The organism is Rhodopseudomonas sp. P1 (assembly GCF_039642825.1).
Lineage (GTDB): Bacteria > Pseudomonadota > Alphaproteobacteria > Rhizobiales > Xanthobacteraceae > Rhodopseudomonas > Rhodopseudomonas palustris_H.
The window spans coordinates 2,498,913-2,729,598 of sequence record NZ_CP088006.1 but is presented as its reverse complement, the minus strand read 5'-3'; the positions used below and the strand labels follow the sequence as shown (position 1 = coordinate 2,729,598).

At 65.0% G+C, this 230,686-nt stretch carries 204 protein-coding genes, 2 tRNA genes and 1 pseudogene (2 of these 207 only partly in view); 101 read left to right on the top strand and 106 right to left on the bottom strand.

What is annotated here, in order from left to right:
• The 9 genes from goxA to LRC39_RS12595 form a co-directional block, all read right to left on the bottom strand.
• Positions 1–1,711, bottom strand: partial view of a CTQ-dependent glycine oxidase GoxA gene (gene goxA, locus LRC39_RS12635; RefSeq protein WP_346294545.1) — the 5' portion only. The gene continues 254 nt to the left of window position 1, outside the view; the window shows 1,711 of its 1,965 coding nt (coding positions 1–1,711); it begins with the start codon at positions 1,709–1,711; the stop codon falls past the left edge of the window.
• A 155-nt stretch (positions 1,712–1,866) separates the two neighbouring features.
• Positions 1,867–2,238 carry a Fe-S cluster assembly scaffold SufA gene (sufA, locus tag LRC39_RS12630; protein ID WP_107344400.1) on the bottom strand — a complete coding sequence of 124 codons (372 nt, stop codon included), beginning with the start codon at positions 2,236–2,238 and terminating at the stop codon, positions 1,867–1,869.
• Positions 2,239–2,367: 129 nt separating this feature from the next.
• Positions 2,368–2,784, bottom strand: coding sequence for a VOC family protein (locus LRC39_RS12625; protein WP_107355572.1), 417 nt, complete (start codon positions 2,782–2,784; stop codon positions 2,368–2,370).
• Positions 2,785–2,791: 7 nt separating this feature from the next.
• Entirely contained in the window at positions 2,792–3,160 is a 369-nt protein-coding gene (locus LRC39_RS12620) for an SUF system Fe-S cluster assembly protein (protein WP_013502742.1), read from the bottom strand.
• A complete protein-coding gene (locus LRC39_RS12615) occupies positions 3,157–4,404 on the bottom strand; it encodes a cysteine desulfurase (protein WP_263988360.1) in 1,248 nt (415 codons plus the stop codon). The genes LRC39_RS12620 and LRC39_RS12615 overlap by 4 nt, the downstream gene beginning before the upstream one ends.
• Positions 4,401–5,714 (bottom strand): Fe-S cluster assembly protein SufD, encoded by a 1,314-nt coding sequence (sufD, locus tag LRC39_RS12610; RefSeq protein ID WP_346294544.1) that lies wholly within the window; start codon positions 5,712–5,714, stop codon positions 4,401–4,403. Before sufD ends, LRC39_RS12615 begins: the two co-directional genes overlap by 4 nt.
• Positions 5,715–5,737: 23 nt before the next feature.
• The gene (gene sufC / locus LRC39_RS12605) at positions 5,738–6,496 is read right to left on the bottom strand and encodes a Fe-S cluster assembly ATPase SufC (protein ID WP_107355569.1); all 759 of its coding nucleotides are present in this window, start codon (positions 6,494–6,496) and stop codon (positions 5,738–5,740) included.
• A gap of 133 nt (positions 6,497–6,629) precedes the next feature.
• Positions 6,630–8,126 (bottom strand): Fe-S cluster assembly protein SufB, encoded by a 1,497-nt coding sequence (gene sufB, locus LRC39_RS12600; protein WP_346294543.1) that lies wholly within the window; start codon positions 8,124–8,126, stop codon positions 6,630–6,632.
• Positions 8,127–8,208: 82 nt separating this feature from the next.
• A complete protein-coding gene (locus tag LRC39_RS12595; protein ID WP_346294542.1) occupies positions 8,209–9,381 on the bottom strand; it encodes a cysteine desulfurase family protein in 1,173 nt (390 codons plus the stop codon).
• 236 nt (positions 9,382–9,617) lie between these two features.
• On the opposite strand from LRC39_RS12595, the gene LRC39_RS12590 reads away from it, so the two are divergent.
• Entirely contained in the window at positions 9,618–10,265 is a 648-nt protein-coding gene (locus LRC39_RS12590) for an alpha/beta hydrolase (protein WP_011158012.1), read from the top strand.
• A 9-nt stretch (positions 10,266–10,274) separates the two neighbouring features.
• Here the strand turns inward: LRC39_RS12590 and LRC39_RS12585 are convergent, their stop codons facing one another.
• Positions 10,275–11,378: an anhydro-N-acetylmuramic acid kinase gene (locus tag LRC39_RS12585; RefSeq protein WP_346294541.1), complete on the bottom strand. Its 1,104-nt coding sequence runs from the start codon at positions 11,376–11,378 to the stop codon at positions 10,275–10,277.
• A gap of 157 nt (positions 11,379–11,535) precedes the next feature.
• Between LRC39_RS12585 and tyrS the strand changes: the two genes are divergently transcribed.
• The 3 genes from tyrS to LRC39_RS12570 all read left to right on the top strand — a co-directional run bounded on the left by tyrS (position 11,536) and on the right by LRC39_RS12570 (position 14,877).
• Positions 11,536–12,792 carry a tyrosine--tRNA ligase gene (tyrS, locus tag LRC39_RS12580; protein ID WP_164572175.1) on the top strand — a complete coding sequence of 419 codons (1,257 nt, stop codon included), beginning with the start codon at positions 11,536–11,538 and terminating at the stop codon, positions 12,790–12,792.
• 84 nt (positions 12,793–12,876) lie between these two features.
• The gene (locus LRC39_RS12575) at positions 12,877–14,094 is read left to right on the top strand and encodes an MFS transporter (RefSeq protein ID WP_346294540.1); all 1,218 of its coding nucleotides are present in this window, start codon (positions 12,877–12,879) and stop codon (positions 14,092–14,094) included.
• A gap of 222 nt (positions 14,095–14,316) precedes the next feature.
• Positions 14,317–14,877, top strand: a complete 561-nt coding sequence (locus tag LRC39_RS12570) for a cytochrome b (protein ID WP_107346581.1) — start codon at positions 14,317–14,319, stop codon at positions 14,875–14,877.
• Positions 14,878–15,011: 134 nt separating this feature from the next.
• Here LRC39_RS12570 and LRC39_RS12565 read toward each other — a convergent pair whose 3' ends face one another.
• Positions 15,012–18,740 carry a DUF3971 domain-containing protein gene (locus LRC39_RS12565; protein ID WP_346294539.1) on the bottom strand — a complete coding sequence of 1,243 codons (3,729 nt, stop codon included), beginning with the start codon at positions 18,738–18,740 and terminating at the stop codon, positions 15,012–15,014.
• A gap of 194 nt (positions 18,741–18,934) precedes the next feature.
• Between LRC39_RS12565 and LRC39_RS12560 the strand changes: the two genes are divergently transcribed.
• Complete coding sequence (locus LRC39_RS12560) at positions 18,935–19,627, top strand: peroxiredoxin (protein WP_346294538.1); 693 nt, start codon at positions 18,935–18,937, stop codon at positions 19,625–19,627.
• Positions 19,628–19,720: 93 nt separating this feature from the next.
• Entirely contained in the window at positions 19,721–21,085 is a 1,365-nt protein-coding gene (locus tag LRC39_RS12555) for a M23 family metallopeptidase (RefSeq protein WP_346294537.1), read from the top strand.
• Positions 21,086–21,143: 58 nt separating this feature from the next.
• Here the strand turns inward: LRC39_RS12555 and LRC39_RS12550 are convergent, their stop codons facing one another.
• The 4 genes from LRC39_RS12550 to LRC39_RS12535 all read right to left on the bottom strand — a co-directional run bounded on the left by LRC39_RS12550 (position 21,144) and on the right by LRC39_RS12535 (position 27,319).
• Positions 21,144–22,037 (bottom strand): NAD(P)-dependent oxidoreductase, encoded by an 894-nt coding sequence (locus LRC39_RS12550; RefSeq protein WP_346294536.1) that lies wholly within the window; start codon positions 22,035–22,037, stop codon positions 21,144–21,146.
• A 2-nt stretch (positions 22,038–22,039) separates the two neighbouring features.
• Positions 22,040–23,171, bottom strand: a protein-coding gene (prfB, locus tag LRC39_RS12545) for a peptide chain release factor 2 (RefSeq protein ID WP_107344388.1) whose coding sequence is annotated in 2 segments (ribosomal slippage) — positions 22,040–23,101 and positions 23,103–23,171 — 1,131 coding nt in all. Because the reading frame shifts where the segments join, the coding sequence is not laid out codon by codon here.
• A gap of 118 nt (positions 23,172–23,289) precedes the next feature.
• Entirely contained in the window at positions 23,290–25,788 is a 2,499-nt protein-coding gene (locus LRC39_RS12540; protein WP_107344387.1) for a penicillin-binding protein 1A, read from the bottom strand.
• 220 nt (positions 25,789–26,008) lie between these two features.
• Positions 26,009–27,319, bottom strand: a complete 1,311-nt coding sequence (locus LRC39_RS12535) for an N-acetylmuramoyl-L-alanine amidase (protein WP_346297505.1) — start codon at positions 27,317–27,319, stop codon at positions 26,009–26,011.
• 700 nt (positions 27,320–28,019) lie between these two features.
• On the opposite strand from LRC39_RS12535, the gene LRC39_RS12530 reads away from it, so the two are divergent.
• The gene (locus LRC39_RS12530) at positions 28,020–31,190 is read left to right on the top strand and encodes an Rne/Rng family ribonuclease (RefSeq protein ID WP_346294535.1); all 3,171 of its coding nucleotides are present in this window, start codon (positions 28,020–28,022) and stop codon (positions 31,188–31,190) included.
• Between the two features lie 383 nt (positions 31,191–31,573).
• On the opposite strand, the gene LRC39_RS12525 is transcribed toward LRC39_RS12530, so the two are convergent.
• From LRC39_RS12525 to LRC39_RS12515, 3 genes are all read right to left on the bottom strand, one after another.
• Complete coding sequence (locus LRC39_RS12525) at positions 31,574–32,911, bottom strand: dicarboxylate/amino acid:cation symporter (protein ID WP_107346578.1); 1,338 nt, start codon at positions 32,909–32,911, stop codon at positions 31,574–31,576.
• A gap of 98 nt (positions 32,912–33,009) precedes the next feature.
• Positions 33,010–33,567 (bottom strand): biotin transporter BioY, encoded by a 558-nt coding sequence (locus LRC39_RS12520; protein ID WP_346297504.1) that lies wholly within the window; start codon positions 33,565–33,567, stop codon positions 33,010–33,012.
• A 158-nt stretch (positions 33,568–33,725) separates the two neighbouring features.
• Positions 33,726–34,916, bottom strand: a complete 1,191-nt coding sequence (locus LRC39_RS12515) for a pyridoxal phosphate-dependent aminotransferase (RefSeq protein ID WP_346294534.1) — start codon at positions 34,914–34,916, stop codon at positions 33,726–33,728.
• Positions 34,917–35,023: 107 nt separating this feature from the next.
• Between LRC39_RS12515 and LRC39_RS12510 the strand changes: the two genes are divergently transcribed.
• The 4 genes from LRC39_RS12510 (at position 35,024) to LRC39_RS12495 (ending at position 38,807) form a co-directional block, all read left to right on the top strand.
• On the top strand, positions 35,024–36,451 hold the full coding sequence (locus LRC39_RS12510; RefSeq protein WP_107344381.1) for a M48 family metalloprotease: 1,428 nt from the start codon (positions 35,024–35,026) through the stop codon (positions 36,449–36,451).
• 182 nt (positions 36,452–36,633) lie between these two features.
• Positions 36,634–37,023, top strand: coding sequence for a BA14K family protein (locus LRC39_RS12505; RefSeq protein WP_107355554.1), 390 nt, complete (start codon positions 36,634–36,636; stop codon positions 37,021–37,023).
• A gap of 196 nt (positions 37,024–37,219) precedes the next feature.
• The gene (locus LRC39_RS12500; protein WP_012495932.1) at positions 37,220–37,849 is read left to right on the top strand and encodes a peroxiredoxin; all 630 of its coding nucleotides are present in this window, start codon (positions 37,220–37,222) and stop codon (positions 37,847–37,849) included.
• A 190-nt stretch (positions 37,850–38,039) separates the two neighbouring features.
• Entirely contained in the window at positions 38,040–38,807 is a 768-nt protein-coding gene (locus LRC39_RS12495) for a DsbA family protein (RefSeq protein WP_107355552.1), read from the top strand.
• A gap of 70 nt (positions 38,808–38,877) precedes the next feature.
• On the opposite strand, the gene LRC39_RS12490 is transcribed toward LRC39_RS12495, so the two are convergent.
• The 3 genes from LRC39_RS12490 to LRC39_RS12480 form a co-directional block, all read right to left on the bottom strand.
• On the bottom strand, positions 38,878–39,555 hold the full coding sequence (locus tag LRC39_RS12490; protein ID WP_346294533.1) for a TetR/AcrR family transcriptional regulator: 678 nt from the start codon (positions 39,553–39,555) through the stop codon (positions 38,878–38,880).
• Entirely contained in the window at positions 39,552–40,505 is a 954-nt protein-coding gene (locus tag LRC39_RS12485; RefSeq protein ID WP_107355550.1) for a cation diffusion facilitator family transporter, read from the bottom strand. The genes LRC39_RS12490 and LRC39_RS12485 overlap by 4 nt, the downstream gene beginning before the upstream one ends.
• A gap of 340 nt (positions 40,506–40,845) precedes the next feature.
• Positions 40,846–41,058, bottom strand: a complete 213-nt coding sequence (locus LRC39_RS12480; RefSeq protein ID WP_346294532.1) for a hypothetical protein — start codon at positions 41,056–41,058, stop codon at positions 40,846–40,848.
• A 267-nt stretch (positions 41,059–41,325) separates the two neighbouring features.
• Between LRC39_RS12480 and LRC39_RS12475 the strand changes: the two genes are divergently transcribed.
• The 10 genes from LRC39_RS12475 to aat all read left to right on the top strand — a co-directional run bounded on the left by LRC39_RS12475 (position 41,326) and on the right by aat (position 51,051).
• Positions 41,326–42,048 carry a DUF1236 domain-containing protein gene (locus LRC39_RS12475; RefSeq protein WP_346294531.1) on the top strand — a complete coding sequence of 241 codons (723 nt, stop codon included), beginning with the start codon at positions 41,326–41,328 and terminating at the stop codon, positions 42,046–42,048.
• Positions 42,049–42,338: 290 nt separating this feature from the next.
• Positions 42,339–42,794, top strand: coding sequence for a type II 3-dehydroquinate dehydratase (gene aroQ / locus LRC39_RS12470; RefSeq protein WP_346294530.1), 456 nt, complete (start codon positions 42,339–42,341; stop codon positions 42,792–42,794).
• Positions 42,795–42,832: 38 nt separating this feature from the next.
• Entirely contained in the window at positions 42,833–43,330 is a 498-nt protein-coding gene (gene accB / locus LRC39_RS12465) for an acetyl-CoA carboxylase biotin carboxyl carrier protein (RefSeq protein WP_107355547.1), read from the top strand.
• Positions 43,331–43,446: 116 nt separating this feature from the next.
• A complete protein-coding gene (accC, locus tag LRC39_RS12460; RefSeq protein WP_107344372.1) occupies positions 43,447–44,799 on the top strand; it encodes an acetyl-CoA carboxylase biotin carboxylase subunit in 1,353 nt (450 codons plus the stop codon).
• Between the two features lie 191 nt (positions 44,800–44,990).
• Positions 44,991–46,523: a sensor histidine kinase gene (locus LRC39_RS12455; RefSeq protein WP_264073306.1), complete on the top strand. Its 1,533-nt coding sequence runs from the start codon at positions 44,991–44,993 to the stop codon at positions 46,521–46,523.
• The gene (locus LRC39_RS12450) at positions 46,520–46,963 is read left to right on the top strand and encodes a response regulator (RefSeq protein WP_013502774.1); all 444 of its coding nucleotides are present in this window, start codon (positions 46,520–46,522) and stop codon (positions 46,961–46,963) included. The genes LRC39_RS12455 and LRC39_RS12450 overlap by 4 nt, the downstream gene beginning before the upstream one ends.
• Positions 46,960–48,051, top strand: a complete 1,092-nt coding sequence (locus tag LRC39_RS12445) for a sensor histidine kinase (protein WP_346294529.1) — start codon at positions 46,960–46,962, stop codon at positions 48,049–48,051. The genes LRC39_RS12450 and LRC39_RS12445 overlap by 4 nt, the downstream gene beginning before the upstream one ends.
• Positions 48,052–48,178: 127 nt before the next feature.
• Entirely contained in the window at positions 48,179–48,850 is a 672-nt protein-coding gene (locus tag LRC39_RS12440) for a spermidine synthase (RefSeq protein WP_346294528.1), read from the top strand.
• A 243-nt stretch (positions 48,851–49,093) separates the two neighbouring features.
• A complete protein-coding gene (locus tag LRC39_RS12435) occupies positions 49,094–50,311 on the top strand; it encodes a citrate transporter (RefSeq protein WP_346294527.1) in 1,218 nt (405 codons plus the stop codon).
• Between the two features lie 62 nt (positions 50,312–50,373).
• The gene (aat, locus tag LRC39_RS12430; protein WP_263988338.1) at positions 50,374–51,051 is read left to right on the top strand and encodes a leucyl/phenylalanyl-tRNA--protein transferase; all 678 of its coding nucleotides are present in this window, start codon (positions 50,374–50,376) and stop codon (positions 51,049–51,051) included.
• 171 nt (positions 51,052–51,222) lie between these two features.
• Here the strand turns inward: aat and LRC39_RS12425 are convergent, their stop codons facing one another.
• A complete protein-coding gene (locus tag LRC39_RS12425) occupies positions 51,223–51,408 on the bottom strand; it encodes a hypothetical protein (protein WP_346294526.1) in 186 nt (61 codons plus the stop codon).
• A 150-nt stretch (positions 51,409–51,558) separates the two neighbouring features.
• Between LRC39_RS12425 and LRC39_RS12420 the strand changes: the two genes are divergently transcribed.
• Entirely contained in the window at positions 51,559–52,803 is a 1,245-nt protein-coding gene (locus LRC39_RS12420; protein WP_346294525.1) for a S1C family serine protease, read from the top strand.
• Between the two features lie 200 nt (positions 52,804–53,003).
• Here the strand turns inward: LRC39_RS12420 and LRC39_RS12415 are convergent, their stop codons facing one another.
• A complete protein-coding gene (locus LRC39_RS12415; RefSeq protein ID WP_263988335.1) occupies positions 53,004–53,993 on the bottom strand; it encodes a DUF2155 domain-containing protein in 990 nt (329 codons plus the stop codon).
• 231 nt (positions 53,994–54,224) lie between these two features.
• On the opposite strand from LRC39_RS12415, the gene LRC39_RS12410 reads away from it, so the two are divergent.
• Both LRC39_RS12410 and LRC39_RS12405 read left to right on the top strand, forming a co-directional pair.
• Positions 54,225–55,169, top strand: coding sequence for an alpha/beta hydrolase (locus LRC39_RS12410; protein WP_346294524.1), 945 nt, complete (start codon positions 54,225–54,227; stop codon positions 55,167–55,169).
• A 107-nt stretch (positions 55,170–55,276) separates the two neighbouring features.
• Entirely contained in the window at positions 55,277–56,611 is a 1,335-nt protein-coding gene (locus LRC39_RS12405; protein ID WP_346294523.1) for an agarase, read from the top strand.
• A 20-nt stretch (positions 56,612–56,631) separates the two neighbouring features.
• Here the strand turns inward: LRC39_RS12405 and LRC39_RS12400 are convergent, their stop codons facing one another.
• Positions 56,632–57,570 carry a GlxA family transcriptional regulator gene (locus LRC39_RS12400; protein WP_346294522.1) on the bottom strand — a complete coding sequence of 313 codons (939 nt, stop codon included), beginning with the start codon at positions 57,568–57,570 and terminating at the stop codon, positions 56,632–56,634.
• 123 nt (positions 57,571–57,693) lie between these two features.
• Between LRC39_RS12400 and LRC39_RS12395 the strand changes: the two genes are divergently transcribed.
• Entirely contained in the window at positions 57,694–58,383 is a 690-nt protein-coding gene (locus tag LRC39_RS12395; RefSeq protein ID WP_346294521.1) for a DJ-1/PfpI family protein, read from the top strand.
• A gap of 39 nt (positions 58,384–58,422) precedes the next feature.
• Here LRC39_RS12395 and LRC39_RS12390 read toward each other — a convergent pair whose 3' ends face one another.
• Complete coding sequence (locus LRC39_RS12390; RefSeq protein WP_011157971.1) at positions 58,423–58,833, bottom strand: NADH:ubiquinone oxidoreductase subunit NDUFA12; 411 nt, start codon at positions 58,831–58,833, stop codon at positions 58,423–58,425.
• Between the two features lie 246 nt (positions 58,834–59,079).
• Between LRC39_RS12390 and LRC39_RS12385 the strand changes: the two genes are divergently transcribed.
• Together LRC39_RS12385 and LRC39_RS12380 are read left to right on the top strand one after the other, a co-directional pair.
• A complete protein-coding gene (locus LRC39_RS12385) occupies positions 59,080–59,688 on the top strand; it encodes a BA14K family protein (protein WP_346294520.1) in 609 nt (202 codons plus the stop codon).
• A gap of 221 nt (positions 59,689–59,909) precedes the next feature.
• Entirely contained in the window at positions 59,910–62,144 is a 2,235-nt protein-coding gene (locus tag LRC39_RS12380) for a transglycosylase SLT domain-containing protein (RefSeq protein ID WP_346294519.1), read from the top strand.
• Positions 62,145–62,455: 311 nt separating this feature from the next.
• Here LRC39_RS12380 and LRC39_RS12375 read toward each other — a convergent pair whose 3' ends face one another.
• Complete coding sequence (locus LRC39_RS12375) at positions 62,456–63,910, bottom strand: porin (protein WP_346294518.1); 1,455 nt, start codon at positions 63,908–63,910, stop codon at positions 62,456–62,458.
• Between the two features lie 608 nt (positions 63,911–64,518).
• Here LRC39_RS12375 and LRC39_RS12370 point away from each other — a divergent pair.
• Positions 64,519–64,612: transfer RNA gene (locus tag LRC39_RS12370), tRNA-Ser, on the top strand.
• 158 nt (positions 64,613–64,770) lie between these two features.
• On the top strand, positions 64,771–65,976 hold the full coding sequence (locus tag LRC39_RS12365) for an amidase family protein (RefSeq protein WP_346294517.1): 1,206 nt from the start codon (positions 64,771–64,773) through the stop codon (positions 65,974–65,976).
• A gap of 209 nt (positions 65,977–66,185) precedes the next feature.
• Here the strand turns inward: LRC39_RS12365 and LRC39_RS12360 are convergent.
• A pseudogene (locus LRC39_RS12360) lies at positions 66,186–66,356 on the bottom strand (DUF6616 family protein); the annotation flags it as partial.
• A gap of 656 nt (positions 66,357–67,012) precedes the next feature.
• Here LRC39_RS12360 and LRC39_RS12355 point away from each other — a divergent pair.
• Positions 67,013–68,653 carry an inorganic phosphate transporter gene (locus LRC39_RS12355; protein WP_430624890.1) on the top strand — a complete coding sequence of 547 codons (1,641 nt, stop codon included), beginning with the start codon at positions 67,013–67,015 and terminating at the stop codon, positions 68,651–68,653.
• Between the two features lie 157 nt (positions 68,654–68,810).
• On the opposite strand, the gene LRC39_RS12350 is transcribed toward LRC39_RS12355, so the two are convergent.
• From LRC39_RS12350 to LRC39_RS12325, 6 genes are all read right to left on the bottom strand, one after another.
• A complete protein-coding gene (locus LRC39_RS12350; protein ID WP_107355531.1) occupies positions 68,811–69,605 on the bottom strand; it encodes an ABC transporter ATP-binding protein in 795 nt (264 codons plus the stop codon).
• The gene (locus tag LRC39_RS12345; RefSeq protein ID WP_264073287.1) at positions 69,599–70,627 is read right to left on the bottom strand and encodes an ABC transporter permease; all 1,029 of its coding nucleotides are present in this window, start codon (positions 70,625–70,627) and stop codon (positions 69,599–69,601) included. Before LRC39_RS12345 ends, LRC39_RS12350 begins: the two co-directional genes overlap by 7 nt.
• Complete coding sequence (locus LRC39_RS12340) at positions 70,605–71,693, bottom strand: ABC transporter substrate-binding protein (protein WP_107355529.1); 1,089 nt, start codon at positions 71,691–71,693, stop codon at positions 70,605–70,607. The genes LRC39_RS12345 and LRC39_RS12340 overlap by 23 nt, the downstream gene beginning before the upstream one ends.
• A gap of 337 nt (positions 71,694–72,030) precedes the next feature.
• A complete protein-coding gene (locus tag LRC39_RS12335; protein ID WP_346297461.1) occupies positions 72,031–72,768 on the bottom strand; it encodes an enoyl-CoA hydratase/isomerase family protein in 738 nt (245 codons plus the stop codon).
• Positions 72,769–72,789: 21 nt separating this feature from the next.
• On the bottom strand, positions 72,790–74,172 hold the full coding sequence (locus LRC39_RS12330) for a phenylacetate--CoA ligase family protein (protein WP_346297460.1): 1,383 nt from the start codon (positions 74,170–74,172) through the stop codon (positions 72,790–72,792).
• Positions 74,169–75,779, bottom strand: a complete 1,611-nt coding sequence (locus tag LRC39_RS12325) for a GMC family oxidoreductase (protein ID WP_346297459.1) — start codon at positions 75,777–75,779, stop codon at positions 74,169–74,171. The genes LRC39_RS12330 and LRC39_RS12325 overlap by 4 nt, the downstream gene beginning before the upstream one ends.
• Positions 75,780–76,353: 574 nt before the next feature.
• Between LRC39_RS12325 and LRC39_RS12320 the strand changes: the two genes are divergently transcribed.
• From LRC39_RS12320 to LRC39_RS12305, 4 genes are all read left to right on the top strand, one after another.
• Positions 76,354–77,169, top strand: coding sequence for a MetQ/NlpA family ABC transporter substrate-binding protein (locus LRC39_RS12320; protein ID WP_346297458.1), 816 nt, complete (start codon positions 76,354–76,356; stop codon positions 77,167–77,169).
• Positions 77,169–78,287, top strand: coding sequence for a methionine ABC transporter ATP-binding protein (locus LRC39_RS12315; RefSeq protein WP_346297457.1), 1,119 nt, complete (start codon positions 77,169–77,171; stop codon positions 78,285–78,287). The genes LRC39_RS12320 and LRC39_RS12315 overlap by 1 nt, the downstream gene beginning before the upstream one ends.
• Positions 78,268–78,924 (top strand): methionine ABC transporter permease, encoded by a 657-nt coding sequence (locus tag LRC39_RS12310; protein ID WP_199851812.1) that lies wholly within the window; start codon positions 78,268–78,270, stop codon positions 78,922–78,924. Before LRC39_RS12315 ends, LRC39_RS12310 begins: the two co-directional genes overlap by 20 nt.
• Before the next feature lie 96 nt (positions 78,925–79,020).
• Positions 79,021–79,686 carry a DUF1847 domain-containing protein gene (locus LRC39_RS12305; protein ID WP_346297456.1) on the top strand — a complete coding sequence of 222 codons (666 nt, stop codon included), beginning with the start codon at positions 79,021–79,023 and terminating at the stop codon, positions 79,684–79,686.
• A 191-nt stretch (positions 79,687–79,877) separates the two neighbouring features.
• On the opposite strand, the gene LRC39_RS12300 is transcribed toward LRC39_RS12305, so the two are convergent.
• Both LRC39_RS12300 and LRC39_RS12295 read right to left on the bottom strand, forming a co-directional pair.
• Positions 79,878–80,753, bottom strand: coding sequence for a transporter (locus tag LRC39_RS12300; RefSeq protein WP_234822391.1), 876 nt, complete (start codon positions 80,751–80,753; stop codon positions 79,878–79,880).
• 347 nt (positions 80,754–81,100) lie between these two features.
• Positions 81,101–81,649, bottom strand: a complete 549-nt coding sequence (locus tag LRC39_RS12295) for a cysteine hydrolase family protein (protein WP_346297455.1) — start codon at positions 81,647–81,649, stop codon at positions 81,101–81,103.
• A 105-nt stretch (positions 81,650–81,754) separates the two neighbouring features.
• Between LRC39_RS12295 and LRC39_RS12290 the strand changes: the two genes are divergently transcribed.
• Both LRC39_RS12290 and LRC39_RS12285 read left to right on the top strand, forming a co-directional pair.
• Positions 81,755–82,780, top strand: coding sequence for a GlxA family transcriptional regulator (locus LRC39_RS12290; RefSeq protein WP_346297454.1), 1,026 nt, complete (start codon positions 81,755–81,757; stop codon positions 82,778–82,780).
• 153 nt (positions 82,781–82,933) lie between these two features.
• Complete coding sequence (locus tag LRC39_RS12285) at positions 82,934–83,155, top strand: hypothetical protein (RefSeq protein ID WP_107344345.1); 222 nt, start codon at positions 82,934–82,936, stop codon at positions 83,153–83,155.
• Positions 83,156–83,175: 20 nt separating this feature from the next.
• Here the strand turns inward: LRC39_RS12285 and modB are convergent, their stop codons facing one another.
• Both modB and modA read right to left on the bottom strand, forming a co-directional pair.
• On the bottom strand, positions 83,176–83,871 hold the full coding sequence (gene modB / locus LRC39_RS12280; RefSeq protein ID WP_346297453.1) for a molybdate ABC transporter permease subunit: 696 nt from the start codon (positions 83,869–83,871) through the stop codon (positions 83,176–83,178).
• A 6-nt stretch (positions 83,872–83,877) separates the two neighbouring features.
• Positions 83,878–84,603: a molybdate ABC transporter substrate-binding protein gene (modA, locus tag LRC39_RS12275; RefSeq protein WP_346297452.1), complete on the bottom strand. Its 726-nt coding sequence runs from the start codon at positions 84,601–84,603 to the stop codon at positions 83,878–83,880.
• Between the two features lie 102 nt (positions 84,604–84,705).
• Here modA and LRC39_RS12270 point away from each other — a divergent pair, with 102 nt between their 5' ends.
• A complete protein-coding gene (locus LRC39_RS12270) occupies positions 84,706–85,650 on the top strand; it encodes an ABC transporter ATP-binding protein (protein WP_346297451.1) in 945 nt (314 codons plus the stop codon).
• 304 nt (positions 85,651–85,954) lie between these two features.
• Here the strand turns inward: LRC39_RS12270 and LRC39_RS12265 are convergent, their stop codons facing one another.
• From LRC39_RS12265 to LRC39_RS12220, 10 genes are all read right to left on the bottom strand, one after another.
• Positions 85,955–86,716, bottom strand: coding sequence for an SDR family NAD(P)-dependent oxidoreductase (locus tag LRC39_RS12265; protein ID WP_346297450.1), 762 nt, complete (start codon positions 86,714–86,716; stop codon positions 85,955–85,957).
• A 15-nt stretch (positions 86,717–86,731) separates the two neighbouring features.
• Complete coding sequence (locus tag LRC39_RS12260; RefSeq protein WP_346297449.1) at positions 86,732–88,471, bottom strand: nitrilase-related carbon-nitrogen hydrolase; 1,740 nt, start codon at positions 88,469–88,471, stop codon at positions 86,732–86,734.
• 14 nt (positions 88,472–88,485) lie between these two features.
• The gene (locus tag LRC39_RS12255; RefSeq protein ID WP_346297448.1) at positions 88,486–89,475 is read right to left on the bottom strand and encodes an acetamidase/formamidase family protein; all 990 of its coding nucleotides are present in this window, start codon (positions 89,473–89,475) and stop codon (positions 88,486–88,488) included.
• 24 nt (positions 89,476–89,499) lie between these two features.
• Positions 89,500–90,213, bottom strand: coding sequence for an ABC transporter ATP-binding protein (locus LRC39_RS12250; RefSeq protein WP_346297447.1), 714 nt, complete (start codon positions 90,211–90,213; stop codon positions 89,500–89,502).
• Positions 90,206–90,928 (bottom strand): ABC transporter ATP-binding protein, encoded by a 723-nt coding sequence (locus tag LRC39_RS12245; RefSeq protein ID WP_011157964.1) that lies wholly within the window; start codon positions 90,926–90,928, stop codon positions 90,206–90,208. Before LRC39_RS12245 ends, LRC39_RS12250 begins: the two co-directional genes overlap by 8 nt.
• Positions 90,928–91,992 (bottom strand): branched-chain amino acid ABC transporter permease, encoded by a 1,065-nt coding sequence (locus LRC39_RS12240; RefSeq protein ID WP_263988304.1) that lies wholly within the window; start codon positions 91,990–91,992, stop codon positions 90,928–90,930. The genes LRC39_RS12245 and LRC39_RS12240 overlap by 1 nt, the downstream gene beginning before the upstream one ends.
• A gap of 11 nt (positions 91,993–92,003) precedes the next feature.
• Positions 92,004–92,876 carry an ABC transporter permease subunit gene (locus LRC39_RS12235; protein WP_107344338.1) on the bottom strand — a complete coding sequence of 291 codons (873 nt, stop codon included), beginning with the start codon at positions 92,874–92,876 and terminating at the stop codon, positions 92,004–92,006.
• Positions 92,877–92,991: 115 nt separating this feature from the next.
• On the bottom strand, positions 92,992–94,230 hold the full coding sequence (locus LRC39_RS12230; RefSeq protein WP_346297446.1) for an urea ABC transporter substrate-binding protein: 1,239 nt from the start codon (positions 94,228–94,230) through the stop codon (positions 92,992–92,994).
• Positions 94,231–94,241: 11 nt separating this feature from the next.
• Positions 94,242–94,907, bottom strand: coding sequence for an ANTAR domain-containing response regulator (locus LRC39_RS12225; protein WP_346297445.1), 666 nt, complete (start codon positions 94,905–94,907; stop codon positions 94,242–94,244).
• Positions 94,904–96,061 (bottom strand): transporter substrate-binding domain-containing protein, encoded by a 1,158-nt coding sequence (locus LRC39_RS12220; protein ID WP_346297444.1) that lies wholly within the window; start codon positions 96,059–96,061, stop codon positions 94,904–94,906. The genes LRC39_RS12225 and LRC39_RS12220 overlap by 4 nt, the downstream gene beginning before the upstream one ends.
• A gap of 395 nt (positions 96,062–96,456) precedes the next feature.
• Between LRC39_RS12220 and LRC39_RS12215 the strand changes: the two genes are divergently transcribed.
• Positions 96,457–96,792: a GrlR family regulatory protein gene (locus LRC39_RS12215; RefSeq protein ID WP_346297443.1), complete on the top strand. Its 336-nt coding sequence runs from the start codon at positions 96,457–96,459 to the stop codon at positions 96,790–96,792.
• Between the two features lie 495 nt (positions 96,793–97,287).
• On the opposite strand, the gene draG is transcribed toward LRC39_RS12215, so the two are convergent.
• From draG to LRC39_RS12200, 3 genes are all read right to left on the bottom strand, one after another.
• Positions 97,288–98,178 (bottom strand): ADP-ribosyl-[dinitrogen reductase] hydrolase, encoded by an 891-nt coding sequence (gene draG / locus LRC39_RS12210; protein WP_346297442.1) that lies wholly within the window; start codon positions 98,176–98,178, stop codon positions 97,288–97,290.
• Positions 98,179–98,189: 11 nt separating this feature from the next.
• Positions 98,190–98,948: an NAD(+)--dinitrogen-reductase ADP-D-ribosyltransferase gene (locus tag LRC39_RS12205; RefSeq protein ID WP_413776057.1), complete on the bottom strand. Its 759-nt coding sequence runs from the start codon at positions 98,946–98,948 to the stop codon at positions 98,190–98,192.
• 185 nt (positions 98,949–99,133) lie between these two features.
• A complete protein-coding gene (locus tag LRC39_RS12200) occupies positions 99,134–100,138 on the bottom strand; it encodes an AraC family transcriptional regulator (protein WP_346297441.1) in 1,005 nt (334 codons plus the stop codon).
• A 300-nt stretch (positions 100,139–100,438) separates the two neighbouring features.
• Here LRC39_RS12200 and LRC39_RS12195 point away from each other — a divergent pair.
• The 7 genes from LRC39_RS12195 (at position 100,439) to LRC39_RS12165 (ending at position 108,363) form a co-directional block, all read left to right on the top strand.
• Positions 100,439–100,528: transfer RNA gene (locus LRC39_RS12195), tRNA-Ser, on the top strand.
• 614 nt (positions 100,529–101,142) lie between these two features.
• Entirely contained in the window at positions 101,143–101,925 is a 783-nt protein-coding gene (locus tag LRC39_RS12190; RefSeq protein WP_346297440.1) for a VOC family protein, read from the top strand.
• Between the two features lie 28 nt (positions 101,926–101,953).
• Positions 101,954–103,120 (top strand): M20 aminoacylase family protein, encoded by a 1,167-nt coding sequence (locus tag LRC39_RS12185; RefSeq protein WP_346297439.1) that lies wholly within the window; start codon positions 101,954–101,956, stop codon positions 103,118–103,120.
• A gap of 170 nt (positions 103,121–103,290) precedes the next feature.
• Positions 103,291–104,907, top strand: coding sequence for an ABC transporter substrate-binding protein (locus tag LRC39_RS12180; RefSeq protein WP_346297438.1), 1,617 nt, complete (start codon positions 103,291–103,293; stop codon positions 104,905–104,907).
• Positions 104,908–104,931: 24 nt separating this feature from the next.
• The gene (locus tag LRC39_RS12175; RefSeq protein ID WP_263991663.1) at positions 104,932–105,909 is read left to right on the top strand and encodes an ABC transporter permease; all 978 of its coding nucleotides are present in this window, start codon (positions 104,932–104,934) and stop codon (positions 105,907–105,909) included.
• A gap of 4 nt (positions 105,910–105,913) precedes the next feature.
• On the top strand, positions 105,914–106,744 hold the full coding sequence (locus tag LRC39_RS12170; protein ID WP_346297437.1) for an ABC transporter permease: 831 nt from the start codon (positions 105,914–105,916) through the stop codon (positions 106,742–106,744).
• Complete coding sequence (locus tag LRC39_RS12165) at positions 106,741–108,363, top strand: ABC transporter ATP-binding protein (RefSeq protein WP_346297436.1); 1,623 nt, start codon at positions 106,741–106,743, stop codon at positions 108,361–108,363. The genes LRC39_RS12170 and LRC39_RS12165 overlap by 4 nt, the downstream gene beginning before the upstream one ends.
• A gap of 61 nt (positions 108,364–108,424) precedes the next feature.
• Here the strand turns inward: LRC39_RS12165 and LRC39_RS12160 are convergent, their stop codons facing one another.
• On the bottom strand, positions 108,425–109,315 hold the full coding sequence (locus LRC39_RS12160) for a LysR substrate-binding domain-containing protein (protein WP_346297435.1): 891 nt from the start codon (positions 109,313–109,315) through the stop codon (positions 108,425–108,427).
• Between the two features lie 225 nt (positions 109,316–109,540).
• On the opposite strand from LRC39_RS12160, the gene LRC39_RS12155 reads away from it, so the two are divergent.
• From LRC39_RS12155 to LRC39_RS12145, 3 genes are read left to right on the top strand one after another with little or no spacing between them, the layout of a single operon-like run.
• On the top strand, positions 109,541–111,142 hold the full coding sequence (locus LRC39_RS12155; RefSeq protein WP_346297434.1) for an ABC transporter substrate-binding protein: 1,602 nt from the start codon (positions 109,541–109,543) through the stop codon (positions 111,140–111,142).
• An 11-nt stretch (positions 111,143–111,153) separates the two neighbouring features.
• Complete coding sequence (locus LRC39_RS12150) at positions 111,154–111,861, top strand: cysteine hydrolase family protein (RefSeq protein ID WP_346297433.1); 708 nt, start codon at positions 111,154–111,156, stop codon at positions 111,859–111,861.
• Positions 111,858–112,343 (top strand): L-2-amino-thiazoline-4-carboxylic acid hydrolase, encoded by a 486-nt coding sequence (locus tag LRC39_RS12145; protein WP_346297432.1) that lies wholly within the window; start codon positions 111,858–111,860, stop codon positions 112,341–112,343. The genes LRC39_RS12150 and LRC39_RS12145 overlap by 4 nt, the downstream gene beginning before the upstream one ends.
• A gap of 37 nt (positions 112,344–112,380) precedes the next feature.
• Here the strand turns inward: LRC39_RS12145 and LRC39_RS12140 are convergent, their stop codons facing one another.
• From LRC39_RS12140 to LRC39_RS12120, 5 genes are all read right to left on the bottom strand, one after another.
• Positions 112,381–113,685, bottom strand: a complete 1,305-nt coding sequence (locus LRC39_RS12140; RefSeq protein ID WP_346297431.1) for an NAD(P)/FAD-dependent oxidoreductase — start codon at positions 113,683–113,685, stop codon at positions 112,381–112,383.
• A gap of 288 nt (positions 113,686–113,973) precedes the next feature.
• On the bottom strand, positions 113,974–115,356 hold the full coding sequence (locus LRC39_RS12135; RefSeq protein WP_263991656.1) for a nitrogenase component 1: 1,383 nt from the start codon (positions 115,354–115,356) through the stop codon (positions 113,974–113,976).
• A gap of 11 nt (positions 115,357–115,367) precedes the next feature.
• Positions 115,368–116,876: a nitrogenase component 1 gene (locus tag LRC39_RS12130; RefSeq protein ID WP_346297430.1), complete on the bottom strand. Its 1,509-nt coding sequence runs from the start codon at positions 116,874–116,876 to the stop codon at positions 115,368–115,370.
• A gap of 65 nt (positions 116,877–116,941) precedes the next feature.
• Positions 116,942–117,811, bottom strand: a complete 870-nt coding sequence (locus tag LRC39_RS12125; protein ID WP_011158185.1) for an AAA family ATPase — start codon at positions 117,809–117,811, stop codon at positions 116,942–116,944.
• Positions 117,812–117,849: 38 nt separating this feature from the next.
• Positions 117,850–118,782, bottom strand: coding sequence for a radical SAM protein (locus LRC39_RS12120; protein WP_346297429.1), 933 nt, complete (start codon positions 118,780–118,782; stop codon positions 117,850–117,852).
• Between the two features lie 109 nt (positions 118,783–118,891).
• Here LRC39_RS12120 and LRC39_RS12115 point away from each other — a divergent pair, with 109 nt between their 5' ends.
• Positions 118,892–119,038, top strand: a complete 147-nt coding sequence (locus tag LRC39_RS12115; RefSeq protein ID WP_346297428.1) for a hypothetical protein — start codon at positions 118,892–118,894, stop codon at positions 119,036–119,038.
• Between the two features lie 527 nt (positions 119,039–119,565).
• On the opposite strand, the gene LRC39_RS12110 is transcribed toward LRC39_RS12115, so the two are convergent.
• The 7 genes from LRC39_RS12110 to LRC39_RS12080 form a co-directional block, all read right to left on the bottom strand.
• Entirely contained in the window at positions 119,566–120,378 is an 813-nt protein-coding gene (locus LRC39_RS12110) for an ABC transporter ATP-binding protein (RefSeq protein WP_264055401.1), read from the bottom strand.
• On the bottom strand, positions 120,378–121,376 hold the full coding sequence (locus LRC39_RS12105) for an ABC transporter permease (RefSeq protein WP_346297427.1): 999 nt from the start codon (positions 121,374–121,376) through the stop codon (positions 120,378–120,380). Before LRC39_RS12105 ends, LRC39_RS12110 begins: the two co-directional genes overlap by 1 nt.
• 10 nt (positions 121,377–121,386) lie before the next feature.
• Positions 121,387–122,415: an ABC transporter substrate-binding protein gene (locus LRC39_RS12100; protein WP_119018520.1), complete on the bottom strand. Its 1,029-nt coding sequence runs from the start codon at positions 122,413–122,415 to the stop codon at positions 121,387–121,389.
• Between the two features lie 467 nt (positions 122,416–122,882).
• Positions 122,883–123,851 carry an amino acid ABC transporter permease gene (locus LRC39_RS12095; protein WP_346297426.1) on the bottom strand — a complete coding sequence of 323 codons (969 nt, stop codon included), beginning with the start codon at positions 123,849–123,851 and terminating at the stop codon, positions 122,883–122,885.
• A gap of 110 nt (positions 123,852–123,961) precedes the next feature.
• Entirely contained in the window at positions 123,962–125,032 is a 1,071-nt protein-coding gene (locus LRC39_RS12090) for an ABC transporter permease subunit (protein ID WP_346297425.1), read from the bottom strand.
• A gap of 119 nt (positions 125,033–125,151) precedes the next feature.
• Positions 125,152–126,174: an amino acid ABC transporter substrate-binding protein gene (locus LRC39_RS12085; RefSeq protein ID WP_346297424.1), complete on the bottom strand. Its 1,023-nt coding sequence runs from the start codon at positions 126,172–126,174 to the stop codon at positions 125,152–125,154.
• Between the two features lie 32 nt (positions 126,175–126,206).
• Positions 126,207–127,868 (bottom strand): carboxylesterase/lipase family protein, encoded by a 1,662-nt coding sequence (locus tag LRC39_RS12080; RefSeq protein ID WP_346297423.1) that lies wholly within the window; start codon positions 127,866–127,868, stop codon positions 126,207–126,209.
• Between the two features lie 417 nt (positions 127,869–128,285).
• On the opposite strand from LRC39_RS12080, the gene LRC39_RS12075 reads away from it, so the two are divergent.
• From LRC39_RS12075 to LRC39_RS12045, 7 genes are all read left to right on the top strand, one after another.
• Complete coding sequence (locus tag LRC39_RS12075; RefSeq protein ID WP_346297422.1) at positions 128,286–129,320, top strand: alpha/beta hydrolase; 1,035 nt, start codon at positions 128,286–128,288, stop codon at positions 129,318–129,320.
• A 242-nt stretch (positions 129,321–129,562) separates the two neighbouring features.
• Positions 129,563–130,771: a trans-sulfuration enzyme family protein gene (locus tag LRC39_RS12070; RefSeq protein ID WP_346297421.1), complete on the top strand. Its 1,209-nt coding sequence runs from the start codon at positions 129,563–129,565 to the stop codon at positions 130,769–130,771.
• A gap of 541 nt (positions 130,772–131,312) precedes the next feature.
• Positions 131,313–132,287, top strand: a complete 975-nt coding sequence (locus LRC39_RS12065) for an aliphatic sulfonate ABC transporter substrate-binding protein (protein WP_346297420.1) — start codon at positions 131,313–131,315, stop codon at positions 132,285–132,287.
• Positions 132,288–132,409: 122 nt separating this feature from the next.
• A complete protein-coding gene (locus LRC39_RS12060) occupies positions 132,410–133,252 on the top strand; it encodes an ABC transporter permease (RefSeq protein WP_346297419.1) in 843 nt (280 codons plus the stop codon).
• Positions 133,252–134,031, top strand: coding sequence for an ABC transporter ATP-binding protein (locus LRC39_RS12055; protein WP_346297418.1), 780 nt, complete (start codon positions 133,252–133,254; stop codon positions 134,029–134,031). The genes LRC39_RS12060 and LRC39_RS12055 overlap by 1 nt, the downstream gene beginning before the upstream one ends.
• Before the next feature lie 28 nt (positions 134,032–134,059).
• Positions 134,060–134,569: an OsmC family protein gene (locus LRC39_RS12050; protein WP_346297417.1), complete on the top strand. Its 510-nt coding sequence runs from the start codon at positions 134,060–134,062 to the stop codon at positions 134,567–134,569.
• A gap of 31 nt (positions 134,570–134,600) precedes the next feature.
• Positions 134,601–134,927, top strand: a complete 327-nt coding sequence (locus LRC39_RS12045) for a hypothetical protein (protein WP_346297416.1) — start codon at positions 134,601–134,603, stop codon at positions 134,925–134,927.
• A gap of 104 nt (positions 134,928–135,031) precedes the next feature.
• On the opposite strand, the gene LRC39_RS12040 is transcribed toward LRC39_RS12045, so the two are convergent.
• Positions 135,032–136,636 carry a GMC family oxidoreductase gene (locus LRC39_RS12040; protein WP_346297415.1) on the bottom strand — a complete coding sequence of 535 codons (1,605 nt, stop codon included), beginning with the start codon at positions 136,634–136,636 and terminating at the stop codon, positions 135,032–135,034.
• Positions 136,637–136,968: 332 nt separating this feature from the next.
• Between LRC39_RS12040 and LRC39_RS12035 the strand changes: the two genes are divergently transcribed.
• On the top strand, positions 136,969–137,955 hold the full coding sequence (locus LRC39_RS12035) for an ABC transporter substrate-binding protein (RefSeq protein ID WP_346297414.1): 987 nt from the start codon (positions 136,969–136,971) through the stop codon (positions 137,953–137,955).
• A 160-nt stretch (positions 137,956–138,115) separates the two neighbouring features.
• On the opposite strand, the gene LRC39_RS12030 is transcribed toward LRC39_RS12035, so the two are convergent.
• From LRC39_RS12030 to LRC39_RS12015, 4 genes are all read right to left on the bottom strand, one after another.
• Positions 138,116–139,363, bottom strand: a complete 1,248-nt coding sequence (locus LRC39_RS12030) for a nitrogenase component 1 (protein WP_346297413.1) — start codon at positions 139,361–139,363, stop codon at positions 138,116–138,118.
• Positions 139,363–140,559 (bottom strand): nitrogenase component 1, encoded by a 1,197-nt coding sequence (locus LRC39_RS12025; protein WP_346297412.1) that lies wholly within the window; start codon positions 140,557–140,559, stop codon positions 139,363–139,365. Before LRC39_RS12025 ends, LRC39_RS12030 begins: the two co-directional genes overlap by 1 nt.
• A gap of 163 nt (positions 140,560–140,722) precedes the next feature.
• Complete coding sequence (locus LRC39_RS12020) at positions 140,723–141,595, bottom strand: nitrogenase iron protein NifH (protein ID WP_346297411.1); 873 nt, start codon at positions 141,593–141,595, stop codon at positions 140,723–140,725.
• Positions 141,596–141,638: 43 nt separating this feature from the next.
• A complete protein-coding gene (locus LRC39_RS12015; RefSeq protein ID WP_107346571.1) occupies positions 141,639–142,856 on the bottom strand; it encodes a radical SAM protein in 1,218 nt (405 codons plus the stop codon).
• A 446-nt stretch (positions 142,857–143,302) separates the two neighbouring features.
• Between LRC39_RS12015 and LRC39_RS12010 the strand changes: the two genes are divergently transcribed.
• The 11 genes from LRC39_RS12010 (at position 143,303) to LRC39_RS11960 (ending at position 152,295) form a co-directional block, all read left to right on the top strand.
• Positions 143,303–144,250, top strand: a complete 948-nt coding sequence (locus LRC39_RS12010) for a sulfonate ABC transporter substrate-binding protein (protein ID WP_346297410.1) — start codon at positions 143,303–143,305, stop codon at positions 144,248–144,250.
• A gap of 43 nt (positions 144,251–144,293) precedes the next feature.
• Positions 144,294–145,469 (top strand): FMNH2-dependent alkanesulfonate monooxygenase, encoded by a 1,176-nt coding sequence (gene ssuD, locus LRC39_RS12005; RefSeq protein ID WP_107355464.1) that lies wholly within the window; start codon positions 144,294–144,296, stop codon positions 145,467–145,469.
• Positions 145,466–146,272 carry an aliphatic sulfonate ABC transporter permease SsuC gene (gene ssuC, locus LRC39_RS12000; protein ID WP_107355463.1) on the top strand — a complete coding sequence of 269 codons (807 nt, stop codon included), beginning with the start codon at positions 145,466–145,468 and terminating at the stop codon, positions 146,270–146,272. The genes ssuD and ssuC overlap by 4 nt, the downstream gene beginning before the upstream one ends.
• Positions 146,273–146,276: 4 nt before the next feature.
• Complete coding sequence (locus tag LRC39_RS11995; protein ID WP_107344294.1) at positions 146,277–147,122, top strand: ATP-binding cassette domain-containing protein; 846 nt, start codon at positions 146,277–146,279, stop codon at positions 147,120–147,122.
• A 10-nt stretch (positions 147,123–147,132) separates the two neighbouring features.
• Positions 147,133–147,702 (top strand): flavin reductase family protein, encoded by a 570-nt coding sequence (locus LRC39_RS11990; protein WP_346297409.1) that lies wholly within the window; start codon positions 147,133–147,135, stop codon positions 147,700–147,702.
• Positions 147,703–147,863: 161 nt separating this feature from the next.
• Entirely contained in the window at positions 147,864–148,817 is a 954-nt protein-coding gene (locus LRC39_RS11985) for an aliphatic sulfonate ABC transporter substrate-binding protein (RefSeq protein ID WP_164637962.1), read from the top strand.
• A 337-nt stretch (positions 148,818–149,154) separates the two neighbouring features.
• Positions 149,155–149,385, top strand: a complete 231-nt coding sequence (locus LRC39_RS11980; RefSeq protein ID WP_263991632.1) for a hypothetical protein — start codon at positions 149,155–149,157, stop codon at positions 149,383–149,385.
• On the top strand, positions 149,382–150,005 hold the full coding sequence (locus LRC39_RS11975; protein ID WP_264076551.1) for a helix-turn-helix domain-containing protein: 624 nt from the start codon (positions 149,382–149,384) through the stop codon (positions 150,003–150,005). The genes LRC39_RS11980 and LRC39_RS11975 overlap by 4 nt, the downstream gene beginning before the upstream one ends.
• Before the next feature lie 261 nt (positions 150,006–150,266).
• Entirely contained in the window at positions 150,267–150,695 is a 429-nt protein-coding gene (locus LRC39_RS11970) for a hypothetical protein (protein ID WP_346297408.1), read from the top strand.
• A gap of 209 nt (positions 150,696–150,904) precedes the next feature.
• Positions 150,905–151,138 carry a DUF2218 domain-containing protein gene (locus tag LRC39_RS11965; protein WP_346297407.1) on the top strand — a complete coding sequence of 78 codons (234 nt, stop codon included), beginning with the start codon at positions 150,905–150,907 and terminating at the stop codon, positions 151,136–151,138.
• A gap of 59 nt (positions 151,139–151,197) precedes the next feature.
• Positions 151,198–152,295: a threonine aldolase family protein gene (locus LRC39_RS11960; RefSeq protein WP_346297406.1), complete on the top strand. Its 1,098-nt coding sequence runs from the start codon at positions 151,198–151,200 to the stop codon at positions 152,293–152,295.
• 4 nt (positions 152,296–152,299) lie between these two features.
• Here LRC39_RS11960 and LRC39_RS11955 read toward each other — a convergent pair whose 3' ends face one another.
• From LRC39_RS11955 to LRC39_RS11930, 6 genes are read right to left on the bottom strand one after another with little or no spacing between them, the layout of a single operon-like run.
• Positions 152,300–153,679, bottom strand: coding sequence for a nitrogenase component 1 (locus tag LRC39_RS11955; protein ID WP_346297405.1), 1,380 nt, complete (start codon positions 153,677–153,679; stop codon positions 152,300–152,302).
• Between the two features lie 12 nt (positions 153,680–153,691).
• Entirely contained in the window at positions 153,692–155,197 is a 1,506-nt protein-coding gene (locus tag LRC39_RS11950) for a nitrogenase component 1 (RefSeq protein WP_346297404.1), read from the bottom strand.
• 15 nt (positions 155,198–155,212) lie between these two features.
• Positions 155,213–156,526 carry an O-acetylhomoserine aminocarboxypropyltransferase/cysteine synthase family protein gene (locus LRC39_RS11945; RefSeq protein ID WP_107355453.1) on the bottom strand — a complete coding sequence of 438 codons (1,314 nt, stop codon included), beginning with the start codon at positions 156,524–156,526 and terminating at the stop codon, positions 155,213–155,215.
• Positions 156,527–156,561: 35 nt separating this feature from the next.
• On the bottom strand, positions 156,562–157,263 hold the full coding sequence (locus LRC39_RS11940; RefSeq protein WP_011157914.1) for a methionine ABC transporter permease: 702 nt from the start codon (positions 157,261–157,263) through the stop codon (positions 156,562–156,564).
• Complete coding sequence (locus LRC39_RS11935) at positions 157,217–158,350, bottom strand: methionine ABC transporter ATP-binding protein (RefSeq protein WP_319942057.1); 1,134 nt, start codon at positions 158,348–158,350, stop codon at positions 157,217–157,219. Before LRC39_RS11935 ends, LRC39_RS11940 begins: the two co-directional genes overlap by 47 nt.
• 8 nt (positions 158,351–158,358) lie before the next feature.
• Positions 158,359–159,141, bottom strand: coding sequence for a MetQ/NlpA family ABC transporter substrate-binding protein (locus LRC39_RS11930; RefSeq protein ID WP_346297403.1), 783 nt, complete (start codon positions 159,139–159,141; stop codon positions 158,359–158,361).
• Between the two features lie 49 nt (positions 159,142–159,190).
• On the opposite strand from LRC39_RS11930, the gene LRC39_RS11925 reads away from it, so the two are divergent.
• Together LRC39_RS11925 and LRC39_RS11920 are read left to right on the top strand one after the other, a co-directional pair.
• On the top strand, positions 159,191–159,412 hold the full coding sequence (locus LRC39_RS11925) for a hypothetical protein (RefSeq protein WP_346297402.1): 222 nt from the start codon (positions 159,191–159,193) through the stop codon (positions 159,410–159,412).
• Positions 159,413–159,637: 225 nt separating this feature from the next.
• Positions 159,638–160,684, top strand: a complete 1,047-nt coding sequence (locus LRC39_RS11920; RefSeq protein WP_107355450.1) for an isopenicillin N synthase family dioxygenase — start codon at positions 159,638–159,640, stop codon at positions 160,682–160,684.
• A 110-nt stretch (positions 160,685–160,794) separates the two neighbouring features.
• Here the strand turns inward: LRC39_RS11920 and LRC39_RS11915 are convergent, their stop codons facing one another.
• From LRC39_RS11915 to LRC39_RS11905, 3 genes are all read right to left on the bottom strand, one after another.
• On the bottom strand, positions 160,795–161,967 hold the full coding sequence (locus LRC39_RS11915; RefSeq protein WP_346297401.1) for a trans-sulfuration enzyme family protein: 1,173 nt from the start codon (positions 161,965–161,967) through the stop codon (positions 160,795–160,797).
• 1 nt (position 161,968) lies between these two features.
• Positions 161,969–163,366 carry a pyridoxal-phosphate dependent enzyme gene (locus LRC39_RS11910; RefSeq protein ID WP_107344280.1) on the bottom strand — a complete coding sequence of 466 codons (1,398 nt, stop codon included), beginning with the start codon at positions 163,364–163,366 and terminating at the stop codon, positions 161,969–161,971.
• A gap of 63 nt (positions 163,367–163,429) precedes the next feature.
• Entirely contained in the window at positions 163,430–163,735 is a 306-nt protein-coding gene (locus LRC39_RS11905) for a hypothetical protein (protein ID WP_346297400.1), read from the bottom strand.
• A 102-nt stretch (positions 163,736–163,837) separates the two neighbouring features.
• On the opposite strand from LRC39_RS11905, the gene LRC39_RS11900 reads away from it, so the two are divergent.
• The 5 genes from LRC39_RS11900 to LRC39_RS11880 all read left to right on the top strand — a co-directional run bounded on the left by LRC39_RS11900 (position 163,838) and on the right by LRC39_RS11880 (position 167,367).
• Positions 163,838–164,221, top strand: coding sequence for a NifB/NifX family molybdenum-iron cluster-binding protein (locus tag LRC39_RS11900; protein WP_107344279.1), 384 nt, complete (start codon positions 163,838–163,840; stop codon positions 164,219–164,221).
• Positions 164,218–165,141, top strand: a complete 924-nt coding sequence (locus LRC39_RS11895) for a radical SAM protein (protein ID WP_346297399.1) — start codon at positions 164,218–164,220, stop codon at positions 165,139–165,141. The genes LRC39_RS11900 and LRC39_RS11895 overlap by 4 nt, the downstream gene beginning before the upstream one ends.
• Positions 165,142–165,183: 42 nt before the next feature.
• Positions 165,184–166,059 carry an AAA family ATPase gene (locus LRC39_RS11890; protein ID WP_346297398.1) on the top strand — a complete coding sequence of 292 codons (876 nt, stop codon included), beginning with the start codon at positions 165,184–165,186 and terminating at the stop codon, positions 166,057–166,059.
• 42 nt (positions 166,060–166,101) lie between these two features.
• Entirely contained in the window at positions 166,102–166,599 is a 498-nt protein-coding gene (locus tag LRC39_RS11885) for a cupin domain-containing protein (protein ID WP_346297397.1), read from the top strand.
• Positions 166,600–166,878: 279 nt separating this feature from the next.
• On the top strand, positions 166,879–167,367 hold the full coding sequence (locus LRC39_RS11880) for an Lrp/AsnC family transcriptional regulator (RefSeq protein WP_107344275.1): 489 nt from the start codon (positions 166,879–166,881) through the stop codon (positions 167,365–167,367).
• 164 nt (positions 167,368–167,531) lie between these two features.
• Here LRC39_RS11880 and LRC39_RS11875 read toward each other — a convergent pair whose 3' ends face one another.
• Positions 167,532–168,833, bottom strand: coding sequence for an O-acetylhomoserine aminocarboxypropyltransferase/cysteine synthase family protein (locus tag LRC39_RS11875; RefSeq protein ID WP_346297396.1), 1,302 nt, complete (start codon positions 168,831–168,833; stop codon positions 167,532–167,534).
• 273 nt (positions 168,834–169,106) lie between these two features.
• On the opposite strand from LRC39_RS11875, the gene LRC39_RS11870 reads away from it, so the two are divergent.
• The 6 genes from LRC39_RS11870 (at position 169,107) to LRC39_RS11845 (ending at position 176,522) form a co-directional block, all read left to right on the top strand.
• Positions 169,107–170,300 carry a PLP-dependent transferase gene (locus tag LRC39_RS11870; protein ID WP_346297395.1) on the top strand — a complete coding sequence of 398 codons (1,194 nt, stop codon included), beginning with the start codon at positions 169,107–169,109 and terminating at the stop codon, positions 170,298–170,300.
• A gap of 224 nt (positions 170,301–170,524) precedes the next feature.
• A complete protein-coding gene (locus LRC39_RS11865; protein WP_346297394.1) occupies positions 170,525–172,060 on the top strand; it encodes a nitrogenase component 1 in 1,536 nt (511 codons plus the stop codon).
• Positions 172,060–173,451, top strand: coding sequence for a nitrogenase component 1 (locus LRC39_RS11860; RefSeq protein ID WP_346297393.1), 1,392 nt, complete (start codon positions 172,060–172,062; stop codon positions 173,449–173,451). Before LRC39_RS11865 ends, LRC39_RS11860 begins: the two co-directional genes overlap by 1 nt.
• 20 nt (positions 173,452–173,471) lie before the next feature.
• Complete coding sequence (locus LRC39_RS11855) at positions 173,472–174,647, top strand: hypothetical protein (protein WP_346297392.1); 1,176 nt, start codon at positions 173,472–173,474, stop codon at positions 174,645–174,647.
• Positions 174,648–174,890: 243 nt separating this feature from the next.
• On the top strand, positions 174,891–175,901 hold the full coding sequence (locus tag LRC39_RS11850; protein ID WP_107344269.1) for a hypothetical protein: 1,011 nt from the start codon (positions 174,891–174,893) through the stop codon (positions 175,899–175,901).
• A complete protein-coding gene (locus tag LRC39_RS11845) occupies positions 175,902–176,522 on the top strand; it encodes a dimethylsulfonioproprionate lyase family protein (RefSeq protein WP_346297391.1) in 621 nt (206 codons plus the stop codon).
• Between the two features lie 38 nt (positions 176,523–176,560).
• On the opposite strand, the gene LRC39_RS11840 is transcribed toward LRC39_RS11845, so the two are convergent.
• A complete protein-coding gene (locus LRC39_RS11840; RefSeq protein ID WP_164637029.1) occupies positions 176,561–177,238 on the bottom strand; it encodes a GntR family transcriptional regulator in 678 nt (225 codons plus the stop codon).
• A 402-nt stretch (positions 177,239–177,640) separates the two neighbouring features.
• Here LRC39_RS11840 and LRC39_RS11835 point away from each other — a divergent pair, with 402 nt between their 5' ends.
• From LRC39_RS11835 to LRC39_RS11825, 3 genes are all read left to right on the top strand, one after another.
• Positions 177,641–178,948 (top strand): MFS transporter, encoded by a 1,308-nt coding sequence (locus LRC39_RS11835; RefSeq protein WP_230759786.1) that lies wholly within the window; start codon positions 177,641–177,643, stop codon positions 178,946–178,948.
• A gap of 64 nt (positions 178,949–179,012) precedes the next feature.
• Positions 179,013–180,692 (top strand): dihydroxy-acid dehydratase, encoded by a 1,680-nt coding sequence (locus LRC39_RS11830; protein WP_346297390.1) that lies wholly within the window; start codon positions 179,013–179,015, stop codon positions 180,690–180,692.
• A 53-nt stretch (positions 180,693–180,745) separates the two neighbouring features.
• Positions 180,746–182,119 (top strand): FAD-dependent oxidoreductase, encoded by a 1,374-nt coding sequence (locus tag LRC39_RS11825; protein ID WP_430624944.1) that lies wholly within the window; start codon positions 180,746–180,748, stop codon positions 182,117–182,119.
• A gap of 125 nt (positions 182,120–182,244) precedes the next feature.
• Here LRC39_RS11825 and irrA read toward each other — a convergent pair whose 3' ends face one another.
• Positions 182,245–182,736: an iron response transcriptional regulator IrrA gene (gene irrA, locus LRC39_RS11820; RefSeq protein ID WP_107346569.1), complete on the bottom strand. Its 492-nt coding sequence runs from the start codon at positions 182,734–182,736 to the stop codon at positions 182,245–182,247.
• A gap of 498 nt (positions 182,737–183,234) precedes the next feature.
• Between irrA and LRC39_RS11815 the strand changes: the two genes are divergently transcribed.
• The 6 genes from LRC39_RS11815 to LRC39_RS11790 are packed head-to-tail and all read left to right on the top strand — an operon-like array spanning position 183,235 to position 187,174.
• On the top strand, positions 183,235–183,735 hold the full coding sequence (locus LRC39_RS11815) for a hypothetical protein (RefSeq protein WP_346297388.1): 501 nt from the start codon (positions 183,235–183,237) through the stop codon (positions 183,733–183,735).
• A 7-nt stretch (positions 183,736–183,742) separates the two neighbouring features.
• Entirely contained in the window at positions 183,743–184,075 is a 333-nt protein-coding gene (locus tag LRC39_RS11810) for an HMA2 domain-containing protein (protein WP_107355432.1), read from the top strand.
• A 17-nt stretch (positions 184,076–184,092) separates the two neighbouring features.
• Entirely contained in the window at positions 184,093–184,416 is a 324-nt protein-coding gene (locus LRC39_RS11805) for a hypothetical protein (RefSeq protein WP_346297387.1), read from the top strand.
• Positions 184,403–184,744: a hypothetical protein gene (locus tag LRC39_RS11800; RefSeq protein ID WP_346297386.1), complete on the top strand. Its 342-nt coding sequence runs from the start codon at positions 184,403–184,405 to the stop codon at positions 184,742–184,744. The genes LRC39_RS11805 and LRC39_RS11800 overlap by 14 nt, the downstream gene beginning before the upstream one ends.
• The gene (locus LRC39_RS11795; protein ID WP_011157887.1) at positions 184,737–185,075 is read left to right on the top strand and encodes a hypothetical protein; all 339 of its coding nucleotides are present in this window, start codon (positions 184,737–184,739) and stop codon (positions 185,073–185,075) included. The genes LRC39_RS11800 and LRC39_RS11795 overlap by 8 nt, the downstream gene beginning before the upstream one ends.
• Positions 185,072–187,174: a heavy metal translocating P-type ATPase gene (locus LRC39_RS11790; protein WP_346297385.1), complete on the top strand. Its 2,103-nt coding sequence runs from the start codon at positions 185,072–185,074 to the stop codon at positions 187,172–187,174. The genes LRC39_RS11795 and LRC39_RS11790 overlap by 4 nt, the downstream gene beginning before the upstream one ends.
• A 38-nt stretch (positions 187,175–187,212) precedes the next feature.
• On the opposite strand, the gene LRC39_RS11785 is transcribed toward LRC39_RS11790, so the two are convergent.
• The 11 genes from LRC39_RS11785 to LRC39_RS11735 all read right to left on the bottom strand — a co-directional run bounded on the left by LRC39_RS11785 (position 187,213) and on the right by LRC39_RS11735 (position 202,275).
• Positions 187,213–188,289 carry a thermonuclease family protein gene (locus LRC39_RS11785; RefSeq protein WP_346297384.1) on the bottom strand — a complete coding sequence of 359 codons (1,077 nt, stop codon included), beginning with the start codon at positions 188,287–188,289 and terminating at the stop codon, positions 187,213–187,215.
• A gap of 376 nt (positions 188,290–188,665) precedes the next feature.
• A complete protein-coding gene (gene ggt / locus LRC39_RS11780; RefSeq protein ID WP_346297383.1) occupies positions 188,666–190,243 on the bottom strand; it encodes a gamma-glutamyltransferase in 1,578 nt (525 codons plus the stop codon).
• A gap of 77 nt (positions 190,244–190,320) precedes the next feature.
• Entirely contained in the window at positions 190,321–191,979 is a 1,659-nt protein-coding gene (locus LRC39_RS11775; RefSeq protein WP_346297382.1) for an ABC transporter ATP-binding protein, read from the bottom strand.
• On the bottom strand, positions 191,976–192,815 hold the full coding sequence (locus LRC39_RS11770) for an ABC transporter permease (protein WP_107355425.1): 840 nt from the start codon (positions 192,813–192,815) through the stop codon (positions 191,976–191,978). Before LRC39_RS11770 ends, LRC39_RS11775 begins: the two co-directional genes overlap by 4 nt.
• A gap of 12 nt (positions 192,816–192,827) precedes the next feature.
• Entirely contained in the window at positions 192,828–193,850 is a 1,023-nt protein-coding gene (locus tag LRC39_RS11765; protein WP_107344249.1) for an ABC transporter permease, read from the bottom strand.
• Positions 193,847–195,436, bottom strand: coding sequence for an ABC transporter substrate-binding protein (locus tag LRC39_RS11760; RefSeq protein ID WP_263991605.1), 1,590 nt, complete (start codon positions 195,434–195,436; stop codon positions 193,847–193,849). The genes LRC39_RS11765 and LRC39_RS11760 overlap by 4 nt, the downstream gene beginning before the upstream one ends.
• Positions 195,437–195,514: 78 nt before the next feature.
• The gene (locus tag LRC39_RS11755; protein ID WP_346297381.1) at positions 195,515–197,104 is read right to left on the bottom strand and encodes an acetolactate synthase large subunit; all 1,590 of its coding nucleotides are present in this window, start codon (positions 197,102–197,104) and stop codon (positions 195,515–195,517) included.
• Positions 197,104–198,402: an ArgE/DapE family deacylase gene (locus LRC39_RS11750; protein ID WP_346297380.1), complete on the bottom strand. Its 1,299-nt coding sequence runs from the start codon at positions 198,400–198,402 to the stop codon at positions 197,104–197,106. The genes LRC39_RS11755 and LRC39_RS11750 overlap by 1 nt, the downstream gene beginning before the upstream one ends.
• A 48-nt stretch (positions 198,403–198,450) precedes the next feature.
• Entirely contained in the window at positions 198,451–199,902 is a 1,452-nt protein-coding gene (locus tag LRC39_RS11745; RefSeq protein WP_107355420.1) for an NAD-dependent succinate-semialdehyde dehydrogenase, read from the bottom strand.
• A 37-nt stretch (positions 199,903–199,939) separates the two neighbouring features.
• Positions 199,940–201,214 (bottom strand): 4-aminobutyrate--2-oxoglutarate transaminase, encoded by a 1,275-nt coding sequence (gabT, locus tag LRC39_RS11740; protein WP_107344239.1) that lies wholly within the window; start codon positions 201,212–201,214, stop codon positions 199,940–199,942.
• 167 nt (positions 201,215–201,381) lie between these two features.
• Positions 201,382–202,275 (bottom strand): LysR substrate-binding domain-containing protein, encoded by an 894-nt coding sequence (locus tag LRC39_RS11735; protein ID WP_107344237.1) that lies wholly within the window; start codon positions 202,273–202,275, stop codon positions 201,382–201,384.
• Positions 202,276–203,077: 802 nt separating this feature from the next.
• Between LRC39_RS11735 and LRC39_RS11730 the strand changes: the two genes are divergently transcribed.
• The 6 genes from LRC39_RS11730 to LRC39_RS11705 all read left to right on the top strand — a co-directional run bounded on the left by LRC39_RS11730 (position 203,078) and on the right by LRC39_RS11705 (position 208,849).
• Entirely contained in the window at positions 203,078–203,554 is a 477-nt protein-coding gene (locus tag LRC39_RS11730; RefSeq protein ID WP_346297379.1) for a tripartite tricarboxylate transporter TctB family protein, read from the top strand.
• Positions 203,554–205,056 carry a tripartite tricarboxylate transporter permease gene (locus LRC39_RS11725; RefSeq protein WP_164572968.1) on the top strand — a complete coding sequence of 501 codons (1,503 nt, stop codon included), beginning with the start codon at positions 203,554–203,556 and terminating at the stop codon, positions 205,054–205,056. Before LRC39_RS11730 ends, LRC39_RS11725 begins: the two co-directional genes overlap by 1 nt.
• A gap of 78 nt (positions 205,057–205,134) precedes the next feature.
• On the top strand, positions 205,135–206,127 hold the full coding sequence (locus tag LRC39_RS11720) for a Bug family tripartite tricarboxylate transporter substrate binding protein (RefSeq protein WP_346297378.1): 993 nt from the start codon (positions 205,135–205,137) through the stop codon (positions 206,125–206,127).
• 125 nt (positions 206,128–206,252) lie between these two features.
• Positions 206,253–207,248: a CoA transferase subunit A gene (locus tag LRC39_RS11715; RefSeq protein ID WP_346297377.1), complete on the top strand. Its 996-nt coding sequence runs from the start codon at positions 206,253–206,255 to the stop codon at positions 207,246–207,248.
• The gene (locus LRC39_RS11710) at positions 207,245–208,039 is read left to right on the top strand and encodes a CoA-transferase subunit beta (protein WP_346297376.1); all 795 of its coding nucleotides are present in this window, start codon (positions 207,245–207,247) and stop codon (positions 208,037–208,039) included. The genes LRC39_RS11715 and LRC39_RS11710 overlap by 4 nt, the downstream gene beginning before the upstream one ends.
• Before the next feature lie 24 nt (positions 208,040–208,063).
• Positions 208,064–208,849, top strand: coding sequence for an enoyl-CoA hydratase (locus tag LRC39_RS11705; protein WP_346297375.1), 786 nt, complete (start codon positions 208,064–208,066; stop codon positions 208,847–208,849).
• A 29-nt stretch (positions 208,850–208,878) separates the two neighbouring features.
• Here the strand turns inward: LRC39_RS11705 and LRC39_RS11700 are convergent, their stop codons facing one another.
• A complete protein-coding gene (locus LRC39_RS11700) occupies positions 208,879–209,553 on the bottom strand; it encodes a cytochrome b/b6 domain-containing protein (RefSeq protein WP_346297374.1) in 675 nt (224 codons plus the stop codon).
• Between the two features lie 3 nt (positions 209,554–209,556).
• On the bottom strand, positions 209,557–209,997 hold the full coding sequence (locus LRC39_RS11695; RefSeq protein ID WP_107355410.1) for a c-type cytochrome: 441 nt from the start codon (positions 209,995–209,997) through the stop codon (positions 209,557–209,559).
• Positions 209,998–210,596: 599 nt separating this feature from the next.
• Between LRC39_RS11695 and LRC39_RS11690 the strand changes: the two genes are divergently transcribed.
• The 3 genes from LRC39_RS11690 to LRC39_RS11680 are packed head-to-tail and all read left to right on the top strand — an operon-like array spanning position 210,597 to position 212,368.
• Positions 210,597–211,124 (top strand): hypothetical protein, encoded by a 528-nt coding sequence (locus tag LRC39_RS11690; protein WP_346297373.1) that lies wholly within the window; start codon positions 210,597–210,599, stop codon positions 211,122–211,124.
• A gap of 12 nt (positions 211,125–211,136) precedes the next feature.
• Positions 211,137–211,742 carry a hypothetical protein gene (locus tag LRC39_RS11685; RefSeq protein ID WP_346297372.1) on the top strand — a complete coding sequence of 202 codons (606 nt, stop codon included), beginning with the start codon at positions 211,137–211,139 and terminating at the stop codon, positions 211,740–211,742.
• Positions 211,739–212,368 carry a hypothetical protein gene (locus tag LRC39_RS11680; protein WP_346297371.1) on the top strand — a complete coding sequence of 210 codons (630 nt, stop codon included), beginning with the start codon at positions 211,739–211,741 and terminating at the stop codon, positions 212,366–212,368. Before LRC39_RS11685 ends, LRC39_RS11680 begins: the two co-directional genes overlap by 4 nt.
• Here the strand turns inward: LRC39_RS11680 and LRC39_RS11675 are convergent.
• The 3 genes from LRC39_RS11675 to LRC39_RS11665 are packed head-to-tail and all read right to left on the bottom strand — an operon-like array spanning position 212,363 to position 215,282.
• On the bottom strand, positions 212,363–213,133 hold the full coding sequence (locus LRC39_RS11675) for an ABC transporter ATP-binding protein (RefSeq protein WP_346297370.1): 771 nt from the start codon (positions 213,131–213,133) through the stop codon (positions 212,363–212,365). The two genes, LRC39_RS11680 and LRC39_RS11675, sit on opposite strands and share 6 nt — an antisense overlap.
• Positions 213,130–214,221 carry a FecCD family ABC transporter permease gene (locus LRC39_RS11670; RefSeq protein WP_346297369.1) on the bottom strand — a complete coding sequence of 364 codons (1,092 nt, stop codon included), beginning with the start codon at positions 214,219–214,221 and terminating at the stop codon, positions 213,130–213,132. Before LRC39_RS11670 ends, LRC39_RS11675 begins: the two co-directional genes overlap by 4 nt.
• Positions 214,218–215,282 (bottom strand): ABC transporter substrate-binding protein, encoded by a 1,065-nt coding sequence (locus LRC39_RS11665; protein ID WP_346297368.1) that lies wholly within the window; start codon positions 215,280–215,282, stop codon positions 214,218–214,220. The genes LRC39_RS11670 and LRC39_RS11665 overlap by 4 nt, the downstream gene beginning before the upstream one ends.
• A 667-nt stretch (positions 215,283–215,949) precedes the next feature.
• Here LRC39_RS11665 and LRC39_RS11660 point away from each other — a divergent pair.
• Positions 215,950–217,959 carry a TonB-dependent receptor gene (locus LRC39_RS11660; protein WP_346297367.1) on the top strand — a complete coding sequence of 670 codons (2,010 nt, stop codon included), beginning with the start codon at positions 215,950–215,952 and terminating at the stop codon, positions 217,957–217,959.
• 69 nt (positions 217,960–218,028) lie between these two features.
• Here LRC39_RS11660 and LRC39_RS11655 read toward each other — a convergent pair whose 3' ends face one another.
• The 5 genes from LRC39_RS11655 to LRC39_RS11635 form a co-directional block, all read right to left on the bottom strand.
• A complete protein-coding gene (locus tag LRC39_RS11655) occupies positions 218,029–218,577 on the bottom strand; it encodes a cytochrome b (RefSeq protein ID WP_346297366.1) in 549 nt (182 codons plus the stop codon).
• Between the two features lie 279 nt (positions 218,578–218,856).
• Positions 218,857–219,984, bottom strand: a complete 1,128-nt coding sequence (locus tag LRC39_RS11650; RefSeq protein WP_346297365.1) for an acyl-CoA dehydrogenase family protein — start codon at positions 219,982–219,984, stop codon at positions 218,857–218,859.
• Positions 219,985–219,991: 7 nt separating this feature from the next.
• Positions 219,992–221,179 carry an acetyl-CoA C-acetyltransferase gene (locus LRC39_RS11645; RefSeq protein ID WP_346297364.1) on the bottom strand — a complete coding sequence of 396 codons (1,188 nt, stop codon included), beginning with the start codon at positions 221,177–221,179 and terminating at the stop codon, positions 219,992–219,994.
• Positions 221,180–221,237: 58 nt separating this feature from the next.
• Positions 221,238–222,005 (bottom strand): 3-hydroxyacyl-CoA dehydrogenase, encoded by a 768-nt coding sequence (locus LRC39_RS11640; RefSeq protein ID WP_107344209.1) that lies wholly within the window; start codon positions 222,003–222,005, stop codon positions 221,238–221,240.
• Between the two features lie 18 nt (positions 222,006–222,023).
• Entirely contained in the window at positions 222,024–223,715 is a 1,692-nt protein-coding gene (locus LRC39_RS11635; protein WP_346297363.1) for an AMP-binding protein, read from the bottom strand.
• Between the two features lie 153 nt (positions 223,716–223,868).
• On the opposite strand from LRC39_RS11635, the gene LRC39_RS11630 reads away from it, so the two are divergent.
• Positions 223,869–224,861 (top strand): AraC family transcriptional regulator, encoded by a 993-nt coding sequence (locus LRC39_RS11630; RefSeq protein WP_346297362.1) that lies wholly within the window; start codon positions 223,869–223,871, stop codon positions 224,859–224,861.
• 24 nt (positions 224,862–224,885) lie between these two features.
• Here LRC39_RS11630 and LRC39_RS11625 read toward each other — a convergent pair whose 3' ends face one another.
• The 5 genes from LRC39_RS11625 to LRC39_RS11605 all read right to left on the bottom strand — a co-directional run.
• Entirely contained in the window at positions 224,886–225,530 is a 645-nt protein-coding gene (locus LRC39_RS11625; protein ID WP_346297361.1) for a helix-turn-helix transcriptional regulator, read from the bottom strand.
• A 242-nt stretch (positions 225,531–225,772) separates the two neighbouring features.
• Positions 225,773–226,519 carry a helix-turn-helix transcriptional regulator gene (locus LRC39_RS11620; RefSeq protein WP_107344204.1) on the bottom strand — a complete coding sequence of 249 codons (747 nt, stop codon included), beginning with the start codon at positions 226,517–226,519 and terminating at the stop codon, positions 225,773–225,775.
• Positions 226,520–226,648: 129 nt separating this feature from the next.
• Complete coding sequence (locus LRC39_RS11615; RefSeq protein WP_346297360.1) at positions 226,649–227,203, bottom strand: flagellar biosynthesis repressor FlbT; 555 nt, start codon at positions 227,201–227,203, stop codon at positions 226,649–226,651.
• Between the two features lie 68 nt (positions 227,204–227,271).
• Positions 227,272–229,950 (bottom strand): DUF1522 domain-containing protein, encoded by a 2,679-nt coding sequence (locus LRC39_RS11610; RefSeq protein WP_346297359.1) that lies wholly within the window; start codon positions 229,948–229,950, stop codon positions 227,272–227,274.
• Between the two features lie 379 nt (positions 229,951–230,329).
• Positions 230,330–230,686: the 3' portion of a hypothetical protein gene (locus tag LRC39_RS11605; RefSeq protein ID WP_346297358.1), read on the bottom strand. It continues 120 nt past the right edge of the window; only the last 357 of its 477 coding nucleotides appear in the window; its start codon lies beyond the right edge, outside the window; it ends in the stop codon at positions 230,330–230,332.

Here is a 230,686-nt window from a genome sequence, read left to right as displayed (position 1 = left end):
TGCGCATCATCTGCTGATAGAACGCCTCGGGTAGCACATCGACCGGCAACAGCGCCGGCCACCACACCGGCGTCGGGAAGCCGCTGGCGGTGAGCACCGCCTGGCAACTGAACGCATCGCCCTGCCACGGCACGCCCATCCACCGCGTCAGATCGCCCGGCGCCTGCGGGCCGATCGGGCTGCCTTGGTTCGGCTTGTCGGGATTGCCGGCAAACACGTTGACCGGATTGAGCTGCAGCCCGACATCCTGCGCCAGGTTCTTCCGGTTCGACAGCGCCAGGCGGAACGGCAACTTGGTCTCGTTCGGGCCGCGATACAGCGCCTTGTGGCGGATCGGCCAGGTGATCTCGACGCCGGGATGGAAAGCGCCGCCCGAGCAGGCGTCGAGCGCAGCACGCGTCATCGCCTCGGGGCGTAGTTCGATCGGCAGATCGTCGAGCGTGCGAACGGAGTCCGCGCTCTTGTCAGCGTAGTCCGCCTCGAACTTGCCGTCGGCCCAGAGTTCGAGCACGCGATACTGCGTCGGCGTCAGCGCCAGCCAGGCGTGCGGGCTGTCCTGATAGTTGACGCCGTCGCCGAGCATGATCGGAATCGCGTAGCCGCGCTGATCGCTGCCGTCCGGCTTGCGGAACGCATCGAACACCTTCTTGCGCTCGGCCTTGGCATCGGCACCGGGCTTGGCCAGCGTCTCGATCGTCGCCGGACTGGACAGATCACCGATATCGTTCCATGCGGCGCCGAGGAACGACGCCGTCGCCACCCACTGCATCGCGCCAGCGCGGCGCAGGATCGGCAGCACGTCGCGGCGGAACGACACCTTGTCGGTCGGGCTCTGCATCTGGCCGAGCGCCACCATCGCTTCGCGCGCAGCGTCGTACAACGTCACGATCGGCTCGAGCTGCGGCGCGAATTTCGGTCCGCAACACACCACCCAGGCCGGATCGCAATCGAGCTTCTGGCCGTCGACCGTGACGGTCGCCTTGACCCAGCCGTCGGCCCAGTCGTCGTGCCAGCCGTCATTGTTGGTGAAGTCGCGCACCGGATTCTGCGGCAGCGCGGTGCGTGAAACGCCATCGGCGGCGAACACCAACAGGCGCCCCTTGTCGTCGGTGCGCAGATGGCCGAGCGAGACGTCGAGCGTCTGCCAGAACCGGCCCTTCATCCGATACTTGTCGTCGCCGCCCTTGGGGTTGGTCGAGGCGCCGGAAATCTCCAGCTTGCCGGCGTCGATGCACAGCATCGCTTCGCGCTTGTCGGCCGCGACGAAGGCGTTGCGCTGCGCGCCGGGAACGCCGGGCGCAGTGTCGCCGCGATCCATCGCGTTGACGAAACCGTACCAGGCCGCCTTGGTGTTGGCGACGTGCACGCTCCAGGTCACGCCATCGGCGCCATCGAGTTCGCGCACCACGCGGCCCTGGTCGTCGTAGCCGAACAGGCGGAAGCGCTGCACCTGTTTCTTGATCCGTCCCTGCTTATCCTTGAAGCCTCCTTCGGGCTCGTCGAGCAGGCCCGGCACCTCCGGCGCCAGAAACCAGTCCTCGGCGTTACCGACCCGGGAGAAGCCGATCGCCGGGAAGATCGCGACCTTGGCGATTTTTGCGCCTTTTGGTGCTGCAGGTTGCGCGTGCAACGACGAGATCGCCGCCTTCGCCAGCAACGGCCCTCCGAGGCCGACGGCTGCAGCTCCGAGCAGAAAATCGCGGCGCTTCATCTGATGATCCTCCCCTGTGGTTCCACCCTTGGAGAGGTATTCGCTTGCTGCGCCTTAAAGTGCACTTAATTCGCACACGCAAATAGCGCGCGGTATCGTACCGCGCGCTCTACACTTCTGACAGGACGTAAAGTTTGAATCAGATCCGACGGAACTCAGCCGTCGATCGAGGCCGGCTTCAGCTCCACGGACTCGCCGCAGCCGCACGCTGAGATCTGGTTCGGGTTGTTGAACACGAACTGCGCCTGCATCCTGTCGGCCTTGTAGTCCATCTCGGTACCGAGCAGGAACAACACCGCCTTCGGATCGACCAGGATCTTCACGCCCTTGTCTTCAATGACTTCGTCGTTCGGCTTGATATCGTGCGCGTACTCGACCGTGTAGGATTGTCCGGCGCAGCCGCCATTCTTGATCCCGACGCGCAGGCCGAGAATCTCGCTGTCGGCGCGGCCCATGAGTTCTTTCACGCGAATGGCCGCGGCATCGGTGAGCCGCATCACTTGAGGCCGAGGACGTGCCGTAGCCATGGTGTTTCCCACTCCTGTTGCCGGACCTACCCGGAGACGTTCGCCGCTTAGCCGGCGACCAGCCGGACCTTCAGATAGTTACGCAACCGCCACTTCGAAAGGTGTTACCAGCTCCTCGCCGTTTGCCACCTAATGGATCGGCCAGACCCCCGGAGTCACAAGTTCCAACAGATGGCGATCTGGATCACGGAAGTAGATACTCGACCCGCCGCGCGGCCAGTCTGTGCGGCCTTCGATCTCCACGCCATGCTCCGTCAGGCGCGCTTCCCATTCGCCGAGCCGGTCGCGATCGACCGACAGTCCGATGTGGACAGGTCCGCTGCCATCATGCGGCGGGATCGTGCCGCCCGGCAGATGGACCGTCTCCAGCGTGCTGCCCCGCTTGAACAGCAGCAGAACGTTGCGGCCGCCCACGTCGAAAGCACAAAACCGCTGATCGCTCGTCATCGGACTCAGCAGCAGGACGTCCTGGTAGAAGCTTCGGGCGCGATCGAGGTCGTCGACATACAGCGCCGTTTCGATCACTCCGTTCAGACGCAGACCCAATCCGTCCTCACCACATATTCAGCACGAGCCGGGCTTCATCGCTCATCCGCTCCGGAGTCCACGGCGGCTCCCAGACAATGTTGACGTTGACCACGCCGACGCCGGGCACGCTGGCCACCGCGTTCTCGACCATGGTCGGCAGCTCGGCCGCAGCCGGACAGTTCGGCGTCGTCAGCGTCATGTCGAGGTCGACGGTGCGATCGTCCTTGATCTCGACTTTGTAGATCAGCCCGAGCTCGTAAATGTCGGCGGGGATTTCCGGGTCGAACACCGTCTTCAGCGCGGCCACGATCTCGGTGCCGAGCCGCTCGGTCTCCTCCGGCGGCAGCGCCGAGACGGTCTGCATGTTGGCTTTGGCTTCGATCGTATCGGTCATGCGAACAGATCCCGCGCCTTGATCAGCGCACTGACGAGTTGGTCCACTTCCTCACGGGTATTATACATGCCGAACGACGCACGGCACGTCGCAGTGACTTGGAACCGCTCCAGCAGCGGCATCACGCAATGGGTGCCCGCGCGGACCGCGATCCCCTGCCGGTCGATCACCGTGGCGACGTCGTGCGGGTGTGCGCCCTTCATTTCGAAGGAAATCACCGGGCCTTTGCCCTTGGCGTTGCCGATGATCCGCAGCGCGTTGATCTCGCGGAGCCGCTCCTCGGCATAGGTCAAAAGATCGTGTTCGTGGGCGGCGATCCGCTCCTTGCCGATCGAATTGACGTAGTCGATCGCGGCGCCGAGGCCGACGGCCTCGACGATCGCCGGCGTGCCGGCCTCGAATCGATGCGGCGGATCGCCGTAGGTCACCCAATCCTGCGCGACCTCGCGGATCATCTCGCCGCCGCCGTTATAGGGCCGCATCTTGGCTAGCACGTCGTACTTGCCGTACAGCGCGCCGATCCCGGTCGGGCCATAGATCTTGTGGCCGGTCATCACATAGAAGTCGCAGTCGATGTCCTGGACATCGATGGCGAGATGCACCGCCGCCTGGCTGCCGTCGACCAGCACCGGGATGCCGCGGGCATGGGCGATCTTCACCACGTCCTTGACCGGAACGACGGTGCCGAGCGCGTTCGACATCTGGGTGATCGCGACCAGCTTGGTCTTGGCGGTCAGCAGCTTCTCGAACTCGTCGAGCAGGAAGTTGCCTTCATCATCGACCGGCGCCCACTTGATCACCGCGCCCTGGCGCTCGCGCAGGAAGTGCCACGGCACGATGTTGGAATGGTGCTCCATGATCGAGAGCACGATCTCGTCGCCCTCGCCGATGTTCGTCGCGCCCCACGACGACGCCACCAGGTTGATCGCCTCGGTGGCGTTGCGGGTGAAGATGATCTCTTCGGGCCGCTTGGCGTTGAGCAGATGCTGCACGCGGGTGCGGCCACCCTCATAGGCTTCGGTCGCGGCGTTGGCGAGATAATGCAGGCCGCGATGCACGTTGGCGTATTCGCTCTCATACGCCTGCGTCATCCGTGTCAGCACCTGCCGCGGCTTCTGCGCCGAGGCTGCGTTGTCGAGATACACCAGCTTCTTGCCGTAAACCTGCAGCGCCAGCGCCGGAAAGTCCTCGCGGACCAGGTCGACGTCGTAGCTGCCGTTGCTGACCGCCGGATGCGTACTCATCGCCTCGCCTCCAGCCAGCGCACCGCAGCTGCGGTCACCAGCTCACGCAAATTATCGTCCGCGATCGCTTCGATCGCCTCGCCGACGAACGCCTGGATCAGCATCGCCTCGGCTTCCTTCTGCGGCAGGCCGCGGGCGCGCAGATAGAACAGCAAGGAGTCGTCGAGCGCGCCGACCGCGGCGCCATGGCCGCAGGTGACGTCGTCGGCGAAGATTTCGAGCTCCGGCTTATTGTCGACCTCGGCCTCGTCGGACAGCAGCAGCGCCCGCGTCATCATCTTGGCGTCGGTCTGCTGCGCCGGCTGACGGACGTTGATCCGGCCCTGGAAGACCGAGTGGCCGCGGTCGTCCACCACCGCGCGGAAACCTTCGCGGCTGGCGCAATGCGGCACGTCGTGGTTCATCACCAGCGTGGTGTCGGCGTGCTGCTTGCCGTTGAGGAGATTGACGCCGTTGGTCTGCACTTCGGAGTGCGAGCCAGCCACCGTCACCACCGCCTGATAACGGCTGACGAGCCCGCCGGTGGTGATGCCGAACGCGTTGAAATGCGCATGCGCGCCGACCGAGACCGCCGCCGAGGTGGTGTTGAACGCGTCGCGGGAGTCTTCGACGATCCGCACGTAGTCGAGCCGGGCGTGATCACCGATCGCGATCACCGCGGAGTCGTGAACCTGATAGGCACCAACGCCCTCGCCCGCCACGTAGCTTTCGACCACCGTCGCCACCGCGGCGTTGCCGAGCGCGACCCGCGACCGGGTGAACATCGCTGCCGGCGCACCGCCGGAAGCGATGTGCAGGATGTGCAGCGGCCGGGCCAGCGTAGTACCGTCCGCAACCTCGATAACGACGCCGTCGGTCATCAGCGCGGTGTTGAGCGCCACCATCGGATCGGCGGTGTCGAGCGACAGCACGCGGTCGTCGCCGCTTTGCAGCGCCTCGCGCAGGCTGCGGACCGTCAGGCCGGCTTCCAGCTCCGCAAGGTCCGACAGACCGGGCGCCAGCACGCCGTCAACCAGCACCAAACGGCGCACGCCGTCGATCGCATGCAGCTTGGCGGCAGCCTCGGCCTGCGCCAGCGCGGTCGCCTCTGGGGCCGGAGCGAGCGGCAGAACCTCGCGCATCAGCGCACGCAGGTCGGTGTACTTCCAGTCTTCGATCCGGCGGTGCGGCAAGCCGATCCGCTGGAATGTGTCGAGCGCCTGACGGCGGGTGTCGGCGACCTTGCCCGTACCCGGCACGCGGGCGCTGACTGCAGCGAAATTGTCGCTGGCGGTGTCGGGCTTGTCGGGTTTCGCCACTGCGATGTTCATGACCGTGTCCCGATCGGCGGCGCTCAGGCCGCGGCTTCCTGATATTGCGCGTAACCGTTGGCTTCGAGCTCGAGCGCGAGCTCCTTGCCGCCGCTACGGACGACCTTGCCCTTCGACATCACGTGGACGACGTCCGGCACGATGTAGTCGAGCAGCCGCTGATAGTGGGTGATGACGATCATCGAGCGGTTCGGCGTACGCAGCGCGTTGACGCCTTCAGAGGCGATCCGCAGCGCGTCGATGTCGAGGCCGGAATCCATCTCGTCGAGGATGCACAGGCTGGGCTGGAACAGCGCCATCTGCAGCACCTCGTTGCGCTTCTTCTCGCCGCCCGAGAACCCGACATTGACGCCGCGCTTCAGCATCTCCTGCGGGATGCCGAGCGAGCCGGAGACTTCGCGGACCCGCTTCAGGAAATCCGGCGTCGACAATTCGTCCTCGCCGCGCGCCTTACGTTGCGCGTTGAGCGCGGTGCGCAGGAAGTTCATGGTGGCGACGCCGGGGATTTCGACCGGATACTGGAACGCGAGGAACACGCCCTTGGCGGCGCGCTCGTTCGGCTCCATCGCGAGCAGGTCTTCGCCCTTGAACAGGACCTCGCCGCCGGTCACTTCATAACCCGGCTTGCCGGCGATGACATGGCTGAGCGTCGACTTGCCGGAGCCGTTCGGCCCCATGATCGCGTGCACTTCGCCTTCGTTCACGGTGAGTGTCAGCCCGTGCAGGATCTCGCGATCCGCGACGCTGACCTTGAGGTCCTTCACTTCGAGCAATGCGGGCATAACGACCTTCCTGTTTGGCTCTCATCCTGAGGATCGACCGCAGCGCGCGTCTCGAAGGATGAGTTGATATGACGTTCTCGTTGCGGATCCTGCGAGGCGGCCGCGGCGCGGCCACCTCGTGAAGCTGCCGGCGTTAGCCGACCGAACCTTCGAGGCTGATCGAGATCAGCTTCTGCGCTTCCACCGCGAATTCCATCGGCAGTTGCTGCAGCACGTCCTTGACGAAGCCGTTGACCACGAGGCCGACCGCCTCCTCCTGCGACAGGCCGCGCTGGATGCAATAGAACAGCACGTCCTCGGAGATCTTCGACGTGGTCGCCTCGTGCTCGAACAGCGTCGAGGCGTTCTTGGCTTCGATGTAGGGCACGGTGTGCGCGCCGCACTGGTCGCCGATCAGCAGCGAGTCGCAGGCGGTGAAGTTGCGCGCGCCGTTGGCCTTGCGATGCGCGGTGACGAGGCCGCGATAGGTGTTCTGCGACTTGCCGGCAGCGATGCCCTTGGAGATGATCCGGCTCGTGGTGTTCTCGCCGAGATGGATCATCTTGGTGCCGCTATCGACCTGCTGATAGCCGTTCGAGATCGCGATCGAGTAGAACTCGCCGCGCGAATTGTCGCCGCGCAGGATGCAGCTCGGATACTTCCAGGTGATCGCCGACCCGGTCTCGACCTGGGTCCAGGAGATCTTGGAATTGGCGCCGCGGCAGTCGCCACGCTTGGTGACGAAGTTGTAGATGCCGCCCTTGCCTTCCGAGTTGCCCGGGTACCAGTTCTGCACCGTCGAGTATTTGATCTCGGCGTCGTCCATCGCCACCAGCTCGACCACGGCGGCGTGAAGCTGGTTCTCGTCGCGCTGCGGAGCGGTGCAGCCTTCGAGATAGGAGACGTAGGAGCCCTTGTCGGCGATGATCAGCGTGCGCTCGAACTGGCCGGTGTTGCGCTCGTTGATGCGGAAGTAGGTCGACAGCTCCATCGGGCAGCGCACGCCCGGCGGCACGTAGACGAACGAGCCGTCGGAGAACACCGCCGAGTTCAGCGTCGCGTAGAAATTGTCCGAGGTCGGCACCACGCTGCCGAGATACTTCTGCACCAGCTCGGGGTGATGCTTGATCGCCTCCGAGATCGGCATGAAGATCACGCCAGCCTTCTTCAGTTCGGCCTGGAACGTGGTCGCCACCGACACCGAGTCGAACACCGCGTCGACTGCGATCTTGCGGCCAGGCGAGTCCGGCGCACCCGGCTGCGGCTCGACGCCTTCCAGCAGCGCGACTTCGCGCAGCGGGATGCCGAGCTTCTCGTAGGTCTTGAGAATCTCAGGATCGATCTCGTCGAGCGAGCCGACGGTCTTCTTCGGCTTCGGCGCGGCGTAGTAGTAGAGGTCCTGGAAGTCGATCTTCGGATAGGACACCCGCGCCCAGCTCGGCTCGGTCATCGTCAGCCAGCGGCGGTAGGCATCGAGCCGCCACTGCAACATCCAGTCGGGCTCGTTCTTCTTCGCCGAAATGAAGCGGACGATATCTTCGTAAAGCCCCTTCGGAGCCTTCTCGGATTCGATCAGTGTCTCGAATCCATATCGATATTGATCGACGTCGATCTGGCGGACCCGATCGACGGTCTCTTGTACGGCAGCCATTCAAACCTCCGCTCGCGGTTTCAAGGACCGCGGTGGATCTGCTGAGACATGCTTACACGATCCGGCGCGGGATGAAACCCTCTTAGAACCGTTCAAGCACTGTTTCATGATCCCTTTTAGTTAGGTTGCCGGCGAGCTTTCTCCAAGCCTGCAGGCATCGATCGATGTCGGATTCGCTACTCGACCAGCCGAGGCTGATCCGTATCGCCGACCGTGCAAGTTCCGGACCGAACCCCATCGCTTCGAGCACGTGCGATGGCTGCACCTTGCCGGACGAACACGCCGAGCCCGACGACACCGCGATTCCCGCCAGATCGAAGCCGATCACCGCGGTCTCGGCGCGTAATCCCGCGATTGCGAACAACGTGGTGTTGGGCAGCCGAGGCACGCCGGCCGACATGATCACCCCGTCGTCCCCGGCGATATGTCGCAAGCCCGCCTCGAGCCGTGTCCGCAATCCTTCGATCCGGCCCATGTCGTCCGCGATCGCCGGAATCGCCACCGCGGCCGCGGCGCCGAAGCCGGCGATGCCGATCAGGTTCTCAGTGCCGGCGCGCCGCCCCAGCTCCTGACCTCCGCCGCGCAGCAGCGGCTCAGGCCCGGTCAGCTTCGGGCTCAGCACCAGCGCGCCGACGCCTTTCGCCCCTCCGATCTTGTGTGCAGACAGCGAGATAAGATCGGCGCCGAGTTCCTTGATTCCGAATGGAATCTTGCCGAGCGCCTGGATCGCATCGACGTGCAGCACGCCGCCCGCTTTATGCACCATCTCAGCAACTTCACGAATCGGCTGAAGTGCGCCGGTCTCGTTGTTGGCGAGCATCACCGACACCAGCGCCGGACCGCCATCGGCCAGCAACGCGCGCAGATGGTCGAGGTCGAGCACGCCGTCTGCCGTCACACGGATCTGGCCGACACGCTCCGCCGGGAACCGGCCGCCGCTCAGAACCGAGGCATGCTCCACGGCTGAAAGCAGCAGTCTTTCAGTGGGTTCCACACCGATCCGGAGTCCAGGTGTGAGCGCCAGCGCATTGGCTTCGGTGCCGCCGGAGGTGAACACCACGTCGCGCGGCGCTGCACCGACCCCGGCCGCCACCTGCGCCCGAGCCTGTTCGAGCAGCCCGCGAGCGGCCCGGCCCTCGGCATGGACCGACGACGGATTGCCGACAACGTCGAGCGCTGCCGTCATCGCCGCCTTGGCCTCCGGCCGCAGCGGCGTGGTCGCATTCCAGTCCAGATACACTCGATTGGCCGTCACCACGCTTCATTCCTTGTCTCGGGACGACTGAGGGTCCGTCCCCTGGCACCGCCGCCGGCGGCCACCCTGCTCAATATGCTTGCATTTGGCCCTGCGCTCCATGCTAGAACGCAGCTCCCCGTTTCCGCCGGCCACCTGCCCCATCCGCATTGCGGCAGCCGGCGGCCGTTGCTGGCAGGACCCGCGCGCGCCCGGCGCGCCAGGCCGAATCCCACGATGTCGCGCAAGGATCGCTGATGCCCGAAGTTATTTTCACCGGTCCGGCGGGCCGACTTGAAGGCCGCTACCACCCGGCGAAGCAGAAGAATGCGCCGATCGCGATGGTGCTGCACCCGCATCCGCAGTTCCGTGGCAACATGAACCACCCGATCGTCTATCAGGTGTATTACGCGTTTGTGGCCCGCGGCTTCTCGGTGCTGCGGTTCAATTTCCGCGGCGTCGGCCGCAGCCAAGGTTCGTTCGACCACGGCACCGGCGAGCTGGCCGATGCCGCCTCCGCGCTCGATTGGGCCCAGACCATCAATCCCGAAGCCCGCGCCTGCTGGGTCGCCGGCTTCTCGTTCGGCGCATGGATCGGCATGCAGCTGCTGATGCGCCGCCCCGAGGTCGAAGGCTTCATCTCGATCGCGCCGGAACCGAACCGCTACGATTTCTCGTTCCTGGCGCCCTGCCCTTCGTCCGGCCTGATCGTGCATGGCGAGAAGGACATCGTCGCCCCGGCCAAGGACGTTAACACCCTGGTCGAGAAGTTGAAGACCCAGAAGGGCATCGTGATCGACCAGCAGACCATCCCGGGCGCCAACCACTTCTTCGAAGACCGGATGGAGCCGCTGATGGAGACGATCACGTCCTATCTCGACATGCGGCTCGCCAACGTTCGCTGAGGCGCGCGGCTACGGCCGCGCCAACAGCCCGCCGGTCATCGGAAAGGCGACGCCGGTGGTGGCCGGATAGCTCAGCGGCAGGCCCTTCAGCCCGCGTGTGGCGAGGAAGCCGAACGCCTGCGCCTCCATCGCGTCGGCGGACCAGCCGAGCGCATCGGCGCTCTCGACGCTGGCCGGGGCCAGCGCCTCGCGCAGCATCCGCATCAGCGTCAGGTTGCGCGCACCGCCGCCGGTCACGATCCAGCTCTGCGGCGGCTTCGGCAGCAGCGGCAGCACCGACGCAATCGCGCGCGCGGTGAACGCCGTCAGCGTCGCGGCTCCGTCGGCCGGCGACCAGTCGCGCTGGGCCAGCCCGGCGAAGTCGTTGCGATCGAGCGATTTCGGCGCCGGCTTGGCGAAGAACGGATGCTGCAGCGCTTCTGCGAGCCACGTCTGATCGATCGCACCTTGCGCCGCCAGCCGGCCTTCGCAATCGAACGGCTTGCCGAGCTTGCGGAACATGAAGTCATCGAGCAGCGCATTGCCGGGGCCGGTGTCGCAGGCAATCAGCGTGTCGGTGCCGTCGATATAGGTGACGTTGGATACGCCGCCGACATTGATCACGCCGATCGGACCGTCACGGCCGAGCGATTGCGCCAGCGCGCGGTGATACACCGGCACCAGCGGTGCGCCCTGCCCGCCGGCCGCAACATCCGCGGCGCGGAAGTCGCACACCACCGGGATGCGGATCGCCTTGGCCAGCGCCTTGGCATCGCCGATCTGCACCGTGAGCTTTTCGGCCGGCCGGTGCAGCACGGTCTGACCGTGGAAGCCGACGATATCAACGCTTTCGGGTGACAGCCTGTTCTGCGCCACGAAGGCGGCAACGGCCTCGGCATGGGCGATCGTCACGGCGCGTTCGGCCTCGGCGAGCACGCCCGGCCGGGCATCCCGCGCGGTCAGTTGCACCGCTTCAGCAAGCGCCTGGCGCAACAGGCTGCGTTCGGTCTCGGTGTAGGGCCGGTAGCCCGACGGTCCGAGCGCAGCGACGCGCCGTCCGTCGGTCTTGATCAGAGCGACATCGACGCCGTCGAGCGACGTCCCGCTCATCAGTCCGATCGCCGTCATCATCATGGCACGCGCCTTCTCTGGCCGCTGCGGAATGTCCAACTTGTGTCAAACACCTAGTTCTTATAATGCCACAGGGTAACGCGCCCGAAAGACATTCCTGGGCGTCTTCGCGCGCGATCTGCGCGATGCGTGAAATAACCGTGATCAGAGACCGATACAGATGACCGCTTTTAAGTCTGATTTTATGAATGTTCTCCAAAGCCGGGGATTCATTCATCAGATTTCCGACCCCGACTCGCTGGACGCGCTCGCGGCGAAGGGCGAAGTGGTCGCGTATGTCGGTTACGACTGCACCGCGGCGTCGCTGCATGTCGGCCATCTGCTCTCGATCATGATGCTGCATTGGCTGCAGGCGACCGGCAACAAGCCGATCGCACTGATGGGCGGCGGCACCACGCGCGTCGGCGATCCGTCCGGCCGCGACGAGACTCGCAAGATCCTCACCTACGAGCAGATCGACGCCAACAAAGAGTCGATCAAGGGCACGTTCTCGAAGTTCATCAAGTTCGGCGACGGTCACAGCGACGCGGTGATGGCCGACAACGCCGAGTGGCTGACCAAGCTGAACTACATCGAGATGCTGCGCGACGTCGGCCGCCACTTCTCGATCAACCGCATGTTGACGATGGACTCGGTGAAGCTGCGGCTCGAGCGCGAGCAGGAACTGTCGTTCATCGAGTTCAACTACATGATCCTGCAGTCCTACGACTTCGTCGAACTGGCGCGCCGCTACAAGTGCAATCTGCAGATGGGCGGCTCGGATCAGTGGGGCAACATCGTCAACGGCGTCGACCTCGGCCGCCGCATGGGCACGCATCAGCTCCACGCGTTGACCTGCCCGCTGCTCACCACCGCGTCGGGCGCCAAGATGGGCAAGACCGCCGCCGGTGCCGTCTGGCTCAACGGCGACATGCTGGCGCCGTATGATTACTGGCAGTACTGGCGCAACACCGAGGACGCCGACGTCGGCCGCTTCCTGAAGCTGTTCACGCTGCTGCCGATGGACGAAATCGAGCGGCTGTCGAAGCTGCAGGGTGCCGAGATCAATGACGCCAAGAAGATCCTGGCCACCGAGGCGACCGCGCTGATGCACGGCCGCGAGGCGGCCGACAAGGCGGAAGCCACCGCGCGCACCACCTTCGAACAGGGCGGCACCGCGCAGGACCTGCCGAGCGTCGAGATTAGCCGCGGCGAGCTCGATGCCGGGATCGGCGTGCTGGTGGCGTTCGCGGAAAAGACCGGGCTGGTCGCCTCCAACGGCGAAGCCCGCCGCCAGATCAAGGCGGGCGGCCTCAAGGTCAACGATGCGCCGGTGACCGACGAGAAGATGACGCTGACCGCGACCGACCTGTCATCGGACGGCGTAATCAAGCTGTCGATGGGCAAGAAGAAGCACGTGCTGCTTCGGCTTGCATAGCCCCATTCGCGGGCAGGCTCTGCTCCTTTCCGGCAAAACCGCGTTCGATGTGAAAAACGCGGACTCGTTCGGGAAGGATCGTCCTTGGATCACCGTGCCTCGCGCACCGGCCTGTGCATTCTCGGCCTGTGCTTCGTGCTGTCGCTGCTCGGCCGCGGGCTCGGCGAGAGCTTCACCGTGTTCCTGCTGCCGATCTCGGCCTCGTTCGGCTGGGACCGCGCCGAGGTGGTGTCGATCTATTCGCTGACGGCGCTGTGCACCGGCCTCGCCTCACCGCTGGTTGGCCGGCTGTTCGATCGGTCCGGCCCGCGCGCGGTCTACACGCTCGGCATGGCGCTGCTCGGCGGCGCGCTGCTGATCGCCGCCTATGCCGAGCGGCTATGGCAATTGCAGATCACCGTCGGGCTGTGCGTCGGCCTCGGCATCGCCTTCACCGGCAACGTTCCGAATTCGATCCTGCTCGGCCGCTGGTTCGGCGCGCGGCTGCCGACCGCGATGGCGGTGGTGTATTCGGCGATCGGGGCCGGCGTGCTGGTGATGCTGCCGATCGCGCAGGTGCTGATCGAGCGGGTCGGCTGGCGCGAGGCGTATCTGATCCTCGGCGGCGCGATGCTGATCCTGCTGCTGCCGCTGTCGCTGCTGCCGTGGCGGCGGTTCGCCGCCGGGGCGGACGCCCACGCGCAGCGGCCTGCGCACGATGCCGATGATGACGGCTGGACGCTGGGAAGCGCGATGCGCCACCACGCGTTCTGGGCGCTGTTCGCGACCTTCTTCTTCACCGCGATCGGGATGTATTCGATCTCGGCGCAGGTGGTCGCCTATCTGGTCGACGCCGGCTTCACCCCGCTGCAGGCGGCGACCGCCTGGGGCTTCTCCGGCGTCGTGCTGGTGGTCGGCATGCTCGGCGTGAGTTGGCTCGACGGCGTGATCGGACGGCGTCCGTCGATCCTGTTCTCCTATGCGATCTCGATCACCGGCCTCGGGCTGCTCTGGCTGCTGCAGTGGTATCCGAACCTGTTGCTGCTCGGCGGCTTCGTGATCTGCTTCGGCTCGATGATCGGCTCGCGCGGCCCGCTGATCACCGCCACCGCGATGAGCATCTTCCGCGGCAAGCGCGTCGGCACGATCTACGGCACGATCTCGATCGGTAGCGGCCTCGGCTCGGCGTTCGGTTCATGGTGCGGCGGCCTGCTTCATGACCTCACCCAAAGCTACAATCCGGTGCTCGGCTTCGCGCTGGTGAGCGTGGTGCTCGGCATGATCCCGTTCCTGGTAGTCCCGGCGCTGCGGGAGCGACAATAAGCGCGCGCTGTTGCGTTTCAGTCGCAGCCATCAGTCATGACTTCGCAATCCGTGCGTGGCATAGACCGGGCCATTAGCGGCCCCTCGCCTCTGCGATCAGCAAAATGTGTTCGGCCAAATTGCGCTCGATCACACGCTGCCGCCGCTCTGCCGGGCATCATTGTCCGATGGGCTGCTCGCGCGGCGGGCTTTGACATGCCGCGATTTCGCTTCGGAGACATCATGACCACCACGACTCTTGATACCGCCGACAAACGGCCCGCCCAATACGGCGCGCTCGCTGTCCTCATTCACTGGCTGATTTTCTTCGCCGTGATCGCGCTGTTCGCCTCGATGCAATACGCACACGGGCTGGAGAAGACCGACCCGCTGCGCGGCACGCTCTACAGCTGGCACAAGGCGATCGGCACCCTCGTGCTGGGCCTCGGCGTAGTTCGCATTCTGTGGATCAAGATCCACGGCGCGCCCGATCTCGTGCCTTCGCCGCGCATCACCGAGGTGATCGCCCGGATCAGCCACGGCCTGCTCTACCTGCTGCTGCTCGCGGTCCCGATCACCGGCCTCGGCATGACGCTGTTCTCCGGCCGCGGCGTCGACCTGCTCGGCATCCCGCCGCTCGCCAAGAACGACGCGATCGCCGGCGCGCTGCATGCGGCGCACGAACCGCTGTTCCTTTTGACCGCGATCGTCGTGCTGATCCACGTGATCGGCGCGCTGTGGCACCAGTACTTCCGTCACGACGCAACGCTCGGCCGCATGGTGCCGTGGCTGCGCGGCAAGTAACGGCAAACCTCGTCATTGGCGACGCGACGAGCAATCCAGCTCCGTGCACCGAGCTGGATTACTTCGCGGAATTGTCGTCGGGCGGGCCAGAGGCCAGACCCGACTCTCAATGACGGAGATAGGTCGTTATCTGATTAGTTTGGCGGCGCCGGGAAATCGGCGCCGTTATTTTGCCGGCCGGTGTTGAATTCGAAGATCTTACGCAGCACGCCCGGTGCCATCGCCGAGATCGGGTTGACCCGCAGCACCGGTTTGCCCGGCGTGCCGACCACCTCATAGGTGACGCCGATCAGCCCCTCGTTGCTGCCGCCGCCCAGGAACAGGCCGACGATCGGGATCTGCCCGAACATGTTGTTCAGCCCGTACATCGGCACGAAGGTGCCGCTCATACGCACCTGGTTGGCGCTGTAATCGATCGAGCCTTCGATGGTGGCGCCGATCGTCGGCCCCTTCACCACGCCGTCGCGAATAGTCAGCGTGCCGTTCTGCCGGCTGAACTCGGCACGCAGGCGCGAGAACGCCAGCCCCTGCGGCGGTCCGCCCGGCGCGCCGGCGGCGACGCGGTCGAGCGCAGCCTCGCCCTTCACGGTGAAGTCGCGAACGTTGATCAGGCCTTCCTTCTCGCGCGGCTCGCCGCCAGGCGGCTCCACCGCCAGCGAGAGCTGGCCGCCATACATTTTCGAGTAGCTGTCGGTGAAGCGGAAGAACGCGCCGGCGTCGTTGGTCTCGAGATAAATCACTTCGCGGCCCTGATTGCGGCCACGCAGATCGGCGGTGATCGGGGTGTCGCGGCCGAGCTTGCCGTTCATCGAGAAGCTGCGGATCGCGCCGTTGCGGCGCGTGGTCTTGACGTCGAGGCTGCGCAGCGCCTCGCCGGAGAAGCCGGCGACCGCGCCGAACTTCAGGTCGAGATCAAAATCGATGCTCTTGCCCTTGGCATCGCTGGAGCCGCCCGACAGCGCGGAGCGAATGAAGCCGCGGCCGTCGAACACGTCACCGCGCATCACCGCCTTGAGGACGCCGTCGGGACCGCGGTCGGCCTTCAGCATCGCCTTGTCGCCTTCGGACGGCGAGTACACCGGGAAGTTGATGTTGATCAGGTCGCCTTCTGGGTCGACTTCGAGCGAGCCCTTGATCAGCGTGCCGCCGCCTTCGATGGTGACATCATCGAGCCGGGTCGATTGCGGCTTGCGCGTGACGTTGAAGGTCGCCTTGCCGGGTTTGCCGGGCTGCTTGCTCCATCCCGGCAGCAGATTGTCGACCTTCACCGGGGTGAGATCGGCTTCGATGCCGAACTTGGAATCCTGTTCGTTGTCACCGATCTTGCCGGTCAACTTGACGCCAAGCGGACCGCTGAGACCGCTGCCGAGATCGACACCGAGCCGGGCGCGGCTGGCATCGTCGAGCGTCGCCTGCAGCTTGACGTCGGCGTCGCCATCGACCGGCTTGCGATAGTCCAGCGACGCCGCCTGACCATTGATTTTGACGTCGCCCTTGACCTGGTAGCCCTGGTTGTTGGCGATCACCTTCAGCGCATTGGCCTCGAGCTTCTGGCCCATCGCCACCTTGTCGGCGGAGAAGCCGTTGAGGTCAGCGTTGATCGAGTAGCTGGTGTCCTGCTTGGTCAGCTCGCGCTGGATCGGCATGCCGAGCGCAACCTGCGCCGAGACGTTGCCCTTGCTGGTGTTGGGATCGATCGGTAGCGCCGCGGCGTCACTGAGCCGGCCGGAGGCCAGCACCTCGGCGACCGCGGGCACCGGGCCCTCCAGCTTGAACTTGATCCGAGCCGGCGCCGGCTTCGGCGCCAGATCTGGCACCTCGAACAGAATGTCCGACAGCGCCACCTTGCGGCCGCCGTCGGTGTCGGCATTGGCCTGATTGATCGCGACCATTGCGGTGCGGCCGGTGACCCGCACCCGCATATCGGCATCCTTCACGACCGGCATGCCGTCGACCGGATGGATCGCCGCGCCATTGCCGAGAATGTTGACCAGCAGCCCTTCGTCCGGGATCGGCGGACCGCGGCGGGACAGGTTCTTCATCGGCGAATTGATCGCGATGTCGATGGTCTGGATCGAGCCGGCGAGGATCCTGTCGTTCACCCACTCGCGCAGTTCCGGCACGATCAGCACCGGCCACATCCGCTTCAGCGCCGACACCGACATCGGGGTGCCGGCAAGGCCGAGCGTCAGCCGCGGCTCGCCGGAGTAATCGATGCTGCCGGAGCCGGCGACGCCGATCTCGCCATTGCTGACGTCAGCCTGGGTCAGCAGCACGCGGCGATTGGCGCTATCGAAACGGACCCGGACCGCAATCCGATTGAAGATCAGCGGGCTTTCGTTCTGCGCCCCCGGCAGAACGATGGTGCCGCCGGACAGGCCGAGCCGCCAGTCGTTGACGCTGCCGTTCGGCGGCTCGAGGGATGCCAGCAGCGTCACCCGGTTGGGGCCGGCCAGCACCTTGAACGGCGCGATCAGCACGCGGCGATTGGCGTCCCATTCGAACGAGGTTTCGATCTGGTCGATCGCCATCGGATAGTCGGGCGTGTCGGAATCGATCACGGTGCCGGCGCCGGCAGTCAGCTTACCGCGAAAATAGGTCGGCACGCCGTCACGGCCGACTTCGCCCTTGAGGTCGCCGGTCAGCGGGAAGTCGGCACTGTAGGTCAGGTTCTTCAGCCGCAGCGCCAGCAGCAAGGTCCGGGTCGGCACTTGGTTGGCGTGGAGTTCGACCGAGCGGACTCCATCATGCGCCGGGCCGACCTGGACGCGGAGCGACCACGCCTTGAGCCCGCCCTCCTCGCCGACGCTGAGCGCGACGCCGCCGGTGCTCGGGCGGCGCAGGCTGAGCGAGATATTCTCGAAGGTCCAACGGTTGCCGCGCTGTTGGTCGTCGACGACGAGGTTGCCGTTCTTCAGGCCGATCTCATTGAGGTTCTGACCGTCGAGCCCACTCAGGCTCAGGCTGTCGAGCCATTCCAGACCGGCCAGCACGCCCTTCATGGTGTCCGACGTGTCGGTTGCCGGCGCCGGCGGCGGTGTGGTGGTCGAGGCCGCCGGCGGCGCGGCACCGGGCGCCGCCGCCCCCGCGTCCGGAGTGGTCGGCTGGGTCGGGAGCTTGAATTCAGCCGGACGGCCGCTCGGCGCGACGCCGGTGGCCAGCGGCCGATCCGTCGAGCCTGCCGAAACCGTCACCTGCCCGTCTGGATCAATCCGGATCGCCAGTTCGGCGCCGACCAGTCGCAGGCTCTCGGCACGCAGCCTGCCGGTCATCAGCGCCCAGCCGGATAGCCGCACCTCGGCTTTGGGCGCCGAGGCGACCACGACGTGATCGCGGTCGCGCACCACGATGTCGCGAATCCGCACCGCGATCCGAATCCGGCCGGCCCGCTCGATCTGAGTGCCGCCGATCTCAACGGTGTTGCCCTGACCGATGTTCTCTTCGATCGCGTCTGCCAGCCACGGCGTCACCATGTCGAGATTGATCGGGCCGACGCCGAGCCGCAGCCACAGGCCGGCGAAGCTCGCGATCAGCACGGCGCCGACCACCGCGAGCGTCAGCAGCGTCCGCTTCAGCCACGGAGATCCCGACGCGCGGCGGCTCGGCCAGTCGTCGATACGATCGAGACCGAGGTTGCGGCGCTTCAGCAATTTGCGGGCGCGGTGCCGCGCATCTTCCTCGTGCTCATGATCCCAATGGCCGTCGTGCCAATGGGGATCGTTGGAGTCTTGGCCAGCGTGCGGGTCGGACTGGTCCGGCGTCGGATGTTTGGCCATTGCCTCTCGTTGCACGCGCGCGTCGGGAGCCGGTTCTTCGCGGGAGGGGTGTGCGCCGTCGCGCAGGATGCGCTCCTGTGGCGGCATTGCTGCCAATCCTCGCTTGAAACCTCAACTCGCCACCGGCCCAACGGGCCCATTGAACAAACGGGGATGGTCGGTACGCCGAATCCCTGCAACCATACCCCGAGGTCGACGGATTTGCCCAGCAGCGGCAAACTCGCATCGTTTCCAGGCGATAATCGATGTTTGACCCTTCGAAAGCGACGAAAGGAAGGCGCATGCCCAAGCCGACGCCCAAGAAACCATCCAAGACGGCTACCAAGCCCGCCACCAAGAAAACCTCCAAGGTGACGACGAAGGCTGCAGCGAAACCGTCCGCCGCAAAGACCACGGCCGTGGCGAAGAAGGCGGCCGCCAAGTTGCCCGCTGCCAAGACCCCTGCTGCCAAGACGACGGCCCCGAAGGCTAACGCCAAGTCCGCAGCCAAATCCCCAGCAACCAAGCCAGCCGGCCCCGCCGAGGGCAGCGTCGCGCCGGACTTCAGGCTGCCACGCGATGGCGGCGGCGAGATCTCCCGCGCCGACTTTGCCGGCCAGAAGCTGGTGCTGTTCTTCTATCCGAAGGCCAACACCCCTGGCTGCACCCGTGAGGCGATCGACTTCACCCGCCTCGCCGCCGATTTCAAAGCCTGCGGCACGGCCGTGCTGGGCGTCTCGGCCGACTCGGTGAAAGCGCAGGACTCGTTCCGCGACAAACATCAGCTGGCAACGCCGCTGCTGTCCGATCCCACCCATGCGATGCTCGAAGCGTATGGCGCTTGGGGCGAGAAATCGTTGTACAGCAGGAAGTTCGAAGGGATTATTCGCAGCACGGTTTTGATTGGTGCCGATGGCCGCGTCGCGCGGGTGTGGCGCAACGTGAAGGTCGACGGCCACGCCGATCAGGTGCTCGCTGCAGCGCAATCTCTATAGTTTTCATTTTCTGAAAATTAACCATGCAGGGGTCAAATCGCACCGCGCCTCGAGCGGAACCGTGACGAGTTTCCGTTCGGCGCGGGAGTTCCGATGTCGTACCGTTCCGGCCACCCATCCGCAGCAATTCACCCCCACTCCCACCAACAAGCCCCTCGCCCGGCGGCACCGCGCCAGGTGCGTCCGCCTCAGCGGCCGGCGCCGGCTGGTAACAGCTACACGATTGCGCATGCCGGCCGTCAGGTGCGGATCGGGCCGGTGCTGTTCTGGATCGCGGTTGGCAGCGTCGTGCTGCTTGGCTGCTGGAGCGCGGCGACCGCCACGTACTTCACATTCCGCGACGACGTGCTGACGCGGCTGATCGCCCGCCAGGCCGAGATGCAATACGCCTATGAGGATCGCATCGCCGAGCTGCGCGCCAAGGTCGATCGCACCACCAGCCGGCAGCTGCTCGACCAGGAGCAGTTCGATCAGAAGCTCGAACAGATCATGCGGCGGCAGTCGCTGCTGGAGTCGCGGGCCGGCGCCCTCAGCGCCCTGCCCGACGTCGGCGTCACCGGCAGCATCAAGCCGACCCGCACGCCGTCATTCGAAGCCGAGACTAATAGTCGGCCGAAGCCGTCGCCGATCAACGACACGGTGATCTTCGTCGCGCCGCCCGACCGCGAGGCGCGGCTGGAGTCGCGCACCTCGCCGTCCGCGCTTGAGCAAGCGCCGACGCAGTACGCCAAGAGCCAGGGGGTCGAGAGCGTTTTGATGCGGCTGCAGACCTCGCTCGATCAGGTTGAGCGGCGACAGGTCGCCTCGCTCGGCGCGGTCGAAGAGAGCTTCGAGTCGCGTGCGCGCCGGATGCGCGGCGTGCTGACCGATCTTGGCCTCGACGCCCGGGGCATCGAAGCTGCCGCGCCGCGCGCTGCCGTCGGCGGTCCGTTCGTGCCGGTGAAGCAGCCGGGCGCCAACGCCAGCGCGTTCGACCGTCAGCTGTATCGGATCTACATCAGCCGCTCGCAGTTCGAACGCCTCAACCGCGCTCTCGCCCTGGTGCCGTATCGCAAGCCGGTGCTCGGCGAAGTCGAATTCTCCTCGGGCTTCGGCGTCCGCTCCGATCCGTTCCTGGGCCGTCCGGCGATGCACACCGGGCTCGACTTCCGCGCCTCCAGCGGCGATCCGGTCCGCGCCACCGCGGTCGGCAAGGTGGTGAATGCCGGATGGCAGGGCGGCTACGGCCAGATGGTCGAGATCGATCACGGCAACGGCCTGTCGACCCGCTACGGCCACCTGTCGAAGATCATCACCAAGGTGGGCCAGAGCGTTCAGATCGGCCAGGTGATCGGCGAAGTCGGCTCGACCGGCCGCTCCACCGGCCCGCATCTGCACTACGAAACCCGCATCGATGGCGAAGCCGTCGACCCGCAGAAATTCCTCCGCGCCGGCGTGCGGCTGGCGGGCGCGGGTTAGCATCGTTCGCTCCGCCCCCGCGGCGAAGGGGTCACCTATCAAGGCGCCGTGTGGCCGACTAATCGCGCGGATGCGGTTTCGAAATCACTTCGACGATTTTGCCCTCATCGTCGTCCGGCGCCGCATCGGTCGCACGCGCGTAACTTGCCACTGCTGCACGCGACAGCGGCAGCTCCAGTTGCAGCGCCTCGGCGAGCTGCACCGCATACACCGCATCCTTGTGCCGCAGCGCGGCCGTGAAGGTGGCGTTGCTGAAGTCGCGGGCGATCATGCGGGGCGCGTGACGCAGCACCTGCGGACTTGCCACCACGCTGCCGAGGAGCGCCTCGCGCACCAGCACCATGTCGAGACCGGCCTGTTCGGCGATGGCGATGCCTTCGGCGATCCCGGCGATCTGGATCGCGCCCATCAGATTGTTGATCAGCTTGTAGACCGTGCCGGCGCCGACCGCGCCGAAATGGCGGATCGTCTGGCTCAGCGGCGTGAGAAACGGCCGGGCCTGATCGAGGTCGGCCGGCTCAGCGCCAATTAGCAATGTCAGCTCGCCGCGTGCTGCGGCATCGGGAAGCCCGGTCACCGGACAATCGATATAGACCAGCCCTCGCGCGCGGAGCGCAGCGGCCATGTCGAGGGCATGCTGGTGCGACACCGTCGAGCATTCGATCGCCAGCGCACCGGCCGGGGCGGTCGTTGCCGCGCCCTCGGGGCCAAGCCACACAGTCTGCGAGGCGGCATCGTCGGCGACCATTGTCAGGATGGCGCGCGCATCGCGCGCCGCTTCGGCGGGGCTATCGGCCCATCGCGCGCCGCGGCGGATCAGGTCGTCCGCCTTAGCCCTGCTGCGATTCCACACCGCGACGTCGAAGCCGGCGTCGAGCAGCCGGCCGGCCATGCCGTGGCCCATCTTGCCGAGGCCGATGAAGCCAACCCTCGCGCGAGCGCCCTCGCCCACGCTTAGTCGACGTCCTCGATCGCGCCCGGTCCGCCGCCGAAGGCGCGCTGGGCCAGGGTGGCGGCCATGAACTCGTCGAGGTCGCCGTCAAGCACGCCGGCGGTGTCGGAGGTCTGCACGCCGGTGCGCAGATCCTTCACCATCTGATACGGTTGCAGCACGTAAGAGCGGATCTGGTGGCCCCAGCCGATATCAGTCTTGGCGGCCTGATCGGCGGCGGCCTGCTCTTCGCGCTTCTTCAGCTCGATCTCGTACAGCCGCGCGCGCAGCATGTCCCAAGCCTGGGCGCGGTTCTTGTGCTGCGACCGACCGGCCTGACAGACCACCGCGACGCCGGTCGGGATGTGCGTCAGGCGCACCGCGGATTCGGTCTTGTTGACGTGCTGACCACCAGCGCCGCCCGACCGCATGGTGTCGGTGCGGACGTCGCTTTCCTTGATGTCGATCTTGATGCTGTCGTCGATCACCGGGAAGATCTGCACGCTCGAGAACGAGGTGTGCCGGCGGGCGTTGGAGTCGAACGGCGAGATCCGCACCAGGCGATGCACGCCCGCTTCGGTCTTCAGCCAGCCATAGGCGTTGTGGCCGGAGATCTGAATCGTCGCCGACTTGATTCCCGCCTCTTCGCCCTCGGACTCTTCGAGATACTCGATCTTGAAGCCGTGCTTCTCCGCCCAGCGGACATACATTCGCAGCAGCATCGAGGCCCAGTCCTGGCTCTCGGTGCCGCCGGCGCCGGCGTGGACTTCGAGATAGGTGTCGAAGCGGTCGGCTTCGCCGGACAGCAGCGCTTCCAGCTCGCGGCGCGCCACTTCCTTCTTCAGTGCCTTGAGCGCGTCCTCGGCTTCCTTGACGATACCTTCGTCGCCCTCCGCCTCGCCGAGTTCGATCATCTCGATATTGTCGGTCAGCTCACGCTCGACCTTGCCGATGCCGGTGAGCGAATCCTCCAGCGAGGTGCGCTCCTGCATCAGCTTTTGGGCCTTCTGCGGATCGTTCCAGAGGTCGGGATCCTCGGCGAGCTTGTTCAGCTCCGCGAGGCGGACGGTCGACTGATCGACGTCAAAGATGCCTCCTCAGCAGCCCGACTGACTGCTTGATCTCTTCGACGAGGCGTTCGATTTCTGCGCGCATGGAAACTCTGATGGCGGAGATGCGGCCCTCGTGGCCGCATCGATTATGAAGGCGATTTAGCGGTCGCGGCGGCAAAGCGCAATCGCCGCGATCAACCGCGCGGCGATTGGCCGTGGGGCTAGTACAGCCCGCCGGTGCCCGGCCGCATGAAGCCGCGATCGTCCGGCGGCGCCATCTGCTGTTGCTGCTGCTGGCGCGCGTCGGCGTCGGCGACGCCGATCACCGCGTAATTGTCCGGCGGCGCGGTGCCCGGCTTGAACGCCTCGAGGATGGTGCGGCCGTCGCCCGGGCCGGCACGCATGCCGCTCTTGGCATCGACGCGGACCAGCTTGATGCCGGCCGGCACGCGGAACGGCACCGCCGGCTTCTCGGCGAGCGCGAGCTTGAAGAAGTCCTTGGCGATCGGCGCCGCGAGATGGCCGCCGGTCGCGCCGCGGCCGAGATTGCGCGGCTTGTCGTAGCCGATATAGACGCCGCAGACGAGGTCGGGCGAGAAGCCGATGAACCAGGCGTCCTTCTCGTCGTTGGTGGTGCCGGTCTTGCCGGCGATCGGCTTGCCGACTTCGCGCAGCACGGTCGCGGTACCGGCCTGAACCACGCCTTCCATCATCGACGTGATCTGATAGGCGGTCATCGGATCGAGCACCTGCTCGCGGCGGTCGACGAGCTGCGGCTCGGGCTGGTTCTTCCAGCCATTGGGCGCTTCGCAGCCGCGGCATTCGCGCTGATCGTGCTTGAAGATGGTGTGGCCGTAGCGGTCCTGGATGCGGTCGATCAGCGTTGCCTTCACCCGCCGTCCGCCATTGGCGAACATCGAATAGGCGGTGACCATCCGCATCACCGTGGTTTCACCGGCGCCGAGCGCATACGATAGATAGTTCGGCAGGTCGTCATAGACGCCGAACCGCTTGGCGTATTCGCCGATCAGCGGCATGCCGATGTCCTGCGCCAGCCGCACCGTTACGGTGTTGAGCGAGCGCTGCAGCGCGTTGCGCAGCGTGGTCGGGCCGTAATACTTGCCGGTCGAGTAGTTCTCAGGACGCCACACGCCGACGCCCTGCCCCTGGTCGATTTCGATCGGAGCGTCGATCACTACCGTCGACGGGGTGTAGCCATTGTCCATCGCGGCCGAGTACACCAGCGGCTTGAACGACGAACCCGGCTGCCGATACGCCTGGGTGGCGCGGTTGAATTGGCTCTGGTCGAACGAGAAGCCGCCGACCATCGCCAGCACGCGGCCAGTGGACGGGTCCATCGCCACCATCGCGCCGGAGACTTCCGGCAGCTGCCGCAGCCGGTACTGTCCCTCAATGGCCTTGCCGTCCTTGTCGAGCAGCGGGTCGACATAAATCACTTCGCCCGGCGACAGCACTTCCGACACTGTGCGCGGGGTCTTGCCGCGCGACGGGCCGGCGGCCGGCTTGGCCCACTTGACGCCTTCGAGGGTGACGAGACCGGTTTCGCGCTGCTTGGAGATCGCACCGCCGAGTTCGCGGCCGGGCTGGAAGCCGATCCGCGCCGACTGGTCCGAGGTCTCCAGCACCACCGCCATCCGCCACGGCGTGATGTCGGCCAGCGCTTTCACGTCGGCAAGCTTGACGCCCCAGTCGCCAGCGGTCTCGAGCTTGGTGACCGGCCCGCGCCAACCGCGCGCTTCATCGAACCGGACGAGGCCCGCGACCATGGTCTTGCGCGCTTCGATCTGCAGCTTCGGATCGAGCGTGGTGCGCACCGACAGGCCGCCCTCGTACAGCTTCTTCTCGCCGTAGCGCTCGAAGATGTCGCGGCGGACTTCCTCGGCGAAGTATTCGCCCGCGAAGGTGTGCGCGGCGTTGCCACGATTGGTGACGGTGAGCGGCGACTTGCGCGCCTTGTCGGCATCGGCCTGGCTGATCCAGCCGTTCTCGACCAGGCGGTCGATCACGTAATTGCGGCGCTCGACGGCGCGGTCGTGGTTGCGGATCGGGTGCAGCGCGGCGGGCGCCTTCGGCAACGCCGCCAGATACGAGGCTTCCGCGACCGTCAGTTCGTTGACCGATTTGTCGAAGTAGACCAGCGACGCCGCGGCGATGCCGTAGGCGCCGAGGCCGAGATAGATTTCGTTCAGATACAGCTCGAGGATCTTGTCCTTGGAATAGGCGCGCTCGATCCGCATCGCCAGCAAGGCTTCCTTGATCTTACGGGTGAACGACACCTCGTTGGTCAGAAGGAAGTTCTTGGCGACCTGCTGGGTGATGGTGGAGGCGCCCTGCGGCCGGCGGTTGGTGCCGATGTTCTGCGCGTAGAGCAGCGCGGCACGCGCCATGCCCTGATAGTCGATGCCGCCGTGCTCGTAGAAATTCTTGTCTTCGGCGGCGAGGAACGCGTTGATGACCAGCTTCGGCACCGCCTGGATCGGCAGGTACAGCCGGCGCTCCTTGGCGTATTCGGCGAGCAGCGATCCGTCGGACGCGTGGATTCGCGTCATCACCGGCGGCTCGTAGTCCTGCAGCTGCGAGTAGTCCGGCAGGTCCTTGGAGAAGTGCCAGATCAGCCCGGCGACGGCTGCGACGCCGACCAGGAACACGATCGTTCCGGCCGCGAACAGGAAGCCGAAGAAACGCAGCAGAAAGCGCATCAAAAAGTTCCGTTTCCATCCAGGGCCGCGCCTCGCGGCGGATGTCCCTTGACCGAGAATGCCACCGTTCGCAACCCGGGCGGTTTGCGCCACCGGGCGAGGCCCGAACTGCAATCGCCTCGCGAACCGGGCAGCCTGTCTTATCGAACTTCTTATAGAGCTTACGCTGTGGCCAAACTAGGGCCCGGCCAGGCCTGTCCCCGCACCGCTTGAGGCGGCCTCAGCCCGGCGGGCCGGCGGTCACCAGGCGCTTGCTCAGGAACGAATCGATCGCCTGGGCGACCGCGCCAACGGTCTTGCTGCGCCACTGTTCGGACAGCAGGTACTGCAGATCGGCCTTGTTGGAGACGTAGCCGAGCTCGATCAGCACCGAAGGTACATCGGGGGCTTTCAGCACCCGGAAGCCGGCCGACTTCATCGGCCGCTTATGCATCCGCGTGGTCGCCTTCATGTCCTTCATCAGCTGCTGGGCGAATCGGTTGGAAAACGCCTTGGTCTCGCGCTGAGCCAGGTCGATCAGGATATCGGCGACCTCGGTCGGCTCTTCGGTGAGATTGACGCCGCCGATCGCATCCGCCTTGTTTTCGGCGTCCGCCAGCCGCTGCGCTTCGGCGTCGGACGCCTTGTCGGACAGCGTGTAAATGGTGGCGCCCTGGGCGTCGCCCTCCTTACGCGGCAGCGCGTCGGCGTGGATCGAGACGAACAGCGCAGCGGACTGCTCGCGGGCGATCTTCACCCGGTCGCCGAGCGGGATGAAGGTGTCGTCGGCGCGGGTCAGCACCACGCGGAATTTCCCCTGCTGCGCCAGCCGGTCACGCAGCGCCACGGCGAAATCGAGCACGATGGTCTTCTCGGCGACGCCGTCGGCGGATTGGGTGCCATTGTCGATACCGCCGTGGCCGGGATCGATCACCACCACCGGGCGCGGATCGTCGGTCTCGACCTTCGGCAGCGGCACACTCCGCGACACCGTCGCGGTGGTCTCGGTGCCGGCCACCGTCGGGCGCAATTCGGCGACATTCTCGGCGGTCTGCAGCGCCTGCATGAAGGCGGCACGGTCGATCGACTCCAGATCGATCACCATCCGGCCGGGTTGACCGTTGGCGGGATCGAGAATCTCGGCCTTGGCGATCTTGGCCGGCCCGGTGAGATCGAGCACGATTCGCGAGCCGCCCGGCATGACGAGACCGTAGCGAAACGCCTTGATCAGGCCGCGCCCGCTCTCGCCGGTGCCCTTCGGCAGCCGGAAATTGATCTGCGGCAGGTCGATGACGACGCGATACGGGTCGGCCAGCGCGAATGCGCGAAGCGGCACCTTTCCGTCCAGATCGACAATCAGGCGGGTCTGGTGGTCATCACCGGCGATGCGGGCGTCAGATGCGATCGGAAAAGAGGTCGGAACGGGAGCGGCGGCGGGGGCAGCGGTCTCGGCGGAAGCGGCCGTCAGCATACAGGGCGTCAGCCACGACAATGCTGCAGCGCACGCACCGATTGCACAGTACAAAACAAAATGATTTGCGCGGCGTGCCAAACGAATCCCAACCCTCCCGGAAGTCGTTCTACCGCAATAGAACTGCACGGTTAATCGGACCTTAAGTGGCTCGGGATGAAACCTGCGGAGTGTTGCCGGGCCGTGACGCTCACCTTGCAACCGCCACCCAATCCACGTATGTATTTACTGCTGACGGTCTATACTACCGGTTGTGTCGCGTTCAGCCACTCGGTGCAGCGCTAAGTCCCCGATCCCAAACCCGGCGGATTTTGCGTTTTGCCGGCCCCTCCGAGCCAGCGCAGCGCGCGGCAGGTCAAGGAGTGCCGGCCCAGCCCGAACGGCGTCCGTCCCCGGGCCTTCTCTTGTACCAGGGACGGTTCAACACTTCATGACCGGCCACATTCGGCACACCTGCCGGATGCCCTACTCCGGCTTAGCGCCTCGGCGCGGAGCCGGCCCATCAGCGAAACGACACGGCGGCCGATCGAGCCGCCACCTGTTCAGACGGGCCGACGCTTAATGCGCCAGACTGCGATGCCGAAACCGACCCACGCAAAGGCCGCGCCGCCGCGAAGCTCTGGCTTCGCTTTGCGCGTCGCCTCGGGTCTCCGACCGGCACGGCACACCGCGATGCGTTTCGGCCTTCCCCTCACCCCCGAATCAGGTGGACCGTCGCGTCTGCCGGCCGCGCTGCTTGCGCGAGCCGTTTCGCGCGCGCTTCGCCGACATGAGTTGAAAAATGGCCAACAAGATGCTGATCGACGCCACCCACCCGGAAGAGACCCGGGTGGTCGTGGTCCGTGGCAACCGCGTCGAAGAGTTTGATTTCGAAACCGCCCAGCGCAAACAACTCCGCGGCAACATCTATCTCGCAAAAGTCACCCGGGTCGAACCCTCGCTGCAAGCCGCCTTCATCGAATATGGCGGCAATCGCCACGGCTTCCTCGCCTTCAGCGAAATCCATCCCGACTATTATCAAATCCCGGTCGCCGACCGGCAGGCTCTGATCGAAGCCGACGAACGCGCCCACCGCGAAGCCGAAGAAGAAAGCGAGCAGCGCTCCAGCCGCCGCCGGTCGCGGCATCGCAGCCATCGCCGCCGCAACAACGGCGAACGGGTGCAGAGCGAGATTGTCGAAACCGTTGCCGACGTTGCGGCCGAGCAGCCGCACGAGGCTGCCGACCATCACGAGGCGCACGAGGTCGAGGCACACGCCGAGGGCGAGCGCCTGATGCACGAGCTGCCGGAGGGAGAGACCGCCGAGCAGCACAACGCCGCGCACGCCTCCGCCGATCACGAGCCCCCCCACGTTGAAGCCGCGCCGTCCGAAGCCCCCGCTCCGTCCGAGCCTGAGGTGAGCGCAGCAGCCGAGCCCGTCGCGAACGAGCAGCCGGCGGTTGCCGAAGCTCCCGCGCCGGTCGAAGCCCCGCAGGCCGCGGCGTCGCACGACGAGACCCACGCGCACGACGACGACCACGCCGAGGAAGGCGCCGGCTACGCCGAAGACGCGCCGTTCCCGATCGACGATCACCACGAGGCCGACGACCTCCACGAGGCGCACGATGATCACGTGCAAGCCGAGCACGAGGTCGAAACCGACTCCGAGGCGGAAGCCGAGGATGACGAGGAAGAGGACGACGAAGAGGAAGCCGAAGAGGACGTCGTCGAGTCCGTCGGCGGTGACGACGTGCTCGAGGAAGTGCCGGAACGCGCCTTCCGTCCGCGTCGGCAGTACAAGATCCAGGAAGTCATCAAGCGCCGCCAGGTGATGCTGGTGCAGGTCGTCAAGGAAGAGCGCGGCAACAAGGGTGCGGCGCTCACCACCTACCTGTCGCTCGCCGGCCGCTACGCCGTCTTGATGCCGAACACCGCCCGCGGCGGCGGCATCAGCCGCAAGATCACCTCGGCCCAGGATCGTTCGCGGCTGAAGGAAGTGGTGCAGGACCTCGACGTGCCGGAAGGCATGGGCGTGATCCTGCGCACCGCCGGCGCCTCACGGACCAAGCCCGAGATCAAGCGCGACTTCGAATACCTGATCCGGATGTGGGAGACGGTGCGCGACGTCACGCTGAACTCGCAGGCGCCGAAGCTGGTCTATGAAGAAGGCTCGCTGATCAAGCGCTCGCTGCGCGATCTCTACAACAAGGAGATCGATGAAGTGCTGGTGGCCGGCGAAGCCGGCTATCGCGAAGCCCGCGACTTCATGCACATGCTGATGCCGTCGCAGGTCCGCGCGGTGAAGCTGTATCGCGACGGCCAGCCGCTGTTCTCGCGGATGGGCGTCGAGAGCCAGCTCGACGCGATGTTCTCGCCGACCGTGCAGCTTCGCTCCGGCGGCTACATCGTCATCAACCAGACCGAAGCGCTGGTCTCGATCGACGTCAACTCGGGTCGCTCGACCCGCGAGCACCACATCGAGGACACCGCGCTCAAGACCAACATGGAGGCCGCCGAAGAAGTCGCCCGGCAGCTCCGGCTGCGCGACCTCGCCGGCCTGATCGTCATCGACTTCATCGACATGGACGAGAAGCGCAACAACCGCGCAGTCGAGCGCAAGCTCAGCGACTGCCTGCGGCAGGACCGCGCCCGCATCCAGGTCGGCCGCATTTCGCATTTCGGCCTGCTCGAAATGTCGCGCCAGCGTATCCGCGCCAGCGTGCTGGAAAGCTCGACCGAGCCCTGCCCGCATTGCGGCGGCTCGGGCCACGTCCGCTCGGTGTCCTCGGTTGCGCTGCAGCTGCTGCGCGGCCTCGAAGAAGTGCTGATGAAGGGCGCCACGCACAATCTGATCGTGCGCACCCGCACCGACGTGGCGCTGTACGTGCTCAACCACAAGCGCGGCCATCTGCGCGACCTCGAGACCGGCTTCCGGGTGTCGCTGTCGGTACTGGCGGATCCGACCGTCAGCGGCCAACAGTCGTTCGTGATCGACCGCGGCGAACAGGTCCACACGCTGGAGACCGCCAAGGCGCTGCTCGCGGCGCAGATCGCCGCCTCCCCGGCGCCGCTCGACGAGCCCGAGGATGACGACGGCTACGATTTCGAAGCCGAGATCGAGACCGACGAGACCGTCGGCCTCGCCGAGGATCAGGGCAGCGAAGCCGGCGAGAGCGAAGGCGAAGGCCGCAAGCGTCGTCGGCGCCGCCGTCGTCGGCGGTCGGGCGAGCCGCGTGACGCCGCCGAGGCCGGTGCAGTGGGCGAAGACGGCGAGCAACCGTTCGTGACCGAAGGTGTCGAACAGGTCGGCGAAGCTGACGAAGGCGACGAGGCCGGCGAAGACGACGGCGAGACCGAAGTCCGCGCCGACCAGGGCGAGAACGGCGAACGCCGTCCGCGCCGCCGCGGTCGTCGTGGTGGCCGCCGCCGCCGTGGCACTGCGGATGGCACTGAGACAGAGGCAGGCGTGGTCGGCTCGATCAGCGACGAACTAAACGCAACCGACGAAGCCGAATCCGCCGATGCGGTCGCCGACTTCGACGGCGGCAGCCCGTCGGTGCAGCCGAGCTTCGAACCGGCAGCCGAGACCGAACAGCGGCATCACGCCGCGCCGCAGGACACTGCGCCGTCCGAACCGCAGCACACGGCAGCAGCAGCCGCCGCACTCGACAGCGGCGACGCATCCGCCGAAGACGACAGCGCCGCGAAGAAGGCTGCGCGTCGCCGCTCCACGGTTCGCGAAAAGGTGAGCTTCGGCGCACAGGCCGCCTCCGACACGACGACGGAAGCCGCGGCCGACGTGCGGCCCGAGCCGACCACTGAGGCCGAGCAGCCCGTAGCAGCCGCGCCTACGACAGAAGCCCCGGCCGCCGAGGCAGCAACGCAAGCAGCCGAGCAGCCCGCGCAGGAGCCCTCCTCCACCGCCCCGCGCCGGGTCGGCTGGTGGTCCCGCCGGTTCGGCGGCGGCAATTAAGCCGCCATCAAGATAACAGCTTCCAAAATGCCCGCGCACGCCGCGGGCATTTTCGTTTCAGGCATTGGTCAGGCATTGGTGGTGGGATCAGCGTTCCGCTGCGCGGCATCAGTTTGATCAGCCCTGACGCACCACTCGTCATGCCCGGGCTCGTCCCGGGTATCCACGCCTTGAAGCCGAAGTTGCGAGAAAGACGTGGATGGCCGGGACGAGCCCGGCCATGACGAAGTAAGTGACCAATCAGCCATCGTCTTAAGAGGCCGCGAATTCTCTGCAGCTCACGGGCCGCATTCTCGGACTAACAAGCCCCTCAAAACGCAGATGCCCGCGACAAGCGCGGGCACCGACTTAGTCTAGTCGTTGCAATCGTTGGTTCGAAGTCGTCAGCCGGTGGTGACGGCGGTCTCGACGTCGGACGGATCGATGGTGCGGTTGAGATTGGCGTGCAGGCGGTCGTGGTCGAGTTCGCCTTCCCACCACGACACGAACACCGCCGCAACACCGTTGCCGGTGATGTTGGTCAGCGCGCGGACTTCGCTCATGAACTTGTCGATCGAGAACACGATCGCCATCCCCGGCAGCAGCGCCGGATTGACCGCGGCGAGCGTGCCCGCGAGCGTCACGAAGCCGGCGCCGGTGACGCCGCTGGCGCCCTTCGAGGTCAGCATCGCCACCAACAGGATCGCGACCTGGTGGCTGAAGGTCAGTTCGATGCCGAGCGCCTGGGCGATGAACAGCGTCGCCAGCGTCATGTAGATATTGGTGCCGTCGAGGTTGAACGAATAGCCGGTCGGAACCACGAGGCCCACCACCGACTTCGAACAGCCGAGCCGCTCCAGCTTCTCCATCAGCTGCGGCAGCGCGCTTTCCGACGACGAGGTGCCGAGCACGATCAAGAGCTCGTCCTTGATGTAGGCGATGAACTTGAAGATGTTGAATCCGACGAACCGCGCAATCAGTCCGAGCACCAGCACCACGAACAGCGCGGCAGTGGCATAGAACAGCAGCACCAGCCCGAGCAGGTTGCTGAGCGCGGCCGGGCCGTATTTGCCGATGGTGAAGGCCATCGCGCCGAACGCACCGATCGGCGCCGCCTTCATCACGATGGCGATGACGCCGAACACCGCGTGCGCGGCATCGTCGATCACGTCGCGCAGCCGATGGCCGCGCTCGCCCAGCGCCATCAGCGAGAAGCCGAACAGCACCGCAAACAGCAGCACCTGCAGGATGTCGCCCTGCGCGAAGGCGCCGACCACGCTGTCCGGGATGATGTGCAGCACGAAGTCGACCGCCTTCAGATGGCTGGCCTGATCGACGTATTTCGCCACCGCACCGGCGTCCGGTTTGGCAGCGAGACCGTGCCCGACCTGGAAGATGTTGCCGACGATCAGGCCGAGCAGCAGCGCGAAGGACGACACCACTTCGAAATACAACAGCGCCTTGACGCCGACGCGGCCGACCTTGCGGGCGTCCTGGATATGGGCGATGCCCGATACCACGGTGCAGAAGATGATCGGTGCGATCACCATCTTGATCAGCTTGACGAAGCCGTCGCCGAGCGCCTTGATCCATTCGTTGGTGGCAAGGTGCGGCGACAGCCAGCCGACCAGCACGCCGACCACGATCGCGAACAGCACCTGGACGTAAAGCACCTTGTAGAAGGGCTTCGACTTGCCGCGTTGCGGCAGTGCTGGTGCATCGATATGGGTCGTTGCCGACATGGCGATCACTCCACTCGCTTGATGCCTGTCGAACGAAAAGACGTTGCTGGCCGACCGCAGGCAGTCCCGGTCGACCTAGTCGATTGAAGAACGAACCGTCAGCGTTGGCGGTCGACGATGCGGCGCACCGCGGGCAGCAAGGCCGCACCGAGGGCGGACTTGACCAGCGAGCCGGCGAGGAACGGAACCACCCCAACCCACCACGCCTTGGTGAGGCCGAGATCGAGACCGAAGGCGAGCCAGGCGAAGCCGAGCGTCAGAATGGCGAGGTGGCCGGCGAGCATTGCGGCGAACAGCTTGGCCACCGAGCGGTCGAATCCGCGTTCGGCGCACCAGCCGACCAGGACGGCGGCGACCATGAAGCCGGCCAGATAGCCTGCGGTCGGGCCGAGCAGCGGCGCCAGCCCGCCGACCGGTCCGGCAAACACCGGCAGGCCGGCGGCGCCTTCGACGAGATAGGCAAGCACGGTCGCGGCGCCGAGCCGCGCGCCATAGGCGGCGCCGATCAGCACCACAACCAGCGTCTGCAGCGTCATCGGAACCAGCGGCAGCGGAAGGTTGACCTTGGCGGACAGTGCCAGCAGCACGGAGCCGAACGCGATCAAAACCGTGATCCGCAACCAGGCGGAGAATCCGTCCGTGCGCCGCGGCCACAAATCGGCTGCGAGCGCGGTGTGGCCGCCGATCCTGGGCGGCGCGGACGAACCGAGCGGCAAGGGAATTCTCCCGAGAGGAATTAGTCGCGGGAGCCTATAGCGACGAAATGCCGCTCAGATCAAGCAGCGAAATTGCCGATCCAGTCATTCAGACGAAATTATCGTGCAAGCCAGTCCGTGATCCGGCGCACCGCCTCGCGCATGTCATCGGCCGAGCGGGCGTAGGAAAACCGCACGAAGCTCTTGCCGCGCACCGGATCGAAGTCGATGCCCGGCGTCGCCGCCACCCTCGCCTCTTCCAGCATCCGCTTGGTGAAGTCGTAGCTGTCGGCGGTGAAGGCCGACACGTCGGCGTACAGATAGAACGCGCCGTCGGCCGGCAGGAACTCGGTGAGGCCCGCCTTCGGCAGCCCCTCGATCAGAATCGCGCGGTTCTCCTCATAGCCGCGCTTGACCGCTTCCATCTCGGCGCGGCCGTCGAACGCCGCCTCGGCGGCGATCTGCGACAGCGTCGGCACCGAGATCGCCAGGTTCTGCTGCAGACGTTCGACCGGCCGCACCAGGTTTTCCGGCAGCACCATCCAGCCGACGCGCCAGCCGGTCATGCAGAAGTACTTCGAGAACGAGTTGATCACCACCGCGTTCGGCGACAGCTCCGCAGCGGTGACGGCGGGGAACGCGTAGTCGAGACCGTGATAGATCTCGTCGGAGATGAAGCGGATGCCTTCGCTCTCGGCGACTGCGATCAGTTCGGTCAGCGCCTCGCGCGTCATCATCGTGCCGGTCGGATTGGCGGGACTGCCAACCAGCACGCCCTTCAGCGGCGCCCTGCGGTGCGCGGCGAGCAGCGCTTCGCCGGTCAGCGCATGACGCGTCTCGCTGTGTGTCTCGATCGGCACCGGCACGCAGCCGAGCGCATTCAGAATGTGACGATACGGCGGATAGCCCGGCACGGTCACTGCGACGCGATCGCCCGGCTCGAACAGCGCCAGGAACGACAGGATGAACGCGCCCGACGAACCGGTCGTGACGACGATGCGGTCCGGATCGACATCGCAGCGATAGGTTTCGCGATAATGCTTCGCGATCCGTGCGCGCAGCGACGGAATCCCGAGCGCGGAGGTGTAGTCGATCCGGCTGCTGTCGAGCGCCGCATGTGCGGCAGCGAGCGCAGCGCGCGGCGCCGGCGCCCACGGCTGTCCGACTTCCATATGAATGACGTGGCCGCCTGCCGCTTCAATCCGGTCGGCCGCCGCCATCACGTCCATCACCATGAACGGCGGTACGTCGCTGCGGGCGGACGCGGTCAACAATCCGCGCGCACGTTGTGTCTTGGTCGCATCGAGCATCGAATTCTGCTATCCCCGCGCGGTCTGTTCGGTGAACCCGCTGCGCGCCGCGCCGCTGCCGTCTTGCTGGGCCGACCTGGAGATACCCGGAATTCGATGCTCGGCCAATGCTGAAGGACATTGCAGTTTTCGCCGGACGGCTATGCCCGTCCGCACGCAAGCAGGCGTCGCGGCTGGTCGCGGGGCTCACCGCGCTCGCGCTGGCGATCACGCCGGTTCCCGCGCTGGCGCAGGCCCCCACCCAGAAGGGACCGCCGCTGCTGCGCGACACCGAGACCGAGCAGTTGCTGCGCGACTACACCCGGCCGATCCTGCGCGTCGCCGGGCTGGAAAAACAGAACATCCAAGTCGCGATCATCAACGATCCGACCTTCAACGCCTTCGTGGCCGACGGTCACCGCATCTTCGTCAACTACGGCGCGCTGCTGCAGTCGGAAACGCCGAATCAACTGATCGGGGTGCTGGCGCATGAAACCGGTCACCTTGCCGGCGGCCATCTCTCCAAGCTGCGCACCCAGCTCGCGCAGGCGCAGACGCAGATGATCGTCGCGATGCTGCTCGGCGTCGGCGCGATGGTGGCGGGCGCCAGCGCCGGCCCGAACAGCGGCGCCGCCAATATCGGCGCGGCGGCGATCACCGCGCCGCAGGAAGTCATCCGGCGCAATTTGCTGTCGTATCAGCGCCAGCAGGAAGAGAACGCCGATCGCGCCGCGGTGAAGTTTCTCAACGCCACGCAGCAGTCTGCGAAGGGCATGTACGAGACCTTCCAGCGTTTCACCAACGAGAGCCTGTTCGCGGCGCGCGGCGCCGATCCCTACGCGCAATCGCATCCGATGCCGGCCGAGCGCGTCTCCGCGCTCGCCGAACTGGCGCGGACCAGCGCGTATTGGGACAAGAAGGACGATCCGGCGCTGCAGATGCGCCACGACATGATGCGCGCCAAGGTGTCGGGCTTCATGGAACGGGCCGATACGGTGTACCGGCGCTATCCGGCGTCGAACACCAGCCTTCCGGCGCGCTACGCACGCGCGATCGCCAGCTATCTGCACGGCGACCCGCGCTCGGCGCTCGCACAGATCGACGGCCTGATCCAGGCTCAGCCCAACAATCCCTATTTCTACGAGCTACGCGGTCAGGCGCTGCTCGAAGGCGGCAAGCCGGCCGAGGCGATCGCACCGCTGCGCAAGGCGGTGGCGATGACCAACGGCGCGCCGCTGATCCAGATCCTGCTCGGCCAGGCGCTGGTCGCCAGCAACAATAAGGCCTACACCGACGAAGCCATCCAGATCCTGCGCGGCGCGCTCGGCCGCGAGGGCGAAGTGCCGCTCGGCTACAGCCATCTGGCCATGGCTTACGGCCAGAAGGGCAACTACGCCGAGGCCGATCTTGCCTCGGCACAGGCGGCTTACTTGCGAGGCGATGCCAAGACCGCGCGCGAGCTTGCGGCCCGCGCCAAGACCCGCTTCCCGGTCGGCTCGCCGGGCTGGGTCAAGGCCGACGACATCGTCGCGGCGAAGATGCCGGGCCAGAAATAACGTTCCGCGCGTCATTGTCGCGCCGCGGCGGATTGTCCCGTGTGCACGGCTCTGTCACACTCCCGGCGCGGCGATCTTGTCCGCTTGAGTCTCGCGATCGTCCAAGACTCGCGACGGTTGCGTTGAGCGCTCGACGCTCACCAGCAAACAGCATCGCTGCTCCAACATCGGGAGAAACATCCATGACCAACTCGACACGACCCGCGGGCAACAAGCCCCGAAAGTTCATCACGCGTGCGCTGGCGAGCGTTGCGCTGCTGACGATGTACGGTTTGGGGATGATCGCCACCACCGGCGCGGCCATGACGCTGGCTTCGACGCCCGCGCATGCGCAGCGCGGCTGGGGCCGTGGGCGTGGACGAGGATGGGGTCGCGGCCGTGGGCGCGGCTGGGGTGGCCCGGGCGCCGCGGTCGGGATCGGCATCGGCGCGGCGATCGTCGGCGGCGCGATTGCAGCCAGCCAGGCCGAAGCGGCACGGCAGCAGGACTACTGCGCGCGGCGCTTCCGATCGTACAATCCGGCGACCGGCACCTACATCGCCAAGGGCGGCCGCGAGATGCCCTGCCCGTAGCCGTACCGAGATAAGACGTTCATCGGGCGGTGCATGATCATCATGCATCGCCCGATGCTTTTTGCGGATGCTTTTGCGACGAGTTCCTTGATCCTGCGGTGCGGAATCTCCATTTAGAAGGTCTCCATCCTTCCACGCGCACGACCTCGTTCGGCGCGTAATCCAGCACTCAACAAACGTACAGGAGACCGTACCGATGTCCCTTCATATCGGCGACATTGCCCCCGACTTCACCGCCGACACCACCAAGGGCAAGATTTCGTTCCACGACTTCATCGGCAACTCCTGGGTCTTCTTCTTCAGCCACCCCGCCGACTTCACCCCGGTCTGCACCACCGAGATGGGCAAGACCGCTAAGCTGGCGCAGCCGTTCGCGTCGCGGAACGTCAAGCCGATCGGCCTGTCGACCGACACGGTGGACGAGCATCTGAAGTGGATCGCGGACGTCAACGACACCCAGCAGACCGACCTGCAATTCCCGATCATTGCCGATCCGGAGCTGAAGGTCGCCAAGCTCTACGACATGATCCATCCGAACCAGAGCGATACCGCTGCGGTGCGTTCGGTGTTCATCATCGATCCGAACAAGAAGATCCGCCTCACCATGACCTACCCGATGAACGTCGGGCGGAACTTCGACGAGATCCTGCGCGTGATCGACGCGCTGCAGTTTGCCGATAAGCACACCGTCGCGGCCCCGGCCGACTGGCGCCCGGGCGACAAGGTCATCATCCCGCTGTCGGTCAAGGGCGAAGCCGCCACCAAGGCGTTCCCGCAAGGCTGGGAAGAACCCCGCCCCTATCTGCGCCTCACCACCATCAAGTAACTCGGTACGCGATCTGACGACGCCGGCGTTCGGTTCTCCCGCGCGCCGGCGTCGTTGCGTCGCACCGGCCTCAGGCCCTGCCTGACCGGATCGTGTTCACAAAAACCGCGTATTTGCCGGGGAAAAGCGCTATGAAACGTCCGAATCCACGCGTCTTTTCCACGACCTGACCCGCCGAAGGGATCCGCCTATGCTGTCGTTCCGCCCGCTCGCCACAGCCCTGCTCGCGCTCGCCATCGTTGGCGCGCCGGCCGTCGCCTCGGCGCAGAAGTTCTCCGACGAGCAGCGGAGCCAGATCGAATCCATCATCAAGGAGTATCTGGTGTCGCATCCCGAGGTGCTCGAAGAAGCCTCGGAAGAGCTCGGCAAGCGCCAGGCGGCGGCGCAGGCCGAAAAGCATCAGCAGGCGATCAAGGACAATGCCGACATCATCTACAATTCGCCGCGCGGCGTGACGGTCGGCAACAAGAACGGCGACGTCACCATGGTCGAGTTCTTCGACTACAATTGCGGTTACTGCAAACGCGCGATGACCGACATGATGGAGCTGATGAAGGACGATCCGAACCTGAAGGTCGTTCTGAAGGAATTCCCGGTGCTCGGCCCGCCCTCGGTCGAAGCCGCTCAGGTCGCGATCGCCGTTCGGATGCAGGACCCGACCGGCAAGAAGTATCTCGACTTCCACCAGAAGCTGCTCGGCGGCCGCGGTCAGGCCGACAAGGCGCGTGCGCTGGCGGCTGCGAAGGACGCCGGCCTCGACCCCGCCAAGATCGAGAAGGACATGAACAGCCCGGAAGTGCGCGCCACCATCGAAGAGAGCTTCAAGCTCGCGGAGTCGATGGGCATGAATGGCACGCCGAGCTACGTGATCGGAAAGCAGGTGGTGGTCGGCGCGGTCGGCCTCGACACGCTGCGCCAGAAGATCAACACCGCGCGCTGCGGCAAGGACAAGTGCTGAGCGCGATCGTCGCCTGAGTTAGCATCGCCAGTCGCCGTCTGTTGCGGCGCTGGCGATCATGCCGGACGTTTCAGTCCGACCTGCAGCCCGCTCGGCTGCCTAGTCCTTCGATAAACAGCTCATTGGCGATTTCGAAGACGGTTTCCGTCTCGACGGCCAGATACGAGCGAGCCAGTTTCCTCAGCACCGGAAACTCGGCAGACGGCAGCTCTTCCATTTCGACGACTTCGGACTCGCGAGCCGGCCGGACCAGCCCGCTGATCTCCGCCGTGCACAACCCGATCACGCCTGCGTACCAGGCGAGACAGACGGCAGGAGCTTCCGCATCGGACACGCCGGCGTCGGCCAGCGCACAATGAACCATTTCGATGTGCGGGAAGTCGGCGACCCCGGTGTTGAGAAATCTCTGCAGCAGCGGAAACGTGTTCGGATAGCGGAGTGCCAGCGCACGATGATCGCGCGCGTGCTTCCGGAGCCGATCCTGCCAAGGCAGGTCGTGGCCAACCGGCGACAGCTTCGCCACCAGCGCGTCGGCCATCGCGCGATACATGCCGTCCTTGTTCTTGAAGTGATAGAGGATCGCCATCGGATCGCAGCCGACTCTGTCGCCGAGTTTGCGCACGCTGAAGGCCACCTCTCCCACCTCCTCCATCAGACCCACCGCGGTCTCGACGATCGCCTGCTTGGCAAGACCGCGCGGGCCGGAGCTCGCGCGGGTCTTGATGTTCGAGTCTGCGGTCGACGTCATTCGGCCCATTCAGGATCACCCGTGAACACAACGGTCAGCCAACGGTTCGGTCCGTCGTCGCCAACCAGATCTCCGATCTCGTCCCGCAACACGTCCCATTCGCCGATCGTGCGCGCCGGCGCATCGGCAGGAACGATGAAGTACAATTCGATCTCCTTCGATCGTCCGACCCGCGCCACGTAGGCGCGGTAGGAGACGAAGCCGTGCTTGGCGACGAACGCCGCCGCCACCGTGTCCAGGTGCTTCTTCAGATCGACCGGCGTCACCAGGAAGATGTCGGCCAGTGCCTGCCGCACCGTCGAAACCGGCAGCGGAATGATGAGCACGCACACCGCAGCCAGAACCGCCGGATCGATGTAGGGCGAAATCCATTGCCATGATGTCCCCTGCACCGCTAGGCCGATCATGAAGGCGATCAGCAGTGCGGCGCTGATGCCGGCCGACATGATCCAGCCGCGCACGTCGAGGCGAACGAATTCCGATCCGATCTTGCGATTGGCGCGCCATTCCACAGCCGCGATGCCCGCGCAGGCGATCACCGTGACGGCCGCGTAAATCACCGCCGAGCCGAACTCCAGATCACGCCCGCCGCTCAGCAGGCTGCCGATCGCCGTGACCAGCGCGTAGAGCGCCGCACTGATCAGCAAGGTGGCGTTCAGCCCGAGCACCATCGGCTCGAGGTGCCAAAGGCCGAACGAAAAGCGTTCTCTGAGCTTGCGCGACAGATGATCCGCCACCGCGTAGGACGTGATCAGGTTGACCACGATCAGCGACAGCAGGCTCATCCCCGCATCGATCAGGGAATACACCCCATCGAACACGATCGAGAACGATCCCGAGAACAGGCCGAAGCCGATGCCGAGAAAAGAGATCACGAATGTCACGGCGATCGAGGTTCTCAACACGCCGCGTTCGTCTGACAGATCAAAAAAAGAGAGCAGTCCGCTCATGGTTCGCTCGCAGTCCGAGCCTGGCGTCGCGAGTGAGCCCTCGGACACGCGCGTCCGCATCCTATGCAGACGGGTGAAAGACCGGCGGTCCGGCCAAGAGCCTGATTGAGGGTCGCGAAAATTGTCGCGACAACACCGTGAGAAGCTCTCGCAACGCTGTCAGCCGCTGACGGTAGCCAATTTCTACACTGTAGAAATTGGCGAGGCAACCGTACGATGCCGCGCCATCCTGACGCAGGAATGACGGCACCCGCCACCTGCTCTTTGGCACGTCAGGTTTATGCGCGGGCATCCGCAGTCGGCCCGCGTCCATCGTGTCCGGATGCGAATTGCAGAAGGGTTAGGACGGAAACTCGGTTTCGGCGACGTCGACGCGGTCGGCGTGCAGCGACCATTCCGGCAGCCGCTCCTGTTCGCAGAACCGCTGTTTGGCGATTTCGATCGCGCCATCGCTGGTTTCAGCGTCGACCTCCAGCAGGCCCTGGCAGATTTCCTCGTGACGGCCGTTCTCGCCGAGGATGCCCTTCATAAATCGCACGATGTAGCGAGCCATGACACCTCCGGTTGGAGTCTCGCGGCGAAGGTGCACGCCTGAATTCGCATCGGCTGGTTCAGGCTGCTGGCCGCGAGCGTTTGGGTCGGGCAATCGCGACCGGATCATTGGGTCGCACGGAGCCTCACGGACCGTCAGACTAGTCCGAACATGACGGTTCGACAAAACAAAACTCCGGGAACGTCAGCGTACGGAACTCCTCATCACCACGGGAACGGTGCTGCAGGGATGAAGTTGAGGCACGGGCAGGCACATGGGAGAGCCCCAATGAACCATCGCTTGTTGCTGTCAGTCGCCGCCGCCGCACTGATCGCTGGCGGAGCCGCCGCCAACGCGCAGTCGTCATCCTCCGGTAGTTCCAGCGGCAGTGGCGGCGCCGCCACCTCCGCGCCATCGGTCGGACAATCCGCGCCCGCACCAAGCGGTGCCGGCGCTTCGCAGATGCAGCGCTCCGACTCCGACCGCTCCGGGACGTCGCGCGAAGCCCCAGCGATGGATCGCAGCGCCAACGATGCCACCAAGGGTGTCAGCGATCATGATCGCGACCGCTCCAAGATGAAGGCCGAAGATCGCAACGAGCGAAGCGGCAACCGCAATGCCGACAATGACCGCGATCACGACAGCAAAATGCAGCGCGGCGCCGATAACGACCACGACCATGACCGGAGCAAGCAACGCGGCGCGGATAACGACCGCGACCGGTCGTCGACCACCACCGGCCAGGCCGGCGCCCGGGCGCAGCTCTCGACCGAGCAGCGCACGAAGATCACCACGGTGATCAAGAACCAGCACATCGAGCCGCAGACCAACGTCAACTTCTCGATCTCGGTCGGCACGCGCGTGCCGCGCGAGGTCCACTTCCATCCGCTGCCAACCGAGATCGTGACGGTCTATCCGGATTGGCGAGGCTACGAGTTCTTTATGGTGCGCGACGAGATCGTGGTGGTGAATCCGCGCACGCTGGAAATCGTCGACGTCCTCGACATCTGATGCAGGCATTCCAATGCAGGGGGCGGTCATGGCCGCCCCCTGTGCATTACCTTAGGTGCCCCGGCACCACGCCACGGCCCGATTGCGAACAATTCCTGTCGGTTGCGCAGGCGAACTCGTCCAAAGCATCAGGGATTTCATCCCCGGTTCGAGCCTGTTCAGGCTTCCCCTCAGCCCCGAGGTTACCTATAACGCCCGCGATCAGGTGAATTTCGCCGGATTCCGACAGGCTGTGCGGCGGGTTGTCCCGCTCGGCTGGATCAGATTCGCAAAAATTGCCGGAATTTTCGATGGCTCAGACGATTTACGTGCTGAACGGCCCGAACTTGAATCTGCTCGGGACCCGTGAGCCGGAAATCTACGGTCGCGCCACCTTGGCCGATGTCGAGAAGCTGTGCGCCGAGACCGCCGCCGGTTTCGGTCTGGTCGCCGTCTGCCGTCAGTCCAACCACGAAGGCCAGCTGATCGACTGGATTCACCAGGCGCGCAGCGAAAAGGTGGCTGGCCTCGTGATCAATGCCGGTGGCTACACCCACACCTCGATCGCTCTGCATGACGCCCTCGTCGGCGTGCAGATCCCGACGGTGGAAGTCCATGTTTCCAACGTATTTGCGCGTGAGGACTTCCGTCACCACTCCCTCATCGCGAAGGCCGCCTTCGCCAGCCTGTGCGGCTTCGGCATCGACGGCTATCGCCTGGCCATCACCGGCCTCGCCGCCAGACTCGGCGCCCGCACCACGGCCTGAGCCCGCCCGTTCACTCAAGACATCTGGATCGACACACCATGGCCCGCCAGCCTGCAGAGAAAACCGCCGCCGAGCCGACCACCGCCCCGGCGACCGACGACAGCAGCCTGATCCGCGAACTCGCGGTGCTGCTGGATGAGACCAACCTGACCGAGATCGAGATCGAACGGGCCGGTCTGCGCGTGCGCGTCGCCCGCAACGTCAGCATCGCCGCAGCGGTACCGGCAGCCTACGCGCCGGCACCCGCCGCCGGTGGCGCGGCAGCTGCGAAAGACACCTCGTCGGTCGATCTCGCCAAGCATCCGGGCGTCGTCACCTCGCCGATGGTCGGCACCGTGTACTGGGCGCCGGAGCCGGGCGCCAAGCCGTTCATCGATGTCGGCAGCCGAGTGTCGGTCGGCGAGACGCTGTTCATCGTCGAGGCGATGAAGACCATGAACCAGATTCCTTCGCCGAAAGCCGGCGTCGTCACCCAGATCCTGGTCGAAGACGGCCAGCCGGTCGAGTTCGGCGAGCCGCTGGTCGTGATCGAGTAAGAGGCGGATCAGACGCAGCGATTAGCGAGTGAAACACGCCGCTTAGCTGCATCTCCTTCCATACCCCCTTCGCTACTCGCCACTCGCCTCTTTGGCCTCACAGCGCGGTTAAGCCGATGTTCGATAAAATCCTGATAGCTAATCGCGGCGAGATCGCCCTGCGCGTGCTGCGCGCGTGCAAGGAGCTCGGCATCGCCACGGTCGCGGTCCACTCCACCGCAGATGCCGACGCGATGCACGTCCGCCTCGCCGACGAAAGCGTGTGCATCGGCCCGCCGCAGTCCAAGGACAGCTACCTCAATGTTCCGGCGCTGCTCGCCGCCTGCGAGATCACCGGCGCCGACGCGGTGCATCCGGGCTACGGCTTCCTGTCCGAGAACGCCCGCTTCGCCGAAATCCTCGACGACCATAATCTGCACTTCATCGGCCCCAAGGCCGAGCATATCCGCCTGATGGGCGACAAGATCGAGGCCAAGAAGACCGCCAAGCGGCTCGGCATCCCGGTGGTGCCGGGCTCCGACGGCGCGGTCGGCCCCGACGACGATGCGATGTCGATCGCCAAGGAGATCGGCTTCCCGGTGCTGGTCAAGGCCGCGGCGGGCGGCGGCGGCCGCGGCATGAAGGTCGCGCACACCGCCGACGATCTGGCGCTGGCGATCTCCACCGCCGGCAACGAAGCCAAGGCCGCGTTCGGCGACGCCTCGGTGTATCTGGAAAAGTACCTGCAGAAGCCCCGCCACATCGAGATCCAGGTGCTCGGCGACGGCCGTGGCGGCGCGATCCATCTCGGTGAGCGCGACTGCTCGCTGCAGCGCCGGCATCAGAAGGTGTGGGAGGAAAGCCCCTCGCCTGTGATCAGCCCGGAAGCGCGCGCCCGGATCGGCGGCATCTGCGCCAAGGCGATGCAGGAGATGCAGTATCTCGGCGTCGGCACCATCGAATTCCTCTACGAGGACGGCGAGTTCTATTTCATCGAAATGAACACCCGCATCCAGGTCGAGCATCCGGTCACCGAGATGATCACCGGCATCGATCTGGTGCTGGAGCAGATCCGGATCGCCGCCGGCGGTGATCTCCCGGTCACCCAGGACGAGATCACCCTCAACGGTCATGCGATCGAGTGCCGGGTCAACGCCGAAAACCCGGTGACCTTCCGGCCGTCGCCCGGCAAGATCTCGCGCTACCATCCGCCCGGCGGCCTCGGCATCCGGATCGATTCAGCGGTGTATCAGGGCTACACCATCCCGCCCTATTACGACTCGCTGGTCGGCAAGCTGATCGTCCACGGCAAGACCCGCGGCGAGTGCCTGATGCGACTGCGCCGCGCGCTCGACGAAATGGTGGTGGACGGCATCGAGACCACCCTGCCGCTGTTCCGCGCCCTGGTGCGTGAGCCGTCGATCATCGATGGCGACTACCACATCCACTGGTTGGAGCAGTATCTGGCTTCGGGCGATCCTGCAGGTTAGCGGCCTAACCTCTTGCAGCGGGTTCGCTTTCCTTGCGAGCCCGCTCGTTCCAGCCGAACCGAACCCATCCCAAATTCTCCTGCGTCCCTCGGGAACCTTTCCGCCTCAGCGGCGTTAGAAAGCGTTCTGAGTTCTGCCTTGCGACGCCTGGGGGATGGCTTGCCTGATTTCGTTCGTGCTGGAGGCGCGCGGTGACGCCTGAATCCGCGCGCAAACGCTCGTTTGCCCAGATCACCCTGCTGTCGCTGTCGTTCGCCGTGCTGGTCGCGATCAGCCTCGCCTCGGTGTACTGGCTGCAGAAGGCGCGCGAGGACAACGCCTGGGTCGCCCACACCCTGGAAGTCCAGAACCAGATCGCGCTGGCTCAGTTGCAGCTGCGCCGCGCCGAGAGCGCCGAGCGCGGCTATGTCCTGACCCGCCAGGACGACCTGATCGCCCAGTTCGAGGAAGCTGCATCCGACGTGGTGCCGCGGCTGAAGCGGCTGCGCGATTTCGTCGCCGACAATACCGCTCAGGTCCCCTACATCGACCAGGCGATCGCCTCCGCGACCGCGCGGATCGAACGGTTTCGCCAGGTGATCGCGCTGGCGCAGCAGGACAAGATCGACGAAGCCCGGCAGCTGCTGCGCGACATCGATGGCCGCCGCGCGATGGACACGCTGACCTCGTCGCTGACGGCGATGCGGCAGGAGGAAAACCGGCTGTTCTCGGAGCGCACCACCGAGGCCGACCGCAGCCAGGCGCTCGCCACCATCATCACCACCACCGGCTCGGGGCTGGTGCTGGTGCTCGCCGGGATGTCTATCTTTCTGGTCCGCCGCTCGGCGCGGGCGCGCGACGAGGCCGAAAATCAGCTGCGTGAGAACAACCTCAACCTCGAATCCACCGTACAGGAACGCACCACCGACCTGCGCGAGGCCAACGAGGAGATCCAACGCTTCGCCTACATCGTCAGCCACGATCTGCGCTCGCCCCTGGTCAACATCATGGGCTTCACCAGCGAGCTCGAGGAGCTGCGCAGCGACATCTTCCGCCGGATCGCGACGCTGAGCCGCGAAGTCGCCGGCAAGCAGAGCGCCGCCAATGCCGACAGCGACGGCGAGCCGGAGCTCGAACCCGCTGACCGCCAGCTCTCCGAGGATTTCACCGAAGCGCTCGGCTTCATCAAATCCTCGATCGGCAAGATGGACCGCCTGATCAGCGCCATCCTCAATCTCACCCGCGAAGGCCGCCGCCAGTTCCAGCCGGTGCGGATCGACACCCGTGAGTTGATCGAGAACATCGCCTCCACCGTGGCGCATCAGGCCGCTGAGGCCGATGCGCAGATCCGCATCGAGCCGCTGCCGGAGATCGTCAGCGATCGGCTGGCGCTCGAACAGATCTTCTCAAATCTGATCGATAACGCCCTGAAATATCTGAAGAACGGCGTGCCGGGCGACATCGTGATCCGGGGCCGGCAGAAGCTCGGCTTCGTGATCTTCGAAATCACCGACAATGGCCGGGGGATCGATCCCAAGGACCACCAGAGAATCTTTGATCTTTTCCGCCGCGCCGGTACACAGGACCGGCCCGGCCAAGGGATCGGCCTCGCCCATGTGCGAGCGCTGGTCCGACGCCTGGGCGGCACCATGTCGGTGTCATCCGCGCTCGGCGAAGGCTCGACCTTCACCATCACCCTGCCGGCCAAATGGGCGGCGAATAAGAACCAGGAACAGCGCGCATGAGTAACCCAGTCACCATCATCATGATCGAGGACGACGAGGGTCATGCCCGTCTGATCGAGCGGAACATCCGCCGTTCCGGCGTCAACAACGAGATCATCCCGTTCACCTCCGGGACAGCCGCGCTGAATTATCTGTTCGGCAGCGACGGCACCGGCATCGAACACAAACACCGCGCGCTCTTGGTGCTGCTCGACCTCAATCTTCCCGATGCCAGCGGCATCGACATCCTGCGGCGGATCAAGGAGAACGATCATCTCAAGACCACCCCGGTGGTGGTGCTGACGACGACCGACGATGCGCACGAGATCAAGCGCTGCTACGAGCTCGGCTGCAACGTCTACATCACCAAGCCGGTGAACTACGAGAGCTTCGCCAACGCGATCCGCCAACTCGGCCTGTTCTTCTCGGTCATCCAGGTCCCTCAGCCCGACGCTCCATGACAGACGCCAAGCCGACCCTGCTCTATATCGACGACGACGAGGCGCTCGGACGCCTCGTGTCGCGCGGCCTGCAGCGGCAGGGATTCAGCGTCGAACACGTGCTGAGCGGCGAAGCCGGCCTGGAGCGGTTGCGCCAGGGCGGCGTCGACGTGATCGCGCTCGATCAGTATATGCCCGGCCTCGACGGACTGGAGACGCTGGAGCAGATCCAGGCGATCCCGGATCCGCCGCCGGTGGTGTTCGTCACCGCCTCGCAGGATTCCAAGATCGCCGTCACCGCGCTGAAAGCCGGTGCCGACGATTATCTGGTCAAGGATGCCCAGGGCGAGTTCGTGCCGCTGCTGCAGGTCGCCGCCGATCAGGCACTGAAGCAGGCGATGGTGCGTAAGGCGCGCGACGACGCCGAAGCCGAAGTGCGCGCCTCCCGCGACCGCTACGCTGCGCTCGCTGCCGAACGCGAAATGCTGCTGCGCGAGGTCAACCACCGCGTCGGCAATTCGCTGCAGATCATCGCCTCGCTGCTGCATCTGCAGGCCTCGTCCAGCAAAGAGGAAGAGGTCAAGGCGGCGCTGACCAATGCGATGGGCCGCGTCGCCGCGGTCGCGCAGGTGCACCGCCGACTCTACACCTCGCACGACCTCAAGAGCGTGATGCTCAATCAATATCTCGAGGCGCTGCTCGAAGATTTGCGGCGTTCGGCCGAAGGCAACCGGATGTCGCGGCTGACGCTGTCGGCGCAGCCGGTCGAGACCGATCCGGACCGCGCCGTCGCGATCGGCATCATCGTCAACGAACTGGTGATGAACGCCGTCAAATACGCTTACCCCGAGGGCAAGGGCCCGATCCATGTCGAGCTGAAGGCGAGTGGCGACGACCTCGAACTGGTGATCTCCGACGACGGCGTCGGGCTCAACGTCAAAGCCAACCCGCAATCGACCGGCATGGGCCAGCGCATCGTCAGCGCGATGGCCGCCAAGCTCGAAGCCGACGTCGAGCGCGACCCGCAGCACGCCGGCACCCGGATGGTGCTGCGCTTCCGCCGCGTCAACGCGCCGGCCACGCCCGCCCCCGAGCCCGCGGCTCCCTGACCTTGTGCACCCGCCAGGGTGACACCAGCGCGCCTGCGCACTACACAGGCTGCGGGTTCTCCGGCCGGACGAACCGCCGGACCTCACCTGTCTGCCGGCGACCTCTGAGCGACCAAAGGCGACGACTGTGCTTCCCTGGATTCAATTGGCCACCGCGAAAGTCCCCGGCGGCGGCGAATTGCGCCTGATGCGGCGCGGCGAGGAGTTCTCGATCCGGCTCGACGCCAACGAGCTGATGAACAGCCGGCTCGGCGGCTCCGAAGAAGCGCTCGCCACCCTCGCCTGCCAGAAGCTCGCCGGCCGGGCTTGTCCGCGCGTCCTGATCGGCGGACTCGGCATGGGCTTCACGCTGCGCGCCGCGCTGAAGGTGTTCGGCGCAGACGCCGTCATCGAAGTCGCCGAACTCGTGCCCGAAGTGATCGACTGGGGCCGCGGCGAGATGGCCGGGCTGTACGGCGACAGCCTGACCGATCCCCGCGTCAGCATCCTGCAGCGCGACGTAAGCGAGCTGATCCGCGCCAGAGCCGGACGCTACGACGCCATCCTGCTCGACGTCGACAACGGCCCCGAGGGTCTGTCGCGCCCCGCCAACGACCAGCTCTACGACAGCCGCGGCCTGTCCGATGCCCGCGCGGCGCTGCGCGGCGGCGGGGTGCTGGCGGTGTGGTCGTCGGGGCCGGACGACAGCTTCACCAAGCGACTGCGGCGCGGCGATTTCGCCGTCAACGAAGTCCCGGTCCGGGCGGTCGGCAAACGCACCGGCTCGCGGCATTGGATCTGGCTCGCGGTCAAAACCTGATCGGCCAAAACGTTGCCGGCGAACATATTGCTTTGGCGGCCGGTGCCCTAAGACCATTGCCGCCTTGCCATTCTGTCGCACCTCGGGCAGCTTCCGCCGCGCCGCCGGCCCAACCGGTTCGGCCGAGCAAATTCGGGAAGATACGCCTTTGAACGCTCACGCCCTCAGCGGCCATAGGTTGCCGTTCGTATCTCGCTGGCGCGCCGCTGCGGCGCAGCCCGACCAGTCCGGCGCGAGGCAGCCGTGACACCGATCCTGATCTTCGGCATCCCGCTCGATTTCATCCTGTTCGCCGCCACCCTGGTCGGGGTCGCGATCTTCCATCGCCACACCTTGCTGATCGCGCTCGCCGGCCTGGTCACCGTGGTCGGCTACAAGCTGGCGTTTGCCGGCTTCAAGACCGGTGTCGGCCTGTCTGGCCTGGCGCTGCACATGCAGCACGAATGGGTCACGCTGGCGAACCTGTTTCTGCTGCTGATGGGCTTTGCGCTGCTGTCGGCGCATTTCGAGAAGAGCGGCATTCCCGACGAGATGCCGGCGCTGCTCCCCGACGACTGGAAAGGCCCGGTGGTACTGCTCGGCCTGGTGTTCGTGCTGTCGAGCTTCCTCGACAACATCGCCGCCGCGCTGATCGGCGGCATGGTAGCGCGGCACGTATTTCGCGGCCGGGTCCACATCGGTTATCTCGCTGCGATCGTCGCCGCCTCGAATGCCGGCGGCTCCGGCAGCGTGGTCGGCGACACCACCACCACCATGATGTGGATCGCCGGCGTCTCGCCGCTCAGCGTGCTGGAAGCCTATGTGGCGGCGGTGATCGCGCTGGCGCTGTTCGCGGTGCCGGCCTCGATCCAGCAGCAGAAGTTTTCGCCGATCGTGAAGAACGCACCGAAAGGCCTGCAGATCGAATGGGTGCGGGTCGGCATCGTTGCGGCGATCCTGATTGCCGCGCTGGCCGCCAACGTCACCGCCAACATGAAATTCCCCGCCCTGCTCGACCACGCGCCGGTGCTCGGCCTGACGGTCTGGGCGGTGATTCTGATCACCGCGCCGCTGCGCCGCCCGGATTGGGAGCTGATGCCCGCGACCTTCAAGGGCACGATCTTCCTGCTCGCGCTGGTGACCGCGGCCTCGCTGATGCCGGTCGAAGAACTGCCCACCGCGAGCTGGCAGACTGCCCTCGGCCTCGGCTTCGTTTCAGCCGGCTTCGACAACATCCCGCTCACCGCGCTGGCGCTGAAACAGGGCGGCTACGACTGGGGTTTTCTGGCCTACGCGGTCGGCTTCGGCGGCTCGATGATGTGGTTCGGCTCCTCGGCCGGCGTCGCGATCACCAATATGTTCCCGGAAGGAAAGTCGGTGGTGATGTGGCTGCGCCACGGCTGGCACGTCGGCGTCGCGTATTTCGTCGCGTTCTTCGCGATGCTGCTGCTGGTCGGCTGGCATCCCGATCTGCCGCACTGAGCCGCTGCCGCCCGCTGTTCCCACGGGGTCGCGCGCCGGCAGCGTCGTGCTATGCTTTACGCATGGCCTCACGCGACTCCTCCGCCGCTTCCGAGATCACGCCCGACGTGCTGCTGCGCGCCTATGCGTGCGGCATCTTCCCGATGGCCGAGAGCGTCGACGATCCTTCGCTGTTCTGGGTCGAGCCGGACATGCGCGGCATCATTCCGCTCGGCGGCTTCCGCGTGTCCTCGCGCCTCGCCCGCACCGTGCGGTCCGACGCGTTCACCGTCACCGTCAATCGCGACTTCAAGGCGGTGATCGACGGCTGCGCAGCGCCGCAGCCGGGGCGCGACGACACCTGGATCAACCGCAGGATTCGTGAGCTGTATATCGGCCTGCACGACATCGGCCATTGCCACAGCGTGGAGGTCTGGCAGGACGGCGATCTCGCCGGCGGCCTCTACGGTGTCAGCCTCGGCCGGGCGTTCTTCGGCGAGAGCATGTTTCACCGCGCCCGCGATGCTTCGAAGGTGGCGCTCGTCCACCTCGTCGCGCGTCTGCTCGCCGGCGGCTACACCCTGCTCGACACCCAGTTCGTCACGGATCATCTGAAGAGCTTTGGCGCCATCGAAGTGCCGCGGCTGCGCTATCGCTCGCTGCTCGACGACGCGCTCGAAGGCGAAGCCTCGTTCGCCGCACTGCCGCTCGACCGCCCGGTCACCGGCGCCGAAGCGCTGGCGATCATCGCGCGGACGTAGCGCATCCTGGTACCCACAGCGAACTGTTCAAGACGTGAACCAACGTCTCTCGCATGACGGTCATTGCTTGACCGCTGCAACCCCGTTTCCTACTAATCGAAGGCAGGGCATCTGGGGACTGTCATGCTGAAAAGAACATTGGACCAAACGTCATTGCGCATCTCGCCGGCTCTACTGGCTGTAGCTGTTGCGATCGCTGTGATCTCTTTTCCAACCCGCTCCGTCGCGCGAGATGGCGCTGCCGTGTTCGGCGCGCTCGCTGGCGTCGCCGCCGCAGCGATCATCGCCAACGGCATCGCGCAGCAACAACAGCCGCGCGTCTATCGGTCTGCGCGTCATCGCCGGCACGTTGCGCACCGGTCGCGTCCGACGCCGTCACAGGCCTCGATGGCGGACCCGTTCGCCGGCGTCGCCGCTTCGAAAACACGTCCGGCCAGGGACTAAGCGTCTGCCGCCGGACAAAGGCACCTCCACCAGAGGCGCAGCCATTCTCCTGCGCGAAGGCCGATGAAGCACACAACATTCGCAGCGCGGCTCGTGTACCCGCCCCGCAAACCTCGTCCGCGGAAGGACATCCTCGCGCGGACGATCGCTGCACTGATGCTGGTCGGATCGATTGCCTGCGCAACGGAGGCCCGCTGCGGCGACCTCAACATCGATAAATCGTTCGGAAAGGTCTCGGGCTGGGACGTCGGATTCAGCAAGAGCGTCGGCGGCTGCCTTGCCGCGGCGACCTATCAGGATCGAACGACGGTCTGGTTCGGCTTCGCAGGCGACAAGCCGAGCGCCTACATCGCCTTCACCAATCCGCGCTGGGCGTCGGTCGAGGTCGACGGCCAGTACGACATGCAACTCGTCATGGGTCGCACCCGGTGGAACGGCGAGTTCATGGGCTTTGAGCGAAGCAATGAGAAGGGTGTGTTCTCGGGCAATCTCAAGACCGAGTTCATGGTGGAACTGGCGGAATCCGGCGGCGTCGGCGTGTTCCTCAATCGGCGCCGCGTCGCAGCGCTATCGTTGGATGGCTCGCGACGCGCGCTCGAAGCGGTGTTGTCGTGCCAGAAGGCGTTCATGACGGCGCAGAGCGACACCCGCGACGAACCTTCGACCGACAACAAGCCGAAACGTCATACCAAGAGCTCGGGCACTGGCTTCTACGTTTCGGACAGCGGCCATATCGTGACCAATCACCACGTCATCGCCGAGTGTTCGACCATCAACGTGCTGCCTCCAGGCGGAGCTCCCGTGAGCGCTACCCTCGTCGCGAAAGACAAGACCAACGATCTTGCGATCTTGAAGACGGCGGCGTCACCGGCTGCGATTCCGGGCCTGCGATCACAGATGCGGCTCGGCGAAGCGGTGTACGTCTTCGGTTTCCCGCTGACCGGCATCCTGTCGACCTCCGGCAATTTCACCGCCGGCGCAATCACCGCGACGACCGGAATGGAAGACGACACCCGGCTCGCTCAGATCTCGGCGCCGGTTCAGCCGGGCAACAGCGGCGGTCCGCTGCTGGACAAATATGGCAACGTCATCGGCGTGATCGTCTCGAAGCTCAATGCCTTGAACATCGCGGCCGCGACCAAGGACATTCCACAGAACGTCAACTTTGCGATCAAGACCGGTATCGCGACCAACTTCCTCGATTCCAGCGGTGTAGTCCCGACCGGCAAGGTGAGCACGCGCGAGCTTGCGCCCGAGGCGATCGCCGACCTCGCGAAGATCTTCACTGTTCAGGTGCTCTGCAACTGAGCGGTGATCGCCTGGCGGCCGTCGCAAGCGCTGCCAGTGCCGAAAGCAAGCACAGGCTCACGCGCGGCCAACTTTGCTAATCGCGCTCATGCCTTCCCTGCCTGAAGCGGACTACGCCGTTCACGGCCGTTGGCGGCAACGCTGAACCCTCGGCCATCAGCGAAATCGCCGGCTCCGATCTTTCGGAGGCCCGAGCGCACTTACTGCTGGAAGCCCGGGAATGGCGGCGGCAAGGGGCGTTGCGGGCGCTGGGGCTGCGGCGCTGGCTGCTGCAGCGATGGAGGCGGCGGCAGCGTCTGCTGCGACTGCTGTTGCTGGCGGCGGCGCTGTTGCGGCGGCGGCGCGGCCGGCTTCGGCGCGTCCGGCTGGGCACTGGCGACGTTCGAGGTCTCCGGGTCCTTACAGTCGGTCAGCCAGATATCGTAGATCGGGTGCTCGACCGCGTGCAGGCCGGGGCTGGCCGCGAACATCCAGCCCGAGAAGATCCGCTTCACTTCGCCCTGCAGCGTGATCTCGTCGACCTCGACGAAGGCGTCGGTGTTGGCAGCTTCGGTCGACGGCCTCGTGTAGCAGGCGTCGGTCTTCACCCGCAGCGCGCCGAACTGCACCGTCTCGCCGATGTCGGCGTCGAAATTGATGGTACGGCCGGTGATCTTGTCGAGGCCGGCGAAGCTCGCCTTCTTGTTCACGATCTTCTGCGCCGGCGGCTCGGTGACGATCTCGTCGCCCGGCTGCAGCGTCGCGGGAGCCGGCGGCGGATTCGCCTGCGGCGTGCCGCGCGGCTGGCGCTGACCCGGCGGCAGACCGGGCAGCGGATTGGTCGCGGCCGGCGCGTTGGCGACACCGGCGTTCGGCTCCGCCGGCTGCTGAGCGGCCGGCGGCGGGTTCTGCGGAATCACGGTGGAGCCCGGCGGCGGCGGCAACGGCTGCGACTGCACCGGTCCCGGCATCGCCGAACCCTGCATCGCGCGGCCCGGCGCCGGCAGCACCCGCCCCTGCGGCGGCAGATCCGGTACCTCTTCCTCTTCGTCGTCGGCAGGCGGCGGCGCGCCACGCGGCACCGTTCCCGGCGGCCGCGGCGGCGGATCCGAGAAGATGTTGCCGATCTGCGCCTGCGCGGGAGGCGCAAACGCGATCAACGGGGCGACGATCAACGCCGCAAGACCGACTAGGCTCAGGCTTCGGGACATTCCGCGCGGCTTCAATCGACGAATCAGGCTTGCGACATTCTACAGCTTCGGGCCGCTCGCATTGGCCTCCCGGTTAACACGGGGAATACGGCGGGGAAAGGGCGTGGCCGCTCCGGTCGACGCGGCTGGCTATTGCGAGGAACTCCTGAGATATTGGTCTCAAATCCTGGCGGGCCTACCGCCGGCGAATAAGCAAGGCCCGGCTCGAACCGGGAAGCACGAGGAAGCCCCATGCCCGCCAAGCTCGATCCCGACGCCGCTGCCGTTTACAAGGCCTTCCAGGACGCCGGCCGCCCGGCTTACGAGACACTGACCGCCGACGAAGCCCGCGCCTACTACTCGGCGGCGCGGCTGGTCAGCAATCCCGATCCGGCCGAAATGGCGTCGGTCCGTTCGATCGCGATCCCCGGCCCGGCCGGCGAAATCCCGGCCCGGCTCTACACCCCAAACAAACTGCGCCAGGACGAGGGTCTGGCACCGGCGCTGGTGTTCTTTCATGGCGGCGGCTGGGTGATCGGCGATCTCGAGACTCACGACGTCGTCTGCCGCGGCATCGCCCAGGATGGCGAACTGCTGGTGATCTCGGTCGACTACCGGCTCGCGCCCGAGCACAAATTCCCCGCTGCCGTCGACGACGCGATCGCCGCGACGCGCTGGATCGCCGACAATGCCAAGTCGCTCGGCATCGATTCCGAACAGCTCAGCGTCGGTGGCGACAGCGCCGGTGGCAACCTCTCCGCGGTGGTCGCGCTGCATGCCCGCGATCACGGCGGCCCCTTGCTCGCCGGTCAGGTGCTGATCTATCCCGCCACCGATTTCTCGATGCGGCATCCGTCGCACAGCGAGCCGGAGACCAGCGTGCTGTTGACGCATTCGGTGATCCGCTGGTTCCGCGATCACTATCTCGGCGGCGCGCAGGATGCCGAGGACTGGCGCGCCTCGCCGGCGCGCGCCGAGACCCTTGCGGGCCTGCCGCCGGCCTTCGTCATCACCGCCGGCGCCGATCCGCTGCGTGACGAAGGCGATGAATACGCCCGCCGCCTCGTCGACGCCGGCGTCCCGGTGGTGCATCGGACCTATCCGGGGCAATTCCACGGCTTCTTCACCATGGGCAAGCTGCTGCCACAGGCCAACGTCGCGGTGCGCGAGATCGGCGACTGGCTGAAGGCGCTTTAGCCGCAGGCCGGCATTGACCGGCGTCAACGTGATCGCGCTCCAGCCGTCCGAGGATTTGCGCGGTCAACAGGGAGCAGCGGCGCGCGGGCGCCGGTCGTCACGACGGAATGACTGAACTTGTACGCACGCGCTGGGGCGGCCTTGCCGATCACAAGGTCGAGGCCAGCGGTTTCTTCCGAAACGAACAGATCAACGGCGTGTGGTGGTTCATCGATCCTGACGGCGGACGATTTCTGTCCAAGGGCGTGGTCTCGGTGCAGTTCGACCATGACAACGTTCAGGGCACCGATCGCCGGCCGTATCGCGAAGCCTGCACGCGCAAATACGGCAGCCGCGAAGCGTGGCGCCGCGTCGCGGCGGACCGCCTCGCCTCCTGGGGCTTCAACACGCTCGGCGCCTGGTCGGAGCCGGAGGTCGCACACGCCGGCGCGGTGCCCCTCGCCTCCGCCGCCGGCGTCGTCTATGTCGCGACCGCCTTCGGCGAACAGCGCGGCGGCTGGCCGCTGTGCGACATCTTCGATCCGGAATTCGAGCAGTTCGCCCGCGCGCACGCGCGCAAGGTCTGCACGCCGCAAAGCGACGATCCGCACGTGCTCGGCTGGTTCACCGATAACGAGTTGCCGTGGGGACCGGATTGGCGCGGCGAAAACGAACTGCTGCCGACCATTCTTCGCGCGATGGGGGCACCATTCTCGCGCCGCGCCGCGTTGGCGCTGCTGAAAAACCGCTACGACGGCATCGATCAGTTCAATGCGGCGTGGCAATGCACGCTGACGTCTTGGGACGATCTCGCCGCCGCGCCGCTGCAGCCGCCGCCGTTCAGCCGCAACTTCTTCACCAACGATCGGGCGCAAGAGCACGATCCGATCGCGCGCGCTTACTTCGCAGATTGCGATGCCTTCGCCGGGCTGCTGGCCGAGCGCTATCTGTCGGTCAGCGCCGCCGCGATCCGTGCGGCCGATCCCAATCACCTCGTGCTCGGCGCCAGGTTCGCCTACGTGCCGCCGCAGGACGTCGTCGATGCGGCCGGCAGATATTGCGACGTAATCAGCGTCAATTGCTACGATCCGCTGCCGGACGCAATAATCGACGGCTACGCCGAAACCGGGCGGCCGTGCCTGATCGGCGAATACTCGTTCCGCGGCGATGATGCCGGACTCCCCAATACGCACGGCGCCGGACCGCGGACGCCGACGCAACGTGGGCGCGCGGAAGGCTTCACGCGCTACACCACAGCGGCGCTGCGCCATCCGGCGCTGATCGGCTACCACTGGTTCGTCCACGCCGACCAGCCGGCGCAAGGCCGCTGGGACGGCGAGGACTCCAACTACGGTGTCGTCACGATCGAAGACGAGGTCTATCCCGAGCTGACCCAGGCGATGACGGCGCTCAACGCCGCAGCCGAACGGATTCACGCCGAGACCGCGCAGGTGTTGGCCTGATCACGGAGCAACCGCGATCGTCACGCCGCCTTCGCAGCGCGGCGCAGCGCCTGCGGCGGGTGACCGAAAGCGCGGATGAAGGCACGGCGCATCCGCTCCGGATCGCCGAAGCCGGTGGCCTGTGCGACCAACTCGATCGCTTCACCTGAAGCCTGCACCCGGCTGCGCGCCACTTCGAGCCGCAGCCGCTCCACCGCCTTCGACGGCGTGGTGCCGGTTTCATCGCGAAACGCGCGGGCGAAATGCCGCGTGCTCATCCCCGCCTGCTCGGCCAATTGCTCGACGGTGAGCGGCGTGTCCAGATGTTCGCGCATCCACGACAGCAGTCCGGCGAACCGCCCGGACGGCGCCTGCAGCTCGATCAGCGACGAGAACTGCGACTGACCGCCGGCGCGTCGCTGCGCCACCACCAACTGCCGCGCGACATCACGGGCGATCACATCGGAGTAATCCTCGGCGATGATCGCCAGCGCCAGATCGATGCCGGCGCTGATGCCGGCCGAGGTCCACACCTCGCCGTCGCGCACGAAGATCCGATCCGGCTCCAGCCGAACCTGCGGATAGCGCGTGCGGAAGTCACGACTGCGCCCCCAATGCGTGGTGGCGCGCCGGCCATCGAGCAGTCCGGCTTCGGCCAGCACATAGGCGCCCGAGCAGACACTCGCGATGCGGCAGCCGCGTTTCGCCGCGGTCTTCAGAAACGCTTGCAGCCGCGGACACAGCGCCGCCGCGCGAACCCCTTCACCGCCCGCAACGATCAGCGTCCGCATCGCCCGATCATGGCGCAGGCCGCGCGCCAGCAGCTCGGCGCCCGACGAACTACGCACCGCTCCGGCCTCCGCCGCCATCACTCTGATGGCAGGCGCCAGCTTCGCGTAGCGTGCGGCGATCTCGAACGCCGCGATCGGCCCTGCGGCATCGAGCAGTTGGAAATCCGGATAGATCAGCACGCCGATCATGAAGCGCCTCGCTGAGGACTTGTCCGAAAACGAGGGAAATATGCCATTTCGGCCAACAGCCGAGCATGCCAGATTGGCTCCGTCAAGCGCTGACGCGCGCCAGGCCGTTTCACGGAGACCATCATGACCACCACGACCATCGGATTGCTGCTGTTTCCGAACCTGACGCAGCTCGACCTCACCGGGCCGCTGCAGGTGTTCTCGAGGTTGCCGAACGCGAAAGTGTATCTGGTGGCCAAGACAATGGCCCCGGTCACCAGCGACACCGCGCTGATGCTGCCACCGACCATCGACTTCGGCCGCTGCCCGCAGCTCGATGTCATCTGCGTGCCTGGCGGCGCCGGCACCGACGATCTGGTCAATGACGAGGACACCCTCGCCTTCCTGCGGCAGCAGGCGGAACAGGCGCGCTATCTCACCTCCGTCTGCACCGGCGCGCTGGTGCTCGGCGCGGCGGGCCTGCTGCGCGGCTACCGCGCGACGACGCATTGGTCGGCGCTGGAGGATCTGGCTGCGTTCGGGGCAATTCCGGAGCGGTCGCGGGTCTGCATCGACCGTAATCGCGTCAGCGGTGGCGGAGTGACCGCCGGAATCGACTTTGCGCTTACGCTGGCGGAGCTGCTGGCCGATCGCCCGACCGCGCAGGCGATCCAGTTGATGCTGGAGTACGATCCGGCGCCGCCGTTCAACGCCGGTTCGCCGGACACCGCCCCGCAGGAGGTGGTGGCGCTGCTGAAACAGCGGATGCAGGGGGCGCGTCAGCGCCGTATCGACGCCGTCAAGCGTGCGGCCGATCGGCTGTCACGCCATTAAAGGCGGCGACCTGTTAGGCCGCCGCGGAAGCGAGAAGCCTCAGGCACCCGGGGTCCAGGGCTGATAGTCGCCCGTCGCCTTCGGCCGGCGGCCGGTCGACAACGTGGAGCCGGTCGGGCGATGCGCCAGCGGCGTGCCGGTCCGGTTCGGCTGGTGCGGCTTCATCCACTCGCGCGGCGTGAAGCTCTCCTGGGTCGGCGGCACATCAACAACGTTGTGCAGCCAGCCGTGCCATTCCGGCGGGACGCGGCTCGGCTCGGCATAGCCGTTGTACAGCACCCAGCGCCGCTCGAAGCCCAGCGTCGGGTCGATCTTGCCGCCCTTGGTGCGGAAGTAGCGGTTGCCCTGATCGTCGGTGCCGACCAGCTCGCCGAACCGCCAGGTCCACAGCTGGGTGCCGAACGTGAAGCCGTTCCACCAGGTAAAAATCCGCAGCAAAAACAGTTTCATCTCGGCGCATCCTTGGCGGCGACAACAGAGTCCCTGATGCCACCGGCGGGCCCGCTTGTCCAGCCGTTGCGAATGCCTGCGAACAAGCGCCACGGCCAGGTTCCGCAAAATCACCGCAATTCATTCAGCCCTTATACAACCGAATGGGATCAGCTTTCGCCGATAAGCGGCGGAATGGGAACGACGGCGATCCAGCCGGGTTGAGACCGCGGGCGTTCCAAGCCAATCCCGTCGATGGAGCCGATGATGTTGAATTTGAGAACCTTGAGTGCCGTGGCCGCGCTGGCCATCGCCCTTCCCCTGACGGCGACGCCGAGCTTCGCGCAGGGTCCCGCAGTGGCGGGTGGTGGCGGTGGTGGCGCGCCGGCCGGTGGCGGCGGCGGCGGTCCCGCCGTAGCTGGCGGCGGTGGCGGCGGTCCTGCGATGGGAATGGGCCGCGGCGGCGGCGGTCCCGCGTTCGCTGGCGGCGGAATCAGCCGCGGCGGCTTGGCCGGTGCGGCAATCGCCCGTGGTGCCCCCGTCGGCCCGCGAGTCGCAGGTGGCGGTGGTGGCTGGCAAGGCGGCGGCGGATGGCACGGTGGCGGCGGCCGGCATTGGCACGGCGGGGGCTGGCACGGTGGCGGTTGGCGCGGCGGGTATTGGCCGGGTGCCGCCGTGGGCGGTGTCTGGGGAGCACCCTATTCTTACGGCTATTACGGCGACCCGTATGATTACGGCTACTACGACGAGCCGACCGTAACTGTCGCGCCGGATGACGATGGCGGCGACGCCTACTGCCGGCGTCGGTACAAATCGTACGACCCGGCCTCCGGCACATATCTCGGCTACGACGGCCGCCGGCATCCCTGCCCGTAGTAAAACCCTTATCGTCTCGACGAGCGGCGCCTTCACGGGCGCCGCTTCTGTTTGGCACGCTGCAAACCTGCGGCGATCGGACTCACCGAGCGTTGATCGTTTTGCCGTGTTTTTGCCCCCAAATCGCTGCAAGCGAAGTGCCGTCCCAACGGGGCGCCTTCACTTCCCCCGGCGATACTGCCAGAATCGCCGAATCGCCCCCACAGGGAGGCCGCAGCGTTTTGCATCCATCATCATCACAACGCCGCACGCGTTTCACTGTCGTCCTGAAGGCATCGACGGCGATCCTGGCGCTCAGCTTGGGCTTTGCGGGATTTATCGAGGCTGCCGACGCCGCCAGCAAGGTGCCGCTGCCGAAGCCGCGACCGCTGGCGCGGAGTGCCGCCCCCAAGAACGTTGCGAAGTCGCTGCCGGCTCCGGATCCTCGCCCCTCGACCAAGCTCCCCGTCACCAGCCCTGCTGCAGCGGTCGAGCCGATGCGTCAGAGGCCGCCCGCCGCAGCGCTGCACAAGCCGGCGACGCGCTCTGCGATCGCTGCGACCGCATCGACCTCCTCCGCCGATGCCGGCGCGCTCGAAAACGTCATCGAACTCGCCCGCAAGAAAAGGGCTGGCGAAGCCACCGAGGTCGCCAACACCATCTCCGATCCCGTCGCGCGCAAGCTTGCCGAATGGGTGATCCTGCGCAGCGAAGACAACGGCGCCAGCGTCGAACGCTATGCGGCGTTCGTGCGCGCCAATCCGAGCTGGCCGTCGCAGAGCTTCCTGCGCCGCCGCGCCGAGGCCGCGCTGTGGGACGATCGGCGCGATGATTCCGCCGTGCTCGCTTACTTCGAAGACGAGCGCCCTTCGACCGGCAAGGGCAAACTGGCGCTGGCGCGTGCCGTGCTGGCGCGCGGTGACCGCCGCACCGCCGAGCAATTGGTGCGCGACGCCTGGCGCAACGACACCATGTCGGAGGCGACCGAAACCACCGCGATGGAGTTGTTCGGACCGCTGATCACGCCGAGCGACCACAAAGCGCGGATGGATTCGTTCCTGTACGGCGACGATCTCGGCCCGGCGCTGCGCGCTGCCAAGCGCCTCGGCTCCGCTCAGTTGGCGCTCGCGCGAGCGCGGATCGCGGTCGACAAGAAAGCGTCGAACGGCAAGGCGCTGCTCGCCGCCGTCCCGTCCGAACTACACCACGACCCAGGCTTTCTGTTCAGCAAGATCCAGGTGCTGCGCCGCGACGACATGATCGCGGAGGCCGGACGACTGATGCTGACGGTGCCACGCGATCCGGCCCGGCTGCACAATCTCGACGAATGGTGGATCGAGCGCCGGTTGGTCGCGCGCAAGCTGATCGACATCGGCGATTATCGCCTCGCCTATCTGGTGGCGCGCGATGCGGCGACGCCGACCAAGGCGATCTACAAGACCGAGCATGAGTTCACTGCGGGCTGGATCGCGCTGCGGTTCCTGAATGATCCCGCCACCGCCGCGCAGCACTTCGCACGCCTTGGCCGCGACACCACCAACCCCACAGCCCTCGCACGCGCCGGCTATTGGCAGGGCCGCGCCGCGGAAGCTGCCGAGCGCATCCAGGAGGCGCGCGCCGCTTACTCGGCATCGGCGGCGCATTCCACCAGCTATTACGGTCAACTGTCGCGCGCGAAGCTCGGTCTGGCGCAGCTCGATCTCAACGGTCCACCATCCGGTGGCCGCAACGCCGACCGGCTCGAGATCGTCCGCGCGGTGAGCCTGCTCTATGCGATCGATGAAGGCGAGATGGCGATTCCGATCTTCGCCGATGTCGGCGAGAACGGCGATGTCGACGCACTGATCGGGCTGAGCGAAGTCGCAGAACGGCGCAACGATGCGCGCGCGATGCTGCTGGTCGGCAAAGCCGCACTCAATCGCGGCCTGCCGTTCGATCACTACGCCTACCCGGTCAACGGCATTCCGCAGTTCCGCTCGGTAGGCCCCGACGTCGAACGCGCCATCGTCTATGCGATCGCCCGTCAGGAGAGCGCCTTCAACCCGGCCGTCGTCTCGCCCGCCAATGCCTACGGCCTGATGCAGGTGACGCCCGACGCCGGCAAGTACGTTTGCCGCCGCCACGGCTGCACCTTCGATCTACAGCGCCTCAAAACCGATTCGGTTTACAACGCAGCGCTCGGCGCCGCCGAACTCGGCGGCCTGATCGAAGACTATCGCGGCTCCTACATCATGACCTTCGCCGGCTACAACGCCGGCCGCGGCAGCGTCCGCAAATGGGTCGAGCGCTATGGCGATCCGCGCGATCCGAAGGTCGACGCGGTGGATTGGGTCGAGCTGATTCCGTTCGCGGAGACGCGCAACTACGTGCAGCGGATCATGGAGAACTTGCAGGTCTATCGCGCCCGTTTCGGCGGCGGTCACCGTCTGCAGATCGAAGCCGACCTCCGCCGCGGCGCCGGCGTCGGGACCGAATAGCGGCGCTGGCGTGTTGCCGGTCGGCATTTCTTCCAGCGCTTCCTGCTCAGCGGCCCCAACGCATCACAGAGTTTCGAGTTTGCTCCCGGTGATCGCTCTGTCGCGAACTCCGTCGTACCGACGGCATTACCTCGCCGCCTTCCCTTGAGAGAGACGCCGGTGCACGCATACCCGGTGTCCCGCCAATCGCCGCGGCAGCGACTCAATTCACGCAATCTGCCCGCGACGAGAGACAACGAATTTGGGAGACAACGAAAAACCCCGGCGGTTGCCCGCCGGGGTTCGTCAGATCTCGCTTCGAGAAGCGGGGATCAGAAGTTGCGCTGAACGCGGAGGTTGCCGCTCCAGACGCCCTGGTCCTTGAACTCATAGTTCGCCTGCGGCTTGGTCGCCGAAGCGGTCAGCGGCAGCACGCCCGAGGAGGCCTGGTCGAGGTAGGTGTAGAGCACTTCGCCCGAGAACGTCAGGTTCTTGACCGGGGTCCAGCGGGTGACGGTGCCGACCTGAGCAATCGCGAAGTCCGGATTGCAGTTGAAGCCGGCGGTGTTCGCAACGCCGAGAGCGCCGCAGATCAGAGCAGTCGCGGTGCCATTGTAGTCGATCTTGGTGTACGAACCGAACAGCGAGCTCGACCAGTAGGGGTTCCAGTTGTGGTTGAACGCACCACGGACGCCCCAGGCATTGGTCTTCTCGATGCCGGTGCCGGTCAGGTTGTTGAGGCCGGCGAACACGCCGTCAGCCGCAACGCCGAACGCGACGCTCTGGTAGGTACCCGGGACCGAGTTGTTGCCGTAGATCGCGAACGAGTTCGGGCTCACGCCGCCCAGCACGTAACGGGTCGCGCCGTTCGAGTAGGTCGCCGTGATGTTGATGCTGTCGCCGGGGCCGGTCGGCAGGTTCTTGAGCGACAGAGCGCCCTGAACAGCATAGCCCCAGGTGTCGCTCGGATGACCGGAGGTCTCAAGCGCGGTGTTGTAGTAGCTGGCGCGGACCTGGTGCGCCGCAGCCGAAACCTGGAACAGACCCCAAGCCTGGTCGACACGGATCTTGCCGACGATGTCGGGGATCGAGGTGCCGGCGTAGGAGTTGGCGCCGTAGGCCAGGAAGTTCGGAGTAACGGAGGTGTTGTACAGCGCCGACTGCAGGTACTGCGACTGATCTTCGAGCGAGATCGAGGCAGACACGCCGTTGCCGAATTCCGCGGTGTACGACACCTGGTTGATGCCGGTGACGTCGTCGTAGCCGCCGATCAGGAACGAAGTGTTGTTGCCCGGATAGCCGGTCCAGGGAGTGTCGAACTGCGACACCGCCTTACCGAAGGTGAAGCCGGCGAACTGCACGAAGGCGTAGTACACGCCGAGCGAGCCGTTGGCGACGGTGTCGGAGCCAGTGGTCCACTGGAACACCGCATCGAAGTAGGTACGAACCACGCCGTATTCGGTCGCGGTGCGGGTATCGATGTTGATGTCCTGACGAGACCGGAAGACGTAGTCGTTCGCGAGGCGGTTCTTCTGGCCAGCGGCACCAGCCCAGGCGGGCGAGTTGTACGCGCCGCTGCCGGCGAGCGTCAGGTCGGCGCGCAGGTAGCCGCCGAGCTTGATGCAGGTATCGGTACCCGGGATGTAGTAGAAGCCCGCGCCGTAGATCGAGCAGACCTTCACGTATTCGACCGCCTTGGCCTTCAACGGGAGATCGGCCGCCTGCGCGCCGCCGACGGCGAGAAGCGCCGCCGCTGAGCCGAGGAACAGGCCCTTAACGATGTTCATGTAAACCTCCAAGTTGCTCTGTCGGGAAGGTTCCGATCCGCAAAGTGCAAGCACCCGCTGTGGTCCCTTAATCCCAGAAACCCGCCTAGCCGCTTCGCGCCTTTGGACACACCCGCTGAACGCGAGGGACTTAAGCGAACCACCTATTACGGGGCGACCTCGGGATGCCCCCCTCCGTCGCACCACGACAATTACCTAACAGTGATGCACAAGCAACAAGGGAGCCATGCTCTGGCCCCGTTTTCGGGAGGGGTGTTGCACAAATAGCACTCACCCGTTTCCGACGGCTGACACAACCATCTGTTTTAATTACACTTTCCAAATGGAGTTCGGCGGACAATGCCGCACTGCAACAGTCGGGCCGCGGTGGATGAGCCGCCCGCCAAGCGGCAAATACGCGGTCTGCAAGGGCGGAGTCCTGAGAATCGATTCCTCTGCTGGGACGAATCCGAACGTCTCCGCGACACCGCCGGAGCTGCAAACCGGCAAAATGCAAGCGCCCTGCCCCGCGTCGCGCCGACATTCTCGTGCACAGGCCCAAAGGTCGCGGTGCAATCTTCGCAATCCCGCTTGCGAGCCGCGACCGTGTCGGGCATATCGAGCGCACCGGAGACGTGGCCGAGTGGCTGAAGGCGGCGGTTTGCTAAACCGTTATAGGGTTGTAAAGCCCTATCGAGGGTTCGAATCCCTCCGTCTCCGCCATTCCCGCCGATTCCCCTCTCTGGCGCGATACTGCCGCCGATCACCGCATATCCACCCAGCAGGCAGATAGGCCGCGGCTTGGACGCGACGGTGCGCTGTTCAATTGGGTTGTGCGGAAGTGGATACACAACCCACCTTTCGCATCAGGGCAAGACGACATGCCTAAGCTCGCAGCTGACGCGTCCTTAGGACTGGTCGAACAGTTGGATCTCGCCCCACTGCGCGAAGGTCCGCTGGATGGGCTGCGCTTCACGGTGAAAGACAACATCGACATCGCAGGGCACAAGACATCCTATGGCAGCCCAGCGTGGCGAGACGCACATCCGGCACCAGCTCACAACGCCCTTTGTGTCGATCAATTGCTGGGTGCCGGTGCGCGCTGCGTCGGCAAGGTTGTCGCCGATGAGTTTACGTACAGCCTCGACGGGGAGAGCTTCCATTTTGGCACACCGCGCAACGGCAAAGCACCGGATCGTGTTCCCGGTGGCTCCTCCAGCGGTTCTGCGGCCTCGGTCAGCAATGGCCTTGCCGATTTCTCGCTCTGCACGGACGCGGGCGGCTCCATCCGTGTTCCGGCAAGCTTATGCGGCCTTTGGGGGATGCGTCCCTCTCTTCACCGGATTTCCGAGGCAGGAGTCCTGCCGTTTCAGCCCAGCGTCAGTACCGTAGGTGTGTTGGCGGATCGCTGCGATGTGCTTGATACCGCGATGCGCGTCTTGCTCAATGGACGGACATCCTCCTTGGCTTCGCCGAAGCGCATCTTCGTTCTGCAGGACGCACTAGAGCTTGCCGACGCCGCCGTTCAGGAACAGTTCCGCGGCGCCCTTGAGCGCCTGGTGTCCGACACCGGCATTGACTTCGTGCCGATCAGATTTTCCGAGATCGTTGGAGAGCCCTGCGCGCTGCAGGCGTGCAACCTGAACGCGTTGCGCGATCTGCAAACAGCCGAGTTTCAGTCGACTGTGGGGAACTGGATCGAAGCACTCCGGCCTGAACTCAGCTTCACTTTCGCCATGGCTTACGGAAACGTCCAAAAGTTCGACCGTATCGCGGCGCTGGACAACATCGCTCGGTGTCAACGTCTGTTCAATCAGATCAGCGCCTTCTTCGCGCCCGACACGATCATCTGCTTTCCCACGACACCGAAGATCGCCCCGAAGAAAGGGTCCCTGAACACGCTGGAAGCGGTTATGGATTTCTATGATCCGACAATGACCGTCACCGCATTTTCCGGCGTGGCGCACTTACCGGAAGTCTCTGCTCCGTTGATGACCGTCGAAGGTTGTCCGGTTGGTCTGTCCTTCGTCGCGGGCCACTATCGCGACGAGTTCCTGTTGAATGCGGTAAGAGAGCTGCCCCACTGATCCTGGCCCGTTTAGGGCCTTCGCTCTTGCCAAGATTAAGAGGGCTATAGCGTCGGTGTAGTTCTCTGCTTCATCGGCTTCGGTCCGCCAGTTTTGCGACGCCTGCCCAGTGGCACCTCAATAGAATCAAAATCGCCGATTGCCTTCGTGGCGATCGCGCAGGCCTTTTCGATCAAACCGTCCCGCAATCCTCTGCCTCAAGTTTCGCCTCAGGCGTCGAGCTGCCCGAGATGCGCGGTGAGATTCAAGACTGCCACAACGGCATTCACGGTCTCGAAATAGCTGTGCCATCCGGACGCTGAGATGCTGGCCATCAGGGCATCGAGGGATTCGCGGTCAGGCGCACGCCAGACGGCGAACAAGCGTTGCTGCGCACTGTGCGGTGTCGCTGCTCCTTCCGCACATCAAGACTGGTCAGCCGAACGCAGCGCCCGCTCGCGATCCTCTGCGCGCTCGCCTGACAATTCGCGAGCCATTCATCGACAACGTGGTGCACCCAGCCGGGCCTCGTCTCGGCGGCATCGTTGAGCCTGTTGCCGACTGAATCCTGCACATAGACCAACGGGTCTGCTCGAAGCGGATCGAGCAGCACGCTGCCGACGCACCGCCAACCATGCACATTCGCGAACGCCGAAATGCGGATCGTCAGCGAAGTAGCGAATGGCCGCGAGCCGCTCTCGCAGGCTCATATCCTGCGCTCCAATGATGAAGCAGCCCCAGCCGCGCACGGTGTCGCTGCGATGATGGCGCGCTCTCTCGACCACAGCCGGACCGTGCCACCCACCAGCAGATGGACCATTGCCAGAGGACCGGAACAGGATCAGAGGATCCACCGCCAACACTTCGGCAAGGGTGGCAGCTTCAGCTTGCCCGTCATTCAATCCAGCAGCGCGGTCGTCATCACTTGCAACTTGCTTCTGACCCACCCACGCGCACCGTTCGTCGCTGTCGCTTCGTGCCCCCATCGACATCCGGCTGACCGACAAGTGTCATCGGAGTGTCAGATCACGGGGAGAGTATCGCGCCATTAAATAAAATGGGGCGTAGCGTGACCGATTTCACCATCAATCAAGCAATCGACGACAACGGGCCACTTCAGCCGGCCGGTCGGCCGAACCTGGACAAAGGCTTCAATCCGCTGACGATGATCCTGTTCTTCGGGATCCTCGGTGTCGGCATTCTGTTCGTGGCCTACAGCATCTATGTCGACGTGGAGGCTACCGGCGTCCGCGTCACGACGTATCTGCCTTATCTGCTGCTGCTGGTGGCGCTGCTGATCGCGCTGGGCTTCGAGTTCGTCAACGGGTTCCACGACACTGCCAACGCGGTCGCGACCGTGATCTACACCCACTCGCTGCCCGCCGAAGTTGCGGTCGTGTGGTCGGGCGTGTTCAACTTCCTCGGTGTGCTGACCTCCACCGGCGCGGTGGCGTTCGGCATCGTTTCGCTACTGCCGGTGGAGTTGATCCTTCAGGTCGGATCGAGCGCCGGCTTCGCCATGGTGTTCGCGCTGCTGATCGCCGCGATCCTGTGGAATCTCGGCACCTGGTACTTCGGCCTCCCCGCCTCGAGCTCGCACACCTTGATCGGTTCGATCATCGGCGTCGGTGTGGCTAACGCGCTGATGCGCGGCCGCGACGGCACTTCGGGTGTGGACTGGGGCAAGGCGACCGAAATCGGCTACGCGCTGCTGCTGTCGCCGCTGGTCGGCTTCGTTTGCGCCGCGATCCTGCTGTTGCTGTTCAAACTGGTGGTGCGCAATCCGAAGCTGTACTCCGCGCCGGAAGGCAACGCACCGCCGCCGTGGTGGATCCGCGGCCTGCTGATCCTCACCTGTACTGGCGTCAGCTTCGCCCACGGCTCCAACGACGGTCAGAAAGGCATGGGCCTGATCATGCTGATCCTGATCGGCACGGTGCCGACGGCCTACGCGCTCAACCGTGCGCTGCCGGATTCCCAGGTCGCGCATTTCGAGCAGACTTCGGCGGCCGCCTCGGCCGTGATTGCGGCGAAAGGCGCGGGCTACAGCATCATCGGCGATCCCCGCCCCGCGGTGACACTATACGTATCGCAGCACAAGATTAGCGAAGGCACCTACCCGTCGCTGGCGGTGCTGGTGAAGGATATCGGCGAGCAGGTGCAGCGCTACGGCTCGCTGAGCAAAGCGCCGGCCGAGTCCGTCGGCAACACCCGCAACGACATGTATCTGGCGTCCGAGGCGATCCGCTTCCTGATGAAGGATAAGGAAAGCGACCTCAGCAAGGACGATGTTGCCAAGCTCAACGCCTACAAAGGCTCGCTCGATAGCGCGACCAAGTTCATTCCGAACTGGGTCAAGGTCGCGGTTGCGATCGCGCTCGGCCTTGGCACGATGATCGGCTGGAAGCGCATCGTCATCACCGTCGGCGAGAAGATCGGCAAGTCACATCTGACCTACGCGCAAGGTGCCTCCGCCGAGCTGGTGGCTGCCTCGACCATCGGCGCGGCCGACATGTTCGGCCTGCCGGTTTCGACCACCCACGTGCTGTCGTCGGGTGTCGCCGGCACGATGGCGGCCAACGGCTCGGGCCTGCAGATGGCCACGATCCGCAACCTGCTGATGGCCTGGGTGCTGACGCTGCCGGCCGCCATCCTGCTGTCGGCGACGCTGTACGTGCTGCTGTCGCGAGTGCTCTGAGCCTGCAACGCGTTCGCGGTGACGACCGCCGCCGTCGTCCGGACGCAGCTCCGTAAAAAAGACGCCGCTCCGGCAGAACCGGAACGGCGTCAGGAGGGAGAGAGAGTGCGGCGCGCTGGTTACGGCGCGCCGTTGGCTATTCGTCGCGTAGCGCCGATCACCAGGTGGCGTCGAGCCCGAGCAGACCGAGGATCTGGCGGCGCAGGTCGGCCAGATATGGATCGCCGCGGTGGCGCGGATACGGTGCCTCGACGGCGATGTCGGCCTTCAGCTTGGCGGGACGCTCGCTGAACACCACCACGCGTTGCGCCAGGAACAGCGCCTCTTCAACGTCGTGGGTCACCAGCAGCGTCGTGAAGCCCTGCCGCTGCCACAGCGACACGATTTCGGTCTGCATGCTGAGCCGGGTCAGCGAGTCGAGTTTGCCGAGCGGCTCGTCGAGCACCAGAATGTCCGGATCGTTGACCAGCGCCCGGGCCAGCGACACACGCTGCGCCATGCCGCCGGAAAGCTGGTGCGGATAGGCGTTGGCAAAGCCGCTGAGCCCGACCAGCGCCAGCGCCGCATCGACGCGGTGACGCTCGCTCTTGAGGATGCCCTGCGCCTCCAGCCCGAGCGCCACGTTCTTCCACACCGTCCGCCACGGAAATAGCGTCGGATCCTGGAACACCACCACCCGCGACGGATGCGGCCCGGTGATGACGCGGCCATCTTCGAGCAGCCTTCCGGCGCGCGGCGGCTCGAGCCCCGCCACCAGCCGCAGCAGCGTGGACTTGCCGCAGCCCGACGGCCCGAGCAGCGCGACGAACTCGCCGGGCTTGGCGCTCAGCGTGACGTGATCGAGCACCGGCAGTTCGTTGCCGTCGATGTCGAAGTGATGGCTGACGTCGACGACGTCGAGCGCGGCGCCGGCGGCCTGCGGCGGCTGCTTCAATGCGACGGCGCTCACCATTTCACCACACCCTTCTGCCAGACCAGCAAGCGGTCACGGACCTTGAACAACGCCGTGATGGCGCCGGAGCAGAGCAGCGACATCACCAGCAGCGCCGCATACATGTTGGCGTACGCCGCCCAACCCTGCGCCCATTGCAGATACCAGCCGAGGCCGGACTTCACGCCCATCATCTCCGCCACCACCAGCACCGCGAACGAGGCGCCGAGGCCCATGAACAGGCCGACGAAGACGTGCGGCAGCGCCGCCGGGATCGCGACCTTGAACACCAGGAACGACGGCTTGGCGCCGAGCGTGCGCGCGACGTCGTAGTAGGCGTTCGACACGCTGGCGACGCCCGACCAGGTCAGCACCGTCACCGGGAAACCGGTGGCGAGCGCGATCAGAAAGGTCGAAGCACTCCAGCTCGACGGGAAGGCGAAGAACGCGATCGGCAGCCACGCGGTCGCCGGCAGCGGGCCGATGAAGCGCAGCACCGGATGCACCCAATAGCCGACCGCACGCGACCAGCCGATCGACACGCCGGTGACGAAGCCGACCGCCGCGCCGATCAGATAGCCGCCGAGCTGCAACTTGATCGATGCGAACACGCTGTCGAACAGCTTGACGAAGTCGTCGGTATAGACCTCGACGATCGCCTGCGGCGGCGGGAAGAACGGCAGCGGCAGCACGCCGAGCTTGGCGGTCAGAACCTCCCACAGCGCGAGCACTACACCGAGCAGCAGCAGCCACGGCGATCGCCGCTGCAAGGACTCGCCGACCCGCTGCGACCAGAACCCGGCCACTGCCGCGATCGCGATCACGCCGCCGAACACGAAGGCGGCGATCGCCACCTCCTTGGTGCGCGTCCAATCGCCGATGTCTTCCCGCCACAGGCAGGACAGACCGAACGCGATCCAGCCGAGGCTGGCGGCGAAGCCGACGAAATGCCCGCGCAGCGCACGAAGCAGCGACGGCGTGCGGGACGCAAGTCGCGTCCCGACGTCGATATCGAGCGTCTCAGACGCGGAATACGTCGGCATAGATCTTTTCCGCAAATTTGCTGGTGTCGGTCGAGGGCTTGATCACCGAGACGGCCTTGAGGTCGTCGGCGTAGAGCTTCAGCTCGTTCTTGAGCTGAGCGCCGATCGGGTGGTGATCATGCGTGTGATACTTGATCAGCGCCTGGATATCCTCTTCGGTGACGATCTTCGGCGCGTAAGGCAGGAACGACTTTGCCGCCTTCTCCGGATTCTTGGACGAGAACTCGGCCGCGTCGAGCAGCGCCTGGGTCAGCGCGCGCGCCACCTGCGGCTCTTCGCGGATCAAGCTGCCGCGGACGCCGACAATGCAGCAGCTCACATTGCGATAGATGCCGTCGAGATTGGAGCCGATCTCCTTGAACTCGCCGTCCTTGAGGAACGCGTGCGCCAGCGGGTCGGATGCCAGGGCCGCCTGTGCCTCGCCCTTCTCCACCGCGAGCCGAACCAGGTTGGCCGGATACTGCTTCCACTCGAGATCCTTGGTCGGATCGATGCCCGCCTTGGCGAGCTGGATCGAGAAGAAGTTCTTGCCCGGGCCGGCCTGATCGTCGATCGCCACGACCTTGCCCTTGAGGTCGGTGACCTTGCTGATCTCCGACTTGGTCGGCGCGATCGCACGCAGGCAGCCGCCATGGGTGCCGGCAACGATCTTCACGTCGAACCCCTGCTCCAGCGGCTTCAGCCAGCGCAGCGCCATGCCGACGCCGGCGTCGCTCTTGCCGGTGGCGATCGCTTCGAGCAACTGATCGGTCGAGCCGGAGAAATTCACCAGTTCGACGTCGAGATTTTGCTTCTTGAAGAAGTCGTAGTCGACCGCGACCGGCACCTGCACCGAGCACACCGAAGTGGCGTTCCACGACAGCTTCACCTTGCGCGGCGCGCCGGTCAGCGGCGTTGCTTCACCGGAGGTCCTGCAGATCGGCGCATCCGACAGATCGTAGCCGATCGGACGGGCGGGAAATGCCTGAAGGCCGAAGGCGCCCGCCGGCGCCGCGATAACGCCCGACGCCGCGCCCAGCAGCACGGAACGCCGGCTGATCCACCGGCCTTTTTCTTGGTTGCTCATGAATGTCCTCTTCGCTTTCAGGGCTCGGGCCGCATCCTCTGCGGCAACTATCAGCAAGCTGGTTCGGCCCATTTCGGCCGCTCTCGCTGATGAGATTCAGAGCTCACATGATCGAGGTGCGCCGGTATCCGGTCAATGAAACACGATTTCAAATGACCCGCCTAACAGAGAACATCACGGGCGTCGTGCAGGCAGGGACAGCGAAGCGACCCTCACGGAGAATGATGTTCTCAATGACGCCGCCTGCACAGCAGGATCATCTCTGGCCGAACACCCGGTTTGATGAACAGAGTCGCGCGGGGTGTTGTCACGGCATGCCGGATCGAGTGGACGCGAACTACACGCCCTTGAACGCCGGCGTCCGCTTTTCGAAGAACGCGGCGATGCCTTCGCGGTAGTCGTCCGCGGTGTTGACCGCCTCGACGGTGGCGCGGGTAATCGCGGCAGCCTCGGACGGTCCCTTCGGCAGGGTGGCGCCGACAAACCCCTTGAGCAGCTTCACCACCAACGGCGCATTGGCTGCAATCTCGGCCGCGAACTGCCGCGCGACGGCGAGCTGCTCGCCATTCGGCACCACGCGATTGACCAGCCCGATCTCGTAGGCCCGATGCGCGTCGATCGTACCGCCGACCAGCAGCAGCTCCATCGCGATCTTGTGCGGGATTCGCGCCGCCAGCGAACTGATCAGGCCGCCGCTATAGCCGACCTTGGCTTCCGGATAGGACAGCACGGTGTTGTCGGCGGCGATCGCCAGATCGGCAAACTGCACCAGCACGAGACCGCCGCCGACCACAAGGCCGCCGATCGCCGCGATGATCGGTTTGTCGACCGGAACGCCGACGCCCGGCACCGCCCGCCAGAAATCATGCGGGATGTCTTTCAGATTGGCTCCGGCGCTGAAGGCTCGGTCGCCGCTCGCCGTCAGGATCGCGACGTGGTCGCTGCCAGCATTGAACCGCTTCCACGCGACATTCAGGCCCTCCACCACCGAGTGGTCGATGACGTTGCGCTTGTCCGGCCGGTTGATGGTGATCTCGGCGATCCCATTGCGGGACTCGTACAGTACGCTCGACATCGGCATTTCCTCTTGTCTTGCTCAGTTCGCCGCCTGGCTGGCGATCTCGATCAGCTTGGTCTTCTGGCCCGAGCGCGGCAGGCTGCCGTGCGGCAGGATGTCGACCACGGGGCGGAACGTCAGCAGTTCGCGAACGCGGTGCTCGATGTCGCCGGCGAGATCGGCCCACGCCGCCTCCGGTAGATCTGGCGCAGCCTCGATCGCGAGCCGAAGCGGCGGCTCGACCTTCGGCGGCGGCCGATCGAGCCGGATGCGCAGCTCGCCCGAGACCCGCGGCTGGAACTGCAGCACGACGTTCTGGATCGCCGCCGGGTACACTTTGACGCCCTTGATCGCCAGCATGTCGTCGACACGACCGACCACCTCCATCCGCGTGCCGAACGCCCCGCAACCGGGGCAGGTGCCGACATGGATCTTGAGGATGTCGCCGGTGGCGTAGCGAAACGCCGGCGCGGCCTGATAGTCGAGCCCGGTATGGATCGCCTCGCCGACCGCGCCGTCGGTCAGCGGGATCGGCTGCTTGGTGGCCGGATCGATCAAATCATAGCGGAAGCAGGTGTCGTCGCTGAGATAGTGCATGCCGTGATAGTCAGGGCTTGCACAGGACAGCGCAGCGTTGTGCCAGGCGCCGCCCATGAAATCGAACACCTCGGCGCCGAACTCCTCGCGCACCCGCTGGCGGAACGCCGGAAGCCCTGCCCCGGGCTCGCCGGCGCACAGCACACGCTTGATCCCAAGCGCCGCGACCGGCTTGCCAATTTCCTTCGGCGCGCGCTCGATCAGCTGATTGACCATCGACGGCGTCGCAAACAGCGCGGTCGGCCGGGTGAACTCGATGTAGCGCAGAATCTTCGGCACACCGGCCTCGGCGCCGAGCGCCACCGGACGCGCACCGTAGGCCTCCAGCGCCTGCACATAGGTGACGCCGGCGAGCCACAGCGACAGGCCGAAGGCATGGAAGGTGGTGTCGCCTGGACGGATGCCGGCTTGCGCGAACAGCCGGCCGAGCACGCGATGCGAGATGTCAAGATCGCGTGGGCTGAACACATAGAACGTCGGCTGGCCGGTCGTGCCCGAAGTTGCGGCCAGATGCACCGCCTGGTCGAGCGGCACCGTCAGATGCAGGCCGAACGGATGGCCGTAGCGTGCCAGCGACTCCTCCTGCGACTGGCGGTGGCTGACCTTGTCGAGCATTGCCGGCAGGCGGCGGAAATCGTCGAGCGAGCGGATGTCATCCGGCGACGACACGCCCGCCGCGATCAGCTTCGGCCGGAAATAATCGACATTGCTCCAAACGTGCCGGATCTGCTGCTTCAGCTTCTCGAAGCGGTGACGGCCGAGCACGACCTGATATTCGGCCGGATCGCGGCTGTCGATGGCGAGCGGATTGTTGGGATCGGTCATGCTTGCAGTTCCGGAGTACGAGCGTCGGCGAGGATGAGATCGGAGGCGCGTTCGGCGATCATGATCGTCGGCGCATTGGTGTTGCCGGAGACCAGAGTCGGCATCACCGAGGCATCGACCACGCGCAGGCCGGACACGCCGCGCACCCGCAACCCGCTGTCGACGACGGCAGAGCCGTCGGTGCCCATCTTGCAGGTGCCGACCGGGTGATACAGCGTCTTGCCGGTCTGCCGCGCGAACTCCAGCAGTTCGGCGTCGCTACCGCCACTGACGCCTGGCAGACGCTCGCGGACGACATCGGCGAGCGCTGGCTGCGCCGCGATTTTGCGGGCGAACCGCAGCCCTTCCAGCAGCACGCGCTTGTCGTGGTCGTCGGTCAGATAGCGCGGCCGAATGGCGGGCGCCGCCAGCGGGTCGCGCTGGCTGATCTGAATGGTGCCGCGGCTGCGCGGGCGAAGCTGGCACACGCCGCAGGTCAGGCCCGGCTCTCGCTCCACCTCTCCGGTTTCGAAATTGAACGTTGCCGGCATCACGTGGAATTGGATGTCGGGATGGTCCGGATCAGTCGTGGTCGGCAAGAACACGTTGATCTGCGACGCGCTCAGCGTCAGCAGTCCCCGACGCGACGCCGCGTAGCGCAACACTTCGCGCACCAGCCGCCAGCCGCGCGCCGTCTCATTGAAACTGCCGAGCCGCCTGACGTCGTAGATCAGGCTGACCATGTAATGGTCCTGCAGATTGCGCCCGACCCCAGGCAGATGGCCGACGACCTCGATCCCCAGCCCGCGCAGATGATCGGCATCGCCGAGTCCCGAATGCTGCAGCAACGCCGGGCTGGCGACAGCACCGGCCGCGACGATCACCTCGCGGCGCGCCGTATAGGTCTCGACCCGGCCGTCACGCACCACGGCAACGCCGGTCGCGCGGCGGCCCTTGAAGATCAGGCTGGTGGCGTGGGCGCCGGTGACCACCTCAAGATTGCCACGCGAACGCGCCGGCTTCAGATAGGCATTCGCGGTGCTGGCACGTAGCCCATTGCGCACCGTGAGCTGGAAGTAACCCGCGCCCGCCTGAACGTCGCGATTGAAATCGTCCCGCGCGGCGAGGCCCGCCTGCTCGGCTGCGGTGACATAAGCATCCGACAACGGATGCCGGATGGTCGGATCGGACACGCTGAGCGGCCCGCCGACGCCGTGAAATTCGTCGGCGCCGCGCACCTGATCCTCGGCCTTGCGGAAGTACGGCAACACATCATCCCAGCCCCAGCCGGAATTGCCGAGGTCGCGCCACTCGTCATAGTCGCGCGCCTGACCGCGGATGTAGAGCAGCCCGTTGATCGCCGAACTGCCGCCGAGCACCTTGCCGCGCGGCCACAGCATCGGCCGGTTGCCGCTCGAAGCCTCCGGCTCGATCCGGTACAGCCAATTGCCGCGTGGATGCGCGCGATTCCAAACGTACCCGACCGGCAGATGAAATGACGGGTGCCGTCCCTGCCCGCCGGCTTCCAGCAGCACGACGCGATTGCGGCCATCGGCACTCAGCCGGTTGGCGAGCACGCAGCCTGCGCTGCCGCCGCCGACGATGACGTAGTCGAACTCATTGCTCATTGGCACGAACCGAGCAACAGCGATACGGCCGCGGCACGAACGAGGTTCGGTCGCGGTGAAGAAAGAGAATGAGACACAGGTGAGGCTCTCAATACGCGTGCGCCGCTCACAGTCATGCAAACAGCGCGTCAGGCCCCACACTGGCGCCGCCCATCAACGAGGGTCAATACGCGCGGCGATCTTTAGAAGATCATCTTCCAAGCCGCGGCGATCGCGGCAACTTTGAACTGCGATCGCGATCGAATGAAGATGATAACTCCGCCTCCGCTCGCCTGCCGTTCTCGTCACGATCGACTCTCGCATCGGCCGCACACGTGGGCTCTGCGAACACCGAGGTAACAGGTCACCCTCAGCCATGTGATTCAGTCCAAGCAAGGTCACGCGACGTAGTTGTCCTGTTTCGCATCCGCAGCACAACGCAGCCTCGCTGTTCTCTGCTGCACCGATAAATAAGAACCTGCTTCGCCTTGTTGCACCGCAACCCACCACGCTAGGCTTGTCGTCAGCGGCAATGCTGCGGGCGCGATGACATCTCGCCACGCGCTGCCTTCACCTCCTCTCCTGGGACCACAACATGACTGTTCTGAAGACCGCCGCGCGCACGCTCGGCCTGATCGCGGCGTTGAGCGCGCTGTCATCGATCGCCATCGCCGACGCCGCCAAGGGACCGCTGCGGGTCGGCACCAATGCCGGCTTCGCCCCGCCGATCGAAGCCGCCGTGGCGGTCGCCAAGGCGCAAGGTCTGGACGTCAAGCTGATCGAGTTCACCGATCCGGTGACGCCGAACACCTCTCTGGCGAACGGCGAAATCGACCTCAACTATTTCCAGCACAAACCGTTCTTGGATGTCGTCAAGGCCGCACGCGGCTTCGACATCGAGCCGGTCGGGATCGGCATCGCCAACAAGACCGGGCTGTTCTCCAAGAAGTACAAGAGCCTGGACGAGCTGCCGGTCGGCGCCCGTGTCGCGCTCGCCGGCGATCCGTTCAATTTCGGCCGCGGCCTCGAATTGCTGGAGGCGGCCGGACTGATCAAGCTGAAGCCGGACCATGGCCCTCAGGTCAATGTCGACGCGGTGATCGACAATCCGAAGAAGCTGAAATTCCTGGAGATCGACTTCCACCAGCTGCCGCAGTCGCTCAACGAGGTCGACCTGGCGCACGGCTACACCCACTTCCTGAAGGCGTCCGGCGTGATCGATCCGCACGCCGCGCTGTTTTGGGAGCCGATCAATCCGCGGTACGGCATCGTCTTCGTGGCGCAGCCGAAGAACAAGGACGATCCGCGGATCGCGCAGTTCATCAAAATCTACCAGACCGCTCCTGAAGTGCGCGCAGTGCTCGACAAGCAGTATGGCGACCTCTACGTCCGGCTTTGGGAACGTGAGTGATGGACGCCCTCACCGACGCTGGCGCCGGCCCCGGCGTCGGCATCGCCCCTCGGAGCCGTGTCCAGACTGGCGCGGATAGCCCGCACATCATCGTCGAGCGTCTGTCGAAGCAATATCCAGGCTCGACGACACCGGCGTTGATCGAGGTCGACCTCGCCGTCAAGCGCGGCGAAGTCTTCGGCATCATCGGCCGCAGCGGCGCCGGCAAGTCGACGCTGATCCGCACGCTCAACCGGCTCGAACGTCCGACCGCCGGCCGCGTCCTGGTCGACGACGAAGACATCGCCACCTTCGACCACGCGACGTTGATCGGGCTGCGCCGCCGCGTTGGGATGATCTTCCAGCACTTCAACCTGCTGTCGGCGAAGACGGTTTGGCAGAACGTTGCGCTGCCTCTGAAGGTCGCAGGGGTCGGCAAACGCGAGATCGAACGCCGCGTCGACGAACTGCTCGACATGGTGGGACTGTCCGAGAAGCGCGATGTCTATCCGGCGCGGCTGTCGGGCGGACAGAAGCAGCGCGTCGGCATTGCACGTGCTCTGGTGCACCGGCCCGAGGTGCTGCTGTGCGACGAGGCGACCTCCGCGCTCGATACCGAGAGCACCCAGGCGATCCTGGCACTACTGCAGGACATCAATCGCCGTTTCGACCTGACGATCGTGCTGATCACCCACGAGATGGCGGTGATCCGCGAGATCTGCGACCGCGTGGTGGTTCTCGAACGCGGCAGGGTCGTCGAACACGGCGAGGTGTGGAAAGTGTTTGGCGATCCCAAGCAGGAAGTCACGCAGACCCTACTGGGCACCGTGCACCGATCGCTTCCGCCGGAAATTCTGGCGCAGCTGGTGCCGGTGCCGCGCGATCCAGCCGATCCGCTGCTGCTCGATCTGCATTTCACCGGCACCGGCCACCGTGATCCCGATATCGGCGCGATCGCGCAAGCGCTCGGCGCTCGGACACGATTGGTCTATGGCGGCGTCGATCGCATTCAGGGCCGCGCTCAGGGCCATCTGATCGTCTCGGTGGATGCCGCTGACGACCGCGACGCCGTCCTGCAGCGCGCGCACCTCTTGGCGGACAGAGTGAAGGATCTGGGTTTTGTCTCCGCTGGTCATTGATCGCCTGATCGAAGGCATCATCGATACGCTGCTGATGATCGGGGCGTCGTCGCTGATCACGCTCGGCATCGGCCTGCCCTTGGCGCTGCTGCTGGTCGCCACCAGCAAGGGCGGCATTCTCGAGCAGTCTTGGGTCAATTCGAGCGTCGGCAGCGTCGTCAATGTCGTCCGCTCGGTGCCGTTTCTAATCTTGATGGTAGCGCTGATCCCGTTCACGCGCCTGATCGTCGGCACCAGCTACGGCGTGCTCGGCGCCGTTGTGCCGCTGACCGTCGCCAGCGTGCCGTTCTTCGCCCGCATCGCCGAAGTCAGCCTGCGCGAAGTCGACCGCGGCCTGATCGAAGCTGCGGAGTCGATGGGCTGTGGCCGTTGGCACATCGTCTGGCACGTGCTGCTGCCAGAAGCGCGGCCCGGCATCGTCGCGGGCTTCACCATCACCCTGGTCAGCATGATCAACGCCTCGGCGGTGGCCGGTGCGATCGGCGCCGGCGGTCTCGGCGACCTCGCCTATCGCTATGGCTATCAGCGCTTCGACACCCAGGTGATGGTCACCGTGATCGTGCTGCTGGTGATCCTGGTGACCACCATCCAGTTTGGCGGCGACCGCCTCGCATTCGCACTCAACAAGCGCAAATAACCAAATACGCAGGCCGACCGACGCGTTGCGCAATTGCGTGGCCGGCGCCGGCCGGCTACGCGGACCTCTGAACCATCACCACCTGGAAATACACTCATGGCCAAACCGAAGCCCGACGTCGTCACCTGCTCCGAATGCGGGCAATTCAACTGCTATCGTCACGACAAGCGCTATCCCGGCATTTGCGCGACGACGGATCTTGCGCCCGAGGAGCGGCAGGAACTGGTCGAACTGTATTCGGGAGATGCAGTCGACGCGAAGCTGGCGCGGGCGGCGGCCGAGGTCGAAGGGCTGTATTACTGCAAGCTCAATCGCGTCGAAGAGACGGTGGCATTCGCCCGCCGGATCGGCGCCAAGCGGATCGGTATCGCCACCTGCATCGGCCTGATCCAAGAGACCAAGGTGCTGGTCGACATCCTGCGGCTCGCCGGCTTCGAGACCCGTACCGCCCTGTGCAAGGTCGGCTCGATCGACAAGACCGAGATCGGCGTGCCTGAAGAGATGAAGATCAAATGCGGCCATGAGGCTTGCTGCAATCCGGTGCTGCAGGCGCGGCTGCTCAACCGTGAAGAGACCCACCTCAACGTCATCATGGGCCTGTGCGTCGGCCACGACTCGCTGTTCATCCGCCACGCCGAGGCGCCGGTGACGACGCTGGTGGTGAAGGACCGGGTCCTCAGCCACAATCCGGTTGCGGCGTTCCACACCGTGAAGACCTACACCAGCCGGATGCTCGACAAGAAGCGGATGCAGGAGTTGTAAGACGACCCGCGGGTTGGCTTCCGCTCGACCCGCCAGAGTTTGTCGTCCCCCTCAACGCGTGAGGAGCGAGCCAGGATCACCCTGCTCTCGCTCCTCGGCCTAGTCCCCCGTGGCCAGGGCCTACGCCATCCGTTGATCAAGACCGGCCCGGCACCCCATGTGCTGTATTCATCAGCCTTGCAAAATACAGATCACTTGGTGATCAGCGGCCGGCGCGGCGCCGGTGCCTCCGGGCTCCACACCGGAATGATCAGGCGAGTCCAGAACCGCGTATCGTATCCGGAGTAATTATGCTCGGCGACGTCGCGGGTCAGATAGAACTGAGTGATCACCGGGCCGAAATTGTAGCCAACTAAGCCGCCGAGCGCGAACTGGCTCTGCTTGTTGCCGTACAGCCCGCCTGCGGTGCGGAACGGCGACGGTGAGCCGAGATCGGTCGAGCCGTAGCCAACCAGGCCGACCTCCCACTTGTTGAAGTGCTTGGAGACCGAGAAATCGATCTGCGCCGTATCCGGCTGGATGCTCACGCCCGTGGCGCGATCGCTGCCGCTGCTTGAATAGGTGAAGTTGGCGGTCGCGCTCCAAGTGTCGCGGTTGTAGGCGACGGTCGCCAACTCCAGGAAGGTCCAGTAATTGCCGCCGAGGTTGAGCGTGTTGCCGAGGGTGGTGTTGACCGGCGCGAACGCGCCGACATAGTTGGCAAAGCCCCAGCCGCCACCGAGATCCCACGCCAGACCGACCAGACCCGCCGGATTATAGAAGTCCCGCCACGCCGCACTGGTCGGGCTGTTCGGATTGACGCTGACCGTCAGCTCCGGAAAGATTCCGAGGATTTCGAGCCGCCCGCCGAGGATCGTCACCGGCGTCGACCACGCCACCACTGGAATGTTGACGCCGGCATCGATCGTCGGCGCGGCGAACCGCGACGAGCGTTCGAAATAGGTCGCGGTATTGATGAAGTACACGCCCTCCGGCAGCGGCGCGCCGAGCGCAATACCGGCGGTCCACCCCGCCGGGCTCACCGGATCGGCCGACGCGCCACCGGGAAGTGCGACCGCTGCTGCCACCGCGATGGCCGCCAATCGCGCGAGAAGACGAACAGGTTTCAAGATGAGTTCGACGTTCGACATGATGCCCCCAATCATCCGCTGACGGCTCACATGAATACCCCATGACGCCGCCAACGATTGATTGTGAGATTAGTCGATCTCCTTCAACCGCCCATTCCAAAGATAAACAACATCGGGAACGGCCATTGCTGCAGACCGAGCGGCGTACAACGGTTTCATTCTCGTTATTTAACTAATTGGTATCAGCGCACGGATGCGCTCAGCAACGACCGATGGGCCGATTCCGGAAACGAACTCGCCGAACGCGCCGACGCACGCTCGGCATTCCTTCGCACCGCCGCCCCTCAACGCTGCAACTGCTCATCGGTGGCGACAATCGCCGCGTAGCTGGAAGCGAGCGCGGCAAGGAACGCCGCCTGAACCTGCGAGGCAGGCACATGCACGCCCCCGAACTCCAGATCTCGGGTCGCGATCGCATCGTGGACTACCGTCACGGTGTAACCGAGATCAGCCGCGGCGCGCGCGGTCGCGTCGATGCACATGTGGCTCATCGCGCCGCAGATCACCACGTCGGTGATGCCCTTGGCGATCAGCTGCGCATTGAGATCGGTCTCCAGAAACGAGTTCGGCCGATGCTTCACCACCACCGGTTCGCCCTCGAGGTTCTGGACCGCCGGATTGATCTCCACCCCTGGGGTGCCTTTGACGAAGAACGGCGCCTCGGGCGAGGCGAACACGTGCTGCACGTGGACGACGAACTCTCCTTTGGCCCGTGCGGCCCGCAGCAGCCGCGCGGCATTCTCGGCCGCAGGCACAATGTTGGTCAGCTCGAACTTGCCGTTCGGAAAGTAGTCGTTCTGCAGATCGACGATCACCAGTGCGCGTTTGGTCATGAGAACCTCCCTTGAGCGCCGTTGCGGCGCCGACGTCTGCACGCTAGGTGAAAGGCACGCCGCCCAGGATGGGCGGACCCGACAAATCGAGGGGCGAAACTGACAATGGCCCGCGCAACGTCGCCGCCGGAAATCGGCCTGGTGCTGTACCCCGGGGTGCAGCGCGCCAGCGTCGATGGACTGACCGATCTGCTCACCATCGCCGATCGCAATGCACGGCAGCGTCTTGGCCAGACCGCGCCGCTCCTCCGCATCAGCCACCTCGCCTATGACGACGCGCAGGGTCACATCGTCCGCGTGTTCGACAGTCTGCCGGCTGAGGACGGTGATCCGACGATCCTGGTGCTGTTGCCGAGCCTGGAGAAGCCGGCAGAAACGCCTCAGGCCGGCGGCCTGGTGGACTATCTGAAATCCCGCCATCAGGACGGCACTGTGCTCGCCTCGGTGTGCGCCGGCACGTTCCTGCTCGCCGCGACCGGCGTACTGGCAGGTCGCGTCGCCACCACCCACTGGTCCTATGCCGAAGCACTCGCCGAGCGGTTCGCGGACATCCGCGTCGACACCGACAAGCTGATCATCGACGACGGCGACGTCATCACCGCCGGCGGCATGATGGCGTGGACCGATATGGGCCTCACCTTAATCGAGCGGCTGCTCGGTCCGGCGACGATGATCGAGACGGCGCGCAGCTTCATCATCGATCCGCCCGGCCGCGACCAGCGTGCCTACAGCGTGTTCTTGCCGCGGCTCCGCCACGGCGACGCCGCGATCCTGAAAGTGCAGCACTGGCTGCAGCGGATCGATCTGCCGGAGGTGACCGTCGCGGCAATGGCCGAGCATGCCCGGCTCGAACCCCGCACCTTTCAGCGCCGGTTTCAACGCGCCACCGGGTTCGCACCGCTGGCCTATTGCCAGAACCTGCGGATCGGCCGCGCCCGCGTGATGCTGGAAAGCACCACGCTGCCGATCGACCAGATCGCCTGGCAATGCGGATACAGGGATCCCAAATCGTTTCGCAAGGTGTTCGCCAAGATCGCCGGGCTGTCGCCCGGACAGTATCGGCAACGGTTTTCTGCGGCACGCCAGGAGCCCGCGCCGCGCCAGCGTAACGTGCCGGCACATGCGGGGTGAACATCGCTGCCCCGCTCGCCCGTCGTTGGATCAAATGATAGGATTAGGCTTGTCGGTTCCGCCTACAGTCCCGAGTCGTTCCGTGTCGGGAACAGTAGAGAACATGGGGACGTCGCAGCAGCGAGGGCGCAGCTCCGTCCGTCAGGAGGTCCATTGCCCTACCGAGCCTTTCTCGCCCGCATCCGGCAGTTCTTCGACGGCCCGGATGAGCACCTCGATCTGATCGCCGACGGTCTCGCCGGCGGCCGGTTGCGTCAGCCTGCGACGCCGATGACCGATCAGGAACTGGCAGAGGCGATCCGCGAGTTCAAGAAAGCACCGCCATCGGCCGACTCGCTGAAAAAGCTGGAAGCCAAGCTGTCGCGCGAGGATTAGTCCTCCTCCCGCAGAGCCGCTCAATGCGGGATAGGTCGCGATGCCCGCCGCAGCACCGCAAACACCACCAGCGACACCACGCCGAGCAGCGCCGACAGCACCGCCGCGCGGCGGTACTCACCATTGAACACCGCGTTATAGACCTCGAGTGAGATCGTGTTGGTCTTGCCGACGATGTTGCCGCCGAGCATCAAAGTGATGCCGACCTCGCCGAGCGACCGCGCGGTCCCAAGCACCAAGCCGGCGACGATCGCACCGCGGATGTTCGGCAGGATCACGAACAGGAAGGTCTCCAGTTCGTTGCGGCCGAGCGTCCGCGATGCCTCACCGAGGCTGCGGGAGACGCTGGCGATCGCCGCCTCGATCGGCTTCACCACCAGCGGCAGGCCGGCGATCACCGAGGCCAGCAGGACGCCCTCCACCGAGAACACGAAGCTGAAGCCGAAGCTGTTGTCGAGCCACTGCCCGACCGGGCTGCGGCGTCCAAGCAGCAGAAGTAGGAAGAAGCCGAGCGCGATCGGCGGAAACACCAGCGGGATCGTCACCACCGCGTCGAGCACGGTGCGGCCCGGCCACGATCGCTGCGCCAGCGCCCAGCCGAGCAGCGTGCCGAGCACGATGTGCAGCACCAGCGTCGCTGCGGCGATTTTCACCGACAGCAGCGCGGGCGCGATCAGCGCCGGATCGCGCAGCGCCTCGATCGCGGCAGCGAGCATCGCGGCCTACAGCCCGTAGCGCTGCAGGATGGTGCGAGCCGGCTCGGTGCCGAGGAATTGCACGAAACCATCGGCCGCCTTCGCCGCCGGGGCCCGCACGGCGCAGACGATCTCGGCCGGATCGTACAGCTTGCTGTCGACCGCGACATAGCCGCCGATGTTACCCGCTGCGCCGATCGCATCGGTGACGTTGATGAAGCCTGCATCGACCTCGCCGCTGGCGACGTAGCTCGTTACCTGCGGCACGGTGGCGACCGGCACCAGGCGAGCATCGATCGTTGCGGCCAGCCCGCTGCGCTCGAGAAACTGGCGGCCGGCCTTGCCATAGACGGCGCTGGCCTGATCCGGGATGCCGATCCGCTTGAACTCGGGCGCCGCGAGATCTTCCGGCTTCGCAAGCGTCAGGCCCTTGCGATAGGCGATCACCAGCCGGCCGAGGCCGAGCGGCGCGATCTGCGCAAAGCCGAGATCCTTGGCCTTTTCCAGAACAGCCTTGTCGCCGCACACCAGGGTAATCTGGGTGCTTTCACGCGCCTGAGCCAGCACCTGCCCCATGTGGCCGTACACCTGCAAAAGCTTGTCGCCCGACTGCTTTTCATAGGCAGCGGCCAGTTCGGCGATCGGCCGCCGATAGCCTGCGCCTGCGGCCAGCGTCGTTTCATCCGCAAACGCCGGCGCCGCGAACGACGCCAGGGCCACGCCCATCACCGCCGATCTGATCGACCACGCCATTCCAACCCCCTCGCCCTTGCATCCGCTCGCCGACCTCTGGCTAGCAGAGACAGCGATCGTTGTATATTTCACTACACAACGATCGCACTAGGCAGGCAGGCAATGGAGAATGGGACGGACGATATCGCGCTACGCGTCCGCACACCGCTGAGCGGGCCGGCGGGACCATTCTGGCTCGATGTCGACTTGAGGATCGCGCCGGGATCGCTGGTGGCGATCACCGGTCCTTCGGGCGCCGGCAAGACCACCCTGCTCCGCGCCGCGGCGGGGCTGACGCGACCGGCAGAGGCCCGCATCCACGTCGGCCAAACGCTGTGGAGCGACAGCGCGGCGCGGGTGAACCTGCCGACGCGAAAGCGCTCGATCGGGCTGGTGTTTCAGGACTACGCGCTGTTTCCGAACATGACTGTGCGCGGCAATGTCGACTATGCGATTGGATCACGCGCGCCTCGCGATGAGGTCGACGAACTGCTGCAACTGGTCAAGCTTGATGGGCTGGCCGACGCCATGCCGGACCGGCTGTCGGGCGGACAGAAGCAGAGGCTGGCGCTGATCCGCGCGCTGGCGCGGCGGCCGTCGCTGCTGATGCTGGACGAGCCGCTGTCGGCACTCGATCCGGCGATGCGACGCAAGCTGCAGGACGATCTGGTCCGGCTGCATCGCCGCTTCGGCACCACCACCCTGCTGGTCAGCCACGACGCATCCGAGATCCTTCGCCTCGCCGACCGCGTCGTCCGGATCGAGCACGGCCGCGTGGTGTTCGACGGCACACCGGCAGAGTCACTGGTCGCTGCGCCGGGCCGCGATCCGTTTGTCGTCACTGGCATCTATCTCGGCGAGCGCGACGCAAGCGGCGTCTGCGCGGTGCTGGTCGACGGCTGCAAGCTGCGGCTGCGTTTATCTGAATCGAGCGGGCTCGACATTGGCGACGCGGTGACGTTGCGAATCGACAACGCGGTCGTACAGCGCCCGGCGTCGACATCCGATGAAGCGCTCAAGATTTGTCCGGCTTCGGCGGCTGCCGAGGCTGAGCCTCCTCGCATTTGACGACGATCTTGAACACGCCGCCGCATTGCGGGCACGCGTAGTCACGAAGCTCGTAGCCCTCGACCAGCGGGCGCGCGCGCAGCAATTCCGTTGCCGATCGACAGACCGCGCAGTTACTGCTGCTACTCGACACCGCGGCCCCCACCACCCAGAACGCGGCTGTATAGCCTGATCGACACGCCGCGTCGCAACTGATCAGCACGCGGCACGTAGTTATTTCGGCTTGCTCACCTCCCAGAGGTATTTGGTAACATCATCATTCCATCGGGCAGAATGACGGCAGCACAACTTTACGTGTAGTGCCTCAGAACTGCACGCCTCGGGTGAGCGCGCCGTCGACCACCACATTGGTGCCGGTGATGAAGCTGGCGGCACGGCTGGCCAGAAACACCACGGTGTTCGCCATCTCCTGCGGCGTGCCCATCCGCCCCGTCGGGTTGAGCGCGAGCGCGGTGTTGTAGAGATCGGGGTTGCCGTTCTTGATCTGCTCCCATACCCCGCCCTCGAAATACGTGTTGCCGGGCGAAACGGTGTTGGCACGGATGCCCTTGGCGGCGAGCTGATACGCCAGCCCCTGGGTGTAGTGGATGATCGCCGCCTTGAAGGTGCCGTAGGGCCCGGCGGCAAAATCGATCTCTCGCCCCGAGACGCTGGACACGGTGACGATCGCCGGCTGCGGGCTCTGTTCGAGAAACGGCATCGCGGCGTCGATCAGCCGCACGGTGCCCATCATGTCGGTGGCAAAGCCCTTCGCCCAGCTCTCTTCGTCCGAGCCGATCGCCAGCGCGCTGACATTGGCGACCACGACATCGATGCCACCGAGTTTGGCCGCCATCTCGGCAACCCACGTTTTCAAGCCCGGGCCATCGGACACGTCGACGGCACCGCCGAACGCCGATACGCCGTTCGCCTTCAGTGCAGCGACCGCGCTCTCGACCTCGGCTGCATTGCGTGCACAGAGGCCGACATGCGCACCTTCCGCCGCGAAGGTCTCGGCAATCGCACGGCCGATACCTTTGGTGCCGCCGGTGACAAGTACCTTGGCGCCTTTCAATCCTAGATCCATGCTCGCTCCCCTTGGTTAGTAGTTGCCGGCCACAGCCTGCACCAGCGGTCGATAGCTGTGCGGCATCCGCATCGCCACCAGATCCTTCCGCCGCACCACGTTGGTCGGATACACGCTGTCGAGATTGGAGGTGTCGATCGTCGCGGTGGCTACGCCCTCCTCGCTCCCGATCAGCGCCTCACGGCGCGGAAACTCGAACGTGTCCGGTCCGAACACGCCGCTCAGGCCCGGATAGCCGCGCGCCATATCCGCCACATTGGCGAAGGCGAAGAACACATTGTTCTCGCCGGCCCGAACCCTGAAGTGATGCCAGTGGTGCGGATCGGCGCCGGTCGGGATTGGCTCCGGCTGCTTGACGCTTGTGCCCGCATGCGGCGTGCTGAAGCGGGTCGTGATCGCAGCCGGGCAGGCGATGATGTCGCAGCCGCGTAGCGCCAGCACGCGGCCGGCTTCGGGAAACATCGCGTCGTGGCCGATCAGCAGACCGACGCGGCCGAGCGGCGTATCGGTCACGACGAAGCTGTCGCCGGGTTGCGCCCAGCTCCGTTCGTCTTCGGTGAGATGGGTCTTGCGATAGGTTGTGAGGCTACCGTCCGGCGCGATCAATACCGCACTGTTGTAGAAGATATCGCCGTCGCGCTCCGCGAGACCACAGACGAGATACAGCGACAGCTCGCCCGCCAGCGCCGCAAGCCGGTCGGTGGCGGCACTCGGCACAGAGATCGCAAGGCCTTTCGGACTATCAAACCCAGTCAGGCTCAGCTCGGGAAACACCACCATCTCGGCGCCGTCCGCTCCCGCCTGGCGCGCCAGCGCCTCGATCCGATCGAGATTGGCATTAACGTCGCCACTCGGGGCGAACTGCGCGGCACTGAGCTTGGAGCGCTTGCCCTTCGGCCACGCCTCGTGTCCGTACAGGCCGAAGAAGTCGTACGGATTCCAGCTGAAGGTGCCGGTCAGCAGTTCGGGATACAGCTCCGGCCGCCGCTGCCGGAACACCGCCTCACCGCCGATCCGCCGCGCCCGCGCCGCTTCCAGGTCGATGTCGGCGAAGGCGACGCCGTCGCCGCCATCAATCACCGCAGCGATGCCGCCATCCGGCGCGATCACGCAGCTTCCGCCGGAGAACTGCACGGTGCGCTCCAGCCCCCAGCGGTTGCTCTCAATCACGTAGCACGAATTCTCGAACGCCCGGCTGATCCAGTATGGCGCCGGGGTACGCTCCGCCAACCAATTGGAGATGTGGCAGATGATATCGGCGCCGCCGAGCGCCATCAGCCGGGCGGTCTCGACGAAATGGATGTCCATGCAGATCAGCAGCGCGATCCGCCCGATCGGGGTGTCGAACACCTGATTGTGCAGATCGCCCGCCGCCGACCATTTCGGCTCGGAGATATAGGGATGCGTCTTACGGTGACGCCCGATCAATCCCTCCGGGCCGATCAGGACGGCGGAATTGTAGTAGATGCCGTCCTCATCGACTTCCGGAAGACCGACGACGATGTAGCAATCGTGCTTGCGCGCCAGTTCGGCGAACCGCGACGTGGTCGCCCCCGGGATCGACTCGACGAACGGCGCCACTTCGGCGCGGTCGTACCAGCAATAGCCGGTGGTGCCCATCTCCGGGGTGACGATCAGTTTGGCGCCTCCCACCGCCGCCTCCTCGCACAGCTCGAGCAGGCGCGCGATGTTGCGCTCCTTCTCGGCCATGATCGGCTCGAACTGGACGGTAGCGACCTTCAGCAGCTGCGACATCGCCGTCGCTCCCCTCACACCAGGAACGACTTCTTGATCGACGCGCCGAGCGTGTACTTCGGATCGACCATGTTGCCGAGCCGGACGCGGCCGGCCTGCGTCAGCAGCATATAAGCGTCGATCTCGTCGAAGCCGTAATCCGCCGCCATCCAACGGCACAGCTCGCGATAGGCGATGCGGGCGGCATCCTCCATCGGCCGCGCCGAGCCGATCGTCATGATGAAGTCCTTGGTCTCCAGCCGCGGCCAATGGATCGGCCAGCCCTTGATCAGATCGATCTGCACCGTGGTGACAGTCGGATGCTCGATCGCAACGCCGCACAGTTCGCCGTCGCCCTGCGCGGCGTGGCAGTCGCCGAAATACAAAAGCGCGCCCGCGGTGTTGACCGGCAGATAGATGATGGCACCAACGCCGACGTCGGGCAGATCCATGTTGCCGCCGTAGTAGTCCGGAACCAGCGACGAGATCGCTTCGATCTCCGGCGAGGTGCCGATCGTGCCGATGAACGGCTCATACGGCAGCGTGATCTTGTCGTTCCATTTGGTGCCGTGCTCGGCGGTGATTTCAAGCTTCTTGACCCGCTCCGGTAGCGGCGGATTGAGCAGCGCGGTGTTGCCGGTGCCGACAAGGCCGCCGAATTCGGGCATCACCACCGTGGTGCCCCGCGGCTGCGGCCCGCGCGGCACGATGCTCTCGATGTACACCGCGAGCGTGTCGCCCTTCTCGGCGCCATTGACCCAGATCGGGCCGTTCTGCGGATTGAGGAACGGGAAGTTCAGGATCTTGGACGGAACGTCGGTCTCGCTCTTGATCGCGCCTTCAAACGCATCATGCGTTTCGGCTGCCACCACCGCGCCGGGATCAACGGTCAGGACTTTGTCGAAATAAGGCCCATAGACGTAGTGATACTTGCCCTGCTGCGCCTCGGTGAGCGTGTGGGTCGCGCCGCGAACGCCCTTGGCGACGCCCTTGCGCGCCATGATCGATTCAGTCTGCCAGGCCATGTTGGTCTCCTTTGTTGATTTCGGTCACACCGCGAGGTGGCGGCGCATCTCGGCCTCGTCGTCGAGCGCGGCGCGGTCGAGGTCGGCGACGATCCGGCCCTTGTCCATGACGTAGCAGCGCTGCGCCATCGCCCGGATCATGTCGAGGTTCTGCTCCACCAGAATGATCGTGACGCCGGTCTTGGCGTTCAGCGCGACCATGTCGCGGGCGATGTCCTGGACGATGTTCGGCTGGATGCCTTCGGACGGCTCGTCGAGAAGGATCAGCTCGGGATCCGCGACAAGCACGCGCCCGATTGCGAGCTGCTGCTGCTGACCGCCGGACATGGTGCCGGCCCGCTGGCTCCAGCGTTCGCCGAGGATCGGAAACGTCTCGACCACCTCGCGCCGCTGCTGTTCGGTCAGCCGCCCCTTGATAGACGCCCCGACCGCGATGTTCTCGCCCACGCTGAGGCGCGGAAACACGTCGCGCCCCTGCGGGACGTAGCCAATGCCGAGACGCGCCCGCTTGAATGCCGGCAGATGTTCGACCGGATCGCCGCGGAAAACAATCGAGCCGTCCATCGCCGGGATCAGTCCAATCAGGCTCTTCATCAGAGTCGACTTGCCGACGCCATTGCGGCCGATCACCGCGATGATCTCGCCCTCGCGGACTTCGATCTCGAGGCCCTGCAAGACTGGCTTGCCGCCATAGCCGGCCCGCAGTCCCACGGTGTTGAGGATGACTTCCTTACGCATGGTGATGAGCCTGCCCGAGATAGATCGCCGCGACCCGCTCGTCGGCGACGATGTCGTCGATCGAGCCCTGTGCGAACACCTGACCGAGATGCAGCACAGTGACGCGCTGCGCGACCTGGCGGACGAACGCCATGTCGTGCTCGATCGCCAGCACCGTCATGCCTCCGGCATTGAGCCGCTTGACCATCTCGCCGGTCTGGAACGTCTCTTCCGGCGACATCCCTGCCGTCGGCTCGTCGAGCAGCAGCATCCGCGGCTTTAGGCTGGTCGCCATGCCGATCTCCAGCCACTGCTTCTGACCGTGGCTGAGATTGCCCGCGGTTTGCTTCTGCTCGGCTTCGAGGCCGAGAAACGCCAGGAGCCGATCGATCTCCTGATCGAGCTCGGCGCCGTGCCGCGTCCGTTGCAGCGCAATCTCGAGGTTCTGCCTCACCGACAGCCCCTTGAACACGCCGGGCACCTGAAACTTCACCGAGAGCCCGCGCGCGATCCGCGCGAACGACTTCAGCGCTGTGATGTTCTCGCCCGCGAAGAAGATCTCACCGGAGCCGGGCGCGTATTCGCCGAGGATCAGCCGGAACAGCGTGCTCTTGCCGGCGCCGTTGGGGCCGATCAGGCAGTGGATCTCGCCAGTCTCGAACGACAGGTTCACCTGATTGGTAACGTGCAGGCCGCCGAAATGCTTGTTCAGGCCGCGGAGTTGCAGCAGCGCCATCAGTTCCGTCCTCCCTTGGCGCGGGCGACGAGCCGGCCGATCACGTTCATTGCTCCCAGCACCAGACCGTTCGGCGCGATCAACACGGTGAGCACCAGCAGAAGCCCCATCACCACCAGTGCGTATTGGCTGCCGTAGATCGTCAGGGCCTGGAAACCGGCGAGCACCACCAGCGTGCCGACCAGCGTCGAGGTCAGATCGCTGCGGCCCCCGACCGCGACCCAGATCAGCGGCAGCGCTGCCGACGTCATGCCCATGCTCGACGGCGTGATGTATTGGCCCCAGGCGGTGTAGAGCACGCCCGACAGCCCGGCGAGCCCGGCGCCGATGACGAAATTGACGAGCTGATACTTGCGGATGTCGTAGCCGAGCATTTCGGCGCGCTCCGGATTCTCCCGGATCGCCACGATGACGTTGCCGAACGACGAGTTCACCAGGATGCGCAGGCCGAGATAGACCACGACCACCAGCGCCAGGATCAGGTAGTACAGCCCGACATCGGCGAACAGCACGATCGGCCCGTCGAACCAGGGAATGGTGATCGGCGGCATTCCGCTCATGCCGTTGAAGCCGTTCAGCCGCGCCGCGCCGATCCGCCATTCCGGTCCGGCGGTCTGGGCCATGAAGCGCTCCAGCATCAAGGTCACGGCGAGGGTGACGATGCCGAGGAAAACGCCCTCGATCCGACCGAAGAACATGAAGTAGCCGAGCAGCAGCGCCACCACCGCGGCGATCGCGATCGCCGCCAGCACCGCGACCAGCGTGAAACCGTACGCCGCGCCGAAGTTCAGCGTCAGGATGCCGTAGCTGTAGCCGGCGATGCCGAAGAATGCGGTCTGGCCGAACGACAATGCACCGCCGTAGCCCCAGATCAGGCACAGGCTGAGCGCAATGAACACCCAGACGAAGAAGTACGCAGTGTTGCCGACGGTGTAGCCGTCGCTGAACATCGGATAGGCGAGCGCGCCGAGCAGCGCCAGCACGAACACCGACCAGAACAGCTTGCCGCGACCTTTGGTTTGCGGGCCTTCGAGCCGGCGGAAGAGAGAGATCAAACCGTTCACCCTCGCCTCCCTCAGGTCCGTTCGCGCAGCAGGAAGCCGGAGATGCCTTTCGGCAGTACCCGGACCACAATGATCACCGCGACCAACAGGCCGATCTGGCCGAACAGCTGTCCCTGCCAGGAGGTCATCGCCGACTTCACCACCGCGAGGACCGCGGCGGCCGGCGCGGTGCCGAGGAACACGTCGGCGCCGCCGATCACGACGGTGACGAACGCCTCCATCAGGAAGGTCGCGCCCATCGTCGGAACCAGCGTCATGGTCGGCGCGTAGAGCCCGCCGGCAAGCCCGGCGAGGCCGGCACCGCAGGCAAATGTCAGGCTGTAGATCCAGCGGGTGTCGACGCCGAGCGCGTCCGCCATATGCGGCACCTGGATGGTGGCGCGCGCCTTCACGCCGAACGAGGTCCAATTGAACAGCGCGTACAGTGATCCGAGCACGCCGAGCGCAGCCAGGAACAACACGATCCGGTAGATCGAGTACGAATAGGCGCCGACCTGAAAGCTGCCGAACGGCGTGCCGACGCCGGCCATCGTCGAGCCGATCACGATCAGCGTCCCTTGGGTCGCAATCAGGCTGAGGCCCCAGGTCGCCACGATGGTGTCGAGCGGACGTTCATACAGATGCCGCACCACCACGAACTCGACCAGCATGCCCACCACCGCAGACACCAGCGCCCCGGCCAGAATGGCGAGCGGCAGCGGCAATCCGGCGTGGACAGCGGTGGCGGTGACATAGGCGCCGCACATGATGAACTCGCCGTGGGCGAGATTGATGACGCCCATCATGCCGAAGATGACGGCGAGCCCGCAGGCCGACAGCACCAGGAAGGCGAAGGCGTCGGCGAATTGATACAGCGCCGCGAAGGCGAAGGTAGCGATGTCCATCTGACGTCCAGCAAGGTGGGCGTGGAAGGCCGCGACTCCGGCGGCCCGACGAAAGTTCGTGGAGGCAGAGCAGCCGCTCCGGCGCGTCAGGGTGCGCCGGAGCGGGCCGCCGCACTTACTTGGGCGGCGGGTTCGACGGCGTGTATTGCGCCATCGGATCTTTTTTGGTCAGGTCGCAGCCGGCCTCGCCAAGCCAATACGGCTTGATGTCCGGCCAGACTTTCGGGAAGTCGATCGAGTGATCGGCATTGACGTGCGCCAGATAGATGGTGTGCGACATGTGCTGGCTCTTCGGGTCGATGCAGACCTTGCCTTCCGGCGCGTCCATGCAGACGTCGCCTTGCGCGATCACCTTGCGGATCTCGTCGCGATTGGTCGACTTCGCCCGCTCCACCATCTGCTTGTAGAGATACACCGCGAGATAGGAGTTCTCGGCCTCCTGATTGACGTAAGGCTCGTTCGAGAACTTGGCCTTGAACTTGGCCAGGAACGCCTTGCTCTGCGGCGAGTCGATTTCCTCGATGTAGTTGGTGGTGACGTACATGTCCTTCAGGCTCGGCGGCTTGAAACGCTTGTGCTCGTAGCCCTGCCCGACGTTGACAGAGGACGCCATCGGCAGGTTGACGTTGGCGGAGGCCGCCTGTTCGTAATACGAAGCCTGCGCGGTGCCGACCAGCAGCGTCACAACGAAGTCCGGCTTGGCCTTCTGGATGTTCTGGATGCTTTGCGAGAACTGCGACACCCCGAGCGGGATGAACTCCTCGCCGGCCATTTCGCCGCCGTGCTGCTTGACGATGTTGCGCACCCACTCGGCCGAGATCTGGCCGAAATTGTAGTCGGCGGCGAGCGTGTAGACCTTCTTGCCGTACTTCTCCATCATCCACGGGATCAGCGTCGAGAATTGCTGCTCGGGCACCGCACCGGTGACGATCATGTGGCCGTCGCAGACGCCGCCTTCATACTGGTTGTTGTAGAAGGCGAGACCATTGAGCTGATCGACGATCGGCCGATAGGCTTCGCGTGAAGCCGAGGAGAAGCCAGCGAACACCGCATCCGCTTTGTCCCGCTGCAGCACCCGGCGCATGAACTCCTGATAGCGGGTGTTGTCGGACTGCGTGTCGTACACCACCAGTTCGAGCGGCCGGCCCATGATGCCGCCGGCCTTGTTGATCTCGTCGGCGGCGAGCTGGATGGCGTGGACCTTGCCGATCGTCGCCACCGCGAAATCGCCCGATTGATCCTCCAGCACGCCGAGCTTGATCGGCTTCTCCGCGGCCAGCGCCGCGCCTGACGCGAGGACAAGCGTCCCCGTGAGGACTGCGGCATGCAGTCCCCGTAATACAGTTCCGGTCATGTTGCTGTCTCCTACATCGCTCGTTTGTCGCCACGGTGCAGCGGCGGAGTGCCGGTGTGGCCAGTCGAATCGGGCGGCCTCGCCCGTCGGCTCAGCAGATCCTCGCAGTAACTCTCCAGGCTCTGCCTCACGCGCATGCTCTCCCGGCGGATCTGGTCGTAAGCGCCGTCTTCGTCGAGGCCGCTGTCCCGCATCCGCTGGACCACGGCGCGCAGCACGGCCCTGCGGCCGCGACGGCGCTCCTCGAGCGTCTGCAGGCGCTCCTGCATCCCGCCACGCAGGAGAAATTGGTTGATGCCCATGAACAGCGCCGAGTACACGGCGCCGCCGTGCACCGGCTTGCGCAGGAACGCGGTGGCACCGAGATTGACCAGTGCCTTCAGCCGGCTTGGCGCTTCGACGCCGACCAGCCCGATCACCGGCACCGGCGGCAGCTGCGACAGCGGATTGAGCTCCATTGTCAGCACACCGTCGAGATCGCCGTCGACGAACAGCATGTCGCGATCAGGCACCAGCGAAGCGAGGTCAATCTGCGCCCGTCCGTCGACGATCGGGGCGATCTCGCAGCTGACGCCGAGCTTGGCCAGCGTCGGCTCCAGCGCGCCTTCCCTGCCCGTGCGCTCCATCACCACGAGCGCGCGGCCGCCCTTGAAGTTCTGAACCGGTCGGAAGGTCATGACTTCACCAGCCTCAACAATGGAGAACGCATAGCGGCGGCGAACCGCGGCGAGGTTTGCACCAGATACGGATCGGGCGCGATCGGCTCAGGCGCTTCGAGCAACACTTCGAATTGACCCGCCGCCGTCGACCGTCCGATCCGCGGCGTCAGCCAGGCGTGATAGGTCTGCGGATCGATCCGCACCTCCCCCTGGGGAGCGATCAGGCGCTGGTCGGCGACCGCCGCGCGCACCGCGCTGGCCTCATCGGTGCCGGCCTGCTGCAGAGCAGCGGCGAGCAGCTTGACCGCGATGTAGCAGGCTTCCGCATCCGCCGAAGTCGGCGGCGCATCCGGAAATTTCGTCGCGTAAGCCTGGGTGAAGGCATCGTTGGCCGCGCCTGCCAGCGAAGCGAAATACACGCTCGACGACAGATGCCCGTCGACCGCTTCCGCGCCGATTTCGGAAAGCTCCGGCTCGGCCAGGGTGCAGCTCGCCACCGGGATCTCGGCGGCCTGGTCGATGCCACGCGCCCGGCAGGCCGCGCGAAACGCACGGAAGAACGCGTAGGCGCTGGTACCGATCAGATTGTTGAACACGAAATCCGGGCGCTGCTCCAGGATCGCCGCGATGGCGCGATCGACGTCAGTGTCCCCGACCGCAAGATAGCGCTCCGCCAGCACCGCGCCGCCGCGCGCGATCAGCGCTTCGCGGAAGATCCGGTTGTTCTCCCACGCCCAGATGTAATTCGATCCGATGCAGAACGCGCGCTTTCCGTGCTTGGCGGCAAGATAATCGACCAACGGCAGCACGTGCTGGTTTGGCGATGCGCCGGTATAGATGACGTTGTCGGAGCTCTCGAAGCCTTCATAGTGCGACGGGTACCACAACAGGCCATCGTGCTTCTCAAAGCACGGAATCACCTCTTTGCGGCTCGAGGAGGTGTAGCAACCGATCACCTGCCGCACACCGGAGGCCAGCAGCTCGTGAGCCAGCGCGCGATACTGCGACAGGTCCCCGCCGGGATTGACGATGACCGGCTCGATCTCCGGCCCGTTTCCGCTGGTCGCCACCTCGCTGAGACCGAGCATCGCGCCGTTCAGCATGGTGCGCCCGACCGCCCCGTAGGAGCCGGTCGTGGAGAACATCACACCGATGCGCAGTCGCTTCGTCATGCCTGTGTCCAAAAACAAAAAGCGCCCACCGGCTGTCGAGCCGAGGGCGCTTTCGCCACCAACCAAACGCGCATCGATCAGCGCGGTGTCGGAAATGGTTCAAAACTCTTTGCGTCTCAGGGCTTAGTTGCCCAACGCTTGACGATTACGGTCGTCGAGTTCGTAGTTCAAGTCAAGCGCATTGTTGATGCGAAACCTGCCGCTTTTACCGCCTTTGTGCAGCAATTTGATGCACCGCGATCGACCGCTCGCCGGCGACTTCGCGTGCGATCAGAACGCCCTCGCCGCACCGCCTCGCCTAAGCTCCCGCAGCATTTTTCAACTCCAGATGCATCCACCGCTTCTCTTACTAAACCTGGAGTGGTAGAGCACCCTCAGCGATCGCAAGGGCGGACATGACCGATCATCTTCGAGGATTCTACAAAGCCGAGTTCGAGACGGCGCGAAAGAAGTCGCACGGCGTGATCTTTCTTCACGACGGCAAGATCCAGGGCGGCGACTCCACGTTCCTGTATTCCGGAGCCTATTCGGAGAAGGGACTGACAGTGAGCGGGAATCTGCGCGGGGTGCGCTACTCGTCAGATCATTCGCGGCTGTCGGTGTTCGGGATCGAGCCGTTCGAAATCATCTTCGATGGCCTCGCCAAGGATGGCTACGTCACGATCGAAGGCTACGCCCACGAGACACCCGGCCTTCCGATGAAGGCCATTTTGACCCGCGTCGACGATTGAGCTTATTTGAACCGAGACATTTAGCACGCGCATCTCTGGTAATTATTGAAGACCAGAATCCCGACATGCCGTTCCGCTTGGTATCTGTGTAGTTATTTCTGTCGCTCAGCGGCGTTTGTTCAACGTCCGCTAACGTTCCAAAGTACGAGCGCCTGCCCTTCCAACCAGTTGTTAAGTGGTGCCGGCCGAGGCTGCTCCCGCGACGACGCCAGCGGCGTCCGCGGCACAACAAAAACAAGGGTGGCAGTCATGGCATCATTCGCACAGGCGTTTCGCACCGACGACATCGATACACACGGCGCGCTGTACTGGAGCATCTACGATTTCATACACCAGTTCGTCGCACTGCTGGAGATCGAACAGCACTGATCGTGCTGGGATCAATCCTGCAAACGGGATGATCTCGGGACGTCACTCGTCCAGATCGATACGTCGCGCGAGAGGCTCCGCAGAGCGCGGGGCCTTTCCCATTTGCGGCAATATTAAAGCGAACCGCTACCCAGGCGCGGCCGCCGCCAGCTCCAACAGCTTCGGCACCTGACCGCGGATCGCCGTGACCGTCTCGCGGTCGAGCCGATCGAGCCAGCGCTTCGGGATTGCGGCAAGGCCGTAGGTCGCGCCGGCGAGCATTCCGGCGAGCGCGCCGGTGGTGTCGGCATCGTCGCCCTGGTTGACGGTGGCGATCAGGCAATCGGCAAAGCTGCCGGTCGCGAAATAGTAGTGCAGCACGGTGCGAAGGGTATCGACCACGTAAGCCGTGGCTGGACCGCGATACGGCGTGAAGCCGAAGATACGGTGAGCCTGCACCAGATCGTCAGCGATGACGCGGGCGGCGGTTTGCCCCTGCCCCGCCAGCAGTGTCTGCAACATCTTCACCAGCGCGAGCGCTGCGGCATCCGATAGCGGATGATGATGCGTAACGTGGGCCTGCGCGATAGTCCACGCTTCGGCCTGCTCCGGACGACCGGAAGTGGCGAGCGCCAGCGGCAGGATCCGCATCGCGGCGCCGTTGCCGGCGTCGCCTTCGAAATACGCCCCCTGCATCTCCCCTGTGGTGATGTAACGGCGGATGCCGCGGCGGCAGGTGCTGCCGACATCGACGGGGCCGGTCTTCAGCCAGGCGGCGAATTCGTCGCAGAGATCAAAAAGTTCGAGGTCGCCGCAGCGGATCAGCGAGCGGCCGAGCGCGAGGGCCATCTCGGTGTCGTCGGTGACCTGCCCCGGCTTCAGCCGCAGCCAGCCGCCGCCGATGATGTCCTTGTGCACGCCGTAGCGCGCAGCGATCTCCGACTTGGTCATGAACTCGACGGTGGCGCCGAGCGCGTCGCCGATCGCGAAGCCCAGATAGGCGGCGAGCGCGCGGTCTTGCAGGCTCGGCGAGGTCATGGCGCGCCCTTTCAAAAGTAGCTCGCGGTGACACGATAGTCGCCGCCGATCACCAGATACTCGCCCTCGCCCTTCAGCGGATGGGCGGCCAGCAGCCGATTGAAGAACAGGATCTTCGCCACCGGCACCCGCACCGTCAGGATGGTATCACCGAAGCAATCGGCTATACCCCGGTCGGAGGTAAACGAGGTCAGGTTGTTGAGGCGGATGATGCAGTGGCGCTTGTCGAGCCGCTCGACGATCTGATGCTCATCGAAGCCATTGACGCCGCGATACAGCGTCACATGAGTGCTGCCGGTGGCGGAGAAATGCGTCAAAGCCCACTGGCAGAATTCATAGAGAAGATCGAGCTGGACGAAGATCGCGTTGTTGTGGAAGCGGCTCGACATCTTTTGTTCGACATAGACGGTCCACACCGGACTGGCGATCCGCCGGATCGGCTCCTTGTGAAAGGTCGGAAACAGCCCGAACCGGCTTTCGACCCAGCCCTTCAGCACCGCGCCCTCGGCGCCGTTGCTGTCGAAACCCCAGCCCTTGATCAGATCGAGGTAGGACGAGCGGAAGCGGCGGCGGCCATCGCGGCCGCGGACGCGCTGCTCGGCGTCGATCCCGAACAGCGCCGTCATGTAGCAGGCGAACGCCTCGCCGGCTTCGGCGAGGTCGCGCGCTTGCCCCAGCATCTCGAACAGGCTGGGGTTCATCTCGCGCACGCCGGCGATATGCAGCGGCACCGGCGCGTCGTTGAAGCCGACGCCGGTGAGAAACCGCATCGGCACCCCGACGAGGTTACTGGAATGCCCGATGCTGCCGTCTTCGCTCACCTGGCCGGCTCTGCCGCTCCTGCGCCCGCCCGCGGCGCGTCCCGATCGTCCTGACGCCACATGGTTAGCCAAGACGACGCCACCTGCCTATGCGCAACTCGACGGAGCAGCCCAAGCGGAGGCCGGGGCGCCGGTCAGCGCCGACGCGCCAGCGTTTCCGAGGGCAGCTCGCCGTGGCGGCGGCGATAGTCGTTGGCGAAATGGCCGAGATTGGTGAAGCCGCAGGCGAATGCCACCGAGGTGACCGAGCGGGACGGATCCCCCGACAGCAGCATCTCGCGCGCCTTGTTCAGCCGCACCGCCTTGGCGAACGCCATCGGCGAATAGCCGCGGTGCTTCTGAAAGGCCTTGAACAGGCTGCGGACGCCGACATTGGTCACCGCCGCCAGCTCGACGATGGTGATCGCCCGATTCCAGGACGCCTCGATGAAATCTTCAGCGACGCGGACGTAATCGGGAGCAGTATCCCGGGCGTCGCGGTCGAGCTGGCTGCTGTAATTGTGCCGGGTCACGCTCAGAAACGACACCACCAGCGCCTGCTGCATCTCCCGCAGCATGAACGGCGGCATGGCCGGAGCAGCCGGATCGACGTGGCGGGCGACATACAGAGCGAGATCGCGCAGCGCCGACGCGCCACGATCATCGCAGGACAGATGCGGCGCGAAGGTGAGCTTGCCGCGTGGCTTGACGCCGAGCAGCGCCTCCAGCGCGGCTGTCAGCGTCGAAGTGGTGATCCGAAGGATCATCTGCTGGTAGTCGGGGCCGAATTCGAGCCGTGACGGTGTACCGGCCGACGATACGCACCAATGCTCGGGATCGACATCGACGCTGGACGAGCCGGACGAGGTCCGGCTGCTGCCGCGTAGCGCGATCTGCACCCGGGCGAAGTCCGTCTCGTCGAACTCGGCCACCGCAGGCGCCGCATAGGCGCAGAAGCCGAGCCCCACGCCCTCTAGCCCGACATAGCTGCCGAATCCCTCGAACCCCTCCGCCTCCGCCACAAAATCCCGCGCCCCATAGACCGACAGCATCGCCTCGCGCATCGCTTCAGGGTCGCGGGTGTGAACCACAGGGGCACGATTGAGCGGATGATCGATCGGCTCGGCGTTCGGACGAACGTCAAAGTCGGGCTTACGCATTCCAACAAACTCACTTCCCGGGGAAACCTCGGCCCCGCGGCAAGAGACCAATTGATTAACCCTAATCCGCCCTTATCCGCGGCACCGCTCAGGACCGGTACGGAACTGCTCGCAGAGCGCACCGCTTTAACCAAAGTCGGACATCGCGCCGGGCTGATCGTGGCCGTCGGGTTTCAAAAGGCTTTCAGGCAAGCCGTTGACCCCGCCAGGCAATCCACCCTAAACAAGCGCAGCGGACGCCGTCGCAACCGCTGGCCGGCGGCCTTGATCCTGCCTTGCCATGACGACGGCTCCCGGTCCGGAAGGGTGGCCGAGTGGTTTAAGGCACCGGTCTTGAAAACCGGCGTGCCCGCAAGGGTACCGTGGGTTCGAATCCCACCCCTTCCGCCAGCCTTACCGATTTGCGCGCCGCCGCGCGATATAATGCAAAATTCCGGCGTAAAGCCGTCGATGGTCGCTTGGGCGACATATTTGGACACCGGCATCAACGGATGCCGTCATTCAGCCTTTTGGAGAGTCTCATTCTTTGGATGGCTAAGTCATCTCATAAGGACAGCCGTTAACCTGAGGCAGGAACTGCCAAGTCGCGACGTCTGGCTCGCGCAGATGCCCTGTCGATCATAATTCGACGAACTGCGGAGCAACGGGGATTGCGGTCTCTGCGACCGAGTTGATCGAGCCTCGGGTAAAGACAACCGCTATCACCGACAGGCCGCGTCTCGCTGCAGCAATAGCGCCACTGCCCAATTGCAGCTGATGCGCACGCGGATTGGCCCTGCGACAGAGATCGGCACCACGGGCAGCACTGGATCCGACCCCAGTCAATCTCCGACACCCCAGGCAAGATCGCAGCTTCGGCGTGTATGAGGCACACTATTCAACGAACTTCTGGAACGCCACTATTGCTACAAGTGACAGACATCCACGGGATGCGCTGGCAAACACTTGAACATGGTCAGAGATATCGAGCTATTGTGCACGAGCAGGCTTCAAGAGGGAGTGAAATGGGATTTCAGATTGATCACGTTGTCGTCGCCGTCGCCAATCTCGACCAGGCTATTGCCGACTATCGCCGCCTCGGCTTCACCGTGGAGGCCGGCGGCGAGCATCCTGGCCGGGGTTCGCGCAACGCATTGGTTGTGTTCGGCGATGGTTCGTATTTCGAATTGATTGCCTTCGACCGTCCCGCACCCGACTTCCGCTGGTGGCAGGTGCTCGACCGCTCCGGCCCGGGCCTCGTCGACTACGCACTGCTGCCGCGCAATATCGATGCGGACGTGGCAGCGGCGCAGTCTCGCGGTCTGGACTTCGAGAATCCGGAAGACGGCGGACGAGAGCGTCCCGATGGAGAGCGGCTGATTTGGAAGACCGCACGCTCGAAGCAGAGCGATACCCCCTTCTTCTGCGGCGACGTCACGCCGCGGGCCTTGCGCGTTCCGGAGGGCGCCGTGCGGCAGCACCCCAATGGTGCTTTGGGCATCGGTTCGGTGGTTGTTGCGGTCACGGACATCGACCGGAGTGTCGGTCGGTACGCGGCACTGTTTGGAGAACCTGCTGCCGACGTCCATGCGTTGCCTGGACTGGGCGTCCGCGTCGCGCATCTTCCCGCGGATCGTAGCGCCATCACCCTGATCACACCCACTGCCGAAGGTCCGGCCGGGCAGCGTGTCGCCGCACACCTTGAGTCACGCGGCGAAAGCCCGTTCGCGATCGGGCTGAAAGGCGCTCCTCCGACGACGCTCGACATCACGCTGTCGCACGGTGCGCCGCTCGAATTCATCGGCTGACTTGTCCGTCAAAGGAGATCATCACAGTATGACCATCGATCCCCGCATCACCACCATCGCGGATGAAGCGACCGTCTGGCGCCAAGACATCCACGCTCATCCGGAACTTATGTACGACCTCGACCGCACCTCGGCTTTGGTCGCCGATCTGCTGCGTCAGTTCGGCTGCGACGAGGTGGTGACGGGGCTGGGACGAACCGGCGTTGTCGGCCTGGTGCACGGTCGGGGTCGTAGCGCCAATCGCGCTATTGGCCTCCGCGCCGACATGGACGCGCTTCCAATCGAGGAAGACACCGGCGTCGCTTACGCATCGCAGACGCCCGGCCGGATGCACGCTTGCGGCCATGATGGTCACACCGCAATGCTGCTCGGCGCAGCCAAGCATCTGGCCGCCACGCGAGATTTCAACGGCTCGGTGGCCTTCATCTTCCAGCCGGCAGAGGAAGGCGGCGCCGGCGCCAAGGCGATGATCGAGGACGGTCTCTTCAGCCGTTTCCCGATCGACGAGGTCTATGGCATGCACAACAAACCCGGCCTTCCGATCGGACAGTTCGCCACGCGCACGGGCGCGGTCATGGCATCGACCGACCGCGTCGAAATCGAGATCGAAGGCATCGGAGGTCACGCCGCACGGCCGCAGCATTCAATCGATCCGGTTGTGGTCGGGGCGCAGATTGTCACCGCGCTGCAAACGATCGTATCTCGAACGCTTGACCCGCTTGCTTCCGCGGTTGTTTCGATCACCAACTTCCATGCCGGCTCGGCATTCAACGTCATCCCGCAGAAGGCCAATCTGGTCGGCACCGCGCGCGCGCTCGATGGCAAGGTTCGTGACCGGCTGGAGGCCCGCATCGCGGAGCTCTCAACACTGATTGCCCAGGCTCATGGGGCGACGGCCCGGGTCACTTACGAGCGCGGCTATCCGGTGACCTGCAACCACGCTGAACAGACCGCTTTTGCAGCGGACACGGCCGCTGCCATCACCGGCAACGACCAGGTCGATCGCGATCTTGCCCCGATGATGGGCGCCGAGGACTTTTCCTACATGCTCGAACAGCGCCCGGGCGCGCTGATCTTTCTCGGCAATGGTGACAGCGCCGGGCTGCATCACCCGCGCTACGATTTTGCCGATGCTGCGATTCCTTATGGCATCGCCTACTGGTCCAAGCTGGTGGAGCGCGCGCTGCCTTTGTGAGCAGCGCATTTCCGTAATCAATGAAAGATTAGACCTGCGCTGACCGCAATCGATGGAACGAAATCACCCAGTGAACGGAAAAATCAGCATGGTTTGAACGTGCCTCACAAAGTATCGTCCCGGACCGCCAGCCGTTTTGCACCGCAATCACAAGCATTCCAGGAGAAGCGATGCCCCTCTCGCGGATCGAGATTAGCCGCCGCACTGCGCTACTGACGTCGGCCGCGATCGCCGCCAATGTGATCAACCCGATGCGCGCCTTCGCCCAGGAGACGCCGCGCAAGGGTGGCGTTTTCAACGTCCATTATGGCGCCGAACAGCGACAGCTCAATCCGAGCCTGCAGGCCTCGACCGGCGTCTACATCATCGGCGGCAAGATCCAGGAACCGCTGGTCGACCTCGACGCGGCCGGCAATCCGGTCGGCGTGCTGGCGGAGAGCTGGGAATCCACGCCCGACGGTAAGACCATCACCTTCAAGCTGCGCAAGGGCGTGACGTGGCACGACGGCAAGCCGTTCACCTCCGAGGACGTCGCCTTCACGGCGATGAATATGTGGAAGAAGATCCTCAACTACGGATCGACCCTGCAGCTGTTCCTCACCGCGGTCGACACGCCCGATCCGCAAACCGCGATCTTCCGCTACGAGCGGCCGATGCCGCTGAACCTGCTGCTGCGCGCGCTGCCGGATCTTGGCTACGTCTCGGCCAAGCACATCTACGAGACCGGCGACATCCGCCAGAATCCGGCCAACCTGGCGCCGGTCGGCACCGGCCCCTTCAAGTTCAACAAGTACGAGCGCGGCCAGTACATCATCGCCGACCGCAACGACAATTACTGGCGGCCGAACGCTCCCTATCTCGACCGCATCGTCTGGAAGGTGATCACCGACCGCGCCGCGGCCGCCGCGCAGCTCGAAGCCGGCGGACTGCAGCTCAGCCCGTTCTCTGGTCTGACGATTTCCGATATGGCTCGGCTCGGCAAGGACAAGCGCTTCGTCGTCTCCACCAAGGGCAACGAAGGCAACGCCCGCACCAACACCATCGAGTTCAACTTCCGCCGCAAGGAGCTGTCGGACATCCGCGTCCGCCGCGCCATCGCGCACGCCATCAACGTGCCGTTCTTCATCGAGAACTTCCTCGGCGACTTCGCCAAGCTCGGCACCGGCCCGATCCCTTCAACCTCGACGGACTTCTATCCGGGCCCGAACACGCCGCAATATCCCTATGACAAGCAGAAGGCGATCGCCCTGCTCGACGAGGCCGGGCTGAAGCCCGGCGTCGGCGGCAACCGGCTGTCGCTGCGGCTGCTGCCCGCGCCGTGGGGCGAGGATATCTCGCTGTGGGCGACCTTCATCCAGCAGTCGCTCGGTGAGGTCGGCATCCAGGTCGAGGTGGTGCGCAACGACGGCGGCGGCTTCCTCAAGCAGGTCTATGACGAGCACGTCTTCGATCTCGCCACCGGCTGGCACCAGTATCGCAACGATCCTGCGGTCTCGACCACGGTGTGGTATCGCTCCGGTCAGCCGAAGGGCGCGCCCTGGACCAACCAATGGGGCTGGGAAGACCCGACGATCGACAAGATCATCGACGACGCCGCCACCGAAGTCGATCCGGCCAAGCGCAAGGCGCTGTATGCCGACTTCGTCACCCGCGCCAATACCGAGCTGCCCATCTGGATGCCCATTGAGCAATTGTTCGTCACGGTGATCACCGCGAAGGCGCGTAATCACTCCAATACGCCACGCTGGTCGTCGTCGACCTGGCATGATCTTTGGCTGGCCGAATAGCGCCAACTCCGCCAGAATAGCTGCATGCGTATCCTGAACCTCGCGGGGCGGCGGCTCGCCGCCTCGATCCCGACCTTGTTTCTCATCCTGATCGGCATCTTCCTGCTCCTGCAATTTGCGCCGGGCGACACCGTCGACGCGATGATGGCACAGATGGGTGGCGGCGACGCCGCGACCGCGCGCGAACTGCGGCAGTTCTACGGGCTCGATCTGTCGATCCCGATGCAACTCGGCCACTATCTGTGGCGGCTGGTGCGGTTCGACCTCGGCTTCTCGTCGATCTACGGCAAGCCGGTCGCCAGCGTGATCCTCGAACGGCTGCCGCCGACGCTGCTGCTGATGACCGCGTCGCTCTCGTTCGCGTTCTTTGCCGGCCTCGTGCTTGGCGTGGTCGCCGCACGCGGCGTCAACAAGTGGCCGGACACGCTGATTTCGACGCTCGGCCTGATCTTCTACGCGACGCCGTCGTTCTGGTTCGGGCTGATGGCCATCGTGGTGTTCTCCGTCTATCTGCAATGGCTTCCGGCAGGCGGCTTCGAGGACATCGGCCAAGCGGCGACCGGCCTCGCACGAACGCTCGATATCGCGGCACATCTGGTGCTCCCGGCGCTGACGCTCGGGCTTATCTTCCTGGCGATCTACTTGCGCATCATGCGGGCCTCCATGCTCGAAGTGCTCAATCTCGATTTCGTTCGCACAGCGCGCGCCAAGGGACTCGACGAGACCCGCATCGTCGTCCGCCACGTGCTCCGCAACGCATTGCTGCCGATGGTGACTCTGATCGGCCTGCAGGCGGGCACCATGCTGGGCGGCTCGGTGGTCGTCGAGAGCGTGTTCTCGCTGCCGGGCCTCGGCCGGCTTGCATATGAATCGGTCGTGCAGCGCGACCTCAACACGCTGCTTGGTATCGTGTTCGTCTCGGCGCTCCTGGTGATCGCCGTCAACTTCCTGGTCGACCTGCTGTACGCCCGCCTCGACCCTCGCATCTCGTCGGGAACTTGACGCGATGGATGCGCTCAAACGCTACTTCCGCAGCCCGGCCGCCATCGTCGGCCTGATCCTGTTGCTGCTCATCATCGGCATGGCGATCAGTGCCGGCTGGTTCTATCCCCGCGATCCCTTGGCGCTAGCCGGCCGTCCCCTGATCTGGCCATTCAGTAATCCCCGTTTCTTGCTCGGCACCGACAATTCCGGCCGTGACATCGCCGCCCAGATCTTCCACGGCGCACGGATCGCGCTCCTGATCGGCGGCGCTGCCACCGTGATCGCTATTCTGATCGGCGTGCTGATCGGCGCGTTCGCGGGCTATTTCGGCGGCTGGGTCGACACTGTCCTGATGCGAATTACAGAGGCATTCCAGACCCTGCCGAACTTCGTGCTGCTGCTGGTGCTGGTCGCGGTGTTCGGCTCGACGCTGACCACGGTGACGATCGCGGTCGGCATCGTGTCGTGGCCGGCGCCAGCACGACTGACGCGTGCCGAATTCCTCAGCTTGCGCAATCGCGAGTTCGTGCAAGCAGGTCGCACGCTGGGCATGAAGGATCTGCAGTTGATCCTCGGCGAGATCCTGCCCAACGCGCTGCCGCCGGTGATCGTCTATGCCAGTGTGGTGATGGCGGTGGCGATCCTGCTCGAGAGCGCATTGGCCTTCCTGCGGCTGTCAGATCCGAATGTCGCCTCCTGGGGCAATCTGATCGGGCTCGGCCGCGACGTGTTGCGCGTCCAATGGTACGTCGCCGCGATCCCCGGCATCGCCATCCTGATCACCGTGCTGGCGGTATCGCTGGTCGGCCAGGGCCTCAACGATGCGCTCAACCCGAGGCTGAAGGGCCGATGACCACGCCCGCAGTTCTTACGCTCGACAAACTCAGCGTCCGGCTGCCCGCCGGCGCCGACCGGTCGCACGCGGTGCGCGAAGCATCGCTGACGATCGCCGCCGGCGAAATCCTTTGCGTGGTCGGCGAGTCCGGCTCCGGCAAATCGATCATGGCGAACGCCGTGATGCAGCTCCTACCCGGCGGCGTCGCGCTCGATGGCGGCTGCGTGCTGTTCGAGGGGCGTGACCTTGCGCAGGCCAGCGCCGCGGAAATGCGCAAGGTTCGCGGCGCAGGCATCGCCATGGTGTTTCAGGAGCCGATGACCGCGCTCAATCCGCTGCGCACCATCGGTGATCAGATCGGTGAGATGTTCTCGATCCACACCGATCTGTCAAAGCGTGACATCAAGGCCAAGGTGCTGGCGCTGCTGACCGACGTGCGGATCCCCGATCCGGCGCGTGCCGCCGGCGCGTATCCGCACGAACTCTCCGGCGGCCAGCGCCAGCGCGCCATGATCGCGATGGCGCTGGCGCTCGATCCCAAGCTGCTGATCGCCGACGAACCAACGACTGCGCTCGACGTTACCACACAGGCGCAGATCCTCACTCTGATCCGCGAACTCCAAAGCCGGCGCAACACTGCGGTGCTGTTCATCACCCATGATTTCGGCGTCGTCGCCGAGATCGCCGACCGCGTCGTGGTGATGCAGCACGGCGTCATCGTCGAACAGGGCAAGGCCGACGACGTGTTGAACCGGCCACAGCATGCTTATACGCGGCAACTGATTGCGGCGGTGCCGCCGCTGACGGCCCCGCCGCCGCGTCCGTTCGGCAGCGACACGATCCTGAGCATCGACAACGTATCGAAGACGTTCCGCACCGGCGGCTTTCTCGGCCGCGGCGCGCGCGTCACCGACGCGGTGAAGACCGTCTCGCTGAAATTGCCGAAGGGAGCGACCCTCGGCATCGTTGGCGAGAGCGGCTCCGGCAAGTCGACGCTGGCGCGCTGCATCATCCGGCTGCTCGATCCAGACGCGGGCTCAATCCTGCTAGACGGCCGTGACTGGGCGACGATGCCGCGCGAGCAGGTGCGGCGCGAAACGCGCCACATGCAGATGGTGTTTCAGGACCCGTTCGCCTCGCTCAATCCGCGGCACAAGGCCGAGGAACTGGTCGCGCAAGGCCCGATCATCCACGGCACGCCGCGCAAGCAGGCAATCGCCGAGGCCCGCAAACTGTTCGAGTTGGTCGGGCTCGACCCCGCCGCCGGCGACCGGCTGCCGCACGAATTCTCCGGCGGCCAGCGCCAGCGGATCGGCCTCGCCCGCGCGCTGGCGCTGAAGCCCGACGTGCTGATCGCGGATGAAGCCGTATCGGCGCTCGACGTTTCGGTGCAGGCGCAGGTTCTCAAGCTGCTAACCGACTTGCGCGAGCAACTTGGGCTGTCGATTATCTTCATCACCCACGATCTGCGCGTCGCGGCGCAGATCTGCGACCTCGTCGCCGTGATGAAGGACGGCGCTGTCGTCGAGCACGGCCCCGCCGGTGACGTCTTCAACGCCCCGCAGCACCCCTACACGCAAGCCCTGCTCGCCTCGATCCCTGGCGGAGATTTCGCGCGCTGCCACGCAGTGACCTAGCCGAGCTACGGACCAGATCGTCGCCTGCCGGCAGACACCACCTCCACGTGGATGGGGGCCACTAGCCAGAATGCCGACAACGATCGATGATCCAACTGACAAGGCGCCCTTCGGCCTCGGATAGCGGCTGCTCAACGAGGTGACAGAGGTAATAGTCTCGGCCGTCTTCAATCTGATGGTCGAAGAGGCGTGACAGCCCTCCTTCGTCGGCAAAGACATCGACGAGCGAGGGACGCAGCAGAGCGATGCCCAGACCATCAAGCGCCGCCTGCAAGGCGAGATTGCCGTCCTCCACCAACAGGCCGGTGCCGGGCTCGCCCTCGATGTGGTGCAGATCCCACCATTGCTGCCAACCGCCGAAGTCCTGATCGTGAATCAGCGCGTAGTTCTGAAGCAATTTCGGATCGGTGGCCGCTTCCCGATGTCGGGCCAGGAACGCCCGGCTGCAATACGGCGCGATTGCGCCGGATAAAATCCGATGAGCTTTGTAGCCCTTCCAACTGCCCTCGCCGAACCGAACCGACAGATCCGCTGAATCGCTGACGTAGTTGCGATGGTGGGTGTAGGAGATGCTGAGATCGATATCCGGATTTCGATCCAGAAATTCCTGGATGTGACGGAACAGCCAGGCCCTGGCGAATAGCGGGATAACGCCGAGCCGAACCTGCGTACTCCGGCTGCCCTCCCGAAGCTGATCGGTCGCGCCGCGCAGGACGGCGAATGCGGCGCGAACCGAACGAAAATACTCACGCCCCGCGTCAGTCAAAACGAGGCCCCGCCCCTGACGCCGCGTGAGCGGCTGCCCCATGAAATCATCGAGCACGGCAAGTTGATGGCTGATCGCCGAAGGCGAGACCCCCAGCTCACGGGCTGCCGCGGTGGCTCCCCCGAGCCGTGCGACCGCTTCGAAGGCGCGCACCGAGGTCAGTGGGGGCTCGCTGCGCTCAATCATCTCAACCCCTCATATATTGAATAATTCTCATAATTATCGGCTGTTGACGGCTAAAATTCCACATATATCCTTGATTTATGTGAGAAATATTCAACTACAAAGATGGTCGGAGAGAGTAATTCCTTCTCCGCTTCTGTTAAGCCCGCCCGCCCCGGCTAGCGCACCGTCTCCGCCGAGACTTTGCCGGCCGCACGAACATCGCATCCGCTAAACGGAGCCGAAATCATGACGATGCAGCCCCTCTCACGACGCGCCTTCCTGTCCTCGGTCGCCTTTGCCGCCCTCGCCGTCACCCAACCCAGCATCGTTCATGCGCAGGACACTCCTAGTCGGGGTGGCGTTTTGAACGTTCACATGAATGCCGAGCAGCGCGTCCTGAACCCTGCGATCCGGGCATCGGTCGATGTTTACCTGGTCGGTAGCAAGATCGTCGAGCCACTGGTGGATCTGGACGATCAAGGCCGACCGGTCGGCGTATTAGCGACAGCCTGGAAAACGTCAGCCGACGGCAAGACGATCACCTTCAACCTTCGTGAGAACGTCAAATGGCATGACGGCAAGCCGTTCACGTCGGCAGATGTTCAGTACACGGCGATGGAGCTGTGGAAGAAGTACCTGAACTACGGCTCGACCTTGCAGAAGAGCCTGCAAGCGGTCGATACGCCGGACCCGGTCACGGCCGTGTTCCAGTATTCTGAACCGATGCCGCTGGACCTGCTGCTGCGCGCTTTGCCCGACCTCGGATATATCGCGCCGAAGCACATCTATGAGGGCACGAATATTCTCGAAAACCCGGCGAATATCGAGCCGATCGGGACCGGTCCGTTCAAATTTGTGAAGTACGAGCGCGGTCAGTACATCATCGCCGAGCGCAACCCGGACTACTGGCGCAAGGGCTTCCCGTATCTCGACCGGATCGTGTGGAAGTTCATTCCCGACAAGACCGCTGCGGCGATGGCGCTGGAAACCGGCTCGGTGGACCTCAGCGCCTACACGTCGTTGACGTTGTCGGACATTAATCGGCTGCGCGAGCACAAGGATTTCATCGTCTCCACCAAGGGCAACGAAGGCAACGCGGTGCAGAATACGGTGGAGTTCAACTTCCGCCGCAAGGAGCTGGCGGATATTCGCGTCCGGCGCGCCATCATACACGCCATCAATACCGACTTCTTCATCGAGAACCTGCTCTATGGCTTCGGCAAACGCGGCCAAGGCCCGATCCCCCAGTCGTCGGACTTCTTCGTCGCAGGCGCGCCGGATCTGAAATACGACGTTGCGCTCGCCAATAAGCTGCTGGACGAGGCTGGATATCCGCGCACCAACGGGCAACGCTTCAAGCTGCGACTGCTGCCCGCACCGTGGGGCGAGGACGTCAGCTCCTTCGCGACCTTCATCCAGCAATCGCTGACAGAGGTCGGCATTCAGGTCGAGATCGTACCGCGTGATGCGGCCGGCTTTTTGTCCGACGTGTACCGCGATTGGAATTTCGACCTGGCAACCGGACGCCACCAGTACAGGAGCGACCCTGCGGTCAGCACAACGGTCTGGTATCGCTCCGGCGCCACCAAGGGAGCGCCATGGACGAACCAATGGGGCTGGCAGGATGCCGAGATCGACCGGGTGATCGACAAGGCCGCAATCGAGCTCGATCCGCAGGCCCGCAAGCGGCTCTACGCCGAATTCGTCAAGCTAGCCAACACCGAGGTGCCGGTCTGGATGGCGACCGACCGCGAATTCATTACGGTCACGAACAAGAAGCTGCGCAATGATCGCAACACCCCGCGCTGGCCTTCGAGCAGCTGGTATGACCTGTGGGTGCAGAAATGAGGAGCGTCCCGTTGAAACTGAACGCCACCCCCTATCCGTTTCCGCTGCACGGCCCGCTGACGACGCACAACACCGCGCTGCTGGTCATTGATGTCCAGGGTGATTTCTGCGCCGAGGGCGGCTACATGCACCAGTTCGGCTTCGACCTCTCCGCCCTGCAGCGGCCAATCCCGGTGATCGCCCGCGTCCTGGCAGCCTGCCGCGCGGTCGGCATGCCGGTGATCCATACCCGCGAAACCTTCAAGCCCGACCTTTCGGACGTCCAGCCGCATCGGCTCTGGCGCGGCATCGACGGTAAGGGCGTGGCGGTCGGCGACGAGGGGCCGAAGGGGCGCTACCTGATCGAGGGTGCCGAGTGCTGGCAGATCATCCCGGAGCTCGCGCCGCAGGATGGAGAGCCGGTGTTCGACAAGCCATCCTACGGCGCCTTCGGCTTCACGGGCATCGAGAAGTATCTGCGTGAGCGCGGTATCACAAACCTGATCCTGACCGGGCTCACCACCGATTGCTGCATCCACACCAATGTGCGCGAGGCGCTCGATCGCGGCTTCGACTGCCTGACGCTGGCGGACGGCACCGGCGCCTGTTTCGAGGCGGTGCACGAGGCGGCGATCCAGTTACTGATCAAGAAAAGCGGCGTGTTCGGCGCCGTCGCCGAGAGTCCGGCGCTGCTCGAGGCACTGCAGCGACTGCCGGTCGCGGAGGCGGCTTCATCATGAGTGAGGACCAGGAACTCGGCATCCTCGCCCGCCGGCGGATCGAGGCCGGCGTCATCAAGCCGATCTACGAGACGCTATGTGCGCATCTCGGCAAGGAGCGGGCTCAATCGCTGATCGGCGAGGCCATTGCCAAGACCGCGGTCGAAGCCGGCCGCGACTTTGCGGCCCGCGTGCCGGGCGGAGCGGATATCCGCAGCTTCGTGGAGCTGCAAAAATTGTGGACCCAGGACGACGCGCTGGAGGTCGAGGTTCTGCGCGCGGATGACGGCGGCTTCAGCTACGACGTGCATCGTTGCCGCTATGCCGAGATGTATCGCGAGATGGGGTTGGCGGAGATCGGACACCTGCTCTCCTGCAACCGCGACCACGGCTTCATCGAAGGCTACGATCCCCGCGTCGAGTTGACCCGCACGCGCACCCTGATGTCGGGCGGCGCGTGTTGCGATTTCCGATACGAAGTCAAAGCCAGCGCAAAGACATAATCGGACGGCGCGGCAGAACAGGTTCGTCCGCGCCTCGTCAGCCGATCTCCTTGGCGTCCCGGTGCCGGTACAGCACCATCATCAGCGGCGCGAACGGACGCAGCAATTCGTTCGCGGGGATCGGCGTCGGCTCGGTGAAGGGCAGCGCCAGTTCGCCATCCGGCGCGCCGCGGATGGCTTTGGACAGTTCGCGGCCGAGCGCGACCGACAACGCCACGCCGCGGCCGTTGCAACCAGTCCAACCATAGGCGTTGGGGCCGAGGCGGTGGATGTGCGGCAGGTAGTCCGTCGTCATGCCGATGAAGCCGTTCCAGACGTAGTCGAACCGCACCTCGCCGATCTGCGGCCACAAGCTCTGCAGCCGCTTGCCGACCCGCGCCTTGAGCGTCGCGACCTGGTTGAACGGCCGGATGATGGCGCCGCCGGTGACGAAGCGGTTGCGCGCGTCGAACCGTCCGAAGATCAACTCGCCATGGGTGTCGGACATCGCCTGGCGGCCCGGGATGATGGTCTTGCGCACATTGTCGCTCAGCGGCTGCGTCGCCATCTGCCACGACCGTACCGGCATGACCTCGCTGGCGATCGCCGGCGCCAACGTCTTGGAGAATTCGCCGGTGTAGGCGTTGCTGGCGACCACCAGCGCCCGGCCGCTGATCTCGCCCTGCGCCGTCTTGACGATCCAGCGATCGCCGCGCCGCTCGATGCTCACTGCCGGCGAGCGCGCGAAGATACGACCACCTTGCGCCAGCACGGCACGAGCTAGTCCGCGCGCCAGCGCCAGCGGATTGACGTGGCCGCCGGTCCTGTTCCAGAACCCGCCGAACCAGGCTTCGGAACCGAGCATGTCGCGCACTTGATCGCGTGACAGCAGCTCGACCGGCGCGCCGAACTTCGACCACTGCCGGAATCGTCGCTCGGCGATCTTGATGCGGCCCGGCGAATGCACCGGCTGCACCCAGCCGTTCTGCTCCTGCTCGGCGTCGACGCCGTGGCGTTTGGCGACATCGAACAGGATCGACGCGCTGTCGCGGATCAGCCCGACCAGCCGCTCTCCTGCAGCACCGTGCTTGGCGACGATGTCCTCCGGGTCGGGCCGCGACAACGTCGGAATCACCTGGCCATTGTTGCGACCGGATGCGCCCCAGCCGGGCTCCGCCGCCTCGACGACCGCGACATCGACACCGGCCTCACGCAGATGCAGCGCCGTCGACAGCCCACTAAAGCCGCCGCCGATCACCACCACATCGGCCTCCTCCGCGCCATGTAAGGCCGGCAACTCTGGTCCGGGTCCAGTCACCGCATGCCAGAGAGATTTCGGCCAGGAGACATCGGTCGTTGTCATATCAATTGTTTCCGGTGATCGACGGATAAGGGCGGTGCTGGCGGATTGTATTTTGCCGGGAGGCAATCCGTCTATTCTACTGCTATCGCCAGCGTTGGGACAGCAGACATCCAGTCATGCGCCCGCGCGCCCCGAGCACCGCATTCCCGGTTCACCCGCCTCCGATACGCGCTGGTCTGTCCTGCTTGACGATCACACGCGACGGACCCTGCTTGCGCGGGCTTCTTCGGCCCCAAGGCGTGCCACGACATAGGCTTCTTCGTAGGCACCTCGAGGCGTTCGCCGACGCTAGGCGCTGTGGCTGACGACCGTGCTGTAGATGCGTTCGAGGAGCGATAAAGCGCCGCGGTAGCCGACGTAACTCCTCGACAACACGACCTCATAGGAGGCCGGAAATCCGACTTCAATCAATGACCCTTTCATCTCCTTGACCAGGTCGCGCTCCCACGTGGTTCCAAAGATGATCGGAGGCTTGTGGCCGAAGTCGGCATTCCTGAGCGCTTGGTGAATGGTGTAGCTGTCTTCGACAAACTCCACGTCGACCGAGACGTCATCATCAATCGCACGGAATTCAGCCTGAATTGCTTCGCGATGCTCAACAGGCGGATCTTCGGTGACGATTTGCTTGGCCGGAATCAATCCAAGCTGCGTCACGAGGAATTTCGTCAGCGCCAGATTGTAGGCACTGTCACCGATCACCGCAAAGCGCGCCGGCAAGCCCCACCAATACTCTGAGTAGAAATCGGTAAATCCATCGATGTAGTTGTAGTATCGCTTCTCTTCCTTGGCGATGAACGCCTCGACCACATCGGCCGAGATGCCGGCGAATGCGGCCACCTTCCGCAAGAATGCTCCGCTCTCCCGCGCGCCGATCGGAACCACGGGGATGTGCAGATAAGGCTGCTCGTACCGGCGAGCGAGCAGCTCAGCCGTCGACAATCCAAGCCAAGGCGACAGCACCAAATTGAACTGCGCGCGCGGGATGTTCCGCCACTCGCTCAGTCCCTCGGAATCCGGGCCGAACAGCACATTGACGTTCAGGCCAATACCCTCCAGCAGCCGCTTGATCTCCTCGAGATCGCCGCGCCAGAACGTGTTTTGATATGGCAGCAGCGACCAGAGATTGACCGTCCCCCGCTCCCGCACGCCGTCCCAGGGACCGAGATACTGTTCGATGATCGCGTGCGTCACCGCCTCGTGGCCGGTGAAGTTGTTGCCGCGAAACCCTCCGGTCTCGGCATAAACGATCGGAACCCCGCGCTTCTGAAAATCACGGACCACCGATCCGACGTCGTCTCCGACGAGGTCCGGAATACAGCCGGTGAGCACGACGAACAAATCGGCATCCAAGACCAGCTGCGAAGATTCGATCAGTTCGCGCAACCGGTCAGCGCCGCCGAAAATCACCTCGCGCTGCGATGCATTGGTGCTCGGAACGACCGGCCCACCCCCATAACCACTGCCTTGGAAGCCGTTGTAGAAAGTGAGGTTCATGTACTGCTTGTCGGCACAGCCGGGCCCGCAATGCGTGATGGGCACCACCCTGGGGATCGCCGCAGCGGTCTGCATCGCGCCGATTGCGCACACATAGCGCACCAGTTCGATCGCACCCGACTTGTCGGCATCGGGCGTGATTTCTGTCGGTCGCGACTTGAGGGCGAGGATAGCCATGATGAGTCCCTTTACGAGGCGGCTCGTGCGAGCGCGAACGGATCCTTCTGCGCCAGCCAGGATTGTTTGTACGGAAGGCTCACCCGCCTCGCGATATCCTTATGGAATTTGCGATGCTGGAGCGCGGCGAGGATCGATTCCCCGAGGTTCACCATGCCTTGATAGCCCAACGCATGGTGCTCATCGCCGAGCGGAATGGCGGGAATTCCGAGGCGAGCGGCAAGTGGCGCCAACCCGTTGTGCCGGATGATAATGAAGTCCGGTTTCACCCGCTGAAGCAGATTGTAGAACTGGTACTGCTGGCGATTGCCCACGGTGAAGTGGCGCACGTCGCCATAATTCTCGATCAGATGGCCGAGCGAGTCCTGCCTGGGATCCTCGCTGTCGTAGACCGGATCGTGGTGGAACACCAAGGAGCCATCCACCTCCACCCCGATCTCGCGCAGCACCCCGATCAGACCGTGAGAATAGGCCGAGCCCGTCGCCACATAGCCCTTGAGGCCTTTCAGTTTCGGCCGCAACTCATCGAGCAGCGGCTTGACCCGTGCATGCTCGCGGGCGATGTAATCTTCGGCTTGCGCCTCGCGGCCTGTGACACGGGCAAGCTCACGCAGCCACGCATCCGTCCCCGCAAACCCGTAGGGTTGTGGCGCCTTGATCTGCTCGACGCCGAACTCCTGCTCCAATGCCGTCGCCAGATAGGTGCCGAGCGTGTAGCAAAAGCTGACGGTTGCGCGCGCCTCCGACATCTGCGCGAGTTCGTCGACCGTCGCCATGTCGACCACATAGTTCACACGCAGACCGAGTTCGCCGAGCATCGGGCTGAAGACGTCGGTGCCCCACAGATTGATCACGTTGATCAGATCGTCCTGGCGCTTCTCCGGGTTGCGGCGCACGATATGCCGCAAAATGCCGTGCTGGGTCGCATCAAATCCGGTCGACCAGTGCTTGGATTTGAAGCCTTCGCAATGCAGCGGGATGATCGGGATGCCGAACTCGGCTTCGGCGGTCCGTGCAACGCTCTCGATGTCATCGCCGATGATGCCGCTGGCGCAGGACGTCGCGATGAACACCGCCTTGGGTTGGTGGCGTTCGACGGCCAGCCGGATCGCTTCGGCCAGCTTTTCGGCACCGCCATAAACCATGTCGCGTTCGCGCAGATTGGTTGAGATGAACCGAATGTTCTGGACCGGCAATCCACGCATCGCCAAGCCGTTGCGATAGATCGAATTATAGATCACCTGCCCCGCCCCGCAGCCGATCGGCGAATGCTGGATCAGGACGGCGTCCCGGATATTGCCAGCCTGACACTCCACCATTTGCTCGCTGCAGACCGAACCCTGGGTAAACGGCCCTTCAAGCTCGCAAACCCGTCGCGCCTTCGTTCCGCAGCCGCCACAGTCGCCGCGCGAAAACGCCGACTCGTCGGCCAGCTTCGACGCGGTACCGTCCCATCCGATGATGGTGCCGAGCCGCTGTTCGCGGGTCTCGACGCTCGATGTCTTCAGATTCAGAACCATTCTGCGCCTCTAAAGCTGGAGGAAGAGTCTGCGACACGCTCGCGCGATTGCCGCCACAGCCGGGATCAGGCCACCTGCCGCTCCGCCTCGGCCCGTTCGGCGGCAACCAGATGGTCAGCCCAGCGAGCGGACCATTCGCGAAGCTGCTGCGGATTCAGCGGCGTCGGCACCTTCGACTCGGTGTGTTCGGCAATCCGGCGAGCCAGTTGCCGATAGACGTCGGCTTGCGCTGATTGCGGCGCGGCCTCGATGGTCGTCCGCCCGCTGAGCTCAGCCTGAGTCACGGTCAGGGAACGCGGAACGTACTGCACGATTGGCGTATCGGTATGCGCCGCAAAGTCATCGATCACCTCGCGCTGAAAGTCGGTGTTGATCGAGTTGGCGATGATCCCGCCGAGCAGCGCACCGCCGGAGTTCGAGAACCGCTCGATGCCACGAAACAGATTGTTGGCCGCATAGATCGCCATGAAGTCGGATGACGACACCGTGAACACATGTTCGGCGATGCCTTCGCGCACCGGCACGGCGAAGCCGCCGCACACGACGTCGCCGAGCACGTCGTAGATCACGATGTCCAGGTCCAGCTCTTCGAAGACCCGTTGCTGCTTGAGCAGTTCAACGGCTGTAATGATGCCCCGCCCCGCGCATCCGACGCCCGGTTGCGGGCCGCCGGCCTCGACGCAATAGATGCCACCGAAGCCTTGAAATATCGCCTCATAGGCATCCACGCGGCGACGTTCGGCCAAAAGATCGAGGACCGATGGAATGTACTCTCCGCCGCGAAGCGTATTGGTCGAGTCCGCCTTCGGGTCGGCGCCGAATTGCATGACCTTGTAGCCGGCCTCTGCAAGCGCGGCGCTGATGTTGGACGTCGTGGTCGATTTCCCGATGCCGCCCTTGCCGTAGATCGCGATCTGCTTGAGTTGTTTCGCCATGTGCCGTATCTCCAGGTTGTGTCAGGAAGGAACCGCCCTCAGCCGTGCGAAAAGGTCGGTTCGGCGACGATGTCGTCGCCATAGAGTTGCTGGGCGTAATCGCTGACGCCGGGAATGCCGCAGGCATCGGCCCTGCACCGCTGGCAATGGGTGAACACCCGCAGATACTTCTCCGCCGCGGCCCGCGCCGCGTATCGCATGAGCATTCCGGGTGGGTTCAGATGCGCGAAGCCGTGCTGCGGGATCAGCGGAATGATGTTGATGAGATTCGCGCCGGCCGCCGCGACGCGCGCGGCGACGGCCTCGATGTGATGATCGTTGACCGTCGGAATCAGCACGGTGTTGACTTTGACGGTCAGACCGTGGGCGGCGGCTCGGGCAATCCCCTCCAGTTGATTGGCGATCAGTCGCTCGCCGGCGACGACGCCGTTCAATCGCTTCCGTTGCCACGCGATCTTTGGCGTCACCTTCGCTTGGATCTGCGGATCGACCGCGTTGACCGTCACCGTCAGTGTCGAAATCCCGAGCGCCGCGATCTCATCGATGCGGTCCGGCAGCATCAGACCATTGGTCGATAGGCAGAGGACCAACTCGGGCCACCGCTCGCGGACCAACGCGAACGTCTGAAGCGCATGCGGCGTCGCCAGCGGATCACCAGGCCCGGCGATGCCGACCACGTTGATGGACGGGCAGAGCTCGAGTGCCCTCGCGACAATGGCCACAGCCTGCTGAGGCGTCAGCAAACGCGTGGCGACACCGGGACGCTGATCACGCCGGTTGAAATCGCGAATACAGAACGCGCAATCGATATTGCACCCCGGACTCACCGGCAGATGGAGGCGCGCCGCGCGGGCGTGCCCCTCGGCCGTTGTGCTGAAACAGGGATGTCGACCTTCCAGCTTCGGAAAGGCCGGTGCCGTCGCGACCATCCGCATTGCCTGGGCCGCGCAGTTTTGGCCGGTCTCGGTCACGATGCACGACGCTCCAGCACGGCAGATCTCGCTCCAACACAACGACGGGCGACGTTGCACCGCCGCTCAAAGATGGCACGGCCCTGACTCGAACGACCAAAGGAAACCGATGACAACGCTGCCGGCCGCACGATTTCTTTCACCAGAGCTGTCAGCAACACGACCTTCCCCACAGGCGCGCCTCGTGTTCCCGACAATCTCATCCCAGTTCCTTTCTGCCATGCTCGATCATCGCGTCATCGACGGCATCAACTAACAACTCATAGCTTTGTGAATTACCGTATTCTTGCAAGGATTGGCTTTCATAGTCTGCCAACTCACATCCGCATCGTTCTCTGAAAAGCGCGGACAGGCGAATTTGCAACTACGGTTGATTGCAATTGGTACGTGCTAACCGCTTTGCGCGAGATCCCCTGCTGGCGACCCTTGCGCCCATTCCTACGACGCGGTGTCGACGCGGATTCGCAAGCAGCTCTGTACGGCTCACGCGCCGACTATTGCGAACGTGGCGTTGTCGCCGTGAGACTGGCGGACGTCATCGCGACGCCGATCCAGAACGTTCCCCACCAATAGCTCGCAACGATTGACGGATGCGACGCGCGACATAGTGAACGAGCGAGCTCGCACACCGACGAGTTGCCGACGAGGCAGGTTGCTGCCTCCGAGGCACTCAAGTACGAAAACCTAACGACATCGCCAAACGTGATCCACCACCATCCCACCGCGCAGATCAGCATCAACGCACCGAACGCCAACAATGCGCGGCCGACCATGGTCATCGGATCACGTCGCAACACCTAGCGTGCCGAGGATTTGACGGCGCAGCTCGACCAGCACCGGATCATCGCGGTGTCGGGGATAGGGTTCGTCGAACAGAAATTCAGCTTTGATCCGCGCTGGTCTTTCACCGAACACCAGAATACGGGAGGCGAGTAACAGCGCCTCCTCGACATCATGCGTGACCAGGATCGCGGTGAACCTTTTCTTTTGCCACAGCCGCACCAGCTCGTCCTGCAACGTCAACCGCGTGAGCGAGTCGAGCTTGCCGAGCGGTTCATCCAACAGCAGCAGCGACGGATCGTTGACCAAGGCGCGTGCCAAGGACGCCCGTTGCGCCATGCCGCCGGATAGCTGATGCGGATAAGCCGTTTCGAAACCATCAAGGCCGACGAGCGCAAGTGCTTCAGCGACCCGGGAACGCTGCAGCTTGAGAACGCCTCTCGCTTCGAGACCAGTCGCCACATTGCTCCACACGTTCGCCCACGGGAACAGGGTCGGATCCTGAAACACCAGATTGCGGGATGGGTCCGGTGCAGTCACGCGCTCACCGTCAGCGAAGATCGTACCGCTCGACGGTGGTTCGAGGCCCGCGATCAGGCGCAGCAATGTCGACTTTCCGCAGCCCGATGGGCCGAGCAACGCGACGAAGTCTCCCGGAGCGACGTCCAGATCGATCGTGTCGAGGACCGGCAAGCTCGTTCCAGACAGCTTGAAACGGTGGCTGACGCCTCGGATCTCGAGCGCCATCCCGTCGCTGTCGACGTCAGCCGGGATCGTCTTTGGAGAGGCGGAGTGAACCAGCACGAGATCGGCCATCAGATGAAACCCTCCTGCCAATTCAACAGGCGATCTCGCACCACGAACAGCAGACGAATAATCCCGGCGCAGAGCAGCGCCATGATCAACAGCGCGGCGTAGACATTGGCATAGCCCGAATAGGCAGTTTGGAATTGGATGTACCAGCCGAGCCCGTATTTGGCACCGAGCATCTCAGCCACGACCAACACGGCGAAGGAATAGTACAGGGCCATAAACAGACCCACGAAGACGTGGGGCATTGCCGACGGGATCGCGACGCGACGAATGAGATAGCGGCTGTCCGCGCCGAGAATGCGCCCGACATCGTAATAGGCGCGGTTCACGGACCCCACACCCGATGCGGTGAGGATCGCCACCGGAATTCCGGACGCCAGCGCTACGATGAAGATGCTCGCGCCGAACGTGGTGGGAAAGAAGTAGAAGGTGCAGGGAATCCACGCGGTCGCCGGAACCGGTCCGATCAGCTTCAGCAGCGGCATGCCCCAATAGCTAAACCGCCGCGACCATCCGAGGGCCACCCCGACGCCGTAACCGACCACGATGCCAGACAGGAATCCCAAGGCCCAAAGCCGAAGCGTATAGCCGATGCAGATGAGCAGCCGGGACCCGTCGGTGACGTAAACATTGAGAAGTCCGTGAGGCGGTGAAAAGAACGGCTTAGGTAGCCAACCGAACTTCGCTGTCGTCAGTTCCCAGACTGCCAGCCAAATGCCTACGACGATCACCCATGGACCGTAGTGGATCAGCACCTCCCCTGCACGTCCGAGCCGATGCACGATGACCGACAGGGTGAGAAATATCGCCGCGACACCGGCGGTGATCCACGCGAACAGCGATACACTTCCCCAAGGGACGACGTCGGGTAGCCCGATTGTGACGAGTGCAGCGGCGAGCCAAGCTGCGGCGGCGAGCAGCCCGTCCCGCCAGAGGCCGTTGACCGCAGCGACGTTGCCGACAACCGCGTCGTCACCGGCGGCCTGAATGGCATCGGTCATAGCTGCGCCCTCAAGCCAGCAGATTGACGGTCACACGCTCGGCAAAGGCTTTGGGATCCGTGCTGGAATCGAGGACTTTGACGAGCTTCAAATCCTCCGAACTTTTCTGGATCTGATCAACCAGCGGCTGTCCGATCGGGTGATTGTGCAGAACGAACGAACCGAGGATCTCGGTCAGTTCCGCATGCGTCAGCCCCGCAGGCTTCAATGCGTCCAAATACCATTGCGCGGCTTCGTCGGCATGATCCGCGACGTAGTCGTGCACTTCGATGTTGGCAATTGCCAACCGGCGGAGGGCGTCTTTGTTAGCCTTGAGGAAGGCGCCATTGGCGCCCAGCACGCAGCAGGTGTGCCCTTCGTACACGCCCGTCTGGGTGTCTGCGATCTTGGTGAGCCCGAACTTTTTCTCGATCGAGAACGCCCACGGGTCGAGATGAGCCGCAATGTCGGCGTCGCCGCGGTTGACCGCCTCACCGACGAGATCGAATGGAACGACCTTCCACGTGACGTCATTCTCCGGATCGATGCCTGCCTTCGCGAGCGTGACCTGGAACGCGACCTTTGGCGGCGACACGACATCGTAGCTGGCGATCGTCTTGCCCTTGACGCCGGCAATGTCCTTGATGCCCGACGCCGGCGAGGCCAGCAGACGCTGGCAGCCGCCATGCGAGCCGACGAACAGCTTGACGTCGAACCCCTGCTCCAGAGGCTTCAGCCAATCGCCGATCAGTCCCGCTCCGACATCGGCCTTGCCGGTCGCGAGAGCCTGGATCAGGGTCTGCCCGCTGGCCCCCTGATAGAACAGTTCGACGTCGACATTGTGCTTCGCATAGAGCCCCTTGGCCACACCGAAACCGAGTGGCGAATGGCAGGCTGCGACCTCCGTCCAGGCCAGACGGATCTTGGGTGCAGGTGCAGCGACCGCAGGCGAATAGATTTTTCCAGCCAACGCACCGGCCGAAACGACCAGCCCCGCGGCGCCGGTCGTCTTGAGCAAATGACGCCGGGACAGACCGCCAACCTTCTTCGATTGCGCCATCAAACGCCTCCGATGTTTCAAACGAAAAATAGCAAATTCAGCTCGATCGGATCGAGTTGGCCCCATGACCAACCAAATGAATCAGTCCGGCTCGCAGCGGCGTAGGATCAGCGCGAGGAAATGCTATTCACTTGTTGCTATTCCCCGACCGCGAACGTGCGCGCTCGTCAATGATGCCGGCGGCCACAACGGCTGTCGAGACGGTGACAAAAATAGCAACACGGGAACTACTGCACTAATAATCGATGCAATGTTCATATCGCGTGGTGAGTTGCGATAGTCGTATTTTGCTCGTTACCGTTCCATGAAATCCGCACCCGCATTCGAGTACCGCAGCAAGATAGAGAGATGATTGGCCGAATAGACCGGCATACGGTTGGTCTCACGACCGAGGCAGCAAGCGTTCGCCGGCAGTGATACTGCGAGCCATGAGGCGAAACGACATCCGCCCAGCCGATCGAGAGTGATCAGCGCCCGCTGGATGAGCCGAGCCGCCGCTCCAGCCAGAGGCTGTAGCGCGAGCCGCCATACCCCATGACGAAATAGACGAGCGCCACCACCAGAAACGACTCCTTGTAGTAGCCGAGCCACTCCGGATCGGCCGCCGCAGCCTTCGCCGCGCTCAGAATGTCCATGATCCCGATCACCGCGAGCAGCGACGTCGCGAGCAGAAAGCCGATGCCAAGATTGACCAGGCCCGGAACGACGGCCCGCAGCGCCTGCGGCAGCACGATGAGACGCATCGCCCGCCAGTAGCCCAACCCGAGTGCCAGCGCCGCTTCCTCCTGTCCCTTCGGCACGGCCTGCAGGCCGCCGCGCACGACCTCGGCCACGTAGGCGGTCCAGAACAGCGCGACCATGATGATCGCACGCGGCAGCTTGTCGAGCGGAACGCTGCCCGGCAGTGCCATCGGCAGAATCAACGTGGCGAAGTACAGGATCGCGACCATTGGGATCGCCCGCATCAGTTCGATGTAACCGATGGCGAGCCAGCGCACGAGCAGCATCCGGGACCGCCGCGCCAGCGACAGCAGCACGGCGATCGGCACCGACGTGGTGAAACAGATCATCCACACCAGCAACGTGATCGGAAGCCCACCCCATTGGTTGGAGGACACTACACTTCCGCCCGGCAGGCCGCTCATCAGCGCCAGACAGACGCCGATCACGACCGGCCACGCCACGACGAGGCGCGCGCTCCACAGGCGCGGCATCGCGCTCGCGAGCAGCAGGGCGATCAGCAGCCCGCACACCACGACGGGGCGCCACAGCCCTTCGGCGGGATAGAACGCGAACAGGAAGAACCGCAGCTTGGCGGCGACGAACGCCCAGCATGCGCCGCCCCGCGCCGTGCACTCGGCCGAGCTGCCTTGCCACGTCGCGTCGAGCAGCAGCCAGCGCAGCAGCGGCACCCCGAGCCACACGATCAGCGCCAAGACAGCGAATGTCACCAGCGCGCGACGCCAGCCGCCGAACAGCGCTGCAACCGGCTTCGGCCAGTCGAAGCTGCGTCGCTGCGATAGGGTCTCCTGGAGTTCGAACGCGTTCAAGCCGGCCGCCCTCCCCGCATCGCGACGCGCGCATTGTAGAGGTTCACCACCGCCGATACCGACAGGTTCAGGGTCAGATACAGTGCCACCACGATCAGCAGCGCCTCGAGCGCCTGCCCGGTCGTGTTGGCGGTGGTGTTGGTGATATTCATCAGGTCCGGATAGCCGATCGCGACCGCGAGGCTGGAATCCTTGATGACGTCGAGATAGCACGAGGTCGCCAGCGGCGTGATCACGCGGAGCGCCTGCGGCAGCACTACCAGCCGAATGATCCGCAATTCGCTCAGCCCGAGCGCTCGCGCGGCATCCCATTGCTCGCGCCGCACCGACAAGATGCCGGCGCGGACGATTTCTGCAAAGATCGCAGCGAACTTCACCGTCAGCCCGACGAGCAACGCGGCGAATTCCGGCGTCAGGCTGGTGCCCCCCTGAATGTTGAATCCCTGCACCGCCGGGCTGTGCAGCGAAATCCGGAAGCCGCTAGCATAGATCACGACCGCGAGCACGAGCATTGCCACCAGACCGAGCGGCAGCGGCGCCAGTGGACCGCGCGCTCGGCTCCGCCACATCAACGCCAGCCAGCCGAGCAGGATCGCGGCGATCGCCGTGATCGCCATCCACGATCCCTCGGCAATGACGACGCTCGGCAGATAGACGCCGCGATTGGTCAGGAAAACGCAGTCGAACCACACCACGGCGCGGCGTGGCGGCGGCAGTGCGTGGGCCAGCCCAATCCAGAAGAACAGTTGCAGCAGCAGCGGCGTGTTGCGAACGACCTCGATCGACCAGCGGACGAGCCCCGACAGCACCGGATGGCCCGCTAGCCGCATCAGCGCCAGCGCGACACCCAGCACGGTCGCGAGTATGCAGCTCACCACCGCGACCTTCGCGGTGTTGAGGACGCCGACGGCGATCGCACGCGCGTAGCTGTCGCCGGCCCGGAACAAGATCGCGCTCTCGCCGATTTCGAAATTGGCCGCGCGCTCCAAGAAGCCGAACCCGGGCGTCAGGCCGATCCTCGCCATGGTGGCGGCGATGTTCGATCCCAAAACGGCGACGAGAACCACGACCGCGACCAACACGGCGAGTTGTGTCGCCGGTCGCGGCCCGAGCCAATTCGGCAGCCACACTCGCGGGCGGCGCCGGGGGCGTTCAAGCGCAGACACGGCGACCGCCGCGCGTTACGTCAGCGGAACGGCGGCGAGTACAACAAGCCGCCCTGGGTCCACAGCCGATTGTAGCCGCGCTCCCAGCCGAGCGGTTTGAGGTGCCGATCGAAGATCTCGCCGTAATTGCCGACTGTCTTGATGATCGTGTAGGCCCATTTCGGGTCGAGCCCGATCGACTCGGCGAGCGACGGATCGACGCCGAGGAACCGCCGGATCGACGGATCGTCGGACTTGAGGAAGTCGTCGACGTTCTTCGATGTGATCCCCCACTCCTCGGCCTGGATCGTGGCGTTAACCGTCCAGGTGACGACCTCGAGCCAGCGATCGTCGCCGCCTGCAACCGCCGGCGCCAGCGGCTCCTTCGACAACCGCTCCGGCAGAATCACGTAGTCGCCCGGCTTCTTCAGCTGGGTCTGCTTGGCCGCGAGGTCGGAAGCATCCTGGGTCAGTCCGTCGACGCGACCCGAGTCGAGAGCCGCAATGAATTCGCTGGTGTCCTCGATCGTCACCGGCGTGAATTTGTGCCGGTGCTTGCGGAAATAGTCGGCGATGTTCAATTCGCCCGTGGTGCCGCTTTGGATTCCGATTGTCGCGCCGTCGAGTTGCGACGCCGAGGTCACGCCGAGGTCCTTGCGCACCAGGATGCCCTGGCCGTCGTAGAAGATGGTCGGACCGAAATGAAAGCCGAGCTTGAACGCACGCGTGATGGTGACGGTGACGCCAGACAACAGCACGTCGAACTCGCCCGATTGCAGCGCCGGGAGACGCTGCTGCGGCGACGAACTGGTAAACTGTACCTTCTCCGGATCTCCGAACACGGTGACAGCCAGCGCCCGGCCGAAGTCGACGAAAAAGCCTTGCCAGCGGCCGTTCGAATCCGGCGCGAAATAGCCAGGCGTCGTTCCGACGCCGACCTTGATCACCCCGCGGGACTTGATGCGGTCGAGCGTCGGCCCGGCCGATGCGGCGCTCGACACCAGAGCAAGGACGACCGCGAGCGCAGCGCCAACCGACATTGTCCGTCGCACATGCTGAAACATGACAGGCTTCTCCAGCTATCGGGGTGCCGTTGCTAATCCCGCGTGAAGGTCACGGGACGGCTGTATTCGTAAGGCGCGATGTCGGCGAACGCCGCCCGTCGCGCCTTGGCATGATCGTCGACCGTGCGCCAAGAGCCGCCGATCAGCGCCGCGGTGCGCTCTTCGCCCCGATATGGATTCCACTCCGCGATCGCCTTGGTGGTGGGACGTCCGCTGCGTGCAAAGCTCGCCCAGATCTCGCCGATCCGATCCCGCACATTCAAGCGGTCCTGGCTGTCGCCGATCAGCGGCGCAGCGGCGTCGAGCGTCCCGAAAATGAACGGTACCTCGGCGGTGTGCGGCGAGCCCAGCACACCGTCGCGCGCCGGGGACCGCCAGTCGAACCGATAGGCGTACACCGGAGCCTTGCCCTGTGCGGCCTTGCGGTCGGCGACCAGCAGCGTCGGCAGCACGTAGTTGTAGTCGCCGGCCACAGCGATCAGCAGTTCACTCGGCGACGATTCCGGCAGGATGTCACGGTAGGCGCGGATCAGCTTGTCGGTCGCCGCATCGTCGAGACCGACGAATTTCTTGATCCGGGCGCGAACCTGATCTGCACCGAGCGAGAAGTTGCGTTGATCGCCGGCGAGGAAGAAGGTCGCTTCGTCCGCCGTCGTGCCGATCAGCAGCGGGATATCCTCCGACACCGCGCTTGCGGCCGGATCGAACGGATGCTGCTTGAACACCAGATTGTCCAGCGTCGGCCGGAAATCAGCGACGCCGGTCTTCGCCGCCACCTGCGCGATCGCCGCGACCAGCTTGTCGGCGGGAATCTCCCGCAGCTTGCCGGCGTTCCTCGCCGTCAGATCGAACTGCGCCAGCAGCGCGTGCGCCGAGCGCGCGGCTGATTCCGGTGTCGCCAGCCGCCAGGCACCCGACGCGCTCTGGATCACGGCGCGGTGGAACAGGCCCTTGGCCGCTGGCGCGCCGAGCAGCACCGCGACTTTCGCGGCGCCGCCGGACTGACCGAAGATGGTGACGTTACCGGCATCGCCGCCGATCGCAGCCGCGTTGTCGCGCACCCATTTCAACGCCGCGATCTGATCCAGCACGGACAGATTGCCCGACGCCGGCGACAGCTCCTCGGGAAACTCGCCGGTGAACAGCGAGCCGAACAGATTGAGCCGGTGGTTGATGGAGACCACGACCACGTTCTGCGCCTTGGCAAGGTGCGAGCCGTCGAAGCCGGGCGATGTGCCCGCGCCGATCGCGAATGCGCCACCGTGCAGCCACACCAGAATCGGCCGCTTGCCGCCGTCGTTGACGCCGGGCGTGTACACCGACAGCGTGAGATTGTCCTCGCTGGTCGGCACCTTCGACCAGTACCAGGCGAACTCCGCCGGGCTCGGTGCCGCGGGCTGCGGCGCCGATGGCCCGAACTGCGTCGCGTCGCGCTCGCCGGTCCACGCAGCAGGCGGCACCGGCGGACGGAAACGATTGTCGCCGGCGGTCGACGCGCCGTAGGGCACGCCCTTGAACGATGCAACTCCGTCGATGCTCTCTCCGCGCAGCCGCCCGAGCCGCGTCTCGATCACAACCGGCGACGCCTCGCGCGCCCGCGCCGGCGTGGTGAACACCAGCGGCAATGCGGTGGACGACGCGCCGGTGAGCACGGCGGCTCCAACGGCGTGACCGAGGAAACGGCGTCGATTCATCTTCGGGGCAGACGGGTCGAAGGATTGGGGCGGCATATCAAGATTCCGGGACAGAGATTTCGACTGGCGCACGACATCCGAGAGCTGGCTGCTCACTCCTGCCGCGCACTTCGCACACTTCACGACGTCGACGATGGCTGCCCGCCGCAGCCAGAGCAATAGTCGTAAACTTCGAATTTCGGCCGCGGCGAAGACTGTCGTTTCACCACGTCAAGCAGGACTGAAACAATCGACTTCCATGCTTTGGCCGAGGCCGCACACGCGCCTTCCGCGTCATCATGCGCGGATGCGACGATTACTTCCGGCTGAACGGTTTCGGCACGAACGATCCATCGCCCCCGGATTCATTAGAAGCGAATTTCGGCAACGCTCTGCTAGCGTCGGGTTGTTTAACCATCCTCATCGGAAGGACTCTTGATGTCACAAAAGGCCCTGATCGCCGCGATCACCTCGGGACTATTCACAATGTTCGCCGTTGTCCTTTGGCCGATCGCATCGGCGAAGGCAGAAGCCGAGATCGTCACCGAGGACTTCAAGATCAAGTCATCGACTCCTGGAATCGAATTGTTCGTCCGCAACAAACGTCCGGCGGGCACCGACGTCTACCGGAGCGATCGCACCGTCCTCTACGTGCATGGCGCCACGCTGGCTTCCGAGCTCGTGTTCGATCTGCCGGTCGGCGGCGCGTCGTGGGCCGACGATCTCGCGCGGGCCGGTTGGGACGTGTGGCTGGTCGATGTTCGCGGCTACGGCCGGTCGACATGGCCGGAGGCGCTGCGGGCGCCGGCCGAGAACAATCCGCCGGTGGCGACGACGGCGGAAGCCGTCGCAGACTTCACCTCCGCTGCCGATTTCATTCGTGCCAAGCGCAAGATCGACAGCCTGCAGGTGATCGGGTGGTCGTGGGGCGGCGTGATCAGCGGCGCCTATGCGGCGGCCAATCCCGACAAGGTGTCATCGCTCGTGCTTGTTGCGCCGTTGTGGGCTTTCGACAAACCCGTTACCGCAGGCCCGCCCAAGAAGGCGTGGCAGGAATGGACGCTCGCCGACTCGCGCGCGCGGATTCAAAAGGGCGTCCCCGCCGACCAGGTGAAGCTGATCCTGCCCGACAGCACCGTTGCGCTGTGGGAGAAGGCCGTGCGCGACAGTCAGCCGGAGGCGACGGGACGCACGCCCGAACTGTTCAGGTCGTCGACCGGCGTTGCGGCGGATGTGTCGTGGCAGGCGCAACAGCCCTATGATGCGGCGGCCATCACGGCGCGGACCCTGATCATCCGCGGCGAGTGGGACGATCTCACACCGCGGTCGCTGCAGCTGGCGCTGTTCGGCCAATTGAAGAACGCGAAGATTCGCGAACTGATCGAAGTCCCCGCGGCGAGCCACTTCATCATCGTGGAAAAGGCCCGGGACCGCCTGTTCGACGAAGTCAGAAACTTCCTCTCCCGTCACTGACCAAGCACGGACCACGACACAAGGCTCGGGACGAGAACTCGCTCGCCTTACAGGCTTCGCTCGAGCCAAACTGTATCGCACCGTCTTTTACACCGTGCCCCGCTCGGAGACGCAGCGTTCGATCGGGCGACGATTTCGATCGTCGTCCGATCGAGCTTTGCCTACCTGGCAGAACAGGCATGATCGCAGCGGGCTCCAATCCCCGCTATGGTTGCTGAAGACACGCGACACGGGATGCAACGATGACCAATGCAGCGAAGCCATGGGGCCCGGCCACCTGGGCCCTCTATATGGGTGACCACCATCGCCAGGTCGGAGATCCGGTGACGCCCGGCCCCGCTCTTAGTGCGAGCTTTCTCACCGCCCCAAATGCGGTCGGCTTCTCCGCCAACGATCTCGGCGCCGCGGCGCCGCATTTCTACACAAGATGGAGCAATCCCACCGTCGAGCTGCTGGAGGCGCGGCTGGCGGCGCTCGATGCCGGCGAAGCCGCGGCGACCTTCGCGTCTGGCATCGCCGCCGTGGCCGCGTTGTTTTCCGACCGTCTCCACGCCGGAGACCATCTGGTGCTGTCCGACGTCTGCTATGCCGGCGTCGCCGAACTCGCCCATGATGAGCTCACGCGCAATGACATCGCGGTTACGACCGTGGATTCGTCGAGGCCCGAGGCGGTCGCGGCTGCGCTTCGTCCCAACACCCGGCTGGTGCATATCGAAACCCCGGCCAATCCGATCCTGCGCCTTGCAGATATCGCCGCGATTGCTCCGCTCGTGCACGCCGCCGGCGCCGAATTGTCGGTCGACGCAACCATCGCGACTCCGCTCGGCCTTCGCCCACTCGAACTCGGTGCCGACTACGTCGTCCACTCGCTGACCAAATACATCTGCGGTCACGGCGACACGCTTGGCGGCGCGGTGATCGGACGAGCCGAGGCGATCGCGCGACTGCGGCGCGGCAGCCTGATCCACCTCGGCGGCTGCCTGGCGCCGTTCTCGGCATGGCTGATCCTGCGGGGTCTCGAAACGCTCGCGCCGCGGATGCGGCTGCACGAGGCCAACGCACGCGCCGTGGAAGCGCTTCTCGCCCACCACCCGAAGGTGAAAGCGGTCTACTGGCCCGGCTCGCCTCGCCATCCGCAGCACGAGCTGGCGCAACGAACCATGCGTTGCTTCTCAGGCCTGCTCTCGTTCACCGTGAATGGCGACGGATCGGCATTGGCGGAGCAATTCGCCGAGCGGATGCGCGTCGTCTCCTATGCGGTCTCGCTCGGCAAGACCAAGAGCCTGCTGGTCTACATCCCCACCGAAGACATTTTGCGCTCGTCGTTCCGACTGACCGGCGACGCGGCGGCTTGTTATCGCGCCTGGGCCGGCGACGGGGTCTTTCGCCTGTCAGTCGGCATTGAGGACTCCGCCGATATCATCGCGGATCTCGAGACCGCACTGGGATGACGCGGCTCCCGCTCCGTGCCAGCGGTCCGGCTGATCTCGAGACTCTCGACCTCGAGGTCAGCGTCGCCCGGGCAAGGGGGATAGGCTGGTAGCCCTTCTAATCTCCAACACCAACCAGGACGACCTCTGTCGTCTCCACTCGTTGCGTTAGAGGTCGGCTACCAGCCGCCACGCATCTCTGCGCCCGAACGGCGGCATCAATATCCACCCCGACGACGTCGAGGACAAAGACCAGTTCCTCGCCGAGTGCCAGGCGGGTCAGAACTCGCCCCCTCCGATCGTCGCTACCGCATTGGAGCTGATCGGCGGGCCCGGTCCGCCGACGCGGAGCAGAGGCCGATCACGACAGCCTTTCCATGCTCAAAGCGCGCTCCGTCCGACAATCTCATTCTTGTACCAGTCAAATTGAGAGAACTTCTTTTCGGTTGATTTGCCTAGATAACTAACTGACAAATCACCTGTTTCGCGTAGGTATCTACGTCGCATCGAAACGACGCGGTCCGTGGAAGCAACAGCAATGAACCGAGAGGAGAGGAAACCCATGACGACCCTATCCCGGCGCCTGGTGACCAGTCTGGTCCTGGCAACAATGCTTGTGCCGACCGCGGTCATGGCAGCGGACAAGCCGAAGGAGATCAGGATCGATTGGGCGACCTATAACCCCGTTTCGATCGTGCTCAAGCAGCAAGGCCTGCTCGAAAAGGAATTCGCCAAGGACGGCATCGGCATCGTCTGGGTGCAGTCGGCCGGCTCCAACAAAGCGCTCGAATTCCTCAACGCCGGCTCGATCGATTTCGGCTCCACCGCTGGTTCGGCCGCATTGGTTGCCAAGATCAACGGCAATCCGATCAAGTCGATCTACGTCTATTCACGGCCCGAATGGACTGCGCTGGTGACCACCAAGGATTCCAAGATCGCCTCGGTCGCCGACCTCAAGGGAAAACGCGTAGCGGTGACTCGCGGCACCGATCCACATATTTTCCTGGTGCGTGCGTTGCTTGGTGCCGGCCTGAGCCAGAACGACATCACCCCCGTGCTGCTGCAACACGCCGATGGCAAGGCCGCGCTGATCCGCGGCGATGTCGATGCCTGGGCTGGCCTCGATCCGATGATGGCGCAAGCCGAAGTCGAGGAAGGCGCCAAGTTGTTCTACCGCAAGCCCGAAGCCAACACCTGGGGCATCCTCAACGTGCGTGAGGACTTCCTCAAGGAGCATCCGGATCTGGTTCGGCGCGTGCTGGCCGTTTACGAAGATGCGCGCAAGTACTCGCTCGCCCATTACGACGAGCTGAAGCAAGCGTTCATCGGCGTGACCAAGCTGCCCGACGCCGTGGTCGACAAGCAGCTCAAGGAACGCACCGAACTCACTCACAGCCGGATCGGCACGCCGCAGCGCGACTCCATTCTCGCCGCGGGACTGGCACTGCAGCAAGCGGGCGTGATCCAGCCGTCGGTCGACGTCAAAGCGGTGCTCGACACGCTGATCGACGATCAGGTGCCGCTGCCGACCAACTAAGCACGACACAGTGCGGCTGCGGACCGCAGATCGCGTGCCAAGCGGATGGGTGCGGGGCCGGAGATGTCGGCCCCGCTAAATGCGGCTTCTTACGTGCAGCCAAATTGGGAAGCGGTTTAGCCATGGCCTTGACGTTAGACAACGCCGCGCCGGTCACGACGGCGGCTCCATCGGCACACCGCCGCCCACCTCCTTGGCGCGGGCCGGCGCTTGGACTGCTGTTGCCGCTGACGGTGGCGGTCGGCTGGGAAGCGGCCGTGCATCTCGGCTGGTCCAACGGCCGGCTGGTGCCGCCCCCGTCTCGCGTGTTTGCGACCATTGCCGAATTGGCACGAACCGGAGAACTCACCCGACATGTTGTCGCGACGCTCGGCCGCGTCGCCGCCGGCTTCGGTCTCGGCGTCCTGTCGGGGACAGTGCTCGGCGCGGTCGCGGGCTATTGGAGTGTCGCACGGCGGCTGCTCGATCCGACCGTTCAAGCGCTACGCGCGATCCCGTCGATCGCGTGGGTGCCGCTGTTCATTCTGTGGCTCGGGATCTTCGAAACTTCGAAGGTGGCGCTGATTGCGGTCGGCGTGTTCTTCCCGGTGTATCTCGGCGTGATGGGCGCGATCCGCTCGGTGGATCGCAAGATCGTCGAGGTCGGCCGCGCGTTCCGATTGTCCGGCCCGGCGATGATCCGGCGCATCCTCCTGCCGGCGGTGCTGCCGGCCTATGTGCTGGCGCTCCGCGTTGGGCTGGGGCTCGGCTGGATGTTCGTGGTCGCGGCCGAGTTCATGGGCGCCTCGGAGGGGCTCGGCTTCCTGCTGATCGACGGGCAACAGCTCGGCAAGCCGGCGCAGATCGTCGCGGCGATCGTGATCTTCGCCTTGCTCGGCAAGACCACCGACTGGCTGATCGAGATCGCCACCCTGCCCCTGCTGCGCTGGCAGGATGCGTTCGGCCGGCACGACGGAGAAACCTGATGCTGGTGCTTGACGGCATCGACAAGACCTACCCCGCCGGCGTTCACGCCCTGCAATCGTTCTCCGCGAGGATCAATCTCGGCGAGATCGTCGCGGTGATCGGCGGCTCGGGCTGCGGCAAGTCGACTTTGCTGCGGGCGATCGCCGGTCTCGATCGGGCGAGCGCCGGCACCATCGTGCTGGACGGTGAAATCATCACGGCGCCACATCCCAAGATCGGCATCATTTTTCAGGAACCACGGCTGCTGCCGTGGCTGAGCGTCGCCGACAATATCGGCTTTGGTCTCGAACGGCTGCCGCGATCGGACCGTCACGCGCGCGTCGCCGCCGCACTTGCCCGAGTGGGACTGGCCGACAAGGCGAAAGCGTGGCCGCGCGAACTGTCCGGCGGTCAGGCCCAGCGCGTAGCAATCGCACGGGCGCTGGTGCCGCAGCCGGAAGTCATTCTGCTCGATGAGCCGTTCTCGGCGCTCGACGCTTTCACCCGCACCGATCTGCAGGATCACCTGCTCGATCTGTGGGCAGATACCCGGCCGACGCTGATCCTTGTGACCCACGACGTCGAGGAAGCCGTGGCGCTCGCCGACCGTGTCTTGGTGATGCGGCCGAGGCCGGGACGATTATTTGAAGAAATCCGAACCGATCTGCCGCGTCCACGCGACCGCACCTCGGCGGCCTTCGAAGACGTCAAGCACGCCGTCCTGCATTCGCTCGATCGATCGCTGCAGCGCACCGGGCACCGGACAGACGATTTGCTCGTCGAAGGCGCCGGGATATAACTCATCAAAACAGGGAGGAGCGATCAAAATGGATGCGCTGGAATTGCGCGCGCTGCAGGCGCCGATCAAGGACCGCTATAAGGCCGATCCGGCCACCGCGCTGATCACCCTGAAAGCCAAAGGCGCGATCGATACCGACGGCATCAGTTGCAAGGTCGAAACTGGCAAGGCCTTGGCAACGGCCGGCCTGCATCCGGCGACTGGCGGCTCTGGGCTTGAACTTTGTTCGGGAGACATGTTGCTCGAGGCACTCGTCGCGTGTGCCGGCGTCACCCTGAAATCGGTTGCGACCGCGATCGAAGTGCCGCTCTCGCGGGGCGACGTGTTCGCTGAAGGCGATCTGGATTTTCGCGGCACGCTCGGCGTCGACAAGGAGGCACCAGTCGGCTTCCGCGAGATCCGGCTGCGATTTGACGTCGAAACCGACGCGCCGCAGGACAAGCTCGATCTGCTCTTGAAACTGACCGAGCGCTATTGCGTGGTGTATCAGACCATCAAGAACGGCCCAAAGGTGTCCGTGTCTCTGCATCGCGTCTAATCGATATCCTCACGCCGTCAGGACAAAACCGATGATCACCGCCATTGTGCGCTATCGCCTGCCCGCGCATATCGACCGGGCCGCATGCCGAGATCATTTCGAAGCGATCGCTCCGGGGTTCCAGTCTGTGAAGGGGCTGCTCAGCAAGCACTTCATCTGGAGCGGGCGCGGCGTCGCCGGCGGTGTGTATCAATGGGCGAGCCAGGCGGACGCCGAGGCGTTCTATTCCGGCCCCTGGCGCGACGGCATCGTCCAGCGCTACGGCATGGAGCCGGAGATCGAGTTCTTCACGGTATTTGCCAAGACCGACAACGAAGCCGGAACGGTCACCGTCGTCGAAGCGGCCCAGCCGGCTTGACGTCCGCTACGGCATGAGATGCGCGGCCGCCGCCGCACGCTAACCCCCAATCACACCGAGTCTCTTCCAGCGCTGGCAGCTCGCTCGCCCGCGATTGAGAAGGCTCAAGCAATTCGCTGCCGGAGAATGAGGTCGGACGCCTTTTCACCGATCATCACCGCAGGCGCATTAGTGTTGCCAGACACCAGCGTCGGCATCACGGAGCAATCGGCGACACGCAATCCCTCGATGCCACGAACCCGCAACTGCGGATCGAGCACCGGCCCGATCGCGCAGGTTCCGGCTGGATGAAACAGCGTCTGCCCCTTCTGACGGGCGTGCGCCAAAAGCGCGTCGTCGCTGGTGGCGCCGGCTCCCGGCAAATACTCCTCGACGATAAAGTCCGCGAGCGGCTTCTCGCTCGCGATGGTCCGTGCCAGACGCAAGCCATCGATGACAGCGCGGCGATCCGTTTCGGTTGCCAGATAGTTCGCTCGGATGCGCGGGGCCTGCCGCGGATCAGGGGCAGCGATCAGCACGCTGCCGCGACTTTCGGGGCGCAGCTGGCACACGTTCGCGGTGAATCCTGAGAACGCATGAAGCTGGTCCGCAGAGCTCTCGGCACTAAACATCATGAAATGATACTGGATATCCGGACGCGTCAGCTCCGCACGTGTCCGCGCAAACAGCCCGACCTGGCAGGCGCTGATCGTCATCGGGCCGGACCGGCTCAGCAGATATCGCGCTCCCATCCATAGCTTGCGCACCGGGTTGCGGACGATATCGTTCAGCGTCAGTGGATGGGCCGCCTTCCAAACGATGCGAACCTGGAGGTGATCCTGCAGATTGGCACCGACGGCAGGCAAATCCAGCACCGGTTCGATAGCGACGCTCGCCAGATGTGCGGCAGGACCGATGCCCGACAGTTGCAGCAGCTGTGGCGAATTGACAGCGCCCCCACACAGGATCACCTCGGATCGCGCACGCAGGACCCGCCGTTCGCCGTCGCGTAGATATTCCACACCGACGGCTCGTCCTCCCTCGATCAGAACGCGGCCGACCAGCGCCTCGGTCTCGACGCGGAGATTGGCGCGTCGCAGCGCCGGACGCAGAAACGCCACCGCGCTGGAGCAACGGCGGCCCTCGCGGGTCGTCAGTTGCACATAGCCGACGCCATCCTGGGACTCGCCGTTAAAGTCCAGATTGGCCGGTATGCCGGCGGCAGTGGCGGCGTCGATGAAGGCCTGGCAGATCGGATTGCGCTCGCTGAGGTCGGCGACCGCCAGCGGCCCGCCCACGCCATGATACGCATCAGCGCCGCGGACCTGATCCTCCGAGCGCTTGAAGTACGGGAGGACATCGGACCAGCCCCACCCAGACGCGCCGGCGGCTGCCCAGCCGTCATAATCGTCAGGGTGCCCCCGCATGTAGACGAGCCCGTTAATGCTACTGGTCCCACCGAGCACCTTGCCGCGCGGCCAGAAGATACGCCGCCCGTCCATCGTCGGCTCCGGCTCGGTCTCGTAGCACCAGTTGATGTCGGGATTTCGGATCGTCTTGGCATAGCCGATCGGAATGTGAATCCACGGGTTGGAATCGCGGGGACCCGCCTCCAAAAGTGCGACCGAGGTGGCGGGGTCCTCACTGAGACGATTGGCAAGGACACATCCCGATGAGCCTGCTCCCACGATGATGAAATCAACTGTCTCTGTCGTATTGGCGCGTGTCATCGGAGTCCGTCGGAAAGCGGTTGTCAGCAAGCAGTGAAAGAACGTTGCGCCGATTGCTCGAAATCATTTCGCATGTCAATCGAGCGATGATCGCGGAGCCCAATCTTGGCTTCGGTCGATCTGCCGTTTGCGACAACTTCGACTACGTCTCAGCCGTCGATCGAAAGGAATTTCTGCAGGGGTGTGCGTTCGCGCGTCCCTCATTGTTTTGTTCATCGGATAGTTGATAATGCGCGTCGACTTGGTCAGCATCGCGCTCGCTCGGTGATCGCGACGCCCATGTCGTGGACATCGAACGTCAGGAATGATCCCAGAACGTCAGAGGTCGTTTGATGTCGATTGGCATGTCGCGTCGCCGTTTGTTGCAAGCCAGCGCGGGTCTTGGGTTATCCGGGTTGCTGGGCACAGCAAGCGCACGAGCCGCCACCCCAACCGATCTCTCCGGGGTCACGCTGCGGATTGCCTTCTACAAGGGGCTGCACAAGACCTTGCTGGAAACGGCAGGCCTCGCCGCAACGCCTTACAAGATCGATTGGAAGGAGTTCAACTCCGGCGTCCAGCACATCGAAGGCATCAACGTCGACGCGCTCGACCTGGGTTCGGGCAGCGAAACTTCGGCGGCGTTCGGGGTGAAGTCCAAAGCACGAGTGAAATTCATCGCGGTGTATCGCGAGGATCTCAACAATCAGGGCACGTTCGTTCAGAAAGATTCGGGCATCGATCGCGTCGCGGACCTCAAGGGAAAGCGCGTCGGCTACGTTCGGGGAACGACGTCTCACTATTATCTCTACAAGCAGCTGGCTGAGGCCGGTCTGTCCTTTGGCGACATCAAGGCGACCCACCTTGCGCCCACCGACGGCCTGTCTGCCTTCGCCCGTGGTGATCTCGATGCATGGGCGATCTGGGGTTACAATGGCCAGCTCGCCCGCTCCAAATACGGGGCTCGTACCCTGAAGACAGGCGTCGGGTATCTTTCAGGAAACTTCCTGATCTCGGCCAATCCTTCCGCGATCGACGACCCGCTGCGGCACGCTGCGCTTGCAGACTTTCTCCTGCGGCTGCAGAAGGCCTATGCCTGGAGCAATGCGAACTATCCGACCTACGCGGAAGCCCAGTCACGCGATACCGGGGTGCCGGTCGAGGCCATTCTCGACCTGTTCAACAATCGCAGCCAGGATTACAGCCTGATCGCCAACAGCGATGCAGCGGTTCAAAGCCATCAGGAAGTCGCTGACGTGTTCACCAAGATTGGCGTGTTCGACGCACCGGTGGACGTCAAGCCGTTCTGGGACCGCAGCTTCGACCAGGCATTGGCCTGACCACCGAACCACCTGACGAATGCAGCAAACGCCGCGACGTCGACGCCGTCGCGGCTCCTGGAGAGTTCACCCATCTCCCTGCTGATCGTCAGCGAGATGCCCACCGATTGTTCGGACGGCGACGTTGTGATGGTGGACGGTCAGTCCCGCGTGGCACTCCCTACGCTTGATCCGACGCTGTCACGATCGCCTCCAGCAACGTCAGACCGCCGCGAGAGCCGCCGAAGCCACTTGTCAGGCTCAAGCGGCGGGTCGGCGCGGCGCATTCGATCAACGGCACTGCGAGGCGGTCAGCGACCGCTCGCTCCAGGGAGCTGCCGAACACGATCTCCGCGCCACTGCTCCCGATAAGCGCGGCGATCTCGTCGTCGTCTTCGCTGTAGTGAACGATGGGCAGCTCATCCTCGAGCGTGCTGCGATGCTCCGCGGGCGGATTGTCGGTGACGACGATCGCGGCCGGCGACCAACCGAGGGTCCGGCTGAGAAACCGAACGATGCCTCCCGCGTGCAGACTCGGCAAGGCAACGGCAAAGCTGCGGGCCCCGCCTTGTCGATAGAGCGTCTCCAGCAGCCGGTCGATGAAATACGCCTCGCGCTGCCGCTCGCGGTCGATGAAGATCCGCGCCGCAGCATCGTCCACCTCACCGGCGGCAGCGACGATCCTTTCCAGCAGCGCGCCTGTCGCCGCGGCGCCAACGGGCAACCCCGCGCTTTCGATCCAGGGAATGCCGAAGCGGTCATCAAGCGCACGGACCGCAGCCCCGCTCCAGGGCGACAACGAGACGCTTAGTTCGGCCTGTGCGGTCGCCCGCAGGCTCGACAGCCCCCCGAACGGACCGAATATCGGGTTCGGGATCAGGCCGACACCTGCGATCAGCCGAGACAATTCCTCGATTTCCGCGAGCCACGTTGCATCTTGATGCGGGACGGGACCGAGAATGTTGACCAGGCCAGCTCGGGTGGCCCCCGGAACGACAGTTCGTTCCACAGCCGCCTGCAGGAACGATTGATAGCCATGATAGGCCGAGCCGCGAAATCCAGCGGTCGCCAGGTCGAGCACCTCGTCCCCGGCGTCCCGCGCCTCTTGCGCCATCGCCTCGACGTCGTCGCCGATCATCTCGGCCGGGCACCCGGTCAGAACCACGGTGATTTCGCTCGACACCACGCCGCGCGTATTCTTGATCTGCTCGCGCAACCGCGACGCGCCGCCAAACACAATGTGCTTCTCCGACAGATTGGACGTCGGCCACGACACGCCGCAACCGCCGATGCCCTGCCACAGCCCGGCTTGCACGCCGCAGCCGGGCGTCGCGTGGACGAGCGGAGTTACGCCATCGATCGCGGTTGCGGCGTAAAGCGCGCCATGCAGCGCGCATCCGGCGCGTGGTCGCATCAGATGCGCCGCCATCATCTCACCTCACGCTTGATGTGCCAGTCCGGGCTGCGCTTCAGCCAACCTGCGCGATACGCGGACGTCCCGAGCCCGGCCGTAAAACCATTCTGCCGTGCGGCCAGCGCCCGGCCGATGCGGGTTGCAAGCTTTGTCTCACCGGCCGCCCCGAGCAAATCGTCGCCTTCGATTGCGACCGCGGCTATCCCGGCGCGGGTCGCTGTCGCCGCGGCAGCCGGCGTTCCGATCAGCAGGTCCGGCTCGATCTTGCCGAGCCAGTTCACAAGTTCAAAGGCCTGCCCTGCTCCGACATGCAAGGCCACGGTCGCCGCATTGGTCAGAGCCTTGAGCCCCTCGACATGAAGGCTGTCGATCCAGTCGACGCTGATCCCGGCAATCCGGCCACCGAACTGCACCACAAGCTCAGCGATCGCCAACGCCTGAGATGGCGGCAGCGCAATCACCACACGGCGCTCCTCCAGCAGGTCGGCGCTGACGCGATCGTCGATCCTGATCGGCAGCGGTCGCTCGGTCGCCTCGGCGACGGCTTCGACAAACCGCCGCGCACCCAAGGCGCCGATCGGCGGCGGCAGATGCAGGAACGGCACCCGGTGCAGCCGGTCGAGTTCGCGGCGGAGCACGTCGGACTCGTCCTGAAACACCGCGACGCTGAGGACCGCCTGCGCCGCCTTGGCGAACGCTTCCTGGCCGGCGCCGGCCGGCACCAGATTGACATCGAGCCCAAGCCCGGCGAGCTGTTGCGCCACAGCCGTGAGGCCAGGGCCCCGCTCAAAAGCCAGCAGGTTGATCAGGTCGCGCCGACGGCCGTGCTGCGGCGGCACCAAGGACGCCAGAGCCGCGCTCGCAATATCGTAGCCGGTGGCACCGATCCGCGAACGGAATCCATCCGTCCGCAGCTCGACGACCGGGATGCCGAGTTCATCACTCAGCTCTTGAGCCACCGCCTGGATGTCGTCGTTATTGATCGCAACGACCGGCGTTGCCACCACGACAATTCCCCAGGGGTGATGACGTTGATACAGCCGACGCAGCGTCCGAGCGAGATTTCCGTCAGCGCCGAGAATGGTGTCGCGCTGATCGAGGTTGGTGACCGCCCATGGACGGCCCGGGCGGCTGCGCACCAGCGCGCCGGCGCAGCCCCGAGCACCGTGGACGACGATCCCCAGCCCTTCCACCTCTGCCAGAACGCGCAACGCGATCGACACATCGTCGCTAGCAACTTGTGAGAACGTCCGAATCCGCGACGCAGGTGGCCCGGCTTCGAGTTCAGCGATCAAGGACGCGACGTCGCCCAAATAGGCACTGACGCCATTGAGCCTCCGTTCCCGGGTCGGCGGCTGAAGTGCCTTCTCCACCTCACACCACCTCGACGAGCCGACGCTCCGCCGCTCCGCCGAACACACGGTCACCCCATTGTTTGGCCCATTGCTTCAACGCTGGAGCGTTGAGAGGCTTGGGGATCGACACCGGATGATCGCCTGCGATGTGCCGCGCGAGCTGACGGTACACGTCAGCCTGCTCTGAAGTCGGTGCCGCTTCGATCACGGTCTGGCCGTATAGTTCGCTCTGCGCCACCGTCAGCGAGCGCGGCACATAGCCCACCACGTTCGTTCCTGTTCGCGTGGCGAAATCGTCGATCAGCGCGCTCGCATACGGCGTCTGGATGCTGTTGGCGATCACACCGCCAAGCCGTGCGCCGCCCGAAGGTGCGTATTTGCTGATCGCCTTGAACAAATTGTTGGCCGCGAAGATCGCCATGAAATCCGACGACGTCACGACGAAGGCGGATTCGGCGATGCCATTGCGGATCGGCACCGCGAAGCCGCCGCACACGACGTCGCCGAGCACATCGTACAACACGTAGTCCGGCTTGAATTCCTCGAACAGTTTCAGTTCATGCAGCAAATCGACCGCGGCATTGATGCCGCGCCCAGCACACCCCACGCCGGGAACCGGCCCGCCGGCCTCGATGCACAGCACACCGCCGAACCCGATCGCTGACACGTCCGCGATGGTCGGCCGGCCACTATCCCGCAGGCTGTCCAGCACGGTCGGTAGATCCTCGCCACCCCGCAGCATCGTCGTCGAGTCGCTTTTCGGATCGCAGCCGATCTGGATCACGCGATGCCCCGCCTCCGCCAGCGCCGCGCTGATGTTCGACGTCGTGGTCGACTTGCCGATGCCTCCCTTGCCATAGATCGCGATGTGCTTGGGCTTATTGGTGCTCACGAAAACCCCGTTGTGCTCAGCGGTGAAGAGGTGACGACGCAGCTCACTCGGCGGGTTCGAGCTGCCTGGCCGTGCCGAAAATCGGCAGCGTCTCGTCCTCGATCCGGTAGATGTCATGCTGCAATGTGTCGGACGAGGCGTTGCTGTCGAACACGTGCTGGTAGGTGATGCCGTTCTTCTTCCAGATCGCGACCAGTTTGTGCGCGAGGTCGAGATACCAGCCCGGCTCCGGACAACGGTGGCCTTCGAGCTCCGAGCCGGGGTTCGGACACCAAACAGCGAACGTCCCGACCACCCCCTTGGACGCCAGATACTCCAGCCCGGCCAGCGTGCTGCGCTTCGGCTCGATTCCGGCGACGATGTTGGAGCGCACTCTGCCATGACCGAACACGGTGACGGCATATTCGAGCGCCTTGACCCAGTGCTCCCAACCGCCACCGCCGCGCGCCTTACCGGGGCAGATCGCGTCATAGATCCCCTTGTCCCAGATCTCGATGTTCATGGCCGTGGTGCGGTAGCCGGCCTCCTTGAAACGATCGAGATTGCGCAGATCGAGCGGCGCAGCAATCGTCGCGGTGCCGTTAAAATCGTCGAGCCCGGTGTGCTGCTGAATGGCTTCCGCGACGTCGAGGTAGTATTCGAGTTCACGGCGCTCCGGGATCACGCCTCCGCTGACCGTCAGGTGATCGATCGCACCGTCATTGTAGGCGCGCGCCGCCGTCTCGCCGATCTGCCTCGCGTTCTTCCAGAACACCCCACCTTTGTCGCCGTACACGTCCTTGGTGTAATTGATGTTGCAGAACAGGCAATCTTCGCCCTTGTCCTTGTACGAGCACTCGTTGCTATAGACCACGAACAGGTGCCGATCAGCGTAGTGTGCACCAATCTGCGCCATCTCGATCCCATCCGACGTCTTGGCGCCATAGAATGCCGGACGCTCACGAAATCGGATCTCGGCGATCACCTCACTGCCATCAATCAGCACCGTCCGATCGCCGAGCAGATCGACCCGATAGCCCGATTTCGGATTCCAGCGGAACGGGACGCTCAGCCCGAGCGGCAGATAGAAATGCGACGGCAGCTCGACCGTGTGGGTTTCGAAATCCATCTCGAACAGGCAATGCACCTGCTCCTGGGCCTTGATGCCGGGCTGGACGAAATCGAGCGCCTCGCCGCTGATTGCAACGCCGTTGATGCCAAGCTCTGCCTTGAGCGCCAGTTCGCGCCAAAGTCCTTCCTTCAACTCGCTAACTGTCGGCATATACATCTCATCCGTGATTGCGCCACGGCACCGGAGGCCATCAGGCGGTCCGCAAATCATCCTCGAACCTTATCCCGCCGACAATTCTGAAGATGACGCCGTTTAGAGGTTGTTTATGATGGACCTGATCGGCTCAGCAGAACAGGTGATCTAACAAGGTAACTAATTGCAGATAGCTTGCGGCGCTCATCATCAGTCGGCGGTCTGGACATACGTCGTGACTGGCTTGTCTCGGGAGCCACGGCAGCAACTAAGTTCCCTCTCTTGGGGATCAACTGCGATCGTTTGCACGAGAACAACCATGCCGCCTTCGGCCCAAACAGAGGATTTTACCTCCGCCTGTGCCTCTGTCTGAGCACAGGCGTTGCTATTTTTCCCAACGGCTCGACACCGCCTCCCCCGCCTCCCATCATCCCTCGCGACGAACCAACAACGAGGGAGGCCAGATGCAGCGCCGACAATTTCTCCAGCTATCCGCCGGAGCCGCTTTGCTGCCGATTCTGTCGCGCTCAGCCGCGGCCGAGCCGCTGACCGAGATCCGCATCGGCTATCAGAAGAACGGCGTGCTGGTGATCGCGCGGCAACGGCGGACGCTGGAGGATCACTTCGCCGGACAGAATATCGGCATCAAATGGCTGGAATTTTCTTCCGGTCCCCCGATGCTCGAGGCGATGAACGTCGGCAGCATTCACTACGGCGCCGTCGGTGACTCGCCGCCGATCTTTGCCCAGGCTGCTGGCGCTGCAATCGTCTACGCGGCCGGTCAGCCGATTACCAACGGTCAGGGAATCCTGGTTCCGAAGGATTCGCCGATCCGCGGTCTCGCCGACCTCAAGGGCAAGCGCATCGGCTTCACAAAGGGATCGAGCGCCCACAACGTCGTCTTGCTGGCGCTCAAGAAGGCCGGCCTGACCTATGGCGACATCACGCCGGTGTACCTGTCCCCGCCCGACGCCGGGCCCGCGTTCGCGCAAGGCAGCATCGACGCCTGGTCGATCTGGGATCCATATTTCGCGATCGGCGAGCTGAAGCAGAACGGGCGCGTGCTGGTCAATGCATCCGAGGTCGGCCGGACCAACTCGTTCTACATCGCCAACCGTGAATTCGCTCAACGCAATGCGTTGATCCTCAAGCAGATCATCGAGGTCACCAGCGCGACCGCGCGATGGGCTGAAGATCATCGCGGCGACGTCGCTCAGTCCCTCAGTGCCGTCACAGGCATCCCGCTCGACATCCAAACGATCGCCGCGAACCGCTCATCGTTTGTGGTTGGGCCGGTGACGGACGAGATTGTCTCGACCCAGCAGGACGTCGCCGACCGTTTCCATCAGCTAGGCCTAATTCCCCGCCCGATCGTGGTGCGCGATGCGGTTTGGCGGCCGCCACAGGCTTGAGCCGGCCAACGCAAAAAGACAGGACAATCCAGGAGCACGCCGCATGACTGCCCCCCAGACGACATCTTCCAACTTCCTTTGGTTTCTTCCGACCCACGGCGACGGTCACTATCTCGGAACATCGAATGGTGGCCGTGACGTCAACTTCGGCTATCTCCGGCAAATCGCACAAGCGGCCGATCAGCTCGGCTATTTCGGCGTGCTGCTCCCCACCGGGCGGAGCTGCGAGGATTCCTGGGTGGTGGCCTCGGCGGTGGCGCCTTGGACCGAGAGGCTGCGTTATCTGGTCGCCGTCCGCCCCGGCCTGCAGTCGCCCAGCGTCGCAGCTCGGATGACCGCGACGCTGGACCGCTTGATTGGCGGCCGGCTTCTCGTCAACGTCGTCACCGGCGGCGATCCGGTCGAGAACAAGGGCGACGGCGTGTTCTTGTCGCACGACGAGCGCTACGAGGTCACCCGCGAATTCCTCAACGTCTATTCGGATCTGTTGTCCGGCAAGACCGTCAACGTCGCCGGAAAGCACATCACGATCGAGGATGGACGGCTGCTGTTTCCGCCGGTGCAAAGCCCCCGCCCGCCGCTGTATTTCGGCGGGTCATCGGACGCCGGCATCGACGTCGCAGCCGACACGGTCGACAAGTATCTGACCTGGGGCGAGCCGCCCGCCCAAGTCGCCGAGAAGGTCAATCGGGTCCGTGCGGTGGCGGAGCCGCGCGGGCGCAAGCTGTCGTTCGGCATCCGCTTGCACGTGATCGTTCGCGAGACCAACGAAGCTGCCTGGGCCGCAGCCGACGATCTGATCCGCTACGTCACCGACGACACCATCGCTGCCGCGCAGAAGGTGTTCGCCCGGATGGACTCGGTCGGACAGCAGCGGATGTCGGAGCTGCACGGCGGCCGCCGCGACAAGCTCGAGATCAGTCCCAATCTGTGGGCCGGCGTCGGTCTGGTGCGGGGCGGCGCTGGCACCGCGCTGGTCGGTGATCCGCAGACCGTGGCCGCCCGGATTAAGGAATATCAGGACGTCGGCATCGACACCTTCATTCTGTCCGGATACCCGCATCTCGAAGAAGCCTATCGGTTCGCCGAGCTCGTGTTCCCGCTGGTGAAGCCGCAGCACGCGGGCAACGTCACGCCGCTGCGCGCCAATACCGGCCCGTTCGGCGAGACCATCGCCAATGAGCATCTGCCGAACGCCAAGCAGGCGGCCAAACCATGAGCCTCGTCGAAACCCTCGCCCGCCCGCGCGCGTGGCGGCTGCCGCGACCGGACGGGCTGATCCAATGGATCGTGCCGCTGCTGATCATCCTGGTCTGGCAAGCGGCCTGCAGCCTCGGATTTGTATCGGCGCGTGTGCTGCCGGCGCCGAGCGATGTCCTCGTCGCCGGCTGGAAGTTGCTGCAGTCCGGCGAACTCGTCCGCAATATCTGGGTCAGCTTCTGGCGTGCCTCGGTCGGCTTCGCCATCGGCGGCAGCATCGGCTTTGCGTTTGGTCTCGCCAACGGCCTGTCCAGCCTCAGTGCCAAGCTGTCGGACACCACGTTGCAGATGGTCCGCAACGTGCCGCACCTGGCGCTGATCCCGCTGGTGATCCTGTGGTTCGGGATCGACGAGGAGGCCAAACTGTTCCTGGTTGCGCTCGGCGTGTTCTTCCCGATCTATCTGAACACCCTGCACGGCATCCGCAGCGTCGATCCGCAACTGATCGAGATGGGGCGGATCTACGGCATGAGCAACGTCGAACTGTTCCGCCGGGTGATCTTTCCGGGTGCGCTGCCCTCCGTGTTCGTCGGCGTCCGTTTCGCGCTCGGCATCATGTGGCTGACCCTGATCGTGGCCGAGACCATCGCGGCCTCGTCGGGCCTCGGCTACATGGCGATGCAGGCACGCGAATTCATGCTGATCGACGTGGTCGTTCTATCGATCCTGATCTACGCCCTGCTCGGCAAACTCGCCGACAGCGCCTCGCGTCTCCTCGAACGGCAGACGCTGTCGTGGCACCCGGCATTCCAGCGCTCTTGAGGGGATGATGATGGAAGCGCTTCAATTCCTTCTGGCCGCCCCGCCCGGCGCCTACGATCCGGTCGCCCGCACCATCGAGGACGAACCTCGCCCCTCGCAGCCTCCGACAAGCGCGCTCGCGCTCGACATTCGCGGTTTGCGCAAATCCTTTGGCGACAACGACGTGCTTCGCGGCATCGACCTGCATATTCCGGCCGGCCAGTTCGTCACCATTGTCGGCCGCAGCGGCTGCGGCAAGAGCACGCTGCTGCGACTGATCGCCGGGCTCGAGACTCCGAGTGCAGGCCACATCGTGTTCGGCGAAGACAAGCTGCCGGGCGACGTCCGCGTCATGTTCCAGGAGCCGCGCCTGCTGCCGTGGGCACGGGTCCTCGCCAATGTGGAGGTCGGTCTCGGCACCGAGCGCAACTCTCCGGATGCCCGGGCTCGCGCCGATGCGGCCCTGATCGAGGTCGGTCTCGATGACAAGCGCGGGGAATGGCCGGCGGTGCTATCCGGAGGTCAAAAGCAGCGCGTCGCATTGGCCCGCGCCCTGGTCAGCCGACCGCGCGTGCTCGCCTTCGACGAGCCGCTCGGCGCCCTCGACGCGCTGACGCGCATCGCCATGCAGCGTCTGCTCGAACAGGTGTGGCAGGCCCAGGGGTTCACCGCGATCCTGGTGACCCACGACGTCGCCGAGGCGGTTGCCCTTGCCGATCGCGTGCTGGTGATCGAGGACGGCCGCATCGCCAAGGATCTGCCGATCGATCTGCCGCGCCCCCGCCAGCGCGGCTCTGCCGAGCTCGCCGCCCTCGAAGGTGAGATCCTACGAGATCTGCTGAAGGGCGCGGAGGACACATTCGAGCTGTGAGGCTGCTGCCATGACGCTTGCCATTGAGGACCGTCTTCGTTCCGCTTCGCCGGCTGACTTCGCCCATGCGATGCGGCAGCTCGCGAGCGGTGTCAGCGTCATCACCGCCGGCAAAGGCAGCGCCCGAGTCGGCATGACCGCAACGGCGGTGACCTCGCTGTCGGCGACGCCGCCGACGTTGATCGTCTGTCTCAACCAGAAATCGTCCGCGGGCCCGCTGATCGCTTGCAGTCACGCCTTCGCGGTCAACATCCTCGCTGCCGACCAGATCGAAATCGGCGAACGCTTCGCCGGCAAGGGCGGCCTGAAGGGCGCTGCGCGGTTCGCCGGCGCTACGTGGAATACGGGTATCTCGGGCGCTCCCGTTCTGGCCGGCGCACTTGCGACCATCGAATGCGAGCTCGATGAAGTTATCGAGCGACATACCCACGCGATCCTGGTTGGCCGCGTCGTCCACACCTCGACGCTGCCACGCAAAGCCTCGCTCACCTATTGGCAGGGCAGCTACGTCGCCATCGATCGCGACGAAGATCTCGTGCGACTGGCAGAGGTCAGCGTACCAAGCGCCAAGCACGGCTAGCAACGAATCCGAAAGCTGACTTGCGAATGGGGCAAACAGTCCTTTCCCCAATCAGATGCCGCGCAGCATAGTTTGCATGACTGCCTTCGATCTTTGGAATTCAGTCGGATTGGAATTCCTGCCTCTAATAACATCCCATGAATGATCTCTGGAGCAGGCTCATGATGTCGTCGCGTAGATCGTTGTTCGCCCTCGCCTTCGCCGCGCTCGCGGCATCGTCCATCGGCTTTGCCTCTGCGGCGGACCTGAAGGAAGTCCGCATCGGCTTCCAGAAGGCAGGCATTCAGCCCGCTGTGAAGGAACGCGGCGTCCTCGAAGCGGCGCTGAAGGAAAAAGGCCTTTCCGTGAAGTGGGTCGAGTTCGCCTTCGGCCCGCCGCTGCTCGAAGCGCTCAACACCGGCAATATCGATTTCGGTTACACCGGCGACACCCCGCCGATCTTTGCGCAGGCCGCAGCGGCCAACCTGCTGTACGTCGCCGCCCTGCCCGGCTCCGGCAAGAACGAAGGAATCGTCGTTCCGGCGAACTCGCCGATCAAGTCGGTCGCCGATCTCAAAGGCAAGCGGCTTGCTATTCCGAAAGGATCGAGCGCACATAACACGGCCGTCGCTATCCTCGAAAAAGCCGGCCTACAGTTCACCGACGTGACCGCGGTGTACCTGCCGCCCGCCGATGGCACGGCGGCATTCGCCGGCGGAACGGTGGACGCGTGGGCAATCTGGGATCCGTACCTCGCGCTGGCCGAGAAGAGCGGCGCCCGCGTCCTGAGCTTCGCCGGCGACGCTCACGACTCGATCGGATTCTTCCTCGCCAACCGCGAGTTCACCAATGCGCATGGCGACGTGGTGGCGCTGATCAACCAGACCTTCGCCAAGGAAGCGCAATGGGCCAATGCGCATCACGACGAGATTACCAAATCCCTCGCCGCCTCCACCGGCGTCGATCCAGCCGTGGTGAGCGTACTGGTCGGCCGCTCGGTGTTCGAGATCACGCCGGTCACCGAGAAATACATCGCCGAGCAGCAGCAGACCGCCGACCGCTTCCACAAGCTCGGCCTGATCCCGAAACCGATCAACGTCCGAGACATCGTCTGGAAGTGGTCGCCGGCGTCCTGATCATCGATTCTCCCGTTGGACCACCTCGTCCGGCATCGCACGGCTCGTGCAATGCCGGACGTCTTGTATCGAGCGCCCACCGGACCGACCGCCGAACGTCTCCCATCGCGAGCGCCGCAACCACGGAGGTAAAATAGCGGCGGACTCGGCTTCCGCCGGTCCAGCCCCGCTTGGCCCAAAACGCCTGAACCAGCCGTGTCTCCGATAGCAGACATGGCCTACGTGAGCGCAGCAGGCTGAAATGCCTTGCCACTGGACAGAGCAAAGGCGCTCGATCCGTTGTTTTCTCGCTTCGCTGATTGTCATGCGGGGATTTATCGCCGAACATTGGACTTCGATGGATGACAACGAGGACGTGGTGTCCGTGCAATCGGCAAATGTGATCGATCTGAGTGTGTACCGGGCGCAGCGAAAGGCGCTCACCGCTGCGGCGAACTCAGGCCCGACGTGGGATCAATACCAGCCGCTTCCATTTCACGGTCAGGCCTTCTTCTTCGGTTTCTGGCCGAGCTGGGTCATGGCACCGATTATGCTGATCGGCAGCTACACGCCCGGAGCGAAGGGATGAGCGACGCCAGCTTCCGCCTCGAATCCCACGAAACCGAAGCGAAGCACGTGTCAGTCGATCTGCCGTCGATCGTCGGGCATAATCTGCGGCGGCTTCGGGTCCGGCAGGGTTACTCGCTTGAACGTCTGGCCAAGCAATCCGGCGTCAGCCGTGCGATGCTTGGGCAGATCGAGACCGGCAAGAGCGTGCCGACGATCGGAACGTTGTGGAAGGTCGCGACCGCGCTCGGCGTCCCATTTGCGCGCCTGATCGCCACGGAGGGCAACCACCGTCCCCAGGTGCTGCGCCGCACCGACGCCAAACTTCTGACGTCGAACCAAGGTCAATTCACCTCGCGCGCGCTGTTTCCGTTCGACGGCGAGCGCCAGGTCGAATTCTACGAACTGCGGTTGGCACCGCTTCATCGCGAGGACGCCGACCCGCACGCCGCCGGCACCCGCGAAAATCTGGTCGTTGCCAAAGGTGCCGTCGAAATCACCGCAGGTGCGGAGCGGCCCGTCGTGCTGAGTGCCGGCGACGCGATCCTGTTCGAAGCAGATGTCCCGCACAGCTATCGAAATCTCGGCACTGAGGAAGCCGTTCTGTTCCTCGTCATGACCTACGTCGAATCCATCGGGTAGCCGCTCATCGCGCGACCTGCCCCCAAAGCAGCGTTCCTCAAGTCGGAGCGAACGCACGCCTGAGCTATGTGGGGGCACCGGCAAAGAGATCTGCTGTTCAACAGCAAGGAGCCGGCAGGTGGCCGGCTCCGGGCTGATCTGCAGAAGATGGAACGAGGCGATTAGGCCTTCGCCATCATCCCCATCATCATCATGCCGCCGCAGCTCATCATCATCGGCATGCCGCCCGTCATCATGGTCATCATGTTCTGGCAGCACTGCATGAACATGTCCTTCATCGCCGGATCCATCGGCGCCATCTCGCAGCTCATCGTGCCGTTCGGCGACATCGTGCAGGTCATCTTGCACATCATCATCGGCATCGCCATGCCCGGCATGCCCATCATCGACATGCCCGCCATCATCGGGTTCATCATCATCGGATTCATCATGCCCGGCATCCCGCCCATCATCGGCATCGGCATCGGCATGGGCATCATCGGCATCATCTGCATTGCGGTATTCATGGCTCTCTCCATCGTGTGGGACGAACTTGCTTCGTCTGCTGACCTGGAGAGTAGAATTACGATGCTAATCACTCAATCGCGAATACGCCCTTCTCTGCGCTTTCCTCCAACAAGTCAGCTGCAACGCCAACAGAACGGCGGCAACGTCCGTTATCACGGAAACTCGTCTGCTATGTTGGCATAACGGTATCAGAGCAAGAAACGGCCGCCTCTATTGTCGGGCATCGCCGACCCGCCTGACCATTGGCGGACGAACGACTCCCAGATCTGGAATCACAGCGATGTCGGTCGCCGCTCGGTGACTTCAAAAAGGTGGGCATTCGCTGCAACGGCGATACGCCGCGGACCCCACTCAGTTGAGGTCGGCGTTGTCTGGCTCGGCCACGACTATCGTTGCGACGACTTCCGCTCCTCGCCCGCGGGCGAACAAATGAAACCGAACTTGAACGATCCTGGCCCCGCGGTGCTTTGCCACTCGGGGAGAATCGGCTGACCGCAAGGCCAGACGCTCTATTGCTAGATTTGACCGCGACAGAAGCGGTCAACACAACGACCTTCGAGGAATTCGACACCAGCCGAATCGAACACGTCGCGTTCCGCGAAGAGCTTTACTTCATGTGGAACTAATAGATTATACTAGCTAACGGCAGCACCGCCTTTGTTAAACGTGAGCGTGACATCGCACCGTGATCTACACCCCCGCCCCTGAAGATGCCCGACTGCCGCCGGTGCGGATCAATCTGCTGTCGGACACCCAGACGCAGCCGAGCGCGGCGATGCGGGAGGCGATGGCGCGGGCACCGGTGGGCGACGAACAGATCGGCGCCGATCCGACCGTGAACGCGCTGTGTGCCCGGGTTGCCGATCTGCTCGGCAAGGAAGCCGCGGTGTTCATGGCGTCCGGCACGATCTGCAATATCGCAGCGACGCTGGCGCATTGCCGAGCCGGTGACGAAATCCTCGCGCACGAGACGTCGCATGTGGTCTCGCTGGAGGGCTGCACACACGCGGCGCTCGGCGGCTTTCAGATCCACCCGCTGGCGGGCACAGGCGGTCAGTTCTCGGCCGACACGCTGCGAGCGGCACTGCATCGGCCTGACCGTCATCAGGCAAGGCAGAGCTTGGTGTGCGTCGAGCAGACCACCAATCTCGGCGGCGGCACGGTGTGGCGAACGTCGGCGCTCGGCGACATCGCGGCGCTGGCTCGCGCCAACGGGCTCGCCACCCACATGGACGGCGCCCGCCTGATGAACGCAAGCGTCGCCAGCGGTGCATCGCCCCGGCAGATCGCCGCGGGTTGGGACTCGGTGTGGATCGATTTCAGCAAAGGTCTCGGTGCCCCACTCGGTGCGGTATTGGCCGGCTCGAACGACTTCATCGACCAGGTTTGGCTGTGGAAGCAGCGGCTCGGCGGCTCGCTGCGCCAGGCTGGCATCTGCGCGGCCGCTTGCCTCTATGCGCTCGACCACAATGTCGATCGGCTCGCTGACGATCACGCCAATGCCAGGCTGCTCGCAGCGGGTTTGACGCAGATTGGCGGCGTGACGGCTGAACCTCCCGAGACCAACCTGGTCTATTTCGATATCTCGGACTCGGCATTGTCGACGCAGGAATTCGTCGACGCGCTGCGCGCCGATGGCGTGCTGATCTCGATCCTCGGCGGCCGGCTGCGAGCCTGCACGCATCTCGACGTCACGCCCGCCATGATCCAACAGGCGCTCGAAGTGATCCGCAACGTGGTGGAAGGCGACACGGCGGCCCGGATCCGCCGCGCACAGGTCTGAGCCGTCAGGCCATCGTGCTGGCGCGCACCACCGTGGTGTAGGTCCGCTCGATCAACTGCAGCGCGCCGCGATAGCCCACATAAGCGCGCGACAGCACCACCTCGTCGGTGCACGGATAGCCGATCTCGACCAGCGGCGCGCCGATCTCATCGGCCAGCGCCGCCTCCCAGGTCGAGCCGAACACGATCGGCAATTCGCCTGTGAAATCGGTCGTGCGCACGATCTGATGGATGCGCTTGCCATCCTGCTCAAACACGGCCTCGGCGCCGGAATGCTCGGCAAGTGCGCGGTACTGTTTCTGGATCGTCTCGCGAAGCTCCTCCGGTGGATTTTCGCTGATCACGAACGGCCCCGGATTGAGCCCGAGTTGCTCGACCAGGAAGCTCGCCACCGCGAGATTATAGGCGCTTTCGCTGACCACGATCGCCTGCGACGGCAGCCGGTACTGGCTGGTCGAGCCGGCATAGAAGCAGGCGAAGTCGCGCAAGTAAACGTAGTGCTCCTTTTCCTCCTGCGCGATGAACGCTTCGGCGCGCGCCCGATCGAGGCCCGCGAACTCCACCACCCGGCGCAGGAACGCGCTGGTCGCCTTGGCGCCGATCGGGATCGTCGGCTCGTGCAGGAAAGGCTGGCCATAGAGATCCTCGAGATGCGCCGCGGTCGAGAGCCCGAGCCAGGGCGACAGCACGAGATTGAACTGCGCCTTCGGAATCGCGCGCCATTCCGCGACGCCGGCCGATGCCGGACCGAACAGAATGTTCACCTGGAGGCCGATGCCTTCGAGGATGCGGCGGATCTCGGCGAGATCCCCGCGCCAGAACGGGTTCTGGTAGGGCAGCAGCGACCAGACATTGACCAGGCCGTGCTGCAGTGGCGCGTCGCCGGCGTCGACGAATTGATCGATGATGGCGCGGATCACCGTCTCATGGCCGGTGAAGTTATTGCCGCGATAGCCGCTGGTCTCGGCCACCACGATCGGCACGCCACGCTTCTGATAGCGACGCACCACGCTGCCGACGTCGTCACCGACCAGGCCGGGGATGCAGCCGGTCTGCACCACGAACAGATCGGCCTCCATCACCTTCAGCGTCGAGGCGATCAGCTCGTCGAGCCGGTCGGCACCGCCGAAGATCACTTCCTGATTGCCGAGATTGGTGCTCGGCACGTGGAATTCGCCGCCCTGATAGGCGTTGATGCCGGATAGCGCATGAAACTGTTTGGTGGCGCAGCCAGGCCCGCAATGGGTGATCGGGATCGCGCCGGGAATGGCGATCACGCTCGCGAGCGCGCCGAGGCTGCAGCCGTAGCGCACCTGCTCGATCGCGCCCGGCGAAGAGCAGAACGCACCGGTGGGATCTTGGGCGTTGGTGACGGGAGACAGCATCGATGAACTCTTTCAGGCCGGCTCGGTGATCGGCGCGTAGGGATCGGTCTCTGCCAACCACCAAGGCTGATACGGAAACGAGCTGTGCGCGGCCACGTCTTCGTAGAACCGCTTGCGCGGCAGCACGCGCAGGATGGCGCGGCCGATCGTCAGCAGACCTTCGTAACCGAGGCCGTCGTTGGAATAGAAAATCGGCAGCACCGGAATGCCCATTCGCCCGGCCAGCACCGCCAGCGTGCCGGTGTGTCGGCAGATCACGAAATCCGGCTTGGCCCGTAGCAGCGCGGCGTGGGCCTGGAAATGCTGATCTGGGCTCACCGTATAGTTCGGGATATCGCCCCAGGCGTCGACCAGGTGGCCGAGCGAATCCTGCTGCGGATCACCGGAGTCGGTGGTCGGATCGTGGTGGAACGAGAACGCATCGTCGACGGTGACGCCGAGTTCGCGCAGATCCGTGATCAGCCCGTGGGCGAATGCGGCCCCGGCCGCCACGAAGCCGCGCTTGCCGGTCAGCGCCTTGCGCAAGCGTGCCAGTTCCGGCGCGATGCGTGCCCGTTCGCTTGCGATCACCGCCTCGACCTTGTCGGAGGTGCCGGTCAGCCGCGCGATGTCACGCAGCCAGTTGTCGGTGGCGTCCAGCCCATAGGGCAGCGGCGCCCTCACCTCCGGGACGCCGAACTCCTGTTCGAGCCCGGTGGCGAGATAGGACAGCACAAAGCACATCGTCACCGTCGCCGCGGCTTCCGACATCTGCGCCAGCCGCTCCAGCGTATTGCCGCCCATCACCAGATTGACCCGCAGCCCGAGCGGATTCAGTAGCGGCGAGAACACGTCGGGGCCGCCGAGATGGATCACGTTGATCAGGTCCGGCTGCTTGGTTCGGGGATATGGCACCAGCCGGCGCAGGATGCCGTGCTCGATCACGTCCCAGCCGCTCGACCAGTGCTTCGATTTGAACCCTTCGCAATGCAGGGTGACCACCGGAATGCCGATCTCGTCCTCGACCCGCTTGGCAGCGCCATCGACATCGTCGCCGATGATGCCGGTGGCGCACGAGGTCGCCACAAAAATCACCCGCGGCTTGTGGCGCTCATAGGCGTCACGGATGGTGTCCTCCAGGCGGGAGACGCCGCCGAACACCATGTCCTGCTCGCCGAGATTGGTGCAGATCGACTTCGGGTCCTCCAGCTTCCAGCCGCGGCGAGCGGCAAGATCGCGGTAGTAGCGCGCGGTGAACGACTGGCTGGCAGCGCAGCCGATCGGCGAATGCTGCACCACCACCGAATCCTGGATGATGGTGGCGTTGGTGACGGCGATGTGCTCGGCGCACATCGACGCCTGGGCGAACGGCGTCGACTGTTCGCACAGCCGTCGCCCCCCGTTCTCGCACCCCTTCGAACAGCCGTAGGTGAAGGCCGAGTCCTTGACCAACTGGCCGGCGCGGCCGTCCCATTGGGTGATGGTGCCGAGCCGCTGGTCGCGGGTTTCGACCTGGGGAGTCTTCAGATTGAGCGCCATGCGCGCCTCGCAAATTCAGGTGGCGTCGAGCGCCTGGGCGATGTCGGCGATGATGTCGTCGACGCTTTCGATACCGATCGAAAGCCGCACGTAGCCGGGAGTAACGCCAGCGGCGAGCTGCTTGTCCGGCGCAAGCTGGGCATGCGTCGTCGACGACGGGTGGATCGCCAGACTATGGGCGTCGCCGATATTGGCGACGTGGAACAACAGCTTCAGCGAGTCGATGAAGCGTCGGCCCGCCGTGAAGCCGCCCGGAAGTTCGAAGCCGACCAGCGCGCCGTAGCCGCCTTTCAGATAGGTGTCGGCGCGGCGCCGCGCCTCGCCGCTCTGCAGGCCGGGATAGATCACGTTCGCGACCTTGGGATTCTGCGCCAGATAGTCCGCGATCCGCGCCGCATTGGCAGTCTGCTGGCGGATGCGCAGCGGCAGCGTCTCGACGCCCTGGATCAACTGAAACGCGTTCTGCGGCGACAATGCCGGGCCGAGGTCGCGCAACAGGCCGGCGCGCGCCGCAAACGCATAGGCGACCGGACCGAACGGCCGGGCGATGTCCGGCCAGTTGCGGCCGTTGTAAGATGGATCGGGGCCGGTGATCAGCCGATGGCGGTCGGCGAACTCCTCCCACGGGAATTGACCGCTATCGATGATGACACCCCCGATCGTGGTGCCGTGCCCGCCGATATATTTGGTGGCCGAATGCACCACGATCGCCGCGCCATGCTCGATCGGCCGCGCCAGCAGCGGCGCCGCGGTGTTGTCGATGATCAGCGGAATGCCGAAGCTGCGGCCGATGTCGGCGACTTCGCGGATCGGAAACACGTTGAGCTTCGGATTCGGCAGCGTCTCGCCAAAATACAGCCGGGTGCGATCGTCGGTCGCTGCGCGGAACGCCTCCGGATCAGACGGATCGACGAAGCGTGCCTCAATGCCGAACTGCTTCAGCCGGTTGGCGAAGAAATTCCAGGTGCCGCCGTAGAGATCCGTACCGGTGACGATGTTGTCGCCCGCCTGCACCAGCGTCAGCACCGACAGCGCGACCGCCGCTTGCCCCGAGGCCAGCGCCAACGCAGCCGCCCCGCCCTCGATCGCCGCCAAGCGCTCCTCGAGCACATGCGCGGTCGGGTTGCCGATCCGCGAATAGACAAAGCCGAACTCCTCGAAATTGACCAGCCGGTCGGCGCGTTCGGTGGTCTGCAAATCGAACGAGGTGCTCTGATAGATCGGCACCTGGGTCGCGCCGGTGGCCGGATCGGCGCGGAACGATCCGCCATGGAGAGCGAGCGTATCGATATTGCCAGGAAGCAATGGTTGCACAGTTTGCAGCGACATGAGGTCTTCCTTCGAAATAGAGCTACGGCCTGAAATTACGCGCGGGATGCCGATCGCTTGCCGCGGGCGATACGGTGATTGACGGCGCGCGCAGCCGCGTCGCCGAGCAACTGAACGGACTGAACGATGGCGACGAGCACGATCACGACCGCAGCCATCACCTCGGGCATGAAGCGCTGATAGCCGAACCGCACGCCGAGATCGCCGAGGCCACCGCCGCCGACGGTGCCGGCCATCGCCGAGTAGCCGATCAGGCTGACCAGCGCGACTGTCTGCCCGGCGACGATGCTCGGCAGCGCTTCCGGGATAATCACGCGCACGATGATCTGCAGCGGCGAGGCGCCGATCGCCTCGGCCGCTTCAATCAGCCCCCGATCGACCTCACGCATCGCGGTCTCGGCAAGCCGCGCGAACAGCGGCGTGATCGCCACAGTGAGCGGAACGATCGCGGCACTGGTGCCCACCGAGCTGCCAGCGACGAAGCGCGTGAACGGGATGATCGCTACCATCAGGATGATGAAGGGCGTCGACCGGACCAGGTTGACCACCGTGCCGAGCACCCGATTGAAGATCGGCAGCGGCAAAATGTGGCCCGGCGACGTCACCACCAGCAGGACGCCAAGCGGCAGGCCGAGCGCAGTCGAAACCACGGCCGCGACCGAGACCATGTAGGCGGTCTGTTTAAGCGACTCAACGAGCAGCGCTGTGACGGCGGGCGACAGCAGATCGAACGGCATGACCGATGACTTCCACGACTAATCCGAGGGACGAAAGATGCGACAGCACGGCGGGCAGCTTGTCGCCGGCCCCGCCCGCCACCAGCGTCAGCACGCCGAGCGGCCGGTCGCCGACATAATCGATCCGCCCGTGCAGAATATTGGGCTGGATGCCGAACACCGACACGAGATCAGCGACGATCGGGTCGTGCGCCGCGGTGCCCGTGAACACGATGCGCAGCACCGGATCGCTGCCGGGCACGGCCTCCGGCAGGAGTTGCGCCGCCACCGGTGGCGGCAATTCGTGCGCCACAAGGCCGGATAGGAACGACCGCGCCACCGCTGATTTCGGAAACGCCAGCACGTCGAAGGTCGCGCCCTCCTCGACCACCCGGCCATGATCGAGCACCGCCACGCGGGTGGCAATGTCGCGCACCACGTGCATCTCGTGAGTGATCAGCACGATGGTGAGGCCGAGCTTGCGATTGATGTCGCGCAGCAGCGCCAAGATTTGGTCGGTGGTCTCTGGATCGAGCGCCGAGGTTGCTTCGTCGCAAAGCAGCACCGACGGATCGAGCGCAAGCGCCCGGGCAATTCCGACTCGCTGTTTCTGACCGCCTGACAATTCAGACGGATAGGCGTCCGCTTTGTGAGCAAGCCCCACCAGATCGAGCAACGGTGGAATCCGCCGAGCGATCTCCGCGCGCGGCAGCCCCGCCACCTTGAACGGCAGCGCGACGTTGCCGGCGACCGTGTGCGACGACAGCACGTTGAAGTGCTGGAAGATCATGCCGATATCACGTCGCGCATTGCGCAGCGCACGGCCGCGCAGGCTGGTGATCTCTCGGCCCGAGACGATCACCCGCCCTGCGGTCGGCCGCTCCAGCAGATTGATGCAGCGGACCAGCGTGCTTTTGCCAGCTCCCGACCTGCCGATGATGCCGTGGATTTCGCCGCGACGGATCGTGAGCGAGACGTCGTCGAGCACCGGTCCGGCGGCGTCCGAAAATGTCTTGCTGAGATGCTCGATCCGGATCACCGCGTCCCGGGAGGCGTCAGCTCCGCCGGCGACGAGGTGAAATTCGGATGGTGGCGGGAGCGCGTTCATCCGATCCGTCACCACGCCGCCAGGATATTGCCGTTGAATTTGGTCGCGATGAATTGCTTCACCTCGGGCGACTGATAGCTCTCGACCAAGGTCTTGACCCAAGGCTTGTCCGCATCCTTGCGGGCGACCCCGATCAGGCAGACGTAATCGGACTGCTGGCTTTCAATCAGCAGCGAATCCCGATTGGGAACAAGACCCGCACTCAGGGCGAAGAACGAGGTGATGACCGAAAAGTCGACGTCTTCCAGCGACCGCGGCAGCTGCGCGGTTTCCATCGCCAGAATCTTCACCTTCTTCGGATTGTCGACGATGTCGAGTTCGGTCGCGCTGAAATCGCTGCCCGGCGCGAGCTTGATCACGCCGCCCGCCTCCAGCAACTTGAGCGCCCGCCCGCCATTGGTGGGATCGTTCGGAATCGAGATCTTGGCGCCGACCGGCAGATCCGCCAGCGACTTATGCTTGCGGGAATAGCCGGCCATCGGCAGCAGGATGGTGCGGCCCACCGAGACGATGTCGAGCCCGCGGTCGCGGTTCTGCTGATCGAGATAGGGCGTATGTTGGAAGGCGTTAGCGTCGAGCTCGCCATTATGGGTGGCAACATCGATCAGCGCACCGTCGGAGAACTCCACCAGCTTGACGTCGAGCCCCTTCGCCTTGGCGACCGGAATCAGAGCCTCGGTGATCTGCGCATGCGGACCGCTGGTGACGCCGACGCGGATGGTCTCGGCGCCGGCAGGATTTCCGGCCCCGATCGCGGCGGCGAGAATGACGGAGAATACGAGCGGTCGCATCAAGATAAATTCCCTTCCCAATTGCAAAGATGCCTGCAGGTGTGCGGGCATGGCGATGCCCGCGACCGAGGTCAGCCCAACCGATCACGTGGCCGCCAACATCAACAGCGGCGTCCCGTCGATCATCACCGATGCTAGATGGCGCTCCCTGCGTTTTCAATTTTCGTCAGTAGTAATGCCATCCAAATTAGTTGCTCTGCAGATAAGCTTCTTCGAAATCCACGCGAGATTTGAGATCAGGCATCCAATCGGTAATTTTGAATACAACTAGGCCGCCAACGATCGCTATCGGCCCGCAGGCGATGCGCGCCGCCTCGGCTTCGAGAACACCGATGCTTTCGGAAGTAGGACCAACTACGAAGCGCATCAGCGAGGAAATAAACCCAGCGAACCAACACTGATCCGCAGCACGACCGATGCTATTTTCGCCGAAGCCTCGACAGCATGTCGGCACGCACGCATCATTCGAAGCAGCCGCTATAGTTGGAGCCAATCGATGACAGCCTCGCCCTCGCAGCTTCCCGTCCTCGACCTCAGCCGGTTTCGCAGTGACACCGCCGCGCGGGCGGAATTTCTGCGCGATGTTCGCAACGCCGCATTCGGTCCCGGATTCTTTTACCTTGTCGGTCACGGCATCTCGGACCGGCTGATCCGCGACGTGCTGTTTGCCTCGCGCAACTTCTTTGCGCTTCCGGAGGCGGACAAGCTCGAGATCGAGATGATCAACTCGCCGCATTTCCGCGGCTACACCCGCGCCGGCCGGGAATTCACCCGCGGCCAGCCGGATTGGCGCGAACAGCTCGATGTTGGGGCCGAACGCGAGGCGTTCCCGCTCAGCCGGTCAGCGCCGGCCTGGACCCGGCTGCAGGGACCGAACCAATGGCCCGATGCACTGCCGGAGTTGAAGCCGCTGCTGCTACGGTATCAGCAGGAGGTGACGGAGCTTGCGATCAAAGTGCTGCGGGTGTTCGCGGCCGCGCTCGGACAATCCGAAGACGTGTTCGAGCCAATCTACGTGCCCTCGCCCAACCAGCTGATCAAGATCATCCGCTATCCCGGGCGAGCAGCGGACGAGAGCGACCAGGGCGTCGGCGCCCACAAGGATTCCGGCTTCGTCACGATCCTGCTGCAGGACACCGTGGCCGGCTTGCAGGTTGAAACCGCCGACGGCTGGATCGATGCGCCGCCGCTGCCGGGATCGTTCGTGGTCAATATCGGCGAAATCCTCGAGCTGGCCTCGAACGGTGCCCTGCGCGCCAATGTGCACCGGGTGGTATCTCCGCCGCCGGACACCGACCGGCTATCGGTCGCGTTTTTCCTCGGCGCACGGCTGGACGCCACCGTGCCGGTGCTGACGCTGCCGCCGGAGCTCGCCGACTACGCCCGCGGCGTCACTCAGGATCCACAGAACCCATTGTTCCGCGAGGTCGGACGCAACTATCTCAAGGGCCGTTTGCGCTCGCACCCGGACGTGGCCGAACGTCACCATGCCGATCTGCTGGAGGAATATGCGATCAAGCCCGGCCTCGCGGCGGCCTATTAGGCCGCCACGGTCGTTCCGCCTCACTGGATCGCCGATGACAACAGAGATGCTCGGCACATGCCGGGAATCTCTGATTTGCTTTGCTCAGATCTCGCTGTCCAGCCGGCCCGTCACAAGATGGACAGCGCCTGCTCGAGATCGTCGGTCAGGTCCTCGACATCTTCGATGCCGATCGACAGCCGGATCAGATTAGGCGTGATCTCGCGCGCGAGCCGATCGGCTTCCGGCAGCGAGCCGTGGCTCATGGTCCACGGCTGCCCGACCAGGCTCTCCACGGCGCCCAGACTTTCCGCCAGCGCGAACAGCCTGAAACGGCTCAGCACGTCGACGACCTGCTGCTCGTCGGCCTTCAGATAGGCCGCCACCATACCGCCGCCACCATCCATCTGGCGCACCGCGAGGGCGTGCTGCGGATGGCTGTTGAGCCCGGGATAGACCACCCGCTCGATCTTCGGATGGGCGTCGAGCCAGCGCGCCACCGCCAGTGCATTCGAACTGTGGCGGTGCACTCGCAGCGGCAACGTCTTGATGCCGCGCAGCGCCAGGAAGCTGGAGAACGGATCGAGGATGCCGCCGGTGGCGTTCTGCAAGAACTGCAGCTTCTCCGCCAGCTCCGGATCGCGAACGACAATCGCACCGCCGACGATGTCGGAATGGCCGCCGATGTACTTGGTCACCGAATGCACCACGATGTCGATGCCGTGCTCCAGCGGGCGCTGCACCGCCGGCGATGCGAAGGTGTTGTCGACCACGGTGAGCACGCCGCGCTCGCGGCCGATCGCGGCGATCGCTTCCAGATCAGCCAAGCGCAGCGTCGGATTGCTCGGCGTCTCGATCCAGATGAAGGCGGTGTTCGGCTGGATCGCGTCGCGGAGCGCATCGAGATTGGCGGGATCGACGTGGGTGATGGTCAGCCCGGCCGAATGGCTGCGCACCCGATGGAACAGCCGCCAGCTTCCGCCATAGAGATCGTCCGACGCGACGATGTGACTGCCCTGCCCGGCGATCTCCAACAGCGCCGCCTCGGCCGCAAGGCCCGAGGCGAAAGCGAAGCCGGCGTGGCCGCGTTCGGCGTCGGCGATCGCGGCCTCGAACGCGGCGCGCGTCGGGTTCTGCGAGCGCGCGTATTCGTAGCCCTTGTGCACGCCCGGCGCCGACTGAACGAATGTCGAGGTGGCGTAGATCGGCGTCGTCACCGCGCCGGTCGACGGATCGAAATGCTGGCCGCCGTGCACCGCACGGGTGTTGGCCCCGCGCTGCCGCAGGTTGGTGGTCTTATCCATATCAGTGCACCTTGCTACGCAAATGATTGATCAGGTCGATCCGGGTGATCAGACCGAGGAAGCGCGAGCCGTCGACGACGACGACGACGTGGCCGCGATCGAACACCGGCATCAGGCTCTCGAATGGTGCCGACGCCTCGACGGTTTCGACCCGCTTGCTCATCGCCGAATGCACCGGCTCGGCGAATTTGGCCGGATCCCCGATCGTCGCCATTAACAGATCGGACTCGTCGATGATGCCGACCACGCGGTCGTCGACCAGCACCGGCAGTTGCGACACCTCGTACAGCTTCATCCGCGAATAGGCGAAGTTCAGCGTATCCTCGGGAGCGACCGTGATCGAAGCGCCTTCGTCGTGGCGGCGTACGATCAGGTCGCGCAGATCGCCGTCGTGCCGACGTGGGACGAAACCTTGATCGGCCATCCAGGTGTCGTTGAACATCTTCGACAGATATTTGTTGCCGCCGTCCGGCAGCAGCGTCACCACCCGCTTCGGCCTGGTCTGCTCGCGGCAATAGCGCAGCGCAGCCGCCAGCAGCGTGCCGGACGATGAGCCGGCGAGAATCCCCTCTCGTCGCAGCAGTTCACGCGCGGCGTGGAAAGATTCGGCATCGGTGACCGTGTAGCCACGCGCCACCAGCTTCAGCTCGGCATTGCTCGGTACGAAATCCTCGCCGATGCCTTCGACCAGCCAGCTTCCGACCGGGCCGGGCTCACGCCCTTCGACAACGTCGACCAGCACCGAGCCTTTCGGATCGGCCAGAATGATCTCGGTCGTCGGCGAGGCGCGCTGAAAGAACCGCCCGATTCCGGTCAGCGTGCCACCGGATCCGATGCCGCACACCACCGCGTCGACGCGGCGATCCATCTGCTCCCAGATTTCCGGCGCGGTGCCGTATTCGTGGGCCAGCGGATTGGCCGGATTGGCGAACTGATTGACGAACACCGCGCCCGGGGTTTCCGCGGTGATCTTCTCGGCGAGATCCTGATAGTACGCGGGGTGCCCCTTTCCGACGTCGGAGCGGGTCATCACCACCTCGGCGCCCATCGCCTTCAGGTGCAGCACCTTTTCGCGGCTCATTTTGTCCGGGATGACCAGAACCAGACGATAGCCTTTGAGCGCGGCGATCAGCGCTAGGCCGAGGCCCGTGTTGCCGGCGGTGGCTTCGACCAGGGTCCCGCCCGGCCGCAGCTCGCCGCTGCGCTCGAACGCCTCGATCATCGCCAGCGCCGGGCGATCCTTGATCGACCCCCCTGGATTCTGGCCTTCGAGTTTGGCGAACAACCGGCACGGACCGGCATCCAGCCGGGTCAGTTGCACCAGGGGCGTGTTCCCAATCAGATCGATCAACGCCTTGGGCGAGCGATCCTTGGGTGTGGCAAGACGGGCCAGGCTCACGATGTATTCTCTCGATCTTCCGCGATTGCAGCTGCGGAACGACGTCACCGCCGCGGATGCAGATCAAAGTGGGCCGCACGACTCTGCGGCGTCAATATGGGCAACGCATTTCAGTAAGAACGCGATCCCCACCACAGCATCGGCAGCAAATTTGTATCGCGCAGCCGCGCTGACGGAGATCTTGATTTCCGTCTTCTGAGTACGTCGCCCGCTCACATCAGCGCGGAACTTGAGGCGGATCACGGTTCTGGAATCGATCGCTCCCGCGAGATCGATCGGATGCCTGTCGCTGAAGGCAACGCCGTACCGGCCACGACGCGACGTAGCATCGATTTGATTGTCGGGTGATTTCGACAGAACGTGTATCATCTTCGGCGAGCGACAACGAAAGCCATTGCTCCGGCCGATCAGCTACGTAATCGATCATCCGCATTGCGCGCGGATATACGCTGATGAGCTGCGTGGGGCCATATGGGATCGCCATCATCGGAGTCCGAACCGATCAAGGTTGCAATTGCCACCGGGAACGGCGTCGGCGTCACCGAGCATTTCGGCTATGCGACCGACTTTCAGATCTGGGACGTCTCGACATCGACTCCCCGGCTGCTTGAGACCCGCCGCAACATCCCCGGCTGCGGTGCCGACCGCAGTGCGGCGCAGCAGCGCGATCCGCTCGACGTCTCGGTCGATCTCGTAGCCGACTGCCGTGCCGTCGTGGTCGCCAAGATCGGCGAATGCGGTGTCAATCGCCTTGCTGAACTCAACATCCTCGCGTTCGAGACCGACGACACCGTCGACAGCGTGGTGCGAGAACTGGCGGAGAGCAGCTTGCTGCGGGAGCGCTGCCCCGCATGACGATATCGTTGAACGCAAATGCCGATGCTTTGCAGCACGCGACACCTGCGTTCCCGGCGCTGGAAAGCCGGCATCCATGTTTCAGCACCACGTCGGAAGGCCATCCCGCCGCGGAGCGGCTCCACCTTCCGGTCAGCCCCGGTTGCAATATCGACTGCTCATTCTGCAAACGCGACTTTAACCGCCACGATCACCGCTCGGGCGTCGCGACGCGGCTGATGTCCCCGGACGACGCCGAGGCAGTGGTCGAACGCGCGCTCGAACTCTGCCCCTCCCTTGCCGTGGTCGGGATCTCGGGCCCCGGCGAACCGCTGGCAACCGATCATGCGCTCGATACTTTCGTGCGAATTCGCGCCCGTTGGCCGCAACTGACGCTGTGTCTCTCGACCAACGGGCTGATGCTGCCATCACGGATCGAGGAGATCGCCGCGGTGGGGATCGAAACCCTCACGGTGACTGTCAACGCCGTCGATCCCGACATCCAGGCCACGATCACGCCCAAGATCGCGTGGCAACGACGACGCCTTGATGGCCGGGCCGCGGCCGAGCGTCTGATCGGCAACCAGCTCGAAGGCATCGCGCTTGCCGCCGCGCTCGGCCTCACCATCAAGGTGAACACCGTGCTGATCCCCACCGTCAACGAGGATCACATCGGGGACATCGCAGCCGAGGTCGCAGCCGCCGGCGCGCGGATGATCAACATCATCCCGCTGATTCCGCAGCATCGTTTCGCCAATCTGCCGGCCCCGAGCCTGATGCGGCGCTACGTCGCCCGCGCCGACGCCGAGCGTCATTTGCGCGTGTTCCACGATTGCCATCCCTGCCGCGCCGACACCTGCGGCGCACTCGGGCTCAGCGATTACGCCGCCGCGCTTTACGGCGACGATCTTCTTGCCGGGCCGACCTTTTCGCACGGCTGACGCCGCCCCACAGTCATTGGAAATTTTGGATAGGAGCCGACCATGGCCAACAAACTGAAGCAAATCGCCATCTACGGGAAAGGCGGGATCGGCAAGTCTACCACTACCTCCAATATCAGCGCGGCACTGGCTGAAGCAGGCTACAAGGTGATGCAGTTCGGCGCCGACCCGAAGGCCGACTCCACCAACACGCTGCGCGGCGGCGCCTACATCCCGTCGGTGCTCGACCTGCTGGCGGAACGCCGCCGCGTCGATGCCTACGAGGCGATCTTTCAAGGGTTCGGCGGCATCTATTGCGTCGAGGCCGGCGGTCCGCAGCCCGGCGTCGGTTGTGCCGGCCGCGGCATCATCACCGCGGTCGAACTCTTGAAGCAGCAGCGAGTCTTCGAAGAACTCGACCTCGATTACGTGATCTACGACGTGCTGGGGGACGTGGTGTGCGGCGGCTTCGCCGTGCCTGTGCGCGAGGGCATCGCCGAACACGTGTTCACGGTGTCGTCGTCCGACTTCATGGCGGTCTATGCCGCCAACAACCTGTTCCGCGGCATCGAACGGTTCTCCAACTCGGGCGGCGCTCTGCTCGGCGGCATCATCGCCAATTCGATCAACACCGACTTCCAGCGCGACGTGATCGACGATTTCGCTGCGCGCACCGCGACGCCAATCGTGCAATACGTGCCACGCTCACTGACCGTCACCCAGGCCGAACTCAGCGGCCGCACCACCATCGAGGCGGCGCCGCAATCGGCGCAAGCCGACATCTATCGCCAGTTGGCGCGCCGCATCGCCGAGCACACCGAGTCCAAGGTGCCGACGCCGCTCGATCCGCAGCAACTTCGCGAATGGTCGAGCAGCTGGGCGGATCGACTGGTCGCTGCGGAGCGCACCGAAGCCGAGCGCGACCGCGCGGTCGCCTGACGCACCCTCACTCCACCCCTGGCAGCTTTGAAGAGGACAACGATGGCAACTCTCCTGTTCGCCGACGGACGCGAGGCGACCGCCGCGGAGATCGAAACAATCGCACGCGCGCATCGCATCGTGGTGGAGCATCGCCCGGTGCCGACGGCGCTGGCGGAAACACTGGCGCGACCGCTGCTCGACGACACCGCGGCCGCGACCGTGCTTGACGCACTGCCGCCGCGCCCGGAGTTTCCCTCGCGCGACCTGATCGTGCTGCATCCGGAGCGGCCGGATAACGAGCAGCTCGCCACCAAATTCGAAAACTGGCATCGCCACGCTGGCGACGAGATCCGCCACATCCTCGATGGGGCCGGCATCTTCGGCGTCATTGTCGAGGGGCAGCGTGCCGATCTTCACGTTGGGCCAGGCGATTTCATCGTGGTCCCGGCGGGCCTCGAGCACAATTTCCGCCTCACCGCCGCCCGCCGTATCAAAGCCGTGCGCTATCTCAGCGATGCCGAGGGTTGGTCGGCCGAGTTCACCGGTCGAGCGGCCTGACTCGGAACGCGACGGACTTTCCGCCGGGGACGACCAGCCGCCGGCAAGAACGATCGCTCCGGAGAACGCCACTCCGCGAGCGATTTGTTCTCCACCCAACTAATAGCGCAGCAGCATCTTTCAAACTGTTTGGCGGATGTTGTGTTCGATCGGAGAACGTCCTTAGATCGCGGAGTAGTTCGTTCCGCCGAACACGTCACTGACGGCATTCGTCCGTTCGTCACGCCCGGCGCGCGAGCAGACCATCCTCGATCAGGATCACTCCGTCGTCAGTTCGGTATGTCACGACCTCTCGATCATCTCGATATCAAGATCCTCCGGCTGCTGCAGGAGAACGCCACCCACTCGGTCGCGGACATCGCCTCCAAGGTGGGGCTGTCGTCGACTCCGTGCTGGAAGCGTATTCAGCGCCTGCAGATGGACGGGGTCATCACCGGCCGCGTCGCACTGGTTGATCAGGAAAAGATCGGGCTCGGGCTGTCAGTGTTTGTCTTCATCGAAGCCGGCGAACAGACCAAGGAATGGCAAGCCTCATTCGCCACAACGCTCCGCGGTATGCCCGAAGTGGTCGAAGTGTACCGGCTTGCTGGTGACTATGACTACGTCCTGCGCGTCGTTGTCGCCGACATGAAGTCGTTCGACCGGTTCTACCGTCGGCTGATCAAAACCGCCGAGCTGAAGAACGTCACCTCGCGGTTTGCGATGGAAAAGATCAAGGCGATCACCGCGCTCCCGGTGGTCCCACCGCCGCCGCAAGCCTCGCCATAACGGCTAGCCACACTGGAACGTATCGCTCCCCGCCAAATGTCGTTCGCGGCCTTGCGAAGGGCAAAACGGCAAGGCGATCCAGAAGTCCCCGAACGCTTCGCCGCCTCCCAATCAAGTTGACCGAGTTCCAAGGGGCGCCAGGGCAGCCCCTTGGAACGACCGCATCATGCAGCGTCCAGCGCCTGCGCCAGGTCGGCCAGAATGTCGTCCGGATGCTCGATCCCGATCGATAGCCGGATGAAGCCCGGCGTCACGCCGGCCGCCAGCTGATCCTCCTCACTGAGCTGCGAATGAGTGGTGGCGGAGGGCTGGATCGCCAGCGACCGCGCGTCACCGATATTGGCGACGTGATAGAACAGCTTCAGCGCCTCGATGAAGCGCTGGCCGGCCGCCTGCCCGTCGCGCAATTCGAACCCGATCAGCGCGCCGTACCCTCCCCGCATCGACGCGTCGGCGCGACGGCGGAGCTCACCGCTCTGCAGGCCAGGGAAATGCACCGCCGCGACTTTCGGATGGTCCTTCAGATAGTCGGCGACAACAAGCGCATTGGCGTTGTGCTGCTCCATCCGGATCGGAAGCGTCTCCAGCCCCTGCAAGATCTGCGACGCGGCGAGCGGCGCCATGCCGGCGCCGAGATCACCGAGCAGCTTCAGCCGCGCGCGGAGCGAAAACGCGATCGGGCCGAACGGCCGAGCAACATCAGTCCAGACGACTTGCGGATCGGCCGCATCGGGCGCCGTCAGCAGCGGAAACCGTTCGGCGTGCTGCTGCCAGGGGAAGTTGCCGCCGTCGATGATCGCGCCGCCGAGCGTGGTGCCATGACCGCCGATATATTTGGTGGTCGAGTACATCACGATCGCCGCGCCATGATCGAGCGGGCGCACCACGCCGGGAACGGCGGTGTTGTCCATCACCAGCGGCACCCCGAGCGAACGACCGATCGCAGCCACTTCGCGGATCGGAAACACCTCCAGCTTCGGGTTGGGTAGCGTCTCCGCATAATACAGCCGCGTCCGCGCATCGGTGGCGCGTCGGAAGTTCTCCGGGTCAGACGGATCGACAAACCGTGCCTCGATGCCGAGCTCGCGCAACGTGTTGTCGAACAAGATCCAGGTGCCACCATAAAGGCCGGTGGAGGTGACGAAATTGTCCCCCGCCTGCGCCAGGTTCAGGACCGAGAACGTCGACGCCGCCTGCCCCGACGCGACCGCCAGAGCCGAAGCGCCACCTTCGAACGCGGCCAGCCTGCTCTCCAACTCGCGCAGCACCGGATGGCTCACAGCCCGATACCGCGCATCCAGCCTCTCGTTGCCGAAATGCAGCGGTGCGCTGCCCCCGTCATCGCCGCGCGACGCAGGACGGCGACTCACCTCGGCTCGGCCACGTGCGCCGCGGAGAACGAATGTGCTGGGATGCAGCAGTTGAACAGTATGATTATCATCGACGGTTGAAGCTTGCGCGAACATTTCACTTTCCAGCACGATTACTTGACTTCATGTGCCAACCGTATTCTCTGCAGATGCTGTGAACAAGCCGCGTTCGAACACACTTGCTATTCAGTTGTCGGAAGTCTCACGCGTCGCGAAACTCCCAAACCGCGCCGTATCGTGTCGACGCAGCGCCGTGTCTTGCATGCGCCGCTTGACGGCGGCTGCAGCAGCATTGAGTGATCTATCCGTCGCTCGACATCCACTGATCAATCCATTCTCTTCACCTCTGTCGCCGAGGAGCGCACCGTCATGACCCAGCCACAGGCCGCCAATTTCGAAACGCTCGCGGTGCATGGTGGTTCGTTCCGCGCCGATCCGGTCACCGGCGCGGTGGTACCTCCGATCTATCTGACGACGTCATACCAATTTCAGGACACCGAGCACGCGCGCCGTATCTTCGCGCTTGAAGAGATCGGCTACACCTATACGCGCACCGTCAATCCCACCCGCGAGTTTCTGGAGCGCCGCGTTGCCGCACTCGAAGGCGGCGTCGGGGCCCTTGCGCTCGCCACCGGCGAGAGCGCATCGCTGTACGCGCTACTCAACATCACTCACAGCGGTGACAACGTCGTGCTGTCGCCAGACATCGGGGCGGGACGCAATGCCGGCCTCGTCGCTTCGCTGCGCCAGTTCGGGATCGACGTCCGTTTCGCTGCCGAGACGGGATCGGCGGAGTCGTTCGCCGCGGCGACCGATGCACGTACCCGTGCGTATTATGTCGAAAGCCTCAGCGTGCCGCAGCTCCGCGCCTTCCCGCTCGCCGGAGCAGCGGAAGCGGCGCAGCAGGCCGGCGTACCGCTGATCGTCGACAATACCGCACTGCCGCTGTCGTTGAGGCCGTTCGAGCACGGCGCAGCGCTGGTGATCTATTCGGCGGCCGAGTATCTCGGCGGCCATGATGGTGCCCAAGGCGGTCTGATCATCGATGGCGGCCGGTTTTCCTGGGAGGCTCATGCCACCCGGCTGCCGACCCTCAGCGAGCCGGATGCGTCCTATCACGGCGTGGTCTGGACCGAGCTGGTGAAGAAATGGAACGCCAGTCCGTTCGTGGCGCGGACGCGGGCGCATCTGCTGCGCGATCTCGGCGCGGCGATCAATCCACTGGCGGTGTTCCAGATCATCCAGGGTGTCGAGACGTTGCCGCTGCGGCTGCGTCGGCAGACCGCCAGTGCGCGCGAGGTCGCGACCTATCTGGGCGCGCATCCAAAGGTGTCCGGCCTTGCCACCGGCGCTGCGTTGATCGCCTTCGATCTGCCCAGCGCAGCTGCTGCGGCTCGGTTTGCGGACGCGCTGACGCTGTTTGATCCTGCCGTGACCTACGGTGGCGTCCGTAGCGCCATCCTCGACCGGGCTGCTGCCTCGCCGCGCGTGGTATTGTCGATCGGGCTCGAGCACGCCGGGGACCTCCTCGCTGATCTCGACTCCGCACTCGCTGACGCGTGATCGTGACCGCGACAGACGGGTCATACCGCAAGCTGGTAGCCGAGCGTCATCGCACGGCGCCTCATCGACACTGGATTGCTTCTCCTCGCACGACGCGGCGCAGTTAGTTCTTTCAAATCGCAACGCACCGCGCTTTCGCGCTTGCGAACACCGTTTCCTCATGGCCATCTTCGCGCGCAACTGATCATCCTCACAGTTTCGTTCTTTGAAGGCGTTGCGCGCCGATGGCCATTAATCTTCGTAGTCCGTCCGCCGAGACCCGCGAACAGCGTCTTGGTACCATTACTTCATGGGATGGCCCCGCCTCCCGCCTTGCCAACGAGTCCGCCTTCTCCCGCGGCGATTGCGGCCCCGGATGCGGCGGCAAGGGCCAGCGCATCTGCGAATTGGAATCGCCGTTCTCGCAGGGCTCGACCTGCTCCGAGCAGATTGCTGAAAGCCAAGCCAGCAACGTTCGCGACGCAGTGCTGGTGCAGCATTCCCCGATCGGTTGCGCCGCCGGTCACATCAACAGCAATGCGTTCTTCCGCAACGGCCTGATGCGGCGCGGTCTGGCTCCGCGCAACGTCACCGGACTGTCGAGCAACCTGATCGAGCGCGACATGATCTATGGCGGCGCCGAGAAGCTGCGCGCCACCATCAAGGCCGCGGTCGAGCGGCACCAGCCCAAAGCGGTGTTCGTCGCCACCTCCTGCGCCACCGGCATCATCGGCGACGACGTCGAGAGCGTGGTGCGCGATTGCGAGGACGAGCTCGGCGTCCCGGTGGTGGCAATGTATTGCGAAGGCTTCAAGTCGAAGCATTGGAGCTCGGGGTTCGACGCGATCCAGCACGGCGTGCTGCGCCACGTCGTCAAGCCCAAGCCGGGCCCGCGGCAGGACAACCTCGTCAACATCATCGTGCTGTGGGGCAGCGACGTGTTCACGCCGATGCTGGCGGAGCTGGGCCTCGAAGCCAACAACATCCTCACCGTCGCGTCGGTCGACGAGATCGCCCGCGCCTCAGAAGCCGCCGCATCGGCCACCTTCTGCTATTCGGTCGGCGGTTATCTCGGCGCTGCGCTGGAGCAGCAATACGGCGTGCAGGAGATCAAGGCGCCGCAGCCTTATGGCTTCGCCGGCACCGACGCCTGGCTGCGCGCGCTCGCGAAAGCCACCCACCGTGAGGAGCTGGCCGAAGCTTATATCGCTCGCGAGCACGCCCGCGTCCGCCCGCAGATCGAGCGGCTGCGCGAACGGCTCGAGGGCGTGCGAGGCTACGTCGCGATGGGCGCGGCCTATGCACACGGCGTCATCGGCGTGCTGCGCGAACTCGGCGTCGAGGTGCCCGGCTCGCTCGTATTCCATCACGACCCGGTCTATGACAGCCACGACGTCCGCCAGGACTCGCTCGGTCACATGATCGACGCCTATGGCGACGTCGAGCACTTCAGCATCTCCAATCGCCAGCCCTATCAGTTCTACAATCTGCTGAAGCGGTCTGATCCGGACTTCATCATCATCCGCCACGGGGGCCTCGCCGGTCTCGCCTCGCGCCTCGGCGTGCCGGCAATCGCGCTCGGCGATGCTTCGACGGCGATCGGCTATCAGGGCATGATCGATCTCGGCGAGGAGATCGTCGATGCGTTGGCGCAGCGCAAATTCCACCAGGATCTGGCCGGTCATACCAGCCTGCCCTACAAGCAATGGTGGCTGGATCAGGCCGATCCGTACCTGCTCGCCCGGCAGAACGCCCCGCAAGCCGCCGGAAGTCGCGTCTGATGAGTATCACCCCGCTTCAAGTCCGTCGCTCCGGTCCTGTCCCTGTCGTTGCCGACGTCCCCGAAGAAGGCCCGATCGAGCAGGTTCGTTACGCCTGCGCACTCGGCGCGATGCAGACCGTGGCGGCGATCCCGCGCGCGATTCCGATCACCCATTGCGGTCCGGGCTGCGCCGACAAGCAATGCGGCGCGCTGGCGTTCAACAATGCTTATCAGGGTGGCGGCTGGGGCGGTCTCGGCGTCGCTCCGAGTACCAACGCCACCCAGCGCGAAGTGATCTTCGGCGGCGAAAACCGGCTGCGCGAACTGGTCAGCCACACGCTGGAGCTGATGGAAGCCGATCTGTTCGTCGTGCTCACCGGCTGCATCCCGGATCTGATCGGCGATGACGTGCCGGCCGTGGTCAAGGAATTCCAGGCCAAGGGCGCTCCGGTGGTTTATGCCGGCACCGGCGGTTTTCGTGGCAACAACTACACCGGCCACGAGGTGGTCACCCGCGCCATCATCGACCAGTTCACCAGCGCGGATGCAGGGCCGCGTGAACACGGCCTCATCAATCTGTGGGCGCCGCTGCCCTACCAGGACCCGTTCTGGCGCGGCGATCTCGCCGAATTGAAGCGGCTGCTGCAAGGCATCGGGCTGCGCGTCAACGTGCTTTTCGGGCCTGGCTCGGCCGGCGTATCGGAATGGCGGGCAATCCCGCGGGCGCAGTTCAATCTGGTGGCATCGCCCTGGCTCGGCCTCGCCACCGCGCAGCATCTGGAAAGCAAATACGGCCAGCCGTATCTTCACCTGCCCGTGCCGCCGATCGGGGGCCGGCAGACCTCCGAATTCCTCCGCCAAGTCGCCGCCTTTGCCGGAATTCCGGACTCGCAGGCCGGTGCTTTCATCGCTGCGGAAGAGCGCGACTACTACGGCTACATCGAGGCGTTTTCGGAGTTCTATTCACAGTATCGCTGGGGCCTGCCGGCGCGGTTCGCCGCCGTCGGCGATGCCGCCACCACACTGTCGCTGAGCAGTTTCGCGGTCCGTCAGCTCGGCCTGGTGCCGGCCTCGGTGGTGATCACCGACAACACCCCGCCCGAGCACCGCGACGCGATCCGGGCAGCGTTCGCCAAGCTCGACCACGACGTCGGCATCGAACCGGTGTTCGCCGAAGACAGCTACGCGGTGCATACCGCACTCCGCAGCGCCGATTTCGGCCGCAAGCCGCCGCTGATCTTCGGCACAACCTGGGAGCGCGACCTCGCCAAGGAGCTGCGCGGCTTCATTCTCGAAGTCGGTTTCCCGGCCTCTTACGAAGTCGTGCTGTCGCGCGGCTATGCCGGCTATCGCGGCGCTCTCACCTTGATCGAGCGCATCTACACCACCGCCATCAGCCGTAGCGCCTGAGCACTTCCCGACGAGACATCGTGACGTTCAATTCCCACCCGCCATACGATCCAACCAAGCCCACCGGAGCACGCTCCCGTGCCGGCATCACCCGTCGGCGTCTTTTGGGAACAGCGCTGGTCGGGGCGGCATCGCTGCTCGCCGTCGCCCCTGCTCGTGCCGAGGCTTACCGTGACTACCGGCGCACGATCTTCGTCGCGCGGCGCGGCATTGCCGCACTCGAAGCGATCGATGTCGATTCCGACACGGTGACCGGTACGCTTGAACTTGGTCTTGAACCGCGCGAGCTGCAGATCTCCCAGCGCGGCGGCCGCCTGGCCGCGATCGACTTGCGCAGTCCACGTCTCGTCAGTGTCGATCTGGCAGCGCAGAGCCGCCGCGACGTACCGCTGCCATTTATCCCGTCGCGGCTGCGGATCAGCCCCGACGGCCAGCGGCTGGCGGCATTCGACGATGCGCGCGGCACAATCGTGCTGCTCGACAGCACCGACGGCCGCGAACGCAGCCGGATCGACGGTCCGCGCGAGATCCGCGAGGCGATCTTCTCCGGCGATAGTTCATCCCTGCTGGTGGCAGCTGCGAGCGTCGGCGGTCTATCGACGTATGACATCGCGGCCGCGCAGCCTGTTCCGCCGGTCGAGGGGCCACCGCTGCACGCGCTGCTGCGCGCGCCGAACGGCCGCGAAGGCTTTGCGTTGACGGCCGAGACTCCGCGCCGCGTGCTGCACCTCGATCTGCGCTCGCGGCAGGTGCTGGCGAGCGTGCCCACCTCCGACCATCCCGTTCTGTTCGCAACCGGCACCGGCATCCAGTTGCTGGCGATCGATCAGCATGCGGGCACGCTGTCGATCCTGCCGTCGGAGCCGCTGCAGCCGGGCGGCGTCACGCTGCCGGCCGCGGCATCGACCGCCTATGCGGCCTGGTTCGATACGGTGGCGTTCGTGCCGGCGCCTGCCGCGCGCAAGCTGCTGATCTTCGACCTCGAGCGCCGCAATGCCGCAGGCTCGATCGCTCTCGAAGGCGTGCCGGGTACCGGCGTGGTCACACCCGACGGCGATAAGCTCTACTTGCCGATCGAGGATCAGGGAACGGTCGCGGTGATCGACACCCATCTGCGCCAGCGCACGGCGTCGATCGCGATCGGCGCTGCGCCGGTCCAGGCGATCATCGCCGGCGGCTACGGCCTGTGCCATTGACCTCGCATCGGTGAGACTCGGGCCTCGGCCCCTTCTCGCGAGCCTGCAGCGAACGCACATGATCAACCATGCTCGCGTCGCAGAGACGAATGGCATTCTCGCTTCGCTGCCGACAAGGAAAACTCCTGCTGGCAACCTTGACGTATGAGTGGTGCCATCATCGACGACCGTCAGTGGCGCATTGACGCCTTGCCTGAGTCATTCGATCGACACCGAATCCACAATCCGACTGCGAGTGACAATATGGCGACGGCACTGAACACCGGCCGAACATCGGCCCCCGCTCCCGAAGCAGCGCCCAAGCTGCGCTTCGATGCCCGCCGGTATCTCGGCACGACGCCCCTTCGGCGGATCAAGGACGAGGTCGAGATCGAACTCGCCGACCGTGCTTATCTGCCCGACCTGAACGACCTGAAGCGCGACTGGGTGGCGAGCGTCGCCGCACCGGCGTTCCGGGTGCTCGCGCGCAACCGCGCCACACCGCCGCGCGCATTCGCCTCGATCGGCACCGGCTCCGGCGTCGATGCGCTGGCGGCGATCGAATTGCTCGGCGCCGAGATCGTCGGCATCACCGACCTGTTCGACGAGGTGGTCGCCACCGCGGCCCGCAACGTGCGCGGCAATGTCCGCCCCGACGCGGCCATCACGTTGCACGCGGGCGCGGGCGATCTGCTCATCCCGCTCGCTTCCGCGGGCGTGAAGTTCGATGTGATCTACGAGAACCTGCCCAATCTGCCGGTCGACGACAGCCGCAAGATCGAAGCCGACAAGACCAGCGCCGCTTTCCTTGCGCCGCGTAGCGAAGACATCCCGGCCTTCATCACCGACTGGCTGCTGACGATGCACTACCTCGCGCTGGTGCAGGCGCGCGACGCGCTGACACCGGATGGCGTCGTGCTGTCGACGGTCGGCGCACGGGTGCCGCTCGACATCCTGGCGCAGATGTCGCGCGCCGCCGGGTTGGTGCCGCGCGTCCTCACCTATGGCTGGAAAGTGCAGGCCGACGCCGACGACGTCATCTCCACCTACGCGAATTGGGAACGCCAAGGCCTCGGCCCGTTCCGGTTCTATGCCGCGGATGCGTTGGAGGCTGCGTTCGCAGATCTCGATCCCGGCGAAGCCGGCGCCAATGCCGCGACGATCGAGGCCAGCCTCGCCGGCGAACAGCTCGGCGCGGTGGCGGCGTGGGAGGCGCATCGCAACGGTCTGCGGATCGGCCACACCTACGTGGTGCTGCAATCGGGCCTTCGCTGAATGACCGCCTCCGATGAAGTTGGCCAGCTGCGATCGCTGGTCGCAGCGCTGCGGCGTTCCTTCGCCGATCCGAACGGAGCCGATGACGCGGCCAGGGCCGAGATCCGCCGTGTCGAGGCGCTGCTCGCCGCGGCCCCTCTGGAGGCTGCAGCGCTTCAGCCGACGCATCATCCGCTGACCCGGCACCTGCCGGCAGTGCTCGATCTTGCCGAAGCCACAGCGCCGGAGGTCGCAGCCGCCCTCCGCCCGATCGCGCAGCAGCTGCCGTGGCGTTACGGCTATACGCCGCGCGACGATGCCCCCGGCCTCGAAGGCGCCATGGGCTGGGCCGAACTGATCGGCCCGCTGGCGCCGATCGTCAGCCGCGAGGTCTGCTTCGGTCTCACCTTGATCGGCCCGCGAACTTACTACCCGCCGCACCGCCATCCCGCGGTCGAGCTGTATCGGATCGTGGTCGGCCATCCCCACTGGACCGTCACCACCGACACCGCACCGCGCCGGCCGGGCGATGCCATCCTGCACGCCAGCGACGTCGTCCACGCCATGCGCGCCGACGACGAGCCGCTGCTGGCGATCTACTCATGGACCGGCGACGTCGACACCCCGTCGCGGTGGGTGTGACACCTAGCCGGAAGGATCTTCGCCAAAACAGCCAAGGTTCATCGCTGTTTGAGAGCGATCCTGGCATCGGCTCCGCGGAGGGTGCGGTACGCAAAGTCGGTGAGGTAATCGTTCAGCGCGAGCGATGCGGCGGCGGCGGCCTGCTCGTCGCCCTGGTTGATCGCTCTCAGCGTCGCCGAGTGCTTCTCGGACGCCACCATCAACTCTGTGGGGCGATCAGAAATGTTGGCGAACCAGAACCGTCGCGACAGGCCCTGAAGCGGAGCCATGCTCGAGGTCAGATATTCGTTCTGCGCCGCCGCAACGATGATCTGATGAACCCGCTTCAGCAGATCACCATACAGAACGATGTCGTCGGACTTTGCGACTTCGTCAAACTCCCGCGCCAATTCGAGCATCATCCGCTTCTGAACGGAGGTGGCGCGATGAACGCAGGTTCGCACCGCAAACTCTTCGACGACTCTGCGAAGTTCGAGCAGCTTGAGTTGGACCTCAACTGAGATCAACGGAATGAAGGCTCCCTTTCGCGGATGAATCTCGACCATCCGCTCCCAAGCGAGGCGCTGCAGCGCTTCGCGCACAGGCGTGCGGCCGAAACCGGTCGCCTCCATCAACGTCACTTCGCTGACCATTTGGCCAGGCTTCAATTCTTGAAACGTGATCATTCTCTCGATCACGTCGTAAACCTGCTCAGACTTATTGGTGTGCTCGGGCATCTATCTGCTGTCCGGTAAAAATCTGTCGCTTAAATTTGGCCTGAGACCGCGGCCATCGTCTTCGGCATCCGATGGACTGCGTTCGCGGAGTCGCTCTGGCGCCGGGCCGATCATTGGCGGACACCAGATCGCTGACCGGATGAACATCGTCCGCATACCGCCGGCACGTTCATGGATGCGGACGGTGGACCGGGCCTCTCGTCGGAAGGCCGTTTCGGCCCGCGCTCATTGTCAGTTCCACCGCATCCCCCACCCCATCCCAATTTTCACGCGTGCGCAAAACCGCGGACCGTCCGCTTCAAGCCACTGGACTCTACTGCCATACTTGTAATATATCAGCATATATCATCGATATATCAATGGTCGATGAGGCTATAATTCGTTGAAAACGGGGAAACATTCATGGCTGAGGTTTTACAGGACCAACGCGCGGTCGGCGGAAACCAGAAATCCCGCAGAGCGGCCTGGGCCGCTCTGATCGGCACGGTGCTGGAGTGGTACGACTTCATCATCTACGGCACGGCCGCCGCCGTCGTCCTGAACAAGGTCTTCTTCCCCTCGACTGACCCGTACGTCGGAACGCTCGCCGTGTTTGCGACCTACGCGGTCGGCTTCCTCGCCCGCCCCTTGGGCGGCCTGTACCTCGGCTACCTCGGCGACCGATACGGCAGAAAGCGCGTTCTCGTGCTCACGCTCGTGATCATGGGCGCCGCCACTTTCCTGCTGGGCTGTCTGCCGTCCTACGCGCAAATTGGAATCTGGGCGCCGATCCTGCTTGTCGGATTGCGTCTGCTGCAGGGATTCGGCGCAGGTGGTGAGTACGCCGGCGCGGTGGTGCTGTCCGTCGAACACGCCCAGGAGGGCAAGCGCGGCGCCGCCGGCGCCTGGGCTCCGATGGGCTTTGCGCTGGCAACCTTGCTCGCCAACGCCGTGTTCTTCTCCGTCATTGCCTCGATGCCCGAAGATCAGTTCCTGCAGTGGGGCTGGCGCATTCCCTTCCTGTTCGGCGGCGTTTGCGTGCTGGTCGGTTACTTCATTCGCCGCGGTGTCGAAGAGCCGCCGGTCTATGAACGTGCCGTCGAGCAGGCGAAGACCCAGAAGATCGGCCTGTTCACGTCGATCAAACGCAACCCGCGCAGCTTCGTCATCGTGCTGCTGACGCGGATGGGAGAGAACGGCTTTGCGTATCTCTATCCGGTGTTCTGCGTCTCCTATGTGATCACGACGCTCGGGCAGCCACGATCGACCGCGCTGTGGGCCGTCATCATCGCCTCGATGGTCCAGGTCGCCACCATCCCGTTCTTCGGCGTGCTGTCCGACCGGCTCGGTCGCAAGACGGTGTATATTGCGGGAGCGCTGCTTTCGATGGCGTGGCTGGTGCCGTTCTTCCTGCTGCTCGACACCGGCGCCCCTGCCGCCATCATCCTGGGATTTGGCATCGGCCTCGGCATTGCGTATCCGGCGATGCTCGCACCGCAGGCTTCGTGGTACGCTGAACTGTTCGACACCCAGTTCCGGCTCTCAGGCTTCGCCTTCTCGCGAGAGCTCGGCTCGTTGCTTGCCGGCGGCGTCGCCCCCTTCATCGCGACGGCGCTGGCCGCATGGGCCCATCATTGGTGGCCGATCGTCGCCTACATGTGGGTGCTCGGTATCATCACTTTGATCGGCCTGAAGCTTGGGCCGGAAACCGTCAGCAAGAAACTCGGATAACTCAATGAGCGTTCCGGCGCCGAGCCGGAACGCTCATTGCTCCCGCATCTTTGGAGATTGGCCGATGAACGAACTCAGAAGCAACTTCGAGCCGGGTTCGACCCGGTGGGCCGTGCGTCGCGCGCAATGGCTGGCGATGGGCATCAAGGAGGAGGATTTCCACAAGCCCAAGATCGCGGTGGTCAATTCATCCAGCGGGCTCTCGGTCTGCTATCAGCACTTGGACGAGATCTCTCGGAAGGTGCAGCAGGCGATCCGCGACGCCGGCGGGCTCCCATTCGAAATCCGCACCGTTGCCCCGTCTGATTTCGTCACCTCCGCAGGCCGCAAGGCGCGCTATCTGATGCCGTCCCGCGATCTCCTCGTGAACGACGTCGAGGTCCAGGTCGAAGGCGCCGAATTGGACGGCATGGTTCTGCTCGCCTCCTGCGACAAGACCACGCCCGGCCAGTTGATGGCCGCTGGTCGCTTGAACATCCCGTCGATCGTCCTGGCCTGCGGCTATCAGCTCGGCGGCCATTGCGGCGGCAAAGACGTCGATATCGAAGATCTCTACAACGGCGTCGGAACCTACAAGTCCGGCCAGATCAGCTTGCAGGATCTGACCGACATGTCGTGTGCCGCAATCAAGGGACCCGGCGTTTGCGCCGGTCTCGCAACCGCCAATTCCATGCACTGCCTCGCTGAGGCGCTCGGCATGGCCCTGCCCGGCAATGCGCCGATCCGCGCTGGAAGCGAGCGGCTGTCCGACTACGCGGTGCAGGTCGGCCAAGCCATCGTGCGGCTCATCCAGCAAGACCTGAGGCCGCGGCAGATCCTGACCAAGGCGTCGATCCAGAACGGAATTCGTATCGCGCAGGCGCTGGGGCTGTCCGTCAACACCGTGCGGCATCTGACGGCGATCGCCATCGAAAGCCGCATCGAAATGGACGTCGTGGCAGAATACGAGGCTCTGTCGAAGGACGCGGTTCAGATCACGCAAGTGCGTCCCAACGGTCCGCACCGGATCGAGATGCTGGACGCTGCAGGTGGCGTGCGAGGCGCGATGAAGCAGCTCGCCAGCAAACTCGATCTCTCCACGATGACGGTCACCGGCAAGACCCTCGGAGAAAATCTCGCCGAGGCGCCCGCGCCGGACGAACGCGTGATCCGGCCGCTGTCGAACCCATTCCGCAACGAGCCCGGGCTCATCATCATCCGCGGCAATCTCGCGCCGGACGGCGCGGTGGTGAAGCTGTCCGCCGTGCCGACCTCCGTCCGGCGGTTCGAGGGCGTGGCGAAGGTTTTCGAAGACGAGGACAAGGCGATCGCCGGCCTCAGCGACGGCTCGATTCAAAAGGGACAGGCGATCATCCTCCGGCACATGGGCCCGAAGGGCGGCCCGGGCACGGTGTTCGCGTGTTCGTTCATGGCGGCGCTGGTCGGCGCCGGCCTGTCGAGCGGCGTCGCGGTTCTGACCGACGGTGAGTTGTCGGGTCTCAATTCCGGCATCACCGTTGGCCAGATCATGCCGGAGGCTGCCGAAGGCGGCCCGCTCGCCGTTGTGGCTGACGGCGACCGTATCGCGATCGACCTGACCGCCGAAACGATCGAGCTGATGATCACCGAACAGGAACTCGCGACCAGACTAGCCGAATGGAAACCGCGGACGCTGCCGGCCGAATATGGCTGGCTCGCGCAATACGCCCAGCTCGTCCAGCCGCTCTCGAAGGGAGCCGTGCTCGGCGATCGAAGCCGTCGCTGATAGCGCAGCCGCAGCCGCGCCCCGAGCCGCTAGTCATAAGCGAGGTTAATTTGATGGACTCCACATGCGTCAACATTCCGGCTTGGGAAATCCGGCACCGGATCTCCCTTGATGAGGCCAGCTCGCTTCCGTGCCTTGCGGAGGTCGATGTTCTGGTCGTCGGCGGCGGCGCATCCGGCGTAGCTGCGGCCACCGTTGCGGCAGAGTCCAATTGCTCGACCATCCTGGTCGAGCGCTACGGATTCTGCGGCGGTGCAGCCGTCGCAGGACTATCGGGGACGATCTGCGGTCTGTTTCTGGCCAGCGATCAGAGCAAGCCGAAGCAGGTTGTCTTCGGGTTTTCCGAACGATTCAGATCTGAGCTCGCCAGACGTGGCGGCGTCACCCCGCCGCAGAAGTACGGCAAGACGTTCGTCGTCACCCACGATCCTCTCAAATGGCGTGAGACTGCCGACTCCCTGCTGACCCTCTCGGGCGTCAGGGTACTGTTCCACACCGTGGTGGTCGCGGTGATCATGGACGGCAACCGCCACCTCGGCGTGGTGATCGAATCCAATGCCGGCCGCTCGGTCATCCTTGCCAAACGCACGATCGACGCATCAGGAGATGCGGCTGTCGTGGCCCGCGCCGGTCATCCGTGGCGGTTCGGCGATCAGGGCCGCATTCAGAACCCGACAATGTTCTTCCGGCTCGGCGGCGTCGATGTCGACCGTTTCGTCGCACATTGGGGCGAAGACACGATCTCTCCGCCGGAGATCGTGGAAGCGCTCACAGCTGCCGATCGAAGGAACTACGATCTTCCCCGAAAGAAGATCTGGATCTTCCCGACCACGCAGCCCGGCGAACTGCTCGTCAACGCGACCCGGCTGTCGGCGCGTGACGGCTCGATGCTCAACGTCATCAATCCAGAGGATTGGACCGTTGCTGAGATCGACGGACGCCGCCAGGTTCGGGAGTACGCAAGGTTTCTAGCGGCTCACGTCGAGGGCTGTGAACGCAGCTTCGTCATCGATACCGGCGTGGAGTGCGGCGTTCGGCAGACCCGCTCCATCGAGGGCCTTCAGACGTTGACGAATGAGGACGTCGTCGCGGGGACCAAACGGCCGGATTCGATCTGCCGTTCCCCCTGGCCGATCGAGCTGCACGCCGGTGACAAGCCGAAGCTGCACTGGCTGCTCGACGACTACTACGATGTCCCGTTTGGAGCACTCGTCCCTGCGGCGGGCGAAAACATCGTCGTTGCGGGCCGCTGTCTGTCGGCCGAACACGAAGCTCTCGCCTCCGCGCGCGTCACTGCTCAGTGCTTCGAATACGGCCATGCCGCCGGGGTTGCAGCAGCCCTGTCGATCTCGGGCGACACTCCGCTGCATCTGCTCGAGCCGGCTGCGATTGCCGAACGGATGAAGAAAGCCGGCAGCGCTCTTTGATAATTCGGTGAAATCGAAACGTAAGCCATTCGTGCTCGCGTTTCTTGCCGGCGAGTTCAAGACCCCTGCAACACCCCGACGCCCATTGCTGAGTTAGGCCGGCGAAGCAAAGGACGCTGACGCTCCTAGCCACGCCCCTTCCGCCGGAGACGCACTACCAGATCGACCCGGCTGACCTCGTAGCCCTCAGGAATTTGAGGCAGCTCGCCGAGCTGAATGAGCGAGGCCGGAATGTCGATCAGCTCGTGCCGGTTTTCCAGATAGACGTGATGGTGGTCGCTGATGTTGGTGTCGAAATAGGTCTTGCTGCCATCGACGCTGACACGGCGCACCAAGCCGAGTTCAGCGAAGTGATTGAGCGTGTTGTACACCGTCGCGAGTGAGATCTGGACCGAAGCGCCGGACGCCTCCTCGTACAGCATTTCCGCGGTGACATGACGGTCGCCGCTGCCGAACAGAAGCTGCGTCAGAACCAGGCGCTGAGCCGTTGGGCGCAGGCCGACCGTTTGCAGCAGATCGACCGCGCAGGGACGCGCGGGCTCCGGGGCAAGCTGATTGATGTCGACCGGCCGGATGTCGGCCGAGTCAAAGCGACGGCTGTCGGGTCTGAAATTCACTCTGAGAATCCTCGTTTTGAAGATCACCATACGGAACAATTCGCTTTTGCGAATTGACCGCAGTCAAATCTTGGAAACGGGTCGCATTCGCCGATGATCGGGCCAAACCGCCTCCAGCGGAGGACCCCAGTACCAATTGTATTCGTGCACTGGACCGAGGCACCTCCGTATTTGACGCGCATCAAGGAAAGTGCCGACTTTTACGATCCAGACTAATAGTCACAAGCAACATACTCACTACAAAGATACCGCACTACTCAACCTCATCGGCGCTTTTGCAGACTGTCGAGGTTGGCAAACTCTACACCTTGGGTGACGCGAAGGAGCGCCTTTGACTGCCTGCTGTCGATCCGATCTCGCCTTCGATGGCCCCTGCGTCTCCGATTGCGCACGAGGCCTGAGCGGGCGCCCCTCTCGCCTCCCATCAATCGCACCGAACGCCGTCTTACCGCGCCACATCGCAATTAAGCACGCCAGCCGGCAGGGTCTGGTGCGGCGATGACCCGCCCGAACGATCACACTTCTGCATTCGCCTCGGTCCTGCCGGGGCGGATTCGGTTGCGGCATCGCATGCTGCGAGATCGCTCCCGTTATGCTGCGCTGGACAATAAGCTGCGCACGCTGGTGGCGGTCGATGGCGATCCAGCGGTCGGCTCGTTCCTGCTGCGCTACGATCCGGCCGACACAGCGATGGAGGCGCGAATCCGTGCCGAGGTCGCAGCGGTGTGGGCGACGATGGCGCCGGCCGGGCCACCGGAATCACCAACCGCCGATGTAGAGGCTACAGCCACCTCCGACGACCCGATTGACCGTCTGCGGCGCCGGGCGCAGACCCGGTCAACGATCAATCGCGTCGCCAAACTCGGCGCGCTTGCTGGCATGGCCGGCACCGTGGCGGCCCTCGGCGTCAGCCGCAAACTCCATGCTCAGATGGGGATCGTCGCCATCGCGGCGACCCTCACCCACCTCGCGGTGCATTGGCGCCGCACATTCCGTTAGGTTCTCCGTGTCCGATCGTTCCGCCGCAGGCCTTCTGCGCTTCACGCATCATCTCGAGATTGCGCACCACCTGCCCGGTCGCATCCGCCTCAAACTGAAGGTCCCGCTCGACGGCGAGCTGATCGCGATGGCGGACGAAGCGAAGCGGTTCGGCAAAGCGCTGGCGAAGATGGACGGCATCCGCTCGATCAGCCTGAACCCGCTCGCCCGATCCTGCGTGGTCGAATACGACCCATCCGGAATCCCGCCCTCCGCCTGGCGCGACTTCGTCTCGGGCGACGCGACGCCGGAGGGCGAAACGCTGCGCAACAATCTGCACGGCCTGCTGGCCGGCTCATAGTTCGGAAGGATTTCATCATGCTCCCACTTCTGCGATTTGCATCCGGCATTCTCGTCGGCGTCGTCGGCGTGCATCTGCTGAAGCAGTCCAAAGCGCCGGAAGCCGTCAAGTCGTTCGCCCAGAAGGCTCGCAGCGGATTGGACAAGGCCGGCGAGGAACTGCGCGAAGCGACCGTCTCCGGCCTCAGCGCCGTCGAAAAATCCAGCGCCGCACTTCGGTCGAAACTGTCCACCACCGCGGATAGCAGCGAAGCAGCGACAGACGCTGCGCCGAACGCGGCGGCAGCCGGGACCGCACCCGCCCCGTCCGCCGACGAGACTGCCCCGAATGAAAAAGCGTAAGGCGAAGGCGCGCACGGCGCCGCTCGCTACCGAGGAAATCGCGACTAACTTCACTCGCGGCATGATCGCCGCGGGCCTGCTCGCCGCGATCCAGGACAGCCGCACCTCTGGCAAGCCTCATGGCCGCAAACTGCTGCGCCAGGCGTTGCAGGGCGGCGTGGCGCTGGCGGCCGGCGCAGCCGTCGCCGAAAGCATGCGCGACCAGGACTATTTCGGCGCACTCAGCGCGCTCGCTGGCGGGGCGCTCGGCGCCCTGGCTCTGGAAACTCTCTTGGCGACCGAATTGCCGGCCGCGACCGAAACTTCCGAGGAGATTGGACTTGGCTAAGAAGAAGGGAAAGCGCGGCAAGGGCCTGAAGCGTCGCGAGATCGAGCAGTTGCTCGCCGGACAACTCACCCTCGCCGGCAACCGCCAGCGGCAAGGAATGCTCGGCAATCTCGGCGGGCTGCTGCCCAAAGGCCGCAACGAGCAGTTTTTGCTCGGACTGCTGATCGGCGGCCTCGCGGCCTACGTGCTTTCCGAAGAGGAGCTACGCAGCAAACTGTTCAAGGGCGCGATCAAAGCCTACGCCAATATGATGGGAAGTGTCGCCGAGCTGAAGGAACAGTTCGCCGACCTCAGTGCGGAAGTCGAGGCCGAGCAGAGCGGCACCGTATGACCGATAACCGGTGGCTGTCGGCAGTCGAGGTCGTTCACCGCCTGCCCGGCCGCATCCGCCTGCGCTATCGGCGCCGCTCCAAGACATCTGAACCCGCTCTCCTCGCCGGCATCGTAAGGCTGATCGACGGCGTGACGTCGGCGCGCGTCAATCCGCGCGCCGCGTCGCTGATCGTGTGTTTCGACCCGGCCCGCACGGACGCCGACACCATCGTCGCGACGATTGCCGGCCTTGGGGCATCGGAGGCAGGCACAAATCCGCGAAACGACGACGGCGGTTCGGACGTCGCCGCGACACTCGCCGTCCTGCTCGGGACCAGCACTCTGCCGATGCCGGCCCGCCTCCCGGTCAGCCTCGCTGCCGCCCTTCCGCTGCTACGTCACGCGGCGGCCGATCTTCGAACCCATGGCGTCACCAGCCACGTGCTGGAGGCGATGGCAGTGTCGATCTCGCTGGCGCGCGCCGACTTCGTCGCCGCCAACACCACGACGTTCATCCTGGCGCTCGGCGAAGCGATCGAAGACTCCATCGCTCGCCGCTCCGACGATCTGCTCAAGCATCTGCTGCGCCCGACCGACGACGGCGTCTGGGTTCTGCGCGACGGCGTCGAACTGCAGATCTCCGCCGGCGAAGTGACGGCCGGTGATGCCGTGGTGGTCGGCGCCGGTGCGGTGGTTCCGGTCGACGGCACCGTTCTGTCGGGCGAAGCCACCGTCAATGAGGCGGCGATGACCGGCGAGAGTGCGCCGGTGGTGAAGAGCCGCGGCTGCAAGGTTCTGTCCGGCACCATGCTGGAGGATGGCCGCCTGACGATCTATGCCGAGCAAGTCGGCCGCAGGACCGCCGCCGCGCGGATCGCCGACTATGTCGAGCAATCGCTGACGGCGAAAAGCGAGGCACAGATCGAGGCTGCTCGCCTCGCCGATCGTCTCGTCCCCACCGTCCTGAAGCTCGCCGGCTTCTCCGTTCTGCTCACCGGCGACTGGCGCTCCGCCGCCTCGGTGCTGCAGGCGGACTATTCCTGCGCGCTGAAGCTGGCAACACCGGTCGCGTTCAAATCCGCGATGTATCACGCCGGCCGGATCGGCATTCTGGTCAAGGGCGCGAGCGCGCTGGAACGCCTCGCCCAAGCCGACACTTTCATCTTCGACAAAACCGGGACGCTCACCAGCGGCACCTTGGAGGTGACGGACTCGATCACCTTCGACTCCGCCTACAGCGCCGACGACCTGATCTACATGGCCGCCTCGGTCGAAGAACACTACTTCCATCCCCTCGCGCTCGCGGTCGTGAACGCCGCCAAGGCCCGGCATGGCCACCATTTCGACCATGCGGAGGTGGAGTTCATTGTGGCCCACGGCGTCGCCAGCGTGATCGCCGGCGAGCGCATCGTCGTCGGCTCGCGCCATTTCGTCGAAGAGGACGAAGGCATCGATATCTCGCTGCATCGAGATCCAATCGATCGACTATATCGCGAAGGCAAAACGCTGCTGTTCATCGGCTTCGGCGGCCGTCTGCTCGGCGTCCTCGGACTGAAAGACACGGTCCGCCCGACCAGCGCCGCGACCATCGCACGGCTGCGCCGCGCCGGCGCCAAGCGCATTCTGCTGCTGACCGGCGATCACCGCGACCGCGCCGCCGAAATGGCGCAGGAGCTCGGGCTCGACGGCTTTCATGCCGAGCTGCTGCCGACCGACAAGGCCGCGATCATCGCCGACCTGAATGCCAAGGGCGCCAAGATCGCGTTCGTCGGCGACGGCATCAACGACGCGCCCGCGCTGGCCGGCGCCCATGTCGGCATCGCCATGCACAAGGGCGCCGACATCGCACGGCTCACCGCCGACATCGCCCTGCTCGAAGACGGCGTCGACCGCGTCGCCGACGCCAAGGAACTCGCCAACCGCGCGATGGCGCGGATCGCCAGCAACTACAAACTGACGGTCGGCCTCAACACCACGATCCTCGGGCTCGCAGCAATGGGCTTGCTGGCACCGATCACCACCGCCGTCCTGCACAACGGCACGACGATCGGAATCCTGCTGAACGCCCTCAGAAATACCCTGCCGAGGGTTGCAGTCCCCCGAGTTGGAGACCGCTAAGCCTTCAAGCAATAAAAGCCCGACCGGTTAGGGACGGCTCACTTCTTGACGGCCCGGCAACCGGCCCCCTCGGCTTCCTTCACGCTGCAGAACCAGCGCTTGCCCGGGCCCATCTTCAGCTTCGCGTAGAGACGACTGCCTGGCTGCTGGTAAGTGCATTGGCCGCCCTTGGCGATAGTGCCTTTGATGGCGCATTCCGGCGACGGCGCTTCGGCAGCTGAGGCTGCGCCGCGCAGAATTTCCAGGGCGCTGTTCGGCACGTTGGCGGCCCCGACGATGGTGGTCTTCTGGTTTCGATTCCGCCAATCCGACGGCATGATGAACGCGCCAGACCACAGGCCGGATTGCGCGTCCCGGGCGATGACCTCGGAGGCCTCATAGGTGCTTGCCGAGCGGACGAGCGAGACGGCCCAGCCGTAGCGCACCATCCACTCTTCAACGCTCTCCGCATTCACCGCGCAGCTTCCGAGCGACCTGCCGTATTTGTCATGACCCGCGACCTGGCAGGTCCATGGCTTGTCGCCGAAGTGCTTGGCGAGTTCATCGCGTGCGGCAAGGCCGCAGGTCCAGCCGGTGCCCTTCTCGTCGACGCACAGTTGGTCGGTCTCCGGCGCGTCGATCCCCTGCAGCCGAATTTTCGTGCCGCTGATCTCGACCGTGTTGCCGTCGATCACCAACGCCATCCCGGCGATCTCGATCGGCTCCTCGCCGGGCAGACAGACATACTGCGTCCCCCGCATGCCGAGACACCGGGCTGAGCCGAGGGTGAAGTCGATCTTCACGCCAAGATCGCGCGGCTTGCCGTAGGGTCCACGGTCGTTGACCCGAATGCTGCAGCTTCGGCCGTTCGCCGGATTGGTGACCACGACGGTGGTGCCGAGCGGATATTCGTGGGAGGCGGCGGTCAAGCCGTCATGTTTCATCGGTTCGCCGCTGCTCGTCCGCGAACCGACCGTATACAGCGACGCCAGGACCTCTTTGCCCGCACCGCACTTGCCTGTCTTATGCACAAAGCGGTGCACGGTGTCCCACCCCCGCGCATACGCCCCACTGGAGGCGAGCGCGATCGTGGCTACGGCCGCCATGCCGATCGTCATTTTCGAGAAGAATCGCATTCCAACCCATTCTCCGGTGGCGCGGCTTAGCATAGGCGCCCGGCGATTGAAGCCGCGGCACCCGATCAGGAGCCATGCCACCTCTGCTGCCGGGCGTAAAACGGCCTTGCCCGCGCCAGTGCCCGGGCAGAATTCGCCGCCCTTCTGGGCGAAAATTGGATCGAGGGGATTTTGGGCCTATCCGGCGGCTCGACGGGGCGGACATCGTCGAAGATGAAGGGCTCAGCGCCTGGCGGATAAGGCGCATCCCGCCGCGAAACCTGGCGACCGCGGAATGGATGGACTGCTGCGCGCTGGCAGAACGCGAACCTTCGGCCCAGTGGATCGAGCCGGCGCCATCCGGCTCGATCCATCGTGCTTTCCGCGTCCGGCGGTCTTAGTAGCCGAGTGCCACGCCGTCCTTGCGGTGATCGGAAGCGCCGAGCAGGACGCCGCGCGCACGATCGATCCGGATCGCCTGGCAGCCGCCGATCGCTTCCTCGGTCCAACGCACGGTGTGGCCGCGGCGCTGCATCTCGTCGTGGATGTCCTGGCCGATCGTGGTCTCGAGCGACAGCGCGCCGTCGAAGCAGAAGCTGCGCGGGCGCTCGGCCGCAGCCTGGATGTCGAGGCCGAAGTCCAGCACGTTGGAGATGAAGTTGGCGTGCCCTGCTGCCTGATAGTGGCCGCCCATCACGCCGAACGGCATCACCGCCTGATCGCCCTGCATCAGCATGCCGGGAATGATCGTGTGCATCGGCCGCTTGCTGGGCGCGAGCGAGTTGGGATGGCCGGGCTTGGCGCGGAAGCTCCAGCCGCGATTGTGCAGCAGCACGCCCGAATTCGGCGCGTAGATGCCGCTGCCGAACGGCGAGAAGATCGAGTTGATCAGCGACACCGCGTTGAGATCGCGGTCGACCACGGTGACATAGACGGTGTCGCGATGTTCGGTGTCGAGCCACGGCTGCGCCTCACCGGCGCGATCCATGCTGATCGCTTGCCGGATCTTGCTAATCACCGCGTCCGACAAGAACCGCGCGGGCTCGAGCGGAGTGATTGCCGGATCGCAGAAATACGCATCACGGGTCGCATAAGCCGCCTTGGTCGCCTCTGCGAGCAGATGAATCCGGTCGGCGTCGTTCAGCTTGCCGACGTCGAAGCCTTCGAGCACACGCAGGATCATCAGCGCCGCAAGCCCCTGCCCGTTCGGCGGACATTCCATCACTGTGAAGCCGCGGTAATCGGCCGAGATCGGCGTCACATGCTCGCAGCGATGCGCTGCGAAATCATCCATGCTGTGCGCGCCGCCGAGCTTCCGCAACACCGCGACCATCTCTTCGGCAACTTCGCCCTCGTAGAACCCGGCCCGCCCCTCACGCGCGATCTTGCGCAGCGTCGCGCCGAGCCGCGGTTGGGCGCGGACATCGCCGATCTCAGGGACGCGGCCGCCGGGCAGAAACTGCGCCGCCGCGTTCGGGTCGATCTCGACGCGCGCGCGAAACCGGCGCCAGTCGGACGCGACGCGCGGCGTGACGCAGAAGCCCTGCTCCGCGGCTTCGATCGCCGGCGCCAGCACGTCTGCCATCGGCAGGCTGCCGTGGCGTTCGATCAACGTACACCACGCATCGATCGCGCCCGGAATGGTGACGGCCTCGGGCGAGGTCGGTGGAATGTCCCGGGCCTCGCCGCCTGCATACTTCTCCGCATCAGTACCGGCCGGAGTGCGGCCGGAGCCGTTCAGCGCGATCGGCCGGCCGCCGCCCAGCGACACCAGCGCGAAGCAATCACCACCGATGCCGGTCATCTGCGGCTCGACAACGCCCTGGATCGCGACCGCGGCCACAGCGGCGTCGATCGCATTGCCGCCGCGACGCAGAATGTCGATCGCTGCCAGGGTCGCGCGCGGATGCGACGTCGCCGCCATGCCGTTCTGTGCGACCGCGAGCGAGCGGCCGGTCTTGTGAAAATCGCGCATGCTTGGTTCCCTGTTGGATTCCTGATCGCAGTTTTGTCTGCCAGCAAGCTCCGCTGCCCGCAGACACACACGCGCGATTATGCCGTCATCACGTCCAGCGCCGCCGCCGCCTCGGGGCCCGCGAACAGGCTGCGGCCTGGAATGGCGTCCAGCAGCGCCCGAGTGTAGGGGTGCTGCGGCGAGGTGAACACCGATTTGGTATCACCCTGCTCGACGATTTCGCCGCGGCGCATCACCACGATGCGGTCGGCGATCTCCGCCGCGACCCGCAGATCGTGGGTGATGAACAGCATCGCAAGGTTCATTTCCTCACGCAGTTCCGCCAGCAGGTCGAGGATTTGCGCCTGCACCGACACGTCGAGTGCCGACACCGCCTCGTCGGCGACCAGCACCATCGGCTTCAGCGCCAGGGCGCGCGCGATGCAGATGCGCTGGCGCTGCCCCCCGGAGAACTCGTGCGGGTAGCGCCCAGCCGCGCTGGCCTCGAGGCCGACCCGCGCCAGCAGGCGTTTGGCGTCGGCCATCGCCTCGGCGGGCGGCACGCCATAGGCCATCGGCCCCCGCGCGATCGCATCGCCGACCTTTTGGCGGGGATCGAGCGCCGCAAACGGATCTTGAAACACGATCTGCACCTTGCGGCGCATCGCGCGAAGCTGTTCGCCGCGAAGCTGCAGGAAATCCGCACCTGCGAATTCGATCGCCCCGGTGTCGGGCTCGATCAGGCGCATGATGATGCGGCCGAGCGTCGATTTGCCGGAGCCGGACTCGCCAACGACCGCGACGGTCTCGCGCGGCCGCAGACTGAGCGCGACATCGCGCACCGCCACCACCGTGCGATCCGGCCGGAACATCCCTTGCCCGGTCACGAACGTTTTGTTCAGTCCATGCGCGTCGAGCAGCGGCTCGCCCTCGATGCCGCGATCGCCGGCTGCGGCCGGACGCGAGCCCGGCACCGCGGCGATCAGCGCCTTGGTGTAGTCGTCCTTCGGCCGCCGCAGCACCTCGTCGACCGTGCCCTGCTCGACCACGCGGCCGTTGCGCATTACCACGACGCGGTCGGCGATATCGGCGACCACGCCGAAATCATGGGTGATGAACAACACGCCCATGCCGCGCTCGGCCTGCAGCCGCCGGATCAGTGCGAGGATCTGCTTCTGCGTGGTGACGTCGAGCGCGGTGGTCGGCTCGTCGGCGAGCAGCAGCGCCGGATTGTTGGCCATCGCCATCGCGATCATCACCCGCTGGCGCTGGCCACCGGAGAGCTGAAACGGATAGCTGCGCACCAGAGTTGCGGGGTCCGGCAGGCCGACCGCGGCGATCAGCTCCAGCACCCGCGCATCGAGCTCGGCGCGGCTGGGCCGCGGCGCGGCATGAACCAGGATCGCCTCGGCAATCTGATGACCGACCCGCGCCAGCGGATTGAGCGCGCTCAGCGGCTCCTGAAAGATCATCGAGATCGCGCCGCCGCGCAGACGGCGCATGGTGTCCTCATCGGCATGGGCGAGATCGTCGCCGCGGAACCGGACGGCACCGCCGCCGATCTCCAGGCTCGGCGGCAGCAGCTGCAACACCGCATGCGCGGTGATCGACTTGCCGGAGCCGGACTCCCCGACCAGACAGACGATCTCGTTGCGACGGACGCTCAGCGATACGTCCGAGACGGCGTGGCTGCGATCGCCGCCATGCGGCAGCTCGACCGACAGATGCTCGACGGACAGCAGGATATCGTCGCTCATGCGTTGCGCACCTTTCGCGCGATGCGCGGGTTGAGCATGTCGTTGAGGCCTTCGCCGACCAGATTGATCGCCAGCACGGTGAGCAGGATGGCGATGCCGGGAAACACGCTCATCCACCACGCCTGACGGATCACCGTGCGCGAGGCGCCAATCATCAGGCCCCACGACATCAGGTTGGGATCACCGAGCCCCATGAAGCTCAGCGCACTCTCGATCAGGATCGCGGTGGCGATCGTCAGCGAGCCGGTGACGATGATCGGCGAGATCGCGTTGGGCAGGATGTGACGCAGCGCCACGATCAACGGTGCCTGTCCCTGACAGACAGCCGCCTGGACGAACTCGCGGCCACGCAGCCGCATGAATTCGGCCCGCGTCAGCCGCGCCAGCGGCGGCCAGCTCACCGCGCCGATCGAAATGATGACGTTGGTCAGCGTCGGTCCGATCGTCGCCACCAGCAGGATGGCGAGAATAAAGCCGGGGATGGTCTGGAACAGCTCGGTCAGCCGCATCATGAAATCATCGACCCGGCCGCCGAAATAGCCGGCGATCGCGCCGATCGTGACGCCGATGCACAGCGCCGCGAGCGTCGAGGCAACGCCGATCGTCAGCGACACCCGCGCGCCGTAAGCAATGCCCGCCGCGACGTTGCGTCCGAGCATGTCCGAGCCAAGCGGCAGTCCCTCGCTGGCCGGCGGCTGGAACGGCGCCGCCACCATCTCCCAAGGGTCGTCCGGAAACAGCATCGGCGCACAGATCGCCAGGATCACCACGGCGATCAGAATGATCAACCCGATCACCCCGGTCGGGTGGCTCAGGAACGTCTTCAGCCTTTCCATCCCAACCTCCGCTTAGGCCGCTGCACGCAAGGAGACGCGCGGATCGACGATCCGGTAGATCGCGTCAGTGATCAGGTTCAGCGAGATCACAATCACCGACATCACCAGGAAGATGCCGAGCATCAGCGGATAGTCACGCTGCAGCACCGCATCGAAGGTGAGCCGGCCAAGACCGGGCCAGGCGAACACAGTCTCGATCACCACCGCGCCGCCGACCAGCGTGCCGGCCTGCATGCCGGCGACGGTGACGACCGGCAGCACGGCATTGCGCAGCATGTGGCGGATGATGATCTGGCCGCGCTTCAGACCCTTGGCGCGCGCCGTCTTGATGAAATCCTGGTGCGCGACGTCGATCACCGCGGAGCGCATCAGCCGCGCATAGATCGCCAGATGCACGGCCCCGAGCGAGACCACCGGCAGCACCAGATGCGCGGCGATGTCCCGGATCCGTTCGAACGGCGTCATCTGTACGCCGATGGTGACGTAGCCGAACGCCGGCAGCCAATCGAGGTGCACCGAGAACAGCAGCACCAGCATCAGGCCGAGCCAGAACACCGGCATCGCGTAGAGGAACAGCGACACAACGGTCAGCGCCGTGTCCGACCATTTGCCGGCGCGGACGCCGGCGAGTGTGCCGAGCGAAACGCCGACCGCGAGCGACAGCAGGAACGCACTGCAGGTGAGCAGCAACGTCGCCGGCAGGCGCTCGGCGATCAGCGACAGCACGGTGCGCTGCTGCCGATAAGAATAGCCGAGGTCCAGCGTGACGATCCGCTTCAGGTAGATCGCGAGCTGCACCGGATACGGCTGATCGAGGCCGTATTCGGCACGCAGCTTGGTCAGCATCTGCTCGTCGGCCGCCCCGCTCTGCCCGGCCATCACCTGCGCGGGATCGCCGGGTGCCGCGTGTACCAGCATGAAGTTGAAGGTGGCGATCACCAGGACCACCGCGACGAAGCGGACCGCCCAGCGGACGACCGCCAAAGCGATCGCCACGCCGCGGCTGCTGCCGATCGACTGCGCCAGCGCCATCATCCGAACGAAACCGTCCCGAAGGTGTCGTGCACGCCGATCGCCGACGTCACGACGTTCTTCAGCCGCTTGTCCATGAAGTTCGGGTATTCGATCTCGAGCAGCCAGGCGACCGGCACCTCCTCGACCATGATTTTCTGCAACGCGCTGTAGTGCTCCTGGCGCGTGTCGTCGGAGGTCGCGGTCGCGGCTTCCTCGAACAGCCGGTCGACTTCCGGATTGGAATAGCCGCAGGTGTTGGAGAACAGGATGCCCTTGCGGATGTTCGACGAGACATAGCTCCGCGACACGCCGAGCGCCGGATCGCCGAACTGATAGACCGTCGTCGTAGTCATCGAGAAGTCCCAGTTGCTGAACTTCTCGGCCCAGCCGCCGACATCGATGCCCTGCAACTGCAGATCGATGCCGACGCGAGCGAGCGACTGCCGCAGGAATTCGGCGGTCCGCTGATGGGTTTCTCCATAGGGCGACACCATGAAGGGAATCGTCACGCGCTTGCCGTCCGGGCCCGGCTTCAGCCCCATCTCATCAAGCAACGCCTTCGCCTTCTCGGGCGAGAAGTCGTAGGCCTTGACGTTCTTCTCGTAGAACTTGGTCTTCGACGACACCGGGCCGGTGGCGACCTTGCCGAGGCCGAAATAGATCCGGTTCAGCAGCGCCTTGCGGTCGATCGCATACATCACCGCCTGGCGGAACCGCTTGTCGTTCATCGGCGCGATGCGGTTGTTGATCTCCAGCCAGGTATGCGGCGCGAAGAACTCGTAGCCCTTGGTGGTCATGGTCAGATGCGGCAGCTTCGACAGCCGCGGCACTTCGAACAGTTCGACGTCGGTCCACTGCGTGAGCTGGACCGTCCCCTGCTCCAGCGCCACCGAGCGCGACGCGGAATCCGGAATCACCCGATAGATGATCTCGTCGAGGACAGGCTCACCCGGACGATAGTAACCCTCGTGCTTGACCAGATGGACGTGCGAACCGCGTACCCATTCCTTCAGCTTGAACGGGCCCGAGCCGATCGCCTTCGCGTTGGCCGGGTTCTTGCGATAATCAGTGCCGTCGTAGATGTGTTTCGGCACGATCGGCGCCGTGGTGCAGTCGAACGCGGTGAGGAACGGCGCGAACGGCTTCTTCAAGGTGAAGACCACCGTGAGCGGGTCCGGCGCTTCGGCCTTATCGATCCGCGAGAAGGTGTTGCGCGCCCGCGCGTGGTTCTCCATCAGAATCTTCGTCACCGAGAACACCACGTCTTCCGACGTCAGCGGCGTGCCGTCGTGGAAGGTGATGTTGGGAAACAGCTTGAACGTGTAGGTCAGCTTGTCGGGCGACACTTCCCAGGACTGCGCCAGGCCCGGCAGCGGCTTGAGATCGAAATCGTAGCGCAGCAGGCTCTCGTAGATCTTGCCGCCCAGCGTCAGCGTCGGCTGCTGCTGGTTGAGCGCGGTGACCAGGATCGGCGGCTCCGGCTGAATGATGGTGTTGAGCGTGCCGCCGCGGGTTTGTCCCACAGCCCGCGTGATGCCAAGCGGGATGCCGCCGATGCCGAGCGCGCCGGCCATCAGGCCGAGTTTGGCGAATTCACGTCTGTTCATGCTAGCCCCCGCGTTACGAGATGTTGGACTGGTCGGTCGTTCAGGACGTTGATGATTGCGGCGAAGGTGGTCCGTGCATCAGACCATCGCCTCGATGAGATACGGACCACGCCGCGCGAGCGCCGTATCGAGCGCACGCGAAAATTCCGACAGCGTGGTCGCGCGGCTGGCCTCGACACCGAGGCCTTGCGACATCTTGGTCCAGTCGAGTTCGGGCTGGTCGAGCTGCAGCATCCGCTGCGCATTGCGGCCCGGTGTCTGCGCGCCGACCTTGCTCATCTCGCCCCACAGCGTGGCGTAGGAGCGGTTCGAGAACACGATGGTGACGACGTCGAGATTTTCGCGGGCGTGGGTCCAAAGCCCCTGCACCGTGTACATGCCGCTGCCGTCGGCCTGCAGGTTGATCACCTTGCGATCCGGACACGCTACCGCGGCGCCGGCAGCCATCGGAATGCCGATCCCGATCGCGCCGCCGGTGATCTGCAGATAATCGTGCGGTGCCGCGTCATAGGAATAGTCGAAGAAGCCCGATGAGGTCAGCGCCTCGTCGCAGACGATCGCCTGATCCGGCAGCCGAGCAGCGACCAGGCGGTTGACCATGTCGACGGTGAGAACCGCATTGGCCCCCGCCGTCGGCGCCGGAACGGCGAACGGCGCAATCGCAACCGGCTCGTTCGGCGCATTGACTTCGTCGGCAAGCCATTCCAGCGCCTGCACCAGATCCTGATCGGGTCCGGCGAGCTGGACGATCTCGCAATTCGGCGGCGCCAGCCGGCCCGGCCGGTTCGGATAGGCGAAGAACGACACCGGCTCCTTGGCGCCGATCAGCACCACCATGTCGGCGCCGCGCAACATCTCGAGACCGATCTCATGGGTCATCGGCAGCTTGGCGATCGGCGCCCGGCCGCGGCCGCGTTCGATCCGGCCATTGGCGCCCTGCGCGTAGATCTCCACCCCAGCGCTGCGGCGAATGTTGTCGGCGATCCGGAGCGGCCGCTCGCGCAGCGCGCCGCCGGACAGCATCAGCACTACCTTGCGTTTGGTCCGGATCGCGGCGCCGATGCGCACGACCGTCTCCTGCACCAGCGGCGTCTGCGGCAGACGTTTGCCGCGCACCGGCGGCGAACGATAGCTGTGCTCATTCCACGCCATGTCGGCGGGCAGGATCAGCGTCGAGATGCCGGGCGCCATGCTCTGCGACCACGCGTCCGCGACGTCCTGATCGATCCGCACCGGATCGGCGATCCGCTTGACCCAGCGCGACATCGGCCGCGCCAGCGAGTCGATGTCGCTGGTCAGTGGTGCATCGAGCGGCAGATGCTCGACCGCATGATCGCCGACGATGTTGATCATCGGCGAAAGCGCGCGCCGCGCGTTGTGCATGTTGGCGAGGCCGTTGGCGAGGCCGGGGCCGAGATGCAGCAGCGTCACGGCCGGCCGGTCGGTCATCCGGGCGTAGCCATCGGCGGCGCCGGTGACGACGCCTTCGAACAGCCCGAGGATACACTTCATCCGCGGCTGCCGGTCGAGCGCCGCCACGAAATGCATCTCCGACGTGCCGGGATTGGCGAAGCAGACATCGACCTCGTGCGCCAGCAGCGCATCGCAGAGCCGGTCCGCTCCCGTCATCGATTGCACGGCGGACGCCGCCGGAGCCGCGACTGTCATCACAGCTTCCTCAGCCCGCACCACTCGGCAACGAACAGCGCGATGCTCAGCGTCGTCTTGCGCAGGCTTTCCAGATCGATGCGCTCATCGAACGCGTGCGGTCCCTGGCCGTAGGGACCGTAGCACAGCGCCGGAATGCCGTAGTCGACCGAGTAGTAGCGAGTGTCGTTGACCGCCGTCGACAGCCGCGCGTCGAGCGGCGCGTTGAACGCAGCCTTGTGCGCAGCTATGAGAACGTCTTCCGCCTCCCCGCCCGGCTCGCACACCGCCGGATCCGCCTGGAAGCCGCTCCAGATCAGTTCGGCCGGGTTCTCGGACAGGAAGCTGTCGGTCGCCTGCGCATCGGCCAGACACTTCTCGATGCCGCGCATCGCCTCCTGCGGCGTATCGCCGGTGAGCAGGCCGAGCCGGCAGTCGAGTTCGCACCACGCGGCCGTCGAGCTCGCCCAGTCGCCGCCCTTGATGATGCCGACGTTGAACTTGATCGGATTCTTGACCTGGCCGAACCACGGATCGCGCACCGCCTGGGCGTTCAGCTCCTTGGTGTATTCTTCGAAGGCGCGGATCAGATGCATCGCCGACAGGATCGCGCTGGTGCCGGTCTCGGAATAGGCGACGTGAACCGGCGTGCCGCGCACGCGCAGCCGGAACCAGACCGCGCCGACTTGGGCGCGCGTCAGGGTGTGGCCGGTCGGCTCCGGGATCAGGCAGGCGTCGGCACGATAGCCGCGCATCAGGGTCGAGAGCGCGCCGTTGCCGGTGCTCTCCTCTTCGGTCACGGTCTGCACATGGACGCGCGCGTCGGGTGCGTAGCCGGCGGTGCGGATCGCATCGAGTGCGAAGATCATCGCCGACACGCCGCCCTTCATGTCCTGCGCACCGCGGCCGACCATCCAGCCGTCGCGGACGGTCGCCGCATAGGGCGGATCGCTCCACAGATCGACCGGGCCTTCGGGCACCACGTCGATATGGCCCTGCAGGATCAGGCTGCGGCCCTTGCCGTCGCTGTCCGCGGTGGCGACGACCTGCATCGAGCCAGCCGGATCGATCGTGTCCATCGGCGCCGCCTTGGGATGGCTGGCGATATCGACGTCGGCGAGACTGAAGGTGTCGACCTTGTAGCCACGATCGGCGAACTGCTGCGCCAGCCATGCCTGCTGCGGCGCCTCTTCGCCGCGCACGCTGCGGAACTGCACCATGCGCTGGAGAAACGCGACCTGGTCGTCGAAATTGCGATCGACCGCGGCCCGCAAGCTTTCTGTGATCGCATCCGATTTGGTCAATGTCTCAGTCGCCACGTCTCGGTCTCCCTGGATCTGATAGTTGTCGTTATGCAGACGGCAGCGTCAGCGATCGAGACCGCCGAGCAGGATGTATTTGGTCTCGACGTATTCCTCGATGCCGTGGCGCGAGCCCTCGCGGCCGAGGCCAGACTGTTTGACGCCGCCGAACGGCACCACGTCGGCGCCGAGCAGAGCCGAGTTGACGCCAACCATCCCGGACTCCAGCGCCTCGGCGACGCGGAACACGCGTCCGAGGTCGCGCGCGTAGAAGTAGGACGCCAGGCCGAACGGCGAGTCGTTCGCCTGCGCGATGACATCGGCTTCGTCTTTGAAGCGATACACCGGCGCGACCGGGCCGAAGGTCTCTTCGCGCGTGATCAGCATCGCGGTGGTGACGCCGGCGAGCACGGTCGGTTCGAAGAACGTGCGCCCAAGCTTGTGCCGCTTGCCGCCGAGCACGACCTTGGCCCCCTTGGCGACCGCGTCGGACACATGACGCTCGACCTTGGCGATCGCCTCGGCGGTGATCAGCGGCCCCTGGGTCACACCGGCGTCGACACCGTTACCGACTTGCAGCGTCGCCACCTTGGCGGTGAGCTTCTCGACGAACGCGTCGTAGATCCCGTCCTGGGCGTAGATGCGGTTGGCGCAGACGCAGGTCTGCCCCATGTTGCGGAACTTGGAGGCGATCACGCCTTCGACCGCGGCATCGAGATCGGCATCGTCGAACACGATGAACGGCGCATTGCCACCGAGTTCAAGCGCGACCTTCTTCACGGTCGAGGCAGCCTGACGCATCAGGATCTTGCCGACCTCGGTCGAGCCGGTGAAGCTGATCGCCCGCACCGTCGGGTGCTCGGTCCAAGCCTTGCCGATCGCCGGCGCATCGCCGGTGATGATGTTGAGCACGCCCGGCGGAAAGCCGGCGCGCTGCGCCAGCACGCCGAGCGCCAGTGCGGTGAGCGGCGTTTCAGGCGCCGGCTTGATCACCACCGTGCAGCCGGCGGCGAGCGCCGGCGCGACCTTGCGGGTGATCATCGCGGCCGGGAAATTCCACGGCGTGATCGCAGCGACGACGCCGACCGGCTGGCGGATCACCATCGTGCGGGCATCGGCGCGATGCGACGGAATCGTCTCGCCGTAGATGCGCCGCGCCTCCTCGGCGTAGAACTCGACGAACGAGGCCGCGTAGTCGATTTCACCGAGTGCCTCGGCGAGCGGCTTGCCCTGCTCGCGCGTCAGCAGCAGCGCCAGATCGTCGCGGTTGGCGATGATCTGGTCGAACCACGCGCGGAGCATGGTGGCGCGCTGCTTGGCGAGCAGCTTCGACCACTGCCGGAACGCGATGTCGGCGGCGCGCACCGCCTCCTCCGCCTCGTCGGTGCCGAACCGCGGCACCGCGCCGATGCGCTCACCGGTCGCCGGATTGAACACGGCATCGACCGGCTCACCACACCACTTGCCGCCAACAAGGCAGCGCTCGGCCAACAGGCCGGGATCACTCGGCATCAGCATCTCGATCATTCCCGTCTCGGCGCGGACGCGCCCTGTGCTAAGCGGCGAGGCAGCGCTCCAGGATCGCCAATCCCTCGTCGACGATCGCATCGGAGGCCGTCAGCGGCACAAGGATGCGAATGGTGTTGGCGGCGGTGCCGCACGACAGCAGGATCAGGCCGTTTTCGTACGCCAGCCGCGTCACGCGCTTGGTCGCCTCGGCATCCGGCTCATTGCTGCCGCGCTGCTTGAGAATGTCGAATGCCACCATCGCACCGGGCCCACGTGCGACCGAAGTCGGCACCAGCGTGTTCGACAGCGCGAAGCGATCGATCGCGCTGCGCAGCCGCTCGCCGATCTGGTTCGCACGCGCGATCAGGTTCTCTTCCTCGAACACATCGAGCACTGCGAGCGCTGCGGCGCAGGCCAGCGGATTGCCCGCATAGGTACCACCGAGGCCGCCCGGCTCGGCCGCATCCATGATGGCGGCGCGGCCGATCACGCCCGATAGCGGCAGCCCGCCGGCAAGGCTCTTGGCGACGCAGACGATGTCGGCCTGAACGTCGTAATGCTCCATCGCGAACATCTTGCCGGTGCGCCCGAAGCCGGTCTGCACTTCGTCGGCGATCAGCACGATGCCATTCTCGTCGCACAGCCTGCGCAGGCCGCGCATCAGTTCGGGCGGCGCCTGATGGAAGCCGCCCTCACCCTGCACCGGCTCAATGATGATCGCCGCCACCTGCGACGCATCGATATCGGCCTTGAACACGAACTGCACGCAGCGCAGCGCATCCTCGACCGAGACGTCGCCGCCGACGACCGGGAACGGCACATGCCAGACGCCGGGCAGCGGCGGACCGAGCGCCTTCTTGTAGGGAATGACCTTGCCGGTCATCGCCGAAGCAAATGCGGTGCGACCGTGGAAACCACCGGTGAATGCGATGACGCCGCTGCGGCCCGTCGCGGCGCGCGCGATCTTGACCGCATTCTCGGTGGCCTCTGCACCGGTGCTCAGCAGGATCGACTTCAGCGGCCCGTTGATCGGCGCTAACTGATTCAGCCGCTCGGCGAGCCGGATGTAACCCTCATAAGGCGCGACTTGGAAACAAGTATGGGTGAAGCGATCGAGCTGCTCACGGATCGCCGCGACGATGCGCGGATGGCAATGGCCGGTGTTGAGCACCGCGATGCCGCCGGCAAAATCGACGTAACGCTTGCCCTCGACGTCCCAGATCTCGCTATTCAGCGCACGCTCTGCAAACACCGGCGTCGCTTGGCTGACGCCCCGCACGACAGCCGTCTGCCTGCGCGTCAGCAATTCACTATTCGTCATCAGCTCTCTCCTGAACTGATGACAACGCTAATGTGACGGTTCGGACAATCAATCAGCTTGTAAGTTCGGTCTGGTCACTTCCATGCACCAATCGAAAAATGCTGCACCATAACGTGCAAACACTGGCGCATTGTTGAGCGATCCGCTCAACACGCAGCCACACGTGATCACTCGAGCTCTGCGAGCACCTGCTTCAGCCAATTGCGCAGTGCAACGATCGCCGGATCGTCCCAGCGCTCTTTCAGCGCGACGAGCTGATAAGTCTCCATATAAACCGACGATGTGATCACCTCGACCAGCGCGCCGGAGCGCAGGTCTTCTTCGACCAGCACATCATTGGCGAGCGCGACGCCCTGTCCGAGCCGTGCCGCTTCTATCGCCAGATGGGCGTGCCACAGCCGCTGGCCGCGCAGCGGCGGCAGATCGTCGAGCCCCGCGAGCTCGAACCAGCGGGTCCACTGCATGGTGGATTCTTCGTGGATCAGCGCAATCTGCGACAGATCTTCGAGGCTGGTGATTGCCGGATAGCGCGCCAGATAGGCCGGGCTGGCGACCGGGAAGACCCGCGGCCGCACCAGGATTTCCGACATCAGCGGCCCACGAGAATCGATCACGTCGGCATAGACGATCTCGGCGTCGGCTTCCGCCCGCGACAAATCCGGATGGGTGAGAGTCGGCTGCAGATTCACCTCCCAGTTGCGTGGAGGCCCGGTCAATTCCGGCAGGCGGGACAGCAGCAGGCGGTTGGCGATGCCGGGAATGCACCAGATGTTCAGCGTCGGCAGCGACGACGGCCGCGCGCTGGTGGTGGCGCGCGCGATGATGTCGAACGCCTGCGAGATCTGTGCATGAAAGCTGACGCCGGCTTCGGTCAGCATCACACCGCGGCCCTCGCCGCGGACCAGCGCCACGCCGAGAAACTTCTGCAGGTTCTGCAGATGGCGCGAGACGACGGTATGGCTGACGGCCAGTTCATCTCCGGCGGCGCGAACGCTGCCGGTGCGCCCGACGGCCTCGAAGGCGCGGAGCGCGATCAGCGACGGCAAACGACGGCGCATCATGAGAGCCGTATCGCCGGATCGCTGTAACGACGCTTGGACATTATAGACTTATCGCCTCCTCACACGCGCCGACCGAGATGATCACCCTCGATCGACCTCGATCTGCGGCAAAACTCTTCTCTCTTGTGGCACGGCGAAGCAACCGTCACAAATATCGCGCCGTCCTGTCGGACCGCATGCCTGCTGCCCGCCATGCACGTTCGCTCAATTTTGAACGATTCCAGGACGCTCCTCGCCGATCAGGGCGTGCGTGGCTCCTGGGGGACAGACCAGGGCACCATCACGCAACGGCGGATGGAGCGCATCAAGAACCAGATCGCGGCCAGGAGTGGTCCAGTCGGACAATTGCAACCACGTCCGGCACATCCCGTCTTCGGGGGTCTTGTGCGGAAGCGAGCAGCACGGCGATGCCCATTGCTTGGTTGGCCGAGTCTGAGCGCCCAACCGAAATTGCCTTGAGGCGATCGCTCCTGACGTCAATTAGTTCGCGAACTCGAGCTTACCGAACAGGAGGCCGTCTCCGCAGGACCTTCGCCAGCCTCTCTCGGCGCATCCTCAGATTTGCGCTGAAAGCTGACTCGCGAGGCCGGCGCGCATCGCGCGGCAGAGCCCGCAAAGATCTTCCACGCCAGCCCGACGAAACGATCAAAATCCTCCCGTCGCGGCCAAGTCTTTACAACAGCATTTCATTGCTGCTGGCACCGTTTGACGACACATTGCGGGCCTCTCGGGCTGGAGGTTTGCGGTATCTATACTGCCGATCGCCGGCGATTAGTTGACTGCGAACGTTGTAGGAGCACCCATGTCGGTCCGGCGCCGCCTCGATCATCGCGATGGTGCCGCTGGAGCGGCGTTCTTTGTGTTCGGGATTGCGTTCGCGGTTGTCGCGCTCAACTACCCGCTCGGCACGACGATGCGGATGGGTCCCGGGTATTTCCCGGTTGTGCTCGGTCTGATCCTGGCGGGCCTTGGCGTCGTCGTCGGCCTCGGCGCATTCCGCCGTCACTCGGTCGCGGAGCAAGCGGCAGGCCCCACCTCCCTCGCGATCCCGAAGCTCCGGCCGGCGCTGCTAATCTCGGCCAGCGTTCTGGTGTTCGCGGGGGCGATTGAATCGGTCGGCCTCGCGCTTGCGACATTCGGCGTGGTCGCCGTCAGCAGCCTCGCCAATTCCAACGTACGCTGGCGCTCGGTCGCAGCCTCCGGCCTCGTTCTGGCGTCGGCTTCGGTCGCGATCTTCGCCTATGGGCTGCGGCTGCCGTTCAGGGTCACGCCGTTCTGATGGAGCTGTTCAGTCAACTCGGCCACGGCTTCGAAGCGGCTCTGACGCTCAGCAATCTCGGCTACTGCCTGCTCGGCGTCACGCTGGGCACGCTGGTCGGCGTGCTGCCGGGGCTCGGCCCGGTCGCCACCATCGCTATGCTGCTGCCCGCCACTTACGGCCAGCCGCCGCTGTCGGCGCTGATCATGCTCGCCGGCATCTATTATGGCGCGCAATATGGCGGCTCGACGTCGGCAATCCTGGTCAACCTGCCCGGCGAATCCTCCTCGGTCGTGACCTGCCTCGATGGCCACGCCATGGCGCGGAAGGGCCGCGCCGGAGCCGCTCTCGGCATCGCGGCGCTCGGCTCGTTCTTCGCCGGCACCGTGGCGACGCTGCTGATCGCCGCGCTTGCCGAACCGCTGTCGAACCTGGCGTTGAAGTTCGGCCCCGCCGAGTACTTCTCGCTGATGGTGCTCGGCCTGGTCGCCGCCGTCGTGCTGGCCAATGGATCGCTCACCAAAGCGGTGGCGATGACCGTGCTCGGGCTGCTGCTCGGCCTGATCGGCACCGACGTCAATTCCGGCACCGAACGTTACAGCTTCGGCATCCCAGAATTGTCGGATGGCTTCGGCTTCGTCGTCGTGTCGATGGGATTGTTCGGCATCGCCGAGATCATCCACAATCTCGAAAAAGGCATCGAGCGCAACGTGTTTGCGACCTCGGTCGGCGGCATCTGGCCGACCCGCGCGGACTTCAAGGCGGCCTGGAAGCCGGTGCTGCGCGGCACGTTTCTCGGCTCGCTGCTCGGCGTGCTGCCCGGCGGCGGCGCGATCCTGAGTTCGTTCGCGGCCTACACCATCGAGAAGAAGCTGGCGAAGGATCCGAGCCGGTTCGGCCAGGGCGCGATCGAAGGCGTCGCCGCGCCGGAATCCGCCAACAATGCCGGCGCGCAGACATCGTTCATTCCGCTATTGACGCTCGGCATTCCGCCGAACGCGGTGATGGCGCTGATGGTCGGCGCGATGATGATCCACGGCATCGTCCCTGGGCCGCAGGTGATGACCGAAAAGCCGGAACTGTTCTGGGGCCTGATCGCCTCGATGTGGATCGGCAATCTGCTGCTGGTGCTGCTCAACATGCCGCTGATCGGAATCTGGATCCGGCTTCTACGCGTCCCCTACCACGTGCTGTATCCGGCGATCCTGGTGTTCTGCTGCATCGGCATCTACAGCGTCAATCAAAGCACGATCGAAGTCGCATTCGCGGTCGGCTTCGGCCTGCTCGGCTGGATGTTCATCAAGCTGCACTGCGAGCCGGCGCCGCTGCTGCTCGGCTTCGTGCTCGGCCCGCTGATGGAAGAAAACCTGCGGCGCGCGCTGCTGCTGGCGCATGGCGACCCGACCGTCTTCGTCACCCGCGGACTGAGCCTGGCGCTGCTGCTGATCGCGCTGGCGCTGATCGTCATCCTGGTGCTGCCGAGCGTCCGGAAGACGCGCGAAGTCGCCTTCCACGAAGACTGACCGACGCGAAGCGCACGCGATGTTCCGACGACGCCCTCCACCCTCTTCGATTTCTCCACCACGGAATGAAGGACGCCCATGACAGCCTCGACGGTCTCTCGCTGCATCCTGCTATGCGCAACGTTTGCCGCTTCTCTCGTCGCCACCCTGCCCGCCGCGGCGCAGCCGGCTGATTGGCCGAACAAGCCGCTGAAGCTGATCGTGCCGTTCCCGCCCGGCGGCGCCGCCGATGCGGTCGGACGCGTCGTCGCGGAGAAGCTCAGCGAAGTACTGAAGCAGCCGGTGGTGGTCGAGAACAAGGCCGGCGCCGGCACCGCGATCGCTGCCGATGCGGCGGCCAAGGCTGCGCCCGACGGCTACACCCTGTCGCTCGCGCCCGCCGGTCAGCTCACCATTCTGCCGCATCTGAACAAGTCGCTTTCCTACGATCCGTTCAAGAGCTTCGCGCCGGTGGCGCTGGTGGCGGAAGTGCCGTACGTGATCGGCGCCAGCGCCGACACGCCCGCCACCTCGCTGAAAGACCTGATCGCGGCGGCCAAGAAGGAGCCGGGCAAGCTCAGCTACTCGTCGTGCGGCAACGGCACGCTGTGCCATCTCAGCGGCGAGCTGTTCAAGAACCTCACCGGCACCGACCTGCTGCACGTGCCGTTCAAGGGCAGCGCGCCCGCGATCCAGGCCCTGCTCGGCGGCCAGGTCAATCTCTCGTTCGACACGCTGACCATCCTCGCGCCGCAGGTGAAGTCCGGCAAGGTCAAGGGACTGGTGATCACCAGCCGCACCCGCTCGCCGCTGCTGCCCGACGTGCCGACCGCTGCGGAAGCCGGACTGCCGGAGTTCGTGGTGTCGTCCTGGTTCGGCATCGTCGTTCCTGCCGGCACGCCGAAGGACATCGTGACGCGGCTGAACACCGAGATCAACGCGCTGGCGAAATTGCCGGACGTCCGCGACCGTCTCGCTGCGCAAGGCCTCGATGCGATCCCGTCGACGCCGGAGGCCTTCACCAAGGTCATTCACGAAGACTATGCGCGCTGGGGCAAGGTCGTCGAAGCGTCCGGCGCCAAACTCGATTGAGATGGCACTGAGCCAGCTGCGGCGGACGTCAAATCCGCCGCAGCTTTATGCTGTGATGACGACTTCCACCAACGATCCAACTGCGACATAACACCGGCAACGACACGAGCCACATCGGGGAGCAGATGGCGCAGACAAGGCTGATCTCGCTGCAACAGGCAGTGCGACGCTATAGCTGGGACGGTATGCAGTATGCGAGCGGCGCTGCGTTGCCGATCGGATCCGACGCCATCATCTTTGGACGCGAATTGCTGCGCCAAGGCCGGCGCGACCTGCACGCGATCTTTCACTGCAACAGTCAGCAATTGAACCTGCTGGCCGCCGCCGGTGTGGTCACCAAGGCGGAATGCGGCTTCTCGGCCCTGGAAGTGTTCGGCTTCGCCAACGGCCTGCGCCGCGCGGTCGAGAGCGGGCACATGGCGCTCGAAGACTACTCCAACCTTGGATTGCCGCTGCGACTGCTCGGCGGCGCACTGAACTGGCCGTTCGTCCCGGCCACCGTGAACATCGGCTCCGATCTGCAATATCGCAGCGCGTTCGCGCCCGACGATTATCCAAGCAAGCACAAGATCCCGACCGTGGTCGATCCGTTCACCGGCCGCGAGATCGGCGCGTTCAGCCCGCTGAAGCCGGATTTGGCGGCGATCCACGTCACCCTCGCCGATCCGTACGGCAACGCGATCATGCTCGGCACCGAATGGAGCCGGGTCGAGCTGTCCCGTGCGGCCAAGAAGGTGATCATCATTGCGGATGCGATCGTCGACACCGCTTGCATCCGGCAATATCCGAACCTGGTGCGGATTCCGGATCTCGTGGTCGAGGCCGTGGTGCATTGGCCGTTCGCAGCCTGGCCGCAGAGCTCGCCCGGCATGTACGACGTCGACGAAGCGCACATGAAGTTCATGAACAAGGCGCTCGGCGGCGAAGAGGGCACCGCCGCCTACATCCGGGACTTCGTTACCAGCTACCACGACATCGACAGCTATCTCGACATGATCGGCCGCGACAAGATCGCGGAGCTGCGCAACAGCACCACCAGCTTCCTGCTCGATCCGTATCGGCGCTGGATCTTGCCGCCCGACGAGGTGGCCGCGTTGTCCGCCCAGGAGGTCGCAGCATGAGCGAGACACTGGACTATTCCCGCCAGGAGATGATGGCGATCGCCACGGGGCGCGAAGTGAAGGACGGCGAGCTGGCGATCTTCGGCGTCGGCCTGTCGATGCTGGCCGGTTACTTCGCCCAGGCCAATCATGCGCCGCATCTGCGGACCATGACCGAAGGCGGCGTCTATGGCGCGACGCCGGTCGGCGGCCTGCCTTGGGGCATCGAGTGCAACCGCATCTCCACCAACGCCACCAGCTTCACCTCGGCGATCGACGCGCTCGGCTTCCTGGTCGCCTCCGGGCGATGCGACGTCGGCGTGATCGGCGCGGCGCAGGTCGACAAGTTCGGCAACGTCAATACCACCGGCATCTGGGACGACGACATCGGCCCCCACTATCGCCCGCCCAAGATCCGCCTGCCCGGCGCCGGCGGCGCCAACGACATCGCCTGCGGCGCCAAGCGTTTCATTATCATGGTGACGCACGAACCCAAGCGCTTTGCCGAGAAGGTCACCTATCTGAGTTCGCCAGGCTATCTCGACGGCGGCAATGCGCGCGAGCGGTTCGGCTTCGTCGGCGGCGGACCATCGGCGATCATCACCACGCTCGGCATCCTGCGTCCCGATCCGGAGACCAAGGAATTCCAGCTCGACGGCTGGTTCGCGTTCTCCAGCGTCGACGAGATCAAGGCCCACACCGGCTGGGACCTGAAGGTGTCGCCCACCGCCCGCATGATTGCCGAGCCGACCGCCACCGAGCTCGCCAACCTGCGCAAGGTCGATGAGACCGGCGCGCTGCGCAAGCACTAGCGCGCCCGACAAAGAGGACTTCCGATGACCGACACTCCTTACGTGCTGCGCGCCGACGATGACGGCGTCACCACGCTGACGCTGAACCGGCCGCAGGCGCGCAACGCGCTGTCGCAGGGCATGCTGGAGGCTCTGCGCGGGGCGCTGGCCGACATCGCCGCCGACGCCAGCGTGCAGGTGCTGATCATCGCCGGCTCCGGCCCGGCTTTCTGCGCCGGTCATGACCTGAAAGAGCTGCGCGCCGGCAATTACGATCCGGGTTATGTCGACCGCCTCTTCGCCGCCTGCGCCGAGGTGATGCAGGCGATCGTTCACCTGCCGAAGCCGGTGATCGCGCGCGTCCACGGCGTCGCCACCGCCGCCGGCGCTCAGCTGGTCGCCAGCGCCGATCTCGCCTTCGCCGCCGACGATGCGCGGTTCGCAACGCCGGGTGTCAATATCGGCCTGTTCTGCTCGACCCCGATGGTGGCGCTGTCGCGCAATCTGACGCGCAAGCACGCGATGCAAATGCTGTTGTCCGGCGATCTGATCGACGCCGAAACTGCGTTCCGCTTCGGCCTGATCAACGAGGTCGTTCCCGCCGCCGAGCTCGAGCAACGCACCCTCGCGTTCGCGCGGCAGATCGCGAGCAAGTCCCCGCTGACGCTGGCGATCGGCAAAGAGGCGTTCTACCGCCAGGCCGAATTGTCGCTGGCGGATGCCTATGCTTACACCAGTCAGGTGATGGCGAAGAATCTTCAGGCGGAAGACGCCAAGGAAGGCATCGATGCCTTCCTTGGGAAGCGCCAGCCGGTGTGGTGCGGGCGGTAAGACGTCGCGGAGCTTAAGCTCCGCACGCGTTACAGCAGCCGTCCCGCGATCACGTAGATCGGTGCCAGCACCACGAACGCTGCCACCAGCAGGCAGGCGAATGCTCTGCCCCAGGGGCCGGGCACGGCCGTCGGCATATCCGCATAGCTGTCGGCCGGCTTGCGGCCGGTGATCATCGCCTGGATCAGCGGTTCGCGGCTGGTGACCGCGTAGATCACGTTGGCGGCGACGTGGACCGCGACGAACACCTCGATCGCGGTGAAGATCCGGCGGTGCCACAGCGCGGCGGTGTCGACAGTGGCATCAGCCACGGTCTTGGCGAGCGGTCCTTCGATGATCAGACGATCTTCATCGGCCGAGAACAGCCCGCTGATCGCCATCGCGAACACCAGCGCCAGCAGCGCCACCACCATCCATCCGCCGAGCGGATTGTGGCCGAGAAACTTCTTCTTGTCGGCGATGTAGGCCAGCACCCTGCCCGGCATCGCCACGAAGCTGCCGAACCGTGCGGTCGAACCGCCGACGAAGCCCCACAGGATGCGGAAGACGATCAGTACCAGCGCGGTATAGCCGTTGAGCTTGTGCCAGGCGGGATAGGCCCCGCCATAGGTGTTGCTGATCCAGCCATCGAGGACGACGAAGACGAGCGCCCACTTGAAGACGCGCGTGGGCCCGTCCCAGGCGACGACGCTCGCTTCGTTCATGTCTTAGCTCTTCTTGGCGCGGAAGTCGTCGTGGCACGACTTGCAGTTGCCGAGCACGCCGCCGATGTTCGCCTTTAGCGAGGCTTCATCCTTGATCGTGCCCTGCGCCGCGGTGGCCGCAGCGGCCAGCTTGGCGAACAGGTCGTCGAACTTCGCCTTGTCTTCCCAGATCTTCGGCAGCGCCGCGGTGTCGCCACCGGTCTTGGAATCGGCCGGGAACAGCGCCGGCAGCTTCTTCGAGTCGTCTGCGATCGCCGCCAGCGACTTCTGCACTACCGCCTGGTCGAACTTCGCCTCGCCCTTCAGCATCGCAGCGATCGGCTTGGTGGCCTCGCCCATCTGCTTCAGGATCGCCTTGCGCTGCGCGATGGCGTCGGTCTGCGCGACCGCGAAACCGCTGCCCAGCACAACCAGTCCGGCGATAGTAGCAATTCTCAATTTCATCTTTGCAGGTCCTTTCGATCGTTCCGGTCGCCGCAGGCGCCGACCGGCAGCTTCACCCATCCTGGTGAGTCGCTTCCATCGCGGCTGTTCTCCCACAATCAACCTGACGTTGCGGTGACAACGTCACAGAGCCGGGAGTGCAGCGACCGCGATTCTCCTGCCCCCACCCGATCTCTTAACCGATGCGACATCGCCGCCGCAAACGATCGGGAAGAACCAACGACGAACACCTGCCCTGACATGGACGCAATGGCTAAAGATTGGGACAGCAGCCCACGCGGTCAGACCACGCTAACCCGGATCGATCTTTTGATCCGCTGATGACATGTGCGTCATTGTCGCAGGCGTGCGCCGCTCGAGGTCGAGCACATTCACGCATTTGGTACGTAACGCACCAACACACGCCACTCTGCTCTCGGCACTTGCGACTTTCTGGCAATTCTAAATACGCCGAAGAGATGTGTTCGGCGAAGTAGTTAGGCGCATTCGCAAGCCCCGCTGCACGCGTCACGCGAGCGGCAGCGATTGCCGCCCGTCCGGCGTTGTTGTTACGCGAAGCGATATCTCGCGTGACTTACGCCGGAGAAGACAGACTCATCATGACGACACCTGCCGAGATCCGCCCGATGCTGACCATCGAGGGCGAGGAAGATCTCATCGACATTCATTTCGATATGGTCGCCGCGTATCACGGCCAGAGCGCGCTGGCGATGCTCGCAGTGACGTTTCAGGCGCTACGCTTGATGCTGCCGACGCTGTCGCCGCAGCGACCGCTACGACGCTCCGAGATCAGCGTGATCAGCGGTCATCCCGGTCCGGGCGTACGTGACGCTTTCGAATTCGTGACGCGCGCGGTGACGCGCGGCGTCTACACCGTCGACCGCTCGCTGCCGCAGGCGCGGCTGTGTCCGGGCGCCGACATGTCTTACAGCTGGCGGGTTTCGGCGGGTGAGCAGACTGTCGGCGTCGCGCTGCGTCAGGGCGCGGTGCCGGAGCGGTTCTTCGAACTGATCGGCCGCGGCGCGGCACGGAGCGATGCGGAGAATGTCGAACTCTCCGCGCTGAAGCGCAGCGTCGCCGCGGACGTGCTGGCCACGTCGCCCGATGCGCTGTTCGACCGGCTGTAATCGGAGAACGCGATGAAAACCATCATCCGGTTCTCCTGCGGCCACAAGACCTCATCGGCCGGCTGGGCAGAACGGCTCCAAGGTCTGCCCTGCACTATCCGCGATGTCGATCTCTACGCCCTCGACGCTGCGCTGCTCGACGGCGCTGATGCGCTGCTGATCGGCATGCATATGGACCAGCGTTTCCTGCAGGCCAACGCGGCGTTGCTCGGCGATTACGTCGCGGCCGGCGGCATCGCCGTCGTCAGCGGCCATATCGCCCACCCGTTCCTGCCCGGCCTGTCGCCGGTGCAGCCGCTCGGTGGCGGCAGCCTCGGCGATCTGACCATCGCCCGCGCACAGCCGCATCCGATCTGGGACGGCGTGGCGCTCGAGGATCTCATCTTCCGGCGCGGCGTCGCCGGCTTCTACGGCCATGCCTGGCATCGCCCACCGGAGGGAGCGACCGTGATCCACACGATGGGGCCGGAGGCGCGTCCGCTCGACTTCATTTATCGCCACGGCCGCGGCGAGGTGCTGATGCACGGCGGCAATGATCTGTGGAGCTTCGGCGGCGACGATTCGAGCCGTCGCCTGCTGCCGCAGCTGATGTCCTGGCTGGTGGAGGCACGCTCATGACCGTCGCAGTGCTCGATAGCGGCACGTACTATCATCACGAGACGATATTCGGCGACCGTTTCCGCGACCGCTTCGACCGGGTGATCTACGCGCCGGCGCTGACCGCCGACGATCTCGCCGAACCGAATCTGCTGATCATCCCCGATCGCACCAATCCCGATGTGATGCGCCGTCACCAGCCGCTGCTGGCCGACTTTCTCGCCCGCGGCAAGACGCTGGTGGTGCTCGGCGAGAGCGAGGCCGAGACCTGGGCGCCCGGCGTGCGCAGCGCCGGACGGCCGACCAACTTCTGGTGGTGGCTCGATCCTGCGCAGAAGCCGCCGCACCAGATCGTCGCGCCCGATCACGAGATCTTCAGCTACGTCCCGGCGGAGTCGACGATCTGGCACATCCACGGTGTGCTGTTTCCGCCGGACGGCGCGCAGGCTCTGGTCACCGTGCCGGACGATCGCGACGGCCGCGATCCCGGCGGCGCGCTGCTCTATGATGATCGCGTCACCATGCCGGGCCGGCTGATCGTCTCAACGCTCGATCCGTTCTATCACCACGGCAGCCGGTTCATGCCGGCGACGACGCGGTTTCTCGACGGCTTCCTGCGCTGGGCGCAAGCCACCGCGCGATCATAGCCGCGGAGGCGGCGCATCGACGCCCGTCAGCCGGTGCACCGGCACGGTCGTCTCGATGCGCTCGCCATCCGCTTCGATGGTGACGCGGCGCACCGGCACGCCGTAAAGCCGCGCCAGATTGGCCTCGTCGAGCACGCGATCGGCGGGGCCGAACACCGGCTCGCCGGCCATCATCAGCACCTTGTCGGCAACCGCGAGCGCATGATCGGGATGATGCGTGGTGAACACCACGGTCATGCCGTCGTCGCGCACCAGGCGCCGGATCAGCCGCAGCACCACGCCCTGATTGGCAAGATCGAGCGCCGAGGCCGGCTCGTCGAGCAGCAGCACGCGACAATCGCCGGCGAGCGCGCGGGCGAACAGCACGAGCTGGCGCTGGCCGCCGCTGAGCCGGTCGTAGCGGCGTTCGGCGAGATCGGCGATGCCGACAGCATCGAGACAAGCTTCGGCGCGGGCGAGATCGCGGCGGCCCGGCGCGCCGAAGCGGCCGAGATAGCGGCTGCGCCCGAGCAGCACCATGTCGATCACCCGATAGCCGACATCGCCGCGCAGCGCCTGCGGCACCACGCCGACGATGCCGTCGACGTTGATCCGGCCGTGCTTCAACACCAGCGTCGCCGCGAGCGCGCGCAGCAACGTGGTCTTGCCGCAGCCGTTCGGCCCGAGGATCGCGGCGGCTTCACCTTCCGCGATCGCGAATGACAGATCGCGAAACAGCCATTGCTCCGGGCGAAACCAATGCCCCGCCTGCTCCACTTGGATCATGTCGTCTGCCCTCTTGCATGCCGGCGCAGCAGCCAGGCGAACACCGGCGTGCCGACGATCGCGGTGACGATGCCGACCGGAATTTCAGCTGCCGACAGGTCGCGCGCCAGCGTGTCGGCCGCCATCAGGAAGGCGGCGCCCGCGACCGCCGACACCGGCAGCAGCCGGCGATGATCCGCCCCGACCACCATGCGCACCAGATTGGGGATCACCAAGCCGACCCAACCGATCGTTCCGGAGACCGCGACCTGCGCCGAGACCGCGAGGCACGTAGCGCCGAGCAGAATCACGCGGTCGCGTCCGGGCTCGACGCCCAGCGTGCGCGCCTCCTCGTCGCCGAGCGACAGCACGTTGACGCGCCAGCGCATCGCCAGCATCACGCCGCCGCCCAGGATGGTACACGTCGCCAGCAGCGCCAGGTTGGGCCAGCTCGATGCCGCGAAGCTGCCGAGCAGCCAGAACACGATGCCGGGCAGTTTCACTTCGGGATCGGCGATGAAGGTCACGAACCCGACCAGCGCGCTGCAGAACGCGCCAATGACCACGCCGGCGAGCACCAGCGTCAGCACCGGCGAGACGCCGTCGCCACGGTGAACGATCAGCACCGCGGCGAGCGCGATTGCGGCACCGGCGAAAGCGCCGAGATGCACAGGCAGGCCGAAGCCGAACAACAAGATCGCAACCACGCCGCCGAGTGACGCGCCGGATGCGGCGCCGATGGTTTGCGGACCGACCAGCGGGTTGCGGAACATGCCCTGCAGCACCGCGCCGGACAGCGCCAGCCCCGCGCCGGCAATGCCGGCCATCAGCACCCGCGGCAGCCGCACCGTGGTGACCACGATCCGCTCCGTCGGAGTCCAACTCGCGGCGCCCCACCCCGCCGGCAGCCAGTTCGCTGCATCGAAACCGAACGAAGCGAACAGCTCGTGCAGCAGAATGCCGAACACATGCGCGGCCGGCACGTGGTAGCGGCCCGCCGACAGACAGAGCAGCGCCGTCACGATCGGCAGCACAACGAGTGCGGCGGCTATCAAAGATGTCGCGGTCGGATGTCCGGGTCGCACGGCGGCCGTGTCGAGCGTACTCATCGCGCGACCGAAAATCGGGCGTAGCCGGCGGACGCGCTGTTCTGCGGTGTCTGCAGAATGGCGTCGATCTCCGCATCGGCCAGCATGTGATTGTAGAGGAAGCTGTACCAGTCCCGCATCTCGGTGCGCAGATCGGTCGTGAGCCGATCCGGATGCAGCAGTTTCGCGAGCCATGTCCACGCCAGCGCCGACTCGTGGCTCGGCGGATCCCAGCGATAGCCGCCGAGCGGTACACGATACACCCGGTGCTGCTTGATTGCCGCAATGCCCTGCAGACGCGGATCGCCATAGAGGTCGGCCGGCATCGCCGTATCGAAATTACCGAGCAGGATGACATCCGGATTCCACACCAGCAGCTGCTCCAGCGTCACGGTGCGGCTGCCGCCGACCTCCCCGGCTGCGTTGCGACCGCCCGCAGTCCGGATCACGAAATCCGTGTAGGTGTCGCGACCGGCGACGGCGAACGAATCCGAGGCGCGTGACAAATGCAGCACCCGCGGCCGTTCAGCATCCGGCGTTGCCCTGAACGTTGTCGCGAGCACGTCCTGCCGCTGCCGCAATCGCTCGACGATTCTGCCTGCACGCGCCTCCTGCCCTGCGAGCCGTCCCATCATCAGGATCGCGCCCTCGACCTCGTCCTGGCCGCCGTAGCGCAGCCCCAGCACCGTGAGGCCAGCGCGATCGAGCATCGCGATCGGCTCATCGCCCGACGTCGCCCATTGCAGCACCGCGTCCGGATGCAGCGCCATGATCGCCTCGACATTCGGCACCACGCCGGCACCGCGCGTAATCCCGGTCGGGATCTGGTCAAACGACGGAAAGATCCGGCTGAGAATCCCGGCGCGCATCGCTGTGGCCGATGCCGGATTCATCCCGGCGACATGCGCGGCCGAACGATCGATCGCCATGTAGGTCGACGGCGCCGGCATCGGCAAGAACACCACACGCTGCGCCGGTGTGGTGACGGCAACGGTCCGTCCGCGCTGGTCGGTCAACTCAGCGGCCCGAGACGAACCGGCCATTGCCGCGACGCCGATCACCACGGCGATCGCCGGTCTCATCCCTCGCAATGACGACAGCATCACGTTGACGACCTCACAGCGCTCCTCCTGATCTGCCTCTACACGGCATGCCGTTCATAGGCGGCCGATCTCAGAACGCAAAACCAAAACACCGCGATGACGCGCGCGACGCCGTCCTCGAAACTAGAATCTCTCAAGATTGGGTCGGTACGGTTGCGCGCGTTACTAATCGCGCGCGTAACGAAACAGACATCCCATTTTGTAATGTGTCGAAGTTTGCCTGCACACGGTGGTAATCGTGCGCCACGCTAACGTGGGGATGGTGGTGATCGAAGTGACGACTCGATAAGGACCCGTTCACTAATCGTGAACTGGGGGACGCCACCAAATGATTCAACGGGCATTCACGCGCGAATCCGCACGGAGCCGACTTCTTGCTTCCAGCTGCGGACTGAGCGTCGCACTGGCCTGCGCGATGACGGCGGGATCGAGCACCGCGACGCGGGCGCAGACCGCCGACACATCGACACCGCGCGCGCGCCATGTGTTGCCGGAAGTGCGCGTGGAATCGGCAAATCCACCGAAGCCGCAGCGCGCAACAAGGTCGAGCGATGGCCGCGGCGCCCGCCGCACCGCGGCGCAAGCTCCAAAGCCTGCGCCGGCTCAGCAGGCCGCAGTAGCGACCTCAGATCATTCGCTCAAGCCGATGGGTGGCAAGCTTCCGCAACCCGGAATTCCACACACCGCGCAGCAGAGCATCACCGTCGTCGATCACGCGCAGATCGAACAGACCAGCCCGACCAGCCTGCTCGATATCCTGCAGAACGTGCCGGGTGTATCGATCGCGCGCGCCGGCGGCATCGGCGGCCAGATTTATCTGCGCGGCTTCTCGTCCAACAACTGGCGCTCGCCGATGTATATCGACGGCGACCGCTTCCGCGGCCGCAACACGCTGCAGCTCAATTACTTTGCCCCCGAAGAGATCGAGCGGGTCGAGGTGGTGCGCGGCCCCGCCTCAGTGGTGTACGGCTCCGAGGCAATGACCGGGCTCGTCAACGTCGTCACCCGCCGTCCCCAGGTCGATCCGTTCGGCCCGTGGCGCGTCACCCATGGCGGGTTCTCGGCGGGTTACAGCTCGGTCGACAACGGCTTCAGCACCTATGAATGGGCGCAGGCGGCCGGCATGGGCTTCGACGTGCTCGGCGGCGTCAGCTATCGCAAGGGCGGCAATTATCACACGCCGAGCGGCCCCGCGCTCAACAGCGATTATGAGAGCATCGGCGGCAATCTGCGGCTCGGCTGGTCGCCGACCAGCAACCAGCGCTTTGAATTGACGCTGCGCGACTATTGGGAAGAAGATGGCCGCGCCGGCGGCGTCGGCGGCGCACCGGGCTGGCCTTATATGCAGGTGCGGCAGCAGCCAAACCAAGTGCACATGGCGAAGCTGTCCTACGCCGGCGACTTCACCGATCAGCTGGTCCAGCACGTCGAAGGCTCGTTCTACGCCAACTACTTCGACACCAAGCTTTCCACCGTGAACACCGCGACGCCGGGCGTCGTCACCTCCTCGGTCAGCCACGTCGGCGGCCCGCTGGTGATCGGCGGCCGGGTGCAAGGCGTGATTCCGTGGGATCCGGCGCCATGGGGCTTGCTCAAGACGACGTTCGGCTTCGACGGTTTCCAGGAATGGCGGCCGGGCAGCACGTCGTGGTCGGTTCGGCAGACCGCGACGAGCTCGACGGTCACACCCGAGTTCAAGACCGGCCCGGACAACACCCAGGCCAATGCCGGCGCGTTCATGCTGCACGAGTGGAAGCCGATTGATATGCTGACTCTGTCGGCCGGCGGCCGGTTCGACTGGTTCAACACCACATCGGAGCTGTCTCCGGTGAGTTCGGCCCGCGCCCTCGCGGTGCTTCGGCAGAACAGCGACGTTACCGCCACCGCGCCGACCGGCAGCATCGGCGCCACCGTACACGTGACTCCGATCCTCGATCTGCTCGCCTCGGTCGGCACGTCCTATCGCTATCCGACCAATTCCGAGCTGTTCGCGTTCTCGGCGACCTCGATCCCAAATCCGGAGCTGAAGCCGGAGACCGGCCTCACCTACGAGGGCGGATTCCAGCTCAACTTTCCGACCGCGACCTTCAAGCTGACGGCGTTCGACAGCCACTACGCGAATTTCCTGCAGTCGGTGTTCGTCAATTATAACGGGACATCGGTGACGCAGAGCCAAAACGTCGGCCATGCCACCGTGAACGGCGTCGAAGCCGAGTGGCGCTGGCAGGCGACGTCGTCGTTCAACCTGCACGGCAATGCCGCGTGGCTGCAGGCGACCAACACCGACACCGATGCGCCGCTGCCGTTCATCGCGCCCTGGAAAGGACGCGTCGGCGTGCAATACGCGCCGGTCGGCTCCGGCTACGCGGTCGGTGCCGCGGTGGATTGGGCGTCGGCCAAGACCCGCATCAACACCGCGCAGGAATATCCGACCGGTGGCTATGCGGTGCCGAGCATCTACGCCTCGTTCGATCTCGGCGTATTGGTGTCGCGCCGCCTCGGCGACACCAAGCTGCATCTCAGCCTGCAGAACATCTTCGACACCTCGTATGCGAGCGCGTCGACCTATGTGAACCGGTCGTACAGCCAGTCGATGTACAACCCGCTGCTCGAGCCCGGCCGCAACTTCACTGCCCGGCTCACCCACACCTTCTGACGACAAGGCGCGTCTGATGGGAGACGGACCGTCCGGCGGCGTTGGACGGTCCGCCTCCGCTGCGGGTCCTCAGGGGCATCGGACCCACATTCGCCACAGCAGCCCATCCTTGTCGATGAAGTGATGCTTGAGCGCGAACATCGTGTGCCCCGCGATCACCAGCGCCAGCGCCGATCCGAGAGCGAAGTGGATCGTGCCCCAGAGTTCGGCGAGATCCTCGCTCTTGGCGACCGGCGGCGGAATCGGCACGCCGAACAGCGACGCCGGTCGACCATAGGCAGCGCTCATCACCCAGCCGCTGACCGGCACGGCGAACATCAGCACGTAAAGTGCAAAGTGCCCGAGATGGCTGGCGGTGCGGAGTAGCTGCGAATAGGCTGTCGGCAACTCCGGCGGCGTATTGGCGGCGCGCCAGATGAAGCGTGCCGACAGCAGCAGCACCGTCACGACACCGAGCGACTTGTGCAGATCGTAGAGCGCATACTTCTCCGGCGAAGGCGGCTGCTGTCCCATGTAGAAGCCAAGGCCGATCAGCCCGACGATCATTGCAGTCATGCACCAGTGCAGAAAGATCGCCGCACGCGTGTAGCGCTCCTGCGCGGCTGCTGTCGTCTCCATCGCAGTCCTCAATCCGTCACACAATATCAATACCGTACGTACGGTATTGATATTGTGTTTAGCGCGGGTCCGCGGGAGTGTCAATTCATGCTGTACGATGGGTATTCAGGCCGCGTCCGGTGAACCGCCGACACCAAGATGCGAGGCTGCCTGCCGAAATGGAAAGACGATCGCGCGCGGCACATGGTGCGAGAAGGCGCTTTGCGCCTCCTCCCCATGATGTTGACCCCTTTGCGGGTCTCCCGAACGCCGCTCGTAGTCGGCAGAAACAGAACTACTTTACAGATTGCGCGAGATCACGATGCGCTGGACGTCGCTGGTGCCTTCATAGATCTGGCAGACGCGGACGTCGCGATAGATCCGCTCGACCGGGAAGTCCTTCAAGTAACCGTAGCCGCCGAGCGTCTGGATCGCCGCGGAGCACACCGCCTCGGCGGTCTCGGAAGCGAACAGCTTGGCCATCGAGGCTTCGGTCAGGCACGGCAGCCCAGCTTCGCGCAGGCTGGCGGCGTGCAGCACCATCTGTCGCGCTGCCGCGATGCGGGTCGCCATGTCGGCGAGCCGGAACGCCACCGCCTGGTGCTCGACGATCGGCTTGCCGAAGGTGACGCGGTCGCGCGCGTAGTCGCGGGCCGCCTCGAACGCGGCGCGTGCCATCCCGACCGCCTGCGAGGCGATGCCGATCCGGCCGCCTTCGAGATTCGACAGCGCGATCTTGAGCCCCTCGCCTTCGGCGCCGAGCCGCAGGTCGGCCGGAATCCGCATGTCGTTGAAGGCGAGCAGGCAGGTGTCGGACGAATGCTGACCGAGCTTGTCCTCGACCCGCACCACCTCATAGCCGGGCGTATCGGTCGGCACGATGAAGGCGGTGATGCCCTTTTTGCCGGCCGACGGATCGGTGACGGCGAACAGGATGATCAGCTGGCCGTTCTGCCCCGAGGTGATGAACTGCTTGGCGCCGTTGATGACGTAGGCATCGCCGTCGCGGCGCGCGGTGGTGCGCAGGTTCGAGGCATCCGAGCCGGCCTGCGGTTCGGTCAGCGCGAAGCCGCCGATCCATTCGCCGCTGGCGAGCTTCGGCAGGAAGCGCTGCTTCTGCTCGTCGGTGCCGAATTTCAGGATCGGCATGCACGCCACCGAAGAATGCACGCTGACGATGGTCGAGCACGCACCGTCGCCCGCGGCGATCTCTTCCAGCGCCAGGGTGTAGGCCACCATGCCGGTGTCCGAGCCGCCATAGGCTTCCGGCACCAGCATGCCGAGAAAGCCGAGCTGGCCCATCTCGGTCAGTTCGGCGCGCGGAAACGCATGCGCGGCATCACGCGCCGCCGCGGTCGGGGCGAGCCGCTCGCGCGCGAAGTCGCGGGCGGTGTCGCGGATCTGGGTCTGTAGTTCGTTGAGGATCATGATGCGCTCACGACAGCCGCTCGACGGCGACGGCAGTGGCTTCGCCGCCGCCGATGCACAGCGAGGCGATGCCGCGCTTGAGGTCGTACTTCTCCAGCGCCGCCAGCAGCGTCACCAGCACGCGCGCACCGGAGGCGCCGATCGGATGGCCGAGCGCGCAGGCGCCGCCATGAACGTTGACCTTGTCGTGCGGCAGGCCGAGATCGTGCATCGCCGCCAGCGCCACCACCGCGAACGCCTCGTTGACCTCGAACAGATCGACGTCGGCGAGATTCCAGCCGGTGCGTTCGCCGAGCTTGCGGATCGCACCGATTGGCGCGGTGGCGAACAGCGCCGGCTCATGGGCGTGGGTGGAATGACCGACGATCGCCGCGAGCGGCTTCAGGCCACGCTTGTCGGCTTCCGAACGGCGCATCAGCACCAGCGCGGCGGCGCCGTCGGAGATCGACGACGAGTTCGCCGCCGTCACGGTGCCGCCTTCGCGGAACGCCGGCTTCAGCGTCGGGATCTTGTCGAGCTTGGCCTTCAGCGGCTGCTCGTCGGTGGTCACGGTGATCTCCGACTTGCCGGCTTTCAGCGTCACCGGCGTGATCTCGCGCGCGAACGAGCCATCCTTGATCGCGGCCTGGGCGCGGGTCAGCGAGGTGATGGCGAAGTTGTCCTGGGTCTCGCGGGTGAACTGATAGTTCTGCGCGCAGTCCTCGGCGAAGGTGCCCATCAGCCGTCCCTTGTCGTAGGCGTCTTCGAGGCCGTCGAGGAACATGTGGTCGAGTACTCGGCCGTGGCCCATGCGATAGCCGCCGCGGGCGCGGTCGAGCAGATACGGCGCATTGGTCATGCTCTCCATGCCGCCGGCGACCGCTACGGTGGCACTGCCGGCGATCAACAGATCATGCGCGAGCATCGCCGCCTTCATGCCGGAGCCGCACATCTTGTTCACGGTGGTGCAGCCCGCCGACAGCGGCAGCCCGGCGCCGAGCGAAGCCTGACGGGCCGGTGCCTGGCCCTGACCGGCCGGCAACACGCAGCCGCATACGACTTCGTCGATCGCGTCCGGCTTCAGGCCGGCGCGCTCGACCGCGGCCGAAATCGCGGCCGAGCCGAGCTGGGATGCGGTGGCGTCCTTCAGCTCGCCCTGAAAGCCGCCCATCGGGGTCCGCGCGGAGCCGACGATAACGATAGGATCGTGGGTCATGGGAGTTCTCCCTGGATCTTGGTTTGTTTGATCGGGACGATAGAGGAAACGCCGCGCCTCAGCGCGGCGCCATCCGCAGTGCACCGTCGAGGCGGATCACCTCGCCGTTCAGCATCGTATTCTCACAGATCGCCTTCACCAGCGCGGCGTATTCGGCCGGCCGGCCGAGCCGCGGCGGGAACGGCACGCTCTTGCCGAGCGCATCCTGCACCGGCTGCGGCATCCCGGCCATCATCGGGGTTTCGAAGATGCCTGGCGCGATCGTCACCACGCGAATGCCGTGCTGCGCCAGCTCGCGCGCGATCGGCAGCGTCATCGCGGCGACACCGCCCTTGGAGGCCGAGTACGCCGCCTGCCCGATCTGGCCGTCGAACGCCGCGACCGAGGCGGTGTTGATGATCACCCCGCGCTCGCCTTCGGCGTCCGGCTGTTCCTTGCTCATCGCCTCGGCGGCGAGCCGGATCATGTTGAAGCTGCCGATCAGGTTGATGGTGATCGCCCGGGCGAAGCTGTCGAGCTTGTGCGGGCCGTTGCGGCCGAGCACCTTTTCGCCCGGCGCCACGCCGGCGCAGTTCACCAGCCCGTTGACGTGGCCGAAGATGTCCTGGGCGAGCTTCACCGCCGCCTCGGCATCCTCGGCCTTGGTGACGTCGGTGGCGAGAAAGCGGAAGCTGGCACCGAGCTCCTGCTCGAGCTTGGCGCCAGCCTCGGCGTTCAGATCGAGGCCGACCACCTTGGCGCCGCCGGCGACCAGCGTGCGGGCGGTGGCGGCGCCGAGACCGGAGGCGGCGCCGGTGACCAGGAAAACGCGATCAGTAATGTTCATGACGATTTAATCCGTCTCTCAAGCTGCAGAAGAAGTGCCTTGGCCCGCGCCCGCCGGCTCGGTGTCGCGCTTGCGCAGAATGAAGCGCTGCAGCTTGCCGCTCGGCGTCTTCGGGAGTTGCTCCAGGAATTCGATCTCGCGCGGATAGGCGTGCGCCGAGAGCCGCTTCTTGACGTATTGCCGCAGCTCCTCGGCGAGCGCCTCGCTCGGCGTCACGTCCTTGGCCAGCACCACATAGGCCTTGACGATCTCGGTGCGCTCGGGATCGGGCTTGCCGATCACCGCCGCCTCGATCACCGCGGCATGCTCGATCAGCGCGCTCTCGACGTCGAACGGGCCGATCCGGTAGCCTGACGAGGTGATGACGTCGTCGGCGCGGCCGACGAAGCTGATCGACCCATCCGGCTCCAGCTCGACAGTGTCGCCGGTGCGGTAGTAACCGCCTTCGATCGCCGGCGTCTCCTGCTGCCAATAGCCGGAGAACCACATCAGCGGCGAGCGATTCAGATCGACGCTCAGCACGCCGGGGACGTTCGGCGGCAGTTCGTTGCTCTGCTCGTCGAGCACCGCAACGCGGAAGCCCGGCATCGCCAGCCCCGCGGAGCCCGGATGCACGGTGTGGCGCAGCCGGTGGTGATTGTTCACCACCATGCCGAGTTCGGTCTGGCCGTAGTGATCATGGATCGGCGCGGCGAGATGCTCGGCGAACCAGCGGATCACTTCCGGATTGAGCGGCTCGCCGGCGCTGCTGACGACGCGGAGCTGACCCTTCACCGGCGCCGCAGCTTCCGGCCCCGCCGCGATCAGCAGCCGATACGCGGTCGGCGCACCGGCCAGATTGGTAATGCCGCGGCGCTTGATCAGGCCGTAGGTGCTCTCGGCGGTGAACGGACCATCGTAGAAGGTGGTGGCGTGGCCGTGCAGCAGCGGGCCGGTCACCGCGTAGTACAGGCCGTAGGCCCAGCCCGGATCGGCGATGTTCCAGAAGATGTCGCCCGCGCGCAGGTCGACCGCATCGCGGATGTACGAATAGAACGCCGGCAGCGCGTTGATCGGCACCGGCACGCCCTTCGGCAGGCCGGTGGTGCCGGAGGTCGACATCATCAAGAACAGGTCGGTGCCCTTGCGCAGCACCGGCGCGAACTCGGTCGATTGCGCCGCGATCTCGGCATGGAAATCAAGATCGCCGAGCGGCGCGGTCTCGCCCGGCCGCAGCACGATCGCCACGGTCGGGCAATCGGCGACGTCGGCGAGCTTGGCGCGGTTGGCCAGATCAGTGACCACCAGCTTGGCGGCGCTCATCTTGACGCGGTGCTCGATCGCCTTCGGACCAAACGCGGTGAACAGCGGCTGATACACCGCGCCGGCGCGCCAGGTGCCGAGGATCAGCGCCAGCAGTTCGGGCGTGCGCGGCAGCATGCCGGCGACCACGTCGCCGGGCTTCACGCCCTGCGCGACCAGCAGATTGGCCACCCGCGCCGCATAGTCCTTCATCGCGGCAAAGCTGAAGGAGGCGGTGCGGCCGTCCTGGCTTTCCCAATCCAGCGCCGTGCCGCCGCCGGCGACGTGACGGTCGCAGCATTCGATGCAGACGTTGATGCCGGTCGCGAAATTGCCGTCGAACAGGACTTCGAGGTCCTCGCGGCGAAACCGTGCCAGGACGTCGGCATAATCTTCAGTGGCTGCGACCGCAGGATGGGCGTTGCTCATGGTGTTTCTTCCCCTGCCCTCGTTGTTGGCACGAGGGGCTGACGCGAATGGATTCACGGCCGCGGATTAAGCGGCGGAGCCCTGTGGCTTTCTAGGACCAAAATGACCTAGATTTGTGATCGGTTTTGCCACTTTTCAGGAAGGAGCGGACGAATGGAGCGGCGGACGATCGCGCCCCTGTTCGTGGAAGAAGTCGCCGACTGCCTGCGCCGGGCCGGCGTTGCGCCCGGGCCGGTGTTCGCGGCTGCCGGCCTGCCCGAGGTGGTGCGGGAGCGCGTGTCTGCGGCGCAGTTCGGCGCGCTATGGCTGGCGGTCGCTGCGGCGATGGACGACGAGTTCTTCGGCCTCGGCGGGCGGCCGATGCGGCCCGGCTCATTCACGCTGCTGTGCCACGCGGTGCTGAACGCCGGCACGCTGCGGCAGGCGCTAAACCGCGCGCTGCGGTTCCTGAAAGTGGCGCTCGACGATCCTTACGGCGAGCTGCGGGTTGAAGGCGACCTCGCCCGCATCGTGCTGCACGACAAAGCCGCGCCGCGTTCGGCCTTCGCCTATCGCACCTTCTGGATCGTGGTGCATGGCATCGCCTGCTGGCTGGTCGGCCGTCGGCTGCCGCTGCGCCGGGTCGATTTCGCCTGCGGCCCGCCGGCCGTGGCCGCCGACTATCGCTCGTTCTTTGGCGCGCCGGTGCGGTTCGGTCAGCCGCAAAGCGCGCTGGCGTTCGACGCCAGCTATCTCGATCTGCCCACCACGCGCACCGAGCGGGCGCTGAAGGAGTTTCTGCGGCTGGCGCCGGCCAACATCCTGGTGCGCTATCGCCACGACGCCACCCTCACCGCCGCGATCCGCACCACGCTGCGCGCCAAGCCGCCGACTTCGTGGCCCAACTTCGAGACGCTGGCGAAGCAGATGAAGATCCCGGCCTCAACGCTGCGCCGGCGGCTACGCGCCGAGGGGCAGACCTACCAGACCATCAAGGATGAGATCCGCCGCGCGCTCGCGATCCGCTGGCTCGCCGAGAACGAAAAACCGGTCGGCGATATCGCGGCCGATCTCGGCTTTGCCGAGCCCAGCGCCTTCCACCGCGCGTTCCGGAAATGGATGGCGCGCAGCCCCGGCGCCTTCCGCCGCGAAACCCGCGCGGGCTGACAGATCATCTCACCGGCGGCCGAGTCACCGCCGAGCGCGGGCGATGAATTCGACGAGGCCGGAAACGCCGAGCTTGGCGTAGATGCGCTTGATCTGCGACCGGATGGTGCCGATCGACACGCCGCGAAGCTGCGCGATTTCGGCCGGCCGGCGGCCGCTAAGGAGTTCGGTTGCGACGTCGCGCTCCGCCGCGGTGAGTAGCACGGCGATGTCGGGCAGTAACTCCACCGAATGCTGCACCGTCAAAGGCCGGATCACCGCCATCGCGGCCGCACCGGTCAGTGCCTGCTGGTCCGCAGCAGCGATCGACGTCAGCCGTAGATGGATAGCGGCATCGTGCGGGCCGGTGATCGAGATCGCGCAACTGCCGGGGCACGGCGCGCTGACGTTCCGCCGCGTGACGCAGTCGATGCATGGCTGCAGATCGTGGTCGATATCGACGGCGCCGCCGAGCCGCGGGCATTCGGCGACCGCGTTCGACGTCTTACTGCGGCGCAGCCGCTCCATCTGGACGGTGAGCGGCGAGCCGTTCGACAGCAGCGTCTCGGCGCAGGGTGAGATACTGATGCAGCGGCCATCGCCGCCGAGCACCACGGTGTGGACCGACACCGCGTCGAGCGTCTCGACCATGACGCGAACAGCGTCGTCGATCCGAGAAGCATCACTCACGATCGTCACCACGTCCCCACTGCGCCAGGCCGCGCCACCGACGCTTGGCCGCACTCCGCAGTTGAACAACATCTGACGCGATTGAAAATCAACTCGGACGATTTGCCACACCCAGGACTCGGCGGCGCATCATGCGAACTCGCCGACATCCGCAGCGACGAATCGTCGATGTGTGTGAGAACAAGAATTGTACGACAACAGGCGAAGATCGTTCCTCGCCTGCGCCTGTTGCGTCGCGCCGCTTAGGCGCGCCGGCGCATGCCGAGCGCTTCGCTGTTGCGCATCGCCAGCAGCGCCGCCTGGGTCCGGTTGGCGACGTTGAGCTTCTGGATGATGCCGGCCACCTGCGACTTGATGGTGAACTCGCTCATATCGCGTTCTTTGGCGATCTGGCGATTACTCTTGCCGCTGGCTAGATAAGGCAGCAGCTCCAATTGCGACGGAGTCAGTTCGCTGAACACGTCGTGCTCTTCGACCGGCGGCTTGGCGATCGTCAGTGTCGGCGTGCGATCATGCGAGGCCGCGAGCGCCTCGACGATCGCACCGCGTACCGCTCCGATCATCGCAGCTTCCGCTTGCGCTGCGGCGGCAGCGCCCTGCCCGATCATCAGCGCCGACAGCTCCTGCCGGCCGCCGAGCAGCACCGACACGTCGATGTGCAGCACCACGATCGCGTCGGGATCATCTTCGCTCGGCGTCGCAACGATCAGAAAATGCTTCCGCTCGCCGGCTTCCTCGCGCCAGCTGACGGTCGAGAAGAAGTCGATGCTCTTCTCGGCGAGGCTCTTGAAGCCGCGCAGCAGCTCCAGCGAATGCCGATCCGGCCGGATGCAGGCATCGAAATAGCTCTTGCCCAGCTTGCTCTTCGCCTTCGACGTGGCGGGCGCGCCGGTCTCTTCGCTGGACTCGAGAATCTTGCCGTCGCGATCGATCACGAGGGCGCTGATGCCGACCCCTTTGATGATCTTCGAGAGCTGCGAGCCCAACATGATGTGCGAATGTCTGACCGGTTCTTGAAACGTCTCCGCGCACAGCCGAATCGCGCGAGACCTCGTAAATTTACGGGAAGCTAGAGCGGGCCCGAGAGAGTCGTCATCCCCACTTTTGGTGATGCAGGGCTACCCTGCGTGGCTGCGCGACTGCCCCGCGCGATAGCGACGACGATCACGGACGAATTCGACCGAGGGCTGAACCTCGCGCGTGCCCTGCTTAATCGGGGCCGGTTCAGACTCGTCTGCCGACCAACCCGGATCGGTCTCGTCGAGCAGATCGCGATACACCTTCAGCGCGGCATAGAGCCGATCTTCGGCGATCGCCTTACGAGCCTTGTCGACGGCCTGCGCAGCCGCCGGCATCTCCGCCAGCAGGCGCTCGGCCGCTTCTGAATAGGATTCGATGGTTGCGCCATCGCGGCGCAGATAAAGCTTCTGAAGCCGCAGATACACCTGCCTCAGAGCGGTGTCGGCGCGGTCTTCCTGAATCGTATTGGCCTGGCGCAGCACCGGCGCAATGCCCTCGATCGAGAAGGTCGACGATTCCGTCCATCCGTTGACCAGCGTCAGACCGCCGATTTCGATCCGCTCGAACGGCTTCAACGTGATCTTCAGTCCGGATGACCCCTTCCGCCGCGGCGACTTGGCGGCGAGGATTTCGGTCATCTCAGTCAACGGCATCTGGTCTCTCCTCGATTTAGAAGAAGAACAGGCCGGCGACGTTTCCGCCGCCGGCCCGTTCGTTGTCGTTAGCGCAGCAACTGCAGGACGCCCTGCTGCGACTGGTTGGCCAGCGACAGCGCCGACACCGCGATCGACTGACGGGTCGACAGCGCCTGGCTGTTCGCCGCTTCCTCGTTGGTGTCAGCCAGCGTCAGGTTGGCCGAGCCGGTCTGCAGCACGTTGATCAGGCTCTTCGAGAAGTCCTGACGCGCCTGCACCACCGACAGGTTGGAACCGAACGCCGAAGCCTGCGACCGCAGCGTGGTCGAAGCAGTGCTCAGCTTGGTCAGCACGGCGTTGGTGGCGTTGTTGTCGATGAAGTCGACGCCCGAGCTCAGGTTCGACAGACCGAGGCCGGTCGGGTCGAAGGTGACGCCCTGGATCGAGATCGACGACTTGCCGGTTTCGTTGAACACCAGCTTCAGGTTATCGCCGTTCAGCAGGTTGACGCCGTTGAACGAAGCGTCCTGAGCCGTGGTCTTGATCTGGTTCAGGATGTCGTTGAACTGCTTGACCAGGCCCGCGCGGGTGTTCTGCGCGTTGACGTCCGCGACCGGCGCCTGAGGCGTCGTGAAGGTCAGCGTGGTCAGCGCAGTGCCGCCGAGCACGCCACCTTCGTTGCCGCCCATGGTGTGGGAAGCGTAGTCGTTGGAGGTCGAGATCGTCAGCTTGCCGGTGGCGTTGTCGATCGACGCCGACATGTTGTTGGCGGCCAGCGCGACGTTGAGCTGGGCCAGCGACTTGACGGTGCCGTTGGTGCCATCACCGAACGTGACGTTGACGCCCGCACCGCCGTTGAAGGAGGTGAAGCTCAGCGTCTTGCCGTTCAGGCTGCCGGCGCTCGCACCGCGGGTCGCGGAGAACGAGCTGTCGGTGCCGCTCGGGCCGGTCAGGCCGAGCGCCGACATCGCGTTGCCGGTGCCGGTGATGCTGAGGTCGGACTGCAGACCAGTCGAGAGCTTCAGCATGCCGCTGGTGATCGACGAGTTGGCCGCACCGCTCGCGGTGGAGATCACCGCGCCGGCATTGCCCAGGGTCGCCTTACGCACGCCGGTGGCGAGGTCGACTGCCTTCAGCACGTCGTCGAGGGTGCCCTTCTGCAGGTACACCGTCGAGTTGCCGTTGCCGTCGGTTTCGACGTTGCCGGAAATGCCGGTGTGCGATGCAGAAGCGCTCGGCACCGCTGCGTTCTTAAACGTGATGGTGTGGCCGTTCACGTTCAGGGTCGAGCCGTCCTGGATCAGCGTACCCAGCGTGGTGCCGTCGGTGGTGCGCTGCTTGGTCAGGGTCAGCGGGCCCGAGCCGGTCGCAGTGGTCAGGCCGAGGTTCTTGAGCAGATCGGTCGGACCGGTCAGATTGAGGTCGGCGCCCGACGAGCTGTTGATGGTGACGATGCCACCGGCGACAGACGACGGGGTCTGGCCGGCGCTGGTCGAGATCGTCGCCACGCCGTTCGAGATCGAGGCCGACTTCACGCCATTTGCGAGATCGATCGCGGTCAGAACGTCACCCACGGTCGCGTTGGTGAAGTTGCTCTGGTTGCCGAGATAGATCGTCGAGTTGCCGTTGCCGTCGGTGCCGATGCGGCCGAGAACGCCAGTGCCAGTGGCAATGTTGTTACCCTGCGGGGCATCGGAGGTCTTGAAGGTGATGGTCTTGCCGTTCACCGACAGCGTGGTGCCGTCAGCAATCGCGGTCGAAGACAGACCACCGTGGCTGTTGAACAGCTGGGTCGTGCCCGAGATGTTCGCCGCCGCGCTGGTGGCCGCCGCGGTGTCGACCTTGAACTGGGTCGAGCCGCCCAGGCCGAGCTTCGCCAGCACCGCGCCGCCAGCGTTGTCGCTGATGGTGAGCGGGCTGTTGGTGCCCGAGTGCAACTCCAGCTTGCCGCCGGTGACGGTCGACGCGTTGGTCGTGTTGTTGTTCATCGCGTCGATGGTCTTGGTCAGGGCCGTCAGGTCCTGATCGAGGCCGATCGTGTAGTTGCCTTCGGAGTCCGCCTTCGCCGTACCAGCGGTGGTGAAGGTGATGGTCTTGCCGTTGACGGTGATCGCGTCACCGGCGGCCGGACCGGTCGCAGTCGCGGTCAGACCGTTGGTCAGATCGCTGATCTTGCTGGTGGTGGTCGCCGGGCCGCTGGCAGTGCCGATGGTCAGCGCACTGCCGAGCGCGGTGTTGTCGGCGGCACCGACGACGGTGACGGCGGTCGCAGCCGCGATGCTGACGGCAACGCCGCCCAGCAGGTCGGTCGCAGAGGCAGTGGTGGCGCCGCCGGCGGTGCCGTCGAACACCACGTTGCTGCTGGCAACGGCGTTGCTGAAGCTCTGGGTGCCGCGGAGGTCGTCAGCGGTGGCGCCGGAGATGGTCGCCGACACGTTCGACTTGGTGGCGTAACCAGCGACGGTCTGCAGAGCCTGGTTGGCGATCGACTTGGCGCTGTCCACCAGCTTGTTCAGCGAGGTGATACCGGTGTTGGCGGCCTGCAGGATCTGCACGCCGTTGCCGATGCCATCGAGGAGGTTGTTGATGTCGCTGGCGCGGCTGTCGAGCGAAGCAGCGGTGAAGAAGTTGGTCGGATTATCGAGCGCCGTGTTCACCTTCTTGCCGGACGAGAGGCGGCTTTGGGTGGTGGCGAGCAAGTCAGCCGTGGCCTGGAGCGAAGAAAGATTTTGGCGGACGGCGTTGGAAAGAACGATACCGGACATGGACGTTTGCCTTTCTGGGCAATGGCGTGTCGTTGCGCCGAACTTTTCTGTCGGCCCTGCATCTTCAAATTCGCGCCGGAAAGGATCGTTGAACCGTCAAACGTCCAGATGGACGTCACCTTCACCCATTCGGACGTGCGGGCGGTAAGCTGAGATTTACGGGTGACGCGCGGCTCGGACCAAGATGTCGGAAGCGCAAATGCGCAATCAGAAGCGAGCTTCGCGAAGAGCGGAAACGCTCATCACTGCGAGGCGACGCACAGCTTGTTCGGCGACGGTTGGGGCGATGGATGAAAGATCGACGAGTTACGCGCCTGTGCGATGATCGCGGCGACGCAACAGCCTACCGAGATCATCAGCTCGGGCTTTGCGTACCCAATCAGTACGCCGCGCGGGCCGCTCGGGTCGGCGGGCGCCGCGCTGGCGATGCAAGGAACAACTCCCGACGGCAGGCCTCGGCGAAGGGCTGCAGCAGATCGTATTTGTCGACGTCCAGCGTCTTGCGATCGTGCAGATCCAGCGGCGGTCGGAAGTAGATCTCGACGATCGCTTCGATCACCCGCTCCGCCTCCTGGATCGTGTCAGCCGCAGCGAACAGCCGCAGCTTGCCGATCACCGCGTAGATGCCGATCATCTTGGTTGGATCGTCGAGCGAGTGCACCAGCGCATCAACATAAAGCTTGGACGCCTGGTCGATGAACTCGCCGAAGATCCGTTCGCGGCGGGTGTTCTCCTG

What these genes read in the sequence shown, in the direction of transcription:
- aat (WP_263988338.1), top strand. Translation starts at nt 50,374, where the DNA reads ATGGCCTCACGCGACTCCTCCGCCGCTTCCGAGATCACGCCCGACGTG.
- LRC39_RS12540 (WP_107344387.1), bottom strand. Translation starts at nt 25,788, where the DNA reads ATGCGCTTTCTGCTGCGTTTCTTCGGCTTCCTGTTCGCGGCCGGAACG.
- LRC39_RS11890 (WP_346297398.1), top strand. Translation starts at nt 165,184, where the DNA reads ATGGCCAACAAACTGAAGCAAATCGCCATCTACGGGAAAGGCGGGATC.
- LRC39_RS12070 (WP_346297421.1), top strand. Translation starts at nt 129,563, where the DNA reads ATGACCAATGCAGCGAAGCCATGGGGCCCGGCCACCTGGGCCCTCTAT.
- LRC39_RS11680 (WP_346297371.1), top strand. Translation starts at nt 211,739, where the DNA reads ATGACCGTCGCAGTGCTCGATAGCGGCACGTACTATCATCACGAGACG.
- LRC39_RS12365 (WP_346294517.1), top strand. Translation starts at nt 64,771, where the DNA reads ATGCCTAAGCTCGCAGCTGACGCGTCCTTAGGACTGGTCGAACAGTTG.
- LRC39_RS12565 (WP_346294539.1), bottom strand. Translation starts at nt 18,740, where the DNA reads ATGCCGCCACAGGAGCGCATCCTGCGCGACGGCGCACACCCCTCCCGC.
- accB (WP_107355547.1), top strand. Translation starts at nt 42,833, where the DNA reads ATGGCCCGCCAGCCTGCAGAGAAAACCGCCGCCGAGCCGACCACCGCC.
- LRC39_RS12075 (WP_346297422.1), top strand. Translation starts at nt 128,286, where the DNA reads ATGTCACAAAAGGCCCTGATCGCCGCGATCACCTCGGGACTATTCACA.
- LRC39_RS12110 (WP_264055401.1), bottom strand. Translation starts at nt 120,378, where the DNA reads ATGGCCGATCTCGTGCTGGTTCACTCCGCCTCTCCAAAGACGATCCCG.
- LRC39_RS11710 (WP_346297376.1), top strand. Translation starts at nt 207,245, where the DNA reads ATGAGCGAGACACTGGACTATTCCCGCCAGGAGATGATGGCGATCGCC.
- LRC39_RS11850 (WP_107344269.1), top strand. Translation starts at nt 174,891, where the DNA reads ATGGCGACGGCACTGAACACCGGCCGAACATCGGCCCCCGCTCCCGAA.
- LRC39_RS11655 (WP_346297366.1), bottom strand. Translation starts at nt 218,577, where the DNA reads ATGGAGACGACAGCAGCCGCGCAGGAGCGCTACACGCGTGCGGCGATC.
- LRC39_RS12490 (WP_346294533.1), bottom strand. Translation starts at nt 39,555, where the DNA reads ATGACGTCGACCGCAGACTCGAACATCAAGACCCGCGCGAGCTCCGGC.
- LRC39_RS11840 (WP_164637029.1), bottom strand. Translation starts at nt 177,238, where the DNA reads ATGCCCGAGCACACCAATAAGTCTGAGCAGGTTTACGACGTGATCGAG.
- LRC39_RS11985 (WP_164637962.1), top strand. Translation starts at nt 147,864, where the DNA reads ATGATGTCGTCGCGTAGATCGTTGTTCGCCCTCGCCTTCGCCGCGCTC.
- LRC39_RS12415 (WP_263988335.1), bottom strand. Translation starts at nt 53,993, where the DNA reads ATGTCCCGAAGCCTGAGCCTAGTCGGTCTTGCGGCGTTGATCGTCGCC.
- LRC39_RS12050 (WP_346297417.1), top strand. Translation starts at nt 134,060, where the DNA reads ATGGATGCGCTGGAATTGCGCGCGCTGCAGGCGCCGATCAAGGACCGC.
- LRC39_RS11835 (WP_230759786.1), top strand. Translation starts at nt 177,641, where the DNA reads ATGGCTGAGGTTTTACAGGACCAACGCGCGGTCGGCGGAAACCAGAAA.
- LRC39_RS11695 (WP_107355410.1), bottom strand. Translation starts at nt 209,997, where the DNA reads ATGAAATTGAGAATTGCTACTATCGCCGGACTGGTTGTGCTGGGCAGC.
- aroQ (WP_346294530.1), top strand. Translation starts at nt 42,339, where the DNA reads ATGGCTCAGACGATTTACGTGCTGAACGGCCCGAACTTGAATCTGCTC.
- LRC39_RS12170 (WP_346297437.1), top strand. Translation starts at nt 105,914, where the DNA reads ATGGATGCGCTCAAACGCTACTTCCGCAGCCCGGCCGCCATCGTCGGC.
- LRC39_RS12235 (WP_107344338.1), bottom strand. Translation starts at nt 92,876, where the DNA reads ATGGACATCGCTACCTTCGCCTTCGCGGCGCTGTATCAATTCGCCGAC.
- LRC39_RS11935 (WP_319942057.1), bottom strand. Translation starts at nt 158,350, where the DNA reads ATGAACGCGCTCCCGCCACCATCCGAATTTCACCTCGTCGCCGGCGGA.
- LRC39_RS11860 (WP_346297393.1), top strand. Translation starts at nt 172,060, where the DNA reads ATGAGTATCACCCCGCTTCAAGTCCGTCGCTCCGGTCCTGTCCCTGTC.
- LRC39_RS12185 (WP_346297439.1), top strand. Translation starts at nt 101,954, where the DNA reads ATGACCATCGATCCCCGCATCACCACCATCGCGGATGAAGCGACCGTC.
- LRC39_RS12190 (WP_346297440.1), top strand. Translation starts at nt 101,143, where the DNA reads ATGGGATTTCAGATTGATCACGTTGTCGTCGCCGTCGCCAATCTCGAC.
- LRC39_RS11630 (WP_346297362.1), top strand. Translation starts at nt 223,869, where the DNA reads ATGGAGCGGCGGACGATCGCGCCCCTGTTCGTGGAAGAAGTCGCCGAC.
- LRC39_RS11970 (WP_346297408.1), top strand. Translation starts at nt 150,267, where the DNA reads ATGAACATGTCCTTCATCGCCGGATCCATCGGCGCCATCTCGCAGCTC.
- LRC39_RS11615 (WP_346297360.1), bottom strand. Translation starts at nt 227,203, where the DNA reads ATGCCGTTGACTGAGATGACCGAAATCCTCGCCGCCAAGTCGCCGCGG.
- LRC39_RS11915 (WP_346297401.1), bottom strand. Translation starts at nt 161,967, where the DNA reads ATGGATAAGACCACCAACCTGCGGCAGCGCGGGGCCAACACCCGTGCG.
- LRC39_RS11995 (WP_107344294.1), top strand. Translation starts at nt 146,277, where the DNA reads ATGATGATGGAAGCGCTTCAATTCCTTCTGGCCGCCCCGCCCGGCGCC.
- accC (WP_107344372.1), top strand. Translation starts at nt 43,447, where the DNA reads ATGTTCGATAAAATCCTGATAGCTAATCGCGGCGAGATCGCCCTGCGC.
- LRC39_RS12615 (WP_263988360.1), bottom strand. Translation starts at nt 4,404, where the DNA reads ATGAGTACGCATCCGGCGGTCAGCAACGGCAGCTACGACGTCGACCTG.
- LRC39_RS11825 (WP_430624944.1), top strand. Translation starts at nt 180,746, where the DNA reads ATGGACTCCACATGCGTCAACATTCCGGCTTGGGAAATCCGGCACCGG.
- LRC39_RS12445 (WP_346294529.1), top strand. Translation starts at nt 46,960, where the DNA reads ATGACAGACGCCAAGCCGACCCTGCTCTATATCGACGACGACGAGGCG.
- LRC39_RS11720 (WP_346297378.1), top strand. Translation starts at nt 205,135, where the DNA reads ATGACAGCCTCGACGGTCTCTCGCTGCATCCTGCTATGCGCAACGTTT.
- LRC39_RS12620 (WP_013502742.1), bottom strand. Translation starts at nt 3,160, where the DNA reads ATGACCGATACGATCGAAGCCAAAGCCAACATGCAGACCGTCTCGGCG.
- LRC39_RS12135 (WP_263991656.1), bottom strand. Translation starts at nt 115,356, where the DNA reads ATGGCTATCCTCGCCCTCAAGTCGCGACCGACAGAAATCACGCCCGAT.
- LRC39_RS11725 (WP_164572968.1), top strand. Translation starts at nt 203,554, where the DNA reads ATGGAGCTGTTCAGTCAACTCGGCCACGGCTTCGAAGCGGCTCTGACG.
- LRC39_RS12200 (WP_346297441.1), bottom strand. Translation starts at nt 100,138, where the DNA reads ATGCGTAAGCCCGACTTTGACGTTCGTCCGAACGCCGAGCCGATCGAT.
- LRC39_RS11770 (WP_107355425.1), bottom strand. Translation starts at nt 192,815, where the DNA reads ATGGAAAGGCTGAAGACGTTCCTGAGCCACCCGACCGGGGTGATCGGG.
- LRC39_RS12130 (WP_346297430.1), bottom strand. Translation starts at nt 116,876, where the DNA reads ATGGTTCTGAATCTGAAGACATCGAGCGTCGAGACCCGCGAACAGCGG.
- LRC39_RS12515 (WP_346294534.1), bottom strand. Translation starts at nt 34,916, where the DNA reads ATGCTCGATGCGACCAAGACACAACGTGCGCGCGGATTGTTGACCGCG.
- LRC39_RS11940 (WP_011157914.1), bottom strand. Translation starts at nt 157,263, where the DNA reads ATGCCGTTCGATCTGCTGTCGCCCGCCGTCACAGCGCTGCTCGTTGAG.
- LRC39_RS12340 (WP_107355529.1), bottom strand. Translation starts at nt 71,693, where the DNA reads ATGAGCAACCAAGAAAAAGGCCGGTGGATCAGCCGGCGTTCCGTGCTG.
- LRC39_RS12250 (WP_346297447.1), bottom strand. Translation starts at nt 90,213, where the DNA reads ATGCGTAAGGAAGTCATCCTCAACACCGTGGGACTGCGGGCCGGCTAT.
- draG (WP_346297442.1), bottom strand. Translation starts at nt 98,178, where the DNA reads ATGACCTCGCCGAGCCTGCAAGACCGCGCGCTCGCCGCCTATCTGGGC.
- LRC39_RS11990 (WP_346297409.1), top strand. Translation starts at nt 147,133, where the DNA reads ATGACGCTTGCCATTGAGGACCGTCTTCGTTCCGCTTCGCCGGCTGAC.
- LRC39_RS12390 (WP_011157971.1), bottom strand. Translation starts at nt 58,833, where the DNA reads ATGAAACTGTTTTTGCTGCGGATTTTTACCTGGTGGAACGGCTTCACG.
- LRC39_RS12035 (WP_346297414.1), top strand. Translation starts at nt 136,969, where the DNA reads ATGTCGATTGGCATGTCGCGTCGCCGTTTGTTGCAAGCCAGCGCGGGT.
- LRC39_RS11745 (WP_107355420.1), bottom strand. Translation starts at nt 199,902, where the DNA reads ATGCTGATGCCGAGTGATCCCGGCCTGTTGGCCGAGCGCTGCCTTGTT.
- sufD (WP_346294544.1), bottom strand. Translation starts at nt 5,714, where the DNA reads ATGAACATCGCAGTGGCGAAACCCGACAAGCCCGACACCGCCAGCGAC.
- LRC39_RS12060 (WP_346297419.1), top strand. Translation starts at nt 132,410, where the DNA reads ATGGCCTTGACGTTAGACAACGCCGCGCCGGTCACGACGGCGGCTCCA.
- LRC39_RS12080 (WP_346297423.1), bottom strand. Translation starts at nt 127,868, where the DNA reads ATGAATCGACGCCGTTTCCTCGGTCACGCCGTTGGAGCCGCCGTGCTC.
- LRC39_RS12485 (WP_107355550.1), bottom strand. Translation starts at nt 40,505, where the DNA reads ATGAGCGGACTGCTCTCTTTTTTTGATCTGTCAGACGAACGCGGCGTG.
- LRC39_RS11610 (WP_346297359.1), bottom strand. Translation starts at nt 229,950, where the DNA reads ATGTCCGGTATCGTTCTTTCCAACGCCGTCCGCCAAAATCTTTCTTCG.
- LRC39_RS11805 (WP_346297387.1), top strand. Translation starts at nt 184,093, where the DNA reads ATGCTCCCACTTCTGCGATTTGCATCCGGCATTCTCGTCGGCGTCGTC.
- LRC39_RS12525 (WP_107346578.1), bottom strand. Translation starts at nt 32,911, where the DNA reads ATGTCGGCAACGACCCATATCGATGCACCAGCACTGCCGCAACGCGGC.
- LRC39_RS12350 (WP_107355531.1), bottom strand. Translation starts at nt 69,605, where the DNA reads ATGGTGAGCGCCGTCGCATTGAAGCAGCCGCCGCAGGCCGCCGGCGCC.
- LRC39_RS12315 (WP_346297457.1), top strand. Translation starts at nt 77,169, where the DNA reads ATGGACGCCCTCACCGACGCTGGCGCCGGCCCCGGCGTCGGCATCGCC.
- LRC39_RS12395 (WP_346294521.1), top strand. Translation starts at nt 57,694, where the DNA reads ATGACCACCACGACCATCGGATTGCTGCTGTTTCCGAACCTGACGCAG.
- LRC39_RS12065 (WP_346297420.1), top strand. Translation starts at nt 131,313, where the DNA reads ATGACGACCCTATCCCGGCGCCTGGTGACCAGTCTGGTCCTGGCAACA.
- LRC39_RS12410 (WP_346294524.1), top strand. Translation starts at nt 54,225, where the DNA reads ATGCCCGCCAAGCTCGATCCCGACGCCGCTGCCGTTTACAAGGCCTTC.
- LRC39_RS12145 (WP_346297432.1), top strand. Translation starts at nt 111,858, where the DNA reads ATGAGTGAGGACCAGGAACTCGGCATCCTCGCCCGCCGGCGGATCGAG.
- modB (WP_346297453.1), bottom strand. Translation starts at nt 83,871, where the DNA reads ATGCTCGCTGCCGCGATCGAGGCGCTGCGCGATCCGGCGCTGATCGCG.
- LRC39_RS12030 (WP_346297413.1), bottom strand. Translation starts at nt 139,363, where the DNA reads ATGGCGGCGCATCTGATGCGACCACGCGCCGGATGCGCGCTGCATGGC.
- LRC39_RS11800 (WP_346297386.1), top strand. Translation starts at nt 184,403, where the DNA reads ATGAAAAAGCGTAAGGCGAAGGCGCGCACGGCGCCGCTCGCTACCGAG.
- tyrS (WP_164572175.1), top strand. Translation starts at nt 11,536, where the DNA reads ATGACCGCTTTTAAGTCTGATTTTATGAATGTTCTCCAAAGCCGGGGA.
- LRC39_RS11885 (WP_346297397.1), top strand. Translation starts at nt 166,102, where the DNA reads ATGGCAACTCTCCTGTTCGCCGACGGACGCGAGGCGACCGCCGCGGAG.
- LRC39_RS12325 (WP_346297459.1), bottom strand. Translation starts at nt 75,779, where the DNA reads ATGAGCAATGAGTTCGACTACGTCATCGTCGGCGGCGGCAGCGCAGGC.
- LRC39_RS12015 (WP_107346571.1), bottom strand. Translation starts at nt 142,856, where the DNA reads ATGCCGACAGTTAGCGAGTTGAAGGAAGGACTTTGGCGCGAACTGGCG.
- LRC39_RS11705 (WP_346297375.1), top strand. Translation starts at nt 208,064, where the DNA reads ATGACCGACACTCCTTACGTGCTGCGCGCCGACGATGACGGCGTCACC.
- LRC39_RS11875 (WP_346297396.1), bottom strand. Translation starts at nt 168,833, where the DNA reads ATGTTCGCGCAAGCTTCAACCGTCGATGATAATCATACTGTTCAACTG.
- LRC39_RS12045 (WP_346297416.1), top strand. Translation starts at nt 134,601, where the DNA reads ATGATCACCGCCATTGTGCGCTATCGCCTGCCCGCGCATATCGACCGG.
- LRC39_RS11760 (WP_263991605.1), bottom strand. Translation starts at nt 195,436, where the DNA reads ATGAACAGACGTGAATTCGCCAAACTCGGCCTGATGGCCGGCGCGCTC.
- LRC39_RS12450 (WP_013502774.1), top strand. Translation starts at nt 46,520, where the DNA reads ATGAGTAACCCAGTCACCATCATCATGATCGAGGACGACGAGGGTCAT.
- sufC (WP_107355569.1), bottom strand. Translation starts at nt 6,496, where the DNA reads ATGCCCGCATTGCTCGAAGTGAAGGACCTCAAGGTCAGCGTCGCGGAT.
- LRC39_RS12290 (WP_346297454.1), top strand. Translation starts at nt 81,755, where the DNA reads ATGGCCCGCGCAACGTCGCCGCCGGAAATCGGCCTGGTGCTGTACCCC.
- LRC39_RS12220 (WP_346297444.1), bottom strand. Translation starts at nt 96,061, where the DNA reads ATGACGAAGCGACTGCGCATCGGTGTGATGTTCTCCACGACCGGCTCC.
- LRC39_RS12245 (WP_011157964.1), bottom strand. Translation starts at nt 90,928, where the DNA reads ATGGCGCTGCTGCAACTCCGCGGCCTGAACAAGCATTTCGGCGGCCTG.
- LRC39_RS12505 (WP_107355554.1), top strand. Translation starts at nt 36,634, where the DNA reads ATGACCAACTCGACACGACCCGCGGGCAACAAGCCCCGAAAGTTCATC.
- LRC39_RS12085 (WP_346297424.1), bottom strand. Translation starts at nt 126,174, where the DNA reads ATGTTTCAGCATGTGCGACGGACAATGTCGGTTGGCGCTGCGCTCGCG.
- LRC39_RS12330 (WP_346297460.1), bottom strand. Translation starts at nt 74,172, where the DNA reads ATGACCGATCCCAACAATCCGCTCGCCATCGACAGCCGCGATCCGGCC.
- LRC39_RS11765 (WP_107344249.1), bottom strand. Translation starts at nt 193,850, where the DNA reads ATGATGGCGCTGGCGCAGTCGATCGGCAGCAGCCGCGGCGTGGCGATC.
- LRC39_RS12495 (WP_107355552.1), top strand. Translation starts at nt 38,040, where the DNA reads ATGCTGTCGTTCCGCCCGCTCGCCACAGCCCTGCTCGCGCTCGCCATC.
- LRC39_RS11730 (WP_346297379.1), top strand. Translation starts at nt 203,078, where the DNA reads ATGTCGGTCCGGCGCCGCCTCGATCATCGCGATGGTGCCGCTGGAGCG.
- LRC39_RS12335 (WP_346297461.1), bottom strand. Translation starts at nt 72,768, where the DNA reads ATGTCGAGCGTACTGTACGAGTCCCGCAATGGGATCGCCGAGATCACC.
- LRC39_RS11975 (WP_264076551.1), top strand. Translation starts at nt 149,382, where the DNA reads ATGAGCGACGCCAGCTTCCGCCTCGAATCCCACGAAACCGAAGCGAAG.
- LRC39_RS12510 (WP_107344381.1), top strand. Translation starts at nt 35,024, where the DNA reads ATGCTGAAGGACATTGCAGTTTTCGCCGGACGGCTATGCCCGTCCGCA.
- LRC39_RS12260 (WP_346297449.1), bottom strand. Translation starts at nt 88,471, where the DNA reads ATGTCGCAGCTGCTGAAGGTCGCTACCGTCCAGTTCGAGCCGATCATG.
- sufA (WP_107344400.1), bottom strand. Translation starts at nt 2,238, where the DNA reads ATGGCTACGGCACGTCCTCGGCCTCAAGTGATGCGGCTCACCGATGCC.
- LRC39_RS11870 (WP_346297395.1), top strand. Translation starts at nt 169,107, where the DNA reads ATGACCCAGCCACAGGCCGCCAATTTCGAAACGCTCGCGGTGCATGGT.
- ssuC (WP_107355463.1), top strand. Translation starts at nt 145,466, where the DNA reads ATGAGCCTCGTCGAAACCCTCGCCCGCCCGCGCGCGTGGCGGCTGCCG.
- LRC39_RS12105 (WP_346297427.1), bottom strand. Translation starts at nt 121,376, where the DNA reads ATGACCGATGCCATTCAGGCCGCCGGTGACGACGCGGTTGTCGGCAAC.
- sufB (WP_346294543.1), bottom strand. Translation starts at nt 8,126, where the DNA reads ATGGCTGCCGTACAAGAGACCGTCGATCGGGTCCGCCAGATCGACGTC.
- LRC39_RS11895 (WP_346297399.1), top strand. Translation starts at nt 164,218, where the DNA reads ATGACGATATCGTTGAACGCAAATGCCGATGCTTTGCAGCACGCGACA.
- LRC39_RS11925 (WP_346297402.1), top strand. Translation starts at nt 159,191, where the DNA reads ATGGCGATGCCCGCGACCGAGGTCAGCCCAACCGATCACGTGGCCGCC.
- LRC39_RS11690 (WP_346297373.1), top strand. Translation starts at nt 210,597, where the DNA reads ATGACGACACCTGCCGAGATCCGCCCGATGCTGACCATCGAGGGCGAG.
- LRC39_RS12215 (WP_346297443.1), top strand. Translation starts at nt 96,457, where the DNA reads ATGACCGATCATCTTCGAGGATTCTACAAAGCCGAGTTCGAGACGGCG.
- LRC39_RS11640 (WP_107344209.1), bottom strand. Translation starts at nt 222,005, where the DNA reads ATGAACATTACTGATCGCGTTTTCCTGGTCACCGGCGCCGCCTCCGGT.
- LRC39_RS11905 (WP_346297400.1), bottom strand. Translation starts at nt 163,735, where the DNA reads ATGATACACGTTCTGTCGAAATCACCCGACAATCAAATCGATGCTACG.
- LRC39_RS12345 (WP_264073287.1), bottom strand. Translation starts at nt 70,627, where the DNA reads ATGCCGACGTATTCCGCGTCTGAGACGCTCGATATCGACGTCGGGACG.
- LRC39_RS12385 (WP_346294520.1), top strand. Translation starts at nt 59,080, where the DNA reads ATGTTGAATTTGAGAACCTTGAGTGCCGTGGCCGCGCTGGCCATCGCC.
- LRC39_RS12140 (WP_346297431.1), bottom strand. Translation starts at nt 113,685, where the DNA reads ATGACAACGACCGATGTCTCCTGGCCGAAATCTCTCTGGCATGCGGTG.
- LRC39_RS11755 (WP_346297381.1), bottom strand. Translation starts at nt 197,104, where the DNA reads ATGACAGTCGCGGCTCCGGCGGCGTCCGCCGTGCAATCGATGACGGGA.
- LRC39_RS12180 (WP_346297438.1), top strand. Translation starts at nt 103,291, where the DNA reads ATGCCCCTCTCGCGGATCGAGATTAGCCGCCGCACTGCGCTACTGACG.
- LRC39_RS11735 (WP_107344237.1), bottom strand. Translation starts at nt 202,275, where the DNA reads ATGATGCGCCGTCGTTTGCCGTCGCTGATCGCGCTCCGCGCCTTCGAG.
- LRC39_RS12590 (WP_011158012.1), top strand. Translation starts at nt 9,618, where the DNA reads ATGCCCGAAGTTATTTTCACCGGTCCGGCGGGCCGACTTGAAGGCCGC.
- LRC39_RS12125 (WP_011158185.1), bottom strand. Translation starts at nt 117,811, where the DNA reads ATGGCGAAACAACTCAAGCAGATCGCGATCTACGGCAAGGGCGGCATC.
- LRC39_RS12270 (WP_346297451.1), top strand. Translation starts at nt 84,706, where the DNA reads ATGGAGAATGGGACGGACGATATCGCGCTACGCGTCCGCACACCGCTG.
- LRC39_RS12255 (WP_346297448.1), bottom strand. Translation starts at nt 89,475, where the DNA reads ATGGCCTGGCAGACTGAATCGATCATGGCGCGCAAGGGCGTCGCCAAG.
- LRC39_RS12295 (WP_346297455.1), bottom strand. Translation starts at nt 81,649, where the DNA reads ATGACCAAACGCGCACTGGTGATCGTCGATCTGCAGAACGACTACTTT.
- LRC39_RS12500 (WP_012495932.1), top strand. Translation starts at nt 37,220, where the DNA reads ATGTCCCTTCATATCGGCGACATTGCCCCCGACTTCACCGCCGACACC.
- LRC39_RS11670 (WP_346297369.1), bottom strand. Translation starts at nt 214,221, where the DNA reads ATGAGTACGCTCGACACGGCCGCCGTGCGACCCGGACATCCGACCGCG.
- LRC39_RS11685 (WP_346297372.1), top strand. Translation starts at nt 211,137, where the DNA reads ATGAAAACCATCATCCGGTTCTCCTGCGGCCACAAGACCTCATCGGCC.
- LRC39_RS12115 (WP_346297428.1), top strand. Translation starts at nt 118,892, where the DNA reads ATGACAACGCTGCCGGCCGCACGATTTCTTTCACCAGAGCTGTCAGCA.
- LRC39_RS12160 (WP_346297435.1), bottom strand. Translation starts at nt 109,315, where the DNA reads ATGATTGAGCGCAGCGAGCCCCCACTGACCTCGGTGCGCGCCTTCGAA.
- LRC39_RS12205 (WP_413776057.1), bottom strand. Translation starts at nt 98,948, where the DNA reads ATGCGGTTTCTCACCGGCGTCGGCTTCAACGACGCGCCGGTGCCGCTG.
- LRC39_RS12480 (WP_346294532.1), bottom strand. Translation starts at nt 41,058, where the DNA reads ATGGCTCGCTACATCGTGCGATTTATGAAGGGCATCCTCGGCGAGAAC.
- modA (WP_346297452.1), bottom strand. Translation starts at nt 84,603, where the DNA reads ATGGCGTGGTCGATCAGATCGGCGGTGATGGGCGTGGCCCTGGCGTCG.
- LRC39_RS12175 (WP_263991663.1), top strand. Translation starts at nt 104,932, where the DNA reads ATGCGTATCCTGAACCTCGCGGGGCGGCGGCTCGCCGCCTCGATCCCG.
- LRC39_RS11900 (WP_107344279.1), top strand. Translation starts at nt 163,838, where the DNA reads ATGGGATCGCCATCATCGGAGTCCGAACCGATCAAGGTTGCAATTGCC.
- LRC39_RS12570 (WP_107346581.1), top strand. Translation starts at nt 14,317, where the DNA reads ATGACCACCACGACTCTTGATACCGCCGACAAACGGCCCGCCCAATAC.
- LRC39_RS11950 (WP_346297404.1), bottom strand. Translation starts at nt 155,197, where the DNA reads ATGGCGCTCAATCTGAAGACTCCCCAGGTCGAAACCCGCGACCAGCGG.
- ggt (WP_346297383.1), bottom strand. Translation starts at nt 190,243, where the DNA reads ATGCGCGATTTTCACAAGACCGGCCGCTCGCTCGCGGTCGCACAGAAC.
- ssuD (WP_107355464.1), top strand. Translation starts at nt 144,294, where the DNA reads ATGACTGCCCCCCAGACGACATCTTCCAACTTCCTTTGGTTTCTTCCG.
- LRC39_RS11930 (WP_346297403.1), bottom strand. Translation starts at nt 159,141, where the DNA reads ATGCGACCGCTCGTATTCTCCGTCATTCTCGCCGCCGCGATCGGGGCC.
- LRC39_RS11620 (WP_107344204.1), bottom strand. Translation starts at nt 226,519, where the DNA reads ATGTTGGGCTCGCAGCTCTCGAAGATCATCAAAGGGGTCGGCATCAGC.
- LRC39_RS12225 (WP_346297445.1), bottom strand. Translation starts at nt 94,907, where the DNA reads ATGACCTTCCGACCGGTTCAGAACTTCAAGGGCGGCCGCGCGCTCGTG.
- LRC39_RS11715 (WP_346297377.1), top strand. Translation starts at nt 206,253, where the DNA reads ATGGCGCAGACAAGGCTGATCTCGCTGCAACAGGCAGTGCGACGCTAT.
- LRC39_RS12165 (WP_346297436.1), top strand. Translation starts at nt 106,741, where the DNA reads ATGACCACGCCCGCAGTTCTTACGCTCGACAAACTCAGCGTCCGGCTG.
- LRC39_RS11675 (WP_346297370.1), bottom strand. Translation starts at nt 213,133, where the DNA reads ATGATCCAAGTGGAGCAGGCGGGGCATTGGTTTCGCCCGGAGCAATGG.
- LRC39_RS11865 (WP_346297394.1), top strand. Translation starts at nt 170,525, where the DNA reads ATGGCCATTAATCTTCGTAGTCCGTCCGCCGAGACCCGCGAACAGCGT.
- LRC39_RS11700 (WP_346297374.1), bottom strand. Translation starts at nt 209,553, where the DNA reads ATGAACGAAGCGAGCGTCGTCGCCTGGGACGGGCCCACGCGCGTCTTC.
- LRC39_RS11790 (WP_346297385.1), top strand. Translation starts at nt 185,072, where the DNA reads ATGACCGATAACCGGTGGCTGTCGGCAGTCGAGGTCGTTCACCGCCTG.
- LRC39_RS12405 (WP_346294523.1), top strand. Translation starts at nt 55,277, where the DNA reads ATGACTGAACTTGTACGCACGCGCTGGGGCGGCCTTGCCGATCACAAG.
- LRC39_RS12420 (WP_346294525.1), top strand. Translation starts at nt 51,559, where the DNA reads ATGAAGCACACAACATTCGCAGCGCGGCTCGTGTACCCGCCCCGCAAA.
- LRC39_RS11955 (WP_346297405.1), bottom strand. Translation starts at nt 153,679, where the DNA reads ATGCTGTCTCCCGTCACCAACGCCCAAGATCCCACCGGTGCGTTCTGC.
- LRC39_RS12400 (WP_346294522.1), bottom strand. Translation starts at nt 57,570, where the DNA reads ATGATCGGCGTGCTGATCTATCCGGATTTCCAACTGCTCGATGCCGCA.
- LRC39_RS12040 (WP_346297415.1), bottom strand. Translation starts at nt 136,636, where the DNA reads ATGACACGCGCCAATACGACAGAGACAGTTGATTTCATCATCGTGGGA.
- LRC39_RS11980 (WP_263991632.1), top strand. Translation starts at nt 149,155, where the DNA reads ATGGATGACAACGAGGACGTGGTGTCCGTGCAATCGGCAAATGTGATC.
- LRC39_RS11660 (WP_346297367.1), top strand. Translation starts at nt 215,950, where the DNA reads ATGGGTGGCAAGCTTCCGCAACCCGGAATTCCACACACCGCGCAGCAG.
- LRC39_RS11830 (WP_346297390.1), top strand. Translation starts at nt 179,013, where the DNA reads ATGAACGAACTCAGAAGCAACTTCGAGCCGGGTTCGACCCGGTGGGCC.
- LRC39_RS12475 (WP_346294531.1), top strand. Translation starts at nt 41,326, where the DNA reads ATGAACCATCGCTTGTTGCTGTCAGTCGCCGCCGCCGCACTGATCGCT.
- LRC39_RS11665 (WP_346297368.1), bottom strand. Translation starts at nt 215,282, where the DNA reads ATGAGACCGGCGATCGCCGTGGTGATCGGCGTCGCGGCAATGGCCGGT.
- LRC39_RS11645 (WP_346297364.1), bottom strand. Translation starts at nt 221,179, where the DNA reads ATGACCCACGATCCTATCGTTATCGTCGGCTCCGCGCGGACCCCGATG.
- LRC39_RS12305 (WP_346297456.1), top strand. Translation starts at nt 79,021, where the DNA reads ATGGCCAAACCGAAGCCCGACGTCGTCACCTGCTCCGAATGCGGGCAA.
- LRC39_RS11650 (WP_346297365.1), bottom strand. Translation starts at nt 219,984, where the DNA reads ATGATCCTCAACGAACTACAGACCCAGATCCGCGACACCGCCCGCGAC.
- LRC39_RS11945 (WP_107355453.1), bottom strand. Translation starts at nt 156,526, where the DNA reads ATGTCGCTGCAAACTGTGCAACCATTGCTTCCTGGCAATATCGATACG.
- LRC39_RS12265 (WP_346297450.1), bottom strand. Translation starts at nt 86,716, where the DNA reads ATGGATCTAGGATTGAAAGGCGCCAAGGTACTTGTCACCGGCGGCACC.
- LRC39_RS11785 (WP_346297384.1), bottom strand. Translation starts at nt 188,289, where the DNA reads ATGCGATTCTTCTCGAAAATGACGATCGGCATGGCGGCCGTAGCCACG.
- LRC39_RS12100 (WP_119018520.1), bottom strand. Translation starts at nt 122,415, where the DNA reads ATGGCGCAATCGAAGAAGGTTGGCGGTCTGTCCCGGCGTCATTTGCTC.
- LRC39_RS11815 (WP_346297388.1), top strand. Translation starts at nt 183,235, where the DNA reads ATGACCCGCCCGAACGATCACACTTCTGCATTCGCCTCGGTCCTGCCG.
- LRC39_RS12555 (WP_346294537.1), top strand. Translation starts at nt 19,721, where the DNA reads ATGTCGTACCGTTCCGGCCACCCATCCGCAGCAATTCACCCCCACTCC.
- LRC39_RS12585 (WP_346294541.1), bottom strand. Translation starts at nt 11,378, where the DNA reads ATGATGATGACGGCGATCGGACTGATGAGCGGGACGTCGCTCGACGGC.
- LRC39_RS11920 (WP_107355450.1), top strand. Translation starts at nt 159,638, where the DNA reads ATGACAGCCTCGCCCTCGCAGCTTCCCGTCCTCGACCTCAGCCGGTTT.
- LRC39_RS12320 (WP_346297458.1), top strand. Translation starts at nt 76,354, where the DNA reads ATGACTGTTCTGAAGACCGCCGCGCGCACGCTCGGCCTGATCGCGGCG.
- LRC39_RS12530 (WP_346294535.1), top strand. Translation starts at nt 28,020, where the DNA reads ATGGCCAACAAGATGCTGATCGACGCCACCCACCCGGAAGAGACCCGG.
- LRC39_RS12010 (WP_346297410.1), top strand. Translation starts at nt 143,303, where the DNA reads ATGCAGCGCCGACAATTTCTCCAGCTATCCGCCGGAGCCGCTTTGCTG.
- LRC39_RS12560 (WP_346294538.1), top strand. Translation starts at nt 18,935, where the DNA reads ATGCCCAAGCCGACGCCCAAGAAACCATCCAAGACGGCTACCAAGCCC.
- LRC39_RS12230 (WP_346297446.1), bottom strand. Translation starts at nt 94,230, where the DNA reads ATGACCGGAACTGTATTACGGGGACTGCATGCCGCAGTCCTCACGGGG.
- LRC39_RS11775 (WP_346297382.1), bottom strand. Translation starts at nt 191,979, where the DNA reads ATGAGCGACGATATCCTGCTGTCCGTCGAGCATCTGTCGGTCGAGCTG.
- LRC39_RS12155 (WP_346297434.1), top strand. Translation starts at nt 109,541, where the DNA reads ATGACGATGCAGCCCCTCTCACGACGCGCCTTCCTGTCCTCGGTCGCC.
- LRC39_RS11845 (WP_346297391.1), top strand. Translation starts at nt 175,902, where the DNA reads ATGACCGCCTCCGATGAAGTTGGCCAGCTGCGATCGCTGGTCGCAGCG.
- LRC39_RS11880 (WP_107344275.1), top strand. Translation starts at nt 166,879, where the DNA reads ATGTCACGACCTCTCGATCATCTCGATATCAAGATCCTCCGGCTGCTG.
- gabT (WP_107344239.1), bottom strand. Translation starts at nt 201,214, where the DNA reads ATGACGAATAGTGAATTGCTGACGCGCAGGCAGACGGCTGTCGTGCGG.
- LRC39_RS12375 (WP_346294518.1), bottom strand. Translation starts at nt 63,910, where the DNA reads ATGAACATCGTTAAGGGCCTGTTCCTCGGCTCAGCGGCGGCGCTTCTC.
- LRC39_RS12355 (WP_430624890.1), top strand. Translation starts at nt 67,013, where the DNA reads ATGGGGCGTAGCGTGACCGATTTCACCATCAATCAAGCAATCGACGAC.
- LRC39_RS11635 (WP_346297363.1), bottom strand. Translation starts at nt 223,715, where the DNA reads ATGAGCAACGCCCATCCTGCGGTCGCAGCCACTGAAGATTATGCCGAC.
- LRC39_RS12055 (WP_346297418.1), top strand. Translation starts at nt 133,252, where the DNA reads ATGCTGGTGCTTGACGGCATCGACAAGACCTACCCCGCCGGCGTTCAC.